We start from the raw sequence: 228,918 nt of genomic DNA, 5'->3' as shown, positions 1-228,918 counted from the left end.
GCGGACCGGTTCGCGCTGGTCGTACTCGGACCGGGACGGGTCGTAGTCCCCGCGCGGGGCGTCGTAGTCCGGGCGGGACGGTTCGTACTGCGCGCGCGGGCCGTCGTAGTCGCCGCGCTTCTGTTCGTACGGCGACCGGTCCCTGCCCTGCGGGCGGTAGTCCTGGGACGGCGAGCCGTACGCGTCGCCGCCGGAGCCGTAGCCGTCCTGGGACGACGGCGAGGCGTACGGATCACGCTCGGGGAAGCCGAGCCGGGGCTGCTGCCAGCCGTACTCGTCCTGCCCGGAGCGCGGCCAGGCGCCGGGCTCGGGGCGCTGGTACTCGGACGGGTAGGCCGGGCGGGCGGTGGGGAGCTGGTCCGGGCGGCCGGGCGGCAACTGCTCGGCGCGCGGGTCGCCGACCGGGCGGTCGCCGCGGTGGCGGCCGTAGCCCTCGTAGGACCCCGCGGGGAGTTCCGGCTCCTCGTAGCGCGGCTTCTGCGTCTGCGACGCGGGGGGCGCCGCGGGCGTCGGCGGCTCGCCGGCCGAGTCGTCCACGGTGATCGCGATCCGGATGGGGCGGCCGCACTCCCGGCTCAGCGTCTCGCTGACGATCGGTGCCAGGCGGCCTTCCAGCACACCCTTCGCGAACTCGTTCGGTACGGCCAGCAGGGCCGTGTCCGCGACCAGCGCGAGCGGCTGGCAGCGCCGGATCCAGTGCTCGTCCTTCGCCTCCACACCCTGTCCGCGGCCCTCTCCGAGGAGCTGCTCCAGTACTCGTGGCCACACTGCGGCAAGATCGGCAGGTACGTCAGCCACAGGGCACGCTCTCTCACAGGTCCCACGAACGTGTGGTTCGCGGACGGGTCGGGATGGAATCCGGGTGGTGGGCGGGGGCGATCCCGCTCGGGTGGGGACAAAGGAACGAATCGGAGTCCAGCCACGGTAGTCAGCGCGGCGGGTACGGTTCAAGTTGTTGTCCCCAGCCTGTGGACAGTGTCCCCCGGCGCCCCTCGGTTTGACCGGATGGCGCAGCCGCGCGTACCGTAACCAGGTCGAGTTGTCGATGGCTGCTGCCGCCTGCCTCCGATGGGCACAGATCACGTCAGGTGATCGGGAAGCGGTGCACTCGGGCGTGACGCGAGCTACTCGTGGGCGCACGGTGACAGCCAGGACGGCACCCCGCCACTACCGATTCTTTTCTGGAGCCCCCGAGTGAGCAAGCGCACCTTCCAGCCGAACAACCGTCGTCGCGCGAAGACCCACGGCTTCCGGCTGCGTATGCGCACCCGTGCCGGCCGCGCGATCCTCGCGTCCCGCCGTAGCAAGGGTCGCGCCCGCCTGTCCGCCTGATCCCGATCAGGTCATGACGTCGTGCTGCCCACCGAGAACCGGCTGAGGCGGCGCGAGGACTTCGCGACCGCGGTACGACGAGGTCGTCGGGCCGGACGCCCGACCCTCGTCGTCCACCTTCGAAGCGGTGCAACGGACCCGCACGCGCCTGGGGAGAGCGCTCCCCCGACGCGTGCGGGTTTCGTCGTGAGCAAGGCCGTGGGTGGTGCGGTCGTGCGCAACACAGTGAAGCGCAGACTGCGTCATCTGATGCGTGACCGAGTCGCCCTGTTCCCCCCCGGTAGCCTGGTAGTCGTACGAGCGCTGCCCGGAGCGGGCGACGCAGACCACGCACAGCTGGCCCGAGACCTGGATGCCGCCCTTCAGCGGCTGCTGGGAGGGGGCGCGCGATGAAGTACCCGCTGCTGGCTCTGATCAAGCTGTACCAGTGGACGATCAGTCCATTGCTGGGGCCGGTGTGCAAGTACTACCCGTCGTGCTCCCACTACGGCTACACGGCCATCGACCGGCACGGTGCGATCAAGGGAACGGCACTCACCGCCTGGCGCATCCTCCGGTGCAATCCGTGGTCGCTGGGCGGTGTGGACCATGTTCCGCCGCGTAAGCGCCCGCGGTGGCACGAAATGCTGCGCAATGCGTGGCGCGCACGCAGGGGCGGGTCCTCCGCCGCCGAACCGGCCACCGAAGCGAAGCTCGAGAAGCCTGCTTCCGAGCTTCCTCCGAGCCCGGCCGCAGAGACTTCGTCCCATGCCCAAGGAGCATGATTAGTGGACACGATTGCCAGCCTCTTCAGTTTCATCACCTGGCCCGTCTCCTGGGTCATCGTCCAGTTCCACAAGGTGTACGGGGCGCTCTTCGGCCCTGACACCGGATGGGCCTGGGGCCTGTCCATCGTGTCCCTGGTGATCCTGATCCGCATCTGCCTGATCCCGCTCTTCGTGAAGCAGATCAAGTCGACGCGCGCGATGCAGACGCTCCAGCCGGAGATGAAGAAGATCCAGGAGCGCTACAAGAACGACCGGCAGCGTCAGTCCGAAGAGATGATGAAGCTGTACAAGGAGACGGGCACCAACCCGCTCTCCTCGTGCCTTCCCATCCTGGCGCAGTCCCCGTTCTTCTTCGCCCTGTACCACGTGCTCAACGGCATCGCGACGGGCAAGACCATCGGTGTCATCAACGAGCCGCTGCTCGCCAGCGCCCGTCACGCGCACATCTTCGGCGCTCCGCTGGCCGCCAAGTTCTTCAGCAGCGAGAGCCAGATCAGCGCTCTCGGCGCCTCGCTGACCGACGTCCGTGTCGTCACCGCGATCATGATCGTGCTGATGTCGGCGTCGCAGTTCTACACGCAGCGCCAGCTGATGACGAAGAACGTCGACACCACGGTGAAGACGCCGTTCATGCAGCAGCAGAAGATGCTGATGTACGTCTTCCCGGTCATGTTCGCCGTCTTCGGTGTGAACTTCCCGGTCGGTGTCCTCGTCTACTGGCTGACCACCAACGTGTGGACCATGGGCCAGCAGATGTACGTCATCCACAACAACCCGACCCCGGGCTCCAAGGCCCAGGCCGCCTACCTGGAGCGCCTGTCCAAGCACATCACGCAGCACGGCAAGATCCGCCGGCGCAGCGAGAAGGTCATCATCAAGGCGATCGTCGCCAAGGGCCGTGACCGGAACGAGTTCGAGCGCAAGTTCATCAACGCGCTGAACAAGGCGGGCCTCGCCGCCCAGGCCGACGGCACCGTGACGCAGGGCACGGTCCAGGCCGCGGCGCAGACCGAGGAAGGCGCGGACACCGGCACCGCCACGGCTGCCGCCGCCCGGCGCCAGCAGCCCAAGCGTCAGACCAAGGCCCAGCGCCAGTCCGGGCCCAAGCAGGCGGGTGAGCCCACCTCGCTGGAGAAGTCCGACGAGCCGCAGGACGCCAAGCCCGCCGCTGCCAAGCAGCCCCAGAAGCCCGGCTCCGGCACCCGCAGCAAGGCCCAGTCCGGCCAGCGCAAGGGTGGCCCGCAGCGGCCCAAGTCCCCGTCCAAGAAGTAAGAAGGAGCCCATCCCGTGACGGAAGGCACCACCTCCGCCGCTGCCGAGGGTGCAGACACCCTCACCCGCCTGGAGCAGGAGGGTGAGATCGCGGCGGACTACCTGGAGGGTCTGCTGGACATCGCCGACCTCGACGGCGACATCGACATGGACGTCGAGGCCGACCGCGCCTCCGTGTCGATCATCAGCGACACCGGCAGCCGCGACCTGCAGAAGCTGGTCGGCCGGGACGGCGAGGTGCTGGAGGCGCTGCAGGAGCTGACGCGCCTGGCGGTGCACCGGGAGACCGGCGACCGCAGCCGGCTGATGCTGGACATCGCGGGGTACCGGGCCAACAAGCGGTCCGAGCTGTCCGAGCTGGGTGCCAAGGCCGCCGCCGAGGCCAAGAGCAGCGGCGAGCCGGTGAAGCTCAAGCCGATGACCCCGTTCGAGCGCAAGGTCGTGCACGACGCGGTCAAGGCCGCTGGGCTGCGCAGCGAGTCCGAGGGCGAGGAGCCGCAGCGGTTCGTCGTCGTGCTGCCCGCCTGATCGGCTCTCCCGTTCCACCGGCCCCGTCTGTTGAGCAGGCGGGGCCGAACTTTGTCAGCCTGGTAGTTCTGGTGGCCGGTGCGCGAAGCGCCGGCGCTGTACGGAAGGACGGTCCCCGTGACGGAGGCAGCGGAGCTTCCCCCCGCGCCCGAGCAGGCGCGCGAAGTGTTCGGTGATCGCTTCGCCGATGCGGTCCGCTATGCGGAACTGCTCGCCGAGGCGGGTGTGCAGCGCGGCCTGATCGGCCCGCGGGAAGTGCCCCGCCTGTGGGAGCGGCACCTCCTGAACTGCGCGGTGCTCTCCGAGGCTGTCCCCGAAGGGGTGACGGTCTGCGATGTCGGTTCCGGCGCGGGACTGCCGGGCATCCCGCTGGCCCTGGTCCGCGACGACCTGAACATCACGCTGCTCGAGCCCCTGCTGCGGCGCACCAACTTCCTCACGGAGGTCGTCGAGCTCCTCGGCCTGGACCACGTCACCGTGGTGCGGGGCCGTGCCGAGGAGGTCCTGGGCAAGCTCCCGCCCGTCCATGTGGTGACCGCCCGGGCCGTGGCCCCGCTCGACCGCCTGGCCACCTGGGGCATCCCGCTGCTGCGGCCGTACGGCGAGATGCTCGCGCTCAAGGGCGACACCGCCGAGGAGGAGCTGAAGGCATCCGCTGCCGCGCTCAGCAAGCTGGGCGCGGTGGAGACGTCCATCCTCCACGTGGGTGAGGGCATCGTGGATCCGCTGTCGACGGTGGTGCGGGTCGAGGTCGGTGAGAGCCCGGGTGGCGTCCGCTTCGCCGCCAAGCGGGCGAAGGCGGCCCGGACGGGACGCACTCGCCGACGCCGCTGATCCGTCCTGACGACGAGACGTACTCCACACAAGCTGCCAAACCCGCGCAAGCCGGAGTGTCGCAACGGTCCGGTCGCAGCCGCTGTGCATCGTGTTTCACGTGAAACGTCGCTCACTGCTGCACGGCATCATCAGTCGTGGCCGCGCCGCGGCCGAACCTCGCGACCGGAAGCCTCTCGGTTCCCTGGGAGAGGTCCCTGCCCCGGACACTCCGGCCCTTCCCCCGGCAACTCCGTCCCCTTTCAGGGGCACGGAGTTGTCCACAGAGGTGGATTTCTCCACAGAAGACCAGGCCTCACTGGTTCACGACCCCGAAGACATGGGAGGCTCTGTTCATTGCGAGCCTGAAGTCGAGGAGAGTGAATCCTTGCGGTCCGACGCCAACATCGCGGGACCGATGACCGATCCGGTCCCCGGTCCCCGTACCGAGTCGATGGGGGCGGATGTTTCACGTGAAACACCGCCTCCGATGGACGACACTCCCATCGGTCGTGCGGCCCAACTGGCGGTGGAGGCTCTCGGCCGCGCCGGCGAAGGCCTGCCCCGGCCGGAGCAGACCAGAATCATCGTGGTCGCCAACCAGAAGGGTGGCGTGGGCAAGACGACGACGACCGTCAACCTTGCCGCTTCGCTGGCTCTGCACGGAGCCCGCGTCCTGGTGATCGACCTCGACCCGCAGGGCAACGCGTCCACGGCCCTCGGGATCGACCACCACGCCGACGTTCCGTCCATCTACGACGTGTTGGTCGAAAGCAAGCCTCTCGCCGAAGTCGTCCAGCCGGTCGTAGACGTCGAAGGCCTCTTCTGCGCCCCCGCCACCATCGACCTCGCCGGTGCGGAGATCGAGCTGGTGTCCCTGGTGGCCCGGGAGAGCCGGCTCCAGCGGGCCATCCAGGCGTACGAACAGCCGTTGGACTACATCCTCATCGACTGCCCGCCCTCGCTCGGCCTGTTGACGGTCAACGCGCTGGTCGCGGGCGCCGAGGTACTCATCCCGATCCAGTGCGAGTACTACGCCCTGGAGGGCCTCGGCCAACTCCTGCGCAACGTCGACCTGGTGCGGGGGCACCTCAACCCCACCCTGCATGTGTCGACCATCCTGCTCACCATGTACGACGGCCGGACGCGCCTTGCCTCCCAGGTCGCGGAAGAGGTGCGCAACCACTTCGGTGACGAGGTGCTGCGGACGAGCATTCCCCGCTCCGTCCGTATCTCCGAGGCACCGAGTTACGGGCAGACGGTGCTGACTTACGATCCAGGATCGAGCGGCGCCCTCTCGTATCTTGAGGCGGCTCGAGAAATCGCGCTGAAGGGCATCGGCGTCAGCTACGACGCGAGCCAGGCCCACATCGGCGCCCAGAAAGACCAGAGCATGGTGGAGGGGATCCAGTGAGCGAGCGACGGAGGGGTCTGGGCCGTGGTCTCGGCGCACTGATCCCTGCTGCCCCGACGGAGAAGGCACCGGCTCCGGCGGCGATGGGGGGTGGAGGATCCAGTTCCTCCGCAGCCGCTCCGGTGCTGACGACCGACCGCGGGGTGGCCGCGGCGAAGGTGGCCGCACTGCCGCCGGTGGCACAGGAGACAGAGGCGGCTCCGGCGAGCCCGGCCGTCGAGGTGCCCGCATCCCCGATGGGCGCCCACTTCGCCGAGATCCCCCTGGACGCCATCACGCCGAACCCACGCCAGCCGCGTGAGATCTTCGACGAGGACGCCCTCCAGGAACTGATCACCTCCATCAAGGAGGTCGGCCTCCTCCAGCCCGTCGTCGTGCGGCAGCTGGGTCCCGGCCGCTACGAGCTGATCATGGGTGAGCGGCGTTGGCGCGCATGCCGCGAAGCCGGCCTGGAAGCCATCCCGGCCATTGTCCGGGCCACGGACGACGAGAAGCTCCTCCTGGACGCGCTGCTGGAGAACCTGCACCGCGCGCAGCTGAACCCGATCGAAGAAGCCGCCGCCTACGATCAGCTGCTGAAGGATTTCAACTGCACGCACGACCAGCTGGCCGACCGGATCGGCCGGTCCCGTCCGCAGGTCTCCAACACACTGCGTCTGCTGAAGCTGTCGCCGACCGTCCAGAAGCGGGTGGCGGCCGGAGTCCTCTCGGCCGGCCACGCCCGGGCCTTGCTGGCCGTCGAGGACTCCGAGGAGCAGGACCGGCTGGCGCACCGGATCGTGGCCGAGGGGCTGTCGGTGCGCTCCGTCGAAGAGATCGTGACGCTGATGGGCTCGCGCCCTCAGAAGGCCTCGCGCGCCCGGGGACCCCGGGCCGGGTCGCTGCCCTCGCCGGCGCTGAGCGAGCTGGCCACCCGGCTCTCGGACCGCTTCGAGACACGGGTGAAGGTGGAGCTGGGGCAGAAGAAGGGCAAGATCACCGTGGAGTTCGCCTCCGCGGATGATCTGGAGAGGATCCTCAGCTCACTCGCCCCGGGGGAGAAGCTGGCCCTCCAGAAGAGCCTTCAGGAGAGCGACGGCGAGGAGACGCACGACTGAGCCTCGGGCGGTGCCGCCCTGTGAGCAGTGGAGCGGACCGTGTCCGGTGTGTACCGGAACACGGTCCGCTCTTTGCTTTGAGGCGGTATCGAGTGAATCCGATCGTGGATACGATGCGATCAGATAGGGCACATCCACCAGACAGCGTCTGCATCTGTGAGTGGAAAGACGGGGGCAGCCGCTCGCGGTGCGGCGGGCGAAGGAAGCGAGGATCAGCCTTCATGGGGCGTCGGCTCGTGCCGCTCACACTGGACAACCTTCAGGACGTTCCCCACCCTTGCCGTTCGTGTGTCTTCTGGGAACTGGACCCTGTCAGCGGCGAAGCGGCGGTGAACGCGGGCACGGCCGCCATGGAGAAGGAATCCTGGATCTCCGCCGTTCTGCTGGACTGGGGGTCGTGCGGCCGGGTGGTGTACGTCGACGACGTACCGGCGGGCTTCGTCCTCTACGCCCCGCCGGCCTATGTCCCTCGCTCGACGGCCTTCCCCACGAGCCCGGTCTCGCCGGACGCCGTTCAGTTGATGACCGGCTTCGTCATGCCGGGATACCAGGGACAGGGGTTGGGCCGGGTGCTGGTGCAGGCGGTTGCCAAGGATCTGCTGCGCCGGGGCTTCAAGGCGATCGAGGCCTTCGGCGACTCCCACTGGAAGGAGCCCGCCTGTCTGCTGCCCGCCGAGCATCTGCTGGCCGTGGGCTTCAAAACGGTACGGCAGCACCCCACACATCCCCGGCTGCGGCTGGAGTTGCGATCCACGCTCTCCTGGAAGGAAGACGTGGAGATGGCGCTTGACCGGCTCCTGGGGGCGGTCCAGAAGGAGCCCGCGCTGAGGCCGCTGTAGCGGAGAGGGCTCAAACATGAAGGGGCCGACCCTTGCGGGTCGGCCCCTTCATGTTTCACGTGAAACGTCACTTGGTGATGAACTCTTCGAGGTCACGGAGAAGCGCGGCCTTGGGCTTGGCGCCGACGATGGTCTTGGCAACCTCGCCGCCCTGGTAGACGTTCAGGGTCGGGATGGACATGACGCCGTACTTGGCAGCCGTGCCCGGGTTCTCGTCGATGTTGAGCTTGACGATCTCGATCTTGTCGCCATGCTCGGCGGCGATCGCCTCCAGGGAGGGGGCGATCTGACGGCACGGGCCGCACCACGCCGCCCAGAAGTCCACGAGGACGGGCTTGTCGCTCTTGAGGACGTCCTGATCGAAGGAGTCGTCGGTCACAGTCTTCAGGTTGCCGGCCACGGTGGGCTCCTTACCTTGGTCGTGCGGTGGGGTGAGGGAGAGGGAAGGTCAGACGGCGGTCTTCTCGGGCTCCGCCTTCTCCTCGTCCGCGAGGGCGGCGAGGAAGCGCTCGGCGTCCAGGGCGGCGGAGCAGCCGGTGCCGGCCGCGGTGATCGCCTGGCGGTAGGTGTGGTCCACCACGTCACCGGCGGCGAAGACACCGGGCAGGTTGGTGCGGGTGGACGGGGAGTCGACCTTCAGGTAGCCCTCCTCGTCCAGGTCCAGCTGGCCCTTGAACAGCTCGGTGCGCGGGTCGTGGCCGATCGCGATGAACAGGCCCGTCGCGGGGAGCTCGGACAGCTCGCCGGTCTTGACGTTGCGCAGCGTCAGACCGGAGAGTTTCTGGTCACCGTGGATCTCGGCGACCTCGCTGTCCCAGACGAACTTGATCTTCGGGTCACCGAAGGCGCGCTCCTGCATCGCCTTGGAGGCGCGCAGGGTGTCCCGGCGGTGGACGATCGTCACGGACTTGGCGAACCGCGAGAGGAAGGTGGCCTCCTCCATCGCGGTGTCGCCACCACCGATCACGGCGATGTCGTGGTCCTTGAAGAAGAACCCGTCACAGGTGGCGCACCAGGAGACGCCACGGCCGGAGAGCGCGTCCTCGTTCGGCAGGCCCAGCTTGCGGTGCTGGGAGCCGGTGGTGACGATGACGGCCTTCGCCCGGTGGACCGTGCCCGCGGTGTCGGTGACGGTCTTGATCTCACCGGTGAGGTCGACGGAGACGACGTCGTCCGGGATCAGCTCGGCGCCGAACCGTTCGGCCTGGGCGCGCATGTTGTCCATGAGCTCGGGGCCCATGATGCCGTCGCGGAAGCCCGGGAAGTTCTCCACCTCGGTGGTGTTCATCAGCGCGCCACCCGAGGTGACAGCTCCTTCGAACACCAGGGGCTTCAGCGACGCACGGGCGGTGTAGAGCGCCGCCGTGTAGCCTGCGGGCCCGGAGCCGATGATGATCACGTTACGGACGTCGCTCACGGCTTGATTCCTCGTCTCTGGTCTGCGTCAGTCGACCGGTGGGAGCTCCTTTCGGAACTCTCACACCACCCAACGGATCCTACGGTCCCTGCATTCCCGGTGTGCCCCGGCACACGCGTGCCCAGGAACGACCGAAGGAGTGTTCCAGCCGGCTCAGTGACGCGCGACGGACTGCTTCAGCAGAACCGTGCCGGCGGAAGCCGTCTGCTGGTGCACACAGACAGCGTCGACCACATAGGCGGTGACCCGCATGCCGTCGTGTGCGTCGGCCACGACGACGAGGTAGGCGGGCTTCCCCGCGTATGTTCCCGTCTTGGCGGCCAAGACGTTCGTGCTCGGGTTGAGTGCTCCCCGGACACAGTCGGGGACCGGAACCGTGGTCTGGAGGAGGGTGTTGGGGCCCTGGGTCGACCCGGGTGTGTCCGACCCGCCGTCACCGCCCAGCCGGGGCTCCACGCTGTCCGACGGCAGACCCTTCTTGGCGCTGAGGAGGGCGTGCACCTGGTTCTGGACGCTGTCGCCGGAGAAGGTGTCAGCGGAGACGGTCGGTGTCCCATGGGCGGTCGTGTGGTCGGTGGTGTCCCCGAGAGACTTCACGATCAGGCCTCCGGCACCCAGCACCGCGGCGGTGAGGACGGCGCCCAGGACGAGCCGGCCACGGCGCCGCCCTCGCTGCGGTCCCTTGCGCCCGGGGCCGGTCCCCGCGCGCGAACGTCCGGCGGGACGGTCGACGGGGTGATCAAGGGCAGGAGCAGTGGAGTGGACGACGGGGCGGGCAGCGGGGTGCGCGGTGGTGGGCGATGTTTCACGTGAAACATCGCCTGCGGTGTCCTCGGCGCCCACGCTCTGTGGTGCCTCGGCCGCAAGGGCGGCGCTGATGCGCTCGACCACCTGGTCCGGCATGCGTTCCGGCGCAGGCACGGAACCCAGCAGGCGGCGGATCTCCTCCAGCGACGCGTAGACGTCCGCGCATGCCTCGCACCCGTCCAGATGGCGCCGTACATCGGTGCTGCGGTCCAGCGGAAGGAGGCCCTCGGTGAGGTCGGCGATCTCCGTGACGTCCGGATGCCCGGCCGTGTCTGTCGTGGAAGTCACGCTCGCCCACCTCCGCCCTTCACTACGGCTGTATCGCTCGGCCCCGTGTCCCCGGGATGCCCGCTCGGTGACCCCGTTGCCGGTGGGACGGATGACCCCTGCCCCCGGTTCCGTTCCGGACTGGTTTCTTTCCCGGCCCCGGCACCGGCCGATCGCGTCTTTGGGGTGCCTTCGGGCCGTAGATGCGTGAGCAGCGGCAACAGCCTGGCCCTGCCCCGGGCGCACCTGCTCTTCACCGTCCCCGTCGGGACATCGAGGATCCGTGCGGCTTCGGCCACGGGGTAGCCCTGCATGTCCACCAGGACAAGCGCGGCCCGCTGCTCCGGCGGCAGAGTGCCGAGCGCTTCGAGGAGCTGGCGGTGCACGTCCTTCCGCTCGGCCGGCGCCGAGGCGGACTCGTACGGCTCCAGCAGCTGCTCCAGCCGCTCGGTGTCGTCGACCGGGGCCGTCTTCCGCGAAGCCGCCTTACGGGCCCGGTCCAGGCAGGCGTTCACCGTGATCCGGTGCAGCCACGTCGTGACGGCCGACTGCCCCCGGAACGTGTGGGCGGCCCGGTAGGCCGACACCAGGGCGTCCTGAACCGCGTCAGCGGCCTCCTCGCGGTCCCCCAGGGTCCGCAGGGCGACCGCCCACAGCCGGTCCCGGTGACGCCGTACGATCTCGCCGAAGGCCTCGGGGTCGCCTTCCACGTGGCGGGCGAGCAGGTCGTGGTCGCCCACCCCGTCGTATCCGGCGCCGTCCGCCATCTGCCCCTCCGGTCCGGGTGAGACGTCAGCCCGTGAACTTCACTTCGCCGATGGCCTGCTTGTACCCGGCACTGGCGTACAGGGTGGAGTCGTACCCCGAGTTGGGCACGGCCGTCAGCCAGACGAGCACGTACTGCGTCTTGACCGGCTTGGTGGCCTTCACCGTGGCCGTCGTGCCCGTCGTCGTCACGCTGCCGATCTTCGTCATGGAATCCAGCGAGGCCGGGGACAGCGAATCCGCGGCGTAGAGCTCGACCGTCGTGTGGTCACCGCCGTAACGGAGGTCGATGGTGGCCGTGCTGAGCTGCTTGGCCGAGCCGAGGTCGTACACGATGCCGACGCCCGGCTTGAACGGCGCGATCGTCGGACCTTCGTTGAAACTCTTGGTCTTCCAGTACGTCGAGGCGTCGCCGTCGTACGTCTTGGAGACGTTGCCGGGACTCTGGGCATCACCCTTGGCGACGAACTCCTGGCCGTTCGTGATCTTTATGGGAGCCGGCTTCGGCTTCAGGGCGTTCTTGTCGCCGCCGTCCGTCGTCTGGCTCTTGTTGGTGTCGTCCGACTTCCCGCCGTGGTCCATCAGAGCGTCCGCCAGCTGCCAGCTGCCCAGACCCAGGGCGGCGATGAGCAGGGCCGACACCGCCCACTTCAGAGCCTTCCCGGTGCGGCTCTGCAACGGCGGCGGCGGGGGAGCCATCGGCTGCGTGACCCCCGGGTGGGGTGCCGGGCGGCCGTAGGTGCCCTGCTGATAGGTGGTGCGCTGGTACTCCGGAGGGGCCGTGAACGTCGGCTCGGGCGGGCGGATGCGCGGCATCTCACCGATCGCCTTCACCAGCTCCTCCGGCGTGGTGCACGGAGCCTCGTGACGGGATGCCGTGGCACCGTCGTTGACGAGGGCGCGCATGGCGAGTTCGGACAGGCCGCGGTGCACACCGGCCCGCACCTGGTCCGGAGGGATGAGGCCGATGTCCTTGGGGAGACCGGACAGACCGTAGGCGTCGCTCTCGTAGGGCCAGCGCTGGGTCAGCGCCGCGTACAGCAGGGCGCCGATCGCCTCGGTGTCGGTGCGCTGCGGGGTGTCGGAGCTGATGCCCCGCAAGGCGGCGTTCACGGCCAGGCCCCGGATGCGCCACTGGCCGGTGGAGGCGCGCAGCACGGCGTTCGGGTTCAGCCGCAGATGGGCCAGACCCTCCCGGTGTGCGGCGGCCATGGCGGAGGCGACCTGACTGACCATCTGGTAGGCGTCGTGCGGCTCCAGCGGGCCGCCGGCGAGCAGGGTGGACAGTTCGGTGGCGTCGGGCAGCCACTCGTGGACGACGTAGACGACGTCGTTCTCCTCGACTGCGTCGAGGACCTGGACGAAGCGCGGATCGCCGAGGAGGGCCGAGGAACGGGCGGCGGCGAGGACGGCACGGGCCCGGGCGTGGTCCGCGGGCAGGACGTGGACACCGACGGCACGACGGAGTTTCTCGTCGACCGCACGCCAACTGCTGAATCCGTCCAGACGGGTGACGCACTCCTCCAGCCGGTAACGTCTGGCGAGCTTGTGACCGCTGTGCAACTCCGGGGACGAAGCCTTCCGCCCGGGACCTTCGGTTCCGCCGCTCCCCTGTGCCTCCACGCTGTCCGTGTCCCGCTCCGGGTTCTTGGCCACCCCGTCGGCCGTGGACTGGTCCGCCTTGGCGGTCAGCGGTTGCTCACCGCTGTTGTCTGCCACGTCGACGGCAGCCGTGCTCCGTTCCGCCACCGTCGTCCCTGCCTCCCCATCCGTTGCACGCTGTCCGACGCCGAAACCAATTGTGCCCACAGTCCGCCGCTATGCACGACACACAGCGGCGGACGATGGTTGTGCGCCTACCCCCGCCTCAACGCCCCAGACGCCCGCGCACCATACCGACGAGCGAGTTGAGTTCCTCGATGCGCATCCGCCGGGCGGCGACGAAGAAGACACCGACCAGAACGACACCGCCGGCGAGCAGCGCGGCGAAGGAGCCGACGACGCCCAGTCCGAGGGTGTGTCCGATGCCGTAGCAGGCGGCGCCGCTGAGGAGGGCCGCCGGGAGGGAGGCGATACCCAGGCGCGCGTAGGTGCGCAGCACCCGCGAGCCGTCCAGGTCCCCGCCCAGCCGCTGGCGCAGCCGGCGCCAGGCGACGCCCACCCCGATGGCGTAGGCCAGGCCGTAGGCGGCGGCCATGCCGGCGACGGCCCAGCGGGCCGGCAGCAGGAAGTAGCACAGGGCCGAGGCGCCGGCGTTGACCGCGGCCACGATGACCGTGTTGTAGAAGGGGGTGCGGGTGTCCTCGTAGGCGTAGAAGGCGCGCAGGACGACGTACTGCACGGAGTAGGGGATCAGACCGAGGGCGAAAGCCATCAGCATGTACCCCATGTTGGTGGCCGCGCCGGTGCCGGCGGAGCCGAAGATGAGCGTGCACATCGGGATGCCGAGCGCGACGAACCCGAAGGCGATCGGCACGATGGCGACCGCGGTGGTGCGCAGACCCTGGGAGATGTCGTCGCGGACGGCGCCTGCGTCGCCCTCGGCGGCCGAGCGCGAGATGCGCGGCAGCAGGGCGGCCATCAGGGAGACGGTGATGATGGCCTGCGGCAGGCCCCAGATCAGCTGGGCGTTGGCGTAGGCGGCGAAGCCGGCGCCCTTGATCCCGGAGTCCTTGCCCGCGGCGGTGGACAGCTGCGTCACGACCATGGCGCCCGCCTGGTTGGCGAGGACGAACAGGACCGTCCACTTGGCGAGCATCGCGGCCTTGCCCAGGCCGTGGCCCTTCCAGTCGAAGCGCAGCCGGACCCGGAAACCGGTCTCGCGCAGGTAAGGGATCATCGCCAGGGCCTGGACGACCAGGCCGAGCAGCACGCCGGCGCCGAGCAGGCGCTGGCCCTCCGGCGGGATGGTGGTGACGTCCATGTGGGAGTTGGCGGCGGTGCCGTAGACCCAGATGAACATGCCGAGCGTCACGATGATGACGATGTTGTTCAGGACCGGGGTCCACATCATCGCGCCGAACTTGCCGCGCGCGTTGAGGATCTGACCCATCACCACATGGATGCCCATGAAGAAGATCGAGGGCAGGAAGTAACGGGTGAAGGTGACCGCGACCTCGTTCGCCGCCGGGTTGCTGGCCACCGGGTTGGCGAGCAACCGCACCAGGAGGGGCGCGGCGAACATCGCGAGTCCCGTCAGGGCGGCCAGGGCCACCATCACGAGGGTCAGCAGCCGGTTGGCGAAGGCCTCGCCGCCGTCCTCGTCCTCCTTCATCGAGCGCACCAGCTGGGGCACGAACACGGAGTTCAGGCCGCCGCCGACGGTGAGGATGTAGATCATCGTCGGCAGCTGGTAGGCGACCTGGAAGGAGTCGGCGAGGAAGCCGAGGCCCAGCGCGGCGGCGATCAGCGCGGAGCGGATGAAGCCGGTGAGGCGGGAGACCATCGTGCCCGCAGCCATGACCGCGCTGGACTTCAGCAGCCCGGTGGCCCGTCCGCCCTTCTTGGCGGGAGCGGCCGTGTCACCGGCCGTGGTGGCTTCCGGCTCGACGAGCCCGGGCGGGCCCGCGGGATCCGCGGCGGCGGCCGGAGCGGGCACCTGGGACTGCGCCGCGTATCCGGTGGCGGGACCGGCCGGGTACCCGGCGCCTGCGTACGGGTGGCCCTGCTGCGGGTGGTGACCGTGCTGCGGCGGGTACGGGCCGGCGGGGCCGTACCCGCCGCCCGGCGCCGCGGCGGGTCCCGGAACGGCCGGGGGATCCATGGGCGCCTGGGCGCCGCCCTGCTGCTGGTCCTTGAAGAGGTGCGCGAAGGCGTCCGGCTCGTGGTACTCCTCGCCGGAGTGGCTGACCAGGTCGTCCACGCCCACGAACTGGGTCGTGCGCGGATCTTCGCCGTAGGGCAGGTAGGGGGCCGTGGTCCCTGGCTCCGGCGCCGGGGTCTGCGCCCACACGTTCGGGTCGGGTGCGTAGGGCGACTGGGCGGGCGGGGCGTACAGCGGCTGCTGCTGGTCGTAGGTGCCCGGGGGCGGCGGCGGGTGCGCGGCACGGTCGTACAGCGCCTCGGCGACCGGGTCCTGGGCGGCCAGGTCGCGCGCCCGGTACGGGTCCTGCTCGTAGGCGTCCTGGAGGTACATGTCCGCAGCGTGCTGCGGCGGCACCTGGCCGGGCTCGGGCGGCGGCTCGGGGTAGCCCGAGCCGGCCGCGCCCTGACCGCGGTCACCGTCGTACGGCGCGTTCATGCTTACCCCACCTCATCGTCCCGGGCCCACCGGCCACGACATCGCTCAACGGTCCACTCTCTCACCCGTCCCGGACGGGTCGGCGTTTTCCGGTGCGGTGTCCGGCGCAGGGTCACTCGGCTGCTCCGGGTCGTCGGCCCCGGAGGTGGAGTCGGACTCCTCCGGGAGACGGTCACCGGGCCCCTCCGGGTTCCCGGGCCGGCCCGCGTCCTCCCCCGCCGTGCCGGGACCGTCGTCGTCGGCCTGCCGGGCGGCCGCGCGCTTGCGCTGGGTGTACATGCGGAATCCGGCGAGCACGAGGAGCAGGACGCCGCCGCCGATGACCAGCATCACGGTGGGCGTGACCTCGGTGACCTTCACGTCGAAGCTGACGGCGTCACCGTAGGGCCGGCCGTCCTCGGTGTACAGCTGGGCGAGGACCGTCACCCGGCCGTTGGCGTTGGCCGAGGTGGTGAACTTCACCGACTGGCTGTGCCCGCCGGAGACCTCGACGGGCTGTTCCGCGTAGGCCTTGCCGTGGATCTTCAGACGGGTCGGCATGGTCGAGGTGAGGCGCAGCACCAGGTGGCCCACGGGCTGGACCAAATTGTTCTGGACGGTCACCGGGATGGTGGCGCTGCGGCCCGAGAGCTTGGTCTCGGACTTGTCGATCAGCTTGACCTGCTTGGACAGGTCGTCCATCCAGGCCTCCACACCGTCGCGATAGCCGACGGCCTCGCCCCTGCGGCCCCGCCAGGACGTGGACATCTCCCGGTTTATGGCCCGCCCGAAGGGTGTGACGACGCGGGACTGGTCGGAGAGGATCACCCGGAAGTTGTCGAGCTTGTCCTGGGTGCGGGCGATCTGGTCGAAGGCCGCCCTCGGCAGTTCCTGCCGGCGCAGCGAGGAGGGGTAGGCGGACCTCGGGGGGATGCGTGTGGTGGCGCCCGGGTCGGGCTTGTCCTTGGCCGCCGCGGAGAGGTCCTGCGACTGCGACCAGGTGCCGCCCTGGAGCACCTTCAGCGCCGCCGCCATCGCCTGCGCCTGCCTCGCCGTAGGCATGCGCTGCGGGGCGACGACGATGCTGCGCTGTTTGTCCGTCTGGGCGTTCAGCGCCAGGCTCTGGGCCAGGAACCGCTGGACGGCGAGGGTGGCCGAACCCGCCTTCGTGAGGTCGCCCTCGAACGCCGTGGACAGCCGGGCGTCGGCGACGACCGCCGTGGTGCCCCCGCCGACCGGACGGGCGGCGGACGGCGTGTACGGCAGTCCGCCGGTCTCCTGGAGGCTGTCGCTGCGGGCGATCACCCGGTCGGCGCCGGCGGAGGTCGCGACCTTCATGATCGACGGGTCCACGGCGCCGTTCACCGGCCAGGCGAAGTCGGTGCTCGGTGTGACATGGAGCACGGTCTTCACGGTGATCGCGGCGACGTCGGTGGCGTCCTTGAGGTGGCTGAGTGAGCCGGTGACGCTGGTGCCGTTGTGGGCCAGGGAGGCCAGGTCGGGGTCGGCGAACGGCAGGGCGACGACCTCCTTGCCGGCCACCGCCTTCTGCAGGGCGGCCAGCCACTGCTGGGCGGCCGCCTGGTGTGCGCGCGGGCCGGGCGTGCTGGTGCCGTCGGCCGCCTGGAGCCGGTAGTTGCCCGCGGCCATCGCGTCGACCGAGGCGAGCAGGTCAGGGTCGATCACCCAGGTGACGTCGAGGTCCTTGCCCAGGTCCACCATCTGAGCCAGCCGGCCGCCGGGGGCCAGCTCCTTGGCGAGGTCGTCGTCGAGGAACTCCGGCGTCTGCAGTTCGCCCGCGCCCGTCTTCGCCGTCAGGTGGGCCGTGGAGATCAGCGGCCACAGGAACGACGTCTTGGTCTTGGCGTCGGCGTCCGACGGCTGCCAGGGCAGGAACGTCCGCTGGATGCCGAGCACCTGGTCCCATGCCTGGGCGGAGGTCTGGCCGGACAGGGTGACGTCGAACTCGTAGACCCCGTCGTCGCCGAGGTCGAGCTTGTCCACGGGCACGGAGATCGTGAAGTGCTCGGCGACCCCGGGGGCCAGCTTGTCGAACTTCTCCTCGTACTTGTCGCCGACCTCCGTGCCGGTGCCGCTCTGCGGCTCGTCGGAGTGCCGGGCGACGGAGTCGATCTCCGAGCGGCTGGTCAGCTGGGGGCCGACCCGCAGACCCACATGGGCTTCGGTGACGGCCCGCTTGCCGTTGTTCGTCACCGTGCCCGAGACGGTCACCGTGTCGCCGTCCGTGGGGGCACTGGGGCTGAGCGAGTCCAGGGAGACGGACACCGTGCCGGACGAGTCGGCCTGTGCGGGCCCGGCGGCGGGCAGCTGGAGCAGACCGGTCAGCAGTGGTGCCCCGGCGAGCAGTGCTCCGGCGCGCCGCAGCCACCGGCGGGCAGGTGAGGCACTGGTCCCCTGGAAGTCAGCCGCCTCGGCCACGCGCTCGCCCGTCCCTCGTCGTCGTCAGTGGTCGTCGGAATGTGCGTCCACGCATGGTAACGATGCGCGCTGAAGGGAAGTGCCGCGGTCTCCTCTACAAGATCGAAGGACAACCGTGACCCGTCCCCTATATCCAGTATCGAGGGGAGAGCGGCCGTACGCCGCAAGAGCAGCGCTTGCACGGGTATGCCGGGAGCTGTCCGCACCGCGTTATCGGGGCGCCCCCGGTCGCGCGAGGCACGTACCCTCTTCTGTTGTGCCGAACCCGAACGAAGACACTCCCTCTGCCCTGAGCCAGGCGCAGCAGCGCGCGGTCGCCGAGCTGCTGCGGGTGGCCCCCGTCGCCGACGATCTCGCCCGTCGATTCCAGGAGGCGGGCTTCTCGCTCGCCCTGGTCGGCGGATCGGTCCGCGACGCACTGCTCGGCCGGCTCGGCAACGACCTGGACTTCACCACCGACGCCCGCCCCGAGGACGTACTGAAGATCGTCCGGCCCTGGGCGGACGCCGTATGGGAGGTGGGCATCGCCTTCGGCACGGTCGGCGCGCACAAGGGCGGCTACCAGATCGAGATCACCACGTACCGGTCCGAGGCGTACGACCGCACCTCGCGCAAACCGGAGGTGTCGTACGGCGACTCCATCGAGGAGGATCTGGTCCGCCGCGACTTCACGGTCAACGCGATGGCCGTGGCGCTTCCGGCGAAGGAGTTCATCGACCCGCACGGTGGACTGGAGGATCTCGCGGCGCATGTCCTGCGGACACCGGGCACGCCCGAGGGGTCGTTCTCGGACGATCCCCTGCGCATGATGCGGGCCGCCCGGTTCGCCGCCCAGCTGGACTTCGAGGTCGCCCCCGAGGTCGTCACCGCCATGACGGAGATGGCCGCGCGGATCGAGATCGTCTCCGCCGAGCGGGTCAGGGACGAGCTGAACAAGCTCATCCTGTCCGCGCACCCGTGCAAGGGCCTGACGCTGCTCGTCGACACCGGGCTCGCCGGGCACGTGCTGCCCGAGCTGCCGGCGCTGCGACTGGAGAGGGACGAGCACCACCGGCACAAGGACGTCTACGAGCACACGCTGATCGTCCTGGAGCAGGCGATCGCGCTGGAGGAGGACGGTCCGGACCTCACCCTCCGGCTGGCCGCGCTGCTGCACGACATCGGCAAGCCGCGCACCCGACGCTTCGAGCAGGACGGCCGGGTCTCCTTCCACCACCACGAGGTGGTCGGCGCCAAGATGACCAAGAAGCGCATGACCGCCTTGAAGTACTCCAACGAGCTGGTGAAGGACGTCTCACGGCTGGTCGAACTCCACCTGCGCTTCCATGGCTACGGCACCGGTGAGTGGACCGACTCGGCGGTCCGCCGGTATGTGCGTGACGCGGGCCCGCTGCTGAACCGCCTGCACAAGCTGACCCGCTCCGACTGCACCACACGCAACAAGCGCAAGGCGGTCGCCCTGTCCCGGGCCTACGACGGCCTGGAGGAGCGCATCGCCCAGCTCCAGGAGCAGGAGGAGCTCGACGCGATCCGCCCCGACCTCGACGGCAACCAGATCATGGAGATCCTCGGGGTCGGTCCCGGCCCGGCCGTCGGCAAGGCGTACAAGCACATGCTGGAGCTGCGTCTGGAGAACGGGCCGATGGAGCACGACACCGCGGTGACGGCGCTCAAGGAGTGGTGGGCCGAGCAGGGCTGAGTCGGTCCGGGTGATGTTTCACGTGAAACAGATGCCAGGGACGGAGGCACCGAGGGGCGATGTTTCACGTGAAACATCGCCCCTCGCTTTGTCTACCGGCGCGGGAAACGGGCCAGCCCGGCGGCGATCGCGCCATAGATGACGGCGACGAGAATCACCAGCACCGTTGAGCGGCCGTCCGGCGGGAGCATCAGGGCCGCCACTCCCGCGGCACCGACGAAAGCGACGTTGAAGAGCACGTCGTACACGGAGAAGACCCGGCCGCGGAATCCGTCGTCGATGCAGGACTGGACGATCGTGTCCGTGGCGATCTTGGCGCCCTGGGTGATCAGGCCCAGGACGAAGGCCGCGATCATGAGGGGTCCGGCCGTGAAGGGCAGACCCAGGGCGGGTTCCAGCACCAGGGCCGCGCCGGAGCACACGATGATCCAGCGGAGGGGACCGAGCCGGCCCGCCGCCCACGGCGTCACCACGGCCGCCGCGAAGAATCCCGCGCCGGACAGCGCCAGCGCTGCACCGAGGAGTCGCAGCCCGTCCTCGGGAGTGTCGGACAGGGCGTAGCGGCAGAGCATGAGCAGCAGGACGAGGAGGGCGCCGTAGCAGAAGCGCATCAGGGTCATCGCGCCCAGGGCCCAGGCCGCTTCCCTGCGTCTCGGCGTGGCCAGGTGGCGCATGGCCGCCAGCAGTTCGCGCGCCGTCGTGGCGAGCGCCGCGCCGAGACGCGGCCGGGCCGGGTGCCGGTCGGGGCCGAGGAGGTCGGACGCCAGGCGGAGGGACGCGAGGCTCGCGCACAGGTACAGGAGGGCGCCGAGCAGCACCACCGCCGCGTCGGAGTCCGATGCGACGATCCGCACGCCGAAGGCCAGGGCTCCGCCGACGGTCGCGGCGAGGGTGCCGGCGGTCGGGGACAGCGAGTTGGCCAGCACCAGGCGCTCGGTGTCGACGACACGCGGCAGCGCGGCGGACAGCCCGGCGAGGACGAAACGGTTGACGGCCGTGACACACAGAGCGGACACGTAGAACAGCCAGTCGGGAGCATGGCCGAGCATCAGCGCGGCGGTGGCCGCGGCCAGCAGGGCGCGCAGCAGATTGCCGTACACGAAGACCTGCCGGCGGCGCCAGCGGTCCAGCAGCACACCGGCGAAGGGCCCGACCAGTGAGTAGGGGAGCAGCAGGACCGCCATCGCCGAGGCGATCGCGGCGGCCGAGGTCTGCTTCTCCGGGGAGAAGACGACGTACGCGGCGAGCGCGACCTGGTAGACGCCGTCGGCGCCCTGGGACAGGAGGCGGACGTACAGCAGTCGCCGGAAGTTGTTCAGGCGCAGCAGGACGCGCAGGTCACGGACGACGGGCATGGGTCACACCCTCACACATGCGGAAGGTCCCCGGGTCACGGGACCCGGGGACCTTCACAGCCCTGGCAGGAGCGTTCTCATGCGAGCGGCGCCGGACGTCTTAGCGCTCGACCTCACCGCGGATGAACTTCTCGACGTTCTCGCGGGCCTCGTCGTCGAAGTACTGGACCGGCGGGGACTTCATGAAGTACGAGGAAGCGGAGAGGATCGGGCCACCGATGCCGCGGTCCTTGGCGATCTTCGCGGCGCGCAGCGCGTCGATGATGACACCGGCGGAGTTCGGGGAGTCCCAGACCTCCAGCTTGTACTCCAGGTTCAGCGGGACGTCACCGAAGGCACGACCCTCCAGGCGGACGTAGGCCCACTTGCGGTCGTCCAGCCAGGCCACGTAGTCGGACGGGCCGATGTGGACGTTCTTCTCGCCCAGGTCCCGGTCGGGGATCTGGGAGGTGACGGCCTGCGTCTTGGAGATCTTCTTGGACTCCAGGCGCTCGCGCTCGAGCATGTTCTTGAAGTCCATGTTGCCGCCGACGTTCAGCTGCATCGTGCGGTCGAGGACGACACCGCGGTCCTCGAACAGCTTCGCCATGACGCGGTGCGTGATGGTGGCGCCGACCTGGGACTTGATGTCGTCACCGACGATCGGCACACCGGCCTCGGTGAACTTGTCCGCCCACTCCTTGGTGCCGGCGATGAAGACCGGGAGGGCGTTGACGAAGGCGACCTTGGCGTCGATGGCGCACTGGGCGTAGAACTTCGCCGCGTCCTCGGAGCCGACGGGCAGGTAGCAGACCAGGACGTCGACCTGCTTGTCCTTCAGGACCTGGACGATGTCGACCGGCTCGGCGTCCGACTCCTCGATGGTGGCGCGGTAGTACTTGCCGAGGCCGTCGAGGGTGTGGCCGCGCTGGACGGTGACACCGGTGGTGGGGACGTCGCAGATCTTGATGGTGTTGTTCTCGGAGGCGCCGATGGCGTCCGCGAGGTCGAGGCCGACCTTCTTGGCGTCGACGTCGAACGCGGCGACGAACTCGACGTCGCGGACGTGGTAGTCACCGAACTGCACGTGCATCAGGCCGGGGACCTTGGACGCCGGGTCGGCGTCCTTGTAGTACTCGACTCCCTGCACCAGCGACGCGGCGCAGTTGCCCACGCCGACGATGGCTACGCGAACCGAACCCATTCCGGTTGCTCCCTGTGTGTACGAGTGAGGCCCTGACTGGGACTCACGTGGCGGTGTCGTCGGGCGTATCCGTCCGCGGGGCGTCCCCGGAACGGGGCAGGCCGCCCGTCGATCCAGTGGTGGTGTCCTGCTGAGCGGGCCCCCCGGACGCGGAACCCTTCAGGTCCCGCCCGGCCCGCTCGCTCTCGATGAGCTCGTTCAGCCAGCGCACTTCGCGCTCCACGGACTCCATCCCGTGGCGCTGGAGCTCAAGTGTGTAGTCGTCGAGGCGCTCCCGGGTGCGCGCCAGGGAGGCGCGCATCTTCTCCAGGCGCTCCTCCAGGCGGCTGCGCCGGCCCTCCAGGACGCGCATGCGCACATCGCGTGAGGTCTGCCCGAAGAAGGCGAACCGTGCGGCGAAGTGCTCGTCCTCGTACGCATCGGGACCGGTCTGCGAGAGCAGCTCCTCGAAGTGCTCCTTGCCTTCCGCGGTCAGCCGATAAACGATCTTGGCGCGGCGTCCGGCGAGGGGAGCGGCGAGGGCGTCGTCGTGGGTGTTCCCGGGTTCCTCGATCAGCCAGCCGCTGGCGACCAGCGTCTTGAGGCAGGGGTACAGCGTTCCGTAGCTGAACGCGCGGAACACACCCAGTGACGTGTTGAGTCGTTTGCGCAGCTCGTAGCCGTGCATCGGGGACTCCCGGAGCAGGCCGAGCACGGCGAACTCAAGGATGCCGGAGCGCCGGCTCATCGTCGCCTCCTCTCGGTCCCGCAGGTCCGCCCCACAGGTCTCGCACTGCCTGGCAGCGTCTTTATCTCGTGCTGATGTATCGACTCGATACATCAGCACGATAGAACGGCCTACCGCACGCGACAAGGGGGTCGGTGGTGAACGGGATCACATCACTGTTTCGTTGGAGGCAACTTGCCTGTTTTGGGGTGAACTTCGGAGCTCGGCGCGTTTTGGTGGTGCGTAGTCTGTGCGGCATGCACACCACCGGGAACCGCGTGATGCCTGGGGAGCGTCGTCGTCCCTGGTGCAGTACGGGTGAATGCAGGACCGACCACATCCGTACTTCGGGGGGACCGGAAATCAGCCGCCGTTCCAGGCGCGCACGGGTGCGCCTGCCCGAGGAGTAATCGTTCGATGAGCGAGCACCGTCGCAAACCGCCGCAGCCGCAGGGAGGCGGACGTGCCGCGGCCCGACGCGGCCAGTCCGGTCCGTCCTCCGGCCGCCGTGCGGCACCGCGAGGCGCCACCGGGTCCCCTTCCGACTCCTATGGGTCCCGTCCCCCGGGGTCGGAGTCCGCTGACCCGGGAAGTGAGGAGCGTGCCTACGGCGGCCGTGCCGAGGCCCGCCGTGCCGCCCAGAGAGGTGGCCGACGCAGAGCGGCCGACAACGCCGGCGGCCGGCGCGGCGGCCCGGGCGGGCCGACCGGTCCCGGGCGCGGCAACGGCCGCGCGACGACCGCACCGGGCAAGAAGCGGTTCATCGACTACCCGAGGGCCGGCAAGTACGGCTGGCGACGGTGGATGCCGTCCTGGAAGCTGGTCAGCGGGCTGTTCATCGGCTTCGTCGGCAGCCTGGTGGTGATGGTCGGCGTCGGCTACGCGATGGTCTCCATCCCGAACGAGAACGACGCGGCCAAGTCGCAGAACAACGTCTACTACTGGGCCGACGGCAGTCAGATGGTGGCGACGGGCACCGGGGTGAACCGGCAGAACGTCACCATCGACAAGATCCCCGAGGCCATGCAGTGGGCCGTGATCTCGGCGGAGAACAAGAGCTTCTACGACGACTCGGGCGTCGACCCCATGGGTATCGCCCGAGCCCTGGCGAACATGGCCCGGGGCGGCCAGACGCAGGGTGGTTCGACGATCACCCAGCAGTTCGTGAAGAACACCTACCTGAGCCAGGAACAGACGGTCACCCGCAAGTTCAAGGAGATGTTCATCTCCATAAAGGTGGGCACGAAGCTCGACAAGAAGCAGATCCTGCAGGGCTACCTGAACACCTCGTACTACGGCCGGGGTGCCTACGGCATCCAGGCCGCCGCGCAGACCTACTACGGCGTGAACGCCGTCGATCTCAAGCCGAGCCAGTGCGCCTTCCTCGCGGCCCTGCTGAAGGGCCCGACGTACTACGACCCGGCCGGCAACGCCGACCTCGACCCGTCGGCGAACGCCACGGACAACCTGCGGCGTTCCCAGGAGCGCTGGGCCTGGATCCTGAGCGAGATGCACAAGGACAAGCACCTCAGCGATGCCCAGTACCAGGTGGCCAAGAGCAAGTACCCCAAGCCGCAGGGCCGCAAGGCGACCAAGAACATGACCGGCCAGATCAGCTACCTCGTCGACACGGCCAAGAAGTACGTCCTGAACCACTCCAAGATCACCGAGGCGCAGTTCGACCAGGGCGGCTACCAGATCTACACGACCTTCGACAAGAAGAGCGTCAACGCCCTGAGTGCGGCCGTGAAGAAGGTCCAGAAGGAGCGCCTCGACCCGAAGCACCGTGATCTGGACAAATACGTCCAGTTCGGTGCGGCATCGGTGGTGCCGAAGGACGGTGCGATCGTTGCGCTCTACGGCGGTGACGGCTACGAGAACGGGCACTTCACCAACAACGCCGACACGTCCGGTGTCCCCGTCGGTTCGACGTGGAAGCCGTTCGTCCTGGCCGCGGCGATGGAGTACGGCACCTACAAGTCCGACGGTGAGGGCCTCTCACCGCTGAGCAAGTACAACGGCAACGACAAGCTCAAGGTGAGGAACCAGGACGGGAGCTACGTCCTGAACAAGGACGGCTCGGTCTTCTACCAGCGCAACGAGGGTCCCAAGCCCTGGGGCTACATCACGCTGCGCAAGGCCATGGAGCAGTCCATCAACACCCCGTTCGTGCAGCTCGGCATGGACGTGGGGATGTCGAAGGTCCGAGACGTCGCGAAGGCGTCCGGCATCCTCGACTCGAGCTTCGCCACGCTCAACCCCTCCTTCGCCATCGGCACCTCGACGCCGAGCGCGATCCGTATGGCCGACGCGTACGCCACGTTCGCCGCGTCCGGCCAGCACACGGATCCGTACTCAGTGACGAGCGTCAAGAAGGAGGGTCAGGAGCTGCCGGGCTTCACCAAACCCAAGCGGACGCGCGTGATGCCGGAGAACGTGGCCAACAACGTCACGGACACGCTGGAGAACGTGGTCCAGAACGGTACGGGCCAGAACGCCAAGGCGCTGGGGCGTACCGTGGCCGGCAAGACCGGTACCACCGACAGCAACAAGTCGGCCTGGTTCGTCGGCTACACCCAGCAGCTGTCGACCTCGGTCGCGATGTTCCGAGAGAACCCCAAGGACCACGAACTGCTGTCCATGAACGGCACGGCGGGTGTGGACTCCATCCACGGTGGTGACATCCCGACGCTGGTGTGGACCGAGTACATGAAGGCCGCACTCAAGGGCAAGAACGACCCCGGCTTCCCGGACCCCACCGAGATCGGCAAGGTCCAGGACGAGCTGGGTGCTCCCTCCCCGACCCCGAGCGTCACCATCACGCCGAGCGAGACGCCGAGCGACTCGCCGACTCCGACGCCGAGCGTGACGACCACCTCACCGTCACCGACGCCGAGCGAGTCCTGCCAGCTCGGCTGGGACCCGAACTGCAACGGCAACGGAAACGGCAACGGGAACGGAAACGGCGGGGGCAACGGCAATGGCAACGGAGGCCTGGACACGGGTGGTGTCGACGGAGGCGGAGGCGAGTCGCCGACACCCACGGCCACGGACACGACCGGCACCGGTAACACCCGAGGAAACGGCAACGGGGGCTTCTTCGGGGGCCAGAACGGCTAACCCGGCGATCTGACCGGTTGGCGACCATATCGCCCACCAAGGGTGTTTCACGTGAAACATGGGCCGCCGCACCCACCAGGTGCGGCGGCCCTCGGTGTTTTCCCAGCCGGGTACGGCAGGATGTGCCCCATGCCCAGTGCAGAGATGACGCCCGCGAGCATGCACGAGCCCGAGTCCGTGCGGTCCGCCGTGGCGGAGCCGGTGCAGCCGACCAAGGAGGACGAGGTCGCCGCCGCCGGCAGTGAGCTGATCGGTGGTCCCCTGGGGCGGCACGCCCTGCTGGGAACCTCCTGGTGGACCCCCGTGCGGGTCGTGGCGCTCGTGGCGATCGGCATGTTCGCCCTCGGCCTGGTCCAGAAAGCACCCTGCTACCACAGCGGCTGGTTCTTCGGAGCGAGCAGTCAGTACACGCACGCCTGCTACTCGGACATCCCGCACCTCTACCAGGGCCGCGGGTTCGCCGACCATCTCGTGCCGTACTTCGACAGGCTCCCCGGCGACATGGACTACCTCGAATACCCGGTGCTCACCGGGCTGTTCATGGAGGTGGCCTCCTGGCTGACCCCGCACAGCGGGAGCATCCAGCACCAGGAGCAGTGGTACTGGTTCGTGAACGCCGGGATGCTGATGGTGTGCGCCGCCATCATCGCCGTGTGCGTGGCCCGTACCCACCGCCGGCGCCCCTGGGACGGTCTGCTGGTCGCCCTCGCGCCCGCCCTCGCGCTGACCGCGACCATCAACTGGGACCTGCTGGCCGTGGCGCTCACGGCCGCCGCGATGCTGATGTGGTCCCGGGGCCGCGCCCTCGCCTTCGGTGTCCTCCTGGGGCTCGCCACGGCCGCCAAGCTGTATCCCGTACTGCTGCTGGGGCCGCTGCTGGTGCTGTGCTGGCGGGCGGGCAAGTGGCGCGCGTTCTTCCAGGCCGCGTCCGGCGCGGTGGTGGCCTGGCTCGTGGTCAACCTGCCCGTGATGATCACGCATGACGCGACGGGCTTCCACATCCGCGAGGGCTGGGCGAAGTTCTACACCTTCAGCAAGGAGCGCGGCGTCGACTTCGGCTCCTTCTGGCTGATCTGGGCGCAGAACTCCAGCAGCCCGCCCACCACCGAGTTCGTCAACACCGCCGCCACGGTGCTCGTGGTGCTGTGCTTCCTCGGTATCGCCGCGCTGACGTTCACCGCCCCGCGCCGGCCGCGCTTCGCCCAGCTGGCCTTCCTGATGGTGGCCGCCTTCATCCTCACCAACAAGGTCTACTCCCCGCAGTACGTCCTGTGGCTGGTGCCGCTGGTGGTCCTCGCCCGGCCCAAGTGGCGGGACTTCCTGATCTGGCAGGCCTGCGAGGTGGCGTACTTCCTGGGTATCTGGCTGTACCTCGCCTACACGACCAGCGGGGACGCTCACAAGGGCCTGCCGACGCAGGGCTACCACTGGGCGATCGTCGTGCACCTGCTGGGCACGCTGTACCTGTGTGCCGTCGTCGTGCGGGACATCCTCATGCCGGAGCGGGACGTGGTGCGCCGGTCCGGCGACGACGATCCGTCCGGCGGAGTGCTCGACGGCGCCGAGGACGTGTTCGTGCTCGGCGCGGAAGCCCGTCCCCCGCACCACGCCGACCACTTCGAGGGGCCTCAGGTGGACTGGGGTCGGCCGAAAACGCTGACCCCCGAAGACCGCCGTTCGCTCTGAGCGAACACGTAGAAGGCCGTATCCGGGAGCACCGGATACGGCCTTCTCGTCGTTCTCGACGGGCTCAGCGGTCCACGAGACGGTCGAACTGGGTCGTGGTGTGCCGCAGATGGGCCACCAGCTCGTCGCCGACCTTCGGCTCGGGGGCGTCCGAGGGCACGAACAGGATCGACACCTGCATGTGCGGCGGCTCGGCGAACCAGCGCTGCTTGCCGCCCCAGACGAACGGGGAGAGGTTCCGGTTGACCGTGGCGAGCCCCGCCCGGGCGACGCCCTTGGCGCGCGGCATGACGCCGTGCAGGGCCTTCGGGGCCTCCAGACCCACCCCGTGCGACGTTCCGCCCGCCACGACCACCAGGAAGCCGTCAGAGGCCGCCTTCTGCTGCCGGTAGCCGAACCGGTCGCCCTTCGTCACGCGCGTGACGTCAAGGACGGCACCGCGGTACTCGGTGGCGTCGTGGTCCCCCAGCCACAGCCGCGTGCCGATGCGGGCGCGGAACCGGGTCTGCGGGAACTGCTGCTGGAGCCGGGCCAGGTCGTCCGCCTTGAGGTGGCTGACGAACATCGTGTGCAGCGGCAGCCGTGCCGCGCGCAGCCGGTCCATCCAGCCGATGACCTCCTCGACGGCGTCCGAACCGTCGGTGCGGTCCAGCGGCAGATGGATGGCGAAGCCCTCCAGCCGGACGTTCTCTATGGCCTGGTGCAGCTGGGGCAGGTCCTGCTCGCTGATGCCGTGCCGCTTCATCGAGGACATCACCTCGATGACGACACGGGCGCCCACGAGGCCGTACACGCCGTCGATCGACGACACCGAGCGGACGACCCGGTCGGGCAGCGGCACGGGCTCCTCGCCACGCCGGTACGGCGTGAGCACGAGCAGGTCGCCGCTGAAGAAGTCCTTGATGCGCGCGGCCTCGTAGGTCGTGCCGACGGCGAGCAGGTCGGCACCGAGCCGGGTGGCCTCCTCCGACAGCCGTTCGTGCCCGAAGCCGTAGCCGTTGCCCTTGCAGACCGGGACGAGTCCCGGGAACTGCTCCTGCACGTGCTTGTGGTGCGCCCGCCAGCGCGCGGTGTCGACGTAGAGCGTGAGCGCCATGGCCGGACCCGGAACCTTTCTCGTGGCTGCGGTGAATCAGAGGTGTGAGAGCTGTGAGGGCTATGGAACCAAACGCCCGCGCGGCTCAGCGCCGCGACATGTAGATGTCGAGCGCCTTGTGGAGCAGCTTGTTCAGCGGGAAGTCCCACTCGCCGAGGTACTCGGCGGCCTGGCCGCCGGTGCCGACCTTGAACTGGATGAGACCGAAGAGGTGGTCGGTCTCGTCCAGCGAGTCGGAGATGCCGCGCAGGTCGTAGACGGTGGCGCCGAGCGCATAGGCGTCGCGCAGCATCCGCCACTGCATGGCGTTGGACGGCCGGACCTCGCGGCCGATGTTGTCGGAGGCGCCGTAGGAGTACCAGACGTGCCCGCCGACGATCAGCATGGTCGCCGCCGAGAGGTTCACCCCGTTGTGGCGGGCGAAGTACAGCCGCATGCGGTTGGGGTCCTCGGTGTTGAGGGCCGTCCACATGCGCTGGAAGTACGACAGCGGGCGGGGCCGGAAGTGGTCGCGGACGGCCGTGATCTCGTACAGCCGCTGCCACTCGGGCAGGTCCTGGTAACCGCCCTGGACGACCTCGACGCCGGCCTTCTCGGCCTTCTTGATGTTGCGGCGCCACAGCTGGTTGAAGTTCTTGTGGACCTCTTCCAGGGAGCGGTTGGCCAGCGGCACCTGGTAGACGTACCGGGGCTGCACGTCGCCGAAGCCGGCACCGCCGTCCTCGCCCTGCTGCCAGCCCATGCGGCGCAGCTTGTCGGCCACCTCGAAGGCGCGCGGCTCGATGTAGTCGGCCTCCAGGTCGCGCAGGCGCTTGACGTCCGGGTCCTGGATGCCCCTCTTGATCGTGTCGGCGTTCCAGCGGCGGATGATCACCGGCGGGCCCATCTTCACGGAGAAGGCACCCTGCTGCTTCAGGTGCGCCAGCATCGGCTGGATCCAGTCGTCCAGGTTCGGCGCGTACCAGTTGATGACCGGGCCCTCGGGCAGATAGGCGAGGTAGCGCTTGATCTTGGGCAACTGGCGGTAGAGGACCAGGCCCACGCCGACCAGCTGGCCGCTCCGGTCGAACCAGCCGAGGTTCTCCGAGCGCCACTCCGCCTTCACATCTGCCCATGCCGGGACCTGCATGTGGCTCGCCGCCGGCAGGCTCTGGATGAAGGCCAGATGCTGCTCGCGACTGATGGTCCTCAGGGTCAGGCTCATTCGGGGCGCTCCTCGGGCTGGTGTGTCCCCATGGGTACAGGGGCTCCGGCTCTCGCGCCGAAGCCTACTGCGCCCGGCGAGCGCCCCGACTGGGCGTACGGGGCTTTGAGCCCGGTGAGGTCAGCTGATGACCCCGCCGAACAGGCCGCCGTGGGCCATGCCGATCAGAAAACCGACTCCGGCGGCGCCGAGACCCAGGACCAGACCGAACCGCTGCCGCGTGGTCACCGAGATCCACTGTCCGTACACGCCCGTGGCCAGTGCCACCAGGCCCGCCCACGAGGACAGCAGGTGAAGGCTGTGGAAGAAGGACGTGATGAAGGACAGCAGACCCAGGACGAACGTGACCACCATCAGGGTGTCCTGAAGCGGATGGGACTTGCCGTCCGTGGCGAAGAGGGAACCGGCGGTGTTGGGTCGCAATGCCTGTGCCATGGGCACCTCCTGCGGAAGGCGGCGCATCGTAGCGCCGTACACACCCGATGTGTACAGATTGTCGGGGACGACGGGCGGATTTCAACCGGAAGCGTGGGTGCGGGTAGTCTGTACCGTCTGCACTGGTGTCTGCCCAGACCTGTCCAGGTCACACTGCGGGCTTCCCTGAGGGAACCCCGATTGTCAGTGGCGGCCGATACCGTTGCGTACGCATCACAACCCTCCTGCCACGGAACGACCGTGGCCGCTGAGTCCAAAGGAGGTGGGTTCCACATGCGTCACTACGAGGTGATGGTCATCCTCGACCCCGATCTCGAGGAGCGCGCTGTCTCCCCGCTGATCGAGAACTTCCTGTCCGTCGTCCGTGACGGCGGCGGCAAGGTTGAGAAGGTCGACACCTGGGGCCGTCGTCGTCTCGCCTACGAGATCAAGAAGAAGCCCGAGGGCATCTACTCGGTCATCGACCTGCAGGCCGAGCCTGCGGTCGTCAAGGAGCTCGACCGCCAGATGAACCTGAACGAGTCGGTCCTCCGGACCAAGGTCCTCCGTCCCGAGACCCACTGAGCCCTCCCGCTCAGCTGATCCCGGGATTCGAGTAGCAGCAACAAGCAGCCAGAGCAGCAAACCCGCCGAGAGGTTCCCCCATGGCAGGCGAGACCGTCATCACGGTCATCGGCAATCTTGTCGACGACCCCGAGCTGCGCTTCACCCCGTCCGGTGCGGCGGTCGCGAAGTTCCGCGTCGCGTCCACTCCCCGCACCTTCGACCGCCAGACGAACGAGTGGAAGGACGGCGAGAGCCTCTTCCTGACCTGCTCGGTCTGGCGTCAGGCGGCGGAGAACGTCGCCGAGTCGCTCCAGCGAGGCATGCGCGTCATCGTGCAGGGCCGGCTGAAGCAGCGGTCCTACGAGGACCGTGAGGGCGTCAAGCGCACGGTCTACGAGCTGGACGTCGAGGAAGTCGGCCCCAGCCTGCGCAACGCCACGGCCAAGGTCACCAAGACCGCCGGTGGCGCTCGCGGTGGCCAGGGCGGTTACAGCGGCGGTGGCGGCCAGGGTGGCGGCGGCTGGGGCGGAGGCCCCGGTGGCGGCCAGCAGGGCGGCGGCGCTCCGGCCGACGACCCGTGGGCGACCGGCGCTCCCGCCGGTGGCAACCAGGGTGGCGGCGGCTGGGGCGGAGGCTCCGGCGGCGGTGGCGGCTACTCGGACGAGCCCCCCTTCTAAGCCTTCGGGCCAGGCCTTCAGGGCCGGTCCGGGTCGAGGGCGGGTCGTATCCCAACTTCTTGATCACACAGGAGAAACACCATGGCGAAGCCGCCTGTGCGCAAGCCGAAGAAGAAGGTCTGCGCTTTCTGCAAGGACAAGGTCACGTACGTGGACTACAAGGACACGAACATGCTGCGGAAGTTCATTTCCGACCGCGGCAAGATCCGTGCCCGCCGCGTGACCGGCAACTGCACGCAGCACCAGCGTGACGTCGCCACGGCCGTCAAGAACAGCCGTGAGATGGCGCTGCTGCCCTACACGTCCACCGCGCGCTAAGGGAAGGGTGACCGACTCATGAAGATCATCCTCACCCACGAGGTCTCCGGCCTCGGTGCCGCGGGCGACGTCGTCGACGTCAAGGACGGCTACGCTCGCAACTACCTGATTCCGCGGAAGTTCGCTATCCGCTGGACCAAGGGTGGCGAGAAGGACGTCGAGCAGATCCGTCGTGCTCGCAAGATCCACGAGATCCAGACCATCGAGCAGGCCAACCAGGTCAAGGCCCAGCTCGAGGGCGTGAAGGTCCGTCTGGCCGTCCGCTCCGGCGACGCCGGCCGTCTCTTCGGTTCCGTCACCCCGGCCGACATCGCGTCCGCGATCAAGGCTTCCGGTGGCCCCGAGGTCGACAAGCGCCGCATCGAGCTGTCCGCTCCGATCAAGACCCTGGGCGCCCACGAGACGTCCGTGCGTCTGCACCCCGAGGTTGCCGCCAAGGTCAACGTCGAGGTCGTCGCGGCCTGATCGCCGCGTGATCGCCGCGCTCGCTTGAGCCGGTGAGGGGCCGCACCCTTTCTGGGGTGCGGCCCCTTTCCCATGGCCTCTTTCTCATGGCCGGGCTTCCACGACGGGACGGCATGTTTCACGTGAAACGGTCAGCGGGTCGCGCCCGTCACGATCCAGCGGCCCGAGCGGCTCCGCAGCCACAGGGTCAGCATCCGGATCGACATCATCAACATCATGGCGCCCCAGAGGGCGGTGAGGCCGCCGCCGAGTGAGGGAACGAGCAGGGCCGCCGGTGCGAACACCACCAGGGTGACGACCATGGCCCAGGCCAGATAGGGGCCGTCCCCCGCTCCCATGAGGACGCCGTCAAGGACGAAGACGATCCCGCAAACGGGCTGCGACAGTGCCACGAGGAGCAGGGCCGGCAGAGCGGCGTCCTTCACCAGGGAGTCGCCGGTGAACAGCGGCAGAAAGAGTGGTCGTGCGGCCACGACGAGAAGGCCCAGGACGACACCGGTCGCGACGCCCCACTGGACCATGCGACGGCAGGCTTCACGGGCTCCCTGGGTGTCGCCCGCTCCGAGGTAGCGGCCGATGATGGCCTGTCCCGCGATCGCTATCGCGTCGAGTGCGAAGGACAAGAGGTTCCACAGGGACAGGACGATCTGGTGGGCGGCGATGTCGGCATCGCCGAGACGGGCCGCGACCGCCGTGGCGATCATGATGATGGCCCGCAGGGACAACGTGCGGACCAGCAGTGGGACGCCGGCCTGAGCCGAGGCCCGGATGCCGACGGCGTCCGGCCGGAGAGAGGCGCCGTGCCGACGGGCCCCGCGGACGACGACGGTCAGATAGACGGCCGCCATGCCGCACTGTGCGATGACCGTGCCCCAGGCCGAACCGGCGATACCGAGCCCTGCGCCGTAGATGAGCCCCGCGTTCAGTGCGGCGTTGGCGATGAATCCCGCGACGGCGACATAGAGCGGGGTCCTGGTGTCATGCAGGCCGCGCAGCACTCCGGTCGCGGCCAGGACGATGAGCATGGCCGGGATGCCCAGCGCGGAGATGCGCAGATAGGTGGTGGCGTAGGGAGCAGCGGTCGTCGAGGCGCCGAGGAGGTCCACGATGCCGGGCGCGAGGGGCAGGACGACGGCGATGACGGCGATGCCGAGCAGCAGCGCCAGCCAGATGCCGTCCATGCCCTGGCGGATGGCTGCCGTGAGATCACCGGCGCCGACGCGGCGGGCCACGCCGGCCGTGGTGGCGTAGGCGAGGAAGACGAAGACACTCACGGCGGTGGTGAGGAGCGCCGAGGCGACGGCGAGACCGGCGAGCTGCGCGGTCCCGAGATGGCCGACGATCGCACTGTCTGCCATGACGAAGAGAGGCTCGGCGACGAGGGCGCCGAAGGCCGGGACGGCCAGCGCGACGATTTCTCGGTCGTGCCGGCGCAGGGCGGCCTTGGGGATCTCTGGAGCCTGTGTCATGAGCATCAATGTAATCGTCCACAGGTAAGAGATGCAATCGGCTATTGATCCTTACTTTTGCTGGTGGGTCGTGTCCTTTCGGGTGCCGTTCGACGCGATCTTGGCCCGACTGGGGAAGTTTTTTCTCTGCACAGCCGGTGGATCGTAAAAATGCAGGTCACAGCCTTGGTCTCGGTGGGATCGAGGGCTTGTTCACAGGGCTTTCCACCGGGTCGTGCACAGGTTTCGGCGAGTTCTCCACAGCATCCGGGCCGTCGTCCACATGGCCTGTGGATAACCAGATTGGCTGACGGTGCCGACGGGCCTACGGTGGTCCGGCGCCCGCTCCCTCACCGGGCTCCGGAAACGTCCTTCTCCGGGCCGGGGAACCGTCACAAACCCGACGCGCCAGAACCGGAGTTGGGCGTCTTATTTGTCAGTGTCGTGCCGTACAACAGAGGACACGGCGAGGTCCGCCGTGCGGACGGGAGGAGGTGGCTCGGTGAGCATTTCCGAGCCCTTGGACGATCCGTGGGCCGACAGCGGGCCCAGCGATCGTCTGCCGGCCTCCCGTCGGCGGGGTGACGTCGGCCGGGGTCGTGACGAGCAGCACGACCGGGGCCGGGAGAACGGCGCCTGGGACGGCGGGGGTTCGTCCTTCGAGCGGGTCCCGCCGCAGGACCTGGACGCCGAGCAGTCCGTGCTGGGCGGCATGCTGCTGTCCAAGGACGCCATCGCCGATGTCGTCGAGATCCTCAAGGGCCACGACTTCTACAAGCCCGCGCACGAGACGATCTACCAGGCCATCCTGGACGTCTACGCCAAGGGCGAGCCGGCCGACCCGATCACCATCGCCGCCGAACTCACCAAGCGCGGCGAGATCAACAAGGTCGGCGGCGCCGCGTATCTGCACGGCCTCGTCCAGACCGTGCCGACGGCGGCCAACGCCGAGTACTACGCGGAGATCGTCCATGAGCGGGCCGTCCTGCGACGCCTGGTCGAAGCCGGTACGCGCATCACGCAGATGGGATACGCGGCCGACGGAGACGTGGACGAGATCGTCAACCGCGCCCAGGCCGAGATCTACGCCGTCACCGAGCAGCGCACCAGCGAGGACTACCTCCCGCTCGGCGACATCATGGAAGGCGCCCTCGACGAGATCGAGGCGATCGGCTCGCGCAGCGGCGAGATGACGGGTGTGCCCACCGGGTTCACGGACTTCGACTCGCTGACGAACGGCCTCCATCCCGGCCAGATGATCGTCATCGCGGCCCGTCCCGCCATGGGTAAGTCGACCCTCGCCCTGGACTTCGCGCGGGCCGCCTCCATCAAGCACAACCTCCCGAGCGTCATCTTCTCGCTCGAAATGGGCCGCAACGAGATCGCGATGCGTCTGCTGTCCGCCGAGGCCCGGGTCGCCCTGCACCACATGCGGTCCGGCACGATGACCGACGAGGACTGGACGCGGCTCGCCCGCCGCATGCCGGACGTGTCGGCCGCGCCGCTGTACATCGACGACTCCCCGAACCTGTCGATGATGGAGATCCGCGCCAAGTGCCGGCGCCTGAAGCAGCGCAACGACCTGAAGCTGGTCGTCATCGACTACCTCCAGCTGATGCAGTCCGGAGGCTCCAAGCGGGCCGAGAGCCGTCAGCAGGAGGTCTCGGACATGTCCCGTAACCTCAAGCTGCTCGCGAAGGAACTGGAGCTCCCGGTCATCGCGCTCTCGCAGCTCAACCGTGGTCCCGAGCAGCGCACCGACAAGAAGCCGATGGTCTCCGACCTGCGTGAGTCCGGTTCCATCGAGCAGGACGCCGACATGGTCATCCTGCTGCACCGCGAGGACGCGTACGAGAAGGAGTCCCCGCGTGCGGGCGAGGCGGACCTGATCGTCGCCAAGCACCGAAACGGTCCGACGGCCACCATCACGGTCGCCTTCCAGGGCCACTACTCGCGTTTCGTGGACATGGCCCAGACCTGATCCACCGGGTGCGGCCACGGTCACGGATGGGGCGCGGGCGGGCACGGCCGGGGGCGCACGGCAAATGCATTCGACGCGCGCCCCCGCACCAGGTGGACTGGGTCCATGACGACAACTCAAGAAGCGCTGCTCCCCGCCACCCGCCGGGCCTTGCTGCACCGGATCGCCGTCGCGCAGGCCGAAGGACGGGCTCCGTCACTGGTCGCCGCGGTGGTCCGGGACGGGCAGGCCGTGTGGCACGGGGCGCGGACCTCGGTGGACGGGCACGGACCGGACGAGACCGTGCAGTACCGGATCGGGTCCATCACCAAGACCTTCACCGCCGTACTGGTGATGCGGCTGCGGGACGAGGGCGTCCTCGACCTCGGTGACCCGCTGGAGAAGCATCTGCCGGGCACCGGTGCGGGGGAGTCGACGATCGTGGAGCTGCTCGCCCACACCGCGGGGCTGGCGGCCGAATCACCCGCGCCCTGGTGGGAACGGACGCCCGGCGCCCTGCGGCCCGAACTGAGCGATGTGCTCGGGGAACAGCCCCTCCTGCATCCCGTCGGCCGCCGGCACCACTACTCCAATCCGGGCTACACCGTCCTAGGCGCCCTCGTGGAAGAGCTGCGCGGCGCCCCCTGGGAGGAGGTGCTGCGCGCGGAGATCCTGGAGCCGCTGGGCCTGCACCGGACGAGCACGCAGCCGGAACCCCCGCACGCGGGCGGATGGGCGGTGCACCCGTGGGCCGACGCGATGCTCCCCGAGCCGATGGAGGACCTGGGCCGGATGGCGCCGGCCGGTCAGCTCTGGTCGACGACCGGGGATCTGGCGCGGTTCGCCGTGTTCCTGGCCCGGGGAGACGAGCGGGTCCTGAGTGCGGAGTCCGTCCGGGAGATGCGTACTCCGGCGGCGCCCGCCGAGGCCGCGGATGTGGTGGACGGGGTCACGTACGGTCTGGGCATGCAGATCCAGTGCCGTGACGGCCGGCTGCTCGTCGGTCACTCCGGTTCCCTGCCGGGGTTTCTGGCGAACCTCACGATCAGCGTGGAGGACGACGTGGCCGCGGTGGTGCTTGCCAACTGCACCAGCGGTCCGCTGCTGGGTGCCGTGGGAGCGGACCTCGTCCGGATCGTCGCGGAGGCGGAGCCGCGGATCCCCGAGCCCTGGCGGCCGCTGCGTGAGGCGGATCCGGCGGTGCTGGAGCTGGTGGGGCAGTGGTACTGGGGCACTCACGCCTTCGGCCTGCGCGCGACCGCGGACGGCCTGCTCGCGTTGGCACCCCTGACGGGTGGCGGACGGAAGGCCCGTTTCCGTCCGAACGGCGACGGCACCTGGACCGGGCTGGAGGGCTACTACGCCGGTGAGCTGCTGCGGCCCGAACGGCGCCCGGACGGATCGGTGAGTCACCTGGATCTCGGCTCATTCGTGTTCACCCGGCAGCCGTACGCCCCCGAGGCACCGGTGCCTGGTGGCGTGGACCCGGAGGGATGGCGGGGCATCGGCTAGCCCGGATGCATACAAGGGGTGTGTTTCACGTGAAACACACCCCTGTCCCGTTCTTCGGGTCGCCGTCAAAGACGGAGCTTGAAGCCCTCGTGTGAGGCGGTGAAGCCCAGCCGCTCGTAGAAACGGTGTGCGTCGGTCCGCGTCTTGTCGGACGTGAGCTGGACCATCTGGCAGCCGAGCTGTCGGGAGGTGTCGATCGCCCACTCGATCAGCCGGCTCCCCAACCCGCTGCCCCGCTCATCGGCGTGGATGCGCACGGCCTCGATCAGCGCGCGCGTGGCCCCCTTGTGGGAAAGCCCGGGGATGATCGTCAGTTGGAGGGTGCCGATCACACGGCCTTCGCGCACGGCGACGACGACGTGCTGATGGGGGTCGGCAGAGAGGCGTTCCAGCGCGTTCCGGTACGGCGTGAGATCGTCGGGCGACTCACGCTGGACCCCGAGCGGGTCGTCGGCGAGCATCGCCACGATCGCCGGGAGGTCGTCAGCGGTCGCGGCGCGAATCTCAAGATCGTCCATAGGCGCACCCTATGCGGGCACGTTCAGGGACTCCACCACGCGCACCAGCGGTGCGAGTTCCGGGCTCTGGGCGGCACTGTCCAGGGCCTCGCGCAGGGCGGCGTCATTGGTGGGCCGCGCCTCCTCCAGCAACCGCAGGCCCGCCGGGGTGACGTTGGTGTAGATGCCGCGCCGGTCGGTGGGGCACAGATAGCGCTCCAGCAGGCCGCGGTCCTCCAGCCGGGTCACGAGGCGGGTGGTGGCGCTCTGGCTGAGCACGACCGCGTCGGCGACCTGCTTCATCTGCAGATGGCCGCCCTCCCCGTCGTGCTGTCTGCTGAGGACATCCAGCAGTGAGTACTCGCGGACGCTCAGGTCGTGTTTGGCCTGCAGAGCGCGCTCGATGTGCGCCTCGATCCGTCCGTGCAGCGCAGAAAGGGCGCACCAGCCCTGTGCGAGGGCGGTGAGCGCGGGGTCCGTCGCTGTCATTGGCGTTCTTCCTCCGTCCCGGAGTTGCTGCACCCCCAGGGTAGACCACCGGCGCAATAGTCGTCGGTTGCATTTATCCCGCGCCTGCAACTATTGTGGTCGAACGCAAAGCGCTCCTGCAATCTTCTGGGAAGGTGTACCCCTTCATGCCTCTCGCGCTTCTGGCCCTCGCGATCGGGGCCTTCGGAATCGGAACGACCGAGTTCGTGATCATGGGTTTGCTGCCCGAGGTCGCGGCCGACTTCGGGGTCTCCATCCCCACGGCGGGCCTGCTCGTGACCGGCTACGCGCTCGGCGTGGTCATCGGCGCGCCGCTGATGACCGTGCTCGGCACCAAGGTCCCGCGCAAGCGGATGCTGATGCTGCTGATGGGCCTGTTCATCGCCGGAAACCTGCTCTCGGCCGTCGCCCCGGCCTTCGCGGTCATGCTGATCGGACGGGTCGTCGCCTCGCTCGCCCACGGCGCCTTCTTCGGCATCGGCTCGGTCGTCGCCGCCGAGCTGGTCGCGCCCCACAAGAAGGCCGGCGCCATCGCCATGATGTTCACCGGTCTGACCATCGCCAACGTCGTCGGCGTCCCACTGGGCACGTTCATCGGGCAGAGCGCAGGCTGGCGCGTCACCTTCGCCATCGTCGCCGCCCTCGGTGTCGTCGGCCTCGCCGGTATCGCCAAGCTCGTTCCGGAGCTGCCGCGGCCGGAGGGCGTACACCTCCGCCACGAGCTGGCCGCCTTCAAGAACGCGCAGGTCCTGCTGGCCATGGCGATGACCGTCCTCGGCTTCGGCGGTGTCTTCGCGGCCATCACCTACATCGCCCCGATGATGACCCACATCGCCGGCTTCGCCGACGGCTCCGTCACCTGGCTGCTGGTCCTGTTCGGCCTCGGTATGGTCGGCGGCAACCTCATCGGCGGCAAGTTCGCCGACCGCGCCCTGATGCCGATGCTGTACGTCTCCCTGGGCGCGCTGGCCGTCGTCCTGGCGCTCTTCACGCTCACCGCCCACAACAAGATCGCGGCCGCGGTGACCATCGCTCTGATCGGCGCCCTCGGCTTCGCCACCGTGCCCCCGCTGCAGAAGCGCGTCCTCGACCAGGCACACGGCGCTCCGACGCTCGCCTCGGCCGTCAACATCGGCGCCTTCAACCTGGGCAATGCCCTGTCCGCCTGGCTCGGCGGCATCGTGATCGCGGCCGGCTTCGGTTACACGTCCCCCAACTGGGTCGGCGCCGCCCTCGCCGCCGCCGCCCTTGTCCTTGCCTTCGTCTCGGCGGCCCTGGAGCGCCGTGACGGCGCCCGGGGGAGCGTGACGGCCTCCGGCACGGCGGTGGACCAGCGGGCGCCCGTCCACCACTGAGCGCCCGCGCCCCGGGCGCCTCACAGCAACAGACCTCCGTACCGATCCCTCGGTACGGAAAGCACCCACACAGCACCACCCGAGGAGACATCTCCATGCCCACCACCGCTGTCGCCCCGCTCAGCATCGAGGACGCCGAGCTGTTGGTCGCCACCGCCCGCCGGGCGGCCGAGGACGCCGGAGTCGCCGTCAGCGTGACCGTCCTGGACGCCGGTGGCCACCTGCTCGCCTTCCGCCGGGACGACCGTGCCGTGCTGATCTCCGGCGAGACCAGCACCCGCAAGGCCTACACGGCCCTCCAGCTGAACGCGCCCACCGCCGACCTCGTCGACGCCGTTCAGCCCGGCGGCCTCTTCCACACCCTGCCCACGGCACTCGACCGGCCCCTGCTGTTCATCGCGGGCGGTGTCCCCGTCCACCGCGACGGCCGGCTGGTCGGCGCGATCGGTGTCGGCGGCGGTGCTCCGGACCAGGACCACGGCTTCGCCACCGCGGCCGTGCGGGCCCTGGCCTGAGCCACGGCGACAGCCCGGACCTCATGACACCGGCCCCGCCGCTTCGAGCGGCGGGGCCGGTGCGCGTCCGTCCGTCGGCTCAGCCCGCGGCGACCGTCAGCGGTGCGAACCGCCGGGTCCAGTCCCCCGGCAGGTCCGTGATGCCGTAGGTCATCACCGAGTTGAAGGCCACGGAGGCCAGGCCGCGCTCCTTCACCCAGGTCAGCAGCCCTTCATGGCGCACGTCGATGTCCGTCCGCAGTGGCCGGTCGGTATGGGCCGCCAGCGAGGCGATCAATGCCTTGGCGGTCTCCGTGTCCCGGGCGATCAGCGGACCGACGACATGGGTGTCCATATTGGGCCACGCGGCGGTGTAACCGATGAGGCGGCCGTCCTCCTCGGCCACCCGGAGCTGATCGGCGAAGGCGGGCAGGCGAGTGATCAGAGCGGTGCGATCGGTACCGAACACCTCCTCGTCGAGGCGCAGGATCGCCGGGAGGTCCTCTGCGGTGGCCGCGCGTGTGGCGATCCCGGAATCCCGGCCGCCGGGGAGGAAGCGGCCCCTCAACATCTCCGCCCGGCCCGTCACCTTGAAGCCCAGCTCCTCGTACAGAGGACGGCCGTACGGGGTGGCGTGCAGGGTCAGCGGAGTCGTCCCCATGCTGGACAGCACATGCCGCATCAGCCGGCGGCCGACGCCCTGACGGGCGTGTCGCCGGGCCACCAGCACCATGCCGATGGCGCCGAGATCCGGCCGCCCCCACCCGCCGTACTCCGTGACCACACACGCGGCGACAAGGCCGCCCTCAGGGTCGTCGATGCCGACGCCCTTCCCGGCCGTGAGAAGGAACCCCCACTTGTGTTCCTCGCGTGGCCACCCCCGGTCTTCGGACAGGTCGGCGCAGGCAGTGAGATCGCGAGGCGTCAGGCGGCGAATGGGCAGAGCGGTGAGGGAAGGAGTTGGCACGCAGGTCAGGCTGTCCGACGGGCACCCTCGCCGTCCACCCGTTTCGATGCGGACGCACGTGCTTTTGGCCATCTCGTAGCCCTGTGCACAGCCCGTGGACAGGCTCTGCGTGTTTCACGTGAAACATCGGCAGGTCACTAGCCTCCGGCCATGGCGGGGCTTCACTCGACGGCACGTTGCTGCTGCTCGGAACGACCGGAGGTCCCGCGAGGATGACCGCGCCTAGCCGAGGTCGGGGGCGTGCATGGCCCGTACCCCTTCGATGTTCCCGTCCAGGTAGTGGCGCAGGGACAGTGGGACGAGATGGACGGATGCGATGCCGACGCGGGTGAACGGAACACGGACGATCTCGTACTCGCCGGCGGGTTCGTCCACTTCGGGGCCGTGACGCAGGGAAGGGTCCATAGACTCCAGCCGACAGACGAAGAAGTGCTGTACCTTCACCCCGGTCGCGCCGCCGTCGTCACCGATGTGCTCCACCGTGTCCACGAAACACGGCACCACGTCGGTGATCTTGGCGCCGAGTTCCTCCTCCACCTCACGGTGCAGGGCGTCCACGACGGTCGAGTCCCCGGGTTCGACTCCCCCGCCGGGAGTGACCCAGTAGGGATCTACACCCGGCTTGGTGCGCTTGATCAGGATCAGGTCGTCACCGTCCAGGAGAACGGCACGGGCGGTGCGCTTGACCACGGGTCGGACGGTCATGGGAGAAATGTGGCCCGGCTGGTTCCACGTGAAACATCGCAAAGTGCCACGACCTGACCGCAGCACGTGTATCCGTGCCGTGCGGCGTCAGCACCAGGCCGTGGCGGCACGCTGGAGCCACTCATGGGCCCGGGCGATATGGGGCAGGGCGAGCGTGCCGGTCCGCACCACCAGGAAGTACGTACGCAGGGGCGGGACCGCCGGATCGTGCAGGGTGACGATCGAGCCGTCCTCCAGTGCCGGGGCACACAGGTAGCGGGGCAGCACCGCCAGTCCGGCCCCGGCGGTGACGCAGGAGAGCACGGCCCGGAGATCCGGGACGATGACCGTGCCCGTGGCGGCCGGGCGGGAGTCGAAGACGGAGGCCCAGTAGCGCGAGACGAACGGCAGCGATTCGTGGACCTCCACGAGCGGCAGGTGCTCCAGGGCCGGGGCGCCCTTCAGCCGCAGGGTGTCCGAGTCGATCCGCTCAGCCCAGCGAGGGGCCGCCACCAGCACATGCTCCTCGTCGCAGAGCGGGGTGGCGGTGAGCAGGGCCCCACGCGGCCATGCCGTGCTGATGGCCAGGTCATGAAGGCCGCAGGCCAGCCCCTTCAGCACCTCTTCGGTCGTCCCGAAGGAGGCCCGTAACGCGAAGCTCCGGCCGTCGTCGCCGGTCAGCTCGCTGAGTGCCGGCAGAGCACGTTCGGCGGTGAACTCGGCGGGACCCGCCAGGTGCAGCGTCCGGGACGAGCACTCGTCGTCCAGGCCGCTCTCCACTATCTCCACCAGGGCGTCGAGATGCGGTGCGGCCCTGTGCGCCAGTTCGTCGCCGACGGTCGTCGGGGTCACTCCGCGCGCCTGGCGGAGGAACAGCGGTCTGCCGAGCTGACGCTCCAGCGTGCGGATCTGCGAGGTGACGGCGGGCTGGGAGAGGCCGAGCAGGGCTGCGGCCCGGGTGAAGGAGCCGGCTCTGTGCACGGCGACGAAGGTCCGCAGCAAGGCCAGATCCATGGCACGCCCTCCCCTGTCGCTGCCTCCTCCGGCCCCCAGGCAGGCACCAACTATAAATATGTCGATAGGCTTCTGTCGTTAGCGTGATTGGACACTGACCCAGAGTCAACTAGCCTGGTTCGCACGGTCTTTCCCCTGGGAAAGCCGCAGACGGTCCGAGCCACGAGGGGGGAGGCTCGGACCGTCCTGACGACAGCGGCGGGGGAGACGGACGCTACTCGGCGGACTCGTCCAGGGCGCGCAGCACGTCTGCCACCAGGTCCTCCGGGTCCTCCGCGCCGACGGACATGCGGATGAAGCCCTCCGGGACGGCGTCCCCGCCCCAGCGGCGGCGGCGTTCGGCCGTGGACCGCACCCCGCCGAAACTCGTCGCGTCCTCCACCAGCCTCAGGGCAGCCAGGAAACGCTCGGCACGCGCGCGCGTGGGCAGGGTGAACGAGACGACGGAGCCGTAGCGCCGCATCTGCTGCGTGGCGGTCTTGTGCGAGGGGTCGTCGGGCAGGCCCGGGTAGCGCAGGCCGGAGACCTCGGGCCGCTGCCGCAGTGCCTCGGCGACGGCCAGGGCAGTGGCGTTCTGCCGGTCGACGCGCAGCTGGAGCGTGGCGATGGACCGGTGCGCGAGCCATGCCTCCATGGGGCCGGAAATGGCGCCGACGATCTTGCGCCAGCGGCGCACGGCGGCCATCGCCTCGGTGTCGCGGCCGGTGACGTAACCCAACAGGACATCGCCGTGGCCGGTGAGCTGCTTGGTACCGCTCGCCACGGAGAAGTCGGCGCCCAGCTCCAGCGGACGCTGGCCGAGCGGGGTGGCCAGGGTGTTGTCGACGGCCACCAGGGCGCCACGCGCGTGGGCGGTCTCGGCCAGGCGCCGGATGTCGCAGACGTCGAGCCCGGGGTTGGACGGCGACTCGATCCACAGCAGCCGGGCCCCGTCGAGCACCTCCAGCTGGGCGTCCCCGCCGGTCGGCGCCGTGCGGACCTCCACGCCGTACGCCTCCAGCTGGGCGCCGACCAGCGGCAGCACCTGGTAGCCGTCGGACGGCAGGACGACCGCGTCCCCGGCGCGCAGCTGCGAGAACAGCACGGCGGAGATCGCCGCCATGCCGGAGGCGAAGACCAGCGTCTCGGCGTCCTGCCCGGGTGCCTCCAGCTCGCTGACGGCCCGCTCCAGCAGCGTCCAGGTCGGGTTGTCGTCCCGGCCGTACGCATACGGTCCCGAGACCTCACCGGGCAGGTGGAAGTGGGCCGCGAACACCGGTCCGGGCAGGGTCGGCTCGTTCTTGGCCGGCTCCGGCAGTCCCGCCCGCACCGCGCGCGTGCCGTCGCCGACGCGGCCCTCGTCCTTCGTGGCGTCGCTCATGCGGCCCGTCCTTCCAGTTCGTCCCTCACGGCGGCGAGCAGACCGGTGCTCGCCGCCTCCACCATCTCAAGACACTCCTCGAAGCCGTCCCGGCCCCCGTAGTACGGGTCCGGCACGTCGAGGTCATCACCGGCGGCGGGGTCGTAGGAGCGCAGCAGGCGTATCTTGCGCGCGTCCTCCGCGGTGGGCGCCAGACGGCGCAGGGCCTTGAGATGACCGGTGTCGAGGGCGATCACGAGGTCGAGACCGGCGAACCACGACGGCAGGAACTGGCGGGCGACGTGCTCGCTGTCGTAGCCGTGCTCCTGAAGGACCGAGACGGTACGCGGGTCGGCGGGCTCGCCCTCGTGCCAGCCGCCGGTGCCGGCGCTGTCGACCGCCACCAGGTCCTCCAGCCCGGCCTCCGCCACGCGCGCGCGGAAGACGGACTCCGCCATCGGGGAGCGGCAGATGTTGCCGGTGCACACGAAACAGACGCGGTAGGTCATGTACTCAGTCCTCGTCGGGCAGGACGACGTGCAGCGCCCAGGAGACGACGGAGATGATCAGGCCGCCGACGACGGCCGTCCAGAAACCGTCCACATGGAAACTCAGGTCCAGCTTGCCGCAGACCCAGGAGGTCAGCAGCAGCATCAGCGCGTTCACGACCAGGGTGATCAGGCCCAGGGTCAGGATGAACAGCGGGAAGGTGAGCACCTTCACGATCGGCTTGACCAACCAGTTCACCAGGCCGAAGATCAACGCGACGACGATCAGCGTGCCGGCCTTCTTGGCGGTGCTGTCACCCGTCAGGGTGATCTTGTCGAGCAGCCATACAGCGACCGCCAGGGCGCCTGCGTTGGCGATCGTCTTGACTACGAAATTCTTCATGTGTCTGATCGTGGCAGACCGGGCGGACCGTGGCCGGACGGACGGCGAGCGGTGCGACGGCGGGCAGCGGAACAGCGAGCAGTGAGGCGAGGGCGACAGCGGCGATGAAGGCATTCCGGCTGGATGATCTGGAGGCGGAACGCGCCGCCAACGAAGGCGCCTACCTGCAGTTCCTGCGCGAGCGGAACATGTCGGTGGGCCTCTACGCCCTCGACGCGGGTGAGCACGACCCGCAGAATCCGCACGGCCAGGACGAGGTGTACGTCGTGGTCAGCGGCCGGGCGTCGATCACCGTCGGCCTGGAGACGACGCAGGTGGCGCGGGGCAGCATCGTGTACGTGCCCGCCGGGGTCCCCCACAAGTTCCACCACATCAGCGAGGACCTCAGGGTGCTCGTCGTCTTCTCTCCACCCGAGGCGTGACCCCGCGGCCCCGAGTTCCCTAGGGGACGGGTCAGGGGAGGACAAGGGATGCGAGGCCCCCCTGAGGGCCCTCCGCGGCCCTAGCATCGAGTGCGGAACATCGACAACGCACATGAACGCAAAGGACGAGGGCGATGCGAGAGATCTTCGCGGGGCTGCCGTGGTGGGTGAAGTGGGTCGCGGTGCCAGTCATCGCCCTGGTCGTGTTCGGCGGCCTGATAGCGACGGTGGTCGGGTTCGTGATCGGTCTGCTGTTCAAGGCGTTGGTCTTCGTCGCCCTGGTCGGCGGACTGATCTACGTCGTCCGCAAGTTCATGGGGAACTCCTCGTCACGCAGCGACTGGTGAGACGCCCGGGAGCCGGTCACCCGTGACGGAGGGCCGGTTCCCTCGGGGGAGGGAAGTTTCTCCCGGGAGCCGTCCGCGGGCGGTGGCGGGCGGTTAAAGTCCGGAACTCCCCACGGGGGTCCTGCGCCGTGGGCGGCGCAGACCCCCCTCCGTGCTCTTGTCGCACGGGCTGCCCCTCGCGCTCCGGGAGTGACCCTTGGCCACGGTTGACACCGCACCGGCAGAACCCCACGCACCCCCCGCCCCACCGCGTTCCTGCGCACCCCCCGTCCAGCGACCGGTCCCGCTGGCCGTCCCGGGCCAGCCACAGGCGACGGACATCCCCGGACCCCCACGCGCCGCGGACGCTCCGGGACCCCCACGCGCCGAGGACGCCCCCGGACCCCCGCGAGCAGCGGACCGCTGCGGGCGACCGCTTTCCGCCGGCCGGCCGGGACCACCGGCCGCCCCCGCCCCCGTCGCCACGCTCATCGGGTCCGTCCAGCGCGCCATGCGCCTGCTGGAGACCGTCGCCGCGCACGCGTACGGCGCTCCCGCCAAACAACTCGCCCGTGAGACCGGCCTCGCGCTGCCCACGACGTACCACCTGCTGCGCACCCTGGTCCACGAGGGCTATCTGCGCCGCGAGAAGGGGCTGTTCTTCCTCGGTGACGCGGCGGAGCGACTGGGCCGCAGTGGAGCGCAGCAGAAACGTCGCAGCACGGTGGCGGACACGCTCGCGCACTGGCGCGATTCCATCGGAGTGCCGGTGTACTACGCGATGTACCGGGACGGCGAGATCGAGGTCATGTGCGTCTCCGCCTCCCGTCAGGCGCCCGCGGTGGAAGAGTGGGCGGACTTCCGGGAGACCGGCCACGCGCACGCGATCGGACAGTGCCTGCTCTCCCAGCTGGACGAGGACGCGCGGCGCGACCACCTCGCCCGGTATCCCGTGCGGCCCATCACGCCGTACACCGTGCGCGACAACGACGTGCTGCTGCGTCGGCTCGCCCGGACGCGGCGCATGGAACCGGTGGTGGAGCGCCAGGAGTACGCGGTCGGCACCGTCTGCGCGGCGGTCCCGATCACGGTCGGCACCACCGCGGCCACCATGGCCATCTCCTTGCCCGTCCACCAGGCCGACCGGCTGATGCCCGCCGCGCACCGGCTCCAGGGGGAGATCGGGCGGCACCTGGGGTCGCTCAGCCTCTCTATCAGTATCTGAAAACTCACTCCTTGTGATCTCTTGTGTACTTTCAGCAAGATTTGACCACGGTCAGAGGGATCAATCCCGGCCAGTCGATGTCATATGACGGGATAGGCAATGCGCGAGTCCGTACAGGCAGAAGTCATGATGAGCTTTCTCGTGTCGGAGGAGCTCTCCTTCCGCATCCCGGTGGAGTTGCGCTACGAGACCTGTGATCCGTATGCCGTACGCCTCACCTTCCATCTGCCCGGCGACGCCCCGGTGACCTGGGCCTTCGGGCGGGAGCTGCTGATCGACGGGGTCGGCCGCCCGTGCGGGGAGGGGGACGTGCACATCGCCCCCGTCGAGTCCGAGGTGCTCGGTGAGGTGCTGATCCGGCTTCAGGTCGGCGGCGACCAGGCCCTGTTCCGCTCGTCGGCGCCACCGCTCGTGGCCTTCCTCGACCGGACGGACAAGCTCGTTCCGCTCGGCCAGGAGGGTGCGCTCGCCGACTTCGACGCCCATCTCGACGAGGCCCTGGACCGCATCCTGGCAGAGGAGCAGAGCGCCGGCTGAAACGCTGGGCAAGGGGTGGTGGGCGGTCCGCCGTGCCACACGGCTGTGCAGGAACGCTTCTGCGGCGGACGGCTGACGGCTAGCGGCTCATCCCTCCGTGCGTCACCGCGTCCGGCTCATCTTCCCGCGTCACCGCTTCCGGCGTCGGCCCCGGCCGCCGCGTGCCGGTGCGGGCTGTGTCGCTGCGGTCGCCGGGGCAGCAGGACCGGTCCGGTCGGCCGACACGACGAGCGCGGCCAGTGCGGTGGTGACCGGGACCGAGGCGACCAGACCGATCGAGCCGACCAGCGTGCGCACGATCTCCTCGGCCACCAGCTCGCTGTTGGCCACGGTGCCGATGCTGCTCTGCGCGATCGAGAACAGCAGCAGCAACGGCAGTGCGGCACCGGCGTAGGCGAGCACCAGGGTGTTGACCACGGACGCGATGTGGTCGCGGCCGATGCGGATGCCCGCCCGGTACAGCCCGCGCCAGCCCATCGACGGATTGGCCTCGTGCAGCTCCCAGACGGCCGAGGTCTGTGTCACCGTCACGTCGTCCAGGACGCCGAGCGAACCGATGATGACGCCGGCCAGCAGCAGACCGCTCATGTCGATCGACGGATACAGGCCGTGGATCAGGCCGGTGCTGTCGTCCGTGTTACCGGTCAGTGCGGCCCAGCCGATGAACAGTGACCCGAGCATGCCGATCAGGCAGAGCGAGATCAGCGTGCCGAGCACCGCCACCGACGTGCGCGCCGACAGCCCGTGGCACATGTACAGGGCGATGAGCATGATGGCGCTCGCCCCCACCACGGCCACCAGCAGCGGGTTCGCCCCCTCCAGGATCGCCGGCAGGATGAACAGCGTCAGCACGAGGAAACTCACGGCGAGTGCGACCAGTGCCATGACTCCGCGCACCCGGCCCACGACCACGACGGCCACCGCGAAGATCCCCGCGAGCAGTGCCATGGGGAACTTCCGGTTCACATCGGTCACCGAGTACTGCAGGTCCTTGGGGGCCGAGGGCTCGTAGGCGACCACGACCTTCTCGCCCTGGTGCAGTTGCCGCGACTGGTCGGGCTGCACGATCTCGGTGAAGGTACGGCCCTCGTCCTTACCGGTGTCGATCCGGATGGTGGCCCTCTTGCAGGTCCGGTTGGCCTCCGCCTCCGCCGGCGTGCCCTCGGCGGTGGAGGTGTCGCCGGCCGGAGTGCCGCCGGAGGCGTTCACCGACTTGCAGCTGACCTCGACGACCCTGCTGACCGTGGCCTGTTGGGTCTGCCGGTCGAAGCCGACGCCGGTGCGCTTGTGGGAGGGGGCTTGCCCCGGCCAGAGCACCACGAGGCCGACCAGGACCGCTGCGGTGAAGGGGACCAGGACCGCCGCGATGACCTTGCGCAGGTGCCGGGAGACGGGGGTGGCGGGCCCGTGGCTGTGGCCGTGTGAGTGGCCGTGGCCGCGTGGACCGTGGCTGTGTCCGTCACCCTGTTCCGGGCCGTCTCGGCGGGGCGGCTCGGGCGGCTGGTAAGGGTACTGCTCGATCCTGGTCACCGCCCGATCATCGCAAGAACGGCGGAGGGCCCACTGTTCACCGCGCCACACATGGCGCTAGCGTGGAGGCACCTTTGCACACGCGGGAGCTCGGAGCACCGGGCTGAGAGGGCGCTGACCTCCGTACACGCGATGTTTCACGTGGAACAAGAGGTGTTCCGCAGGAAACGTCGCCAGACGGACACCGCTGCGTCGACCGCCGAACCTGTTACCGGGTAATGCCGGCGTAGGGAGTAGGTCTCATGGCCAACAAGGACGCACGCACGCCTGCCTCCGTCCAGGACGAGAAGTCCCCGGAGGCCGGGAAGTCCATCGGCTGGCACAAGGCGTACGTCGAGGGCTCGCGCCCCGATCTGCGCGTGCCGGTCCGTCAGGTGCACCTCACCAACGGGCAGTCGGTCACGCTGTACGACACATCGGGCCCGTACACCGATCCACTCGCCGACACGGACGTCCGCCGTGGCCTGCCGCCGCTGCGGGAGAACTGGATCACCGCCCGCGGCGATACCGAGGAGTACGCGGGACGTCCGGTCCGTGCCGAAGACGACGGCATCAAGCACACCTCGCCGCGCGGCGGGCTGCGGAACCTGGACGCGGTCTTCCCCGGACGCCCGCGTCAGCCGCGACGGGGCCGCGACGGCCAGGCGGTGACGCAGCTCGCGTACGCCCGCCGTGGCGAGATCACGCCGGAGATGGAGTTCGTGGCGCTCCGGGAGAACGTTTCCCCCGAGGTGGTGCGCGAGGAGATCGCGGCGGGCCGGGCGGTGCTGCCCGCCAACGTCAACCACCCGGAGATCGAGCCGATGATCATCGGCAAGCGGTTCCTGGTGAAGGTGAACGCCAACATCGGCAACTCCGCGGTGACGTCCTCCATCGAGGAGGAGGTCGAGAAGATGACCTGGGCGACCCGCTGGGGCGCCGACACGGTCATGGACCTGTCCACCGGCCGCAACATCCACACCACTCGCGAGTGGGTCCTGCGCAACTCCCCCGTTCCCATCGGCACGGTGCCGCTCTACCAGGCACTGGAGAAGGTCGACGGCAAGGCCGAGGAACTGACCTGGGAGATCTACAAGGACACCGTCATCGAGCAGGCCGAGCAGGGCGTGGACTACATGACGGTCCACGCGGGCGTCCGGCTGGCCTACGTGCCGCTCACTGCCCATCGCAAGACCGGCATCGTCTCGCGCGGCGGTTCGATCATGGCCGCGTGGTGCCTGGCGCACCACAAGGAATCGTTCCTGTACGAGAACTTCGAGGAGCTGTGCGAGATCCTCGCCGCCTACGACGTCACGTACTCGCTGGGTGACGGCCTTCGGCCGGGGTCGATCGCGGACGCCAACGACGAGGCGCAGTTCGCGGAGTTGAGGACGCTCGGGGAACTCAACCGGATTGCCAGGCGTTTCCACGTACAGACGATGATCGAGGGCCCGGGACACGTCCCGATGCACAAGATCAAGGAGAACATCGACCTTCAGCAGGAGATCTGCGATGAAGCCCCGTTCTATACGCTCGGCCCGCTGACCACGGACGTCGCGCCGGCGTACGACCACATCACCTCCGGCATCGGTGCCGCGATGATCGCCTGGTGGGGTACGGCGATGCTCTGCTACGTCACGCCCAAGGAGCACCTCGGCCTGCCCAACCGGGACGACGTCAAGACCGGCGTCATCACCTACAAGATCGCCGCACACGCGGCCGACCTCGCCAAGGGGCATCCCGGAGCGCAGGAGTGGGACGACGCGCTGTCCGACGCCCGCTTCGAGTTCCGCTGGGAGGACCAGTTCAACCTCGCGCTGGACCCGGACACGGCACGGGAGTTCCACGACGAGACCCTGCCGGCCGAGCCCGCCAAGACGGCGCACTTCTGCTCCATGTGCGGCCCGAAGTTCTGCAGCATGAAGATCTCGCAGGACATCCGGCGTGAGCACGGCGGCAGCCGGGCCGAGATCGAGGAGGGCATGGCCCGGAAGTCACAGGAGTTCGCGGCCGCGGGCAACCGGGTGTACCTGCCGATCGCGGACTGAGCGCAGCACGCTGAACTCGCCGCGCCGGCCGGTCCCATGACGGCCGGCTGGTGCGGCGGGGCCTGAGGGCCGACGGCCGGCCGGTGTGGTGGCAGCACACCGGTGGGCCGGCCGGATCACTCGGGCTGGTGTTCCGGGCCTCCGAAGTCCGGGCTCGTGTAGTCGGGGCTGGTGAAGCTCGGGCGGCCGGTCGCGGTGCCGTCGCCGGGGCTGCTGAAGCCGGGGCGGTCGTAACCGAGGCGGGGTATGCGGCCGGTCGGTGCGGGCGGGATCGACGAGTGCCCGGCGGTGGTGCCGGGCTCGGCGAGTGCCTCCCGGAGGAAGGGCAGGATGCCGCGCTCCAGCAGGGCGTCCCGCCACGCCTCCCTGGCCCTTGCGAGTTCCTCGCGGGCCGCGTCCCGTGCCCGGTCGTCCGCCGGGGTGCTGTTGCGCAGAGCGGTGAGCAGCAGTCCGACCGCGGCGACGAGGACGGTCGCCGCGGTGACGGCACCGAACACCCACCCGGCGGTGAGCATGGTCCGGGCGAAGGTGCGGCCGGGGTCGAGCGCCTTCAGGACGTAGCCGACGAGCAGGAAGATCACCGCGGCGGTCCCGGAGAGGACGGGAGCCAGGACGGCGACGACCGCGATGGCGCCCGCGCCGGTGCTCTCGGCGGCTTCCCCGAGGGTGGTGGCGAGGCCCGCGGCGGTCGAACCCGGGCTGTCCTCCTCGGAGTCGCCGACGGCCGGCGGGCCGGACAGCGCCGGGTGACGCAGTGCGTCGCGCAGCTTGACGTAGTGCTGGTACTCGGCCGCCGCCGCCGGCGTGATCAGGGCGGAGGCGTTGAGGGCCATGGTGCGCAGTTGTTCGGAGTTGAGCCGCTGTCCGACAGCGGCCAGTTCCGGTCGGTGCGGTGCGGAGCGCAGCGCCTCATCGAGGAGCCGCTCGAATTCCTGGCGGTCCTCGCTCTGCAGGTGCTGCGGAACGCTGTTCATGTGCATCCCCCGATGCTCCGTAGGGCTTGGGGCTCGCACGCCGGCGAGCCGTCGGGCAGAAACGGAGGGGAGCCTGCTACGGATAAGCCGATGGTAGAGCCGTGACGGCGCGCGGTGACAGGGGATTGCCGGAATTCGCGGTCCGGCCTGCGGGTACGCGGCTGGGGGATGCCTGCCGGACTAACGGTCAGCCGTCGAGGGGAAGTTGTTGGACCAGCAGTTTCCCGGCCATGGTCACTCCACCGTCCATGGCGATGGCGAGTCCGTCGGCGTAGACGTGCGGTCCCTCGACGACCGGGCGGGTGCTCTCCTCGCCGTCCTCGGAGCCGACCTGGCCGAGGAGATAGGGAATGGGGCTGTGCCCATGAACGACCCGGGTGCCGCCGTACGTATCGAGGAGCGAGCGTACGGCGTCGGCGCCGCCCTCGTCGCGGAAGGAGAAGCGTTTGGTGAACTTGCGGAACAGGTCCCAGACCTCGTCGGCGTCGTTGCGGGTCAGAGCCTCGCGGACGGTGTCGTTGACCGCCTCGATGGAGTCGCCGTAATCGAGGTAGGCGGTGGTGTCCGAGTGGAGGAGCAGATAGCCGTCGACCTCCTCGACGGCGTCGAGGCGGGCCATCCACTGCAGATGGTGGTCCTGGAGGCGGTCCATGTCGGTCTTCTGGCCGCCGTTGAGCAGCCAGGCCGCCTGGAAGGTGGCGGTGCCCGCGCCGGAGGTGACGGGCGTGTCGCCGAACCGCTTGGCACCGAGGAGCAGCAGCTCGTGGTTGCCCATGAGGGCCTTGCAGTAGCCGCCGGCCGCCGCGGCCTCGGCGGACAGCCGCATGACCAGGTCGATGACGCCGATGCCGTCCGGGCCGCGGTCGGTGAAGTCGCCGAGGAACCACAGCCGGGCGGTGCCGGCGCACCACTGGCCCGAGGCGTCGATCAGGCCCTGCTCCTGCAGGGCCGCCACCAGCTCGTCCAGGTAGCCGTGGACGTCGCCGACGACGTAGAGCGGGCCGGGCCCGGTCGCGGGCTGCGGGGCCGGGGCGGCGGGGGCGGGCTCGACGGGCAGCTGGAGGGTGTCGCCGCGGTTGATGACGGGCAGGTCGCGCTGGGTCGGGGTGTAGCCCTCGGGGTACGCCTCGTCGGCGGGCGGTACGACGTCGCCGGGGTGGACGTGCTGGACGTACGGACCGGTCTCGTGGACGTACGCGGGTACCCGGAAATCGCGCAGCGTCGCCGTCCGCTCCGCCTCGGGTCCCTGACCGGCCCCCTGAGTCATCAGACCCCTCCACCATCGCGCCGCATCTGCACCGCTTCGGACTGCCTGGTCGCAGCGGTCCGCGGTGTCGTGGGCCCATCATAGGAACGCGCGTCGCGCCGTGTGATGACCCAGGGGTGGTGAATCGGAACAAGACTCCAGTTCACCGTGGCATTCGCCCCGTTTGGGCAGATGTTCGACGGGCTGTCGGCCGGCCGGTCCCTCGGTCCGGCGGGTCCGGCCCGCCCGCGGTGCGCCGACGGGTCACCCTGTGCCGCACCGGCCGGGTCCACGCGGAGGCCGGTGCGGCGGGCGGTGCTACGTGTCGTCCGGTGTCCGCGGCGGGCTGACCGTCGTGCGCGGCGACCGCCGCTGGGACGAGGTGCGCACGATCAGTTCGGTCGGTATCACCTGCTCGACGGGCTGGTCCGACTCGACGCCCTCGATGGCGTCGATGAGGAGCTGGACGACGGCGGTGCCGATGCGGCGCGGCTTCAGGGACAGGGTGGTGATGGGTGGCTCGGTGCTGGCGTACACGGTGGACTCGCTGCAGCACACGAGCAGCAGGTCGTCGGGGACGCGCAGGCCGTAGCGGCGGGCGGCGGCGAGCAGGTCGGTGCCGTTGGGGTCGAACAGCCCGTAGACCGCGTCGGGCCGGTCGGGGCGGGCGAGCAGCCGGTCCGCGGCGACGGCGCCCGCGCACGGGTCGTGGGCCGGGTAGGCCTCGTAGACCGGGTCCTGGCCGACCCGCTCGCACCAGCGCAGGTACGCGGTGGTCGACAGGTGCGTGTACGTGTCCGTCGTGGTGCCCGTGAGCAGGCCGATGCGGCGGGCGCCGGCGGCGGCGAGGTGGTCGAGGATGCCGAGTACGGCGGCCTCGTGGTCGTTGTCGACCCAGGCGGTCACGGGGAGCGCGCCGGCCGGGCGGCCGTCCGAGACGACCGGCAGTCCCTGCCGGACCAGCTCGCTGACCACCGGGTCCTGGTCGGAGGGGTCGATGACGACCGTGCCGTCCAGGGCGACGTTGGACCAGACGTCGTGGCGGGAGGTCGCGGGCAGGATGACCAGGGCGTAGCCGCGGGCGAGCGCGGCCGAGGTCGCGGCCCGGGCCATCTCGGCGAAGTAGGCGAACTCCGTGAAGGTGAAAGGTTCATCCCCGTACGTGGTCACGGTCAGGCCGATCAGGCCCGACTTGCCGGTACGGAGGGTGCGGGCGGCCGCCGACGGCCGGTACCCGAGCCGGTCGGCGACCTCGCGGACATGGCGCCGGGTGGCATCCGGGAGCCGGCCCTTGCCGTTGAGGGCGTCGGACACGGTCGTGATGGAGACCCCGGCGGCGGCGGCGACGTCCCTGATGCCCGCCCGACCCGGCCGGCTGCCTCGACGAGAGGTTTCCGCGCGGCTCACCTGGTGCTTCCCTGCTGCTGTCATGGCGAGCCGATAGTAGGGCTCATGCGGTGGGGTAGTGCGGACGCATATGCATGCGTTGACAGGCACGTTTCTGCATGGTCAATGGGTGCCAACTTCCTTGGAAAAAAAGGTTGTTGAGCGATCCAATAGTAAGACGTGGCTTGTCGACGCGGATGGACCTACCAAGTCCCCGATGTCTCGAAGAGGTCTCAACTCACCTGCACGGGGGATGCGCGCCACGGCGCAAGCTACCGGCGCATAGATATATGTACGGCGCGCCCCCCGAAACGTACGCCTTCGTACGAGGATGCCCTTGATGTCGGCCGAGGACGTGAGCTTCGCCTCTTCCCGTGGCGGTGGCCGCATTTCTGGGCGTCACGAACCTGTTCGCAGCGGCGCCGAATCCTCTTAAGGTGTGGAGTATTGGAGTCGGCGGTGTCGACGGGCCGCCGGTGGTCGCGAGGAGGACTGCGGTGAGCGAGACGAGCCCCAAGCTGCGCGCCGAGCTGGAGGGTATCCCCACCTACAAGCCGGGCAAGCCGGCCGCGGCCGGCGGACCGGTCGCCTACAAGCTGTCCTCCAACGAGAACCCGTACCCGCCGCTGCCCGGTGTGCTGGAGAGCGTGAGCGCGGCGGCCTGCGACTTCAACCGTTACCCGGACATGGCCTGCACCGGGCTGATGAACGAGCTGTCCGACCGCTTCGGTGTGCCGCTCTCCGACCTGGCCACCGGCACCGGCTCGGTGGGTGTCGCCCAGCAGCTGATCCAGGCCACCAGCGGCCCCGGTGACGAGGTGATCTACGCCTGGCGGTCGTTCGAGGCGTACCCGATCATCACGCAGATCAGCGGCGCCCGCTCGGTGCGGGTGCCGCTGACGCCGGGCGATGTGCACGACCTGGACGCGATGGCGGACGCGATCACCGACCGGACCCGGCTGGTCTTCGTCTGCAACCCCAACAACCCGACCGGCACGGTGGTGCGACGGGCCGAGCTGGAACGATTCCTCGACCGGGTGCCCACTGATGTGCTGGTGGTGCTGGATGAGGCCTACCGGGAGTTCATCCGCGACCCCGAGGTGCCCGACGGTGTCGAGCTGTACCGGAAGCGGCCCAACGTCTGCGTCCTGCGGACCTTCTCCAAGGCGTACGGGCTGGCCGGTCTGCGCGTCGGTTTCGCGATCGCCCATGAGTCGGTGGCGGCGGCGCTGCGCAAGACGGCGGTGCCGTTCGGGGTGAGCCAGCTGGCTCAGGAGGCCGCGATCGCTTCCCTGCGGGCCGAGGACGAGCTGCTGGGCCGGGTGGGCTCGCTGGTGTGCGAGCGCACACGCGTGGTCGACGCGCTGCGCGCCCAGGGCTGGACGGTGCCGGACACGCAGGCGAACTTCGTGTGGCTGCGGCTGGGGGAGAGCACGGTCCCCTTCGCACAGGCCTGTGAGGAGCACGGCGTGGTGATCCGGCCGTTCCCGGGCGAGGGTGTGCGGGTGACCGTCGGGGAGGCCGAGGCGAACGACATCTTCCTGAAGGTGGCGGAGGTCTTCCGCAAGGGACTGTAGTGCCGGCCTAGCTCTCACACCTGGTGCGGACCCGCGAGGCGGCGCCTCTCCGCCTCGCGGGTCCGTGTCCGGCTCCACGATCTGCCGGGCCTCCGTTCCACGTGAAACGGGAAGCCCTGTGCCGAAATACGCCTCCTCCATTGTCATGCGCTTGACAGGATGGCCCGGAGGGGACCCCCCTGCGCAGTCCGAAAATCAGTGAGTCATAATGGCTTGTGAATGTGAACGCTTTCACAAGCGTGTCTCGTTTGCTCTGTATGTGTGCAACAAAAGGGGCAAACCGCCGCTGTACCACGCCGCAGTAAGGAGAGTGACGACGTGGACCTGGCTCTGGCGCCGGAGACACTGGCGCGCTGGCAGTTCGGCATCACCACCGTCTACCACTTCCTGTTCGTTCCGCTGACGATCTCCCTGGCCGCGCTCACGGCCGGGCTGCAGACGGCCTGGGTGCGCACGGAGAAGGAGAAGTACCTCAGGGCGACGAAGTTCTGGGGCAAGCTCTTCCTGATCAACATCGCGATGGGCGTGGTCACCGGCATCGTGCAGGAGTTCCAGTTCGGCATGAACTGGTCCGACTACTCGCGTTTCGTCGGTGACATCTTCGGCGCCCCGCTCGCCTTCGAGGCGCTGATCGCCTTCTTCTTCGAGTCCACCTTCATCGGCCTGTGGATCTTCGGCTGGGACAAGCTGCCCAAGAAGATCCATCTGGCCTGCATCTGGATGGTCTCGATCGGCACGGTCCTGTCGGCGTACTTCATCCTCGCGGCGAACTCCTGGATGCAGCACCCGGTCGGCTACAAGATCGACAAGGCCAGGGGGCGGGCCGAGCTGACCGACTTCTGGGCCGTGCTGACCCAGAACACCGCCCTCAGCCAGGCCTTCCACACCCTGTCCGCGGCGTTCCTGACCGGTGGCGCCTTCATGGTGGGCATCTCCGCCTACCACCTGGCCCGCAAGAAGCACATCCGCGAGATGAAGACCTCGCTGCGGCTCGGCCTGGTCACGGTGGTCATCGCCGGCCTGCTCACCGCGGTCAGCGGCGACACCCTCGGCAAGGTGATGTTCAAGCAGCAGCCGATGAAGATGGCCGCCGCCGAGGCACTGTGGGACGGTCAGAAGCCGGCGCCGTTCTCGATCTTCGCCTACGGCGATGTGGACAAGGGCCACAACTCCGTGGCCATCGAGATCCCGGGCCTGCTGTCCTTCCTCGCCGACGACAACTTCAGCTCGTACGTGCCCGGCATCAACGACGTGAACAAGGCCGAGCAGCAGAAGTTCGGGCCCGGTGACTACCGGCCCAACATCCCCGTCGCCTTCTGGGGCTTCCGGTGGATGATCGGCTTCGGCATGGCCTCCTTCGCCATCGGGCTCGCCGGGCTCTGGCTGACCCGGAAGAAGTTCATGCTGCCGCAAGCGCTCAGGGTCGGCGAGGACGAGGTGCCGCACCTGGTGCTGTTCAAGAACAAGGCGCTCAGCCCGAAGCTCACGCCCTGGTACTGGCGCATCGCGACCTGGACCCTCGCCTTCCCGCTGATCGCCAACTCGTGGGGCTGGATCTTCACCGAGATGGGCCGCCAGCCGTGGGTCGTCTACGGCGTCCTCCAGACCCGGGACGCGGTCTCCCCCGGTGTCTCCCAGGGCGAGGTGCTCACCTCGATGACCGTCTTCACCGCGCTGTACGCCATCCTCGCCGTGGTCGAGGTCAGGCTGCTCGCGAAGTACGTCAAGTCCGGCCCGCCCGAGCTGACCGAGGCCGACCTCAACCCGCCCACGAAGATCGGCGGCGACACCCGTGACGCCGACAAGCCGATGGCCTTCTCGTACTAGGCCGAGGGAACAGTCATGGAACTACACGACGTCTGGTTCGTCCTGATCGCCGTCCTGTGGACCGGCTACTTCTTCCTGGAGGGATTCGACTTCGGGGTCGGCATCCTCACCAAGCTGCTGGCCCGTAACCGGCCCGAGCGCCGGGTGCTGATCAACACCATCGGCCCGGTCTGGGACGGCAACGAGGTGTGGCTGCTCACGGCGGGCGGCGCGACCTTCGCCGCGTTCCCCGAGTGGTACGCCACCCTCTTCTCCGGCTTCTACCTGCCCCTGCTGCTCATCCTGGTCTGCCTGATCGTCCGGGGTGTCGCCTTCGAGTACCGGGCCAAGAGGCCGGAGGAGAACTGGCAGCGCAACTGGGAGACGGCGATCTTCTGGACCTCCCTGCTCCCGGCGTTCCTGTGGGGCGTTGCCTTCGGGAACATCGTGCGGGGGGTGAAGCTCGACCGGAACTTCGAGTACGTCGGCACCGTCTGGGACCTGCTCAATCCCTACGCCCTGCTCGGTGGCCTGGTGACGCTCACGCTGTTCACCTTCCACGGAGCGGTGTTCACCGCGCTCAAGACGGTCGGGGAGATCCGGGTGCGGGCCCGGAAACTGGCCCTGTGGGTCGGTCTGGTCGCGACCGTCGTGGCGCTCGCCTTCCTGCTGTGGACGCAGGCCGACAGCGGCGACGGCAAGAGCCTGGTGGCTCTCATCGTGGCCGGCGTCGCCCTGGTGGCGGCTCTCGTGGCCAACCAGGCCGGGCGGGAGGGCTGGTCGTTCGCGCTGTCCGGCCTCACCATCGTGGCGGCCGTGGCGATGCTCTTCCTGTCGCTCTTCCCGAACGTCATGCCGTCCACCCTGAACGGGGACTGGAGCCTGACGGTCACCAACGCCTCGTCGAGCCCGTACACCCTGAAGATCATGACGTGGTGCGCGGCGATCGCCACGCCGCTCGTTCTGCTCTACCAGGGCTGGACCTACTGGGTCTTCCGTCAGCGGATCGGCACACAGCACATCGCTCCTGACGCTGCGGCCGGCGCCGCGCACTGAGTCCGCCGAGGGTGCGGTTTCACGTGAAACAGCACCCTCGGTACCGAAGGGCATGTTTCACGTGAAACCAATCGATCCCCGCCTTCTGCGGTACGCCCGCGCCACCCGTCTCTTCCTCGTCGCGGTCATCGGCCTGGGGGCCGTCGGTGCAGGACTGGTCATCGCTCAGGCCATGCTCGTCGCCGAGATCGTGGTCGGGGCGTTCCAGCACGGGCAGTCGGTCGCCGAGCTGCGCACTCCCCTGCTGCTGTTGGCCGGCGTGGCCGTCGGGCGATCGTTGGTCGCGTGGCTCACCGAACTCGCGGCGCACCGTGCGAGCGCGGCCGTGAAGTCGGAGCTGCGCGGGCGGCTGCTCGACCGGGCGGCGGCGCTCGGTCCGGGCTGGCTGAGCGGTCAGCGGACCGGCTCGCTGGTCACCCTGGCCACGCGCGGTGTCGACGCCCTGGACGACTACTTCTCGCGCTACCTGCCGCAGTTGGGGCTCGCCGTGGTCGTGCCGGTGGCGGTGCTGGCCCGGATCGTCACCGAGGACTGGGTCTCGGCGGCGATCATCGTCTGCACCCTGCCGCTGATTCCGGTCTTCATGATGCTGATCGGCTGGGCGACCCAGTCCCGGATGGAGCGGCAGTGGCGGTTGCTCTCCCGGCTGTCCGGCCACTTCCTGGACGTGGTCGCGGGACTGCCCACGCTGAAGGTGTTCGGCCGGGCCAAGGCGCAGGCGGAGTCCATCCGGCGGATCACCGGCGAGTACCGGCAGGCCACCCTGCGGACGCTGCGGATCGCCTTCCTGTCCTCGTTCGCGCTGGAGCTGCTGGCCACACTGTCGGTCGCGCTGGTCGCCGTGACGATCGGGATGCGGCTCGTCCACGGAGACATGGATCTGTACATCGGTCTGGTCATCCTCGTGCTGGCGCCCGAGGCGTATCTGCCGCTGCGGCAGGTGGGTGCGCAGTACCACGCGGCGGCGGAGGGGCTTGCCGCGGCGGAGGAGATCTTCTCCGTGCTGGAGACGGCGGTGCCGGAGTCGGGTACCGGTGCGGTGCCGGCGGGTGGCGTGGCGTTCGAGGGGGTCACCGTTCGGTATCCGGGGCGGTCCTCGGATGCGGTGACCGAGGTGTCGTTCACCGTCGAGCCCGGCGAGACCGTTGCGCTGGTCGGGCCGAGCGGAGTGGGCAAGTCGACGTTGCTGAGCGTGGTGCTGGGGTTCGTACGGCCCACCGCGGGGCGGGTGCGGATCGGGGGCGCGGATCTCGCCGGGCTGGACCTGGAGGAGTGGCGGTCGCGGATCGCGTGGGTGCCGCAGCGCCCGCATCTGTACGCCGGGACGATCGCGGAGAACGTGCGGCTGGCGCGGCCTGACGCCGACGACGGTGCCGTGCGCAGGGCGCTGCGGGACGCGGGGGCGTGGGAGTTCGTGGCGGCGCTGCCGGAGGGGGCCGACACCGTGCTCGGGGAGGACGGGGCGGGTTTGTCGGCGGGACAGCGGCAGCGGTTGGCGCTGGCCCGGGCGTTCCTCGCTGACCGGCCCGTGCTGTTGCTGGATGAGCCGACGGCCGCGCTGGACGGGGGGACCGAGGGGGAGGTGGTGGCTGCGGTGCGGAGGCTCGCCGCCGGGCGGACCGTGCTGCTCGTCGTGCACCGGCCGGCGTTGTTGGAGGTGGCTGACCGGGTGGTACGGCTGGGAGGTGCCGCGGCTGTGCCGTCCCGGGGGTGCGCGGGGCCCACCGGGGGGCTCCGCTCCCTGGACCCCCGCCCCCGCCCACCCGCCACCGGACTCGGCCGGCTGGAAGGCGAGCCCACGGCGTCCCGGCCCGGTGGGCCGGACCGTGGGTCGGTGGGAGCTGGGCTCGGCCGGCTGGAGGGTGGGCCGGAGCAGCGGGTCCGGAGCGGCGTGTTGCGGCGGGTTCGGGGGATCGGCGGGGGACGGCGGGGGCGCCTGGCCGGGGCCCTGGGGCTCGGGAGTCTCGCCCTGGCCAGTGCCGTGGGGCTCATGGCCACCTCCGGCTGGCTCATCTCGCGCGCCTCTCAGCAGCCGCCGGTGCTGTACCTGATGGTGGCTGTGACCGCGACCCGGGCGTTCGGCATCGGACGGGCCGTCTTCCGGTATGCCGAGCGGCTGGTGTCGCACGACGCCGTCCTGCGGATGCTGGCCGACACCCGGGTCGCGGTGTACCGGAGGCTGGAGCGCCTGGCCCCCGCGGGGCTGCGCGGCACCCGGCGCGGTGATCTGCTCACCCGGCTGGTGGCGGACGTGGACGCGTTCCAGGACTACTGGCTGCGCTGGTTGCTGCCCGCCGGAGTGGCCCTCACCGTGTCCGCCGCCTCCGTCGGCTTCACGGCCTGGCTGCTGCCCGAGGCCGGTGCCGTCCTCGCCGCGGGCCTGCTGGCCGCCGGTGCCGGTGTCCCGCTGCTGACCGCGACGGTGGCCCGGCGGACCGAGCGGCGGCTGGCGCCCGCCCGGGGAGCCCTCGCCACCCGGGTGACCGATCTGCTCACCGGCACGGCCGAGCTGACCGTCGCCGGTGCGCTGCCGGCCCGTGCGGACGCGGCTTGGCGGGCCGACGGCACCCTCACCCGGATCGCCGCGCGCGCCGCCGCCGTCACCGGGCTCGGGGACGGGCTCACCGCGCTCGTCTCCGGGCTGACCGTCACGGCCACCGCGGCGTGCGGCGCCCAGGCGGTCGCGGCCGGCCGGCTGAGCGGCGTGGCGATGGCCGTGGTCGTCCTGACCCCCCTGGCCGCCTTCGAGGCCGTACTGGGGCTGCCGCTCGCCGCGCGGTACCGGCAGCGGGTGCGGCGCAGCGCGGAGCGGGTGTACGAGGTCCTGGACGCGCCCGAGCCCGTGCGCGAACCCGTCTCGCCCCGGCAGGCGCCCGCCTCGCCGTTCCCGGTGGTCGTCAAGGGCGTGGTCGCGCGGTACGCGGGGCAGCGGCGGGAGGCGCTCGCCGGGCTGGACCTGACGCTTCAGGAGGGGCGCCGGGTCGCGGTGGTGGGGGCCTCCGGCTCCGGCAAGACGACCCTCGCCCAGGTGCTGTCACGCTTCCTCGACCCGGAGGCGGGCTCGTACACGCTCGCCGGTGTGGACGCGTGCGCGCTGGACGGCGACGACGTACGGCGGTTCGTCGGGCTGTGCGCGCAGGACGCGCATCTCTTCGACAGCTCGGTGCGCGAGAACCTGCTCCTGGCCAGGAAGGACGCCACCGAGGCCGACCTGCGCGGAGCGCTGGCCCGGGCCCGGCTGCTGGACTGGGTGGACGCGCTGCCGGACGGCCTGGACACGCTCGTCGGCGAGCACGGGGCGCGGCTGTCGGGCGGGCAGCGGCAGCGGCTGGCGCTGGCCCGCGCGCTGCTGGCCGGTTTCCCCGTGCTGGTTCTGGACGAGCCCGCCGAGCACCTGGATCTGCCGACGGCGGACGCGCTGACCGCCGATCTGCTGGCCGCCACGGAGGGGCGTACGACGCTGCTGATCACCCACCGGCTGGCGGGACTCGACGCGGTGGACGAGGTGATCGTGCTCGAAGCGGGCCGGGTGGTGCAGCGAGGTCCGTACGAGCGGCTGATCACCGAGGACGGACCGCTGCGGGAGATGGCACGCCGGGAGGCCGAGGCGGAGTCGCTGGTGGGGGCAGGCTGAGCGCTCGCCCCGGGCACCCCGTGGGTCTGGGCGGGGCCGCTTCGAGGGGCCCCGGCCTCCAGGAGCCTGATGGCCCGCCGCACCGGTGGACCCGTCCGGAGGGGTGGAGCCGTTCGGAGCGGCCGGGCCGCTGACCCCCGTCTCGACGGGCCGGTTGTCCCGGCCGCCGGGCCCGTGCGGCGCGTCGTCGGCAGCCGCGCGGAGCGCTACCGCACCCGGTCGGCGAGCAGGTGCTCGATCACCACCGCCACGCCGTCGTCGTTGTTGGCGACCGTGCGGCCCGACGCGGCGGCGATGACGTCGGGGTGGGCGTTGCCCATCGCGTAGGACTGGCCGGCCCAGGTCAGCATCTCGACGTCGTTGGGCATGTCCCCGAACGCCACGACCTCCTCGTGCGAGATGCCGCGCTCGGCGCAGCACAGGGCGAGGGTGCTGGCCTTGGAGACGCCGGGACCGCTGAGCTCCAGCAGGGCGCTGGGGCTGGAACGCGTGACGTTGGCGTGCTCGCCGACGGCCAGCCGGGCGAGGGTGAGGAACGCGTCGGGGTCGAGGGACGGGTGGTAGGCGAGGATCTTGAGCACGGGCTGGTCGGCGCCGGGACCGTCGGGCGCGAGCAGCTTCTCGGCGGGCAGCAGATGGTCGGGTGTCTCCATGTGCAGCTTGGGGTAGTCCGGCTCCTGGTGGAAGCCGTACGTCTGCTCGACCGCGAACACCGTGCCGGGCGCCACCTCGCGCAGCAGCCGTACCGCGTTCAGGGCGTTGTCCCGGGCCAGCTCGCGGACCTTCACGAACCGGTGGGTGCCGGGGCCGCCGTGCAGGTCGACCACGGCGGCGCCGTTGCCGCAGATCGCCAGGCCGTGGCCGTGGACGTGGTCGCTGACCACGTCCATCCAGCGGGCCGGCCGGCCGGTGACGAAGAAGACCTCGATCCCGGCCTCCTCGGCGGCGGCCAGCGCGGCGACGGTCCGTGGGGAGACCGACTTGTCGTCGCGCAGCAGAGTGCCGTCCAGGTCGGTGGCGATCAGCCGCGGTGGCAGGGCGGCGGCAGGGGTCCCGGGCTGTCTGGTCGCTGAGGTCACCCGGCCATTCTCACCCAGGCCCCCGCACGGTCGTGCGGCAGTCCGCACAGATGAGACGCAGGCGACGCTCGCGGCGGCCGGCGCGGACGGCAGGTTCGGGGGTCAGTTCAGCTGGGCGAGGGCTTCCATGGCGATCCGCTCGAAGACCTTCTCGTCGGCGGCGAAGCCGGAGTCCGGGATGGGCCAGTGGATCACGATCTCGGTGAAGCCCAGCTCCTGGTGGCGGCCGGCGAAGTCCACGAAGGCGTCCAGGGACGCGAGCGGCCGGCCGCGGTCCGGGGTGAAGCCGGTGAGCAGCACCTTGTCCAGCTCGGCGGTGTCCCGCCCGGCGGCCTCGCAGGCCTCGGTCAGCTTGCCGATCTGCCCGCGCAGGGCCGTGACGGACTGCTCGGGCGTGCCGGTCTCGTACAGCTTCGGGTCGCCGGTGGTCACCCACGCCTGGCCGTACCGCGCGGCGAGCCGCAGGCCGCGCGGGCCGGTGGCCGCCACCGCGAACGGCAATCGGGGCCGCTGCACGCAGCCGGGGATGTTCCGGGCCTCGTGCGCCGAGTAGAAACGGCCCTCGGACGACACCGCGTCCTCGGTGAGGAGCCGGTCGAGCAGGGGCACGAACTCGGCGAACCGGTCGGCGCGCTCGCGCGGGCTCCAGGGCTCCTGGCCGAGGGCGGTGGCGTCGAAACCGGTGCCGCCCGCGCCGATGCCGAGGGTGACCCGGCCGCCGGAGATGTCGTCCAGCGAGATGAGTTCCTTGGCGAGGGTCACCGGGTGGCGGAAGTTCGGCGAGGTGACCAGCGTGCCGAGGCGCAGCCGGTCGGTGGCCGCCGCGGCCGCCGTCAGCGTCGGGACCGCGCCGAACCAGGGGCCGTCACGGAAGCTGCGCCAGGACAGGTGGTCGTAGGTGTACGCCGTGTGGAAGCCCAGCTGCTCGGCGCGCACCCAGGCCGCACGGCCACCTTCGTGCCAGCGGCGGTACGGCAGGATCACGGTGCTCAGACGCAGACTCATGCGTCCGAGCGTAAGCGGCCCCGGCGGTGGCGGACGAAACGGTCACCGTGTGCCATCCGGCGGCCACGGTGGGCTCAGTGCGGGCCGGGGAAGCGCAGGTAGCGCGCGGGTACGGTCTCGGTCAGCCAGACGCCGTTGGCGCTGACGTGGAACACGTGGCCGTCGCGGTGCATCGCGCCGGAGTCCACGGAGAGCACCACGGGCCTGCCCCGGCGGGCGCCGACGCGGGTGGCGGTCTCCCGGTCGGCGGAGAGGTGCACGGCGTGCCGGTTCATCGGACGCAGGCCCTCCGCGCGGATCGCGTCCAGGTGACGGGCGACCGTGCCGTGGTACAGGTACGGCGGCGGGGTCGCCGGGGGCAGGCCGAGGTCGACCTCGATGCTGTGGCCCTGGCTGGCGCGGATCCTGCCGTCCTCGACGGCGAAGCGCCGCTTGTCGTTCGCGGCGACGACGTGGTCCAGTTCCTCGCGGGTGAACGGGAAGCCGTGGGTGGCGGCCGCGTCGATCAGTGCGCCGATCTCCACCCAGCCGGCCGCGTCCGGTGTGAGCCCGATCCTCTCGGGCTGGTGCCGCAGGTGTCGGGAGAGGTACTTCGACACCTTCACGGTGCGGCGTTCGTCCATGGGCCCAGCGTGCGGGAGAGACGCGGATCACGCAGCTTGTTTTCGCTGCGATGTTTGATCCACAGCCAAGTGCGGTTATCCACAGGCGGATGGGTGAAGTTGTGGACAACTGCCGTGCCCCGCGCGGCGTTTCGGGTCACAGCCTCGGTTCCACCCGCGCGATCCTCCGCAGCAGCCCCGGCGCGAAGCGGTACAGCAGACGGGCGCCGTGGGCCTCCGGGGTCACCGGCGCCACCGCCCTGTTGCCGGCCACCGCGTCCAGGATCGCGCCGGCCACCTTCTCCGGCGGGTAGTTGCGCAGGCCGTACAGGCGGGCCGTCTTGCGCCGGCGGCGGCGCTGTTCCTCCTCGTCGACACCGGTGAAGCGGGCCGTGGAGGTGATGGCGGTGTTGACGAAGCCCGGGCAGACCGCCGTGACGCCGATGTCCTGGGCGGTCAGCTCGGCGCGCAGGCACTCGGAGAGCATCAGGACCGCCGCCTTGGAGGTGCTGTAGGCGGGCAGCGCGCGCGAGGGCTGGTAGGCGGCGGCCGACGCCACGTTGACGATGTGGCCGCCCTGGCCGCGCTCGGCCATCCGCGCGCCGAACAGCCGGCAGCCGTGGATCACGCCCCACAGGTTCACGTCCAGCACCTTGCGCCAGTCGTCGGTCGTCGTGGCGAAGAAGGAGCCCGACAGACCGATGCCCGCGTTGTTGACCAGCACGTCCAGCACGCCGTACTCGTCGTGGACCTTCTCCGCGAGCTTCTCCATCGCCTGCTCGTCGGAGACGTCGGCCGGCTCCGCCCAGGCCTCGGGCGCGCCGGCCCGCCGGGACAGCTCGGCGGTGCGGGCGGCGGCCTCGGCGTCGCGGTCGACGGCGATCACGCGCGCACCGGCCTCGGCGAAGGCGCACGCCGTGGCCCGGCCGATCCCGCTGCCCGCGCCGGTGACCAGCACCAGCTGCCCGGCGAACCGGTCGGCGTGGCGCCCGGTGGGCTGCGGGGCGGGACGGCCGCCCTCGACGGAGGTCGCGAACTGCCCGATCCAGGCGGCCACCTGGTCGGGACGCGTGCGGGGGATCCAGTGCCCGGCCGGGATGGTGCGGCGGGTCAGCCGGGGCACCCACCGGTCCAGGTCGTCGTAGAGCCGCTCGGAGAGGAACGCGTCGTCCTGGGGGACGATGAGCTGCACGGGCGCGTGTGCGTACGCGTCCGGACGCGGCCTGCGCAGCCGGGCGCGGACGTTGTCCCGGTACAGCCAGGCGCCGTGCGCGGCGTCGGTGGGCAGCGAGTCGGTCGGGTAGTCGCCGCCCGTCACCCGCTCGGTCCGCTCCAGGATCTTTGGCCAGAGCGTGCCGAGCGGCCCGCGCCAGGCAAGCTCCGGCAGGGCCGGCGTGTGCAGCGCGTACACGTACCAGGACCTGGCGCCCTGGCCGAGGAGCTGGCTGGCTCGGCGGGGCGTGGGGCGCTTCACGCGCGCGTTGGTCCAGTGCCCGAGGTGGTCGAGGGACGGCCCGGAGATCGAGGTGAAGGAGGCGATACGGCCCTCCGTCCGGCCCGTGGTGACGAACTCCCAGGACTGCACCGAGCCCCAGTCGTGCCCGACGAGGTGCACCGGCCGGTCCGGGCTGACCGCGTCCACGACGGCCAGGAAGTCGTCGGTGAGCTTGGCGAGGGTGAAGCCCCCGCGCAGCGGCCGGGGCGCGGTGGAGCGGCCGTGGCCCCGGACGTCGTAGAGGACGACGTGGAAGCGGTCGGCGAGCCGGACGGCGACCTCCGACCAGACCTCCTTGCTGTCCGGGTAGCCGTGCACCAGCACCACCGTCGGCCGGCCGGGGTCGCCCAGTTCGGCGACGCACAGCTCGACGCCGCCCGTGCGCACCCAGCGCTCGCGTGCACCCTTCAAGGTCACTCCTCCTCCGCCCAGCGCCGCGTGTGCGGCAGATCGTCGCCCAGCCGGAACGCGCTCTCCCCGGGGCCCCGGGAGCAGGTGACCACCAGGATCTCCTCGAACCCCGCGCCCGTCACCCGGAAGCCGGGGCGGGGTCGGCCGCCCGGAGGCCCCTCGGGGACGGCGCGCCGGACCCGGACGGGTGGGGCGGCCCGTGACACCGCTCCACCCGGTACTCCGTGTGGGTGATCACCCCGAAGGGGCGGGCGGGGTGCCGGCTGGCGTAGCGCCGCGCACGGGATCAGGGATCGCCGCGGCCCCACCGGGCACCGCCTGGCCGAGCCCGTCGCCATGCACCCCCGCCCCCCTCGCCGTACGCGCCCGTGACGTGACACCGGAGAATCTCGCACTTGTTAGACCGAGCGTCAACAGGGGGCCCGTACCTCTCAAGGAGGGGTTCCCTTACGGGCCCCCTACACCTGAAGGCTGACGCGAAGACTGCTCTTCGGTCTGACGACGGACGTGGTCCGCGTCACTACCGTCGACATCGTGACTGTGATCGCGACCGAAAGCCTGAGCAAGCGGTTCCCCCGGGTGACCGCGCTCGACCGGCTGTCCGTGGACATCGGACCCGGTGTGACCGGACTCGTCGGGGCCAACGGCGCCGGCAAGTCCACCCTGATCAAGATCCTGCTGGGTCTGTCCCCCGCCACGGAGGGCCGCGCCGAGGTGCTCGGCCTCGACGTCGCCGCCAAGGGCGCCGCCATCCGCGAGCGCGTCGGGTACATGCCGGAGCACGACTGCCTGCCGCCGGACGTCTCGGCCACCGAGTTCGTCGTCCACATGGCACGCATGTCCGGCCTGCCGCCCGCCGCCGCCCGCGAGCGCACCGCCGACACCCTGCGCCACGTCGGGCTGTACGAGGAGCGGTACCGCCCCATCGGCGGCTACTCGACCGGCATGAAGCAGCGGGTGAAACTCGCCCAGGCGCTGGTGCACGACCCGCAGGTGGTCTTCCTGGACGAGCCGACCAACGGCCTCGACCCGGTCGGCCGCGACGAGATGCTCGGCCTGATCCGCCGCATCCACACCGACTTCGGCATCTCGGTCCTCGTCACCTCCCACCTGCTCGGCGAGCTGGAACGCACCTGCGACCACGTCGTCGTCATCGACGGCGGCAAGCTCCTGCGCTCCAGCTCCACCACCGACTTCACCCAGACCACGACCACCCTCGCCGTCGAGGTCACCGACACCGACGAGCACCCCGACGGCACGCGTGCGGTGCGCGAGGCACTGCACGCGCGCGGGGTGAGCGTCGAGGCCGGCAGCGGCCTGCCGGGGGCCGGCCACATCCTGCTCCTGACGGCGCAGGGCGAGGAGACGTACGACCTGGTCCGTGACGTCGTCGCCGACCTGGGCCTCGGGCTGGTGCGCATGGAGCAGCGCCGGCACCACATCTCGGAGGTCTTCACCGAGGACGAGCAGCGGAAGGAGGCGGCCGTCCATGGCAGTTGAGCAGCCCCTGCCGGCATCCGCCGCGACCCCGGGCGACCAGACCCGCATCCACAACATCGGCTACCGCACCTACGACGGCCCCCACCTCGGCCGCTCCTACGCCACCCGCTCCCTGTACTCGCAGTCCCTGCGCGGCGCCTACGGCCTCGGCCGCTCCGTGAAGTCCAAGGTGCTGCCGATGCTGCTGTTCGTGGTGATGTGCGTGCCCGCGGCCATCATGGTCGCCGTCGCGGTGGCCACCAAGGCCAGGGAACTGCCCGTCGACTACACGCGCTACGCGATCATCATGCAGGCCGTCATCAGCCTGTACGTCGCCTCGCAGGCGCCCCAGTCGGTCTCGCGGGACCTGCGCTTCAAGACCGTCCCGCTGTACTTCTCGCGGCCGATCGAGACCGCCGACTACGTCCGGGCGAAGTACGCGGCGCTGGCCTCCGCGCTGTTCGTCCTGACCGCGGCCCCGCTGCTCGTCCTCTACGTGGGCGCGCTGCTGGCCAAGCTGGACTTCGCCGACCAGACCAAGGGATTCGCGCAGGGACTCGTCTCCGTGGCACTGCTCTCACTGCTGTTCGCCGGCATCGGCCTGGTCATCGCCTCGGTCACCCCGCGGCGCGGCTTCGGCATCGCGGCCGTCATCGCCGTACTGACCATCTCCTACGGCGCCGTCTCCACGCTCCAGGCCATCGCCGACGCGCAGAACAGCACCGGCGCCATCCCCTGGATCGGCCTCTTCTCGCCCGTCACCCTCATCGACGGCGTCCAGTCGGCCTTCCTCGGCGCGAGCTCGGCGTTCCCCGGCGCGGCCGGCCCCGGCAGCGGCGAGGGCGTGGTGTACGTCCTGGCCGTGCTGGGCCTGATCGCCGCCAGCTACGGCCTCCTGATGCGCCGCTACAAGAAGGTGGGACTGTGACCGCGCCCACCCGTCCGGCCACCACCACCCTGCTAAGGAACGGGCCGCGCCCATGAGCACCCTCGTCATCGACCACGTCTCCCGCTGGTTCGGCAACGTGGTCGCCGTCAACGACATCACCATGACCATCGGCCCCGGCGTCACCGGCCTGCTCGGCCCCAACGGCGCCGGCAAGTCCACCCTCATCAACATGATGGGCGGCTTCCTCGCCCCGTCCACCGGCACCGTCACCCTCGACGGGCAGCAGGTCTGGCGCAACGAGACGATCTACCGGCACATCGGCATCGTCCCCGAGCGCGAGGCGATGTACGACTTCCTCACCGGCCGTGAATTCGTCGTGGCCAACGCCGAACTGCACGGTCTGGGGGAGAAGGCCGCCCAGCGCGCCCTGGCGACGGTGGAGATGGAGTACGCGCAGGACCGCAGGATCGCGACGTACTCCAAGGGCATGCGCCAGCGCGTGAAGATGGCGTCCGCGCTGGTCCACGACCCCTCGCTGCTCCTGCTGGACGAGCCCTTCAACGGCATGGACCCGCGCCAGCGCATGCAGCTCATGGACCTGCTGCGGCGCATGGGCGACGAGGGCCGCACCGTGCTGTTCTCGTCCCACATCCTCGAAGAGGTCGAGCAGCTCGCCTGGCACATCGAGGTCGTGGTCGCCGGACGGCACGCGGCCAGCGGTGACTTCCGCAGGATCCGCCGCCTGATGACCGACCGCCCGCACCGCTACCTGGTCCGCTCCAGCGACGACCGGGCCCTCGCGGCCGCGCTGATCGCCGACCCCTCGACGGCCGGCATCGAGGTCGACCACGCCGAGGGCGCCCTGCGCGTCCAGGCCGTCGACTTCGGCCGCTTCACCGCCCTGCTGCCGAAGGTCGCCAGGGACCACGGCATCCGGCTCCTCACGGTCTCGCCGTCCGACGAGTCCCTGGAGTCCGTCTTCTCGTACCTGGTCGCGGCGTAGGAGGCCGAAGATGTACGACCCCACTGTCGCCCGGCTCACCTACCGGGCCCTGCTCGGCCGCCGCCGGGCCCTCATCCTCGGCGCGCTCCCGCTGCTCCTGATCGTGATCTCCGTGGCCGTCCGCGCCCTGACCGGGGCCGACGACCAGACGGCCTCGGACGTCCTCGGCGGCTTCGCGCTCGCCACCATGGTGCCGATCATCGGCGTCATCGCCGGCACCGGTGCGATCGGCCCGGAGATCGACGACGGCTCCGTCGTCTACCTGCTGTCCAAGCCGCTCAAGCGGCCCACGATCATCTTCACCAAGCTGATCGTCGCCGTGGCCGTGACCATGGTCTTCTCGGCGGTGCCGACCCTGGTCGCCGGACTGATCCTGAACGGCAACGGCCAGCAGATCGCGGTCGCCTACACGGTCGCCGCGCTGGTCTCCTCCATCGCCTACTCGGCGCTCTTCCTGCTGCTCGGCACGGTCTCCCGGCACGCGGTGGTCTTCGGGCTCGTCTACGCCCTGGTCTGGGAGGCGCTGTTCGGCTCCCTGGTGCCGGGCGCGCGCACGCTGAGCGTCCAGCAGTGGTCGCTCGCCGTCGCCCACAAGCTGGCCGGCGGGGACCTGGTGACCTCCGACGTGAGCCTGCCGACGGCCACCGTGCTGCTGGTGGCGGTCACCGTCCTGGCCACCTGGTACGCCGGCCAGAAGCTGCGGTCGCTGACGCTCGCGGGCGAGGAGTGACGGGCCCGGGCCTTGACGGGGGCTTCACCCCAGCCTGGGCACACTGGGCCAAGCGGACGTACGGCTAGGAGGCCGGAGATGGCTGAGGAGACGCCGCAGCACGAAGACCGGGAGCGGACCGGCGAGGACGTGTGGGACGACGCCGTCCTGGACGAGACGTTCGTCCGGGCGGCCGGGATCTCCGAGCCGTCGGCCAGGGCCCGGATGCTCGCCGCGCGCTGGCGGGCCGAGGCGCCCGAGCCCCGGCCCTGGCGCTCCGACGACCCGCCGGCCGGCTGGTTCTTCAGCAAGGCGCGGCGCCGCCGGTGGCGCCGGAGGTAGCGGGTGTCCGCCAGCTGGTCTTATTCGGTGGCGCCCGGCTCCGGTGCGGGGCACAGTGGCTGTGCCCCATACGCCGGGATCGTCCCGGCGTCACCGACTGGGGGCGTCTCCGTGAGGCCACGGGGACTGCCCGGCGCGGCCGCTTCGAGCACGCGATGTCGCTCTCGCGTGGGCCGCCCACCCAGCCGTTTGCCACGGGGGCCCGGCCGCCCGGAACACCGGGTACGACGGCGACGGCAAGGGCACCCGGTCCTGGCCCGCTACCTGCCCCGACGCGACGGCCCGCTAGCCGAGCAGCCGCTCCAGGACGACCGCGATCCCGTCCTCCTCGTTGGAGGACGTGATCTCGTCGGCCACCGCCCGCAGCTCCGCATGGGCGTTGGCCATGGCCACGCCGCGGGCCGCCCAGGCGAACATCGGGATGTCGTTGGGCATGTCGCCGAAGGCGATCGTGTCGGCGGCCTTCAGGCCCAGGCGGCGGGCGGCCAGGGACAGGCCCGTGGCCTTGGACAGGCCGAGCGGGAGCAGCTCCACGATGCCCTCGCCCGCCATGGCCACCGTGACGAAGCCGCCGGCCGTCTGCCGGGCCGCCTCCGCCAGCTCGTCGTCGCTCATCGTCGGATGCTGTATGTAGATCTTGTTCAGGGGCGCCGTCCAGAGGTCGGAGGCGTCCGTGAACGGGGTGGCGGGCAGCTTGCCGGTGACCGCGTAGCCCGGCCCCACCAGCACCTCGCCGTCCAGGCCGTCCCGGCTGGCCGCCAGGTACAGCGGACCCACCTCGGCCTCGATCTTGGCCAGGGCCACGCCCGCGAGCTGCCGGTCCAGGGTGACCGAGGTCAGCAGGCGGCGGGAGCCGGCGTCGTACACCTGGGCGCCCTGACCGCAGACGGCGAGGCCGTCGTAACCGAGGTCGTCCAGGATGGGCCGGGTCCAGGGGACCGCGCGGCCGGTGACGACGATGTGCGCGGCGCCCGCCGCGGTGGCCGCGGCGAGCGCGTCACGGGTGCGCCGCGAGACCGAGTCGTCGGAGCGCAGGAGCGTTCCGTCGAGATCGGTGGCGATCAGCCGGTAGGGGAACCCGGTCACTTGGCGACCGGCTCCAGCACCTCACGGCCGCCCAGGTAGGGGCGCAGCACCTCGGGGACCCGGACGGAGCCGTCGGCCTGCTGGTGGTTCTCCAGGATCGCCACGATGGTGCGCGGCACGGCGCACAGCGTGCCGTTGAGGGTGGCGAGCGGCTTGACCTGCTTGCCGTCGCGGACCCGGATGGACAGCCGGCGGGACTGGAACTCGGTGCAGTCCGAGGTCGAGGTCAGCTCGCGGTACTTGCCCTGGGTCGGGATCCACGCCTCGCAGTCGAACTTGCGGGCGGCCGAGGAGCCGAGGTCACCGGAGGCCACGTCGATGATGCGGAACGGAAGCTCCAGCGAGGTCAGCCACTGCTTCTCCCACTCCAGCAGGCGCTGGTGCTCGGCCTGCGAGTCCTCGGGGGCGACGTAGGAGAACATCTCGACCTTGTCGAACTGGTGCACGCGGAAGATGCCCCGGGTGTCCTTGCCGTGCGAGCCGGCCTCGCGGCGGAAGCACGGGGAGAAGCCCGCGTACCGCAGCGGCAACCGGTCCGCGTCGATGATCTCGTCCATGTGGTACGCGGCGAGCGGGACCTCGGAGGTGCCGACCAGGTACAGGTCGTCCTTGTCGAGGTGGTAGACGTCCTGGGCGGCCTGGCCGAGGAAGCCGGTGCCGGCCATGGACTGCGGGCGGACCAGCGCCGGGGTGAGCATCGGCGTGAAGCCGGCGGCGGTGGCCTGGGCGATCGCCGCGTTCACCAGGGCCAGCTCCAGCAGGGCGCCGACACCGGTGAGGAAGTAGAAGCGGGAGCCGGAGACCTTGGCGCCGCGCTCGACGTCGATCGCGCCGAGCAGCTGGCCCAGCTCCAGGTGGTCCCTGGGCTCGAAGCCCTCGGCGCCGAAGTCGCGGATCGTGCCGTGCGTCTCCAGCGTGGCGAAGTCCTCCTCGCCGCCGACGGGCACGTCGGGGTGGACGAGGTTGCCGAGCCTGAGCAGCAGCTCCTGGGTCTCGGCGTCGGCGGCGTCGCGCTCGGCGTCGGCGGCCTTCACGTCCGCCTTCAACTGCTCGGCGCGGCCCAGCAGTTCGGCCTTCTCCTCGGCGGTGGCCTTGGGGATCAGCTTGCCGAGCTGCTTCTGCTCGGCGCGCAGTTCGTCGAAGCGGACGCCGGAGGACCTGCGCCGCTCGTCGGCAGACAGGAGGGCGTCGACGAGCGCGACGTCCTCTCCACGGGCGCGCTGGGACGCGCGCACACGGTCGGGGTCCTCACGGAGCAGGCGAAGGTCAATCACGAGGGCAAGGCTACCGGTGCGGGGTCGCGGCTCACGAATCACTAATCCGGGGAGTTCGGATTCGCGGCGTACGTTCCGTTATGCGGTAATTGCCGTGTGTGTTCCGCTGTGCCGCCCGTACGCCACGCCGGGCGTCAAGGGAGAAGTGTCTCACTCCCTGGGACGGGCCACGCCCCGAGCGCGCGGTTGACCCGACTTCCTTGCGGAGAACGGGATTTGGCGGCCGGGTTGTCCACAGCGATCCGCACCCTCGGGGAAGTTATCCACAGGCTGTGTGGAAGATCTGTGGACTTCGCAATTGATCACTCCCGAAAGGGTGGGCGGACTGAAGAATTCCCGGGCCAAACCGTAACGACGCCCACTTTCGGGTGGAAAACGGTCGCCCCAAAAGATGAACCAAAGGAAACGGGTGGACGAAGGGTGAGTCGGCCGCCGGTGGCCTCGGGCGAGCTTTCCAGGGCGATTTGTCGACCCTGTGGCGTTGGTCTGTCGACTTGTCCCCAGGTCGAGAAGGGCACCTGTGGATAACTTCTGTGGATAACGTTCGTTCGCAGGTACGACCGGTCGGCGTCCGTGGGTACGACCCGCTAGAACCGGCCGTCCTGGCAGCGCGCCACCCAGTCCGCCGCCGCCATGAACTCCTCGTCCGACGTTCCCGGCAGCGTCGGCCGGGCCCCGCCCGGCGCGATGTCCGCACGCGGGTAGGAGCCGAGGAAGCGCACCTGGAGACAGATCCGCCGCAGGCCCATCAGCGCCTCCGCCATCCGCCGGTCGGCGATGTGCCCCTCGGCGTCGATGCAGAAGCAGTAGTTGCCGATGCCGGCGCCGGTCGGCCGCGACTGGAGCAGCATGAGGTTGATGCCGCGCGAGGCGAACTCCCCGAGCAGGTCGCGCAGGCCGCCGGGGTGATCGTCCCGCTGCCACAGCACCACGGAAGTCTTGTCGGTACCGCTGGGCGCGGCCGGCCGGGCCGGGCGGCCGACCAGCACGAACCGGGTCTGCGCGTTCTCCGCGTCGTGGATCCCGGTCTCCAGCGCTTCGAGACCGTACCGGGCGGCGGCGAACTCGCCGGCGAAGGCGGCGTCGTAGCGGCCCTCCTGGACCAGACGGGCGGCGTCCGCGTTGGAGGCCGCCGACTCCCAGGCGGCCTCCGGGAGGTTCGCGCGCAGCCAGTTGCGCACCTGGGGCTGGGCCGCCGGGTGCGCGGAGACCGTCTTGACGTCCGCGAGTTTCGTACCGGGGCGCACCAGCAGCGCGAAGGTGATCGACAGCAGCACCTCGCGGTAGATCATCAGGGGCTCGCCCGCGACCAGCTCGTCGAGGGTGGTGGTGATGCCGCCCTCGACGGAATTCTCGATCGGCACGAACGCGGCCTCGGCCTCGCCGGCCCGGACCGCGTCCAGCGCGGACTGCACCGAGACGTACGGGATCAGCTCCCGGGTGGCCGCCTCCGGAAGCGTGCGCAGGGCGACCTCCGTGAAGGTGCCCTCCGGGCCGAGATAGGCGTAGCTCGCTGGCATGTGCTCACCCTAATGGCCGCGGACCCGGTCGGCTGGGGCGTCCGGCGACAACCACTCGACCGGGTGGTTTGAACCCCGGTTCGCCCCGCACACCGCTGGTTCGCCCTGTGGTTCCCCGGTTCACCCCTCCAGCAGCCGCTGCCCCACGTACTCCCCCTTCGCCGCCCCGCCCGGCACCGCGAACAGGCCGCTCGCCTCGTGCCGGATGTACGCCGACAGCGCGTCACCCCGGTCGAGCTTGCGCTGCACCGGGACGAAGCCGCGCAGGGGGTCCGCCTGCCAGCAGATGAACAGGAGCCCGGCGTCGGGCGTGCCGTCCGCGTCGATGCCGTCGTGGTAGGAGAACGGGCGCCGCAGCATGGCCGCGCCGCCGTTCTTCTCGGGCCGGGTGATCCGGGCGTGGGCGTTGAGCGGGACGACGTAGTCGCCGTGGGCGTCGGTCTTCTCCAGGTCCATCGGGGTCGTCTCGTCGCCGCCGGACAGCGGTGCCCCATTGGCCTTGCGGCGCCCTATGACCTGCTCCTGCGCGGTGAGCGAGAGCTTCTCCCAGTCGTCCAGGAGCATGCGGATACGGCGTACGACCGCGTAGGAGCCGCCGGCCATCCACGCCGGCTCGCCCGGGTCCGGCACGAAGATCCGCTGGTCGAAGTCGGTGTCCGTGGGCTTGGGGTTGCGGGTGCCGTCGAGCTGGCCCATGAGGTTGCGGGCCGTCATGGGGTGGGCGGTGGCGCCCGGGCTGCGGTTGAAGCCGTTCATCTGCCAGCGCACCCGTGCGGCCGAGCCCGCGTCCTTCTGGATCGCGCGCAGGGCGTGGAAGGCGACCAGGGCGTCGTTCGCGCCGATCTGCACCCACAGATCGCCGTCGCTGCGGGACTTGTCTAGGTGGTCGGAGGAGAAGTCCGGCAGCGGGTCGAGCGCGCCGGGCCGCTGCTTCTCCAGGCCCGTCCTGCCGAAGAAGCTGTGTCCGAAGCCGAAGGTGAGGGTCAGCGAGGAGGGTCCCGCGTCCCGGGCCACGTCGGTGTCGCCGTGCGGGGCGGCCTCGCCCGCCATCAGCCGCTCGGCGGTCGTGGACCAGCGGCGCAGCAGGGCCGCCGCCTCCTTGCGGCCCGCGCCCGCCGCCAGGTCGAAGGCGACGAGGTGGCCGCGCGCCTGGAGGCCGTCGGTGATACCGGGCTGATGTTTCCCGTGAAACATCGCCCTCCCCGCACCCACCGAGGTGAGCGGAGTGGCCCCGGCGGGCGCGGAGGCGTAGCCCACGGCCCCGCCGGCCGTGCCGAGCACGAGCCCGGTGGCGCCGGCGGTGCCGAGCAGGGCGCGCCGCGAGATGCCGCTCACCCCGGACACGGGCTCCGCCGTCGGCGTCTCGGGCGTACGGGTCTGGGGGATGGACTGGTCGGGCATGGTGTGGTTCAGCCGATCTGAGCGTTCTTGGAGACGGTCACCTGGTCGATGTCGGAGGTGCGGACCGTGACGGCGATCTTCCAGTCGCCGGCCATGGGGATCTGCACCCCGCTCGCCGACCAGTGGCCGGTGGTGATGTGGTCGGGGTTCACGGGAAGCGGACCGATCTTCTTCGCCTCCTGGGTGAAGGAGACCTTCACCTCCGGGACGTCGAAGGCCCGGCCGTTGGGGCGCTGGACGTAGACGTGCATCTCGTTGCCGCCCACGCGCGCGGGGTCGAGGTCGATGCTGACGACGCCCTTGCCGTCGGTGCCGCCGGTGTCGAACGGCATGTCCAGGGTGAGCGCGCCGGACGCCGCCGAGGTGCCGGAGCCGGCCGACGTGGAGGTGGCCGCCTTGGCCTCCTGCTCGGTGCGGCCCGGCTCGGTCTGCGTCAGCGCGGTGGTGACGGCGAGCAGCACGAGGGCGACGCCGGCCTCGGCGAGCACCGAGCGGCGCAGGCCGAAGCGATTCGGGTCGCCGTCCCGCAGCCGCTTCTCCCGGGCGGCGTCGGCGGCGGCGCGCTGCCGGGCGAGCTGGGCGGCGCGCCCGGTGTCCCGGGGACCGGCGCCGGTGCCCTTGCCGCCGGGCGCCTTCGAGGCGGCGACCTGCTCCTTGCGGGCCTGGGCCTTCTCCGTCCTCCCGGTGCGGACGGCCGGGTCCGTGAGCCGCCCCGTCCACCGCCGGGACACGGCCGCGATGCCGACCAGCACCGCCACCAGGCCGATCTTGACCAGGAGCAGCTGTCCGTAGCGGGTCTCGGTGAATGCCGACCAGGAGCCGAGCTGCCGCCAGGACTGGTAGACGCCGGTGACGACGAGGGCGAGGACGCTGCCGAAGGCCACACGGGAGAAGCGCTGTACGGCGGCGGCCTCGACCGGGGTCTCGGCGGGCGCCCGGTACAGCGCGGTGAGCAGGGCGGTGAGGCCGCCGAGCCAGGCGGCGACGGCCAGCAGGTGGACGACGTCGACCGGCATGGCGATGCCCGGCTGGAGCCCGGTGGAGGCGTGCTCGGCCATGGCCCAGCTGGTGGCGAGCCCGGCCGCGACGACCACGCCGCCGACGGCGAGCCCGAAGGTCAGGTCGCGCTTCTCCTCGCCTTCGTCCCGCCGGGTGTAGGCGCCGAAGAGGACGGCGACGAACAGCGCGGCGGCGGCGAGCAGCAGCAGCCGGGACACGAGCGCGGCGCCGGTCTTCGTCTGCAGCACCTGGCCGAGCAGTTCGAGGTCGAAGACGTCGGCGAACTTCCCGGAGCCGGTGTACGCGCCGCGCAGGAGCAGCAGCCACAGGGTGGCCGCCGTCAGCGCGATCCAGCCGCCGACGACCAGTCGCTGGAGGGGCCGTACGCCCGCGCCGCGCCGCCAGCAGGCGAGCACGAAGGCCGCGCCGCCGGCGAGCACGATGAACCCGGCGTACGACACGTACCGGCCGAACGCGTAGAGCCCGCCCACGACCCCGCCGCCCGCGACCGGGCCGGTGCCGGAGACGACGGTCCGCGAGGGCGCCCCGACGGAGAAGGTGTAGGCGCCGGCGACGGGGTGGCTGTCCGCGGAGACGACCTGGTAGGTGACGGTGTACGTGCCGTCGGCCAGACCGCTCTTGAGCCGCACGGCGTACGTCGTCCCGCTCACGTTGGCCGGGCTGCCGGTCTGGACCGGCTTGCCCTTGGGGTCGAGCACGCGCAGGGAGTCGTCGTTCAGCGCCACCTTCTCGGAGAAGGTGAGCGACACCTGGGTGGGTGCCTTGGCGGCCACCACCCCCTGCGCGGGGTCGCTGCCGGTCAGCGCCGCGTGGGCGGAGGCCGGTCCGGCGCCCGCCAGCAGCGCGCCGGTGACGGCGATGAACAGCAGCACCAGGATCCGCACGCGGGGGGTGATGGTCCGGGTCACGGTGGTCCCTCCCTCAGTGGCCGGTCGACGGGTTGTACGTGGCGGACTTCACGGGCATCTCGACGGTGAGCGGCCCGGACTTGCCGAAGGTGAGCTTCACGGTGACCGTCTGGCCCTGCTTCGGCGCGCGCTTCAGCCGCTCGAACATCAGATGGTTGCCGCCGCTCCGGAACACGAGCCGTCCGTGGGCCGGTATCGCGAAGGAGGACTTCTCCGCCATGGCCCCGCCGACCGTGCTGTGCATGGTCACCTCGCCGGCGACGTCACTGCTGACCGAGGTCAGTTCGTCCTCGGTCCCGCCCTTGTTGGTGATCGTCAGGAACCCGGCGGCCATGTCGGCGGAGACGGGCTGGGGCATGTAGGAGGAGCCGACGGACAGCTCGGCCGGGTCCGGCCGCGAGCCGGACCCGGAGCAGGCGGTGAGGGCCAGGGCCCCGGCGAGCGCGCCGGTGGTCAGCACGGCGGCGCGGCGCCTCACGGGTTGGCCCCCTCGACGAGCTTGGGCAGGTCCTTGGTGTAGTCGTCGACGGTGGTGTCCTCGCCGTAGAGGACGTACCCGGCGTCGGTCTTCGGCGAGAAGGCGACGACCTGGGTGCCGTGGACGGAGACGAGCTTGCCGTTCTTGTCCTTCGTCGTCGGTTCCACGGAGATGCCGACGGACCGGGCGCCGGCCTGGATCTTGGCGAAGTCGCCGGTCAGGCCGATGAACTGCGGGTCGATGCCCTTGAGCCACCTGCCCAGCTCGGCCGGGGTGTCGCGGCCGGGGTCGGTGGTGACGAACACGACCCGGAGGTCGTTCTGCTCGGCCTTGGGCAGCGCCTTCTTGGCGACGGCGATGTTGCTCATCGTCGTCGGGCAGATGTCGGGGCAGTGCGTGTAGCCGAAGTAGAGCAGGGTCGGGTGTCCCTGGGTCGCCTTGCGGAGGTCGTACTTCTGGCCGTGGGTGTCGGTGAGGACCAGGTCGGGCTTGTCGAACGGCTGGTCCAGCACGGTGGCGGCCTTGCCCGCGGCCGACCCTCCGGAGACCACGGTGACCGGCGGCTTGCCGCCGTCGTCGCTGCCGCAGGCGGAGAGGGTCAGGGTGGCGGCGGCGAGCAGCACGGCCGCGGTGAACGTCTTCTTGCGCATAGAGAAATGTCCCAGATGTGTGTACTCCGGCGCGCACCGGGGTCGTGCGACGGTCCGGGTGGCGGGGTCGTACGGCCCCCGGTGCGCGCGGTGGAACGGCAGGGTCAGGCGGCGGTCCGGCGGCGGCCCGCGAGGACCCCGTAGGCCACGCCCGCGACGCCGATGACGATGCCGGCCACGCCGAGCACGCGCGCGGTGGTGTCACTGTCGTCGCCGGAGTCCGCGGCGGCGGCCGTCTGCCCGGTCTTGCCGGTGGTCTTCTCGGCACTCGCCGTGTCGTGGTGGTCGTCGGTGGCGGCGGACAGTTCCAGGACCGGGGCCGGGTTCTCCGGCTCGTCCTGGCCCTCCTGCGGCACCTCGATCCAGCGGACGACCTCCTTGTTGGAGTACGTCTGGACCGCCTTGAAGACCAGCTGGTCGGTGTCCTCGGGCAGCGCGCCCAGGGAGAGCGGGAACTTCTGGAAGTAGCCGGGCTCGACGCCCTTGCCGTCGGCGGTCCAGGTGACCTTGGTGACGGCCTCGTCGATCTTCTCGCCGTGCATGGTCAGCGGCTTGGCGAGCTTGGACTTGGTGACGTCGATCTTCCAGCCCGGGATCGCCTCCGGCATCACCGAGGCGATCGGGTGGTCGGCCGGGAAGTTCACCTCGAGCTTGGTCGTCGAGGCGTTGTCGCGCTCGTTCGGGACCTTGAAGTCCACGACCGCGTAACCGCCCTTGGCGGCGGTGCCCTCCGGCTGCACGGAGACGTGCGCGAAGGCGGGGGCGGACAGGGTGAGGACGGCCGTACCCGCGACAGCGGCGGCGGCGGCGATACGAGAAGCCTTCATGGAAGGAAGCACTCCACTTCGAGTGGGAACCGGTGATGAAGAGGGATACGCGCGTGGGCCGGGTGATGTGGCGGTACGGCGCGGAAATCGGCCGTTCGGCTGACCGGGAACGCGCACGCGCGCGTGCCGCGCGTCGGCGGCGCACCGGGTCCGTGTCGGGGGAGCGGCGGCCGCGTCAGGCGGCGAGGAGGAGGGCGGCGGCGGGCGGGCCGCGCCGGATCACCGTGTGCTGGAGTACGGCGGTGTGCGGGGCCGGTGCCCCGTCCCGGTCGGGACGCGGGCCGCGCGGGCCCGGCCCGGTGGCGGGCAGCAGCCCGGCGCACAGGGCGCGCGTCAGCGCGAGAGCCGCGCGCAAGGATCGTACGAGCGCCCCCTCCGCGACTCCATGCGCCGATAGCTCGATCAGCCGCAGCACCGCGAGATCCCCGCGGCGCAGCAGCCAGCCGGCGGCGACGGCCGCGAGCACGTGCCCGAGCAGCATCGGCAGCGAGGGCAGCAGTCCGGCCGAGGCGCCGGTGGCGTCGTGGACGTGCTCGAAGCCGGCCGGGGCGGACGTCGGCCGGCCGGCGCGGTCGATCAGACGCGCGTCGAGCAGCAGGCGGAAGGCGTGTCCCGGAGTGAGGGACGCGGCGGTCGAGCCGCACACGAGCCGCGCGGCCCGTTCGACCAGCGCGCTGTCGCTCAGCGCGGCGCCCGCCGACCCGCCCGCCGCTGGTCCCGTCGCGCCCATCGGCATCCCGGCGGAGGCCATCGCCACCCCGTGCTGGCCCAGCCCGAACAGCGTGTGCAGCACGGTCTGGCCGAGGGCGAGGAGCACGGCGATGCCCGGCAGCGAGCGGGCCCGCCCGGCGAGCGGTGCCACGAGCAGCAGGGCGCCGAGGAAGCCCGCGCCGAGCGTCCACAGCGGCACGCGCGCGCAGGAGGCCAGGGAGTGCCCGCCCGCGGCCAGCGCGACGCAGACCGCGGCGAACACCGCGGCCCGCAGGATCCGGAGCCCGGCTCCGGGGTGCGCCGTGCGCGGGTGGGGGGCAGTCATGGCGGGGTCATCATCGCACTGCCCTTACCGCGTGCCTACGGCAGGGCGTCTGAGGCGTCCCTCATACACCGATTCCTCCCCCGGCGCATCGGCCGGATGGGCGCAGACACGTCGACAGGGTGCTTACGGCCGCCTACGGGCGGCAATACGTAACGGTATGTCGAGCCGCGGCCGGGAGGCTGGAGCATGAGCATCTGGTGGTCACTCCATTTGCGGCGCGAGGCCGCCAGCGTGCCGCTCGCCCGGCGACTGCTGATCGGCACGATGGAGACGGCGGGGGTCGACCCGGAGATCTCCTACGACCTGTCCGTCGCCCTGAGCGAGGCCTGCGCCAACGCCGTCGAGCACGGCGGGGACACCGCCCGCGGCGCCTCGGAGGCCTACCGGGTGACCGCCTACCTCGACGGGGAGAAGTGCCGCATCGAAGTGACCGACGCGGGTCCCGGCTTCACCCGCCCGGCCGACCCCCGGCCGGCCCGCCCCGACGCCGAGCACGGCCGCGGCCTGTGTCTCATCCGCGAACTGGCCGACCACGTGCACATCGGCCCGAAACCCGGCCGGGGCGGGACGGTCGTCAGCTTCGACAAGATCCTCAAATGGCGGAAGGACCCGTCCCTGCTCACGGCCTAGCGGCCGCCCTGCCGGTGCCGCCGAGCTGTCCGAGGACCTTCGCCAGGGTCTCCAGGGCCTCCGGGTACAGCCGCTCCCTGGGGGTGCCGTAGCCGACGACCAGGCCCTGGGGGCGGCCGGGGCCGGGGGTGTGCCAGTGGTCGCCGAGCGCGCCCAGCGCCAGGCCCTCCGCCTCCGCGCGTTCCAGGACGGCCGCCTCGTCCGGCACCTCGATCAGCGCGTGCAGCCCGGCCGCGATCCCCCGCACGCTCCGGCGGGCCCCCAGCCGGTCCAGCAACTGGTCCCGGCGCCGCCGGTAGCGCAGCCGGCACGCGCGCACATGGCGGTCGTACGCGTGGCTGTCGATCAGCTCGGCGAGCGCGAGCTGGCCGATGGTCTCGGTGTGGTGGTCGCTGTGCAGCTTGGCGTCGGCGACCGCGTCGACCAGGTGCGGCGGCAGCACCATCCAGCCGAGCCGCAGCGCCGGGCCCAGGGTCTTGGACGCGGTGCCCAGGTACACCACCTGGCCCGGCGCCATCCCCTGCACCGCGCCCACGGGCTGGCGGTCGTAGCGGAACTCGCCGTCGTAGTCGTCCTCCACGATCAGCCCGCCCCGCGCGCGTGCCCAGTCGGTGAGCGCCCGGCGCCGCTCGGGGTGCAGGGTCACCCCGGTCGGGTACTGGTGGGCCGGCGTGACCACCACGGCCGCGGCCCCGCCCAGCTCCTCGGGGCGCAGCCCGCGCGCGTCGACCGGCACCGGCAGGACCGTTCCGCCGTTGTGCCGCACCACCTCCCGGTGGAAGGGCAGCCCCGGGTCCTCCATGGCGACGGCGGCACCGTCCAGCACCCGCGTGAGCAGCGCCAGGCCCTGCACGTAGCCGGAGGTGATGACGATCCGCTCCGGCGGCGCCAGCACCCCGCGCGCCCGCCCCAGGTACCCGGAGAGCGCGGTGCGCAGCTCGATCCGGCCGCGCGGGTCGCCGTAGTCGTACGCCAGCGAGGGTGCCGTCGCTATGGCGCGGCGCAGCGCCCGCAGCCAGGCGGCCGCCGGGAACGCGCCGACGTCCGGGCTGCCGGGGCGCAGGTCGAGGCGCGGCGCCCGCGCGCGCGTGTCCGTCCCCGGCTCCTCCGCCTGCACGGCCGGCAGCTCGGCGACCCGGGTGCCCGAGCCCTGCCGTGCCGTCAGATAGCCCTCGGCGACGAGCTGGTCGTAGGCGGCCTTCGCGGTGCCGCGGGAGATGCCGAGGTCGGCCGCGAGCCGCCGGGTGGCGGGCAGCCGGGTGCCGGGCGTGAGCCGCCCGTCCCGTACGGCGTCCCTGAGGGCCCTCTCGAGCCCTGTCCGGCGGCCGTCGGCCGCGTCGGGTTCCAGATGCAGGTCGACACCGACGCCCGACCAGAAGTCGTCCACGTTTCCACCCCCGTCACTGCCCGCGCCCCGAGCGGGCGCGGGGTACCGCGCGGCCCGCCACGGCGTCACCCGCAGACGAAATGGCCGGGCACCTCCCCGGTGCCCGGCCATTCAAACGCAGATCAGCCCTTCAGGGAGGCCATCCACGATTCGACCTCGTCCGACCGCCGGGGCAGCGCGGCGCTCAGGTTCCGGTTGCCGTCCTCCGTCACGAGGATGTCGTCCTCGATCCGGACGCCGATGCCCCGGTACTCCTCCGGCACGGTCAGGTCGTCGGCCTGGAAGTACAGCCCCGGCTCGACGGTGAGCACCATGCCCGGCTCCAGGGTGCCGTCCACGTACGTCTCGGTCCGCGCGGCGGCGCAGTCGTGGACGTCCATGCCGAGCATGTGCCCGGTGCCGTGCAGGGTCCAGCGGCGCTGGAGGCCCAGCTCCAGGACCCGCTCGACCGGACCCTCGACCAGGCCCCACTCGACGAGCCTCTCGGCCAGCACGCGCTGCGCGGCGTCGTGGAAGTCGCGGTACTTGGCGCCCGGCTGCACGGCCGCGATACCGGCCTCCTGCGCCTCGTAGACGGCGTCGTAGATCTTCTTCTGGATCTCGCTGTACGTGCCGTTGACCGGCAGCGTGCGCGTGACGTCGGCGGTGTAGAGGGTGTGGGTCTCCACGCCCGCGTCGAGCAGCAGCAGGTCGCCGGAGCGGACCGGGCCGTCGTTGCGGACCCAGTGCAGGGTGCAGGCGTGCGGGCCGGCCGCGCAGATGGAGCCGTAGCCGATGTCGTTGCCCTCCACGCGCGCGCGGAGGAAGAACGTGCCCTCGATGTAGCGCTCGCTCGTCGCCTCGGCCTTGTCGAGGACCTTGACGACGTCCTCGAAGCCGCGGACCGTCGAGTCGACGGCCTTCTGCAGCTCGCCGATCTCGAACTCGTCCTTGACGAGACGGGCCTCGGACAGGAAGACGCGCAGCTCCTCGTCGCGCTCGGCGGTGACCTTGTCGGTCAGGGCCGCCTCGATGCCGGCGTCGTGGCCGCGCACCACGCGGACCGGGCCGGTGGCCTCGCGGAGCTTGTCGGCCAGCTCCCGCACGTCGGCGGCCGGGATGCCGTACAGCGCCTCGGACTCGGTGAGGGAGTGCCGGCGGCCGACCCACAGCTCGCCCTGGCCGGAGAGCCAGAACTCGCCGTTCTCGCGGTCGGAGCGCGGCAGCAGGTAGAGGGTGGCCTCGTGGCCGTCGCCCCTGGGCTCCAGCACCAGGACGCCGTCCTCGGTCTGGTTGCCGGTGAGGTAGGCGTACTCGACGGAGGCGCGGAAGGGGTACTCGGTGTCGTTCGAGCGGGTCTTCAGGTTGCCCGCCGGGATCACCAGGCGCTCGCCCGGGAAGCGGGCGGAGAGCGCGGCACGGCGGCGCGCGGTCTCGGCGGCCTGCGGGATCGGCTCCAGGTCACGCAGCTCCGTGTCGGCCCAACCGGACTTCATGTTCTCGGCAAGCTCGTCGGAGACGCCCGGGTACAGGCCGTTCTTCCGCTGCTTGACGGTCTCCTCGGCCTCGGTCTCCGGGCCCTCCGCGGTAGCGGAGTCGGGGACGGCCGGGTTGAGCTCGTCGGACACGTGATCCTCCTCGATACGCCAGTGATCTCCCCCGGGGCCCGCGACGCTCCTGCTTGTGGCCGGGCGGGGACCACCATCATCGTACGGTCGTACCGGCAGCGGGCGGGGGTGGATGACCTGTTATGCCCGGTCATGCCGGCCGCGCGCGTGCGGCTCAGTCGAAGCGGGCCGCCAGCAGGACCACGTCCTCCTCGCTGTCGGCCGCGTCCAGGCCGTCCGGCAGGACCGCGCGCAGGACGTGGTCGGCGACGGCTCCCGGATCGTGCCGCAGCGCGCGCGGGACACCCGCGGCGGCGGCGTGCAGCCGGGCGAAGGCCCGGTCCGTCGGGTCGCCGGTGCGGTGCAGCAGCCCGTCGGTGTAGAGCAGGACCGTCTCCCCGGCCTCCGCCTGGATCTCCGCGCTCGGCGCCTCCCAGCAGGCGAGCATGCCGAGCGGCGCGGAGAGGGAGGTCTCGGCGAACTCGGTGCGCCGCTCGCCGATCAGCAGCGGCGGGCTGTGCCCGGCACCGGCCAGGGTGACCTTGCGCACGGCGGGCTCGCAGTAGGCGAACAGCGCGGTGGCCGAGCGGGCCGGCTCGGTCAGCCGCAGAAGCAGCTCCAGGTCGGACAGGACGGCGACCGGGTCCTCGCCCTCCATGACGGCGTACGCGCGCAGGGAGGCGCGCAGCCGCCCCATGGCGGCCACCGCGCTCGGCCCGGAGCCGGTGACCGAGCCGACCGAGAGGCCGAGGGCGGCCTCCGGCAGCGGCAGGGCGTCGTACCAGTCCCCGCCGCCGCGCGGGGACGTGCGGTGCCGGGCGGCGAGCTGGACGCCCGGCACCCGGGGCAGCCGGGCGGGCAGCAGCTCCTCGGTGAGGGCCGCCACGCACGCGCGCGTGCGCTCCACCTCCAGCAGCCGGGCGAGGTGCTCGGTGGCCTGCCGGACGTACAGGCCCGCCAGGTGGCGCCGGCGCTCGTGCGGCTCGGCCGGCTCGTCGTAGAGCCAGACGACGGCGCCGAGGCGGCCCGCGGACTCGGTGGCGAGCGGGAGGGAGTAGCTGGCGGCGTAGCCGAGGCGGACGGCCACCTCGCGGTGGCGCGGGTCCAGGCCGTCCTCGGCGAACAGGTCGGGGTGCGCGATCTCGGCGGCGCCGCGGGTGTCGTACGGCAGGGCGGAGCGCGGCACGGTCTCGAGGTGGCCGAGGTCGGCGCGGCCGAGTCCGAGGCCGAGGGTGGTGCGGGGGCCGTCGCCGTCGGCGGGCTCCAGGACGGCCAGGCCGCGGCGGGCGCCGACCAGGGCGGCGCCGCCGCGCAGCAATTCGTGCAGCGCGGGGTCGAGGGCGCTGGTGCGGGAGAGGCGCTCGGTGAGTTCGTGGAGGGTCGTGAGGTCGGAGACCCAGCCGGCCAGCCGGTCCTGGAGCAGGGCGCCGGGGGCGGGGCTGTGCGGCGCGGGGACCGCGGGTGCGGGACCCGAGACGGGGGAGGCGGGTGCGGCAGTGTGGGCGGGAGTGGGAACCGTAGAATCGATTCCAGCCACTTTCGGAGGGTGCGGGGCGTTCATGGCGTCCGGCCTTCAGACCGGTGCGTATTGCTCAAAAGCATCGCAAACCCCCATGTCACTCTGCGCCGCTAGCAGTGTCTCCACATGTACACGCACTCGTGAGGGGATGTCCAGCATTGTCCTGCGGGGATTCCTGGTGTCCATGAGGTTGGTGAGGGTTTTCCTCGAACCCCTTGCCTTACTGCCAAGTTGGCTCAAAACTGCCTTAGGTATCGGTTCATTGCGGTCGACTGGCCTTGCTCCACGGAGCGTCACAGCGGTCGTGATGGGTACGTACTCGGAGAAGGCCAGGGGTGGTTGGGGGCCACCCGGAACCTGGCGACGGACCCGGGCGTCATAGCCACCGACGGCCGAGCCCCATCCTCCCGTGGCGGAGGCGGAGAGAAATACGCGCGACGGCAAAACGCCAGACTTCGCCACCCCCACGCCGCGGCCGTGCTTTTGATGGACGCACTATGGACGCGGACGCGGCCCACGCTCGACCCCTTGGGGTTCCCCCTGCCGTGCGCGGGGGTGTGATGCGCCAACAGGTACGCCCAGTGAAGTGATCGACACATGGTGTGATGTGGTCCACGGTGTTGCCAGCGGTGCAACGGAAAGGAACGAGCGCTGATGCGCGAGATCCTCGGAAGGCGACGCAGGCTTCTGTCCAGGCGGAACGGCGGGAGGCCTGAACTGATCGGCGCGGCCCTGACCTTCGCGACGCAGTGGCAGTGGCCGGTGCTCCCCGGAGTGGCGCCGGACCCGCAGGGGCGGGCCCGCTGCGCCTGCCCCGACCCGGAGTGCACGGTGCCCGGCGCGCACCCCTTCGACCCCGGCCTGCTCGCCGCCACCACCGACGCGCGCATGGTGCGCTGGTGGTGGACCAACCGGCCGGCCGCCCCGGTCATCCTGGCCACCGGAGGCAAGGCGCCCTGCGCGGTCAGCCTGCCGGCGCTCGCCGCCTCCCGCGCCCTCGCCCTGCTCGACCGGCGCGGCATGCGGCTCGGACCGGTGATCGCCTCGCCCAGCCGCTGGGCGCTGCTCGTCAAGCCGTACTCCATGGAGCAGCTCGGCGAACTGCTCTACGCCAAGGACTTCGTCCCCGGCTCCCTGCGCTTCCACGGCGAGGGCGGCTATATCGCGCTGCCCCCGTCCGAGACCGGCCAGGGCGCCGTCCGCTGGGAGCGCGCGCCGCTGCCCGGCTCGGCCGCGCCCTGGGTGCCCGACGTGGAGGCCGTCGTGGACGCCGTGGTCGACGCCCTCACTCGTACGGGTGTGAGCGCGCCCGAGTTGTAGGGGTGTCGGGCGCGGGCGGGGCGGGCGAGCCCCGCTCGCTCGTTATCGTCCGCATATGCAGCGTCAACCCGGCGGTCACCGCGCCCCACGGCCGCACCGCGTGCCACGGCCGCACCGAGGCCGGCGGAACCACCGAAAGCCCGACCCCCGGCAGCTCCGGCTGCTCGCCCTCGCGGGCTTCGTGGCGGCCATGGCCGCGCTGCCGCTGGCCGTGGCCTCCGCGCGGCAGGCGGGCGACACCGGCCGGACCGCCGTACCGGCCGCCTCCCGCGGTGACGCGGGGACCCGTCCCCACACCGGCAGCCGCTCCCCCCATCCGCTCGGCCTCGGGCTCGCCACCGCCGCCCGCTGCGGCCCCGAACTCACCTCGCCCGAGGGCATCGAGGCGCAGACCTGTGTGCTGACACGGGGCGAGGACACCTGGGCGCGCACCTACTACCGCAACGCCACCGGCGAGTCGCTGGACTCCGTGCTGAGCCTCATGGGCCCGGACGACCGGACCGTGCAGATGCGCTGTGCCACCGGGTCCGACGACGAGCCCGCCACCTGTGAGACGCCGCGCGAGCGCAGCCGGGGCGGACCGGACGCCTACACGGCCGTCACCGAGTTCGCCGAGCGCGGCCCGGCGGGGGCGCTGCTGCTCCGCTCCGGCAGCAACTCCTGAACCAGCGGCGGCAGTTGACCACCGACCCCCGCGCGGCCCGCCGTACGCGGGCATGGAAAGACCCGGTTGCTGGCGACGGGGGATGCACCAGCAACCGGGCTACTGGAACGGTAACAAGAGATCGGCGGTTCGCAAATTCCGGGTTGGCTATTCGGACACCGATTTCCCTGTCCGCACCGGCAGTTGTGACAGGAGTCACCTGCCGCACGGCCCGGTGCCACGGCTGACCGACCGGTCAGCCGTGGCACCCGGGCGCGGGCGTCAGCTCAGCGTGACCTGCCGGTTGGTCAGACCGCCGCGCGCCCGGCGCTCGTCCGGGGTCAGCGGCTCCTGAACGGCGAGGGCGGTGGCGAGGCGCTCGGCGAACTCGGCGGCCGGCTTCTCCACGTCCTCCGCGGTGACCCCGGTCGGCAGGTCCCAGACGGGCACGATCAGGCCGTGAGCACGGAAGGAGCCCACGAGCCGGGTGCCCTCGCCGAGGCTGGACCGGCCCGCCGCGTGCAACCGCGCGAGGGCGTCCAGAAGCTGCTCCTCCGGGTGGGGCATGACCCAGCGCAGGTGGTTCTTCTCCGGGGTCTCGCACCAGTACGCGGCGTCCACGCCGGACAGCTTCACGGTCGGGATGGCGGCGGCGTTGGCCCGCTCCAGGGAGGCCGCCACCTCCGGCGTGGCGTTCTCCACGTCCGGCACCCAGAACTCGAAGCCGCTGTGCACGACCGGCTCGAACGCGCCCTGCGGGTCGAGCAGATCCTGCAGGCGCGGGCTCTCGGCGGGGGCCCGGCGGCCCTGCACCGGGGTGCCGGGCGTGGCCTCCAGCGCCCGCAGCAGCGTGTCGGCGAGGTCGCGGCTGATGTCACCGGACGCCGTGTCGTTCTGCAGGCCGAGCAGCACCGAGCCGTCGTCGCGGCGCAGCGCGGGCCAGGCCATCGGCAGCACGGTGGCCAGGGTGACCGACGGGACGCCCTCGGGCAGGCCGTCGCGCAGGGTCAGCCCGGCCGTCGCGGCCGGGACGAGTTCGCGCAGCGCGACCCAGTCGCACTCGCCGGGCAGTCCCTCGAACGGGCGCTGCACCAGCTCGGTCGCGGCGTGCGCGGCGGCCCGGCCGTGGCAGGCCTTGTAGCGCCGGCCGCTGCCGCAGGGGCAGGGTTCGCGGGCGCCGACTACCGGGATCTCCCCGTCGATCGGCTGCGGCTTGGCCTTCGTCTGGGGTCGCTTCTTGGCCATGGTGGGTGTCTCCCGGTTACGGCTCTTCTCGTACGTCCGGAGCCTAGCCGTTCGGACCATGACCGACGGGAACCTGTGGACAACGCACGCGCGCTCGACGCCGGTGGGTGAATCCGCGGGCGGTGGACGGGGGACACGCCGTCCGGCGCCCGTACGTCCCCGACCACGGGGGAACGCACCGCCCCTGACGACGCGGGACCGTGCCGGTTCAGTCCAGTTCGTCGAACGCCTCGGTGAAGTCCAGGCCGGACAGGCCGGACAAGCCCGGCAGGCCGGACAGGTTGGACAGACCGGGCAGGTCGGACGCGCCGGGCAGGCCGGGCGGCGGCGCGGATCTGGTGACGCGCGTAGTGAAACCGTCGCGGCGGCACCCGGCATCGGGATCGTGGACGTCCTCGTGGACCAGCGCCCAGACGGTCACCTCGCCCTGGACGTCGTCCCGGACGCCCCAGTCGTCGGCGAGGGCCGTGATGATGTTCAGCCCGCGGCCGCCGTGCGCGGTCACCGAGGGCGTGGCCGGCGCCGGGCGGGTCGGGCCGCCGCCGTCCGTGACCTCCACGACGAGCCGCCCGCGCGCGTCGACCCGCCATGCGGCGCGGACGTCCCCGTCCCCGGCCGGCGCGTCCCCCAGGGGCCTGCCGTGCTTGCAGGCGTTGCTCAGCAGTTCGGAAAGGATCAGTACGGCGTCGTCGATGACCGACTCGGACACGCCACCGCTGCGCAGCTGCGCCCGCATCCGGTGCCGCGCCTTCCCCACGCCCGCAGGGCCATGGGGTACGGCCATGCTCGACGACGTGGGCACCTCCTGTGCCACCACCAACGCCACCCCCGAGACCTCCTTCGCCCCACGCCATGGGGTGGATGCCCTCCCGGCCTGTGCCGGAAACCGGCCAATCCTCTTCCGGTGACGCATACGACGCGGGTGGAGACGCAGCGAACGCGCCGGAGCACACCCCGTGACGGGCCCGCGCGCGCCAGGGGGTGGCGGCGGCCGGCTCAGCGGCCCAGCCGCCGCAGCACCGCGCGCGGGCGGTTGGTGATGATGGCGTCGACGCCCAGCCCCACGCAGAGGTCGACGTCCTCGGGCTCGTTCACGGTCCAGACGTGGACCTGGTGGCCGGCCCGCTTCAGCCGCTCCACGTACGCGGGGTGACCGCGCACGATGCGGATCGAGGGCCCCGCGATGCGCACGCCCGCGGGCAGCCGCCCGTCGCGCAGCCGGGGCGAGACGAACTGCATCAGGTACACCGTCGGCAGCGTCGGCGACACGGCCCGCACGCGGTGCAGCGAACGCGCCGAGAAGCTCATGACGCGCACCGGCGACTCGTCGGCGGAGGCCGGAGCGTCCAGCCCGAACCGTTTCAGCAGGGCCAGCAGCCGGTCCTCGACCTGGCCCGCCCAGCGCGTGGGGTGCTTGGTCTCGATGGCCAGCTCCACCCGCCGCCCGGCGTCCGCGACCAGCTCCAGCAGCCGCTCCAGGGTGAGCACGGACGTCTCCTCGCGGTCCTCCGGCCGGTGCTCCCAGTCGGGCTCCTCGTCCCGCCCGTGCCAGGCCTCGCGCGTCTTCCAGGAGCCGAAGTCGAGGGCGGCCAGATCGGCCAGTTCCAGCGCGGAGACCGCGCCGCGGCCGTTGGAGGTACGGTTCACGCGCCGGTCGTGGACGCAGACCAGATGGCCGTCCGCGGTCAGCCGTACGTCGCACTCCAGGGCGTCCGCGCCGTCCTCGATGGCCTTCCGGTAGGCGGCGAGGGTGTGTTCGGGTGCGTCCTCGGAGGCGCCGCGGTGGGCGACGACCTGGAGGGAGTGCTGTCGTGCGTGGGTCACCGCGTCATGGTGCCACCGTCGCCGGGTACACGGGGCGGCGCGGGCGGGTGCGTGCGACGCACGGGGGGCCTGCGGCATGCACGTTACAAAACCTTTGCTCCGAAGATCCTATATAAACCTATATAAAGACGACTGCCGGACCCACAGCCACCCCTTATGGTGCTCTGACGGCCCGTGGGAAAAGCTGGCCCCAGACCAGTGCGACCGACGACACCAGGCGTGGATCGAGGAGAAGACCTGTGAGCACCGAGAACGAGGGCAACACGGTACCCCCGGCGCCGTCCGCACCTCCCGTGCCGATGGCCTCTCCCGCCGCTACACCGCAGGGCCCCGCCCCGGAGGGGAACGCGCCGACGGCCCCGCTGCCGCCCGTGCCCCACGAGGCCCCGGCGACCTCGGCGGCGGCGGACCACGGCCCCGCGTACCAGCCCGGCCCGGCCCCCGACGGCTCCTGGCCGCCCCCGCCGCCGGGCACCCCGGCCTACGCCGACGGCGGCTCCGGTGCCGCGGGCACCGGCTGGGGGAGCACCTACCAGCAGCCCGCCCCCAAGCCGCGCGGCGGACGCGGCGGGCTCGTGGCGGCGGTCCTGGTGGCCGCGCTGGTGGCGGGCGGCCTGGGCGGCGGCCTCGGCTACACGCTGGCCAAGGACCGCGACGACCGCGGCTCCACCACCGTCTCCGCGTCCGACAGCGGTGCCACGCAGGTCAAGCGCGCGCCGGGGACGATCGCCAACGTGGCCGCCAGGGCGCTGCCCAGCACGGTGACCATCGAGGCGGAGAGCACCAGCGGCGAGGGCGGCACGGGCACCGGGTTCGTCTTCGACACCCAGGGCCACATCGTCACCAACAACCACGTGGTGGCGGACGCGGTGGACGGCGGCAAGCTGACGGCCACCTTCCCGAGCGGCAAGAAGTACGACGCCGAGGTCGTCGGCCACGCGCAGGGCTACGACGTCGCGGTGATCAAGCTCAAGAACGCCCCCTCCGACCTCAAGCCGCTCGCCCTCGGCGACTCCGACAAGGTGGCCGTCGGCGACGAGACCATCGCCATCGGCGCCCCCTTCGGCCTGTCCAACACGGTCACCACGGGCATCATCAGCGCCAAGGACCGTCCGGTGGCCTCCAGCGACGGCGGCTCCGGCAGCAAGTCGTCGTACATGAGCGCCCTGCAGACCGACGCGTCGATCAACCCCGGCAACTCCGGCGGCCCCCTGCTGGACGCGGCCGGCGCGGTCATCGGCATCAACTCCGCGATCCAGTCCACCGGCAGCGGCGGCTTCGGCACCGGCCAGTCCGGCTCGATCGGCCTGGGCTTCGCCATCCCGATCAACCAGGCCAAGTACGTCGCCCAGCAGCTGATCAAGACCGGCAAGCCGGTGTACGCGCGCATCGGCGCGTCCGTCTCCCTCCAGGACTCCGGCGACGGCGCGCAGATCACCGACCAGGGCACGGGCGGCTCCGCCGCGGTCGAGGCGGGCGGTCCGGCGGACAAGGCCGGCCTGAAGTCCGGTGACGTCATCACCAAGCTCGACGACCACGTGATCGACAGCGGCCCGACCCTGATCGGCGAGATCTGGACCCACAAGCCGGGCGACAAGGTGACGGTCACCTACAAGCGCGGCGGCCAGGAGCACACGGTGGAACTGACGCTGGGTTCCCGGGTGGGCGACAGCTGACGCACGGGGGCCGTACCGCCGTACGTGACGGCTGCTCGTTCGGCGCCCGCCGTCGTGGCTGACTGCGCCAACCGCCCCGATACCGCGACACCGGGGTCCTGACCAGGGATTCCGCGACCGGGCCACCCCGAATGCCGTCCAGGCCGAGGGGTGGTCCGGTCTTCTGCTTGCGGGGCTGCGGCTCGGCTCGGGGCCTTACCGCCCTCGTAGATCGTGGGCCTGTCCCCGGGCGCCGGACCGAGCATGGCGTCGATCGGTTCGCCCAGCGCGCCCCGCACCTTCGCCTCCCGGCGCTTGCCCCTCGCGACGGCGTGTCCCTGCTCGGGGTGCGGTGCGTCATCGGAGTGTTCGACAGCCCGCCAGCCCGTGGCGGAACCCCCTCGTTCGCCCGGTGCCCGACCACCGCGGTGGCCGGGCAGGCGTGTCAGGGGGCACCGACGGTGTCTCGGGAGCATTCTGGCAGCACTGGTGAGCTCCGCGGGGCAGCCGACGAGAAGGGTCCGGTCATGCGGGAATCGTCGCAGGACGTTACGGTCGTGGCTCTCCTGGCGGATCCTGACGCGCCGACGCAGATCGCGCGGCGCATCGCCCGCGTACTCCCTGCCCGGCTCGCCGGCAAGTCGGGCCAGGGACGGCGGTTCGACGTCAAGGTGGTCAGTGAGCCCTTCACCGGGGGGACCGAGGATCTGTCCACGTTGACGCGCCGGATCATCGACCGCGCGCGTGGGGAACATTGGGACGTCGTCGTGGCCCTGACCGACCTGCCCCTGCACACGCACGGGCGCAAGCTCGTCGTGGATCTGAGTCATGAACACGGCCTGGCGCTGTTGTCCCTTCCGTCGCTGGGGGGCTTGCGACTTCAGCGAAGGGCCCTGCGGACGGTCGAAGAAGCCGTGCTCAGCCTGGCGACTCCGCGCGCCACCGGGGAGGAGGAACCTTTCCGGCGTCCTTCGCTGGGACGTTTCGCCCGTCATCTCGCTCCTGTTCACCCGGGTCCGATCGGTGAGGAGGAGGCCGCCGATCTGCGGTACGTCGTCAGCGGGCCGGGCGGTTACCTGAGGGTGCTCAGCGGTATGGTCCGCGCCAATCAGCCGTGGCGGCTGGTGCCGGGCCTGTCGAAAGCCCTGGCGGCCGCCCTCGCCACGGGAGCCATCGCCACCGTGAACTCCACCCTCTGGAGCCTGTCCGAGGCCCTGAGCACCACGCGTCTCGTGATCGCCATGGTCGGGTCCGTCGTGCTCATGATCGGCTGGCTGATCGTGGACGCGAAGCTGTGGCATCGATCGACGGATGCCTCGCCGGAGGAGAGGAAGAGGACGACTCTCTACAACGCGTCCACGGTCGTGACCCTGGGCATCGGCGTGGTCGTCTGTTACGCGGGTTTGCTGGTCATCAACCTGGTGTGGGCGCTCTTCATCCTCAACGACAAAGTCTTCGCCTCGATGACACGGACCCCGCTGCACCCCACGGAGTACTGGACGCTGTCCTGGTTCGTCGCGTCGATCGCCACGGTGGGCGGCGCGCTGGGATCCGGTCTGGAGAGCGACGAGGCGATCCGGGCGGCCGCCTTCTCCAAGCGCGAACAGGAACGTCGCCGCATGCGGGCGGACGACCACGATGACCAGGGGATGACCTGACCGGAGACGTGCCGGGGACCGGGGACCGGTGGCCGTCCGAGTACGGAACATCCGCTGATCGATCGGTGCGTGGTTGTTTCCGTCGTATGCCGACGGGGACCCGCACCGCGTGCCGTCGGAGTGCTGGGGTTCCACCTGGCGGGCCGGCGGCGCGATCACCGTTCCACCTGATTCGGGTGAGCGGCCCGCAGAGGCATGCCGGAGCCGCGGACTCCGTCGTCAGCACTTCTGGGTGTCGGGCTCTTCGCGTCGTCTCATCAGCGCCGTGCCGCGGTCGTGCCGCGACACCGAGGGAAGTCATCATGAAAGCAGCGGTATATGAAGGACCGCGAACGGTCGCGGTGAAGGACGTACCGGACGCGAAGATCGAGCACCCCTGCGACATCATCGTCAAGATCACCTCGACCAACATCTGCGGTTCGGACCTGCACATGTACGAGGGCCGCACCTCGTTCGAGTCCGGCCGTACCCTCGGGCACGAGAACCTGGGCCAGGTCGTGGAGGTCGGCTCGGCCGTCCGCAAGGTCCAGGTCGGCGAGTACGTGGTGCTGCCCTTCAACATCGCCTGCGGCTTCTGCAAGCAGTGTGAGCAAGGCCTGACGAACTACTGCCTGACCATGCAGCCGGTACCGGACCTCGCGGGAGCCGCCTACGGATTCGCCGAGATGGGCCCCTACCAGGGCGGCCAGGCGGAGCTGCTGCGCGTCCCCTACGGCGACTTCAACGCGCTGCGTCTGGGCGAGGACGCCGCCGAGCGGCAGACCGACTACGTGATGCTCGCCGACATCTTCCCCACCGGCTACCACGCCACCGAGATGGCCCACGTCAAGCCGGGCGACCAGACCATCGTCTTCGGGGCCGGTCCGGTCGGGCTGATGGCGACCTACTCCGCCCTGCTCAAGGGTGCCGGCCGGGTCTGGACGGTCGATCACCAGCCGACCGGCTGCGCAAGGCGGAGGAGATCGGGGCGATCCCGGTCAACACCGCGGAGCAGGACCCGGCGGAGGTCGTCAAGGAGGCCACCCTCGGTCTGGGCGCCGACAACGGCTGCGAGTGCGTCGGCTACCAGGCACACGACCCCCAGGGACACGAGGACGCCAGCCTCACGCTCAACGGGCTGATCGACTCGGTCCGGTTCACCGGCCACATCGGCGTGGTGGGTGTCTTCATGCCTCAGGACCCCGGCGGCGCGGAGGCCCAGGGTGAGCTGGAGGCCCAGGGCAAGGTCCCGATCGACTTCGGGATGATGTGGTTCAAGGGCCAGCACATGGGCACCGGGCAGGCGCCGGTGAAGAAGTACAACCGGGCGCTGCGGGACCTGATCGCCGGCGGGAAGGCGAAGCCGAGCTTCGTCGTCTCCCACGAACTCAGCCTGGACGAGGCCCCCACCGCCTACGAGCACTTCGACGCCCGTGACGAGGGCTGGACCAAGGTCGTCCTGCACCCCGACGGACACGGCAACGGCCACAAGAAGTAGGGAGCACAGGGCCGCCGCCCGCCTCCTCTCCCAGGACCGGGCCGGCCGACGAACGGTGTCCGGCCCCGGCTCCGGCCGGGGCCGGACGGACAACTGACGGACAACTGCCGCCCGCGCTCCCGTCGTACCCGGCAGCGGCGGTCAACCGTGCCCGGCTCACCACCGCGACGCCGGTGGGTGACGGAAGTCGAGGATTGGTCGCGGGCCAGGCGGAAACTCCGCCGTTGTCCACTCCGCACCTTCCACCTCGCCCAAGTGGCCCGCCTTCCGTTCACCTCACCGCACGTGGGGAGCACTCATGAAGACAGACACCCGTTCCACCACCCGCCTCCAGCACGATCCGCTCGTCCGCGGCCTCGGCTGGGCCAGCGCGCTCATGGGCGTGCCCCAGGTCGTCGCCCCGGCGGGCTTCGCCCGGGCCCTGGGCGTCGGCGACGCCTTCCGGCACCGCTCGGCGACGACCGCCGTCGGTGTGCGCGAGCTGGCGGCGGCGTCCGGGCTGCTGGGGCGACCGCATCCCGCCTGGCTCTGGGGCCGCGTCGGCGGCGACCTCATGGACCTGACGATGCTGACCCGGGCCCTGAGGAACCACAACGGTCGCGGTCTGGGCCGCACCGTCGCCGCGACCGCCGCGGTCACCGCCCTCACGGTCACGGACGTCTACGCGGCCGTGACCCGCACCCGTAGGAGCACTCCCATGGAACTGACCGCGACCACCACCGTCGGCCGGCCTCCGGACGAGGTCTACGCCCTCTGGAGGGACCTGGAGCGGCTGCCGGACTTCATGGCGCACCTGGAGGAGGTGCGCGTCACCGGCCCGCGCACCAGTCACTGGCGGGCCGGCGCGCCGTTCGGCAAGACGGTCGAATGGGACGCCGAGACCACGCAGGAAGTCGCCGGCCGGCTGATCGCCTGGCGGTCGGTGGACGGCGCCGACATCGACAACTCCGGCGAGGTCCGCTTCGAGCCCGCCCCCGGCGGCCGGGGCACGGAGATCCGGGTGACCCTGCGCTACGACCTGCCCGGCGGGGCGCTGGGCCAGGCCGCGGCGCGCTACTTCGGCGAGGAACCGCACCAGCAGCTGGACGACGACCTGCGCCGCTTCAAGCAGATCGCGGAGACCGGCGAGGTCGTCCGCTCCGAGGGCGCACCCGGCGGCAAGCGGGCCCGCCGGGAGTTCCCGCAGCACCCGGCCCGGCCGCTGACCGAGGACGAACTGAAGGAGGCCCTGGCATGAAGGCGAACTGCTGGACGGGACGCAACTCGGTCGAGGTGCAGGACGTCCCCGAACCCTCGATCCTGAACAGCCGCGACGCCATCGTGAAGGTCACCTCGACGGCGATCTGCGGTTCCGACCTGCACCTGCTCGACGGCTACGTCCCCACCATGCAAAAGGGCGACATCATGGGCCACGAGTTCATGGGGGAGGTCGTCGAGGTCGGCTCCGGCATCAGCGAGGGCACACTGCGCGTCGGGGACCGGGTCGTCGTGCCGTTCCCCATCGCCTGCGGCGCCTGCGCGTCCTGTCGCGCGGAGCTGTACTCGTGCTGCGAGAACACCAACCCCAACGCGGGCATCTCGGAGAAGTTGTTCGGCCACCCCACCGCCGGCATCTACGGCTACTCCCACCTCACCGGTGGCTTCGCCGGCGGCCAGGCCGAGTACGCCCGCGTGGTGCTCGCCGACGCCAACGCCCTCAAGATCGAGTCGGACCTCACGGACGAGCAGGTGCTGTTCCTGTCCGACATCCTGCCGACCGGGTACATGGGCGCCGACATGTGCGACATCCAGGAAGGCGACGTCGTCGCCGTCTGGGGTGCCGGACCGGTCGGCCAGTTCGCCATGGACAGCGCCCGGGTGCTGGGCGCGGAGAAGGTCATCGCGATCGACAAGGAGACCTACCGGCTCGACATGGCCGCCGCCCAGGGCTACACCACCATCAACTTCGAGGACACCGACGTACGGTCCGCCCTGCTCGAACTCACCGGCGGCCGGGGCCCCGACAAGTGCATCGACGCGGTCGGCCTGGAGGCCACCCACGGCGCCTCCCACGTCCACCTCTACGACCGCGCCAAGCAGGCGGTCCGCTCCGAGACCGACCGGCCGCACGCCCTGCGCCAGGCCATCCTGTCCTGCCGCAGCGGCGGCGTGGTGTCGGTCATCGGCGTCTACGGCGGACTGATCGACAAGTTCCCGGCGGGCGCCTGGATGAACAGGTCCCTGACCCTGCGCACCGGGCAGTGCCACGTGCACAAGTACATGAAACCGCTGCTGGGCATGATCGAGCGGGGCAGGATCGACCCCACCCGGATCATCACCCACCGACTGCCGCTGACCGAGGCACCGACCGGCTACGACCTGTTCAAGAACAAGAAGGACCACTGCGAGAAGGTCGTCCTCACGCCGTGAGGGGCACGCGCCGATGACGGGCACCATCCCGCCGACGACGTGGTGGCGGCGGACGCGGGATGCGTGGGGACGGGTGTGGCAGGCACGCCAGTAGGCTGACGCCGTACCGGCGCGAGCCGGGAACAAGCGACGCTCTCAGGATCGCGGGCGAGTGGGACTTCAGTGGACCCCATGTGGACCACAGCCCCCGCACGGCGCCCGCGCCCGGTACGCTGTACCCGCTCCGCCCCAGGTGGGCAGGGTGAAGGTGGGTTGCCCGAGCGGCCTAAGGGAACGGTCTTGAAAACCGTCGTGGCGCGAGTCACCGTGGGTTCAAATCCCACACCCACCGCACGGGAGAACTGCCCCCGACCGGCACCGCGGTCGGGGGCCGTTGTCATGCGCGACACCCCTCGGCGTCCGCTGCCTCCCGCTGGTTCCCGTCCGGTCGGGCACGGGAAGGGCACGGCCGGCCGGGCTGGGAGGTCACCCCGTGGCGACCCCGCCCGGTCGTCGGCGTCCGGCCCTCACGGCCCGTGTCCCGTCAGCCGGGCCGCCGACGCGATCGTGGCGCGGGCCTCGCGTTCGGTCAGGCCGGTGTCGCGGGCGGCGGCCACGAGGGGGTCCGTCAGGGCGGGTCCGAGACCGTTCTCGTAGGCGCGGCAGGCCGCCCAGAACAGGCGGGTGTTGCGCTGCCCCTCGTGCGCCGCGAGCACGAACTGGACCAGCCCCTGGCCGTGGCCGCCCAGGGCCGGACGGGTGGGGTGGGGCGCGCGGGGCGGGGGGAGGAGGAGCCGCAGGAGGGACGGCGGGCAGGAGGCCGGGGCGAGGTCGGCCGTGCCGGGTACGGCCGTGTAGACGCCGTGGTCGGTGCGGGAGCCGGGGCCTACGAGGTAGCCGCCGGCACCCCGGATGTCGATGCCGGGGGCGAGCCGCCCGGCCGAGTTCGGTACGACGGTGTCGGGCGGGCCGGTCAGCCACAGGTGGCGGCCGCCGCTGGGGGTACGGACGACGACCGTCTCCGGGATCGTGAACAGGTGGCGCAGGGCCAGTTCCCGCAGGGCGGCCGAGGAGTCCGTGCCGGACTTGGTGTCGAGGTCGACGCCGATCAGGTGGTACGGGGGCAGCCCGCAGGCGATGCCGTAGCCGGTGGCCCAGGGCGCGGCGGCGAAGAGTTCGCGGATGCGGCCGGGGTCGGTGGAGGCGTCGTACACACCGTGGCCGGAGCGGCCGCACTCGCCGTGACAGGGGCGCCCCGCCGGGGCCGGGTCGTCGCGGTGCGGGGAGCGCAGGGCCGGGAGCTTCGTCCGGGACAGGGGGATCACGGCCAGTCCGCGTTCGGCGGCTGACAGGGCGTGCGCGAGGGCCAGCGTCGTGGCCTGCCGGTCGATGGTGGCCATGCTTCTATGTTCGTACACGCGTTCGAAAATGGGAAGGGCGGGACGGGGTGGCGCGCCGGGTGGCGGGTGGGTTGGCCGGAAAGGTGCCGCAACGATTCATCCCCTGTGTCGCTTGAGGTTGGTATCTGGCGTGAAGCGTGGTCCGGGGGTGGATGCAGGGAAAAGTGGCGATGAGGGTTTATCGACTTGTCATCACGCTTGCGTGCGAATCGCGGCTTCCGGCACGGTTCGCCGGTGATCCGGTGGGCAACTCTGGAGGCGCGACGTCGTCCACGACAGCCGGGGCGGTCGGCCAACCGTCCCGGCGACAGCCGATGGTTCACGCGCTTGCGGCCCCCGGGCCGCAGAGTGCTTGATTCTGGAGGAACACATGGCAAGCATCCGTACCGCCCGCGTACTCGCCGCCGTCTCCGCTCTCCCGCTCGCGGCCGCCCTCTTCGCCGGCGTCGCGACGGCGGACAACGGCGCCCTCGCGGACGACGGATCGAACTCGGGCGTGGCAGCGGTTCTCGGCAGCGGGGTCGGTGACGACAACAGCGGCAACTCGTCCACCACGAACCAGAACGCGGTCGGCTCCGGTGCCTCGAACCAGAGCAACACCGCCCAGGTCAACGGCTCCGCGTTCACGGCCATCCGGCAGGGCAACGAGAACATCCACGTCAACTTCACCCGCCTCTGGTGAGCCGGGGGCGAGGGCCCTCGTGAGGAGGGCCCTCGCGGGGTGTGCTCCGGGGTCGCGACACGTCGGCGCGGCGGTGCTTCGGTGCCGCCGCGCCGGCGTTTCCCCGGCCCGGACGACCGCCGCCGGCCTTGACATCCCACGCCGTCCGACGGACGGTCGGAAGCCGTCGACGGGATCAGGGGGTGCCGGTGAGCGACGAGCGGGTGGAGGACGAGCCGGGCGCGCGGCTCAGCGAGCCCCACCCCAATGACGGCCGGTACCGGGGTGCCGGCATCCGGGCTGGTCCTGACGCCGGACGGCCGGCCTCCTCAGGGTCGTACCCGCAGACGGGCACACCCGCACTCCACCTTCAGGAGGTGGAGGCAGCCCCACCCCTACAACCTGAGGGGGACTCGCCTTCGGGACCTGCGGCCGATCCGCGCCGCGGGCCGCGCTCCTAGCGTGGAGCCATGACCACACCCGTCTGCACCAGCGCCTCGGCCGCCGCACCCGGGCGGCGGACGCCCGCCTACCCGTCGTTCGCGTCGTACGTGCGGGCCCGTCAGCTGGTCCTGCTGCGTACCGCGCGCTCGCTGACCGCGAACCCGAGCGACGCCGAGGACCTGCTGCAGACCGCGCTCGCCAAGACCTACGTCGCCTGGGAGCGGATCGAGGACCAGCGGGCGCTCGACGGCTATGTGCGCCGGGCGCTGGTGAACACCCGGACCTCGCAGTGGCGCAAGCGCAGGGTGGACGAGTTCTCCTGCGACGAGCTGCCCGAGCCGGAGCCCGTGCCCGGCGGCGACGACCCGGCCGAGCGGCAGGCGCTGCGCGACGCCATGTGGCGGGCGGTCCTGCGGCTGCCGGCCCGTCAGCGGGCGATGGTGGTCCTGCGGTACTACGAGGACCTCAGCGAGGCCCAGACCGCGGAGGTGCTCGGCGTGTCGGTGGGCACGGTGAAGTCGGCGGTGTCCCGCGCGCTGGGCAAGCTGCGCGAGGACCCCGAACTGGAGCTGGCCCGCTAGGGGGCTCGGGCGGCCCCCGGCCGGGATTTTCCTCGGCTCGGTGACCCGCCCCCTAGTGACATACCGCGCGGTATGTGCGCAGAATCAGCGCACCCCCCTACTACCGCGTAGGCAATGTCGCCCGGGAGGAACGCCGTGCTGGCCACCATGCAGGACGTACCGCTGCTGATCTCCAGGATCCTGACCCACGGGTCGACGGTCCACGGCTCGTCGCTGGTGACCACCTGGACCGGGGAACCCGAGCCCCACCGGCGCACCTTCGCCGAGATCGGGTCCCGCGCCGCCCAGCTGGCGCACGCCCTGCGGGACGAGCTGGGCGTGACCGGCGACGACCGGGTCGCCACGCTCATGTGGAACAACGCCGAGCACGTCGAGGCGTACTTCGCGATCCCGTCCATGGGGGCGGTGCTGCACACCCTCAACCTGCGGCTGCCCGCCGACCAGTTGGTGTGGATCGTCAACCACGCGGCCGACAAGGTCGTCCTCGTCAACGGCTCCCTGATCCCGCTGCTCGCGCCGCTGCTGCCCAAGCTGCCCACCGTCGAGCACATCGTCGTGTCCGGGCCCGGCGACCGCGCCCCGCTCCGGGACGCCACCGCCCGGGTGCACGAGTACGAGGACCTGCTCGCCGGCCGGCCGGCCGGCTACGACTGGCCCGAGCTGGACGAACGCCGGGCCGCCGCCATGTGCTACACCTCCGGCACGACCGGCGACCCCAAGGGCGTGGTCTACAGCCACCGTTCCATCTACCTGCACTCCATGCAGGTCAACATGACCCAGTCGATGGGCCTGACCGACCAGGACACCTCCCTCGTGGTCGTCCCGCAGTTCCACGTCAACGCCTGGGGCCTGCCGCACGCCACCTTCATGACCGGCGTCAACATGCTGATGCCGGACCGCTTCCTGCAGCCCGCCCCGCTCGCCGAGATGATCGAACGCGAACGGCCCACCCACGCGGCGGCCGTCCCGACCATCTGGCAGGGCCTCCTCGGCGAGCTGCACGCCGCACCGCGTGACGTCTCCTCCCTCACCCAGGTCACCATCGGCGGCTCGGCCTGCCCGCCCTCCCTGATGGCGGCCTTCGACGAGCTGGGCATGCGGGTCTGTCACGCCTGGGGCATGACGGAGACCTCCCCGCTCGGCACGGTCGCCCGCCCGCCGGCCCACGCGGCGGGCACCGACGAGGAGTTCGCCTACCGCCTCACCCAGGGCCGCTTCCCGGCCGGCGTCGAGGCCCGCCTCACCGGCCCCGGCGGCGAACGCCTGCCCTGGGACGGCGCGTCGGCGGGCGAGCTCGAGGTGCGCGGCCCCTGGATCGCGGGCGCCTACTACAACGGCCCCGGCGCCGAACCGATGCGCCCCGCCGACAAGTTCAGCGAGGACGGCTGGCTGAAGACGGGAGACGTCGGCACCATCTCCCCCGACGGCTTCCTCACCCTCACCGACCGCGCCAAGGACGTCATCAAGTCCGGCGGCGAATGGATCTCCTCCGTCGAGCTGGAGAACGCGCTGATGTCCCACCCGGACGTCGCCGAGGCCGCCGTGGTCGCCGTACCGGACGACAAGTGGGGCGAGCGCCCGCTGGCCACGGTCGTCCTGCGGCCGGGCGCCACCGCCGACTTCGCGTCCCTGCGCGCCTTCCTCCTGGAGGAGGCGCACATCGCCAAGTGGCAGCTGCCCGAGCGCTGGACGGTCGTGGAGTCGGTGCCGAAGACGAGCGTCGGCAAGTTCGACAAGAAGGTGCTGCGCCGCCAGTACGCGGACGGGCGGCTGGACGTCACCCGGCTCTGAAGACCCCCGCGGGCCGCCTCCCCGGAAGGAGGCGGCCCGTGACCCTCGCCGGGGACGGGGGCGCTAGTTCGTCCCGATCCGGGCCAGCAGGTCCACGATCCGCGACTGCACCTCACCGCTGGTCGACCGCTCGGCGAGGAACAGCACGGTCTCGCCGGAGGCCAGCCGGGGCAGGTCCGCCGGGTCGACGGCGGCGGTGTAGACGACCAGCGGGGTGCGGTTGAGCTGCCCGTTCGCGCGCAGCCAGTCCACGATCCCGGCCCGCCGGCGGTGCACCTGCATCAGGTCCATCACCACCAGGTTCGGCCGGAACTGCCCCGCCAGCGTCACCGCGTCGTTGTCGTCCGCGGCCCGCGCCACCTGCATCCCGCGCCGCTCCAGCGTCGCGGTCAGCGCGAGCGCGATCTCCGCGTGCTCCTCGATGAGCAGCACCCGCGGCGGATGCTGCTCGCTGTCCCGGGGAGCCAGCGCCTTCAGCAGTACGGCGGGGTCGGCGCCGTACGCCGCCTCGCGCGTCGCCTGCCCGAGCCCGGCCGTGACCAGCACCGGTACCTCGGCGGCCACGGCGGCCTGCCGCAGCGACTGCAACGCCGTCCGCGTGATCGGCCCGGTCAGCGGGTCCACGAACAGCGCGGCGGGGAAGGCCGCGATCTGGGCGTCGACCTCCTCGCGCGAGTGCACGATCACCGGCCGGTAACCGCGGTCGCTCAGCGCCTGCTGGGTCGTCACGTCGGGCGCGGGCCACACCAGCAGCCGGCGCGGGTTGTCCAGCGGCTCCGGAGGCAGCTCGTCGTCCAGCGGCTGCGGACGCGGGGTGTCCGCCACCTCCACGGCCCCGCCCGGACCGTCCAGCGGCTCCGGCCCCTCGGCGGCGTCGGGCCCCGGGGCGCCTATGGCGTACGACCGCCCGCCCCCTTCGGTGCCCTGCGCCGGCCGCGCCTGCCCGCCGAGCGAGGACTGCGGCGCGGGCGCCGGGGCGGTGGGCGACGGGTGTGCCGGGGTCGGCTGCCCGGCGAGCGGGTTCTGGCCGCCGAGTGACGGCTGCCCGGCCGGCGCGGGGTGCGCGGGCGCCGGTTCGGCGGCCGGGTGCGGCCGGGCCGCCTGGTCCTGCTGCTCCTGGCCGGCGGGGGCCGGGTCGGGGCGCGTGCCCAGCTTGCGCCGCCGGCCCGAACCACCCGGCGCGTGCGGCGGCGGGGTCGCCGTCGGCTGCTGCACCTGAGCGGCCTGCCGCGCGAACGGCACGCCCTGCCCGAGCGTACGGACGCTGATCGCCCGCCCCTGCGTCGAGTCCGGGTCGACGGGGGCTCCACCGGCGGCTTCGGCGGGCAGCGGCATCGCGACCCGCTGCGGCCGGCCACCGGCCGGAGAACCGGGGGCGGGGATGCCGCTGCCGGACGTGTCCCCGGAGCCGGGCCACTGCTGCGGGACGCCGGCGGCGGGGGTGCCCGGAGCCGGACTGGGGATCCCCGCGCCGGAGGTGTCCGCTGAGCCCGGCCACTGCTGCGGGACGCCGGGCGGTACCGGGGCGGCCTGGGCTCCCTGCGCCCCCGCGGGCGCCTGACCGGTGCCCGCCTCGGCGGGCAGCGGCAGCGCACCCGGGGACGCCACGGGCGTACCGGCGGCCGGGGCGCCCGGCTGGGCGGGAGTGAGGTGGGGCGCGGTGCCCTGGCCCTGCGGGGCCTGGCCGGGCGCGCCCTGGACCGGCATGCCGTGGGCGGGCGCGGGGTGGCCCGGCGTTCCCGGGGCCGGTGCGGCGGCACCCGGGCCCGCGGGCACGGCCCCCTGCGCCGGGGCGGCGGGACCGGCCTGGGCGGGGTTGCTGTGCGCCGGGGTCCCCTGACCGGGGGCCGGCGGTACGGCCGTACCCTGCGGGACCTGGCCGGAAGCGGCCGGTGCCGGAAGGGGCTGCGGCGGGGTCTGCCCGGGCGCGGGAGCCACCGTCTGGGCGGCCTCCGAGGGCTGGGCCACGGCCCGGCGGCGCCGGCCGGTCGGGGCGCTGGTGGGATGCGGCTGCGGCGGGGTGTGGTCCTCGGCCTGGTCGAGCGGTACGGCGTCGTGCCGGCCGTCGTCACCCGCGACGCCCTGCGCGGACACCGGCATCTGGGCGGGGACCCGCACCGGACCGGGCAACGGCCCGGCACCGGCCACCGGACCGGCGACGGGACCGGCACCGGGGGCGGCCGGGGCGACGGCGCCCGGAGCCACGGGTGCACCGGTGTCGGCGCCGGGGCCCGCGGGCGCTGCGGCACCCGGGGGGACGGGGGTCGGGCCGGCGGGGGCCACAGGGCCACCGGCGGGAACGGGAGCACCGGGAGCCACCGGGGCACCGGCGGGAACACCGGCCTGCGGGCCGGCATGCGCGACGGCACCCGGGGCGACGGGAACTCCGGTACCCGGAGCCACCTGACTCCCGGCATGCGGAGGCACCGGGGCGCCCGTGCCAGGAGCCACCCGGTTCCCGGCACCGGGAGGCACGGGAACACCGGCACCGGGGGGCACGGGAACAGCGGCACCGGGGGGCACGGGAGCACCGGTGCCGGGAGCGACCTGGCCCCCGGCCGCGGGAGCCCCAGGAGTCCCGGCAGCCACAGGGACCCCGGCAGCCGCAGGAGCCCCGGCACCCGGAGCCGTACCGGTCCCCGCACCCGTACCCGCACCCATCGCGTCGGCCGCGTGACCCTCCGGGCCCGGAACGTCCGGGGACCGGTCCGCCTCGGCCGGCGGCAGCGCGAAGACCGTGCGGGCGCCGCCCGCATCCTGCGCCGCGGCCCGCTCCGCCGCGGCGGCCAGCGCCCGTCGGCGCCGTCCCGTCGGCTGCGCACCCTCGTCCGGAACCGCCTCGCCGCCCTGCGCCGGCACCACGGAGGCGCCCTCGGCCGGCAGCGCCCGCGCACCCGGCTCGCCGCCCGGTGCCGGAAGCGCCGGAGGCAGCGCGGCCTGCGGGGCGCCGGAGTCGCGGCGGGCACGGCGGCCCGTCGGCACGGGCACGCCCTGCGGCGGCACGGTGCCACCGAGTCCCGTACCCGAGGCGGCGGCCCCCGCGCCCTGCTCGGCCGAGGTCACCACGGACCCCTCGGACACGCCCTCGGCGTCGCCCGCGCCGGTGTTGTCCGCGGGCCGCCCGCGGCGGCGTCCGGTCCCGCCGGACGCGCTCTCCGCGCCCTCGGCCGGGACCGCGGCGCCCTCCTCGAAGGGCGCGGCGGCACGCCGTCGGCGCCGTCCGGTCGGCGCGGACCCCTCCGGATCACCGGCGTCACCCGCGCCGGCCAGGTCACTGTCGAGGAAGGCGTCCGTGGAGGGCCGCCGGGCCCGCCGCCGTCCGCCGGCCGGACCCTGCCCGGCCGCACCGGCGTCGTCCGTGCCGCCCTCACCGCCGTCCGGCACCGGCACGGCGACCGCCGCCCCGGCCGTCGCCGCCCCTGCCGCGACCGCGCCCGCCCCGCCGCCGAGCGGTACTTCGAGCACGTACGCGCTGCCGCTCATGCCCGGCACCTCGTGCGTCTGGAGCACGCCGCCGTGGGCGCGCACGATCCCGCGCACGATCGGTTCGTGCACCGGGTCCCCGCCGGCGTACGGGCCGCGCACCTCGATCCGCGCGACCTCGCCGCGCTGGGCGGCGGCCACCACGACGGTGCTGTCCAGGTAACCACCCGCCGAGACGGGCGTGTTGCCGGTGGCGTCGACCCCGGCGACGTCCGCCACCAGGTGCGCCAGCGCGGTGGCGAGCCGCCGGGGGTCGACCTCGGCCTCGATGGGCGGCGCGTGGACGGCGAACTGCACGCGCCCCGGCCCGATCAGCTCGACGGCTCCGTCCACACCGGCGGCGACGACGGCGTCCAGCATCACCTTCGTACGGGTGATGTCCTCGCTGCCGGCGTCCAGCCGCTGATAGCCGAGGACGTTGTCGATGAGGGTCGTGATCCGTGAGTACCCGGCGGAGAGGTGGTGCAGCACCTGGTTGGCCTCGGGCCACAGCTGCCCGGCGTCGTCGGCGGCCAGCGCGGACAGCTCGCGGCGCAGCTCGTCCAGCGGCCCGCGCAGCGACTGCCCGAGCAGCGTGAGCAGCTGTTCGTGCCGCCCGGCTAGGGCCTCGTACCGGTCCTTCTCCCGCTCGGCGAGCGCCGCGTACCGCTCCTCGCCCGCCGCCAGCTCCTCCGTGTGCTTCTCGCGCAGCTCCTCGACCTCGGTGACGTGCTGCTGGCGCAGCGCGGTCAGGTCGGAGGCGTGTTCCTCGGAGAGCCGCTCCAGCTCCTCGGCGTGCGCCTTCTCCAGCGCGGCCTTCTCCTCCACGAGGGCGTCGTACGGCCGCCGGTCGGTGAAGGTCATCACGGCGCCGACGAGCTGGTCGCCGTCGCGCACCGGCGCGGTCGTCAGGTCGACCGGCACCTTCCGGTCGCCCTTGGACCACAGCACCTGCCCCCGCACCCGGTGCTTGCGCCCGGAGCGCAGGGTGTCGGCGAGCGGCGACTCGTCGTACGGGAAGGGCGAGCCGTCGGCGCGGGAGTGCAGCACCAGGGCGTGCAGCTCCTTGCCGCCCAGCTCACCGGCCCGGTACCCCAGTATCTGGGCGGCGGCCGGGTTGACGAGCACGATCCGTCCGTCGGTGTCGGTGCCCACGACACCTTCCGCCGCCGCCCGCAGGATCATCTCGGTCTGCCGCTGCGACCGGGCCAGCTCGGCCTCGGTGTCCACGGTCCCGGACAGGTCCCGGACCACGAGCATCAGCAGCTCGTCGCCGGTGTAGCCGTAACCGTCGTACGCCTGCTGCCCGTTCTCCAGGTTCGCGCTGGTGACCTCGACCGGGAACTCGGTCCCGTCGGTCCGCCGCGCGACCATCCGGGTCGGTTTGGTCCGTCCCGTGGGATCCATGTGATCGGGCCGCCGCATGGAGCCGGGGATGAGCCGGGAGTCGAACTCGGGCAGCAGATCGAGCAGCCCGCGCCCCACGAGAGCCGTACCGGGCGTCTCGAAGGCCTCCAGCGCGATGGTGTTGGCGTTGACGACGGTTCCGTTGGCGTTGACCAGGACCAACGCGTCCGGCAGCGCGTCGAGTATGGCTGCGAGGCGAGCAGCGCCTCGGGATGGCCTGCTGCTCACGAGACGCCTTCCTCCCTGTTACCGCACCTTGCCGACCGCTCGGGCCATCTTGCCAACCGGCCCGCGACGTGTCACGCGAGGGAGTCTAAGGGCACGGGTCCCGCCCGCGGCGCCGGATGAGAGGGAGGTCCCACGAGGAAGTGACGGCGAACGCGTGACCGTATACGCCGGCTCCCCGGCTCCTCCCCGGGACCTTTACGGAACCAATGCGTCCGTCCACCCCCCGCTACGCGGGCCCGCCCATGCGCGGGAGCAGGGGGACCATCCGGTCCCACCGCCCGATCTCGCACCCGTCGCCGCGGTCGTACGAGGCGTCCACCGGGCGTCCGGCCCAGGTCCCGGTGACACGGGCGGTGGCCGGGCCGCCGTAGAGGAGCGTGCAGGTGGTGCCGTCGGGGACCGGCGCGAAGGGGTCCCGCCCCCACCGCGTGTGCTCGTCGAGCACCCGGCAGGCCCCGGCGACGTCCGGATGCCGGCCCGCCCCGGGATGGCAGCGCAGCTCGTACGTCCCGTCCCGCCCCGCACCGGCGTGCCGGACGACGACGGTGAGGTGATCACCCTGGTCCTCCGGCCGGAGGGGCGGCGGCACGGCGCCGGCCGCGGCGGCGGTCACGGCGGCCAGGGGAACGAGGGAAGCGGCGACGGAGAGCGACGCGAGCAGAAGGCGCCGCCCGGCGCCCGGAAGCACAGAGTCCATGCCCTTTCCAACGCGCCCCCGCCCCGGACGTTGCGCCCGTCCCTCTCCCGGCCTCTCCTGCCGTCCGCCCCGCCGGAGGGGGAAGCCCTTTGCCCTGCGGCCCAGGTGCCTAGTACCGTGGGGGGCGATTGGTGACACGGCGCTCGACTGTGTCATCATCTGCACGCACCACTCGCGCGCTCGCGTGAGCGGTTGTGCTGGAGGCGTCGCCTAGTCCGGTCTATGGCGCCGCACTGCTAATGCGGTTTGGGCCTTAAAGCCCATCGAGGGTTCAAATCCCTCCGCCTCCGCCCCGATCCCGAAGCCCCGGTCCCCAGGACCGGGGCTTCGGCGTTCACCCGCCTCCGCCGCCTTCCCGCCCCCCTGTCGACGTTTTCGCAGGTCACAACGGGTGTGCGGATCGGATTTCACATGACGGCGGCAGTCATGTAATGTTCTTCCTGTCGCCGGGAGCGGGCCGAAAGGGCCGGGAGCGGGGACAAAACAAAAGAACAAGCACTCGTAGCTTAACGGATAGAGCATCTGACTACGGATCAGAAGGTTGCAGGTTCGAATCCTGCCGAGTGCACACAGGTTGAAGGCCCCGGAGAGATCCGGGGCTTTCGGCGTTGACCCATATCGTCATGGCTGTCGCCCCGCGCGCTGGATCCGGTGATCCACGTACGGCTCACCGGTCTCGAAGCCGGTCGGCTTGCGGTCCGGGAGGAACTCCGGGGTGTCCGGCACCTCTTCGAACGCCTCGTCCACCCGGTGGTCGAGGCTGCCGAGGACAGACCGAGCCGCGCGTAGGAAGATGGAGAGCGGGCCGTGCGCGCCGAGCACCGGGTCGCCACCGTCTCGGGTCCGCCGCTGGCAGGCGGCCGTGAAGCCGCGGCGCGGCCTTTCGCACACGCCCCTCTCGCGCCGGGCAGGCGGCCGGGGCACTCGTCTCTCTGCCCCGTCAGGCCACTGCCCAACGGGATCGCCACCCTGACCTCGGCTGGAGGCAGCCATGGGCGCAGTTCTCGGTGACGTGCTGGGTTTCGCGGCCGGTGTCGCGGTCAGCCCGCTTCCGGTGATCGCCGTCATCCTCATCCTGGCCACGCCCCGAGGACGTCTCAACGGAATCCTCTTCACCGTCGGCTGGATCGTCGGACTCTCGGCACTGGGCGCCGTGATGCTGGCGATCGCCTCCCCGGCGGCTGCCTCCGCGCACAAGCACCCGGCCACCTGGGTGGGAGCCCTCAAACTCGCTCTCGGCCTGCTCCTCCTGCTCTTCGGTGCCCGGCAGTGGCGGCGGCGCCCGAAGGACCCCGCGCAGGCGAGGCTGCCGAAGTGGATGGGCGCGATCGACCGCCTCACGCCGGTCAAGGTCTTCGGACTCGGGACGGGCCTGGCCGCCCTCAACGCGAAGAACGCCCCGCTGACCATCGCCGCGGGGGCCGCCATCGGCTCGGCCGGTCTTCCGGCCGGGCAGCAGATCGCGTCACTGGCGGTCTTCGTCGTGATCGCCACGCTCGGCCTGCTGGTCCCGCTCGGCGTTTTCCTCCTCGGAGGGGAACGGGCCAGGACCACGCTCGGGAACTGGAAGGACTGGGCCGCTCAGCACAATGCCGCCGTGATGGCCGTCCTGTTCTTCGTCCTCGGGCTGAAACTGCTGGGAGACGGCATCTCCGTCATCACCTCCTGACGGACCGTGTCCGCAGCCGGCGGCAACGCCGATCAGAGGGTGCCCCCGGCGGGTTCCGGGGTCAGCACTCCTCGGCCGGGTCGTCGCGGTTCAGCTTCTCCAGGTATTCGTGGGCCAGGGCCGTGGCGCGGGTGAACCAGTCGGTGATGATCGCCAGTTCCTCGGGGGAGTAGTCGGAGAAGAGGGCCGTCAGGCGCTTGTAGTGGCCCGCGTACACCGCCTCGACGCGGGTGACGGCGTCCGGTACGGCGGCCACCCGGACCCGGCGGCGGTCGGTGGGGTCGGGGCGGCGGGTGACGTAGCCGGCGCGTACGAGGCGGTTGAGGATGCCGGTCACCGCACCCGTGGTGACGTGGGCGCGGGCCGCGAGGTCGCCCGCCGTCAGCAGGTCGTCGCCGGCCTCCAGGACGAAACCGAAGCAGGTCAGGTCGGTGACGTTCAGCCCCAGCCGCCGGGCCAGCTCCTGCTGTCCGATGAGGTGGGCGGCGATGAGGTGGTCCATCGCCGACAGCGCCTGGGCCTGAGTGGCGGGCGGGCGCGGCGTGCCGTGCATCTTTCGAGTTCCCTTAGTTCGTGAGATATTTGGACTGTAAATTCCTTAGCCCGTGAGGGAACTGGGTTCGTCCCCTGGAGGCGGTTCCATGAGTCTGTACGACGAGGGTCACACGGTCGCCGGCTGGACCGGCGTCGCCATCGCGACCGCGGGAGGCGCCGTGGTGGGGCTGGGCGTGTGTACGGCCTCCCTCCCCGTGGCCGGCGCCGGGCTGGCCGTCGTGGCGCTGAGCGTCCTGGTGACCTGGGCCCTGCACCTGTCCGGCTGGGGCAAGCCGCCCGGGGTGCGGCCGCGCGAGCAATGGGGGATGCGGGTCCGGGACACGCGGGCGCGGGACGGGCACCCGGGGTGCGTCGGGTGCCGGCTGGCGGGGCGGGGGCGGAAGCGGGCGGCCCCGGTGCCGGGTGCGGTGCCGGGTGCGATTCCTGCCGAATCGATCCCTCTGTCCCCTATCGAGTGAACGGGCTTTCTTCGAACGACAGTTGCCGACCGCCGACCCTGGCTTCCGGGGTGGAGGTGATGCTCGGTGAACGAGCAGGACGACACCCCGTCGGAGCAGCCGGCGGGAGCGAAGCGGGACGCGATCGACATCAACGACTTCGTGTTCGCGGCCACGGGGGCGCGGGTGCGGAGGCTGACGCTGCCCAACGGGGAGCACTGGTTTCCGGCGGCCGACCTGGCGGGCAACCTGGGGTACGCAAACACGAGGCAGGCCCTGGGCATGCACGTCTCTGCAAACTGGCAGAGCACCCTGCGTGAGATTGCACAAGGCGTCTGTACAGCAGACACCTTGCGCAAACTAGCAGGTCACAGGCTTCAACGCTCGATGAGGATGGTGAACCTCAGGGGGCTCGTCCAGCTCGTCAACTGGAGGAGCGGAACATCCGGGCGGACGAGGAGCTGGCGGTCACGCGGATCAAGCGGGGTTGCATGCGGCAGACGGGAGTGGGGGCCGGGGGGATGCCGGTGTACGTGCTGCCGTAGCCGAGCACCGGAAGAAGAAGACCCGAAGCCGCAAAACAGAGTTGCGGCTTCGGGTCTTCGCCCACCGTACCCCCACCCGTCGCCCTCGGGCGGTTGTCAGACCCACGTCCTACCCTCACGAGTGATGGCACAGGTCTGGAAGTGCGCGGGACTGCGGTGGGCGGCAGGCGGTCCGGTGCTGGAGTGGGACGGTGGGCGGCGCAGTGCGCTGCCCCGGGGGAAGCGGGTCGCCTTCGCGGTGCCGGAGGGGGGCGTGCGCGGATGCGTGGGGGCGCGGGGGCATGCCTGTCCGGTGCGGTCCGTCGTGCCGGGGCGGAGTACGGGGGCCCGGTGCGAGGAGTGCGCGCGGCTGGACCGGGCGCACTCCGTGGCCGCCGACACGATCGCCGACGATCCACGGCCGTACCGCGTGTACCTGGCGTGGTTCGGGCCGGGGATGGTGAAGGTCGGCATCACCGCCGTCGAGCGGGGTCCGGCGCGGCTGCTGGAGCAGGGCGCGGTCTGTTTCAGCTGGCTGGGCACCGGTCCGCTGATGGCCGCCCGGCGCACCGAGGAGCTGTTGCGGTCCGCGTTGCGGGTGCCGGACCGGATTCCGTACGCCGAGAAGCGGGCGGTGCGGTCGGCGCTGCCGGGGACGGAGGCGGAGCGGGCCGCCGAGGTGCGGGAGCTGCACGCGCGGGCCGTCGCCCTCGCCGGGTGGCCGGAGTCCCTGCGGCCCGAGCCCTGCGAAGTGGTCGACCACGTCGGGGTCTTCGGGCTCGGTGCGGGGCCGGAGGCGTGCGGGGAGGTGGTCGCACTCGTGCCCGGCGCAGGTGTGAGCGGTGAGCTGGTCGCGGTCGCCGGACCCGACCTGCATCTGGCGGTCGGGGGCCGCGGGGCCGTCGTGCTGGACACGCGGCTGATGACCGGTTGGGAGCTGCTGCCGGAGGGCTCGGTGGCGGGTGGATGTGCCTTCCCCGTAAGGGAGTTCAGGAGGGAACCCGACGGGTTGTTCTGACCCCGTGGGTTCCCTGAGAGGCGCCTGTGCGTTTCTCAGGGAAATCACAGACTCGTGAAAGCGTGTTCTCAGAGGGCACCGACAAGGTGTCCAGCATGACCACGACCTCGCCCCAGGGGCGCACCGAACTGCTGAGGCCGGACGGGAGCCCCGTCCGCGTGCTGGTGGTGGACGACGAGATGTCGATCACCGAACTGCTGAGCATGGCCCTTCGCTACGAGGGCTGGCAGATCAGGAGCGCGGGGGACGGACAGGGGGCCATCCAGGCGGCCCGTGAGTTCCGGCCCGACGCCGTCGTGCTCGACATGATGCTGCCGGACATGGACGGGCTGGCCGTGCTCGGCCGGCTGCGGCGTGAGCTGCCCGATGTGCCGGTCCTCTTCCTCACCGCCAAGGACGCGGTGGAGGACCGTATCGCCGGGCTCACCGCCGGCGGGGACGACTACGTCACCAAGCCGTTCAGCCTGGAGGAGGTCGTCGCGCGGCTGCGCGGGCTGATCCGCCGGTCCGGGGCCGCCGACCGGCGCTCCGACTCCGTGCTCGTCGTGGGTGATCTGACCCTGGACGAGGACAGCCACGAGGTGTCGCGGGGCGGCGACAACATCCATTTGACCGCCACCGAGTTCGAGCTGCTGCGCTTCCTCATGCGCAACCCCCGGCGGGTGCTGAGCAAGGCGCAGATCCTGGACCGCGTGTGGTCGTACGACTTCGGCGGGCAGGCCAACGTGGTCGAGCTGTACATCTCCTACCTGCGGCGGAAGATCGACGCGGGGCGGGAGCCGATGATCCACACCCGGCGGGGGGCCGGTTACCTGATCAAGCCCGCCACGTCATGAGCGGGCGGCGACGGCCGGGTACGCAGCGGCGGCGGAAGCGACGGGCCGGACAGCCGCGCACGCTGCGGACGCGGCTCGTCGTCGCGTCCGTGACGCTGATCGCCGTGGTGTGCGCCGTGATCGGCACGGTCACCACGCTGGCGCTGCGCTCCCACCTGTACGAACAGCTGGACGGGCAGGTCGCGGAGGCCGGCAAGCGCCTGTCCGGGCCCATGAAGCCCGGCGGCATGAACGACTCCGGGCTGACGGACCGGCTCACCGGCTTCATCAAGGGGCCGACGCAGCCGAAGACCATCGCCGCCGAGGTCGGGCCCGACGGCACGGTCACCCGTGCGGTCATCGCCAGGCAGGCCACCACCGCCACCGGCCCGTTCCAGCGCAACGACGCCGTCGCCCTCAGCGACGAGCAGAAGGCCGCCCTGGACAAGGTGCCCACCACGGGCACGCACACCGTCGTCATCCCGGGCCTCGGCGAGTACCTGGCGCGGTACGTCACCGGAGCCGAGGGCACCTACTACGTCGCCCTGCCCACCGAGACGGTCGGCAACACGATCAGCACCCTGATCGTCGTCGAGGTCAGCGTCACCGCCGCCGGTCTCGTCGCCGCCGGCATCGCGGGCTACGTGCTCGTCGGCGTCGCCACCCGCCCCCTGCGCAAGGTCGCCGCCACCGCCACCCGGGTGTCCGAACTGACGCTGCACACCGGCGAGGTGAACCTCAGCGAGCGGGTCCCGGAGGCGGAGTGCGATCCGCACACCGAGGTCGGACAGGTCGGCGCCGCGCTCAACCGCATGCTGGACCACGTCCACGGCGCCCTGCACGCCCGGCAGCAGAGCGAGACGCGGGTACGGCAGTTCGTCGCCGACGCCAGCCACGAACTGCGGACGCCGCTCGCCTCCATCCGGGGGTACGCCGAGCTGACCCGGCGCGGGCGGGAGCAGGTCGGCCCCGACACCCGGCACGCGCTGGGGCGGATCGAGTCGGAGGCGGGGCGGATGACCCTGCTGGTGGAGGACCTGCTGCTGCTCGCCCGGCTGGATGCCGGGCGGCCGTTGCGGTTCGAGCAGACCGATCTCGTCCCGCTCGTCGTGGACACCGTCAGCGACGCCCGCGCGGCCGGCATGGACCACCTCTGGCGGCTCGACCTGCCCGACGAGCCGGCGCCGGTGTCGGCGGACGCGGCCCGGTTGCAGCAGGTGCTCGTCAACCTGCTGGGCAACGCCCGCAGCCACACCCCGCCCGGTACGACGGTCACCGCGCGGGTGCGGCGGCGGGGGCCGTGGATGTGCGTGGACGTCGAGGACAACGGGCCGGGTATCCCGGCGGAGCTGCTCCCGCACGTCTTCGAGCGGTTCGCCCGCGGGGACTCCGCGCGCTCGCGCGCCACCGGGTCCACGGGGCTCGGGCTCGCGATCGTGCAGGCCGTGGCCGCCGCGCACGGCGGTGCCGTGACCGTGGACAGCGTCCCCGGCCGCACGGTGTTCACCGTGCACCTGCCCGCCCTCGGCCCGGCCGTGCCCCGGCAGCGTCCCGAGGCGGGCCGGCGGCCGGACTCACAGGCACAGCACAGTGCCACCACATGGGTGCGACAGGGCAGTTGAGAAAAGTCGGTCCCATGCGAACCGACTCTTCTCCCGGCACCCTGCCGGCGCGGGAGCACCTCCCGGCCGGAGACGCCGGTACGCCTGTCCTGGACGTAGTGGTCCCCGTCTACAACGAGGAGAAGGACCTCCAGCCGTGCGTCCGCAGACTGCACGAGCACCTCACGCGCACCTTCCCGTACGCGTTCCGCATCACGATCGCGGACAACGCGTCCACGGACACCACCCCGCTGGTGGCGGCGCGGCTGGAGGCGGAGATCCCGGAGGTCGCCAGCTTCCGCCTGGAGCAGAAGGGGCGGGGGCGGGCCCTGCGGACCGTGTGGTCCGCGTCCGAGGCGCCCGTCCTCGCCTACATGGACGTCGACCTGTCCACCGACCTCAACGCCCTGCTGCCGCTGGTGGCGCCGCTGATCTCCGGTCACTCCGACCTGGCGATCGGCTCCCGGCTCGCCCGCACCTCCCGGGTCGTGCGCGGCCCCAAGCGGGAGTTCGTCAGCCGGGCCTACAACCTGATCCTGCGCGGCTCGCTCCAGGCCCGTTTCTCGGACGCCCAGTGCGGGTTCAAGGCGATCCGGCGCGATGTGGCGCAGGTGCTGCTGCCGCTGGTGGAGGACACCGGGTGGTTCTTCGACACGGAGATGCTGGTGCTCGCCGAGCGGGCCGGGCTCAGGATCCACGAGGTGCCGGTCGACTGGGTCGACGACCCCGACTCCACCGTGCACATCGTGCGGACCGCGACCGACGACCTGAAGGGCGTGTGGCGGGTCGGCAAGGCGCTGACCACCGGTTCGCTGCCGCTGGACCGGCTGACCCGGCCCTTCGGCGACGACCCGCGCGACCGCGAACTGACCGACGTGCCGGGGGGACTCGCCCGCCAGCTGGTCGGCTTCTGCGTGGTGGGCGTCCTGTCGACCCTGTTCTACCTGCTGCTGTACAGCGCCTTCCGGCAGTTCTGCGGCCCGCAGCTCGCCAACGCGCTCGCGCTGCTGGTCTCGGCCGTGGCCAACACGGCCGCCAACCGCCGGCTCACCTTCGGGGTGCGCGGCCGGGGCGGCGCGGTACGGCACCAGGCGCAGGGCCTGGTCGTGTTCGGCATCGGTCTCGCGCTGACCAGCGGTTCGCTCGCCGCCCTGAACGCGGCCACGGACAGCCCGGCGCACTCCACGGAACTGGCGGTGCTCATCGCGGCCAACCTGGCGGCCACCGTGCTGCGGTTCCTGCTCTTCCGCGCCTGGGTCTTCCCGGAGCGGAGGGAGTCCGTCACGTGCCCGCCGGCCGTCCCGCACACGCCGGCCGCCCCGGCCGACCGCACGACGGCTCCGTACGCCCCGGCCCACCGCACGACCGCCCCGTACGCACCGCTCCCGCAGCGGCCGGTGGTGCCGCGGCAGCCGTACCAGACCACCCAGGTCCGCGCCGGTGCGGCCGCGGACGGCAACGGGAGCGGCGGCACCGACGCGACCACGCGGTCGTGGCCGGTGCGCCCTCATGACACCGACCCGGGGGATGCCCGATGACCACGCACTACGACCCGCCGACGACCGGGCACGGCGCCGCGGCCGACTGGGGTCCGCCCCCGCCGGGTCCCCGGGCCGGTGAGCCGGGGCAGCCGTTCGCACGGAGACTGTGGCGCGGCCGGCCCGAGGACCCCCGCTGGGTCCGCCCGGCCCTCCTCGGCCTGCTCGCCACCACCCTTCTGCTGTACCTGTACGACCTCAGCGCCTCCGGTTACGCCAACTCCTTCTACTCGGCGGCCGTCCAGGCGGGCAGCAGGTCCTGGAAGGCGTTCTTCTTCGGCTCGCTGGACGCGGGCAACGCGATCACGGTGGACAAGCCGCCGGCCTCGCTGTGGCCGATGGAGCTGTCGGTCAGGGTCTTCGGCCTGAACTCGTGGGCGATCCTGGCGCCCGAGGTGCTGATGGGCGTGGCGACGGTCGCCGTCGTGTACGCGGCCGTGCGCCTCCGGTTCAGCGCGGTGGCCGGTCTGGTCGCGGGTGCGGTGCTGACGCTCACGCCGGTCGCGGCGCTGATGTTCCGGTTCAACAACCCGGACGCGATGCTGGCCCTGCTGATGTCGGTGGCCTGCTACCTCGTGCTGCGGGCCCTGGCGGACGGCCGGACGAAGTGGCTGGTGTGGGCCGGGGCCGCGATCGGCCTCGCGTTCCTCGCCAAGACGCTCCAGGCGTTCCTGATCCTGCCGGCGCTGGCGGTCGTGTACGCGGTGTGCGCGCCGGTGTCGCTGCGCAAGCGGTTCGGGCAGCTGGCAGCGGCGACGCTCGCGCTGGTCGTCTCGGGTGGCTGGTGGGTCGCGGTCGTCGAGCTGTGGCCGGCGTCGTCCCGCCCGTACATCGGCGGCTCGCAGAACAACAGCTTCCTGGAGCTGACCTTCGGCTACAACGGGCTCGGCCGCCTCAACGGCGAGGAGACCGGCAGCGTGGGCGGCGGCGGCGGTGGCGCGGGCGGCTCCGGTATGTGGGGCGAGACCGGCTGGGACCGGATGTTCAACTCCGAGATCGGCGGCCAGATCTCCTGGCTGCTGCCCGCCGCGCTGATCCTGCTCGTCGCCGGCCTGGTGGCCACGCGCAAGGCCCGCAGGACGTCGGTCACCCGGGCCTCGTTCCTGGTCTGGGGCGGCTCGCTGCTGATGACCACGGTGGTCTTCAGCTACATGGCGGGCATCTTCCACCAGTACTACACCGTGGCCCTCGCCCCCTACCTCGCGGCCGTCGTCGGCATGGGCGCCGGGCTGCTGTGGGAGCGGCGGCGGGAGCCCTGGGCGGCGATCGCGCTCGCCGCGTCCGTGGTCGCGTCGGCGGCCTGGGGGTACGTGCTGCTCAACCGCACCCCCGACTATCTGCCCTGGCTGAAGTGGCTGGTCCTGATCGGCGGTCTGACCGCGGCGCTCGGCCTGGTCTTCGCCGGCCGGGTCTCCCGGCAACTGGCCCTCGGCGCGGCGGCCGTGGGGCTCGTGGCCGCGCTGGCGGGACCCACGGCGTACACCCTGAGCACGCTCCAGGAGGGCCACACCGGTTCGATCGTCACGGCGGGCCCGGCGGGCGCGAGCGTGATGGGCGGCCGGGGCGGAGGTCCCGGTGGCGGTGTGCGGGGCGGCTTCGGCGGCGGGATGCCGGGCGGTCAGGGACAGCGGAACCAGCAAGGCCGGCAGGGCAATGGCTTTCCCGGTGGCGGCGGCTTCGGCGGGGGCACCCCGACGCAGCCGGGTCAGCAAGGCCGGCAAGGAGAGCAGGGGCAGCAAGGGCAGCGGAACGGCAACGGCTTCGGCTTCCCCGGCGGCGGCCGGACGGGTGAGGGCGGCATGGGCGGCGCCGGTGGCGTCGGCGGCCTGCTGAACGGCGCGAGCGTGTCGTCCGAGGCCAAGAAGCTGCTGGAGCGGGACGCCGCGCACTACACCTGGGTCGCCGCGTCCGTGGGCTCCCAGAACGCGGCCGGCTACCAGCTCGCCACCGGTGACCCGGTGATGGCGATCGGCGGCTTCAACGGCACCGACCCGTCCCCGACGCTCGCCCAGTTCAAGAAGTACGTCGAGGAGGGCAGAATCCACTACTTCATCGCCGGCGGCGGCATGGGCGGCGGCGGCAACAGCGGCACGGCCTCGCAGATCAGCTCGTGGATCCAGAGCACCTTCAAGAAGGTGACGGTGGGATCGGCGACCTTCTACGACCTCACGCAGAAGGCGAGCGGCTGAGGGCGGCCGGCCGAGGGCGGTCGGCCGAGGACGGGCCGGCCGGGGGTGGCCGGTTGGCCGGGAAACGCGTTGTACACCGTATAGCGGTCGCTATACGGTGTACGGCATGTCCGCCCCCCAAGGCCATCCCCAACGCTGGCTGATCCTCGGCGTCATCTGTCTCGCGCAGCTCACCGTGCTGCTCGACAACACGGTCCTGAACGTGGCCATCCCCTCCCTGACCCGGGAACTCCACGCGCAGACCTCCGACATCCAGTGGATGATCAACGCGTACTCCCTGGTGCAGTCCGGTCTGCTGCTCACCGCGGGAAGCGCCGCCGACCGTTACGGCCGCAAGAAGATGCTGATCGCCGGGCTCGCCCTGTTCGGCGTCGGTTCGCTCGTGGCCGGACTCGCCGGCAGCACCGGTCAGCTGATCGCCGCGCGGGCCGGCATGGGCGTCGGCGGCGCGCTGCTGGTGACCACCACGCTGGCCGTGGCGATGCAGATCTTCTCCCCCGAGGAGCAGCCGAAGGCGATCGGCATCTGGAGCGCGGTCAACGCGCTGGGCTTCGCCGGCGGCCCGCTGATCGGCGGCTTCGTGCTGGACCACTTCTGGTGGGGCGCGATCTTCCTGATCAACATCCCGGTCGCGGCGCTCGGCCTGGTCGCGGTGGTGGTGCTCGTACCGGAGTCGAAGAACCCCCGCGGTGACCGCCCGGACCTGCCGGGAGCGGTGCTGTCCACCATCGGCATGGCCTCGCTGGTGTACGCCATCATCTCCGGGCCGGCGCACGGCTGGACGTCCGCGCGCGTGGTCGGCACGGCGGCCGTGGCGGTGCTGGTGCTGAGCGCCTTCGCCTGGTGGGAGAGCAGGACCGACGAGCCGATGCTCGACCTCCACTTCTTCCGGGACCCGCGGTTCACGGGGGCGGTCGCCGGGGCCGTGCTCATCGTGTTCGGCATGGGCGGCGCGTTGTTCCTGCTGACACAGCACCTCCAGTTCGTGCTCGGGTACGGGCCGCTGGAGGCCGGCCTGCGGACCGCTCCGCTGGCGCTGACCGTGGTGGCGCTCAACTTCACCGGACTGTCGGCGAAGTGGTCGGCGCGGCTGGGCACGCCGGTGTCGATCGCGCTGGGGATGGTGTGCATGGCCGGGGGCCTGGTGTCGATCGCGGAGGTGGACTCCGGGGGTTACGCGGGGACGCTGCTCGGGCTGCTGCTGATCGGCGCGGGCTGCGCGGTGGCGAATCCGGCGATGGCGCACGCCATCATGAGGGCGATTCCTCCGGAGAAAGCGGGGGTGGGGGCCGGGATCAACGGCACGCTGGCGGAGTTCGGGAACGGGCTCGGCGTCGCTGTGCTGGGCGCCGTGCTCAGCTCCTCCGTGGCCTCGGGGGAGTCGTTGTCGGCCGCGCTGGGCGCGGGTCAGCTGGTGGGCGCCGTCGCGGTGCTCGTCGGGGGCTTCCTGGCCGCCGGATTGCTCCGGCGGGCGGAGAGGGTGTCCGCCTAGCAGCTCGGGGGATGGGGTAGTCGGGCGACTGTGGGTGCGTTGTGGCTGGTCGCGCAGTTCCCCGCGCCCCTAGGTTGGGACAGTGAGCGCAAACGAGGAAGGGCCGCCGGTGGCGAAGGCAGCAGGTCGGTCGGCGCGGGACAGTGTGTGGCTGGAGGGCAAGGCCCGGCGCGGTGGGCGCAGTGGGCAGCCGTCCGGGCTGGACCGGGAGCGGATCACCGCGGCGTCCGTGCGGCTGCTGGACGCCGAGGGCCTCACCAGGTTCTCCATGCGGCGGCTGGCGGCCGAGCTGAACGTCACGGCGATGTCCCTGTACTGGTACGTCGACACCAAGGACGACCTGCTCGAACTCGCCCTGGACGCCACCTACGCCGAGCTGCGGCTGCCCGACCCGGAGAACGCGGACGAGGACTGGCGGGAGCAGCTGCGCGCGCTGGCCACCGCGTACCGGGGGCTGCTGGTCCGCCACCCCTGGCTGTCCCCGCTGGCCGGGCGCTTCCTCAACATCGGCCCGAACTCCCTGGCGTTCTCCCGGGTGGTGCAGCGGGTCGTCCGCCGGGCCGGGCTGCCCGCGCACGGGGTGACCGGGGCGATCTCGGCCGTCTTCCAGTTCGTGTACGGCTTCGGCACGATCGAGGGTCACTTCCGCACCCGGATAGCCGACACCGGGCTGAGCGCCGACGAGTACTTCGAGCAGGCCATGTCCCTGGTGGACGAGGTCCCCGGCACCGCCGACATGATGCGGGAGTCCAAGGACCTCATGGCGGCGCGCGGCGGCGACACGGTGGCCGAGATGCTGGACCGCGACTTCGCCTTCGCCCTGGACCTGCTGGTCGCGGGAATCGAGGCGATGGTCACCCGAGGCTGACCACCCCGCCCGCGAGGAGCCATGAGGCCAAGGCCGGGATGGGCAGCACCCGGGCGCCAGCCGCGCCGCGAACCCGCTGGCCGCACGACCCCACCGGCCGCCCGGGGCCGCCCGTCCAGGCCCGGGCCGTGACGTGGGTTACTCGGACACCAGCCGTGCCGGGAAGCCGCCCGTGGCTACCGGGCCCCAGCGGTCCGGGGTGATCCGGATGACGGACTTGCCCTGCTTGACCATCGCCTCGCGGGCCCCTTTCGTCTGCGCCCCTCGCACTGCTGCGCAGGCTTCGGAGCGCGGCGCCGGACTCCGTCCGTCGGGCCCGCCGGGGCGGGGTTCGTCCGGGCAGCGGCCGTACCACGAGGCCATGCCGTGACGTGGGTTACTCGGACACCAGCCGTGCCGGGAAGCCGCCCGTGGCTACCGGGCCCCAGCGGTCCGGGGTGACGCGGATGACGGACTTGCCCTGCTTGACCATCGCCTCGCGGGCCCCTTTCGTCTGCGCCCCTCGCACTGCTGCGCAGGCTTCGGAGCGCGGCGCCGGACTCCGTCCGTCGGGCCCGCCGGGGCGGGGTTCGTCCGGGCAGCGGCCGTACCACGAGGCCAGGCCGTGACGTGGGTTACTCGGACACCAGCCGTGCCGGGAAGCCGCCCGTGGCTACCGGGCCCCAGCGGTCCGGGGTGATCCGGATGACGGACTTGCCCTGCTTGACCATCGCCTCGCGGTACTCGTCCCAGTCGGGGTGTTCGCCGGCGATGTTGCGGTAGTACTCGACCAGCGGTTCCACCGAGTCGGGCGTGTCGATGACCTCGGCCGTGCCGTCGATCTGGACCCAGGGGCCGTTCCAGTCGTCGCTGAGGACGACCAGGGCGACCCGGGGGTCCCGCTTGGCGTTGCGGGTCTTGGCCCGCTCGGGGTAGGTCGAGACGACGATCCGGCCGGAGTCGTCGACGCCGCAGGTCAGCGGGGACGCCTGGGGGGAGCCGTCGGCCCGGCGCGTGATCAGCAGGGCGCGGTGCCGGGGACGTACGAAGTCCAGCAGCTCGTCCAGCGACACACGGGTGTTGGTAGCGATGTTCGGTGCCATGGAAGGCAGCCTAGGGGCAGCGGGTGCCCCGGTGGCTGACCCTGCTGTGCCTATGTCTACGCCTGGGGCAGGGAGTCGCCCTGCACCGCCTGGATGTCCAGCTCCACCTTCAGCGTGGTGCCGATGGCGGCGATGCCCGCCTGGAGGACCTGGTTGTAGTTCATCGCGAAGTCCTCGCGGTGCAGTTCGGTGCTGGCCCGGAACGCGGCGCGGGTGCCGCCCCACGGGTCGGCGCCGGTGCCGAGGTAGGCCAGGTCCAGGTCGACGGGTCGTACGACCCCGTGCAGGGACAGCTCGCCGTGCACGGTCCAGCGGTCGGGGCCGGCCTGGGTCAGTCCCGTGGAACGGTAGGTGATCTCGGGGTGGTTCTCGACGTCGAGGAAGTCCGCGGAGCGCAGGTGCGTGTCCCGCATGCCGTTGCCGGTGTCGATGGACGCGGCCCTGATCACCGTCTCCACCCGGGACTTGGTGACGTCGTCGGGCGCGATCTCGATCGTGCCGCCGAACTCCGTGAACCGGCCGCGCACGCTGGAGATGCCCAGGTGCTGGGCGACCGCGGCGACGGAGGAGTGCGCCGGGTCGATGGTCCAGGGGCCGGGCGGCGGCAGCTCGGTGCCGCCCTGCCGGGCCAGTGTGACCGTGCCGACCTCGGCCCGGCCGCTCGCGGTGACGATCGCGCTGGACGCGGCGGGCGCGTAGCCGACGGCGGTCACGATCACCGTGTACGCCCCCGGCGCCAGCTCGGTGGTGTCCCTTACGGCCCCCTCGGCGTCCGCCTCGGCCCGCAGCACCTGCGTACCGGTCATGTCGGTCACCGTGACGACCGCGTGCGACACGGCCCACCCGTCCCGCGTACGGATCTTCGCGGTCAGTCCCATCCCGTTTCTCCCTGAAAAAGGCTCAAAAAATGGTCGTATGAGACCGGCCCGTGGCGGGCGTGCCCTCCGCTCAAGGCGCGCGCCACCACGGGCCGGGGGTCGAACTACTCGCCGGGGTGGGCGAGTTCGATGTCGTGGCCGTCGACTCCGGGGCCGGAGACGGTCAGGGCCGTGGCCACGGGCGGGTAACCCGTCGCGATGACGGTGTACTCGCCGCTGTCCAGGTCGGTGAAGGCGTACGCCCCGTCCGTGCCGGTGGTGGCGGTGCCGACCACGTTGCCGGCCTGGTCGACCAGGGTCACCCGGGCGTCGGCCAGCGGACCGTGCGGGGCCCGGACGACACCCTGGAGCCGGGCGCCGGCGTCCAGGTCGACCTCGATCCGGGTGACGCCGGTGGCGCCGACCTCGACCGGCAGGGCGCGCGGCCGGAACCCGCTCGCGTTGACCGCGACGGTCACGGTGCCGGGCACCAGCTCGGTGAGGGCGAAGTCGCCCCCCTCGCCGGTGGCGGCGGTGGCCAGCAGGTCACCGCGCACATCGGTGACGATCACCATGGCGTCCTTGACCGGCAGCGCGCTCCCGGCGGCCCGGACCACACCGGTCAGCCCGCTGGTGCCGCTGAGCAGGATGTCGTACGACAGCGGTTCCTCGCCCACCACGACGGTGGAGGCCTGCGGCTGGTAGCCGTCGGCGGAGGCGATCAGGACGTAGCTGCCGGTGCCCGGGGCGTCGAGCGCGTAGGAACCGTCGCCCTGGGCGACCGCGCGGCCCAGCTGGCGGCCGGACAGCGAGATCAGGGTGACCGCGGCCTGCGGGACCGGGGCGCTCTCGGCGCCGCGGACGAAGCCGTGCACCGGGGTGCCGCCGGAGCCGACGGGCTCGGCGACCGTGGCGACGGCCGCCATCGGCCGGGTGGCGGTGGCCGTGCCGTCGGAGGCGGCCTCGGTGGAGGCGGCGACCGCGGCCGGGACCGGTGCGGTGACCGGGGCCTGGGCCTCGGCGACGGCGGGCGCGGCGGCCGGGTCGGTCACCGGGGCCTCGCCCTCGGCGGCCTGCGCGAGCGCGCCCTTGGTCCGCAGCGGGACCTCCTTGATGAACAGCGTGATCAGGAAGGCGACGGCGGCGAGGCAGCCGGCGATCAGGAAGACGTCGGCGATGCCGTGGCCGTAGGCGCTCTCCAGCAGCGTCCGGATGGGCTTCGGGAGCGCGTTCATGTCCGGGATGCTGTCGGTCGAACCGGAGCCGCCGGCCAGGGCCTTCTGGTACTTCGGGCTCAGGTCGGCGACGCCGTCCTGGACGTAGTGGGTGATCCGGCGGGACATCACGGCACCCAGCGCGGAGACGCCGACCGCACCGCCGAGGGAGCGGAAGAAGGTGACCGTGGAGCTGGCCGAGCCGAGGTCGGCGGGGGTGACCTGGTTCTGCGTGGCGAGGACCAGGTTCTGCATCATCATGCCGATGCCGAGACCCAGCAGCGCCATGAAGATGGCCATCTTCCAGTAGGCGGTGTCGTACCGGATGCCGCCGAGCAGCAGCAGGCCGGCCGTGACCAGCACGCCACCGCTGACCAGCCACGCCTTCCAGCGGCCGGTGCGGGTGATGAACTGACCCGAGACGGTCGAGGAGACGAACAGGCCGCCGATCATCGGGATGGTCAGGACACCCGACATGGTCGGGGACTTGTCGCGGGCCAGCTGGAAGTACTGGCTGAAGAAGACGGTGCCGGAGAACATCGCGATACCGACGAACAGCGAGGCGAGCGACGCCAGCGTGATCGTGCGGTTCCTGAACAGGCGCAGCGGGATGATCGGCTCGCTCGCCTTGGACTCGACGAGCACGAACAGCGCGCCGAGGACGATCGAGCCGCCGACCATCGCGCAGGTCTGCCAGGACACCCAGTCGTACTTGTCACCGGCGAAGGTGACCCAGACCAGCAGCAGGGAGACGGCGGCGGAGATGAGGGTCGCGCCGCCCCAGTCGACCTTGACCTCCCGCTTGACCACGGGCAGGTGCAGGGTCTTCTGCAGCACGATCAGCGCGAGGACGGCGAAGGGGACGCCGACGTAGAAGCACCAGCGCCAGCCCAGCCAGGAGGTGTCGGTGATGACACCGCCGAGCAGCGGGCCGCCGACGGTGGCGACGGCGAAGGTGGCGCCCAGGTAGCCGGAGTAGCGGCCGCGCTCACGCGGGGAGATCATCGCGGCCATGACGATCTGCGCCAGGGCGGACAGGCCGCCGACGCCGATGCCCTGGAACACCCGGAAGGTGATGAGCATGCCGGGGTTCTGCGACAGGCCGGCCGCCATCGAGGCGACCACGTAGATGATCAGGGCTATCTGGACGAGAGCCTTCTTGCTGTACAGGTCGGCGAGCTTGCCCCACAGGGGAGTGGCCGCGGTCATCGACAGCAGGGCGGCGGTGACCACCCAGGTGTAGGCGGACTGGCCGCCGCCGAGGTCCCCGATGATGTGCGGCAGGGCGTTGGAGACGATCGTGGACGACAGGATCGCCACGAACATGCCGAGCAGCAGCCCGGACAGTGCCTCCATGATCTGCCGGTGGGTCATCGGGGCGTCGCCGTGGGAGCCTCCCCCGTGCTTGGCGTGAGCCCGCACACCGGCTGGTGTGGTCGTTGCCATGGGCTTCCTTTTCTTACGTGCTTGCGGGTGTACGGGTGGTCTGTTCGTCTACGGGAGCGGGGAGCCGCAGCGGGGCGGACCGGCAGTCTCCGAATGACGCGCGTAGACGCGTCATCAGCCGGATCAGCTCGTCGACGTCCTCGTCGGTCCAGTCCGCGAGCCGCTCGGCCAGCAGGTGCGTGGTCCGCCGGGACAGGTCGTCCAGCTGGTGCAGGCCCGTGGGCGTCAGGCGCAGGATGCGCGAGCGCTTGTCCGCCGGGTCGGGGTGCCGCTCGATCCAGCCGCGCGCGGCGACGTGCGCGACGTGCCGGCTGGTGACCGACATGTCCACGGCGAGCAGCTCCGCGAGCTTGCTCATGCGCATGTCCCCGTGGCGGCCGAGCAGGGTCAGCACGGCGGCCGAACCGGCCGGGCAGTCCGGCGGCAGGATCCGCCCCATGTCCCGTTTCACGGCTCCGACGGCACTGAGCTGACGCGCCAGCTCTTCGAACTGCGCCTGCTCGGCCATCACACCTCCCGTATTCGTTGCTTGGGGCAACCATAGGACTGCTTGGTTGCTGAAGGCAAACAAACGAGGGGTCGGCGGCGCAAAAACTTGGCAAAGGCAAGTATTGCGACCGTAAATATGCAGGTGACTGAGGGTGGCGTGCCCCCGTCTGTCCCGGTGGCCCCGCACTTGGGTCGGTCACCGGGATTCGCTAGGGTCTCGGGCCATGGCTAACACCCAGGGCCCCCAGGGCAATTACGACCCCGCAGGCAGCACCCAGATGTTCCGCGCGTTCGTCGACGAGGCTCCCCAGGAGCCCCAGCAGCAGGCGGCCTCCTCCGGCCCCCGGGTCGGTCTGATCATCGGCGTGATCGTGGCGCTCCTGGTGGTCGCCGGCGTCGCCTATCTGGCGGTCAAGTAGGACTCACCGAGGCCGGCGAGGGCGCCGGGGGCCGAGGGGTGCCGGGGCCGTCCGTGCCGGCCGGCGGCGGCAGTGGCGCGGCGCAGCGCGGGTCACCCGGACGGGGCCGGTTCCTCCGCGCGGGCGGTGGAGCTGGTTCCGCGGGGGCGTCTCCACCGCCGCCGGACCGTTTCTCCCCGTCGAGCGGCACGCGGACTGCCGGTCCGGTCGGCGCCACGGCCGTCGGGCCGCCCTGCCGCGCGCCGGCCGCCGTACAGCCGCCGTCCGCACCACCGCCCGCGCGTCCGCACCACCGCCCGCGCACGCGGCGAGCACCCCGCCCGGACGCACGACGGCCGCCGACGCTGCCGTAACGGCGCCTCGGCGGCCACGCGTCCATGTCGTCGTACGGACCATTCCGGCATCGAGCATCCGGACATGGTGACCGACGCCCCGTCGGGCGGGAGGCGGGCGGTCGGCGTCAGTCCGAGATCAGGCCCTCCCGCAACTGCGCCAGCGTCCGGGTCAGCAGGCGGGAGACGTGCATCTGGGAGATGCCGACCTCCTCGCCGATCTGCGACTGGGTCATGTTGGCGAAGAAGCGCAGCATGATGATCCGGCGCTCCCGGGGCGGGAGCTTGGCCAGCAGCGGCTTGAGGGACTCCCGGTACTCCACGCCCTCCAGGGCCGTGTCCTCGTAGCCGAGCCGGTCGGCGAGCGAGCCCTCGCCGCCGTCGTCCTCGGGGGCCGGGGAGTCGAGGGAGGAGGCGGTGTAGGCGTTGCCGACCGCGAGGCCGTCGACCACGTCCTCCTCGGAGACACCGAGCACGGCGGCCAGCTCGGTCACCGTGGGCGAGCGGTCCAGCTTCTGGGACAGCTCGTCGCTGGCCTTGGTGAGGGCCAGGCGCAGCTCCTGGAGCCGGCGCGGGACGCGCACCGACCAGGAGGTGTCACGGAAGAACCGCTTGATCTCGCCCACGACGGTCGGCATCGCGAACGTCGGGAACTCCACGCCCCGTTCGCAGTCGAACCGGTCGATGGCCTTGATCAGGCCGATGGTGCCGACCTGGACGATGTCCTCCATCGGCTCGTTGCGCGAGCGGAACCGCGCCGCCGCGTAGCGCACCAGCGGCAGGTTCAGCTCGATCAGGGTGTCCCGGACGTACGCCCGCTCGGGGCTGTCCTCGCCCAGCGCCGCCAGGCGCAGGAACAGCGAGCGGGACAGGGTGCGGGTGTCGATGGTGGCCGTGACCTGCGCGGCCGGGACAGCTTCGGCGGCCGGTTCGGCGGCCGGGGACGGCACGGCTTCGAGGGCCGTGACGCCCTCGAAGCCGTCGAGGACGTCGAGAGCGTAGAGCTCCTTGGGCGCTGCCTCGCTCATCGCGGGCGTCAGCACCTTCGAGCTGCCCTGGTCTGCGGACATGCCACCCCCTTTGGGTCGCGGGACGGTCGCGGCGGCGCCGTCTCTCGCGAGCAACGCAGCCTTCACCTGAATACCGGCGCCGGAGCTCCGGCAAACGCGCTTCCCGCAGAATGTCACATGTCGGCAACGCGCTGTACCGACATGTCGACATGACAGATCCGAATCGGCCCTGCAAACAAGGGGTCTGACGGTCCTTCGGGCCCGAACTGTCGGCAACAGTGCTGGTGAGCGATTCGCCCGCGCCGGTTAACGCTCGATCGGGTTTGCGATGCAGTGGCGTTCGGGGCGTGCTTCCGTGCGCCTGCCGTGCACCAGCCGCCCCGGCGTCTGCTGCGGCTACGCGTCGATCCGGTTCGCGGAACGCAGCCGCTGGAAGCTACGGGCGAGGAGGCGCGACACGTGCATCTGGGAGACGCCGAGTTCCGCGCTGATCTGTGACTGGGTGAGGTTGTTGTAGTAGCGCAGGAGGAGGATGCGCTGTTCCCTCTCGGGGAGCTGGACGAGGAGGTGGCGGACCAGGTCGCGGTGTTCCACGCCGTCCAGGGCCGGGTCCTCGTAGCCGATCCGGTCGAGCAGTCCGGGCAGCCCATCGCCCTCCTGGGCGGCCTCCAGCGAGGTGGCGTGGTACGAGCGTCCCGCCTCGATGCAGCTGAGCACCTCGTCCTCGCCGATCCGGAGCCGCTCGGCGATCTCGGCGGTGGACGGCGAGCGGCCGTAGAGCGTGGTCAGGTCCTCGGTGGCGCTGTTGACCTGCACCCACAGCTCGTGCAGCCGGCGCGGGACGTGCACCGTGCGGACGTTGTCCCGGAAGTACCGCTTGATCTCGCCGACCACGGTGGGCATCGCGAAGGTCGGGAACTGCACGCCCCGGTCGGGGTCGAAGCGGTCGATGGCGTTGATCAGTCCGATGGTGCCGACCTGGACGACGTCCTCCATGGGCTCGTTGCGGGAGCGGAAGCGGGCGGCGGCGTAGCGTACGAGCGGGAGGTTCGCCTCGATCAGCGCTCCGCGCACCCGGTTGTGCTCCGGCGTGCCGGGGGTGAGTTCCTTCAGTTCGGCGAACAGCACCTGGGTCAGGGCCCGGGTGTCCGCGCCGCGGCGCTTCTCGGGGGCCGGCGGGGTCGGAGTGGGCGCCTCTTCCTGGGGCGGCGCAGTACTGGCCGACACGGTCAACGCCACCTCTTCGTCGGTCAATCATCCGTCAAAAGCGGTCATAGCATCACAAGACATGTGCACTGTGTGCAAGCACCCGATAACCCCGTGTTGTGGTTCAAACACCGATGATGTGGGTACGCATCGCACGAAAAACCCCTCGCCGGAACGGCGAGGGGTTCGCGTCGGTGGAGGGCTCAGAACTCGTAGTCGGCGATCACCCAGGTGGCGAACTCGCGCCACAGCGCGACGCCCGCCTGGTGGGCCGGGTGCTCCAGGTAGCGCTTGAGGGCGTCGGTGTCCTCGACGGCCGAGTTGATCGCGAAGTCGTAGGCGATCGGCCGGTCGCTGATGTTCCAGGCGCACTCCCAGAAGCGCAGCTCCTCGATCTGCCCGCCCAGGGCCCGGAAGGCCTCCACGCCCGCCACGACCCGCGGATCGTCGCGCCCGACGCCCTCGTTGAGCCTGAAGAGGACCAGGTGGCGGATCATGGGGTGTACCTCAGTTCTTTCCTCCGTGGGCGACCCAGGTCATGAAGTCGCCGATGGCCTTCGCGGCGTCCGATATGCCCTCGAAGCCTATCTGGACGTAGTCGGCCGCCTTGGCCGGATCCGTGATGATCACGTACAGCGCGAAGACCACGAGCACGTACACGGCGATCTTCTTGGCGTTCACCGCCACCGCGGCCTCCCCTGTACCAGTGCCCCTCGGGCCCCTGCTGCCTGCCGGCCGCGAGTGTAACGTTCACGCCTTCGCGTACGGCCAACAGCGCGCCGCCGCAGCCGGGTTGCGTCCGGAACGCACGAAAGGCCCCGTCAGCTGACGGGGCCTTTCCACGAGCGGTAGCGGAGGGATTTGAACCCTCGGTGACTTGCGCCACACTCGCTTTCGAGGCGAGCTCCTTCGGCCGCTCGGACACGCTACCGAGGGAGACCCTACAGCACGGGGGGCCGTGGTCCGAAATCGGTATCCGGCGGCGGCTCAGCGGTCCCGGAAGAACGCGGTGAGCAGCCGGGCGCACTCCGCCGCGAGCACGCCCTCGATGACTTCCGGCCGGTGGTTGAGCCGGCGGTCGCGCACCACGTCCCACAGGGAACCGGCGGCTCCCGCCTTCTCGTCCCGGGCGCCGTAGACCACCCGGTCCACCCGGGACTGCACGAGCGCGCCCGCGCACATCGTGCACGGTTCCAGCGTGACGACGAGCGTGCAGCCGGTCAGCCGCCACTCCCCGAGCCGGGCCGCCGCCCGCCGGATCGCGAGGACCTCGGCGTGGGCCGTGGGATCACCGGTGGCCTCACGCTCGTTGTGCCCGGCACCCAGCACCGTCGTACCGTCCGGGGACAGCACGACGGCGCCGACCGGGACGTCCCCGTCCCGGACGGCCAGCCCGGCCTCCTCCAGGGCAAGCCGCATCGCGGCGCGCCAGGGGTCCCGCACCGGGTCCGGCATGCCCTGCGTGCGCTGCGACGTGGTCAGCGGACGGTCTCCAGCACCTCCGAGGCGCCCAGGGCCTCGGCGATGGTGTTCAGCGCGTCGTCGGCGTCCAGGGCGCGCAGTTCCTTCTCGCTGATGCCCAGGTCGTCCAGGATCTCGCTGTCGCCCACCGGGCTGTGCGGCACCGCGTCGGTGGCGGCACCCTCCTCCTCCTCGTCCTCGTCGTCCTCGGACTCGCCGTCCTCGGTGCCGTCGAGGTCCAGGGAGTCCAGGTCCGGGCCGTCGTCCACGCCGGGCTCCCGGCCGAGCAGTTCGTCGGTGAGCAGCAGCTCCCCGTACGCGCTGCGCTGGGCGGCGGCGGCGTCCGAGACGTAGATGCGAGGGTCGTCCTCGCCGTCCACGCGGACGACACCGAACCAGGCGTCCTCCTGCTCGATCAGGACGAGCACCGTGTCCTCGTCGGGAGAGGCTTCCCGGGCCAGGTCGGCCAGATCCGACAGGGTCTCCACATCGTCGAGCTCTGTGTCGCTCGCTTCCCACCCGTCTTCGGTGCGCGCGAGCAGTGCGGCGAAGTACACCGTGACTCTCCCACTGGTCATAGGCGTGCCGGTTGGGGGTCCCCCCGGCGGAGGTACTTGGGCGGAGAGAGCTGGGCTCCGAGCCCCACCCACTCGGAATCGTGGCAGAAAGAAGGCCTCCAGGGGACGTCTTCGGCTCCCTGTGTCTGGCTGTTTCGATCGTGGATCCGTGATCGGTTCACCAGCGCGCTCATTGCCGCCACCTGCGGATCGTACGCGGCTTTTCCCCGCGCTCACGCACGGCCGCCCCCGACACCGGCGCGAGCCTGGCCCCGCGTCCCGCGAACGGGCCCCGGAACTACCAGCGGAACGTCCGCATGCGCATCGCGTGGCGCAGTCGTGCGGCCTTGGCGCGCCGGGGCTGGACCCGGGCGCGCAGCGCGCGCGCCTCGGCGAGTTCGCGCAGGAACTGCGCTCGGCGGCGCCGGCGCTCGGTCTCGCTCTCGGGCTTGTCGGAATCGGTCCGCGCGGACCGCGCAGCGGGGCCGGCCGTGTCGCCGGTGGGCCCGAAGGCGTCCGCGGGCAGGTCAGGCAGGTCAGACACGTCACACCACCCCAGTCCGTCCCTCCCACCTTCCCCCGGTTGGCCGGTTTGACGCCAGCGCGAGGGCGGCCCGGGGCGCAGGTACCGTTAGGGGCATGCGTCTCCACGTCGTCGACCACCCCCTGGTCGCCCACAAGCTCACCACGCTGCGCGACCAGCGCACCGACTCCGCGACCTTCCGGCGGCTCGCCGACGAACTGGTCACCCTGCTCGCCTACGAGGCCACGCGGGACGTGCGCACCGAGGCCGTCGACATCCGGACGCCGGTCGCGGTGACCACCGGGGTGAAGCTGGCCCGTCCCCGCCCGCTGGTGGTGCCGATCCTGCGGGCCGGCCTCGGCATGCTGGACGGCATGGTCCGGCTGCTGCCGACGGCCGAGGTGGGCTTCCTGGGCATGATCCGCAACGAGGAGACGCTCCAGGCGTCCACGTACGCCTCGCGCATGCCGGAGGACCTCTCGGGCCGCCAGGTGTACGTCCTCGACCCGATGCTGGCCACGGGCGGCACGCTGGTCGCGGCGATACAGGAACTGATCAAGCGCGGCGCCGACGACGTCACGGCGGTGGTCCTGCTGGCCGCGCCCGAGGGCGTCGAGGTCATGGAGCGGGAGCTGGCGGGAACGCCGGTCACCGTGGTCACGGCGGCTGTCGACGACCACCTGAACGAGCTCGGGTACATCGTGCCGGGGCTGGGGGACGCGGGGGACCGGCTCTACGGGGCGGCGGAGTAGGTCCTCGCCCACCAGCGAGCGGCCCGGTCGCCGCCCGGGGGTGCGGGGGCGCGAGCGGTTCTCGCGCGGTGCTCCGCGCCCCTTTCCGGGGCGCCGCTCAGCAGCCCTTCTTCGGGGAAGCCGCCGGCTTCGGCGCGGTCAGGGCCGTCAGCGCCTGTTTCGCGGCCGCCGGCTGCGCCAGCCCCTTGAAGGCGTCGCCGATGACGAGGTCGACGTCGCCCCCCTTGCGGATGTCGGCGCGCTCCTCCGCGCCGGCGAGCTGGGTGCCGAGGACGCGCAGCGAGGTGTCCTGCGCGGCGGCGGAGCCGAGGAGTATTCCGGCGCCCTTGACCTTCTTGTCGTACTGCTTCGACGCGTTGCCCACGTCGCCGATCTTGAAGCCTCGTTTCTTCAGCTCGTCCGCGGTGCTCTTGGCGAGCCCGGAGCGCTTGGTCGCGTTGTAGACGTTCACGGTGATCCGGCCGGGCTCGGGCAGGGCGTGCGCCTGGGCCGCCGGGGCCGCTTCGGTCCTGGTCCGGCAGCCCGTCGTGGACGCGCTCGCCGTGTACTTGTCGCCGCCACCGCTGAAGACGTCGACGAGCTGGAGCGTGCCCCAGCCGATCAGGCCGAGCGCGGCGGCGGACGCCACCACGACGGCCACGAGCCTGCCGCGTCGCCGGGTCGGACGCATCCGAGGGTATTTGTCCCCCGTGATGCGGTACTGGCCGCCCATGCCGGGGGGAGTCAGCATGCTCATGGGCGCAGCGTAGTGCGCGCGAGCGGCGATGCCTATCAGATGATCAGTCGATGCCGCCCGGTGCCGCCCAGCGGAACCCGAAAGGGCCAACGGCCCTGTCGTGCCGGGTCAGTCGAGTTCGAGCACGCGGGCGTGCAGCACCTGGCGCTGCTGGAGGGCGGCGCGGACGGCGCGGTGCAGGCCGTCCTCCAGGTACAGGTCGCCCTGCCACTTCACGACGTGCGCGAACAGGTCGCCGTAGAACGTCGAGTCCTCCGCCAGCAGGGTCTCCAGATCGAGCTGCTGCTTGGTGGTGACGAGCTGATCGAGGCGGACCGGGCGCGGCGCGACGTCCGCCCACTGCCGGGTGCTCTCCCGGCCGTGGTCGGGGTACGGCCGGCCGTTTCCGATGCGCTTGAAGATCACACGGAAAGCCTACCGGCCAAGACGTTCCGGGCGCAGCCATGGCGACGGAGTGCGAGGCTTGAAAAGACAGATCAAAACGGGCATACGGGTAACTACGGGGACAGGGGTCGGAGATGAGTGACAACGAGACCGTGCCGCCCGCCGGCCCGCGGGGGGCGCCCGCACTGCCCGAGGCGGCCCGGAAGATCGCCTCCGGTTACGCCTTCACCGGCCCCGCGCTCGATCTCGGCGCCCTCCTGTGGGACGGGGCGTGTCGCGCCGACGCACCGGTCCGCATCCCGCTGGCCGTGCTCAACCGGCACGGGCTGGTGGCGGGCGCCACCGGCACCGGCAAGACCAAGACGCTCCAGCTGATCGCCGAACAGCTGTCGGCGCAGGGCGTGCCGGTGTTCCTCGCGGACGTCAAGGGCGACCTGTCCGGCATCGCCCGGCCGGGGCAGCACAACGAGCGGGTGCGCAGGCGGTCCGCCGACGTGGGCCAGGAGTGGGCCCCGGCCGGCTTCCCGGCGGAGTTCTTCGCGCTCGGCGGCCTCGGCCACGGCATCCCCGTGCGGGCCACCGTCACCAGTTTCGGCCCCGTGCTGCTGGCGAAGGTGCTCCGGCTGAACCAGACCCAGGAGCAGTCGCTCGGACTGATCTTCCACTACGCCGACACCAAGGGCCTGGAGCTGATCGACCTCAAGGACCTGCGCGCGGTCGTCGCCTTCCTCACCTCCGACGAGGGCAAGGCCGAACTCAAGGACATCGGCGGCCTGTCCGGTGCCACGGCCGGGGTGATCCTGCGCTCCCTGACGGCCTTCGAGGCGCAGGGCATGACGGACTTCTTCGGCGAGCCGGAGTTCCGCACGGCGGACTTCCTGCGCACGGCGGAGGACGGGCGGGGCATCGTCTCGGTCCTGGAACTCGCGGCGGTCCAGGACAAACCGCTGCTCTTCTCGACGTTCCTGATGTGGCTGCTCGCCGACCTCTTCCACGACCTGCCCGAGATCGGCGACGCCGACAAGCCCGAGCTGGTGTTCTTCTTCGACGAGGCGCACCTGCTGTTCGACGACGCGTCCCGGGCGTTCCTGGAGTCGATCACCCAGACCGTCCGCCTGATCCGCTCCAAGGGCGTCGGCGTCTTCTTCGTCACCCAGACGCCCAAGGACGTGCCCGGCGACGTCCTCGGCCAGCTCGGCAACCGCGTCCAGCACGCCCTGCGCGCCTTCACCCCCGACGACCACAAGGCCCTGCGGGCGACCGTGCAGACCTTCCCGAAATCGGCGTACGACCTGGAGGAACTGCTCACCGGGCTGGGCACCGGCGAGGCCGTGGTGACCGTGCTCAGCGAAACCGGCGCGCCCACCCCGGTCGCCGCGACCCGGCTGCGCGCCCCGCGGTCCCTGATGGGCCCGGTGGACCCCGGGGAACTGGACCGGGCGGTCCGCGACTCCTCGCTCCACGACCGTTATGCACAGGCTGTGGACCGCGAGTCGGCGTACGAGAGGCTGAGCGCCGCCCGGCCGGCGGAACCGCCGCCGAAGCCCGCTCCCGCGCGCGCCCGCCAGGAGGAGCCCTCGCTGGTCGACCAGGTCGTCGGCAGCGGGATGTTCAAGTCGCTGGCCCGTTCGGTCGGCACCCAGCTCGGCCGCGAGATCACCCGTTCCCTCTTCGGCACCGCCCGGCGGAGGCGGTAGCCCGCCCCCGCCGGTGCCGGTCAACGGTCCCGTTCCTCGGGCGGCCGCTGGGGTTCCGGTGTCCGCTGGTCGGGCCGGGGCGCCGTACCGCGCCGGGCCTCCGCGCGCAGCAGGGCGCGCAGGACGGCGTAGGGATCCTTGGGCATGGCTGTGCTGCTCCTTGCGTCGAGCCGAACTGACCTCGCGGGGAACACGGGTCTGTTCAGCAGCGCAGGACCACGGTGCGCAGCAGGGGCGCGGTGTACGGCGCCCGGGGCGCGGCGGGACGCGGGCGGGCCGCCGGGACAGCGGGCGCCGGGGCGGTCAGGGGTGCGAGTCGCTCGGGCGCGTCGGCCCGGTGGAGCGCGCGGACGGGTGGCCGCAGGGCCGTGTCGAGGACGTCGTGCTCGGCCGTCTCGGCGGCCGCGGCGAGATCCGGCACCGCCGGGACCGGCACATGCGCGCCGGGCACCCACAGGGCGAGGAGCAGCACGAGGACGCGTAGCCAGGTACGGCCCCGGGGCGTGCTCCTGCTCCTGCTCACACCGGCTTTCTTCCCGCGGCGCGCGGACAGCGCAGCACGCCGGGGGCGAGATCCACCCGTCCGGGTGACGGGGGAGGCGACCGGCGCCGCACGCTGCGGCCGGCCCGCGAGCAGCGCGCGGGCGCCGGTGGTCACACCGCCTGCGGTACGTGGCGCGCCCGGCTGCGGATGCCGAACGCGGTCACGATCTCCACGATCCCCACCGCGACCAGCCAGATGCCGCTGACGAAGGCCAGCACGGCGACCGAGTCGAGCGGCGAGTCGATGAGCACGATCCCGGCGATGAAGGTCAGGATCCCGAGGAAGATCTGCCAGCCCCGGGCGGGCATCCGGGAGTCGTGCACGGCGGCCAGGGTCTGGGTGATGCCGCGGAACAGCCAGCCGATGCCGATCCACAGGGCGAGCAGCAGGATCGACTGCATCGGCCCGCGGAAACAGAACAGGCCCAGCAGGATGGACAGCGCGCCGCTGATGAAGGCGAGGACGCGCAGCGAGGTCGCCCGGTGCGTGCCGAACGCGGACACCAGCTGGAGGACCCCGCTGTACAGCAGGTAGAGGCCGAACAGCACACCGGCGGCCACCAGGGAGTGGCCCGGCCAGACCAGCACCAGGACACCGAGTACCAGGGAACCGATGCCGGTGAGCAGGACGACCTGCCAGGCGGCCCGGGACAGGGCGTGCAGCGGGCCCTCGAACGGCGGCTCCGGTTCATGGTGGGTGCCGGGTACCGCGGCGGCGGGATGGCCGCCGGGTGAAGCGCCCGCGTGGACATGCCGGTCGTCGTACGCCCGGTCCCGCTCGGGACCGGTGCTCGGTACCTCGCTCATGCCCCATGCTGAGACCGTCCGCGCGGCGGGGGCCAGCGGGGTGGGCCGAACGGGTGACGGGAGGACGGGGGGACGGGGCGGGGCGGTGCCGGCCGGCGCCGGGCGGCTCGTCGAGTCGCCGTCTCCGGCGATGTGGTGCGGCACCACCGGCAGGGGTGCGTGCCGCCGCCGGCGGACAGGGTGACGCGGACCCGCAGTTCGCGGCCCCGGGCGGAGGGGACCGCGGCGGCGCGGGCGGTCTCCTCGTCCGGCCGGGGAGCGGACGGGGGCCGCGGCTTACCCCTTCGCCGCCTTGGCCGCCTTCGCCGCCGCCTTCATCTCCTGTTTTTGGGCCCGGACCTTGGCCAGGGACTCGGGGCCGGTGATGTCGGCGACGGAGCGGAAGGACTTCGGTTCGCCGTAGGCTCCGGCGGCCTCCCGCCAGCCCTCGGGCGCGACGCCGAGCCGCTTGCCGAGCAGGGCCAGGAAGATCTGTGCCTTCTGCTTGCCGAAGCCCGGCAGGTCCTCCAGCCGCCGCAGCAGCGCGGCTCCGCTGTCCACGCCCCGCCAGACCGCCTCCGCGTCCCCGTCGTAGTGCTCGACGAGGTACTGGCACAGCTGCTGGATCCGCTTCGCCATCGAGCCGGGGTAGCGGTGCACCGCGGGCTTCTCGGCGAGCAGCGCGGCGAAGGCCTCGGGGTCCGCCGCCGCGATCTCGTGCGCGTCGAGGTCGTCCGTGCCGAGCCGGTCGGCGATGGTGCGGGGTCCCTTGAACGCCCACTCCATGGGGATCTGCTGGTCCAGCAGCATCCCGGTCAGCGCGGCGAGCGCGGAGCGACCGAGCAGCGCGTCGGCCGCGGGGTCCTGGGCGAGGTGCAGGGTGACGTCCATGCGTCGATGATCCCGCGCGCGGGGCGGTGCCGCCCGCCGGGTGGCCACTGGCCCCCGGTGGCCCCCGGCCGGCCCGTCGCCGCTCACTCCGCGCGCCAGTACCCCAGGGCGTGCACCCGGTGCCTCGGCACGCCGAGGTCCTTGCGGACGCAGGCCGCGAGCGTGCGGGTGGTCGCCGTGTCGCAGGCGATCCAGAGGTACGGGTGCGGGGTGCCGGCGAGGACGGCGGGCAGCTCGGCGCGGACCCGTTCCACCAGGTGGGCGCCCGCGTCGCGGCGCGGTACCGCCCGCATCTCGTGCGAGCCGGGCCCGGTACGGCGGGGCAGTCCCGCCGGGTCCCCCTCGAACCAGACGGTGGCCGGGGCCCGGCCCAGCGCGCCGAGCAGCGAGTTGAGCGCGGGCAGCGAGGCCGGGTCGCCGATCGCGACGACGTGGGGGGGCGCCGGTTCGGGCTCCCGGAATCCGGTGCCCTGGACGGTGGCCTCGATCGTGTCGCCGGGCCGCGCGGCCCGCGCCCAGTCGGAGGCCGTGCCCTCGTGCAGGGCGAACTCCAGGCCGAAGGTGCCGGCGGCCGGGTCGGGGTCGACCAGGGTGTAGGCCCGCTGGTGGGGCCGGCCGTCGGCGGAGAACCACAGCCGTACCCACATGGTGGGGTGGACGCCGGCCGCGGCGAGCAGCCCGCCGTCGCTCAGCCGCAGCCGCCGGTACCTCGGCGGCTCGGCGCCGAGGCGCTCTCCTGGGACGTCTTCGCCCGCCGGGCCCGGCTCGACGACACCGCCCGCCGCTGCTTCGCCGCGCTGGAACGGCGGGACCCGGAGACGGCCGACTGGGTACGGGCGTACGTCGACGGGGTCAACGAGGGGCTGCCCGCCGGCGCCGGCCGCGCCCCCGAGTTCGCCCGTGCCGGTCTGACCCCCGGCCGCTGGCAGCCGTGGACGCCCCTCGCCGTCTGGCTCGGCACGCACATCCTCTTCGCGGGCTCCCGGCCAAGCTCTGGCGCGAGCGGGCGGTACGGCACCTCGGTCCCGAGGCGGCCGGCCTGTTCGCCACCGACGGGACCGGTACGGCGGGCAGTAACGGCTGGCTGGTCACCGGCGACCGCACGGAGACGGGGTACGCCCTCGTCGCCGGCGACCCGCACCGCGTCATCGAGGACCCCGGTGTCTACCAGCAGATCCACCTCTCCTGTCCCGAGTTCGACGTCGTCGGCCTCGCCGTGCCCGGCGTCCCCGGCATCGCCCACTTCGGCCACACCGGCACGGTCGCCTGGGCCGTCACCAACGCCATGGCCGACTACCAGGACCTCTACCGCGAACGGCTCCGCCGCACCGGCGCGGGCATCGAGGCCCTGGGCCCGGACGGCACCTGGCACCGCGCCGCCCGCCACACGGAGACCGTCCGCGTCGCGGGCGAGCCCCCCGTCGGGATCGAGGTCATCGAGACGCCCCGGGGCCCGGTGATAGCCGGGGGACCGGAGGGACTGGAGGCGATCGCCGCGCGGCCGGCCTCCCCGGCAGGAGACGCCTCCGTGACGGCCGGCGCATCCGGGCGCCCGACCCGCGGCCCCGCCGGGCCGGGCCCTGCGCGCGGACCGGAGGACGCCGACGGCGCGGCCGAGGCGCTCGCCCTGCGCTACCCGCCCCGGGTGACGGAGGACCTCGGCTTCAGCGCCCTGCTCCCCCTCCTCCGCTCCCGCACGGTCGCCGACGTCGACACCGCCCTGGACGCCTGGCGGGAGCCGGTCAACGTCGTACAGGCCGCCGACACCGCCGGAGGCACCCTGCACCGCGTCGCCGGCCACGTCCCCCTGCGAGCCGGGGCCAACCGCCTGAAGCCGGTCCCCGCCTGGGAACCAGGCCACGCATGGCGCGGCGCGCACGAGACGCCGTACGCCCGCCCGGCCACCGAGAACGGCATCGCGGTGATGGCCAACGCCCGCGGCCTCGCCGCCCCCCTCGGCGTCGAGTTCGCCCCGCCCCACCGCGCCACCCGCATCCGCGCCCTGCTCGAAGCGCGCCCCACCTGGACCGCCGACGGCATGCCCGCGATCCACACCGACACCCACCTCGGTTCCGCCGCGGCCCTCCTGGACCGCCTCGCCGCCCTCACCGGCCTCAGCCCGGCCGCGGCGGCCCTGCGGGACCGTCTGCTCGCCTGGGACCGCCGGATGGCGGCGGACAGCACGGACGCGGCGGCGTACGCGGCGGTGCGCGGCGCGGTCGTACGGCACCTCGCCGCGCACCCGGTCCTCGCCCCGCTCGCCGAGCCCCGGCCTACCCGGACGTCCTGCTGCCCTGGCTGGCCCTCGTCCCGCGCGTCGGCCACGCCCTCGAACACCTCCTGCGCGCCGGGGACCTGTACGGCATCGACCGCGCGGCAGCCGTCCGCACCGCCCTGGAGGAGGTCGCCGCCGCGCCCCCCGCCGGGCCCTGGTCGGCCACCCACCGCCTGGCCCCCTGGACGGCGCTCCCGCAGGCCCCCGGACCCGGCGCGGACGGCCCCGGTCTCGCCGGCGACCACGACTGCGTGCTGTGCACCTCCGCCGTCCCCGGCCTCACCGACCGCGCCGTCCGCGGCCCGGCCGCCCGCTTCGTCTGGGACCTGGCCGACCGCGCCGACAGCCGCTGGGTGGTCCCGTTCGGCGCCGACGGCGTACCCGGGACCGCCCACCACCGCGACCAGCTCCCCCTGTGGACCGCCGGCGAACTGGTCCCGGTCGTCACCGACTGGACCCGGCTCACCCCCGAACCCGCGAACGCACCCGAGGAAACCCAGGAGACCGAGGAATCCGATGACTGATCTGCATGTCCAGCACGTCGACGGCTACGGCACCGTCCGCATCCGCCCCCTCAACCCGGAGGGCGACGCGGACCTGGTCCACGCCTGGGCCGGCGACGAACGCGCCGCGTTCTGGGGGATGAACGGCCTCACCCGGGCCCAGGTCGCCGAGATCTACGCCCACATGGACACGCTCGACACCCACCACGCCCACCTGGTCACCGTGGACGGTGCACCGGCCGCGCTCCTCCAGACGTACGAACCGTCCGCCGACCGGGTCGGCGCGTGCTACGACGTCCGCCCCGGCGACCTCGGCGTCCACCTCCTCCTCGCCCCCGCCGGCCCCGCCGGCCCGCGTCCCGGCTGGACGTCCGCCCTGCTGACGGCGGTCACGGCCTACGTGCTGCTGGTCCTGGACCGCCGGCGGATCGTGATCGACCCCGACGTGCGCAACGCCAAGGCCATCGCCCGCTTCGAACGCCAGGGCTTCGAGCGCGGCCCGGCCGTCGTCCTCCCCGAGGTCGACCTGCCCGACGTGCACCTGCCGGAGAAGCACGCGCAACTCGCCTTCCTGGACCGGGCGGTAGCCTTCCCCGGGTGACGCCCGACGAGCTGATCGCTTACTACGGCCTCGAACCCATCCCCCGCGAGGGCGGCCTGTTCCGCCGTACCTGGGCCGGGCCCGCCCGTCCCGACGGCCGCCCCGAGGGCTCCGCCATCGTCGTGCTGCTCACCGCCGGCGACTTCTCCGCCCTGCACCGCCTGCCCTTCGCCGAGACCTGGCACTTCTACCTCGGCGACCCGCTCCGGCTCCTGCTCCTCGCCCCCGACGGCACCACCCGCACCCCCGTCCTCGGCCCGGACCTGCGCTCCGGCCAGCACCTCCAGCTGACCGTCCCGGCCCGCACCTGGATGGGCGCGCGGGTGGCCGCGGGCGGGGCGTGGGCGTTCTTCGGCTGCACGACGGCCCCCGGATTCACCTACCCGGACTACGAACACGGGGACGCGGCCGACCTGACGGCGCGTTACCCGGCCGAAGCCGACCTGATCACGGAACTGTGCCGTCCATGACGCCGTCCACGCCCCTGCTCGCAGGACAGACCGCACTGGTGACCGGCGCCGGCGGCGGCATCGGCCGCGCCATCGCCCTGCGCTTCGCCGAACAGGGCGCGGCGGTGGCCCTGCACTGCCGTACGGCGCTCGCCGCGGCCACCGAAGTGGCGGGCCGGGTCCGGGAGGCGGGCGGCAGGGCGGTCGTGCTCCAGGCGGACCTCACGGACGAGGCCGCCTGCCGCCGCCTGGTCGAGGAGACGACGGCCTGGTCGGCCGGCCGGCTCACCGCGCTCGTCAACAACGCGGCCGTCCAACCCGTCCGGCCCCTGCCGGAGCTGACGGCGCGGGACTGGCGCACGGTCGTGGACACCAACCTCACCAGCGTCTTCGCCTGCACCCGGGCAGCCGCCGCCCACATGCGCGTCCACGGCGGCGGCACGATCACCCACATCGCCTCCATCGAGGCCGGCCACCCGGCCCCCGGCCACGCCCACTACGGCGCGGCCAAGGCGGCGGTGGTCACGCACGCCCGCGCGGCGGCCCTGGAGTACGGCCCCGACGGCATCCGCGTCAACACCGTCTCGCCCGGCCTGATCGACCGGCCCGGCCTGGCACGGGACTGGCCGGACGGCGTACGGCGCTGGCTCGCCGCCGTCCCCGCCGGCCGCCTGGGCCGCCCCGAGGACGTGGCCGACGCCTGCGTCTTCCTCGCCTCCCCGCTCGCGAGCTGGATCACCGGGCACGACCTGGTGGTGGACGGCGGGGTGACGGCCCGTCCGGCCTGGTGAGCACGCGGCCGGTTCGCCCCGTACCTAGGGGAGGCACGGGTGCACGGGCGGGAACGGAGGCTGACGGTGCTGCGCGACGCGGACAACGAAGGAGCCCACGGCGGAGGCCGTGTGCGAGCCCGGGACGGCGACCGGCGACGGCGAGGAGGGCGCGGTCCGTCGCGGCGCCCGGCAGGGACGTTCCTGCTCGTACTCCTCCTGCCCGCTCTCCTCCCCGCCCTCCTCCTCGGCACGGCGACGCCCGCCTCCGCGCACGCCGTCCTGCGCGCCACGGACCCCGCCGACGGAACCCTCCTGCGCACCGCCCCCCGTCACGTCACCCTCACCTTCACCGAGTCGGTCGGCCTGCTGACCGACTCCTTCCGGGTGTACGACCCCGGGAACCGGCGCCTGCGCACCGGCCCCGCCGGCCACGCCGCCGGCCGCTCCGACACCGCGCGCGTCACCCTCCCCGCCCGGCTCGCCACCGGGACGTACACGGTCGCCTGGCGGGTGGTGTCGGCCGACAGCCACCCGGTGTCCGGCGCGCTCACCTTCTCGGTGGGCAAACGCACGGCGGCACCGGCTGCCCTGCCCCAAGAGCGCGCGGAGAACGGGGCCACCACGGCCCTGCACACCATCGCCCGCTACCTCGCCTACCTGTCCCTGGCACTCCTCCTGGGCACGGCCGCGTTCGTGGCCTACTGCCGCCCGCCGACGACGGCCCACCTGCGCGCCCCCGCCCTGGCCGCCGCGGTGACGCTCGTCGCCTCCACCCTCGCCGTGTACCTCCTGCGCGCCCCCTACGAGGAGGCCGCCTCCCCGACGACCGCCTTCTCCCTCTCCGCCCTCACCCACACGGCGGCGACCCGCCCCGGCCGGCTCCTGCTCCTCCGCCTCGCGCTGCTGCTCCTGGCCGCGGCCGCCGCGACCCTCCTCAGGACCCGCCGCGTCAGGCTCCCGCGCCGCGCCACCCTCGCGGCGGCCACCGCCCTCGCCGTCGCCCTGACCCTGACCTGGTCGGCGTCCGACCACGCCTCGGCGGGCATCCAGGTCCCGGCGGCGATCGTCTCCACCACCCTGCACCTGCTGGCGACGGCGGCCTGGCTGGGCGGCCTGGCCGCGCTCCTGTGGACGCTGCGGCGCGCCCCGCGAACGGCCACCGCCCTGCCGGCCTCGGTCCCGGCCCGCTTCTCCCGGCTGGCGTTCACGTCGGTGGTGGTCCTGGTCGTCACCGGCGTCTACCAGTCCTGGCGCGGCCTCGGCTCCTGGCAGGCGCTGACCGGCACGACGTACGGCCGCACGCTCCTGGCGAAGCTGGCGGCGGTCACCGCGCTGCTCCTCGCGGCGGCCTGCTCCCGCGCCTGGACGGCCCGCCTGACCCGTCCGGCGCAGGCCGCCGTCCGCGCCCGCGTCCCCGAACCGGCCACGGGCCCCGCGCTCCCCGAAGCCCCGCCCGGACCACCCCCGGCCCCGCCCCTGCACCTCCTGCGCCGCTCGGTCCTTCTGGAGGCGGTGGCGGCCTCGCTGGTCCTGGCCCTGACCACGCTCCTGACCAGCACGGTCCCGGGCCGAGCGGCGACGGAGTCCGCCCCGTCCGCGCCCTCCGCCGCGACGGGCGTCCAGACGGCCTCGGTCCTCACGATCCCCTTCGACACGGGTGCCCCCGGCGGCCACGGCAAGGTCCAGATCACCCTGGACCCCGGCCGCGTCGGCACCAACTCCCTCCAGGCCGTGATCTACGGCCCCGACGGCGGCCTCGCCACGGTCCCCGAGCTCCGCGTCACCCTCACCCTCCCGGCACGGCGCCTGGGCCCCCTGGACACCCGGCTCACCGACCGCGGCGGCTACTGGTCCACCCCCGCCTTCACCGTGCCCCTTTCCGGCACCTGGACGGTGAAGGCGACGGTCCGCGTGTCGGACCTGGACCAGGTGACGGTGTCGGCACCGGTGCGGGTGACGCGCTAGGGTCTTTCGTTCGGATCAGGCGGTGTGCAGGAAGAGCTGCGGGGACCAGCCGGTACAGCTGCCGGGCCCCGCCTCGTCGACGGCACCGGCGCACGCCCTGACCTTGAAGTTCCAGTCACCGCGCGCGGGCGCGTCGACCGTGGCGACCCGGTACTCGCCCATGCGCAGCTGCCAGCTGTACCAGCCGAGCCGTGACGGATACGTGTACCGGACCTCGTAGTAGGAGTAGCGCGGGTCGGAATAGCCGCCGTAGTACACCCGCAGCGTGTTGGCGCACCCGTCGAAGCGGGCGCCGGCGTACGGGGTGCCCGCGAACGTGAACCGGTTGGGCGCCCCGCCCAGGTTGGTGCCGCCGCCGGGCGGATACGCGTCCTGGGACGCGCACGGGCTCGCCGAGGCGGAGGCCGGCACCCGCGCCGACGCCGCGGACGCCGTACCGCCCACGAAGACGACGGGAACCACCAGGGCCACGGCAGCGGCCACCACAGGCACCAAAGGCCCCAAGGCCCTCACCTCCAGCGAAAGAACCTCAGTGACCACAATGCACTTTCGCCCCACAGGTCGCATCCGCTGACCGGATGCGGATGCGGATGCGGATGCGGATGCGGAGGGGGATACAGACCCGGGTACGCCAGAGGGCCGGACCGCTGATGCGGTCCGGCCCTCTGGGCTGGCGGAGGATACGAGATTCGAACTCGTGAGGGGTTGCCCCCAACACGCTTTCCAAGTCTGTTGGTGGCTCGCGGGGCCACGTGCAGGGGCGTTCACCTGCGTTCATAGTCGGCTGGCAGCCTCTGTAAGGACGGCTTGGGGTCTCGCCTGAACGGCCGTGAACGGGGCTGAATGAGACGGAAACTGAGACGGCCTGGCACGAGGCCAGACTGTCTCTATCTGGTGCAACCTTCTGATCTGTAGCTCTACAGAGATCTGTCGGAGACGGTCATACAGGTCGCGCACCGACCTCAGGGAGACGCTACGGGGTGGGTCCGGTTGCTGGGGTTGCTGTACTCGGCTGCTGTACAGCAAGATCCTCGTGGGGTGGCGGCATGGAGCGGGAGCTACTCGAACGGCTGTTGGTCGGCAGCGACGAGGCGACTTTGGCCGCTCTGGCTGCGCTTCGCGACGGCGGGTCCCATGTTGTCTGGGACGGAGTTACGTCCGCTGAGTCACTCGCCCATACCTACGGGCGACGGCTCCGGCACACCCGCCGACAGGGCATCGAGACCACGAACCTCGAACGCACCGTGCAGCTCCTTGGCCGGCATCAACAGCCGGTTCGTCTGGGGCAGATTAGGGCTGCCGACGGCTCCTGGGTGTTCATGCTGTTCCTCAACAAGGACTGCAGCAGCCTGATCGCGTGCACCGAGGTGCGGCAAACTCACGCCTGAACCTCAGCCGACGAAAGTCAGCCACGACGGTGGGCGGGTCAACGGCCACGCACGCGTGTGCCTCGTTGTACCCCACCCGCCTCAGCCACGTTGCTACTGCCGTCGACCAGAGCAAGCCGCGACGGCGGAAGCGCACGGGCGACACCCTTGCGTGGTGACTCCTTTGTCCCGAAGCAAGTTGGGCAGAGGCTCGACCTGCGGCGATGGTCCGCGGGCGTCCGTGCTTGTCCGCCGCTGTCTGCCAGTGTTGTCACGCAGTTAGACACGCACGCGGTGGCGACCGCTTCAGGCCTCTCCAGGCGGGATGAGGCGATCGGCGCTCTCAGCGTCGTCAACGTGTCCCTGCGCGTCGACGGTAATCGGGGTGGCACGCCCCATGGTGGTGACCAGCCATGCGAGCACCTGCTCGGTCAGCGGCCCGTTACCGGGTCCCTCGTCCTCCCAGTACGCGCGCCAGCCGCCTCCGGGTATGGCTGCCACTACCTGGTCGGCGCGCTCCAGGTGGGAGAAGTCTGAGTAGTCCGTTACCGGGAGGCGGGTGCCGTGCTTGGGGTCGACCACGAGGGCAACGCCTGTCGCCTCGTCCCAGGCGTCCACGTCCATGGTCCGAGCGATCATCGTCTCTGTGCCGGTGAAGATCGCGAGCCAACCTGTCCCGTTGAAGTAATGCATGCGGTCATCGTCCATGACGGCGGCTAGCCTGACCGGCCACAGTTTCGTTGCTGGTGGGATCTCAGCTTGGGAAGCTGCGATCACTGGGGTCGGGTCGCGGCGCTGACCTGGGTGAACAGGTCGCATGGGGCCTCGCCAGCCTCGACGGCTTTCCCCGTGGTTCCCCGCTGTTCCCCGCTCGATCTGGTGCCCTTGTGGTGCGGCCACGGAGCGCCAGCTCCGCGCGGCCTCCTGCCCGGCTCAGTACCGGAAGGTCTCGCGGCGGCTGCCGACCATCGCTTTAGGAGTTCGTTCTCCACTCGGCCGGGCTACGGCCCGCCTCGTGCACCAGTGCCGCACGCGGCTGCTAGTTGCCGCCGCTGTCCGCTGTCGTTGATGTCACTCATGGATGTCAGAACGGTGCGACTACGTGTAAGCACGACGCCGTGATCTCATGTGCGTCATGTCCCTGACCTTTGGCCCTGACCGGCAGACCCGCGAGTTTCAGTGCGACTGCTGCAACGCCCCCATCGAGCGTGCCTGGAACTTCGTCCACGCGGACGGCGCTCCGTACGCGGTGTACTTCGCCAACTGCTACCACCACCGAGACCGGGATCACGATGCCTGGATAGACGTGATCTTCGGGACGTGGGGCGTCGGGCCCGACCAGTGGGACGACCATGTCTCGTTCGCATGTCGAGTGGGCCCTGTCGTCGGCCAGCATGAGCCCGCTTCCACCCTGGTTACGGCAGGTCTCGCGCATCCCGATGGGCCTCTCTTCGGGCGCAAACTCGACCGTGAAGCCGCCCTGCAGCATCCGCGCTTGCCCGAGTTCTGGCAGGTCTCGGACTTCATCCTGGAGAACGACTCGTTGGTACGGGGTCATATCTACGGGCGCTGAACGACCGCGCGACCACGGCGGCCTGGTCCTGGCAGCAAGCGACCGGGCGTGCGGCCGGCGCTTCGTTCACCGGTTGTCTCCATCCCACTGCGCCGAGCTGGGCCGCGAGACCAGGCGATTAGAAGATGCGGGCACGCCGTGGAGGGGCGGCCGGGTCGTCCCGTGCCGCTACTGTGCCGGGCCGCCGAGCGCTGCTGCCGTCCGTCGTCGTTGCCGTCAGGGCTGCCGTCACTGCCGTCAGCCTCAGCCTCTGTCAGCACCGCACTAGAAGCTCGACTGCGGCCTGGCTTCGCCGCCACAGGGCACGGCCAGGCCGGTCGCTAGGACGCACGAGGATGGTGCTGTCCGGCCTCGTTGATGTCAGGGCAGCTGCGCACTTGGCCTCGGGTCAGTTGTGCAGCTTTTCCTTTTGGACAGTGCCGCGATGAGTCCTGCCATATCATCGTGCCGCGCCATCTGAAGCGCCGTTCATTAATATGCCGAATGGAGTTGTTGCTTTGCCTAATGAGGACAATGCGCCGGATAGGGATTCCCTCACGGCGAAGCTGCAGACCTGGTTGGCGGCACAGGGCTACCCTCTGGAAATGCGAGTCGCAAGAGAATTTGAGAAGAAGGGGATTCGCGTAACCTCATCGGATTATTATGTGGACGACGAGTCGGGAGATTACAGGGAGATTGACGTCACTGCGCGCATTCCTCTCTGCAATCTAGCGAACCTTAATGGCAAAGTGCCCTCCTTTCTGTGTCCCGTAATTGAATGCAAGAGTGCACCAGGGAAGCCTTGGGTTCTTTTCGAAGGGGGCGTGAACCTGCATCCGGTGGCGAGTGTGGCACAGCGCTTCGTGCTCAATGCGGCATTGCGTCACTGGGACCGCTATGCTATGAGAATTGATCCTTCTAAGAAACCTCTTGCGGAAATTTTGCCGCTCTTCGATATCGGGCGAGCTCCTGCCTACTCGGCAGTCCGGAGTAGCCTGGGCAAGAACAGAGAAGATGCTGCATACGGCGCCATGGTCAGCGTGACAAAGGCGGCTTACGCGGTCGCCAACATGTACCCTCACGTCGGGAATTTGGCTCTACATGTCGCTGTACCAATCATTGTAGTTGACTCGCCCATCTTCGGCTGCAAGCTGAGTGAATCGGGTGAGGTGCAACTGGAGCCGATTGAGCGCGGCACCATCGTATGGAAGAAGGGGGTGTCGAAAGCGTATACCGTTCATTCAATAATCACTATCGTCTCTGAGGCAGCCCTTCCGGCGCTCTGTGACGACATTGCGAAAACCGCATCGCACCTGCGCCGCTCTCTGCCTCCGTGGACTTCGCAGGCTTGACCCGATCAAGGTTGGTGGAGTCTCAGTGCGCGTGGCAACCGCCGGCAAGTGTGGCGGGGCGGACCAGTCCTAGCCCGCTCGCTAAAGCCGGGAGGGCGAGATGCCGGTCGTTGGCTTGAGTTGAGCCGCTGCACAGCCACAACTGATCACGGGCGGCCGTGACCTGCGGCCGCCGCATCGATCAACCCTCTGACTACTGCTGAGCTGTCGGCACCTGTCGACGTTAGTCACCATTGAGCTCCCTTCCACGGCCTCAGGACGGCCCGGAGGGCGTTCGTGTGTAGGCGTTCGATCGATCCTCGTTGGTCGGAAGTGGAGCGCAGCGAGAGCGGGCGAGCAACTGGGGTGATTCGCTGTGACCTACGACTGCTTAAGTTCCGAGTCGTGAGAGTTAGCGGACTCATCGAAAGCACGAAGGCCCCATAGAGCTAGTTGCATTGCACTAGCTCCGCACAGCCCGATTACCTTCGCGAACTCATTGAATTCGGGCTCAAATCCCAAATGGGTCGCGGCTATGAGGCTGCGCATGGTGAGGAATGCAGGTTTAGCAACTTGCTGTGGAAATCCTGTAGTAGGGCCCAGGGCCCAGTCGGTCTCTGTTGACACGACGGCCGCGACAACCCCTGCGGAATCGGAATGCACGTGCCCATGTGCAGAAATCACCAACAGTCGCAGATGGTCTTCGTTGGCCATCTTTTCCAGCCGATCAAACGTGGGGGGTACCAACTTGTCGCCCTGGCGATTGAGCGGCATAAGTGGTGCCGCCCATCCATAAGAATCCCTGAACTTCTTGGGCGCATTGGCTACCTGATGCTTCTGGATCAGCAGTTCGGCCTGCGCTCGACGCTTCTCCAGTTCTTGCCGTGGTACTGGTCCTCGCCCATGTGCTTCGTAGTACTCGTAGAGACGATGGGTCTGTACGACGAAACCGTGGTCCAGGTATCGCTGAGCGAAACTCGGATCTTGTCGAGCAATGATAATGGCAGATACGGCCAATTCATGAAGAGCGCGCCAGCGTCCCACTGCGCCACTCCAGAAGCCAGCCAAGAGTAGCGTTCGAATCTCCTGGAAGACGAGGCATGCCGCGGAGTGAATAAGGGCAAGAGCTTCACGCATGGGCGAGTGGTCATCATCGGCTTCATCTGCCCGTCGGAGCAGCATCGCGCCATTCTGCTGAGTTGCGTACACGACTCCGTCGAAGAACTCCCATCCCCTAGCCCAGCGATTACTGATCTCGCTCTCGATTTGGGAGTGAAGGGCCGAGTTCCTGACGTGCGCTTCGCGTGAGAGTTCGAGAATCTCGCGCGCATGCGGCTCCGCTTCACGCTCGATCACTTTCATGAACTTGGCCGACTCCGACTCGATCAACTTCCCCCACCACGTTTCGATGCTTCGAGACTGGACCCCCCATATGATGCCCCCGGGGCCTGGGGTCAGCATGAGATTTTAGGTCGGAGGAGCGGCTTTGGGCTGGAGCTGCTTTGGGGCGAGTGATCATGGCCCCGTAAGCTTCCGGCGCGTCGGGCAGTCTGTGGACCTGCCCGTTAAGGCACGACGTTGGGGCCATGATCTTAGAGGCTCGCCCCAAAGTGGCTGCCTAAAGCCGCGGAGCCGACCGCCCCAGCCACAGAGGGTTTTCCTTCCTCCGCCCGCATGCACGCAGCGCGCCGCCGGGCGCGGCCAGCCGGGGCGAAGACAGGAGGCAGGCCGCGCCGCAGAGGCGGCGCGCGCCCGCGCCGTGCGCGGGCCTTGAACCAGTAGAGAAAGTTTGAATCACGCTCGGCTGGTGCTCGTGTGTCCGCTCGTACCGGCGCCTACTGGCTCGTGGTGTAGAACCCTGGACATGGGGAGTGAGCGGCGGGAGCGGATGAAGGCGCTGGGTGCGCGTCTTCGTGTGCTTCGTGGAGAGTCCGGCCTGACGGGTGCCGTGCTGGCGCAGCGGGCCGGCGTGGGACAGCCGACCGTGTCCAAGATCGAGACCGGGCGCATGGTCCCGAGCCGGGATGTGCTTGACCGGCTCCTGGACGCCCTCGGCCTTAATGAGTCGGCCTCTCACGAGGTGCGGGAACTGCTGGCGGACGTGGTCGCTGCCGAGGATGTCGAGCCGACTGCCGTTGACGTCGCCGAGGGCACGAGCCTTGATGAAGAGGTGCGGTCCGCTCGGTCGGTGCGCTCGTTCCAATGTGTCGTCCTGCCAGCCATGTTGCAGAGCGCGGAGTACGCCCGGCACGTCTTCGAGAGTGCTCCTCATGCGACACCTGAGGCTGTCGGTCGGGCTGTCGCCGCCCGTGTGGATCGGCAGAGCGTGTTGTACGAGCCGGGACGGGAGTCGGTGTTCGTGATCACCGAAGCCGTGTTGCGTACTTGGCCGGGGAGTCCGGCGCTGATGCTGGCGCAGTTCGACCGGTTGCTGGCGGTGGAGAGCCTGAGCACGGTACGGCTCGGGGTGGTTCCGTGGCGCCGGCCGGTGCCGGTGCTGCCGCGGCACGGCTTCACCTTGTGCGACCGGCGGGCGGTCGTGATCGAGACCTTCGACAGCGAGCGGGTGTCCACTGATGCCGCTGAAGTGGCCGCCTACGAGCATGCCTTCGCTCGCTTCGAGCGCGCTGCCGTCTTCGGGGCCGAGGTGCGTGAGCTGCTGTTGCTGGTGATGAAGGAGTTTCGGGACTTGGGGGACACCCTCACTCCTTAGAGGAATAATTCCTCTCGATGCCTAGATTGCTGCATCGGACTGGGAATACTCTGCCGTCAAGGCTGTCTAGCCCCCTAGACGAACGGAGAGGTTCCCATGCTTGCCAAGTGGTGCCGTGTCTTCCCCGGCTTGCCGGAAGAGGTGCCCCATGCTCGTCACTTCGTTGCGTCCCTGCTCGCGGATCGGGGTCCGGTCCAGGACGCCATCCTGATCGTGAGTGAGCTGGCAACCAATGCCGTGCGGCATACGCGCAGCGGCGTGGTGGGTGGCTGGTTCCTGGTCGTCGTCGGCCTCGGTGACGATCTCGTGCGCATCCAAGTGGTCGACCAGGGCGGCGATCGCGTGCCTCACCTGTGCCACGCCACCAGCCACGAAGAGGGGGGCCGCGGGCTACGGCTGATTGATGCCTTGGCGAAGAACTGGGGCTACACGATCTTGCCCGACGGGCGCTCCGTCTGGGCGGAGCTGGTGCGGGCGAGCGCATGAGCATGCAGTGTGCGGTGCCTGCGAGGGGTCGCTTCGCCGGCGGTGGGGTGTGAGTCCAAGGGGAGTGCCCCGGAGGAGATCGCGTTTCTATGTGATCGGCGTGCGTACCGGGCGGCGCCTGTCACCCGTACCGTCTAGGGCCCTAGACTCCTGGGTACTGCTGCTGGGAGGTGAGGTCATGTCGGACGAACTGCAACGGATCATGGCGATTGACGATCCGTACCTGCTCCTGCGCGAGGTCACGACCCGGTTGGCGGACGCACAGCAGGAAGTGACCGAGTTGGCCCGCCTCCGTCGGCGGGTGGTGCAGGACCTGCACGCACAAGGGCTGTCATACGCGCAGATCGCCGCAAAGGCCGGCCTGAGCCGCGGGCGGATTCACCAGATCCGGCACACCGGCCCGGCGCCGGAAGGGGCCTTCCTCGGTCGGGGTGCCGTCACTGTCGCCACACCACTGCGGCGGGACGACGAGCGTGGTCGCACGGTCGTCGCCGTGGATGACGTCAGCTCCGGCAAGCGACTGGAGGAGCTGGCGCGCACGTACGGGCTCGACGTCACCTCGGAGCACGTGCCGGTGAGCGGTGAGATCGACCTCAACCGTGATGGCCTGATCGTCGTCTGTGGTCCGCGCATGTCCCAGGCGATGTGGGACACGTACGCCCAGGATCCCGTCTTGCAGTGGCAGCGCGCGGAGGACGGGCCCTGGACGGTGGTGGACCGGCAGACCGGTACCGTGCACCGCTCGGGCCAGGACAGTGATCCGGCCCGGCCGTACGACGTCGGATACCTCGGCAGGCTCTCACGCCCGGACGGAAACGGTTCGCTGCTCGCCATTGCCGGTATCCACACTCAGGGTTCTCTCGGTGTCGTGCAGCTGCTCGCCAACGATCTGAACACTCTGTGGGGGCAGATCAGCGATCATCAGTTCTCCACGTTGGTGGGTGTTGAGTACGACCCGGAGACAAGCGAACCGCAATCCGTCGAACTGCTCTGCCCTCTGTACCGGCACGATGAGGAAGCGGCGGCGTGAGGGTCGACCTCGCCACGCTGTCGGCCGTCCCTGGCCGCGCAAACGAGGACTTCGCCGCCGCTGCTCCTGGCGCGGCCGTACTGCTCGACGGTGCCGGTGTCGCCGGGGCCGAGACCGGGTGCACACATGGGGTCGCCTGGTTCTCCGGGACGTTGGGCGGCCTGCTGTTGCGCAGCATCACCGCGGACCCCGCACGGCCCCTCGCCGAGTGCCTGGCCGACTCGATCCGCCTCGTCCGATCCCTGCACGAGGACAGCTGTGACCTGGCTTATCGGGCCAGTCCGACCAGTACGGTCGTCGCCACGCGGGTCGGCCTTGGGGGACTGGAATACCTTGTCCTCGGTGACTCCTCCCTGCTCCTGGCGGACAAGGGCGGCGGTACGACCGTCATCACCGACCGGCGCCTGGACGAGGTCGGCAAGCGGCTGCGCGGGCCGGTCGACGCACTGCCGACCGGCTCACCCGAGCACTCCGCCGCACTCGCCGAGTACCGGGACGCCTTGACGGGGCTCCGCAACCGGCCGGACGGCTTTTGGATCGCCGGCCCCGACCCGCAGGCCGCCGAGCACGCCCTGATGGGGACGGTGCCCCTCGCTTCGCTGGCGTCGGCGACGCTGCTGAGCGATGGGGCGACGCGACTTGTCGACCGCTTCGAACTCGCGGACTGGGAAGAGGCGTTGGCCGTCCTGAGTACCTGCGGGCCGGATGAGTTGATCCGCCGTGTTCGCGAGGCCGAGGACGGTGACCCGCACGGTCGCCACTGGCCGCGCGGGAAGACACACGACGACGCGACCGTCCTCCACTGGACCCTGCCGTAGCGCCTTCGCGCGAGTAGGAGTCACCTCGTATACCCCCCTAGACAGTTGATGGGGCGTCGGTTACCTTTACTGTCAACCCCCCTAGACAGTCGGGTGGTCGCCTCCCTGTGCTGTCTAGGGGGGTATCCAGTTCGAGCGGCGCCGATCACCGAAGGCGCCGACAACTCAGTGAGGTACTGATGCGAGTCATCCCCGTAGACACCTCGGCCGCCACGCTGCTCGTCACCAAGCTGCCCGAGGTGAAGGTCAGGGACCGGCAGACCGGTGAGGTCGCCGTGGACCCCGTGACCAACCAGCGGCTCATGACCCTGGAGGTGGTGTTCATCGCGGCCGGCGGTTCGGACATGATCAAGGTCACCGTTCCGGAGCAGGGCATCGGAGACGGTCTGGTCATGGGAGCACCGGTCATCCTGTCGGGACTGGTGGCCCGGCCCTGGGAGAGCGAGTTCGGCGGGCGGGCCCGTCACGGCATCGCCTACCGGGCCGATGCCGTCATGGTCGACGCTCCGGTCGCGGCGCAGGGTTGATCACCATGGCCGACACAGTGCGAGTGCTGTTACTGGTCCTGCTGGTCCTGGTCGTGCTCCTGGTGGTGCGTCGCCGCACGCCGGTGGTGTTCTGGTGGCTGGTCGGGTATCCCGTGGTCGCGCTGCGCTTGCTCATCTCGTACCGGGCGACGATGGACGCGTGTGGCCTGACGGTTCCGGCTTCGGCCGTCCGCCGGGCCACCGCCCGGATGATGGGGCGGCAGGCGGCGCCCGTACCGCCCCGGCGGACTTTCCCGCTGCCGACCGGGTCCGGCCTCGTGATGCGGCTGCGTATGGCGACCGGACAGGCACCCGAGGATTTCACCGCCTCGGCCGACCGGCTGCGGCACGCCTGGGGAGCTCATGCCGTGTACGTGCGCCCCACGAAACCGGGGTGGCTCGAACTGCGGCTGGTCGGCTGGGACGTGCTCGCCGAAGTACGCCCCGCCCGCCGTCGGGTTTCGACCGGCCCCCTCTGCCTGCCCTTGGCCCTACGAGAGGACGGCCGTTGGCACGTACGGGACTTCCGCACCGTGCCGCACGAACTGATCCTGGGCGCCACACAGTCCGGCAAGTCCGTCTACCTGCGCAACCTCCTGTGTGGCCTGGCCCGGCAACGGGTCGTGCTCGTTGGGATCGACTGCAAGTGGGGCGTCGAACTGGCCCCTTTCGCACCCCGGCTGTCGGCGCTCGCCGACGACCCGGACCGCGCGAACAAACTCCTCGACGTGTTGGTGGAAGAGATGGAGGCACGGTTCCGGCTCATCGGTCTCAGTGGCGGGACCGGTCCGGACGCCCCCCTCACCTCGGATGTGTGGGGGCTGCCGGAAACGGTTCGGCCGGTGCCGGTCGTGGTGGTCGTGGACGAGGTTGCGGAACTCTTCCTCGCCGCGAACAAGGACGACGAGAAGCGGCGGGATGCCATGGTCACCAAGCTCATCCGCCTCGCCCAGCTCGGCCGCGCGGCCAGCATCTACCTGGAAGTCTGCGGGCAGCGCTTCGGTGCCGAACTCGGCAAGGGCGCGACCATGCTGCGCGCTCAGCTGACCGGCCGAGTCTGTCACCGCGTCAACGACGAAGCGTCGGCGAACATGGCGCTGGCCGACATCTCGCCTGAGGCCGCGCTGGCCGCCACCTCCATCCCCGCTGAACGGCCTGGTGTCGCGGTCGTCGGTGACTCCTCCGGCGGCTGGTCCCGCGTCCGCTCGCCCCGTCTCACCCTCGAAGAGGCGGCGGCCGTTTGCCGAGACACTGCCGCCCTGGTGCCGGAACTGCCCCGGCTCGACTCCTTCCGGCCCGTCGTCGCCGTCGAATCGGCCGGGCCGGCCTCGTCGACCGCTGGTGTGCCCAGCGCTCGCCCGGTGGCCGAGTAGCCGCACCCCTTCTCTCCACGGCCGGCGTGACCGCCTCGCGCCACATCCCTACCCCGCCCATGCCAATAACCGGAAGGGAACCCCATGCCACGCCCCTCCATCGCCGAGGTGAGCGCGCTCATCGCCGACCTGTCCGCGCTTCGCCAGAACCGCACCTCCGCCGAATACGCCGCGCTGATGGAGCGGAAGGCGGACCTGCTGGAGCGCATCGCGGCTCACACGCCCGGCGAGGTCGAGGCCGCCGAGGTGGCCCGCCTCGCCCGTGAGCGCGCCGATGCGCTCAAGTCCGCCGGCTGACCACATGGAAGGGAATCCGAGCTGATGCGTGCCCACCTGGTCCGCGTGGACGCCGTGATCGTCCAAGCCGTCATCGCGGGTGCCCTGTCCTTCTCCCACCTGCACGACCTCGCGGCGGCGGCTGGACAGGGCGGCTGGAAGGCGTGGGCCTACCCCGTGAGCGTCGACCTGCTGTTGGTCGCCGCATGGCGCCGGATGAGGCAGCAGCAGCGAGCAGGGCAGGCGGCCGGTAGCCCGCGGCTGTGGTTCCTGGTGGCACTGGCCGCATCTCTTGGTGCCAACGTCGCCACCGCCGGACTCCTCGACCTGGACCACGTCCCCGCCTCGCTCCGCGTCGTCGTCGCGGGCTGGCCCGCCGTCGCCTTCTTCGGTGGCACCCTCCTGGCTCACTCACCGCACGGCCCGGACATGTCGGCGGCCCCGGAACCGCCGGCCGCCGACCCGCCTGAGGAAGAGGCCACCACACCGGCCGCCGTCGACGCTCCCGCCCCGGACGCGCTACCGGCACCGGTTCCCGAGCCCGCCACCGCCGAGCCGGAATCCGTCCCGGCTCCGTCGCCCGGCCCCGCCGTCGCGCTGCCTCCCGTCCTCATCGACCGTGTCCGGGCCCTGGCCGACGAGCATCGCTCGACCACCGGCCGCCCCGCCGACCCCGACGCCGTACGTGTCCGGCTCGGCCTGCCCCCGTCCATGACTGCGTCCGTCGCCGCGCACCTCTGAGAGGAGCACCGCCATGCACCGCCGTTTCCGCAACGTCCGCCGCATCGGTCCCGTGAACGTCGCCTCCTACGTCGACCGGGGCAGGAACCGCCACCTGGCCGCCTGCACCGCGCCCCGCTGCGACTTCTCCGCCGAGTACGACTCCCGCGCCGCCGCCGAACTCGCCGCCCGTACCCACCGCTGCTCGGCCTGACAGGAGACCACCCCCATGGACGTTCCGCTCTGGCTCGCCCTGCTCGTCGTCGGCGTCCTCGGCGTCAAGCTCATCCGCCCGCCCTGGTGGCTCATCGCCGTAATCCTCCTGGGCGGCTACCTCCTCGCCGACAGCTTGCTGGCTCCCGTCATCAACTCCCTCGTCAAGTAACCCGCGAAAGGGGACCTTTCATGTTCCGGCCGAAGATCCCGACCATGCCGCAGCCGACCAGCCTGGTCACCTCTCCCACCCTCATCGAGCCGACCACGGTCACCCCGGCACCCTCGGCCCCGCCGCCGGCCTACCCGGCTCGTGCCGCATCCCGCCCGGCCGTCCAGCTCACCCCCGGAACCGTTCTCGCCCTCGTCGGCGGAGGCACGGCCGTGGTCCTGGTCGTCGGTGCCGTCCTCGTCTCCATGCTCCTGGCCGTAGCCCTGACCGCCACCTCGGTCGCCGTCTGCGCCGTCGTCACCCGCTCCCTGCTCACCCGCCGCTGATTCGGCGGCTGCTTCCGTCCGGCTTGCCTCTACTGTCTAGCCCCCTGGACAGGCAAGCCGGGCGGCCACCCCAACACGTGACGCTCAAGGAGGAACCCGCACATGCGCCCACCGGCTCTTCTGGGAGCCATCCGTCACCTGGCCGCCCTCGCCCGGCACGGCGACGTGAGTGCTTACGCCCGGCAGATCCAGCGTCTCGGCGGCTGCGAGCGGCCCGTACGAATGGAGGGCCACCGGCTGGACGTTCACGCCGCCACGGGCGAGATCGTCCGGGAAGTCGTCGGCCGCGACCTGCCTGCCGGACAGCTCCTCATCCGCTGCAACAACCGCCGCGCCTCCCGGTGCGCCACCTGCGCCGAGACGTACCGCAAGGACACCTTCCACCTGGTCACCGCTGGTTTGAGCGGCGGCAAGGGAATCGGTCCGGCCGTCGCCCAACACCCGCGCGTCTTCGCCACCTTCACCGCCCCCTCCTTCGGTCCCGTCCACAACCGTCCCGCCGGTGGCCGCTGCCGCTGCGGACGCTCTCACCTGGAGGACGACCCCGCCCTGGGCACACCGCTGAACGCGGAGCGGTACGACTACCGGGCAGCCGTCCTCTGGAACGCCCACGCCGGTGCCCTCTGGGCCCGCTTCACCACCTACCTGCGCCAGCAGCTCGCCTCCCGCGCGGGCGTCACCCGCACCGCGCTGCGCGACTGCCTCAAGGTGTCGTACGCCAAGGTCGCCGAGTACCAGCGGCGTGGCGCCGTCCACTTCCACGCCGTCATCCGTCTCGACGGCCCGGACGGCGCCGAGTCCACCCTACCGGCCTGGGCCACGACCGAACTCCTCACCGACGCGATCCGCTCGGCGGTCCGCCTCGCCGAGACACCCGGCCCCATCCTCGACGGCCGCACGTACACCTTCCGCCTCGGTGACCAGCTCGACATCCGCCCCATCCGCTCCGCCGACTTCGCGGGTAGCTCGGAGCTGTCCAGCCGGGCCGTGGCCGCCTACATCGCCAAGTACGCCACCAAGGGTGCCGAGACCGCCGGCACCCTGGACCGTCCCGTCCGCAACCCGATCACGGACCTGATCGGCTCCGGCGTCACCGACCACGCCCGCCGGATGATCCTCACCTGCTGGCACCTCGGTGGGCTCCCCCAACTCGAAGCCCTGCGCCTGCGCAAGTGGGCCCACATGCTCGGCTTCCGCGGCCACTTCTCCACCAAGTCCCGCGCCTACTCCGTGACCCTCGGCGCCCTCCGTCAAGCACGCGCCGACCACAACGAGGCCCTTGCCCGCGAACACGCGGCCGAAGTGGGCCACCCGCTGCCCGACCCGGACACCGTCCTGGTCCTCTCGCACTGGCGTTTCGCCGGAACTGGCTGGACTAGCGCGGAACACCTCGTTGCCCACGGGACTCCACTACCCGATGACACCCGGCCGCCAGCGACTTGTGACACCCCCGCCCTCGACTCGATGGGAGACCTCACCTGATGACCACGCTGACAGCGGTTCAACCGGCGGTCCCCGATGAGACCGCCACCGATACCGCCTTGGTGCTGCTGACCGTCGAAGAGGCCGCGCGCCGGCTTCGAATCGGGCGTACGACGTGCTTCCGGCTCGTGCTCTCCGGCGAGATCGAATCCGTGACCGTGGGGCGGCTGCGGCGGATCCCGGTAGACGCTCTCCCGGCCTACGTGGCGAAGCTGCGGCGTACGGCCGTCGCGGCGTAGGGGGGATGGACATGGCAGAGCAGAAGCGCACGCGGCAGCCCAACGGGGCCTCGTCCATCTACCTTGGCAAGGACGGCAAGTGGCACGGCCGGGTCACGGTCGGCGTACGTGATGACGGCAAGCCGGACCGTCGCCACATCGAACGCAAGACCAAGGCCGAGGTGACCAGAGCCGTTCGCGAGATGGAGCGGGCGCGGGACGAGAAGAAGCTCAGGAAGGTGGGGCAGGGCTGGACCGTCCAGGCCTGGCTGGAGCACTGGGTCGAGAACATCGCCAAGCCGTACGTCTCCGAGAACACGTACGACGGGTACGAGGTGGACGTGCGCGTGCACCTGGTGCCGGGCCTTGGTGCTCACAAGCTCGACCGCCTGGAGCCGGAGCACCTGGAGCGCTTCTACCGGAAGATGCAGGAGTCCGGGAGCGCGGCCGGCACCGCCCACCACGTCCACCGCACGATCCGGGTGGCCCTCGGCGAAGCGGTGCGGCGCGGGCACGTCGCCACCAACGTGGCCGAGATCGCCAAGGCTCCCCGCCTCGAAGAGGAGGACATCGAGCCGTTCACGATCGAGGAGGTGCAGAGCCTCCTCGTGGAGGCGGCCAAGATCCGTAACAGCGCGCGCTGGGTCGTCGCCCTGGCCCTCGGCCTCCGCCAAGGGGAGGCGCTCGGGCTGCACTGGGAGGACGCCGACCTGGACGCGGGGTACATCCGCATCCGCAAGAGCCGTCTTCGTCCCAAGTACGCCCACGGCTGCGGTGAGGACCCGTGTGGCCGTAAGGCTGGCTACTGCCCCAAGCGGGAGCAGATTCGCCGCGAGCACAAGAACACCAAGTCCCGCGCCGGACGGCGCACCATCGGCCTCCCGGACCCGCTGATCAAGCTTCTCCGCCAGCACAAGGAAGAGCAGGAGCGGGAACGGGTCGAAGCCGGTGCCGACTGGGAGGGCAAGGGCTACGTCTTCGCCTCGCCGACCGGTGGACCGCTCAGCCCCAACACGGACTACCACGTCTGGAAGCGGCTCCTACGGGACGCCGGCGTACGGGACGGGCGTCTCCACGATGCTCGCCACACCGCCGCGACGGTCCTCCTGATCCTCGGCGTCCCGGACGTGGTGATCGACGCGATCATGGGTTGGGAGCCCGGGGGAGCCGCACGGATGCGCGCCCGGTACATGCATGTGACGGGAGTCATGCTCCGGAAAGTCGCTCAGCAAGTCGGAGACGCGCTCTGGGCGCCGCCCGGCACCGAAGGAAAAGCCGACTGAGACGGAAACTGAGACGGACAACGTCGAAGGGCCCCACCGCGAACGGTGGGGCCCTTCGACATCGTGCCCGGTGAGGCACTGGCGGAGGATACGAGATTCGAACTCGTGAGGGGTTGCCCCCAACACGCTTTCCAAGCGTGCGCCCTAGGCCTCTAGGCGAATCCTCCGCCGGAAACATTACATGACCGAGGGGAGTGCTCGCGAACTCGTTCCCGCAGGCCGTCCCCGGGTGGGGTCGCGGGGCGGGCCGGGTTCGGACCGGTGCCCGCCATCGGGTACTGTGGGGCACAGCCCCTCACGCGGCGCTATCTGACTGAACTCCCCCAGGGCCGGAAGGCAGCAAGGGTAGGTCGGCTCTGGCGGGTGCGTGGGGGGCCCTTGCGTTCCGGGCCCGCGGCCGTGGATCCCGGGGCGGGGCCGGTTGTCAGTGGGCGCCATTAACCTCGTATGCGTGTCGTCTCTCGCGCTGTACCGCCGCTATCGCCCGGAGACCTTTGCCGAGGTCATCGGGCAGGAGCATGTCACCGACCCGCTGCAGCAGGCGCTGCGGAACAACCGGGTCAATCACGCGTACCTGTTCAGCGGTCCGCGCGGATGCGGCAAGACGACCAGCGCGCGCATCCTGGCCCGCTGCCTGAACTGTGAGCAAGGTCCCACCCCGACACCCTGCGGCGAGTGCCAGTCCTGCCGCGACCTCGCGCGCAACGGACCCGGATCGATCGACGTCATCGAGATCGACGCGGCCTCTCACGGTGGTGTGGACGACGCCCGTGAGCTGCGCGAGAAGGCCTTCTTCGGCCCCGCGAGCAGCCGGTACAAGATCTACATCATCGACGAGGCCCACATGGTCACGTCGGCCGGTTTCAACGCGCTGCTGAAGGTCGTCGAGGAGCCGCCCGAGCACCTGAAGTTCATCTTCGCGACCACCGAGCCCGAGAAGGTCATCGGGACCATCCGCTCGCGGACCCATCACTACCCGTTCCGGCTGGTGCCGCCCGGCACCCTGCGGGACTACCTCGGCGAGGTGTGCCAGAAGGAGGACATCCCGGTCGAGGACGGCGTACTGCCGCTCGTCGTGCGCGCGGGCGCCGGCTCCGTGCGTGACTCCATGTCCGTCATGGACCAGCTCCTCGCCGGCGCCGGGGCGGACGGTGTGACGTACGCCATGGCCACCTCCCTCCTCGGCTACACCGACGGCTCCCTGCTCGACTCCGTCGTCGAGGCCTTCGCCACCGGTGACGGAGCCGCCGCCTTCGAGGTGGTCGACCGGATCATCGAGGGCGGCAACGACCCGCGCCGCTTCGTCGCCGACCTGCTGGAGCGGCTGCGGGACCTGGTGATCCTCGCCGCCGTGCCCGACGCCGTGGAGAAGGGGCTGTTCGACGCCCCGGCCGACGTCCTGGAGCGGATGCAGGCCCAGGCCGGGACGTTCGGCGCCGCCGAGCTGAGCCGCGCCGCCGACCTGGTCAACGAGGGCCTGACCGAGATGCGCGGCGCCACCTCGCCCCGCCTCCAGCTGGAACTGATCTGCGCCCGCGTCCTGCTGCCCGCCGCCTACGGCGACCAGCGGTCCGTGATGGCGCGGCTCGACCGCCTGGAGCGCGGCATCGGCTTCTCCGCCGGCGCGGGTGCGCCGGCCATGGGGTACGTCCCCGGCCCCGAGGCCCATGCCGGCGCCCTCGCACCGGGTGCCGGTGGCGCGTCCGTGCCGCCCGGTGGAGGGCCCGCGGCGGCTCGCGCGGCGGTCCGGGCCCCGGGACCGGCCGGACCGGGTGAGCAGGTTCCGGTCGCCCCGGCGGCCACGGCGCCCGCGCCCCCCACTTCCACTCCCACTCCCGCCCCTGCGCCCGCGCCCGCCGCTGCTCCCGCCGCCCCGGCTCCGGCCGCGCCCGCCGCCCCCGCTCCCGGCGCCTGGCCCACCGCCGCCCCCGCCGGCGGTGGCCGGCGCCCCGGTGGCTGGCCCACGGCCACCGCTCCGGGTACCGGACAGGGGACGGGCCAGGGCGCCGGGCAGGGTCAGGGCCCCGGCCGCGCGGCCCCGGCCCAGTCCCAGCCGGCCCCGTCCGCGCCCCCGGCCGCCCCGGCCCCGGCGCCCCAGGCTTCCGCCCCGGCCGCCCCCGCCGGCGGCCTCGACCCGCGCGCGCTCTGGCCGAACATCCTGGAGGCCGTCAAGAACCGCCGCCGCTTCACCTGGATCCTGCTCAGCCAGAACGCCCAGGTGACCGGCTTCGACGGCACGACCCTCCAGCTCGGGTTCGTGAACGCGGGCGCGCGTGACAACTTCTCCGGCAGCGGCAGCGAGGACGTGCTGCGGCAGGCGCTGGCCGAGCAGTTCAACGTGCAGTGGAAGATCGAGGCGCTCGTCGACCCGTCGGGCGGCGGCTCCGCCCCACCGGTCGCGGGCGGCTACGGCGGAGGCGGCGGCTACGGCGGCCCTCCCGCCGGCGGCCCCGGCGGCTCCCCCGGCGGCGGTGGCTACGGCGCCCCGGCCGCACCCCGCCCCGGCGCCTCCCAGCCGTCCCCGCAGCCATCCGCCGCCCCGCACAGCGGCACCCCCGCCGCGCCCGCCCCGGCGCCCCGGCCCGCCACCGCGCCCGAGCCGCCGCCCGTCTCCCCCGAGGACGACATCCCGGAGGACGACGACCCGGATCTCGACGAGTCGGCGCTCTCGGGCCACGAGCTGATCGTGCGGGAGCTGGGGGCCACGGTGGTCGAGGAGTTCTCCAACGAGTGAGGGCCGCGCGCACGGGGAACGGCCGGGGACGGGCCCGCTTTGGAGGAAAGTCCAGCAAACCCGGCGCCCGGCCTTCGGCGACCTTGCCATTAGGCTGACCCCGTGAAGGTCCTCGTCATCGGCAGCGGCGCCCGCGAACACGCCCTGTGCCGCTCCCTGTCCCTCGACCCCGACGTCACCGCGCTGCACTGCGCCCCCGGCAACGCCGGCATCGCCGAGGTCGCCGAGCTGCACCAGGTCGACGCGCTCGACGGTGCCGCGGTGACCGCGCTGGCCACCGGCCTCGGTGCCGACCTGGTCGTCGTCGGCCCGGAGGCGCCGCTGGTCGCCGGTGTCGCCGACGCCGTCCGCGCCGCGGGCATCCCGGTCTTCGGCCCCTCCGGGGAGGCCGCGCGGCTGGAGGGGTCCAAGGCCTTCGCCAAGGACGTCATGGCGGCGGCCGGCGTGCCGACCGCCCGGTCCTACGTCTGCACCACCGCCGAGGAGGCCGCCGTGGCCCTCGACGCCTTCGGCGCCCCCTACGTCGTCAAGGACGACGGTCTCGCCGCCGGCAAGGGCGTCGTCGTCACCTCCGACGTCGAGGCCGCCAGGGCGCACGCGGCCGGGTGCGAGCGCGTGGTCGTCGAGGAGTTCCTCGACGGTCCCGAGGTGTCCCTGTTCGCCGTCACCGACGGCGAGACGGTCGTGCCGCTCCAGCCCGCCCAGGACTTCAAGCGCGCCCTGGACGGCGACGAGGGTCCGAACACGGGTGGCATGGGCGCGTACTCGCCGCTGCCGTGGGCCGACCCGAAGCTGGTCGACGAGGTGCTGGAGACGGTGCTCCAGCCGACCGTGGACGAGATGCGCCGCCGGGGCACGCCGTTCTCCGGGCTGCTCTACGCCGGTCTCGCGATCACCTCGCGCGGGGTCCGGGTCATCGAGTTCAACGCCCGCTTCGGCGACCCGGAGACCCAGGTCGTGCTGGCCCGGCTGCGGACCCCGCTGGCCGGTGTCCTGATGGCCGCCGCCACCGGCAACCTCGCCGACCTGGCGCCGCTGCGCTGGAGCGAGGACGCGGCCGTCACCGTCGTCGTCGCCTCGCACAACTACCCGGGCACCCCGCGCACCGGCGACCCGATCACCGGTCTGGACGCGGTGGCCGCCGAGGACGCCCCGCACGCGTACGTGCTGCACGCGGGCACGAAGCGGGACGGCGACGCGGTCGTCAGCGCGGGCGGACGCGTGCTGTCCGTCACGGCGACCGGCCGGGACCTGTCCGAGGCGCGCGAGCGGGCGTACCGGGCGGTGGGCCGGATCCGGCTCGACGGTTCGCAGCACCGCACCGACATCGCGGCGAAGGCCGCGCAGGAGGCGCGGACGCGGGCGTGACCACGCCGGTACGGCTCCCTCGTACCGCCCCTCGCACCACCCTCAGGCCCCGGAGGCGATCCGGGGCCTGATCTTTGCTTTCTGTCACCCAGCTCTGACCAAAGCCATTCCATCGAGTGAGCAATCGCCCATATGGCTGACGGGGGCCGGGGCCCGAACTAGGGTGCCGCGCAAGCGTTCCGGCACTTGGCCCACCGGCATTGCGATGTCAGTGGCGGGTGCCACAGTGGGGGAGTGAGCAAGACCAGGGCAGCACGCGATCGCCAGGGAGGGGGCGAGATCGGCACGTGACCGGAATCGGTGTGGAGGCGGGCGCGCAGGCCGCGCGCTCCCGGGCCCTCGCCGTGCTGCGGGTCCGGGGCCGGGCGCTGGCCGTGGCGCTGCTGCCCGCGGGCGTCGAGGTGATCCTGCTGACCGGCGCCTCCACCGGCCGTCTCGTCGGCCCGGGCTGGGACGCCGCCCGCTGGGCCGTCGGCGTGCTCGCGGTGCTGGTCCTGCTGGCCGCGGCCGGTGTCGCGGTGGTCGTGGCCCGGGCCCGCCCCGCCATGAGCCCCACGGTGCCGATCCCGGAGGGGTCCGCCCCCGACCTGTACCGGATGGTGCGCGACCTCGCCGACCGGCTGGACGTGCCGGTGCCCTCGGCCATAGCGCTCACCCCGGACTGCGACAGCTGGCTGGAGGACCGGGCCCATTCGGCCCACGGACCGCCCCCGCGTCCGGCGCCCGACGAGATAGCGGGCCCCGGCCGCCGCCGGACCCCGGTCGCACCGGTCCTCGTCATCGGCTCCCCGTTCCTGTGGTGGATGCGCGTGGGCGAGCTGCGCGCGGTCCTCGCCCCGGTCATCGCCGGTACGGGACCCTCGGCGCACCCGGACATAGCCGCCGCCCGCCGCTTCGTACGCGGGCTGGACGCGGCCGTGGCCGTCGCCTCGGACGGGGGCCACGGCCCGCTGACCCGCGGGGTGTGCGCCGCCCTCGGCTGGGTGGCCCGGCTGCTGCTGCGCGGCTGCCGGGAGCACGCGACCCAGATGGAGCGCGGGGTGGCGGCGGCCGCCGCCGAGCGCGCCCAGACGGTGGACTACGGCGTGCGGATCGTCGCCCAGGAGCAGGTCGGTCTCGCGTACGCCGGCTGGGACCGGCTGCTGACCAGGGTGGCGTTGCCGGCCTGGCGGATGGGGCGCTGGCCGTCCCGGCTCGACGCGGGGGTGGTGGCGGCGCTCACCGAGCTGTCCCGCCGGGACCGGCTGGCCGAGGGCTTCGCCTCCCGGCTCGGCGAGCGGCCCGCGTGCGATCTCCTGGAGGAGCCCGGCACGGTCGACGAGGCCGCCTCCCTCCTCGCCGCCCGGCTCTTCCACGGGGGTCCCGCCGAGCCGGGGCCCGAGTGGGCGCCGGTGGACTGGCAGGCGTATCCGGAGGAGGTCGTGGACCGCACCTGGCGCGCCGAAGCGGCCCGTCTGCACCGCGTCCTGGACACGCTGGGCGTCCGCCCCTCCCTGGACCCCCGGGCCCCCGACCCCGGCGGCCCCACCCTGGCCCGGGTCCTGGACCACCTCACGGCCCCCGCCGACGGCGAGGACTGGGCCCCGGCGGACGCGGACCCGGATGCGGGCGCTCTGTACACCGGGACCGGGGGCGCTTCCACGGCGCCCGATGAGGTGGCGTCCGGGGCTGCTGGTGCTGAGGGGACGGCTGCGGTGGCGTCTGGGACTCCTGTTGCCGGTGCGACCGGTGCCGGGGCAGGCGTGGGTGCCGGGCCTGCCGGGGCCGCTGGTTCCGGGACCGGTACCGCCGGCGCGCGGGCTGTGGACGCCCCGGCCACTGCGGCTGGTGCCCCCGGCGGTCCCGCCTCCGGAGCTGATGACGCTGGTGCGCAGGCGACGGGCGCTGCCGCCGCCGCGACCGCTGCTCCGGAAGCCGGCGGCGCCGCTCCCGGTGCCCCAGGGACCTCACTCCGCGGCCCTTCCGACGCCGAGGCCACCGACATCGCCGACCACACCGGCACTGCCGACGGGGCCGGCACCGCCGCAGACGCCCGCACCACCCACCCCGCCCACACCGCCGCCGGCGTCCACACCGCCCACGCCCCCCACGCACCAGCCCCCGCCGATGCCCCCGCCGAGGACAGCACCGTCCCCGTCGCCCCGGAGCCCGGGCCCCGGCTCCCCTTCGGGGAGGAAGAGGACCCCACCACCGAGCGCAGTGCCGCTCTCGCCGCCGGGCTGAGCGCCGAACTGGCCCGGGAGGAGGCCGCCGTGGTGGTCGGAAGCGCCGGGGGGCAGCGGACGCCCGAGAGCGCCCAGTGGGACGACTTCGCCTGCGGGCCGCCCCCCTTCCCGCTGCAACCCCGGCGCACCGCCCGGGAACTGCTCGCCGAGCACGTCACGGCGATGGTGTGCTGCGCGGCCGTGGACACCGCCGGTGCCGTCCCCGCCCTGGACTGGCTGGACGGCCCCTCCCTGCTGCTGGGCGGTGAGCGGGCCGCCGACCTGGCGCCCAAGGTCCTCACCCTCATCGAGGAGGGAGACCCGGGCCCGCTGCGCGACTGGCTGGCCGCGTCCGGCATACGTCCCGAGAAGCCCGTACGTCTCGTCTGACCGGACGGTGGGCCGGCTCGCCCGGGCCGCATCCCGTACCGGAAAAGCGACTTCCAGTTCAGGTCAATTCACAACGACTAGTGACCGTCCCCGTGCGTTATGTGATGTGCTGGGACCGACCACGCCTTTGGCAAAGGCACGCGACATACGACAGTACGGCTGAGCACAGCGAGCACAGTGAGCACCGCCGAGACAGGCACGGGGGCCTGATGCGGGAGGGGAGCGACCATGGCCTCGGACCACATCCGCCGCTGGGAGTCCGGAGCACTCGCGCACGCCGTCACGGACCCCTTCGGTCAGGGCCCGGTGCCCTGGCTGCGCGGGAGTGAGACGTACTTCGACGACACCGGCCACGTCGTGCCGTGGTACGTCGACCCCAGCCCGCAGCAGCTCACCGGCGGTGACCGCGCACGCGTCCCGGCGCCGCGCGCGTCCGGGTCCGGCCCCCGCTCCGCGGACGACGTGCACCGCCAGATCAAGGGCTTCACCTCGAACGGCGCGGTCGCGCCCGGCGAGGCGATCGACTTCCACGTCACGGTCGACCCGCCGCAGCAGTTCAGCGTGGACATCTACCGCATCGGCCACTACGGCGGCGACGGAGCGTCCAAGATCACCACGAGCCCCCGCCTCTCCGGCATCGTGCAGCCCCCGCCGCTGACCGCCGACCGCACGGTCTCCTGCCACCACTGGTGGCTGTCCTGGCGCCTCCAGGTGCCCTCCTACTGGAGCATCGGCGCCTATGTGGCCGTCCTGACCACCGCCGACGGCTACCGCTCCCACGTGCCGTTCACGGTCCGCGACGACCACCCCGCCGACCTCCTGCTGCTGCTGCCGGACATCACCTGGCAGGCGTACAACCTCTACCCGGAGGACGGTCACACCGGCGCCAGCCTCTACCACGCCTGGGACGAGGAGGGCGGGCTGCTGGGGGAGGCCGACGCCGCGACCACCGTCTCCTTCGACCGGCCGTACGCCGGCGCCGGCCTGCCCCTGCACGTCGGCCACGCCTACGACTTCATCCGCTGGGCCGAGCGCTACGGCTACGACCTCGCCTACGCCGAGGCCCGTGACCTGCACGCCGGCCGGATCGACCCCGCCCGCTACCGGGGCCTGGTCTTCCCGGGCCACGACGAGTACTGGTCGGTGCCGATGCGCCGGGCCGTCGAGGACGCCCGCGACCGTGGCACGTCACTGGTCTTCCTCTCCGCCAACACCATGTACTGGCAGGTGGAGCTGGGCCCGTCCCCGTCCGGTGTCCCGGACCGGCTGCTGACCTGCCGCAAACGCAAAGGCCCCGGACGTCCTGTGCTGTGGCGCGAGATCGACCGGCCGGAGCAGCAGCTGGTCGGCATCCAGTACGCGGGCCGGGTCCCCGAGCCGAACCCGCTGATCGTCCGCAACGCCGGCCACTGGCTGTGGGAGGCGACCGGCGCCCATGAGGGCGACGAGATCGCGGGTCTGGTCGCCGGTGAGGCGGACCGTTACTTCCCGCGCACCCCACTGCCCGAGCACGACGAGCGCATCCTCCTCGCCCATTCCCCCTACACCGACGGCGACGGCGTCCCGCGCCACCAGGAGACGTCGCTCTACCGCGCCCCGTCCGGCGCCTGGGTGTTCGCCTCCGGCACCTTCGCCTGGTCCCCGGCCCTGGACCGCCCCGGCCACGTGGACGCCCGGGTCCAGCGCGCCACGGCGAACCTGCTCGACCGCATCTGCAAACGCGACTGACACCGCGCTCCCCGCCCCGGCGCCCGGACCCGCACCCCCGGGCGCGCCCTATCAGCCCCATACGGGAGAATCGAGGCATTGGACAGAACCACGGGGAGGAACCGTGTCCGGATTCGTAGAAAAGCCCGAGCCGATCGAGGTTCCGGGCCTGGTGCACCTGCACACCGGAAAGGTGCGGGACCTGTACCAGAACGAGGCGGGCGACCTCGTGATGGTCGCCAGCGACCGCATGTCCGCCTACGACTGGGTGCTGCCCACGGAGATCCCCGACAAGGGCCGCGTCCTCACCCAGCTCTCCCTGTGGTGGTTCGACCAGCTCCGCGACCTCGCCAGGAACCACGTCATCAGCACCGAGGTGCCCGAGGGCGCCCCGGCCGACTGGGCGGGCCGCACGCTGGTCTGCAAGTCGCTGAAGATGGTCCCGGTGGAGTGCGTGGCCCGCGGCTACCTCACCGGCTCCGGCCTCGCCGAGTACCAGGAGTCCCGTACGGTCTGCGGCCTCGCCCTCCCCGAAGGCCTCGTCGACGGCTCGGAACTCCCCGCCCCGATCTTCACCCCGGCCACCAAGGCCGAGGTCGGTGAGCACGACGAGAACGTCTCCTACGAGGAGGTGGCCCGCCAGGTCGGCGCCGAGACCGCCGCCCAGCTGCGCCAGGCCACGCTCGCGGTGTACTCGCGCGCCCGGGACATCGCCCGGGACCGGGGGATCATCCTGGCCGACACGAAGTTCGAGTTCGGCTTCGACGGTGACACCCTCGTCCTCGCCGACGAGGTCCTCACCCCGGACTCCTCCCGCTTCTGGCCGGCCGACCGGTGGCAGCCGGGCCGGGCGCAGCCGTCGTACGACAAGCAGTTCGTGCGGGACTGGCTGACCTCGCCGGAGTCCGGCTGGGACCGCAGGAGCGAGCAGCCCCCGCCGGCCCTGCCGGAGGAGGTCGTGGCGTCGACCCGGCGGAAGTACGTGGAGGCGTACGAGCGGCTGACCGGCACCAGCTGGTCGTAGGGCGGGAAGAGCAGGGCATGAAAAAGACCCCGGTCTAGTGGACCGGGGTCTCATCCCGAGCGGACGACGAGGCTCGAACTCGCGACCTCAACCTTGGCAAGGTTGCGCTCTACCAACTGAGCTACGTCCGCGTTGCGCCGTGGCGCGAGAGCAACTATACCCAACCTCGGGCGTGGGTGAGACGCACAGCCGCAGGATGGTTCCCGGCGCCGGCCGTCGTGACCGCCAGGCAGGGCGGGCGGCCCGCCCGGCGATCTGCGCGTCCGGCGCTCCGCCGGCGGCCAACTCGGGCTCAGCGCAGCGGTTCCCCGGTGTGCGGGGTAGCCGAGCCGCCGAGCTCGGGCCGTCCTCGTGGCGACCGGACCGCCGTCAGGGAAACAACAGCCGTACCGCAGTACTCAGGAGGTGACTCCTCTCACATCATCAGAGTCCCTGCCCTGACGACGAAAAGACCCCGGTCCAGTGGACCGGGGTCTTATCCCGAGCGGACGACGAGGCTCGAACTCGCGACCTCAACCTTGGCAAGGTTGCGCTCTACCAACTGAGCTACGTCCGCACTGCTCCCGATCGGCTCCCACCGATCGGTGCGAGCACCAGCCTACCTGATCCACACATGTGGTCGTGTCGGCGGTGCAGAGCGGGTGACAGGAATCGCACACTGCGCCTTCCCCCTGGAAGGGGGATGTTCTACTACTGAACTACACCCGCGCGGTCCTCGGGATCCGGCCTGTCGGCCTCGCCCCTCGGCGTGTCCCAGACATTAGCTGATCAACGGGGGGGTAGCGCAAGTCGGGGCGCCCCGAGGCCCCGTACGCCCCAAGTGCACGGTCCCCAGGGCCGTCTGACGGACCCTGGGGACTCGCCCCTTCGCGGGCTCACTGGGCGGCGCTGAACGCCTCGTAGACCTTCTTCGGGATGCGTCCGCGGGCGGGGACGTCCATCTTGTTGGCCTGGGCCCAGGCGCGGACGGCCGCCGGGTCGGGGGCGACCTCCGTCTGCTTGTACGCCTTGCCGGACCGCGACCGCTTGCGGCCGGCCTCGACGTAGGGCGCGAGCGCCTCGCGGAGTTTCTCGGCGTTGCTTTCGTTCAGGTCGATCTCGTACGACTTGCCGTCGAGTCCGAAGGCGATCGTCTCCGCCGCTTCCGAGCCGTCGATGTCGTCAAAGAGAGTGACCACGACCTTTTGCGCCACGAATAATCGGTCCCTTCGTGCAGCACGTCGTTACAGCTCAACGCCGACGACGTGCCGAGTATCGGCTATTGCCAATTCATTTGTACAGTGCCCGGCAATGCAAAGTGAAGCCCGACTAAATCCGTCCGCGCGTCCGGGTGCAATAGGTGCCGCGGACGGACTGTGGAACTTTCCCAGAACTTTTCACGGGCGTGTGGCTTCGACACCCGATCGTGATGCGCCTCACGTACTTTCCTCCAACTCTACCCGCGTAGAAATTTCGTGCGGGTAGTCTGAAGGAACCTGCTCAGCACCACACACCGGGAGTGCCAGTGGCACGCGTCGTAGTCGACGTCATGCTCAAGCCGGAGATCCTCGACCCCCAGGGCCAGGCGGTCCAGCGTGCGCTGCCGCGCCTGGGTTTCGAGGGGATCTCGGACGTACGTCAGGGAAAGCGTTTCGAACTGGAAGTTGACGGGCCGGTCGACGAGGCCGCGCTCGCCCGCATCCGCGATCTTGCGGAATCCTTCCTCGCGAACACCGTGATCGAGGACTTCACCGTCCGGGTCGATGAAGTCGCGGAGGCGGCCAAGTGACCGCTCGTATTGGCGTCGTCACTTTCCCGGGAAGCCTGGACGACCAGGACACCCGGCGCGCGATCCGTATCGCCGGGGCGGAACCGGTCGCCCTCTGGCACAAGGACAAGGACCTCAAGCAGGTCGACGCCGTCGTGCTGTGCGGCGGTTTCTCCTACGGCGACTACCTGCGGGCCGGCGCCATCGCCCGTCTCTCGCCGGTGATGGAGCCGCTCGTCGAGCAGGCAAGGTCCGGACTGCCGGTCCTCGGCATCTGCAACGGCTTCCAGATCCTCACCGAGGCCCACCTCCTCCCGGGCGCGATGCTCGGCAACGACCACCTCCACTTCATCTGCCGCGACCAGAAGCTGCGGGTGGAGAACGCGGAGACCTCCTGGACCGCCGACTACCGCGCCGGCCAGGAGATCCACATCCCGCTGAAGAACATGGACGGCCGGTACGTCGCCGACGCGTACACGCTCGACAAGCTGGAGGCGGAGGGCCGCGTCGCCTTCCGCTACCTGGACTTCAACCCGAACGGCTCGCTCAACGACATCGCCGGCATCACCAACGAGGCCGGGAACGTCGTCGGCCTCATGCCGCACCCCGAGCACGCCGTCGAGCCGCTGATCGGTACCGGCCGTACCGACGGGCTCCCGTTCTTCACCTCGATCCTCAAGAAGCTGGTCAACGCATGAGCCGGACGCCTCTGGACACGGTCGAGCACGCGGCCGCGACCCCCGACGTCGAGCTGCCCTGGGCCGAACTGGGCCTGAAGAAGGACGAGTACGAGCGGGTGGTGGAGATCCTCGGCCGACGCCCCACCGGTGCCGAGCTCGCCATGTACTCGGTCATGTGGTCCGAGCACTGCTCGTACAAGTCCTCCAAGGTCCACCTGCGCCAGTTCGGCGAGAAGGCGCCGCAGAGCGACGCGCTGCTCGTCGGCATCGGCGAGAACGCCGGTGTGGTGGACGTCGGCCAGGGCTACGCCGTGACCTTCAAGGTCGAGTCGCACAACCACCCGTCGTACGTCGAGCCCTACCAGGGCGCGGCCACGGGTGTCGGCGGCATCGTCCGCGACATCATCGCGATGGGCGCCCGCCCGGTCGCGGTCGTCGACCCGCTCCGCTTCGGCGCGGCGGACCACCCCGACACCAAGCGCGTCCTGCCCGGCGTGGTCGCGGGCATCGGCGGCTACGGCAACTGCCTGGGCCTGCCCAACATCGGCGGCGAGGTCGTCTTCGACGCCTGCTACCAGGGCAACCCGCTGGTCAACGCCGGTGCCATCGGTGTGATGCGGCACGAGGACATCCACCTCGCGAAGGCCTCCGGCGCGGGCAACAAGGTCATCCTCTACGGCGCCCGGACCGGCGGCGACGGCATCGGCGGCGCGTCCATCCTGGCCTCCGAGACCTTCGACGACGCCAAGCCCTCGAAGCGGCCCGCCGTGCAGGTCGGCGACCCCTTCCAGGAGAAGCTGCTGATCGAGTGCACCCTGGAGGCGTTCCGGGAGAAGCTGGTCGTCGGCATCCAGGACCTCGGCGCGGCCGGCCTGTCCTGCGCCACCTCCGAGCTGGCCTCCAACGGCTCCGGCGGCATGCGCGTCACCCTGGACGACGTCCCGCTGCGCGACTCCACGCTCTCGCCCGAGGAGATCCTCATGAGCGAGTCCCAGGAGCGCATGTGCGCCGTCGTGGAGCCGGACAAGGTCGACCGCTTCCTGGAGATCTGCGAGAAGTGGGACGTCATCGCCACCGTCATCGGTGAGGTCACCGACGGCGACCGGCTGGAGATCTTCTGGCACGGCGAGAAGATCGTCGACGTCAACCCGCGCACGGTGGCGCACGAGGGCCCGGTCTACGAGCGCCCCTACGCGCGCCCCGAGTGGCAGGACGCCCTCCAGGCCGACGACGCGAACAAGCTGCCCCGCCCGGAGACGGGTGAGGAGCTGAAGGCGCAGGTCCTGAAGCTGGTCGGTTCGCCGAACCAGGCCTCCAAGAAGTGGATCACCTCCCAGTACGACCATTTCGTGCAGGGCAACACCGTCCTCGCCCAGCCGGAGGACTCCGGCATGATCCGCGTGGACGAGGAGACCGGTCTCGGCGTGGCCATCGCGACGGACGGAAACGGCCGCTACGCCAAGCTGGACCCGTACACGGGCGCCCAGCTGGCCCTGGCCGAGGCCTACCGCAACGTGGCCACCACCGGTGCCAAGCCGCTCGCGGTCTCGGACTGCCTGAACTTCGGCTCGCCCGAGGACCCGGCGGTCATGTGGCAGTTCGCGGAGGCCGTGCGCGGTCTCGCCGACGGCTGCCTGCAGCTCGGCACCCCGGTGACCGGCGGCAACGTCTCGCTGTACAACCAGACCGGCGAGGCCGCCATCCACCCGACCCCGGTGGTCGCCGTGCTCGGCGTGATCGACGACGTCGCCCGCCGCACCCCGGTCGCCTTCCAGGAGGAGGGCCAGCTGATCTACCTCCTCGGTGACACCCGGGAGGAGTTCGGCGGCTCGGCCTGGTCCCAGGTGGTCCACGACCATCTGGGCGGTCTGCCCCCGCAGGTGGACCTGGAGCGCGAGCGCCTGCTGGCCGAGATCCTGATCTCCGCGTCCCGCGACGGCATGATCGACTCCGCGCACGACCTGTCCGACGGCGGTCTGGTGCAGGCCGTGGTGGAGTCCGCGCTGCTCGGCGGCAAGGGCGCGCGTCTGGTCGTACCCGACGGCCTGGACGCGTTCACCTTCCTGTTCTCCGAGTCGGCCGGCCGCGCGATCGTCGCCGTGCCGCGCTCGGAGGAAGTCCGCTTCAACGACATGTGCGGTGCGCGCGGCCTGCCGGCCACCCGTATCGGTGTGGTCGACGGCGACGCGGTCGAGGTGCAGGGCGAGTTCACCCTTCCCCTCGCCGAACTGCGCGAGGCCCACGAGGGCACGATCCCGGCGCTGCTGGCATAGCGCGTCCAGGGGCCACGGCCCCCAGGGGCACGCCGAAGCCCCCGCCCGGAGACACGTCCCGGGCGGGGGCTTCCCGCTGCACCGGGCGCGGGTCCCGGCCCCCTGCCCGGCAAAGGCGCCGCCGGGGCCCGGCAGGCCGGCGGGTGAAGGGTTGGGGAAGCCTCGCCGGCCGCAGGCGTGACCGCGTGCGGCACGGGGAAGAAGTGGCTTGCCAACCCGCCTGTGCGCGTGGGGGAGTCGGGCAGTAGGCGGCCCCCGAAGATCTTCGCCACCGACGAACTGGTCGTCGACCTGGCCACCCGCCCCGCGGGTGGACGCGGCCAGGTCACCGCCCCGGCCTCGTCCGCCCGGTACCCGCTCCTCGACAACGTCGAGGGCATGGCCCTCGGCGCCCCCTGGACATCCGGCCACTACAAAGGCCGGCACCCGCTGTACCCGGTCTCCGACGACAACGACAGCGACGACCGGATCACCCGTCTCCACTCGCTCGCGGTGAGGCTGCGCCCGTGAATCGCGGTGGAGCCGCGTCCCTGACTAGGGTCACCGCCATGCCCACGGCCAAGAAACGCACCAGGACCTACGACCCCGCCAAGACCCGTACGGCGGTCCTCGCCCAGCTCACCCACGTGCGGGACGCCGTCCGCACCCTCGGCCCCGACCAGCTCGGCCTCCCCACCCGGCTCGACGCCTGGACCGTACGGGACCTGATCGCACACATCGGCATGGCCGGCACCGCCGTCCAGCGGGCCCTGGAGCGGCCCGCCCCGCCCCGGCAGACCGTGACCGTGGTCGAGTGGGCGTTCTCCACCGGGTCGCGCGCCGGTGCCATCGCCGACCACACCCGGGGTCTGACCGCCGCCCACCCCGACCCCGGCGCCCACCTCGCCGACGTCGACCGGAGCCTGCGCGCCCTGCTGGACGAGCATCCCGGCAGCCGGCTGCTGGACACCAGCGCGGGCGCCCTGCCGCTGGACGACTACCTCGTCACCCGCGCCGTCGAACTCGTCGTCCACACCGACGACCTGAACGATGCCGTCCCCGGACTTCAGGTGCCGTACGACCGGCAGGCCCTGGCCGCCGCCACCCGGCTGCTCGCCGACGCCCTCGCGCTGAAGGCCCCCGGCGGCTCCACCGAGGTGCGGGTGCCGCCGTTCGCGGTCGTGCAGTGCGTCGAGGGCCCCCGGCACACCCGGGGCACCCCGCCCAACGTCGTGGAGACCGACCCGCTGACCTGGATCCGGCTCGCCACCGGCCGTACGGCCTGGGCCGACGCGCTGGCCGCCGCCAAGGTGAGCGCGAGCGGGGAGCGGGCGGACATCGGGGGACTGCTGCCGGTCATGGCGTAACCGGAACCGGGGCCCGCCCGGGTACGTCGAACCAGCATGAACCGGTACAAGCAGCGCGTGACCCTGGCGGTGGCCGCCGTGCTTCTCCCGTTCACGGTGGCCTGTGGCGGCGAGAAGGCGGAGAGTGGAGCGGTGAGCGTCCAGCAGCCGGTGACCGGGATCGACTGGCGGGTCGACGGCATCACCGTCGGCGCCACCACCCGGCACGCGCCCGCCTCCGCCCGCCTGCGCATCGACGAGGACGGCAAGGCGGGCGGCAACCTGGGCTGCAACCACTTCAGCGCCCGCGCCACCGTACGCGGGGACCGCATCACCCTCGGCGACCTGCGCACGACCAGGATGGCCTGCGGCGAGGAGCGCATGGACTTCGAACGCGCCCTCGCGCGCATCCTCACCACCGGCACGCTCACCGCCAAGGCGGACGACGGCAAGGCGACGCTCACCGACGGCGACGGCGACCGCGTCCATCTCAGCCGGAGTGCCGCCGGATGATGTGCGACACCTCACTCAGGAAGACGGCGAAGACGCCCGTGACCGGCCCGTAGGGCCCGCCCGGAGCCCTCGGCCACCGGTGAAGAAGGGGTCTGACCAGGGAAAACTGGGAATCCCCCAAGGTGATCCCGACCGGCCGGACCGTTATGGGCGCGCATCCCCAATTCGGACCAGTGGTCGACCTCGCCTACACTCGGTTGCGTGCCACGTGGTGACGGTCGACTCAATCACGATCTGCTTCCCGGCGAGAAGGGCCCCCAGGACGCTTGCGGCGTCTTCGGCGTCTGGGCTCCGGGTGAAGAGGTCGCAAAGCTCACGTACTTCGGGCTCTACGCCCTCCAGCACCGGGGTCAGGAATCCGCGGGAATCGCGGTCAGCAACGGCTCCCAGATCCTCGTCTTCAAGGACATGGGCCTGGTCTCCCAGGTCTTCGACGAGACCTCGCTCGGTTCGCTCCAGGGTCACATCGCGGTCGGACACGCCCGCTACTCGACCACCGGCGCCTCCGTGTGGGAGAACGCCCAGCCGACGTTCCGTGCCACCGCGCACGGTTCGATCGCGCTCGGACACAACGGCAACCTGGTCAACACGGCGCAGCTCGCCGAGATGGTCGCCGACCTGCCCAACGACAACAACAGCCGCTCCACCCGGGTCGCGGCCACCAACGACACCGACCTGCTGACGGCCCTGCTGGCCGCCCAGGTCGACGAGGACGGCAAGCCGCTGACCATCGAGGAGGCCGCCCACGCGGTGCTCCCCAAGGTCAAGGGCGCCTTCTCGCTCGTCTTCATGGACGAGCACACCCTCTACGCCGCCCGTGACCCGCAGGGCGTCCGCCCGCTGGTCCTCGGCCGGCTGGAGCGCGGCTGGGTGGTCGCCTCCGAGACCGCCGCGCTGGACATCACCGGCGCCAGCTTCGTCCGCGAGATCGAGCCGGGCGAGTTCGTCGCCATCGACGAGAACGGCCTGCGCAGCTCCCGATTCGCGGAAGCGAAGCCCAAGGGCTGTGTCTTCGAGTACGTGTACCTGGCCCGCCCGGACACCGACATCGCCGGCCGGAACGTCTACCTCTCCCGCGTGGAGATGGGCCGCCGGCTGGCCAAGGAAGCCCCTGTAGAGGCCGACCTGGTCATAGCGACCCCGGAGTCCGGCACTCCGGCCGCCATCGGCTACGCGGAGGCCTCCGGCATCCCCTTCGGCGCGGGTCTCGTGAAGAACGCCTACGTCGGGCGCACGTTCATCCAGCCCTCGCAGACCATCCGCCAGCTGGGCATCCGGCTGAAGCTGAACCCGCTGAAGGAAGTCATCAAGGGCAAGCGCCTGGTCGTCGTCGACGACTCGATCGTGCGCGGCAACACCCAGCGGGCCCTGGTCCGCATGCTCCGCGAGGCCGGCGCCGCCGAGGTCCACATCCGGATCTCCTCCCCGCCCGTGAAGTGGCCCTGCTTCTTCGGCATCGACTTCGCCACCCGCGCGGAACTGATCGCCAACGGCATGACCATCGAGGAGATCGGCACCAGCCTCGGCGCCGACTCCCTGGCCTACATCTCCATCGACGGCATGATCGAGGCGACCACGATCGCCAAGCCGAACCTGTGCCGCGCCTGCTTCGACGGCGAGTACCCGATGGAGCTGCCGGACCCGGAGCTGCTCGGCAAGCAGCTGCTGGAGACCGAGCTGGCTGCCGGTCCGGCCGCCACCGCGGCGACCGACGCGATCCGCCGCCCGTAAGTTCTGCCGTACGACACGAAGGTTCTCACCCCATGTCTGAGACGACTGGTGCCAGCTACGCAGCCGCGGGCGTCGACATCGAAGCGGGAGACCGCGCCGTAGAGCTCATGAAGGAGTGGGTGAAGAAGACCCAGCGCCCCGAGGTGCTGGGCGGCCTCGGCGGCTTCGCCGGGCTCTTCGACGCCTCCGCCCTCAAGCGCTACGAGCGCCCGCTCCTCGCCTCCGCCACGGACGGCGTCGGCACGAAGGTCGACATCGCGCGCCGGATGGGCGTCTACGACACCATCGGCCACGACCTGGTCGCCATGGTCATGGACGACATCGTGGTGTGCGGCGCCGAGCCGCTGTTCATGACCGACTACATCTGCGTCGGCAAGGTGCACCCCGAGCGTGTCGCGGCCATCGTCAAGGGCATCGCGGAGGGCTGTGTGCTGGCCGGGTGCGCCCTGGTGGGCGGTGAGACGGCCGAACACCCGGGCCTGCTGGGCGAGGACGACTTCGACGTCGCCGGCGCCGGTACGGGCGTCGTGGAGGCCGACCGGCTGCTCGGCGCGGATCGCATCCGCACGGGTGACGCCGTGATCGCCATGGCGTCCTCCGGGCTCCACTCGAACGGGTACTCCCTGGTCCGCCACGTGCTGCTGAACACGGCGGGGCTGGCCCTGGAGTCGGAGGTGGCCGAGCTGGGCCGCACCCTCGGCGAGGAGCTGCTGGAGCCCACGAAGATCTACTCGCTGGACTGCCTGGCACTGACCCGCACGGCCGAGGTGCACGCCTTCAGCCACATCACCGGTGGCGGGCTCGCCGCGAACCTGGCCCGCGTCATCCCGGACGGGCTGCACGCCGTCGTCGACCGCTCCACCTGGGCCCCGGGCGCGATCTTCGACCTGGTCGGGACGACCGGGAACGTGGAACGCCTGGAGCTGGAGAAGACCCTCAACATGGGCGTCGGCATGATCGCGATCGTCCCGGAGGAGTCCGCGGAGGTCGCCCTCGCGACGCTGGCCGACCGGGGCGTCGACGCCTGGGTCGCCGGTGAGATCACCGAGCGGGGCGAGAAGACGACCGGCGCGGAGCTGGTGGGGGACTACGCCGTCTGACCCGGCGGACAGCACAAGAGCCGGTCGGTGGCTGTGCCACCGACCGGACTGGTGCTCAGTGCAAGGTCAAGCGCCTCGACGGTGCTGTGCGGGACCTTCGTCCTCGTCCTCGTCGTCCTCATAGAGGTCGGCGTAGCGAGAGTACAGGTCGTCGTCGTCTTGCTCATCGTCCGTGAAACGGTCGCCGTTCGGCGACTGGTTCGACGTCGATGCGCCCAGCTCCTCGGCCAGGCGTGACAGGTCCGTCCCGCCGCTGTTGTACTTCAGCTGGCGGGCGACCTTCGTCTGCTTGGCCTTGGCCCGGCCGCGCCCCATGGCTCGACCCCCTCAACGACGGGGCTCGACGGCCCCAGAGTCTGACACGCGTTCATGATCTGGAACGGACTCTCAGGGAGAGGCCGGTCCGTAGGGCTTCCACGGTACCTGAGCCCGCGCCCATACGGTACGTCGCCCGCAGCACGCGCGTCTGCCCAGGACCTTCGAGGCGCCCTGTCCTCGCTGGTCAGTGGCGATTTTAACCACTTATCGGGGAACGACCCGCCGGTGGGAGTGAGAGTTCTCTCGAAGTTCCTGCCGACGGGTACCGCTCATGTGTGCGATCGGCTCAGTGCGCGGCGCGGACCGCGCGGGCGTCGGCCATCCGCTGCTCGGCGATCCGGTCGGCCGCGGCGGCCGGCGGAATGCCGTCTTCCTTCGCACGTGCGAATATGGCCAGCGTGGTGTCGAAGATCTTCGCCGCCTTCGCCCTGCACCGGTCGAAGTCGAACCCGTGCAGCTCGTCGGCCACCTGGATCACCCCGCCGGCGTTCACCACGTAGTCCGGCGCGTAGAGGATCCCGCGGTCGGCGAGGTCCTTCTCCACGCCCGGGTGGGCCAGCTGGTTGTTGGCCGCACCGCAGACCACCCTGGCCGTGAGCACCGGGACGCTGTCGTCGTTCAGGGCGCCGCCGAGGGCGCAGGGGGCGTAGATGTCGAGCCCCTCGACCCGGATCAGGTCCTCGGTGGTGGCGACGGCCGTCACCCCGGCGGGGTACTGCTCCAGGAGACGCTGGACGGCGTCCACGCGCACGTCCGTGATCACGACCTCGGCGCCCTCGTCCCGCAGGTGCTTCACCAGGTGGTGGCCGACCTTGCCGACGCCGGCGATGCCGACCTTGCGGCCGCGCAGGGAGGGGTCCCCCCACAGGTGCTGGGCGGAGGCGCGCATGCCCTGGTAGACCCCGAAGGCGGTGAGCACCGAGGAGTCGCCGGCGCCGCCGTTCTCGGGGGAGCGGCCGGTGGTCCAGCGGCACTCGCGGGCCACCACGTCCATGTCGGCGACGTACGTGCCGACGTCGCACGCGGTGACGTAGCGGCCGCCGAGCGAGGCGACCATGCGGCCGTAGGCGAGGAGCAGCTCCTCGGTCTTGTCGCGCTCCGGATGGCCGATGATCACGGCCTTGCCGCCGCCGTGGCCGAGCCCGGCCATGGCGTTCTTGTACGACATGCCGCGCGCGAGGTTGAGGGCGTCCGCGACGGCCTCGGCCTCGGTCGCGTACGGGTAGAAGCGCGTGCCGCCGAGGGCGGGGCCCAGGGCGGTGGAGTGGATGGCGATCACGGCCTTGAGGCCGCTGGCGCGGTCCTGGCAGAGCACGACCTGCTCATGGCCGCCCTGGTCCGAGTGGAACAGGGTGTGCAGGACATCAGCAGGCGCGCCGGTTACGTCGGTCACTGTGGTGACTCCTGTGTACTAGCGGCGAGTGGGGTTCGGTCCCCGTACGGGTGGCGGGAAACCGTGGCATGAGCGTAGAGCCTCGGTTCCCTCACCGTCCGCGCAGTGTTCAGGATCACTCTCCGGGGCCCGCTGTGCACGTATGGGCGTGGCACGATTTGCAGTGGTTTCGAGCCGGGTCCGCTGGGGAGGGAGCAGGCGTGCCGAAGGTGTCCTCCGTGGTCGTCCCCTATGCCGCGTACCTGCGCGTGTACGAGCCGCTCGGCGCCTTCCCGGAGCCGGAGCGCGCTCACTGGGCGCGCTACGCCCGCCGCTCCGACCGCCCCTCCTACCAGGACGAGCTGCGCCGCTCCCTGGCCGGCCTGCTGCCGGTCCCGCCGATCGCGGTGCCGGTGCACGAGAGCGGCGACGCCTTCGTGCTGGAGGTCGACGGGGTGGTCTGCGTGTGCCCCTGGCGGACCCGGCTGCGGGGCTGGCAGGCCCTGGAGGAGCTGGCCGGGGAGCTGCCCCCGCCGGTGCTGGACGCGGTGCTGCCGCCGGTGGTGCGCCGGCAGGCCGCCCAGGACTACGAGCGCTGGCTCGCCCGCAACCCGGACGCCCGCCCGTGGATCCGCACGGCGACCTGGCAGGTGCCGCTGAACTGGTTCGTGCTGGTCTCGGACGAGGAGCGGCGGTACGACAAGGGGACCGCCGACGTGCCCCCGGTGCTGCGCTACCGCACGCCGATGGTGCAGGCCCGGCGCCGGGTGGCGCGGGCGCTGCGCACGCTGAAGGACGCCGTCGAGGAGGGCCCGCTGATCGACGGCCTGGTGGACGTCGGCCGCTGGCTGGAGGAGTTCCACCCGCGCTCGCTGGTGGAGCTGGACTACGGCGGCCTGGTGCACGTGCTGCCGGCCGGCGAGCTGGAGGGCGACCACTCGGCGGCGGACGTGGCGGCCGGGATCGAGGCGCTGCGCCGGGGTGACGGGGCGGCGGCCGGCGAGGCGTACGGGCGCCTCGTGGAGCGGTGGCGGGCGGTACGGGACCGGCGCTCCGCGAACTGAGTGACGTACGTCACGGTCAAATGGGTGACCGAGGACGTACGTTCTACTCTCCTGGACATCTGACGGGGCGTCGGCCCCGATCTGGACGTATGTCTCAAGGGTGATGGACGGCACTTAACCGGCCCTTGCGCCTCTTGGCACCCCTCGTGCCAAAATAGGACAAGGGGTCCGGGGAGGACTCCTTCCGCCCAACTGTGCTCCATGATGGGCGGATTCTCAGCATTGCACGCTTTGGGGGGTCTGGTGACCTCTGATCGTCCTGTGACTGATCGTCACAGTGGCGTGACTGTCCGCTATGGCATGGTCCATCGGCTTCCGTCGCTGATGAACACCTGGGAGGGCAATTCCATCGGTTTGGCCGACGCGGCTGGACAGATGGTGTAGTTGTAGTGCCGAGGACAAGCCGTTCGTCCTATAACCGACTCGACTCGCGTCCGCCATTTCGGGCAACGCGGGTCAAGGTGCAGAATTTAGAGGAAAGAACCGAGAAGGTTCGGTTCTCCCGAGGAGGCCGCTCATGACCGCTCGCACCCCTGATGCCGAGCCGCTGCTGACCCCGGCTGAGGTCGCCACCATGTTCCGCGTCGACCCCAAGACGGTCACGCGGTGGGCGAAGGCCGGCAAGCTCACGTCCATCCGTACGCTCGGCGGGCACCGCCGTTACCGCGAGGCCGAGGTCCGCGCGCTGCTCGCGGGCATCCCGCAGCAGCGCAGCGAGGCCTGAACAACTCCATAACCGGGCAAGACGGTCGGTTCCCCCAACTGGCCGAGGCGCCCGAACCCTGGCTCCAAGCGACGCGGGACCTGCCCCAACAGGTCCCTCGCCCAGGCCGAAGAGAACGTCATAGGCAAGCGACACAGGGTGCGTCGTCGATCGCGCTGGACTCCGCCGAGTCCAGCGCGATCTTTTTTGTGCGCAGGTCGGGGGTATGGGCGGCGCTTGTGAGCGTCCTTGTCGGAGTCTGGGGAGGGGTGTCGGAACGACTGTGTGCGACCTCTGAGGGTGGTGCAATTGCACATATTAAATTGACCCGTTGTATGACAGGGGTAAGTACCGCTGTTTCAAAAACTCATGCGGTGACTCCCGTCACACGCCCGGACGCTTGTTGCCCGCGGCCCGCATGCGTTAGAGGAGCGTCCGTGCGGGGTGCGCGCCCCAGACTCCCACGCCCGTAAGGAGGTTGGGGCCGGCGGGGGTCAGACGCGAGGGGTGGCCTCGCCGTCCTCGGTGGCCTCCTGCCCGGCCTCCCGGGCCTGCGGGGCGGCGTCCATCGCCAGCCGCAGCAGGCGGTGGCAGATCGGACAGTGGCGGGTGAGGTGCCCGTAGGACGAGGCGGCCGACAGATGCGCCCTCAGGAGCGCCCGCGTCTCGTGCCTGACCGACGCCGCCATACGCCACCTCCGGGGCCGTGCAGAGGGAACGAGCCCTGCTCCCTGAGTACCGGCGGAATGTGACGCCGTCAAGACGACGGGGGCTCCCCCGGTTCGGTTGGGTTGTGGAGCGTTGGTGCGGGGGAGGCGCCCCTGGGGGCCGCCTCAGCCCCCCAACGGCCCTGCCGGGCCTTGTCCTCGGACGCCGGACGGACTGGTTCCCCCGGCCGGCGACACGACCGAGGCCCGCTCTCCCTCGCGGGATGCGGGCCTCTGGCTCGGGTACGACCGAGGCCCGCTCTCCCTTGCGGGATGCGGGCCTCAGAGGTTGTGCGGTCCTGACGGGATTTGAACCCGCGGCCTCCACCTTGACAGGGTGGCGAGCACTCCAAACTGCTCCACAGGACCTTGCTCGCGGCGCTTTTTCCTGCGTTGCGCTGCGAGAAGAGACTGTACAGGAGGGTGAGCCCCCTGGTCGAACTCACCCTCCGTGCGGCAGCGGTTACGGGACGACGGCGTCGATCGCCTTGACGATCCGCTTGTCGGAGACGGGGTACGCCGTGCCCAGCGCGTGGGCGAAGTAACTGACCCGCAGCTCCTCCAGCATCCAGCGGATGTCCAGGACGTCGGCCGGCACCGGACGGCCCTTCGGGAGCTGCTCCAGGAGCCAGGCGTACTCGTCCTGCATCTCGTGGACCTTCTCCATGCGCGAGGTGTCCCGTTGGGCGTTCGTCGGCATCTGCTGCAGGCGCCGGTCCGCGGCCACCAGGTAGCGCATCAGGTCCGGCAGGCGCCGTATGCCCGCCCAGGTGACGAAGCCGGGCTTCACGAGGGCGTCCAGCTGCTTGCGGACGTCCGTCAGGTTCGCGAGCAGCGACGGGCTCCGCACGGCCTTCAGACGGCGCTCACACGCCTGCCAGGCGGCGAGGACCTGCTGCACCTGGGTGACCGTACGGACGGTGGTGTCCACGATCTCCGCGCGCACCTTGTCGTACAGCTTCCGGTACGACTCCTCGTCCCACGCCGGCCCCCCGAAGTCCGCGATCAGCTTGTCCGCGGCGGCCATCGCGCAGTCGTCGAACAGGGCCTGGATCGAGCCGTGGGGGTTGGCCGAGAGGGCGAGCTTCTGGGCGTTCGTCAGCTTCTCGGACGCGAACTTCGCGGGATTCACCGGGATGTTGCGCAGGATGAGCCGGCGGGTGCCCTTCCACATGGCCTCCGCCTGCTCCGCCTCCGTGTCGAAGAGGCGGACGGAGACCGTGTCGCCGTCGTCCACCAGCGCCGGGTACGCCTTGACCGGCTGGCCGGCCCGGCGTGTCTCGAAGACGCGGGTGAGGGTGCCGATGGTCCAGTCCGTCAGGCCCTTGCGCTCCAGGGACTCCCCGCCCTCGCGGGACGCGGTCGCCGCCGCGGCCTGCGACAGGGCCTGACGGGCCTTCGGCTTCAGCCGGAGCTTCAGCGCCTCCAGGTCCTTGTCCTCGGCCAGCTTCCGGCGCCGCTCGTCAACGATCCGGAACGTGATCTTCAAGTGGTCGGGGACCTTGGCCCAGTCGAAGTCCTCCGCCTCGAACGGAACGCCGACCATCCGCTTCAGCTCGCGCGCCATCGTGACGGTCAGCGGCTCCTGGAGGGGCACCGCCTTCTCCAGGAACGCCCTCGCGTAGTTCGGCGCCGGCACGTAGTTGCGGCGGATCGGCTTCGGCAGGGAGCGGATCAGCTCCGTCACCACCTCCTCGCGCAGGCCCGGGATCTGCCAGTCGAAGCCCTCGTCCGTGACCTGGTTGAGGACCTGGAGCGGGATGTGGACCGTCACACCGTCGGCGTCCGCACCCGGCTCGAACTGGTAGGTCACCCGGAACTTGAGCTGCCCCTGCCGCCAGGTGTCGGGATAGTCGGCCTTGGTGACCGCCTCCGCCGACTCCCGGATGAGCATCTCCCGCTCGAAGTCCAGGAAGTCCGGCTGCTCGTGCCGCTTCCGCTTCCACCAGGAGTCGAAGTGGGCGCCCGAGACGACGTGTTCGGGCACCCGCTGGTCGTAGAAGTCGAAGAGCGTGTCGTCGTCGACCACGATGTCGCGGCGCCGGGCGCGGTGCTCCAGCTCCTCGACCTCGCTGAGCAGCTTGCGGTTGTCGGCGAAGAACTTGTGGTGCGTGCGCCAGTCGCCCTCCACGAGCGCGTTGCGGATGAACAGCTCGCGGGAGACCTCGGGGTCGATCCGGCCGTAGTTCACCTTGCGCTGGGCGACGATCGGCACGCCGTACAGCGTGACCTTCTCGTACGCCATCACGGCCGCCTGGTCCTTCTCCCAGTGCGGTTCGCTGTACGTCCGCTTGAGCAGGTGCCCGGCCAGCGGCTCGACCCACTCCGGTTCGATCCTGGCGTTGACCCGCGCCCACAGGCGGCTCGTCTCCACCAGCTCGGCCGACATCACGAACTTCGGCTGCTTCTTGAACAGCGCCGAGCCCGGGAAGATGGCGAACTTGGCGTTGCGGGCGCCCAGGTACTCGTTCTTGTTGCCGTCCTTCACGTCCTTCATCCCGACGTGGGAGAGGAGGCCGGCGAGGAGGGAGACGTGGACGCGGTCGGCGGGGGCCTCGTCGTCGTTGAGGTGGATGCCCATCTGCTTGGCGACCGTGCGCAGCTGGGTGTAGATGTCCTGCCATTCGCGAATGCGCAGGAAGTTCAGGTACTCCTGCTTGCACATCCGGCGGAAGGACGACGAGCCGCGCTCGCGCTGCTGCTCGCGGACGTACCGCCACAGGTTGAGGTAGGCGAGGAAGTCGCTGGTCTCGTCCTTGAAGCGGGCGTGCTGCTGGTCGGCCTGGGTCTGCTTCTCGGCCGGGCGTTCGCGCGGGTCCTGGATGGACAGCGCGGCGGCGATGACCATGACCTCGCGGACGCAGCCGTTCTTGTCGGCCTCCAGGACCATCCGGGCCAGACGGGGGTCGACGGGCAGCTGGGCCAGCTTGCGGCCGGTCTCGGTGAGCCGCCTGCGGGGGTCCTTCTGCGCCGGGTCCAGCGCGCCCAGCTCCTGGAGGAGCTGCACGCCGTCGCGGATGTTGCGGTGGTCCGGCGGGTCGATGAAGGGGAACTTCTCGATGTCGCCGAGGCCGGCCGCGGTCATCTGGAGGATGACGGAGGCCAGGTTCGTCCGCAGGATCTCCGCGTCCGTGAACTCCGGGCGTCCGAGGAAGTCGTCCTCGGAGTACAGGCGGATGCAGATGCCGTCGGACGTACGGCCGCAGCGGCCCTTGCGCTGGTTGGCGCTGGCCTGGCTGACCGGTTCGATGGGCAGCCGCTGGACCTTGGTGCGGTGGCTGTAGCGGCTGATCCGGGCGAAGCCGGGGTCGATGACGTACTTGATGCCCGGCACGGTCAGGGAGGTCTCGGCGACGTTGGTCGCCAGAACGATCCTGCGTCCGGTGTGCGGCTGGAAGACCCGGTGCTGCTCGGCGTGCGAGAGCCGGGCGTACAGGGGCAGCACCTCGGTGAAGCGGTACTTCCTCTTCTCCAGCGCGTCCGCGGTGTCCCGGATCTCCCGCTCGCCGGAGAGGAAGACGAGGATGTCGCCCGGGCCTTCGGCCTGGAGTTCCTCGACGGCGTCGCAGATGGCGGTGATCTGGTCCCGGTCGGCGTCGTCCGAGTCCTCTTCCAGGAGCGGCCGGTAGCGCACCTCCACGGGATACGTCCGCCCGCTGACCTCGACGATCGGGGCGTCGCCGAAGTGCCGGGAGAAGCGCTCCGGGTCGATGGTCGCCGAGGTGATGACGACCTTCAGGTCGGGCCGCTTCGGCAGCAGCTGGGCCAGGTAGCCCAGCAGGAAGTCGATGTTGAGGGACCGCTCGTGGGCCTCGTCGATGATGATCGTGTCGTAGGCGCGCAGCTCGCGGTCGGTCTGGATCTCGGCGAGCAGGATGCCGTCCGTCATCAGCTTGATGAAGGTGGCGTCCGGGCTCACCTGGTCGGTGAACCGCACCTTCCAGCCGACGGACTCGCCGAGGGGCGTCCTCAGCTCCTCCGCGACCCGCTCGGCGACGGTCCGGGCGGCGATCCGGCGGGGCTGGGTGTGCCCGATCATGCCGCGCACGCCCCGGCCCAGCTCCAGGCAGATCTTCGGGATCTGGGTGGTCTTCCCGGAACCGGTCTCACCGGCCACGATGACGACCTGGTGATCACGGATGGCGGCCGCGATCTCGTCCTTCTTCTGGCTGACCGGCAGCTGCTCGGGGTAGGTGACGGCCGGCACGCGTGAGCGCCGCTCGGCCATCCGGGCCTCGGCCTTGCCGATCTCGCCGTCGATCTCGGCGAGGACGGCGGCCTGGGCCTCCGGCTTACGGATCTTGCGTGCGCCCTCCAGCCGCCGCCCGAGCCGGTGCGCGTCGCGCAGCGACAGCTCGGTCAGACGGGGTGCGAGGGTGCCGAGGGCGGGGGCGGGATGCGTAGACATACGCGATCCAGGATCTCACCTGGGGCGAAAAACAAGCGAACGATTTGACCGGGGCGGGATGTCGCGGCATGACCTAGCGTGGTCGATATGCCTGATTCCCCTCACGGAGACCACGGCCGTCCCCCGACCCGCGCGGAGCGCTGGGCGGCGTTCAAGGCATCCCCCTTCCTCCCCGCCACCGTCCTGCTCCTGATCATCTCCGCCGCGGCCGGCTTCTTCGCCGGGTCCTACACGTACGCCATGGCGAACCCGACCCCGCACAGCATCCCCACGGCGGTGACGGGCGCCTACGACCGGCCCGCGGCCCGCCGGTTCGTCGACGGCATGGAGAAGGCGCTCGGCGCCTCCCTGAAGCTGCGGCCGTACGGCAGCCGGGAGGACGCGGTACGGGCGGTGGACCAGCAGGAGGTCTTCGCGGTGGTCGACGCGCCCGCCGACGGCCGGACGATCACCCTCGACGTGTCGGGGGCCTCCGGCGCGACGGTGGCGCAGGTGCTGGGGGAGACGGCGTTGAAGGTCGGCAAGGCCACCGGCATCACCGTGGTGCTCCACGACCTGAAACCGTTGCAGAGGGGCGACCCGAGAGGACTGGCCATCTTCTACATCTCCCTGGCCGCCGTGATCATCGGATTCGTCGGCGCCATCCAGCTCAGCGTGCACGCGTCGGCGCTGAACCCGCTGGAGCGGATCTGCTTCACCGTCGCCTACGCCCTGCTCGGCGGGTTCACGATCGCCGCGGTGGTGGACTGGCTGCTGGAGGCGGTGCGGCTGCCGTTCGTGGAGTCCTGGGCGATCCTCACCTTCACGATGTTCACCTCGGGCATGGTCTTCACGATGTTCAACACCCTGTTCGGGCGCTGGGCCATGCTGCCGACGTGGGGGCTGATGGTGCTGCTGGGCAACCCCTCGTCCGGCGGTGCCGTCTCCTGGCCCCTGCTGCCGTCGGTGCTGGGGACCATCGGCCGCTGGCTGCCGCCCGGTGCCTCGGTGAACGCCCAGCACACGGCGGTGTACTTCCGCGGGCACCAGCACGCGTTCCCGTTCCTGGTGCTGGCGGGCTGGGCGGTCGTCTCCTGCACGGTCTTCGTGATCTGGCGGCACCGCCACCCGGGCGGCAGACCGAGACAGCCCGCGCACGCGGCCTAGGGGGTGCGCTGGGCGGGCGGGGCCGGCGGGGTGGCCTCGGTGTGCCGGCGGGCCGGGCCGTTCCCGAGGGCGATCGACCTCGCGGTGTTGGAGACGGCCTTGATGCCCAGGTAGGCGGTGGTCGTGCTGCTGACGGCGGTGAACGCGGCGGTGAGGATGCCGACGATCACCGCCTTGTCCCCGTCGAGCTGCCACACACCGAACACGGCGACCGCGGCGATCGCCAGATTGCTGACGACGACCGCGAGCAGCCCGTACCGGGCCCGGTCCTTCTCCAGCTCGGTGTCCTGCGTCGCTCTGTCCTGGTCCCGGCCCATGTCTCCCCCGCTGAACTTGGTCCCCGACTGAACTTGGCCCCGATACAGAGAGCCCCTCTCCGGTGATCCTGGAGAGGGGCTCATGCCCTGGTAAGGGCGGCTGTGGCTGGGGCCGGGGTCGAACCGGCGACCTTCCGCTTTTCAGGCGGACGCTCGTACCAACTGAGCTACCCAGCCACGGTGTTTCACGTGAAACACCAGCGGTCCTGACGGGATTTGAACCCGCGGCCTCCACCTTGACAGGGTGGCGAGCACTCCAAACTGCTCCACAGGACCAAGCTTGCGTGCAACAGTGTCGCACACGGTATTGCGTGCCCCCAACGGGATTCGAACCCGTGCTACCGCCTTGAAAGGGCGGCGTCCTAGGCCGCTAGACGATGAGGGCTATCGGCCCGCCTGGGCGCTTCTCAGCGCGTCGGGGACGTGAGAAGCATATGGGATGGCGAGGGGTATCGCCAAAACGGTTCACGGCGAGGTGCTGGGAGGGGTCGGGGAAGGGGACCGTGAGCTGCCGGTGGCGCCCGGCTGGTTGTCGTCCGCCAGATGGCGGCTGACCTCGGCCGTCGTGAGCCCCAGGCCGCCCAGCTTGATCGCGTCCCACGCCTGCAGCCTGCGGCTGTCCCGGTCGAAGTAGAGGATCGAGGCCTCGATCGGGGCCGGGTACTGCCGCTCCACCGCCCGCAGCCCGCTGCCGCCGGTCGAGCCCTCCATGCGCAGCCGGGTGCCGTACCGCAGCAGCTCCGTCCCCTCGTGGTGCAGATGCCCGCACAGCACCAGCGGCACCGTGCCGTCCGTCTCCCGGGCGGCGGACGGCTCGTGCGCGATCGCCACGTCCACGGGCGTGCCGGCCGTCCGCTGATCGCGCAGGGCGCTGGCCAGCCGGTCGCCCGCCAGCTGCTCGGACGCGGCACTGCCGGGCGCGGTCGAGCGGTCGGGGGTGAACTGCGGATCACCGATGCCCGCGAAGCGCAGGCCCGCCACCGTCTCCGCCCGCCCGTCGTCCAGGACGCGCACGTTCTTCATGCGCTCCAGGTAGCGCTGGGTCGTCCGCGAGTCATGGTTGCCGCGCACCCAGACGTACGGCACGCCCAGGTCCCGGATCGGGTCGAGGAAGCCGTTCTCCGCCGCCGTACCGTGATCCATCGTGTCGCCGGAGTCGACGATGACGTCCACCTTGTACTGCTCCACCAGCGAGCCGATGATCTTCCAGCTCGCCGGGTTCAGGTGGATGTCCGACACGTGCAGGACGCGGATCGTGGAGGGGTCCGGCCGGTAGGCGGGGAGGGTGGAGGTGACGTCGTAGAGCTTCGTCACGTTCGTCACCAGGCGTGCCAGTTCCTTCTGGTAGACGTCGAACTCCGTGACGATGCTGCGGGCGTTGCCGACCACCGACGGCGCCGAGCTGAGCAGCCCGGAGAAGCGCGGCTCCAGGACCGACTTCGGATTCCAGGTGGCGTACGCCGACGCGGCGGACGCGGCCAGCAGGGCCAGGGCCAGCCCGCCGGCGGCCACGGCCCGGCGCGGGCGGCGGTACACGGCGAGGCCGAGGGCCGTGGCCCCGGAGACCACGGCGACGCAGGAGCGCACGGCCAGGTCCAGCGTGCCGTGCTCGACGTCCCGGGTGACCTCGTCCTGGAGACCGGAGAGCCGCTCGGGGTGGTCGACCAGCGCCTGCGAGCGGAGCGGGTCCAACTGGTCGACGTTCACGTCCAGGCGGACCGGCGCCACGTGGCTGTCCAGGCTGAGCGAGCCCAGCGGGGACACGTTGATCTTCGTGCCGCCGCTGAGGGAGGGGCGCAGCGCCATCGTCGTGTCCATCGGGCCGACCGGGGCCCGGACGTTGCCGACGATCAGCAGGCCCAGCCAGGCGCCGACGAGGACGACCGTGGTGAGACCCAGGGCCCGCAGCCAGGGGCTGGGGCGGGCGGCGAGTTCCAGGACGGGCAGGGGGCGGCGGGCGGGGCGCGGGCGGTTCGGGGTCCGGTTCAGCATGGTGCTCAGGGCTGCGACGGGGACGCGGGACGTGCCATTGGTGCCGTATGCCCAGGTCTCCTGGTGGATATGCGGCGGTGTTACCGGACAATGACCCTGTGCTGGAGATGACGCGCGAGGAGTTCGAGGAACTGGTCGCCGAGGCGCTCGACCGGATTCCGCCGGAGCTGACGCGGCTCATGGACAACGTGGCCGTGTTCGTGGAGGACGAGCCGCCCGCCGACGACCCCGAGCTGCTCGGGCTCTACGAGGGCACCCCGCTCACCGAGCGGGGCGAGTGGTACGCCGGTGTCCTGCCGGACCGGATCACCGTCTACCGCGGTCCCACGCTGAGGATGTGCGACAGCCGCGAGGACGTCGTCGCGGAGACCGAGGTGACCGTGGTGCACGAGATCGCCCACCACTTCGGAATCGACGACGCCCGCCTCCACGCCCTCGGCTACGGCTGAGCACGCCGTCGCGGGCGGGTGATGAAGCACGCGTGATGCCCTGGCCGCGGGGCCAGGCGCCCGGTTCCTGTGGGCGGATGGGTGACCGCAGGGGCGGGCGGGGTCATGTGTGCCCGGTGGGGCGGGACGCGTGTCCTCCTGTGGGTGGCTGGAGTTGGGGAGGTTGACTCCTTTCCTTGCCCCCGGAGGTGGCCACCGTGCGCCCCTTGTACGTACCCGTCCGTCTCGCCGCCGCGGCACTGGCCGTCACCGCCGCCGCCGGCTGTGTGAGCGTGGGCGACGACGCGGGCCGGGCCCGGCCCTCCCACTCGGCGGGGCAGCGCGGCGGCGAGGTGCCCGACGGCGGCCCGGTGGCCGGCGCGGGCGGCTTCGCCGGGGAAGGCGGCGGGGCCGGTGACGGCAAGCACGGGCACGGCGGCAGGGCGAAGCGGGGGAAGAAGGGCGCGGCGTCGGCCACCCCGTCCGCCGCGCGCAGCGCCTCCCGGGCACCGGCCGAGCCGGGCGAGACCGTCGAGCCCGGCGAGCCGGTGCCGACGAACGCGCCGCCGACGCCCCCGGTGACCTCCGCCCCGCCCGAGCCGCCGGCCTCCACCCCGCCGCCGCCCGTCTCCGAGCCTCCGTCGGCCGAGCCCTCCTCGTCGGCGCACGAGGAGACGGGCCCCCAGCTGGTCCAGCGGGAGCCGGCGCCGGCGGCGGGCGTACCGGCGTAGACGCGTGCGTGCGGCCGGACGGCGAGTGTGAGCTGTGCCTCTGCGGCTCCATTTGCCTTCGGGGGTGGTAGGTGCGTATGGTGGTAGATCGTTTGATCCCATTTGCCCGGCGCCACCACAGAGCGCGCCGTGTGGCGCGTACTCTCCTTTGCCGTGGCGGACCGCATCGAGGCGGTCGTGAGCGATTCACGGAGTTGACGGGCGCGTGCCGAAGAGACTCCGGAAGGTTTCGCATTCGCATGTCCGTGTCCAGCACTGACCAGTTCGTCGTGTCCGAGAACGAGATCGAGATCGAGAACACCATCGAGATCGAGAACGCACTCGTCGACGAGACGACCGAGGTCACCGAGGCCCCCGAGGCCGCTGACACCCCCCAGACCACCTTCGCCGACCTCGGCCTCCCCGAGGGCATCGTGCGCAAGCTCGCACAGAACGGCGTGACGACCCCCTTCCCGATCCAGGCCGCGACCATCCCGGACGCCCTGGACGGCAAGGACATCCTCGGCCGTGGCCGCACCGGCTCCGGCAAGACCCTCTCCTTCGGCCTGCCGACCCTGGCCCGGCTGGCCGGCGGCCGTACCCAGAAGCACAAGCCGCGCGCGGTCATCCTCACCCCGACCCGTGAGCTGGCCATGCAGGTCGCCGACGCCCTCCAGCCGTACGGCGACGTCCTCGGCCTGAAGATGAAGGTCGTCTGCGGCGGCACCTCCATGGGCAACCAGATCTACGCCCTGGAGCGCGGTGTCGACGTCCTCGTCGCCACCCCGGGCCGGCTGCGCGACATCATCAACCGCGGCGCCTGCTCCCTGGAGGACGTGCGGATCGCCGTCCTGGACGAGGCCGACCAGATGTCCGACCTGGGCTTCCTGCCCGAGGTCACCGAGCTGCTCGACCAGGTCCCGGCCGACGGCCAGCGGATGCTCTTCTCCGCCACGATGGAGAACGAGATCCAGACCCTGGTCGACCGCTACCTGAACAACCCCGTCTCCCACGAGGTGGACGCGGCCCAGGGCGCGGTGACGACCATGTCGCACCACATCCTCATCGTGAAGCCCAAGGACAAGGCGCCGGTCACCGCCGCGATCGCCTCCCGCAAGGGCCGCACGATCATCTTCGTCCGCACCCAGCTGGGCGCCGACCGCGTCGCCGAGCAGCTGCGCGAGGCCGGCGTGAAGGCCGACGCGCTGCACGGCGGCATGACCCAGGGCGCCCGTACCCGCACCCTGGCCGACTTCAAGGACGGCTACGTCAACGTCCTGGTCGCCACCGACGTCGCCGCGCGCGGCATCCACGTCGACGGCATCGACCTGGTGCTCAACGTGGACCCGGCCGGCGACCACAAGGACTACCTGCACCGCGCGGGCCGTACCGCCCGTGCGGGCCGCACCGGCACGGTCGTGTCGCTGTCCCTGCCGCACCAGCGGCGCCAGATCTTCCGCCTCATGGAGGACGCCGGCGTCGACGCGGCCCGCCACATCATCCAGGGCGCCGCCGCCTTCGACCCGGAGGTCGCCGAGATCACCGGCGCCCGCTCCATGACCGAGGTCCAGGCCGAGTCCGCCGCCAACGCCGCCCAGCAGGCCGAGCGCGAGGTCGCCCAGCTCACCAAGCAGCTGGAGCGCGCCCAGCGCCGCGCGACCGAGCTGCGCGAGGAGGCCGACCGGCTGGTCGCCCGGGTGGCCCGCGAGCGCGGCGACGACCCCGAGGCAGCGGTGGCCGAGGCGCAGGCGACGGCGGCGGAGCAGCTCGCCGTGGCCGAGGAGCCCGTGCAGCGCGAGACCGAGCGCGAGGAGCGTCCGGCGGCCTCGGCGCCGTACGAGCGCCGGGAGCGGCGGAGCTTCGACCGCGACCGTGGCTCCGAGCGCCGTGACGACCGCCGGGATGACCGCCGTGACGACCGTGGTGGCCGTTCCTTCGAGCGCCGCGAGGACCGCGGCGACCGTCGCCCGTTCGACCGCGACCGTGGTTTCGACCGCCGTGACGACCGCCGTGACGACCGGGGCGGCCGTTCCTTCGAGCGCCGCGACGACCGTCGTCCGTTCGACCGCGACCGGGACCGCGACCGTGGTTTCGAGCGTCGTGACGACCGCCGTGACGACCGCGGTGGCCGTGGTTTCGAGCGCCGCGACGACCGCCGCGACGACCGGGGCGGCCGTTCCTTCGAGCGCCGCGACGACCGGGGCGAGCGCCGTCCGTTCGACCGCGACCGTGGTTTCGAGCGTCGTGACGACCGCCGTGACGACCGGGGCGGCTTCCGCCGTGACGAGCGCGGTGGCCACCGGGGCAGCGACCGTCCGTTCAACCGCGACCGCCGCGACGACCGCCCGGGCTTCCGGTCCGCCGGTCACGACCGCCCCAACGGCCGTCGTGACGACCACCGCGGCACCGGCTCCTTCGGCCGTCGCGAGGACAAGCCGCGCTGGAAGCGCAACGGCTGACACGGCAACGGCTGACACGGCGTCGGCTGACGCCGGGTGAGACAGGGCGAGGGCCCGTACGACACCGTTCGTACGGGCCCTCGCGCGTACCCGGGCCATCGATGTCCGGTCGGCGAGTGACGCATGTCACGCATCCGGTGGGGGAATTGCTGGGGGCATGACAGATGACGAGAGCGCCGGTGGCCTGTCGGACGAGGAACGGCTGGCCCAGCTCGGCTACACCCAGGTCCTCGCCCGCCGGATGTCGGCGTTCTCGAACTACGCCGTCTCCTTCACGATCATCTCGGTGCTGTCCGGCTGCCTGACCCTGTACCTCTTCGGCATGACCACCGGCGGCCCCGCGGTGATCACCTGGGGCTGGGTGGCCGTGGGCCTGATGACACTGTTCGTGGGCCTGTCGATGGCCGAGATCTGCTCGGCCTACCCGACCTCGGCGGGCCTGTACTTCTGGGCGCACCGCCTGGCGCCCCCGCGTTCGGCGGCGGCCTGGGCGTGGTTCACGGGCTGGTTCAACGTGCTGGGGCAGGTGGCGGTGACCGCCGGCATCGACTTCGGCGCGGCCTCCTTCCTCGGCGCCTGGCTGAACCTCCAGTTCGGCTTCCGGGTGACCCCCGGCCGCACGGTGCTGCTGTTCGCGGCGATCCTCCTCCTGCACGGTCTGCTGAACACCTTCGGCGTCCGGATCGTCGCGTTCCTGAACAGCGTGAGCGTGTGGTGGCACGTCCTCGGTGTCGCGGTGATCGTCGGCGCGCTGGCGTTCGTCCCCGACCACCACCAGTCGGCGTCCTTCGTGTTCACGCACTTCGTCAACGAGACGGGCTGGGGCAGTACCCCGTACGTGGTGCTCCTGGGTCTGCTGATGGCCCAGTACACGTTCACCGGCTACGACGCCTCCGCCCACATGACCGAGGAGACCCACGACGCGGCCACCGCGGGCCCGAAGGGCATCGTCCGCTCCATCTGGACGTCGTGGATCGCGGGCTTCGTCCTCCTGCTGGGCTTCACGTTCGCGATCCAGTCGTACGGCGGTGCCCTCACCTCCCCCACCGGCGCACCGCCCGCCCAGATCCTCCTGGACGCCCTCGGCGCCACGGCCGGCAAGCTCCTGCTGCTGGTGGTGATCGGGGCCCAGCTCTTCTGCGGCATGGCCTCGGTCACGGCCAACAGCCGTATGATCTACGCCTTTTCTCGGGACGGCGCGCTGCCCTTCTCGCACGTCTGGCACACGGTCAGCCCGCGCACCCGGACCCCGGTGGCGGCGGTGTGGCTGGCCGCGCTCGGCGCCCTGGCCCTGGGCCTGCCGTACCTGATCAACACGACGGCCTACGCGGCGGTGACGTCCATCGCGGTGATCGGCCTGTACATCGCGTACGTCATCCCGACCTTCCTCCGCGTCCGCAAGGGCACCGCGTTCACCCCCGGCCCCTGGCACCTGGGCCGCTGGTCCCGCCCCATCGGGGTGGTCTCGGTGACCTGGGTGCTGGCGATCACCGTCCTGTTCATGCTGCCGCAGGTCTCCCCGGTCACCTGGGAGACGTTCAACTACGCCCCGGTCGCCGTCCTGGTCGTCCTCGGCTTCGCGGCGACCTGGTGGCTGGCCTCCGCCCGCCACTGGTTCCTCACCCGGCGCCCCGCCCCGGCTCCCATCCCGGCCGAAAAGTAACCATCCCCCCGCACCGGCACCACCCGACGCGGCCGTGTCCCCGATACCCGATCGGCGACACGGCCTCGTCCGGCTATGCTCGGACAGGCAACATCGCACGGGCCGTTAGCTCAATTGGCAGAGCAGGGGACTTTTAATCCCTTGGTTGTGGGTTCGAGTCCCACACGGCCTACCGTCCGCGGGCCCGGGGATCACCCCGTGCGTCCCGCGGCACAGCGCCCGGGACGGCTTCGGCCGGCTCGGGCGCCGTCGCGTTCCCGGGGCGCCTGCGCCGCCGGTACGCCCGTGCCGGCCCCCGACCCGTCAGTACCTCTGCGCCTTGGCCAGCCGGGCGGTCAGGTGGGGCTCGGGAGGCTTGTGGCTGATGGCGTAGCGCTCCGCCTTCTGCCCCGGCTTGACGTTCTGCGCCCCCACGACGACGGTCTCCACGACCTTGCCGTGGGAGTCGCTGAAGTCCACCTGGACCGCGAAGGACGCGGGCTTGTCGGTGCGGTTGGTCATCGTGACGAGGAGGGCGCGCACGTTGTGGGTCTGCGACAGGGGGACGCCCGTCATGGAGACGTCGTTCGTCGCGTTGCCCCGCCCCTTCACCTTGGCGAGCTGCTTCTGGGCCTCCGCGCGGGCGCGTTCCGTCTCCGCGGACACGGATGCCTCGAACTCGGACGCGCGGGCGGAGGCGGACGCGGCCGCGGCGGAGGCGGAGCGGCTGGCCTCCGCCTTCTTCGACTCCGACCAGGACGACATGCCGGACGGCGCGGTGCCGGAGAAGTTCGACGTGGCGGGTGCGGTCGGGGTGCGGGTGGCGGCACCGCCGCCGTTGCCGTTGCCGGTGCCGCAGGAGGCGACGGCCAGCACACCGGTGAGCGCCGCGCCCATGCCGTACACGAGGGGTCTCGGGCGCGGGCGTCTGGCGCGGGACGGCTCGGTGTCCTGGCCGGTCACGTTGGATTCCGACACGGCGACCTCCACGGTGATGCGGGCAGTGGACAGCGGGCAGCGGACACGGTGCCCGGTCGGTCCTGGTACAGACCACAAACATGGTCATACAAGGTGAGGTCCCGCGCGATCCGGCGCAGGGGGAAGAGCCGGCACAGACGGTGCGGAACGGTGCGGAACGGTGCGGAACGGTGCGGTCCGGGCCCGGCCCGGCCGGCGCGGCTCCCGCTACTTCGCCCCGTACGCCCTGAGGAACGCGCTCACCCCGGCCCTGAGCAGACGGTCCGTCTCCGCTTCCGGCAGGGGCAGGACGCCGTAATGGGTCGTCTGGATGATGCGGTGCGAGATCAGGGCCGTGAAGTGGCCGGCGGCCACGCCCGCGTCGCCGTGCAGGTCCAGCAGGCCGGCGTCTTCGAGGTGGGCCATCGCCTCGGTGAGGGCCCGGCCGACCGGTTCCGGGCCGGCCTCGTGCCACGCCTTGAGGACCTCGGGCGGGACGTGGTCGGCCTCCGCGTGGATGTGCCGGACCAGGGCGAAGTGGTTCGCGTAGTCGCTCATGAGCCCGTGGAAGGCGCGGGCCAGCGCGACCAGGTCGCGTTCCAGGTCGCCGGGGCGGGGTGGGCGCCGCGGGTCCAGTACGGCGTGCAGGCGCGCCAGTTGGGCGTTCCGGACCTCGCTCGACGTCCAGGTCACGACCGTCTGGAAGAGCTGGGCCTTGCCGCCGGGGAAGTGGTTGTAGAGCGTGCGGGTGGAGACGTCGGCCGCGGCGGCGAGCGCGTCGACCGAGGCGCGGGCGTAGCCCTCGCGGCCGAAGACCGTGCAGGCCGCGCTCGCGATGGCCATCTGCTTCTGCCGTTTGCGGGGTGACACCTCGTCCCGTGCCCGTGTCGGCCGGGACTCGTTCGTCTCGCCCACGCCTGCCGCCCTTTCCGTCGTGACCCCGGGCCACTCTAGCCGAAGTACAACGACCGTTGTAATTTTTACAACGCTCGTTGTACTTTCATGGCGAGGCGGTCACCGGAACCGGTCACCGCCGGACCGGCATTCGTCACAAGGGGGACAACTGTGTCCGTTTCCGATGCGCTTCGCGTCACCGTCATCGTCGGCAGCGTGCGTGAGGGCCGGCTGGGGAGGGCCGTCGCCGACTGGTTCCTCACCACGGCCGCCGCCGACCCGGGCCTCGACCTCGACGTCATCGACCTCGCCGGGGTGGACCTGCCGCTGGTGCTGCCCGGCTGGGGCGGCACCCCGGGCCCCGAGGCCGTCGCCGCGCTGCGGGACGTGTCACCGCGGCTCGCCGCCGCCGACGCGTTCGTGATCGTCACCCCCGAGTACAACCACAGCTTCCCGGCGGCCCTGAAGAACCTCATCGACTGGCACCACCGCGAGTGGCAGGCCAAGCCGGTCGGCTTCGTGTCGTACGGCGGTCTCGGCGGCGGGCTGCGCGCGGTGGAGCAGCTCCGGCTGGTCTTCGCCGAACTGCACGCCGTGACCGTGCGCGACTCGGTCAGCCTGCACGGGCCCTGGTCCGGCCTGGACGAGGACGGCACCCCGCGCGACGCCGACGTGAGCGCGGGCGCGGCCAAGGGCATGCTCGGCCAGCTCACCTGGTGGGGCCGGGCCCTGCGGACCGCGCGCGCCGAGCGCCCCTACGCGGGCTGAGGGGGCTGCGATGAGCAGGCTCCGGTCCGCCGGTTCCGCCCGGCCCGTTCCCCCCGCCGGCGTGGCGGGCCCTGCCGCGGCCTCCCCGGCCGTCCTCCACCGGGTCGTCACCGTCGTCGTCCTCGGCACGACCATGTCCGTGCTGGACATGACGATCGTCAACGTCGCGCTGCGCCGCCTCTCGGAGTCCTTCGGCGCCCCGCTGGAGACCATCCAGTGGACCGCGACCGCGTACACCCTCGCGCTCGCCGCGGTCATCCCGGCCGCCGCGTGGGCGATGGGCCGCGCCGGCGCCAAGCGGACGTACATGACCGCCCTCGCCCTGTTCACGCTGGGCTCGCTGCTCGCCGCCTGCGCCTGGGACGCGGGGAGCCTGATCGCGTTCCGCGTGGTGCAGGGGCTGGGCGGCGGCCTGCTGCAGCCCGTCGGCATGGCGATGGGCATGCGGGCCGCGGACCGGGCCCGGCTCGGCCGGGCGATGGGCCTGCTGGGGCTGCCCATCCTGATCGGCCCGGTCGCCGGTCCGGTGCTCGGCGGCCGGCTGGTGGACGCCGCGTCCTGGCACTGGATCTTCCTGATCAACCTGCCCGTCGGCGCCCTGGCCCTGGTGCTGGCGGCCCGGCTGCTGCCCCGGGACGCCCCGGAGGCCCGTGGCCGCGACCTGCCCCGGCTGGACGTTCCCGGCCTGCTGATGCTCTCGCCCGGTCTGGCCCTGCTGCTGTACGGCCTGGCGCGGGGCGGTGAGGGCGGGGACTTCACGGCACCCGGCGCGCTGCTGCCGACGCTCGCCGGCGCCGTCCTCGCGGCGGCCTTCGTACGGCGGGCACTCACCGTCCGCGCGCCGCTGCTGGACCTGCGGCTGCTGCGGGAGCGCACCTTCGCCGCAGGTATCGGCACGCTCGCCCCGTTCACCTGCGGCTACTTCGGATCGATGCTGCTCGGGCCGCTGTACTGGCAGCAGGAGCGGGGCCTGAGCGCGACGGCGGCCGGGCTGCTCGGGGCGCCGACCGGGCTGGTGGTCGGGGTGACGATGCAGATCGCGGCCCGGCGGATCGACACGGCGGTGCCGCGCCGGCTGATCACGGCCGGCTGTGCGGTGGCCGCCCTCGGAATGGGCCTGATGGCCTGGCAGACCGGCACGGCGGGGGTCGCGCCCTGGCGGGTCGTCGTCGCGGGCATGGTGATGGGTGTCGGCGCCGGGATGACGCTGATGCCGGCGATGACCACCGCGACCCGTGGCCTGCCCCCGGACCGGCTGCCCGGAGCCAGCACCGCGCTGAGCATCAACGCCCAGCTCGCCGCGTCGGTCGGTACGGCCCTGCTGTCGGTGGTGCTGGCCGCGGCGGGCCCGTCACCGGCCAGCTTCCGGCTCACGTACGCCGTGACGGCCGCCCTGCTCGCCGTCGCCGTCCTCTCCGCCCTCCGGCTCCCCGGCCGCCCCGCCGCCGGCTAGCCCGCAGTCAGCTCGGTCAGCTCCGTCAGTTCCGCCAGCGGCAGGGTGTGCTGGGTCTGGAGCACCTTCGCGCGCAGGTAGCGGACGTTGTGGGCGGTGGTGAAGACACCGGTCGGCACCCGGTCCCGTACCGCGATCCCCAGCGAGCGCAGCTGTTCGGCCTTGTCGGGGTTGTTGGAGAGCAGGTCGAGCTCGGTGATGCCGAGGGCGCCGAGCATCTGGGCGGCTGCCGTGTAGTCGCGGGCGTCCTCCGGCAGGCCGAGGGCGGCGTTCGCCGCGTAGGTGTCGAGCCCCTCGTCCTGGAGGGCGTACGCGTCGAGCTTGTTGTAGAGGCCGATGCCCCGGCCTTCCTGGCGGAGGTAGAGCAGGACGCCGCCGCGGCCGGCGATGCGCTCGACCGCCTCGCGCAGCTGAGGTCCGCAGTCGCAGCGGGCCGAGCCGAAGACGTCCCCGGTCAGGCACTCGGAGTGCAGGCGCACCAGCGGGACGGGGCCGGGGTCGCCGAGGACGACGGCGAGGTGTTCCCGGCCGTCGGTGAGGCCGTGGAAGGTGACGAGTTCGGCGTCGGTGCCGTAGCCGTCGGCGAAGCGCAGCGGTACCCGGACGCGGGCGCGCGGGATGGCGGCGGGGATGTCGGGCATGCGGGTCCTCCGAGACAGTTGCTTCAGATTTGAAGCAGCGGTTCGCAGGGACCCTACCTCTGCTTAAAAGTTAAAGCAATCGCGGACCCGGCGGCCCGGCCCGCTCGGCAGGACGCCCGGGGGCCCCGCTCAGGAGGATGCCGAGGGCGATGAGCACGACGAACGGCGCCGCCAGGGGACGTCCTCGGCGCCGCACCGGTCGTCCTCGCCCTGCAGCCCGCGCGCGATCCCCGTGCAGATCTCCTCGAGCTGCCCCACCTGCTCCGGGGTCAGCCGGTCGAACAGGGTGCTGCGGACCGTCTCGACGTGCCCGGGCGCCGTACGCTCCAGGACGGCCACCCCCTCGTCCGTCAGCACGGCGAGCGAGCTGCGCTTGTCCCAGCGGCAGTTCTCCCGGCGCACCAGGCCGTCCCGCTCCAGCCGGGTCACCACGTACGTGAGCCGGCTGCGGGTGATCTTCAGCGTCTCGGCGAGATCGGTCATGCGCAGCCGCCGGTCGGGGGCGTCGGAGAGGTTGGCCAGCACCGAGTAGAACAGGTGCGGCATGCCGCCCTCCTGCTGGAGCTGCCGGTCGATGGCGTCCTCCAGGAGACGGGAGGCGGCCATGTAGGCGCGCCAGGCGCGCTGCTCGTCGGGCGTGAGCCAGCGGGTCGTCATGCCCCCAGTGTAAGTTTGTTTAAAACTTGAACCAGCTCGTCCGCCGGACGGGTGAGCTCCGCCTCCGGAAGAGAGGGCGCCGATGCCCCTGCCGTACGTGCTGCTGTCCGCCGCCGTCTCCCTCGACGGTTACCTGGACGACACCGGCCCCGACCGCCTGCTGCTGTCCAGCCCGGCCGACTTCGACCGGGTCGACGCGGTACGGGCCTCGGCCGACGCGATCCTCGTCGGCGCCGGGACGATCCGCGCCGACAACCCCCGCCTGCTGGTCAACTCCGCCGAGCGGCGCGCGGAGCGGGTGGCGCGGGGTGAGCCGGAGTACCCGCTGAAGGTCACGGTCACGGCCACCGGCGACCTCGATCCGGACGCCAGGTTCTGGCACACCGGCGGCGACAAGATCGTCTACACCACCGACCGGGGCGCCGAGCGGGCCGCCCGCCGCCTCGGGCGCAGCGCCGACGTCGTCCCGCTCGGTCCCGACCTGGACTGGCGGGCCCTGCTGGAGCACCTCCACGACGTGCGCGGCGTCGGCCGCCTGATGGTGGAGGGCGGCGGCACGGTCCACACCCAGCTGCTGCACCAGGGCCTCGCCGACGAACTCCAGCTGGTCCTCGCCCCGCTGTTCGTCGGCGATCCCGCGGCGCCCCGCCTGTTCGGGCCGGGGGCCTACCAGCCCGGACGGCTGCGCCTGCTCGACACCCGCCGGATAGGGGACGTCGTGCTCGTGCGGTACGTGCCGACGGCCCCCGGCACCGGGCCGGTCGCCACCGCCGCCGACCGCCACTGGCTGCGGACCGCCTGTGAACTGGCGGCGCTGTGTCCGCCGTCGGAGACGGCGTTCAGCGTCGGTGCGGTGGTCGTGGCCGCCGACGGCACGGAGCTGGCCCGCGGCCATTCGCGGGAGGGCGCCGATCCCGTCGTCCACGCGGAGGAGGCGGCGCTCGCGAAGATCGGCGCGGACGACCCGCGGCTGGCCGGTGCCACCGTGTACAGCAGCCTGGAGCCCTGTGCCCGGCGTGCGTCCCGGCCGGCACCCTGCGCCGAGCTGATCCTCCGGGCGGGGGTGCGCAGGGTGGTCACCGCCTGGCGTGAGCCGGACACGTTCGTGGCGGCGGCCGACGGAAGCGGGGTCCTGGCCTCCCGGGGCGCGCGGGTCGTCGTGCTGCCCGAGCTGGAGGAGCTGGCCAAGGCACCGAACGCCCATCTGCTGTGAGCGCCCGCCCGCCCGCCGGGGTGCCTGGCGGGCGGGCGCGGGTGCGTCGCGGCCGGTCGCGCGGCTCCCCGCGCCCCCGCGGGGCGCCGCAGTGGGCCGAGAACGACTCAGGGCCCGGAATCCTGGGGATTCCGGGCCCTGCGCCTTCAGTAGCGGGGACAGGATTTGAACCTGCGACCTCTGGGTTATGAGCCCAGCGAGCTACCGAGCTGCTCCACCCCGCGTCGTTGTGACTCCAGTGTACGCCATGCGCGGGACCGCTCGCACACCCCTTTCGGCCCACACCGGTCGCCGCCCGCCCCGGGGCCCGGAAACCTGGAGGTACGTCGGACAAGCGGGAGACACGCGGTGCGCCCTGGAAAGGTGGAGGACAGCCTGTACGCCAGGGCGGGCGGCCGGCTCCCCGGCGACCCCGTGCCCGACCCGGGGCTCGGTGACGAACCGGTGCCGGCGCGCGCCCGCCGCCGCCCGAGCCCCCGCGCCCTGGCCCGCGCCCTGCCCGCCCTGCTCGTCGTCTGCGGTGTCCTGTACGGCCTGCTCGCCCCGGACGACTTCACCGCCGTCCCGTTCTTCACCGCGGCCCCGCTGGTCGCCGCGCCCCTGTCCTCGCTGCGCACCACCGTCCTGACCGGTCTCCTCTCCCTCGCCGCCGCCTACGCCGTGCACACCCACGCCGGGGCCCATCCCGCCGTGGGCACCCTCACCGACGTGGTCACCGTCGCGACGGTCGCCCTGCTGGCCGTCGCCATCAACCGGGTGGTCCGGCGGGGCGACCGGCGGCTCGCCTCCGCCCGCGAGATCGCCGAGGCCGCCCAGCGGGCCGTCCTGCCGGAACCGGACGAGCGGATCGGCGGCTACGAGATCGCGGCCTGCTACGAGGCGGCACGGCAGGACGCGTTCATCGGCGGCGACCTGTACGCCGTGCAGGACAGCCCCTACGGCGTCCGGCTGGTCGTCGGGGACGTGCGCGGCAAGGGCATGGGCGCGGTCGCCGCGGTGGCCGTGGTGATCGGCGCGTTCCGGGAGGCGGCCGAGCAGGAGGCCACGCTGGAGGCGGTCGCCGGGCGGCTGGAGCGGGCGCTGGCCCGCGAGGGCACCCGGCGCGACGGGATCGACGCCTTCGAGGGGTTCACCACCGCGGTCCTCGCCGAACTCCCGCACGGCGACGGCCTCGTACGGATCGTCAACCGCGGCCATCCGCCGCCGCTGCTGCTGCACGCCGACGGCACCCTGCGCACCCTGGCGCCCGCCGAGCCCGCGCTGCCGCTCGGCATGGGCGACCTCGGCATGTGGCCGGACAGGGCCACCGAGACCGCCTTCCCGAGCGGCGCGACCCTGCTGTTCCACACCGACGGCCTGTCCGAGGCCCGGGACGCCCACGGCCGGTTCTACGACCCCGAACGGCGGCTCGCCGGGCGCGCCTTCGCCGGCCCGGCCGCGCTGGTCGGCCGGCTCGCCGAGGAGGCGCGCCGGTACTCCGGGGGCGGCATGGCCGACGACATGGCGCTGCTCGCCGTGCGGCGGCCCGGACCGTCACCGAAGGTGACCGGGCGACCGCCGTGCGCATAACATCTGAGTCACCATCAAAACCGAAAGTGACTGCTGAACGGGCCGGACGCTCGGTCAACTCGCCCGTTTTGGCGGAGTAGTGGCCGATAGCTCCGCCGGTAAAGACGTGAATGATCAAGCCGAACGGCTTGGAAAGTGACTGTCGGGTCTATTAACGTTCGATAACGCAGCGCGGTCGTCACAGCCGTCACAAGAGGCGGCTCCGTGCGCACGCGCCGAATCCCGCGAGGGAGCCGGGGAACCACCACCCTGGGGTGAATCACGCGAATGCCGTCGTGAACTCGTCGAGTCCACGACCGGTATACGCGCGTAGGAGACCTTCCTGCTCCGAACCCGTCAGCTAACCCGGTAGGCGAAAGGAAGGAAAGGAGTACGCCCGCGTGGCGTCCAACCGGCCTGCCCCAGAAGCCCCGTACATACCGGCTCAGCGCGAGCCCGAGACCTTCGGGTACGGCGCCTACCGCGCCGAGGAGGGCCCCTGGGAGGAGTGGAACCCCACCGAGGAGTCCGTCGCCCCGGTGCGCGGCCGGCATCGCGTCGCCAAGCAGCGCGGCGGCTTCGCGCGCAGCTCCACCGTCCTGGGCGTCGGCGTCATGGCCGCGGTCGGCGCGGGCGGCATGGCCAGCGCCAACACCGGCAAGCCGCCGGTCTCCCTCTCCCTGCCGGACCTGCCCTCGGTCGGCTCCCTCTTCCACGACCACTCGGCCGACTCCCACCCGGCCGAGGCCGCCACGGCCACGCTGAGCACCGTCGGTGTGACCACGGCCGCCGGCGAGGACAGCGCCGACGCGGGCGAGGCACTGCGCAACCGGATCATGGCCCAGGCCGAGCAGCAGCAGGGCCAGGCCCAGAGCAGGGCCACCGCCGCCGCGGTCGCCGCCGCCGAGAAGCAGAGCGCCGACGCCGCCGCCCAGGCCGAGAAGGAGGCCGCCGCCCAGGCCGCCGCGGCCAAGGAGAAGGCGGAGGCCGCCGCCGCGAAGAAGGCGGAGGAGGAGCGGCTGGCGAAGCTGGCCGAGCAATACACGCTGCCCACCTCCTCGTACACGATCACCTCGACCTTCGGCCAGGCCGGCGGGATGTGGTCCTCCGGCTACCACACTGGTCTCGACTTCGCCGCCCCCACCGGCACCCTGATCAAGGCCGTGCACAGCGGCACGATCACCGAGGCGGGCTGGGCCGGCTCCTACGGCTACCGCACCATCCTCACCCTGGACGACGGCACCGAGCTGTGGTTCTGCCACCAGTCCTCGATCAGCGTCTCCGTCGGCCAGAAGGTCACCACCGGCGAGGTCATCGGCCGCGTCGGCGCCACCGGCAACGTCACCGGGCCGCACGTCCACATGGAGGTCCACCCCGACGGCCAGCCCACCGGCATCGACCCGATGGCGTGGCTGCGCGGCAAGGGCCTCAACCCCTGACGGTCCCGTCCCGCGCAGGGACCTTTGCGAGATCTTGACGGGGACTCCGTGCCGGCGGCGGGATGCGATCACCCGCCGCCGGTGTTGCCTTGACGTATGACATCGCTTCGTAAACTCGGCTCTTCCGATTTCGAGGTCTTCCCGCTCTCCCTCGGTGGCAACGTCTTCGGCTGGACCGCCGACGAACAAGCCTCCTTCGCCGTCCTCGACGCCTACACCGCCGCGGGCGGCAACTTCATCGACACCGCCGACTCCTACTCCGCCTGGATCGAGGGCAACCAGGGCGGCGAGTCGGAGACGATCATCGGCAAGTGGGTCAAGGCCCGCGGCAACCGCTCCGAAGTCGTCATCGCCACCAAGGTCAGCCAGCACCCGGAGTACCAGGGCCTGTCCGCGGCCAACATCAAGGCCGCCGCCGACGCCTCCCTGCGCCGGCTGGGCACCGACCACATCGACCTCTACTACACCCACTTCGACAAGCCCGAGGTGCCGGTCGAGGAGATCATCGGCGCGCTGGACGAGCTGGTGAGGGCCGGGAAGGTCCGGCACATCGCCGCGTCCAACATCAGCCCCGAGCGGCTGCGGGCCTCCCTGGACTTCTCCGACCGCGAGGGCCTCGCCCGCTACGTCGCCGTCCAGCCGCACTACAACCTGGTCTCCCGGGACACCTACGAGGGCCCGCTGCAGGACCTCGTCGCCCGCGAGGGCCTGTCCGCCGTCCCGTACTTCTCCCTCGCCTCGGGCTTTCTCACCGGCAAGTACCGGCCCGGTACGACCGTCGACAGCGCCCGCGCCGAAGGAGCCCGGAAGCACGCGGAGTCCGAGCGCGGCCAGAAGGTCCTCGCGGCCCTGGACGAGATCGCCGCGGCCCACGGGGCCCCCGTCGCCACGGTGGCCCTGGCCTGGCTCGCCGCCCAGCCCACGGTCACGGCCCCGATCGCCTCGGCGAGGACGGTGGAACAGCTCCCGGCGCTGCTGGGGGTCGCGGAGCTGGAGCTGACGGAGGCCGAGGTGACCCGGCTGACGGAGGCGTCCGCCTAGCTGCGGTCTTTCCTCTGGATCATCCCGGCACCGCGCGGCCCGGCGGTGCCGAAGAAACCCCGTCAGCCCCCGGGACTACGTCCGGTACGGGTTGTACGCGGGGTACGGCACCGCCGGATACCCGTACGGCGCCGGCCCCCAGAACACCGGCGCGGGAACCGACGCCCTGCTCGCGTACTCCAGCGCGGGCCGGGCCACGTCCCTGCGCTTCCACAGCTCGTCCAGCAGCTCACGCTCCCGGACGACGAAGTCGGGGCCGGCCTTGCCCCCGCGCCCCCGGTGCCGCAGGAACGCCAGCGAGGTCGCGTACGCCTCGTACCGGGCCACCTCCCGCGCGGCCTGGCGCCCGTGGTGGTGCCGGGCGTAGTCCCGGGCCATCCGGCGCGCCCGCATCGACCCGAGCGCGAACGGCTCGGCCGGGCCCAGCCACCCGGCCAGCACGTACGTGGGCAGCTCCGCCCGCACGGTCCGCAGCTCCCGCTGCCGGGTCCAGACCGCCAGCCAGGTCACCACCGCGAACACGGGCACCATGAAGGCGCCGTAGACGGCGAAGAAGCCGTACTCGCCGAAGGTGGAGGAGCCGTTCCAGAAGGCGTGCATGCTCATCGCGAGCAGCAGCCCCACCACCGGCAGCAGCACCCGCCGCACGTGCTGCCGCTCGGCGGACAGCGCGGCGACGCCGAAGCCGATGCCGGTGAGGACGGTGAACAGGGGGTGCGCGAACGGGGACATCACGATGCGCACGAAGAAGGTGGCGGCGGTGACGGAGGCGATGCCGCGGTCGCCGGTGAGCTGGTCGGTCCCGAAGGCCGTACCGAGGTAGAGGATGTTCTCGGTGAACGCGAACCCGGTGGCGGTGACGCCCGCTATCACCACCCCGTCCACGATCCCGGTGAAGTCACGCCGGCGGAAGAGGAACACCAGCAGGACGGCGGCGGCCTTCGCGGACTCCTCCACGATCGGCGCTATCACGGTGGCGCCCAGCGTGTCGGCACTGGCCGGGTCCGCGGTCGAGGTGGCGATCCACTTGGTCGCGAAGCTGTTGGCCACGATGGCTATCAGCGCCGCCGCGCAGGCCCCCCAGGCGAAGGAGAAGACCAGATTCCGCCAGGGGCCCGGCTCCACCCGGTCCAGCCACCGGAAGGCGGCCATCAGCCAGGGCACGGGCAGTACGGCCAGTCCGAGGCCGACGAGGAAGCCCTCCGTGCCCGTCTGCCGCCGTACGAGCGCGAGGATGACCAGGCCGGACAGGGCCAGCAGGGAACTCAGTGCCCCGTACCGCACCCACCGGCGCTGCCACCAGTGCGGGTGGCGCAGCACACCGTCGCCGGGGCGCGGGGGGTACGTCGGAAACGGAGGACTGGTGGCCACGGCATCGACCCTAACGGTGGCGGGACGAGGGGCTGGAGCGGATTATCGGCCCAGCTCAGCGGTGCTGTGCGGGACGCGCCGGAACAGCAGGTCGTTCACCACATGACCCTTGTCCAGTCCCTGTCCCTCGAAACGGGTCAGCGGCCGGAACTCCGGGCGCGGCGCGAAACCGCCGTCCGGCTGGGTGTTCTCGAAGCCGGGGTGGGCGGTGAGCACGTCCAGCATCTGCTCGGCGTACGGCTCCCAGTCGGTCGCGGAGTGCAGGAGCGCGCCCGGCCTCATCCGGGACGCGGCGAGCGTCAGGAACTCGGGCTGGATGAGCCGCCGCTTGTGGTGCCGCTTCTTGGGCCAGGGGTCGGGGAAGTAGACCCGCAGCCCGTCCAGCGCGTCCGGGCGGAGCATCTCCCGGAGCAGGATGATCGCGTCGCCGTTGCCCACCCGGACGTTGGACAGGCCGTTGCGGTCGGCCAGACCCAGCAGGTTGCCCTGGCCGGGGGTGTGCACGTCGACGGCCAGGATGTTGGTGTCCGGGTCGCCGGCGGCCATCCGCGCGGTGGCCTCGCCCATCCCGAACCCGATCTCCAGGACCACGGGACGGTCGTTGCCGAACAGCTCGGCGAGGTCGATCACCCGCTGCCCGTCGATGTCCAGCCCCCACTTGGGCCACAGCCGCTGCAACGCGTCGGCCTGCCCGGCCGTCACCCGGCTCCGCCGCGGCTGGAAGCTGCGGATCCGCCGCTCGAAGTGGGACCCGGCCGGATCGGCCTTGGGCCCGTCGGGAAAGCGCGGCTCGCCCTTGGCCCGGGTGTGCCGGACGGGGACACCGGGGTCGTGGGGGGCCGGGGGCGGGGCGGGGGGGTTCAGGGAGTCAGACACAGTACGACCGATTTTACGGGTGCCGACCGGCCGCTACAGCGAGCCGAGCATCGCCAGCGCCCGGCGCCCGATCTCCCGCCCGATCGGCAGCGAGGCCGTGGCCGCGGGCGAGGGCGCGTTCAGTACGTGCACCGCCCGCGGCCCCTCCCGGATCAGGAAGTCGTCCACCAGTGTCCCGTCCCGCAGCACCGCCTGCGCCCGCACCCCGGCCGGGGCCCGCACCAGATCCCCCGCCTCGGCCCCGGGCAGCAGTCTTCGCACCGCCTCCAGGAACGCCCCCTTGGACACCGACCGGCGCAGCTCGCCGGCGCCGTAGCGCCAGTGCCGCCGGGCGATCGCCCAGGACCCCGGCCACGCGACCGTCCCGGCCAGCTCCCGCGGCCGTACGACTCCCCAGCCGTACCCCTCCCGGGCGAGCGCCGGCACCGCGTTGGGCCCGATGTGCACGCCGCCGTCGATGCCGCGCGTCAGATGCACCCCGAGGAACGGGAACGCCGGGTCCGGCACCGGGTACACCAGCCCCCGCACCAGTTCCGGCCGCGCCAGCTCGTAGTACTCCCCGCGGAACGGCACGATCCGCACCCCGGGGTCGTCGCCGGTCAGCCGGGCCACCTCGTCGCAGTACAGCCCGGCGCAGTTCACGAGCACGCGCGCGCGTACGACGTCCCCGGTCGCGGTGAGCACGGCCACGCCCCGCTCCGGCCGCCGGTCCACGCGCACCACCCGGGCGCCGTACCGGATCTCCGCGCCGGAGGCCCGCGCCAGCTCGTCCGCGACGCCCACGAAGTCGCACACCCCGGTCGTATCGACGTGTATGGCGGCGAGGCCGCGCACCTCGGGTTCGTACTCGGTGATCTGCGCGGGGCCCAGCTCCCGCACCGGGATGCCGTTCTCCCGGCCGCGCTGCACCAGCGCGTGCAGCCGCGGCAGCTCGTCCCGCTCGGTGGCGACGATCAGCTTGCCGGTGACGGCGTGCGCGATGCCGTACTCGGCGCAGAACTTCACCATCTCGGCGGCGCCCCGCACCGCGTACCGCGCCTTGAGCGAGTCCGGACGGTAGTAGATCCCGCTGTGGATCACCCCGCTGTTGCGCCCCGTCTGGTGCCGCGCCGGCCCCGGCTCCTTCTCCAGCACGACCACGCGCGTACCGGGCGCGGCCCGGGTGATCGCATACGCGGTCGACAGCCCGACGATCCCCCCACCGATGACGAGCACATCACAGTCGTACGCCCCGGCCCGCACCTGCACCACCTCCGCCTCCGATAGTGCATTGCGCCACTGACAACGGCTTCAAACGCCGGGTCGCACCCCGAAGGGGCGCGGCCCTACGCCGGAGCCATCAGCAGGGGGCGGGCCCGCTCCCGCAGCTCCACCACGCGCGGCTCGTCCCCGTACGGCTCCAGCCGGTGCAGGAGGTCCTTCACGTACTCCGTCGTGCGTGCCGACGAGATCCGCCCGGCCACCTCCACGGCCCGCACCCCCTGCTCGCACGCCGCGTCGAGGTTGCCGGACTCCAGCTCGGCGACCGCGGAGACGACCAGCCGCAGTCCGTGCGACCGCACGAACTCCTCCGTCGGCTTCGACAGCGCCTGCTCGGTGAACCTGCGCACCTGGCGCGGTGCCTTCAGGTCCCGGTAGCACTCGGCCGCGTCCGCGGCGAACCGGTCGTACCCGTAGAAACCGAGCCAGGACGGGTCGTTGTCACCGGGACGGGACCGTTCCAGCCACCCCTCCGCCGCCTTCAGCGCCGCGCCGGCCGCCTGCGCGTCTCCCGCGCGCGCGTGGGCCCGCGCCTCGACCAGCCGGAAGAAGCTCATCGTCCGCGCGGTCGCCAGCCCCCGGTTCCGCTCCAGCGCGGCCTGCGCCAGGTCGACCCCCTCGTCGCCGAAGCCCCGGTAGGTCGCCTGCAACGACATGGAGGCGAGGACGTAACCCCCCAGCGGGACGTCCGCCGCCGCGCGCGCGAGCCGCAGCGCCTGGATGTAGTACCGCTGCGCGGCCTCCTGCTGCCCGGTGTCGAAGGCCATCCAGCCGGCGAGCCGGGTGAGTTCGGCCGAGGCGCCGAACAGGGCGCGGCCGACCTCGTCGGAGTAGGAGCCGAGCAGCAGCGGGGCAGCCTCCACCCGCAGGCACTCCGGCACCATCGACGAACGCCAGTCCCCGCCACCGTACTTGGAGTCCCACCGCCTGGCGTCCTCGGCGGCCTCCCGGAGCTTCTGCACATCGCTGTGGCCGACTTTGATCGGTGCGCCGGACCCCTCGACGGAGCCCGCCTCCCGCGCGACCGAGCTGTCGGCGGGGGTTATCAGCCAGCGCGAGGCGGGCGTCGCGTACGCGCTGACCGCGAACGACCCGGCGAGCGACTGCCAGATGCCGCCGGAGCCGGCGCGGCGGCCGGCGAGGTCGAGGCGGTACAGCTCCGTCGCGGACCTCACCGCCTGGCCCACGTCCCTCGGGAAGGCGAGGCCCACTTCGGGCGCGGGATCGGCGTCCGCCAGGCCGATCTCGTGCAGCGGCACCGGCCGGCCGAGCTTCTGGCCGATGGCGGCGGCGATGAGGTGCGGCGCCGCACCCTGCGGCACCATGCCCTTCGACACCCAGCGCGCCACGGACGTCTTGTCGTAGCGAAGCGTCAACCCGCGCTGCGCGCCGAGGTCGTTGACGCGGCGGGCGAGTCCCGCGTTGCTGATTCCCGCGAGGGCGAGAACGGCGCCGAGTTTTTCGTTCGGCCCGCGTTGCTCCCTGGACATGCGCCACCCCTCGACACAGACGGCTGCCGCTCTGGCATAACCACGCGGCATTCGTAAACCCAGCGTAGTTCGCCGCATCCCAAGCGTTAAGGGGCATTGTTCCGGTTGGCGGGATTGTGGTCCGTACGAAGGTCCGTTCCCTGTACGCACCGTGCACGGTGCGTCGCCGCGTGCCCCCGCACGTGTGGCCGTGCGCCCGTCCGTGCGCTCTTCCCCGGCCACCCGGGGAGCGGTTCCATGGCTCTTGCGTGGGTCGGCCCGCTGTACTGGATCCAGTGGGCTGGGGGACACCGCCGCCTTCATCCCCGCGGGTGGCGGACCGGTCCGGGAGGCGATGCCCGCCTCCCGGGCCGTGCGCGCGTGTGGGCCGCCGCGCGCTCCGCAGGCCCCTACGGAGCGTGCTCATCTCCGGTGCCCCTCCATTTAATTGGCCGAAAACCGCCCCCTGCCATCTGCGCTCAATTGCCGTTCCGACCATGCAACTTGAGGGCGCGAAGGGCGGTTTGGGGGAGCGTGCAGGGGGCGCATTCGCGCCGGGCCCGTGCGGCGTCGCCCGGTCCCCCCCACTCCGCCGACGCCGGCCGGCCGCCGACTCCCGAGGCCCGCGCCGCGTGTTCCCCTTGGTTTTCCCCCGATCGAAGGCGGTGCCGCCGTCCCTCTCCCGCGCGCCCTTCATGGCAGCATGGGGTCCGGTTCGTACGGTGCACTGTTCGTCCACAGCCTGTGGAGGCGTCGATGCGGTGGTTGGTGGGTTGGAGCAGCACCGCCGCGGGCGCCGCCGGGACCGGATCCGCCGGTGCCGTCGGATACGACGGCGAGACCCTCCACCCGGTCGGCTCCCAACTCCTGTGGGGCGACCCGGATCCGCTGTGGGCCGTCGGCGACTGGCGCCCGGACGAGGTGCGCGTCGTGCACGCCGACGCACAGCACCGGATCGCCGTCCTCGGCATCTGCGGCGCCACCGACGAGGAGCTGCGGCGCGGCCTGTTCACCGCGCGCGGGGGCGCCCTCCGCCACCTGACCACCTGGCCTGGCAGCTACACGGCCGTCGTCCAGGCCGGCCGCCGCATCACCGTCTGCGGCGATCTCGCGGGCGCTCGGCCGGTGTTCTACACCCCCTGGGCCGGCGGCACCGCCTACGCCACCGCCGCGCTGCCCCTCGCCGACCTCGTCGAGGCCAACCTCGACTTCACCCACCTCGCCGCCCTGCTCGCCGCCCCGGACGTCCCGGCCGCGCTGCGCGACAGCACCCCCTACGAGGGCGTACGGCGCATTCCGCCGGGGCACGCGCTGGTGCTGCGCGCCGGGGCGCGGGAGGTCGCCGGGTACGAGCCGGTCGCCTCCCTCGCCGTGGCCGCGCCCCCGGCCGACCCCGGCCGCGCCGTGGACGCCGTCCGGGACGCGCTGGTGGAGGCCGTCCGCACCCGGCTGTCGGCACCCCGGCACGTGCCCGACCTGGACCCCGGGCCGGTCCCCGGCATGGGCCCGGCCGAGCGGCGGGCCGCGCGCGGCATGCCGGCCCCCGGCATCGGCGCCGACCTGTCCGGCGGCCCCGCCTCCGGCACGCTCGCGCTGCTGGCCGCCGGACTGCCCGGCAGACCGGGCACGCTCCTCGGCCACGGCACGGGCGCGGGCGAACGGCTCCTCGCCGTCACGTTCAACGACCTGGCCGTGCCCGGCCGCGAGGCCGAACTCGAACGCGCCGGCGCCCTGGCCGCCGACCCCCGGCTGCACCACGTCGTGGTCACCGGCGACGAGGAGACCCTGCCGTACGCCGACCTCGAAGGCCCGCTGACCGACGAACCCGGCCCCTCCCTGGTCCTGGCGGCCCGGCACCGCGCGCGGCTCGCCGCCGGCAGCGCCGACCACTTCACCGGCCACGGCGCCCGCCAGGTCCTGGACGCCCACCCCGCCCGCCTCGCCGACCTGCTCGTGGACCGCAAACGGCGCCACCTGGTCCGGCCGGTCGCCGCGCTCGCCCGCGCGGACGGCTCCGTCATGGTCCCCGCGCGCGTGTACGGCGCGGCCCGGCGCCTCGCCCGCACCCCCTACCGGGCGGGCCTGGAGGTGCTGGCCGAACGGCTGATGCGGCGCCGCTTCGACGAGCCCAAGGGGGCGGTCGGCGCGTCCCTCGCCGCGCTGTCCTGGGCGAGACCCGGCCCGGCAGCCCGGTGGCTGACGGGGGAGGCGCTGGCTGAAGTATCGGTTCTGCTCCAGGCGGAGGCGGACCGCTCCGCGACCGGCGCACAGCGCCCCGGCGACTACCGCGCGCGTGCGGCACTCGCCCGGCACGCCGCCGACCTCCGCGTCCTGGAACAGGCCGCGGAGATCCGCTCCCAGCGGCTGCACGCGCCGTTCCTCGACAACCAGGTCGTGCGCGCCTGCCGCGCCCTCCCCGAGGCCCTGCGCGTCCAGCCCGGCGCCCGCGCCGCCATCCTCCGTACCGTCCTGGAGGGCGCCGGCGTCACCGACCTCCCGTCCGGCTGGGGCGCGCCCTCCCACGCGTCCTCGGCGGCGGCCGCGCGCGCGGGGCTGCGAGCGGCCGCCGACCCCCTCCTGGACCTCTTCGCCACACCGCTGCTGGCCGACGCGGGCCTGGTGGAGGCGCGTGTCGTCCGCAAGGCGCTGCGCTCGGCCGCGGCGGGCGAGACCCTCCCCCTGGACGGGCTGGCCGACCTCGTCTCCCTCGAACTGTGGCTGCGCCGCCTCCTCTCCCGCCGAGGCACCTGCTGGACGGGCACCCCGACCCGCTCCCGCGCGGTCCCTTCGGGGATCCAGCCGAGGCGGAGTGCGCTGACGCCGGGGGCGTGAGCGGTGGGGGCGTGAGCGGTGGGGCTGGCTCAGCCGGGGGGCGCGAGTGGCGGGGATGGCTCAGCTGCCGGGCGCCCCGCCGCCCCGGGATTCGAAATCCTGTGCCCCATTCCGCACCCCCCGCCACAATGACCAGGTGCGGTACAGAATCCTGGGCGTGACCCAAGCGGCGGACGACCGGGGCACCCCCGTACCCATCGGCGGCCGGCGCCTGCGGACACTCCTCGCCGCCCTCGCCCTCCGCCCCGGCCGCACCACCGCCCCCGACACCCTCGTCGGGGAGATCTGGGCGGACGACCCGCCCCAGGACGCCCCCGCCGCCCTCCAGGCCCTCGTCGGCCGGCTGCGCCGCACCCTCGGCCGGCACACCGTCGCCTCCACCCCGGGCGGCTACCGCCTCGAAGCGACCGAGGACGACGTGGACCTCCACGTCTTCGCCCGCCTCGCCCACAGCGGCACCCGGGCCCTCGCCGCCGGCGACCCGGCCACCGCCCACCGCACCCTCACCCAGGCCCTCGCCCTCTGGTACGGCCCGGCCCTCGCCGACCTCCCCGACCGCACCGCCGCGGCCCGCCCCGAGGCCCTGCGCCTGGAGGCGACCCGCGCCCGCGCCGCCGCGGCCCTGGACCTCGGCCGCGCCCAGGAGGCCGTACCGGAGCTGCGGGAGCTGACCTCCGCCCATCCGTACGACGAGCCCCTGCACGCCCTCCTCATCCGCGCCCTGCGGGACACGGGCCGCCCGGCCGACGCCCTCGCCGCCTACGAGACCGCCCGCCGCACCCTCGCCGACTCCCTCGGCACCGACCCGGGCCCGGAACTGCGCTCCCTGCACGCCTCGTTGCTGAAACAGGAGCCCCTGGACGCCGCCGCGCACCCGGAGACCCCGGCGCGCCCGGAGGCCCCCGCGCGCCCGGAAGCCGCCGCGCATCCGGTGACCCCGGCGCACCCGGAGGCCCCCGCGCACCCGGAGACCCCCGCCCACCCGGAGACCCCCGAGTCCGCGCACACCCGCAAGCCCCCGGCGCGTTCGTCGCACCCCGCGCCCCCGCGATGCCCCGAGCGCACCGGCAATCTCCGTCCCCGCCTGACCTCCTTCGTCGGGCGGGAACCGGAGCTGAACGCCATTCGTTCCGACCTGCACAGGGCCCGCCTGGTGACGCTCACCGGACCGGGCGGCTCGGGAAAGACCCGTCTCGCCGAGGAGGCCGCCGCACCGCTCCCCTCGGCCTGGCTGGTCGAACTCGCCCCGCTCGACCACCCGGAGGCGGTGCCCGGCGCGGTGGTCAGCGCGCTCGGTCTGCGCGAGACCGTGCTGCTGACCAACGAGCTGGCGACCCCGCAGGCCGACCCCACGGCCCTGCTGATCGAGTACTGCGCCCCGCGCAGCCACCTGCTGATCCTCGACAACTGCGAGCACGTCATCGGCGCGGCGGCCGCCCTCGCCGAGACCCTCCTCACCCACTGCCCGGGGCTCACGATCCTCGCGACCAGCCGTGAACCCCTCGGCGTCCCCGGTGAGTCGGTGCGCCCGGTCGAGCCCCTCGTCCCGGAGCAGGCGCACCGCCTCTTCGCCGAGCGCGCGAAGGCCGTCCGTCCCGACGCCGACGCGGTGCTCGGCGACACCGTGGCCGTCGCGGAGATCTGCCGCCGGCTGGACGGGCTGCCGCTCGCCATCGAGCTGGCCGCGGCCCGGCTCAGACTGCTGACCCCGCGCCAGATCGCCGACCGCCTGGACGACCGCTTCCGCCTGCTCACCTCCGGAAGCCGCACGGTCCTGCCCCGCCAGCAGACCCTGCGCGCGGTCGTGGACTGGTCCTGGGAGCTGCTGGACGAGCGGGAGCGGACGGTCCTGCGCGAGGTGTCCGTCTTCGCCGGCGGCTGGGACCTCGCGGCGGCCGAGGCCGTGTGCACCGGCCCGGCGACGGACCTGATCGGCGCGCTGGTCGACAAGTCCCTGGTGGTCGCCGCCCCGCACGACCCGGACGGCACCGGCGCCGGCATGCGGTACCGCATGCTGGAGACCATCCACGAGTACGCCACCGAGCGCGCCGCCGAGGTCCCCGGGCTGCGCGCGGCGGCCGAGCGACGCCACCGCGCGTGGGTGCGGGCGCTGGTGGAGGAGGCGGAGCCGCGACTGCGTTCGGCGGACCAGCTGCCCTGGATCGCCCGCCTGGAGAGCGAGCTGGACAACATCCGCGCGGCCCTGGACCGCGCGGTCCGGGCGGGGGACGAGGCGGAGGCGGGCGCCATCGTCCTGGCCACCGGCTGGTTCTGGTGGCTGCGCAACCACCGTCAGGAGGCGGTGGCCTGGGTGCGGCTGGTGCTCCGCCTGGGCGTCGCCCTGGACACGCTGCCCCCGGGCGCGCCGGCCGACGAGGTGAGGGCGCGGACGGAGGCCGCCGACCCGGTGGGCGCCTTCCTCGCCGCCCCCGGCGGGGAGCAAGGGCACCCGCTGCGCGAACTGCGGATGGACCTGCGCATGCTGGACCTGTTCCTCACCTCCGAGACGGACACGGAGAACCTGGCGGCCGACGAGCGGGCCCGCGAGTACCTCGCGCGCGTGCGGGCGGCCTACGAGGGCGGCGGACCGCGGGCCGCCCGGCTCCCGGGCATCATCTGGCCGCTGACCTCCTACTACCTGGGCGGTCCGACGGACATCCGCCTGCTGATGACCGAGTGCGTCGACAACTGCCGCCGCTACGGCGGCGACTGGGAGCTCGGTGTCGCCCTGATGTACCGCGCCCACGTGACCGTCGACTCCCCGGGCAATCTGCGGGGCGTCGACGAGGACCTGGCCGAGCTGCGGACGCTCACCCGGCGCGTCGGCGACCGCTGGATGCGGGCGCAGGTGTGCGGCGCGTCCGGCGAGGCGGCCATGACCCGGGGCCGGTACGACGAGGCGCGCGGCGAGTACGAGGAAGCGCTGCGGCTCGCCAACGAGGTGGGCGCCCACGCCGAGTCACCGTTCCTCATGGCCCGGCTCGCCGAGATCGCCTACCGCTCCGGCGACCGGGAGGCCGCGCTGGCCGCGCTGGACGAGGCGGGAAGGGCCGCCGACCGGTTCGCGGTACCGGAGTCCCGGGCCTTCGTCCTGCTCCTGCGCGCCCACATCGCCCTGCACGACAACCAGCACGCGCAAGCCCGCGAGCTGTACGAGGCGACGCGCGCGGTGATCCGGGACGGCACCCCGCCCCCGCAGTTCGTCGCGGCCCAGCGGATGGTCGAGGCACTCCTCGCGGCCGACGAGTCGGGGCCCGCGCACGGGCTGGCGATCCTGGCGGAGGCCCTGCGGGAGGCCGTGGACCACCAGTGCGCCGAGTCGATCACGGCCGGTCTGGTGGACGTGGCCGCCGGTCTGCTGGCCCGGCTCGGCGATCTGCCGGGCGCGCTGCGGCTGTTCGCCGCCGCGGACCGCTGGCGCGACGGCCTGGAACGGCCCGAGCCGGAGCGCGGCGAGGCCGCCCGGGTGCGTGCCGGGGCCCGCGCGGCCCTCCCGGCCGGCCGCTACGCCGCCGAGTGCGCCCGGGGCGCCTCCTTCGGCGTGGCGGACGTCCTGCGCGAGCTGGGTGCCGCGGCGGCGGCCGGCGCGGCATCCCGGGGCGGCGGCCCGGCTACCGGCAGGTGAACCGGGACTGCGCCCAGTCCGCGAGCGCCGCCCGGTCGAAGGCGTTGCTGTGCGGTTCCACCACGAGCCGTACGGTCGCGCGCCCGGTGAGGTCGACGTGGACGGGGACGGCCGGGTCGCGGCCCTTGACCATGCCGGACCGCCACAGCCGTACCCCGTCGGCGTAGACGGAGAAGGAGACCTTGCCGAGGCCGCGCGTGAGGTCGTCCACGCCGGCCAGCGCGTCGTAGGCGGCGCACCGCCGGTTGAGGACGACGGTGACGGAGGAGTCGCCGCGGACGGTGACCCCGCGCGCATACCGCTCGCCGCCGACGGACAGGCCGTACCGCTGCCACACCCAGCTGCTCTCGCCGAGCGCGATCTCGGGCCGGGTGCCGTCACCGGCGACGTCGAAGCGCAGCTCGCTCAACTCGTAGACGGTGGGCGCCGGTGGCGCAGTGGGCGTCGGGGCCGGCTTGGGCGTGGGTTCCGGTTTCGGGGTCGGCGCCGGGGCGGGGACGGGGGCCGGTTTCGGTTTCGCCGGGGGCGGCGGCACGGCGGGCGTGCGGGCGGGCGTGCCGGAGGGCGTGCCGGCGGGCGTCCGCGCCGGTTCGGGAGCGAGGGCTACGGGCTTCGGCGGGGACGTGCGGGGAGGCGGTGCGGGCGCGGGCGTCCCGGGCCGTACCACCGGTGCGGACACCGACGGGGAAGGGGCCGGTGCCGGCTGGGCGACCTCCTTCGCCGGGTGGCCGTCGTTCACCAGGGCCAGCGCGACCGCGGCGGCGGCCACCGCCACCACACCGGCCGCGATGCCGGCCTTCACCGGCGCCCCGAGTCCCTCGGAGGCCGCGGCCCCGCCCCCACCGCCCGCCCCGCCGGACGAGCCACCGGCCGCGGCGGCGGCGCCGGCAGCTCCCGCCCCCGCGCCCCCGGCCACGATCCCGAGGGCCTTGGCGTACCCGGCGGCCCCGAACCAGCCGATGACCGCGACCGGGACGACCGCCGGGATACCGCTCGCCACCTCTTCGATCTCCGCCGCCGCCAGCCGGCACCTGGCGCACTCCGCCAGGTGCTTGCGCAGCCCCCGCTCGGCGCGGACGCGCAGCTTGCGGCGGGCGTAGCCGCCGAGCTGGTCGGCGTAGCGGGCGCAGTCCTCGTCGTGGGAGAGGGCGGCGCTGACGTGCGCCTGGAGGTACGCCTGCTTGAGCCCCTCGCGCGCGCGGCTGGCGAGCACCCGGGTGCCGTTGGCGTCCAGCCCGAACAGGACGGCCACCTCGCTCGGGGACTCGTCCTCCACCTCGGTGTGCCACAGCACGGCCTGCCAGCGTTCGGGCAGCGAGCGGAAGGCCCGCATGGCCATCGACTGCTCGGCCTCGCGCAGGGCGCGGACGTCGGCGGCCAGACCGAGGCCCGCTGCGGAGGTGCCGATGAACGCGGTGTCGTCGGCGGCCTCCGGGACCTGGGCGGCCTGCTGGGCGAAGAGGGCGAAGTCGTCGACGAGTTGCTCCCGCCGGGCGGACTTCGCCCAGTGGGCGGCGACCCGCCGGACGGAGGTCAGCAGATAGGCCCGTACGGCGTGTTCCGGCCCGGAGCCGCCCCGCACCGCTTGCAGCGTCCGCGCGAACACCTCGGCGGTGAGGTCGTCGGCGGTGTGCCCGTCCCGGCAGCAGGTACGGGCGTAGCGCCGTACCGCGTCGGCGTGCCGCCGGTACAGCTCCTCGTAGGCGGAGTCGTCACCGCCGCGCATCCGCTGGATCAGCTCGGCGTCGGCGGGCGGCGTCTCCCGGCGCGGGGGCGGCACGCTCCCCTCACGCTGGGCCGGCACGTTCCCGTCTCGGGCCCCGCCGGACGGCGCCGGCCGCCCGCCTTGGTGCGGCACCTGGGGTGAGGTCAGCTCCCGGGTCTCCGCGTCCCCGTCGTCACCGCGCGACCCGTCCCACCCGTCAACGCCCATCGCGGACAGCCCCCGACCCCGGCCCAGCCCAACCCGTCAGGCGTCAGCCTGCCACAGCGAGCTCCCCCGGAAGCCCCCGCGCGCACCTCATCCACTCATCCGAGCGCACTGCCCCCGCACCGCCCCGAACACCCGTCGGAGCGCAGGCACCACAGGTGCGACCGGCACCACAGGTGCGACCGGCACCACAGGTGCGACCGGCACCACAGGTGCCACCGGCACCACAGGCGCCAACGGCACCACCCGACCGCGCCTGGCGCACGGGTGGTGACGGCGGTACCGGTGGTGCCGTCGGGGGACGGAACGCCCCCCGGAGACGAAGCCGAGGTGCGGGCCGGTTACGGCCGGGACCGCAGCCCCTCCAGCAGGATGTCCAGCAACCGCGCCGACGCCGCCGCCTGCTGCGCCGCGTCCGGCAGCGACGGCGCCGCCGTGGCGATCACCAGCAGCACGTCCCCCACGGACACGTCCGTCCGCAGCTCACCCGCCGCCCGGGCCCGGTCCACCAACTGCCCGACCACATCGAGCAGCGCCCCGGCCCCGGCGTCGTCGGCCACCGCGGCCTCCTGCGCCACGAGCCGCAGCTCACCGCTCCCCGGCTGCACCCGCTGCTGAGGCACCCGGGCCTCTCCGACGAGGCCGACCGCATCACCGGCCGTACCGGACTCGTCCGGAGCGGCGGAGTCGACCCGCAGCACCTGCGGCGGCAGCAATCGCCCCGCCCCCGACGCCACGGAGGTCCGCAGGAACCGCGACAGCGCCGACCACGGTTCGTCCTCCTGCCCGAGCGCCGCCCGGGCCTGCTCGGTCAGCCGGGCCGTCTCCTCCTCGGCGATCCGCCGGACCAGCACGTCCTTGCTGGGAAAGCGCCGGTACACCGTGCCGACCCCGACCCGGGCCCGCCGCGCCACGTCTTCCATCGGCGCGCCGTACCCCAGCTCGCCGAACACCTCACGCGCCGCACGCAGCACGTGCTCCAGATTGCGCTGTGCGTCCACCCGCAGCGGGGTCGTCCGCGCGGCGTCCGCGCGTCCGCCGCCCACCGCCGCGCTCATCGCCTTGCCGCCGGGCGCGACGGCGGCCGCCGATGCCCAATGCGTGTCCTGAACATGCATGTGTTTCCCCCGGTAATGACGTCTCCCCCCGGAGACTCCCCGCCACTGAACGCGAGGTGCGCGGAAGCGGCATCGGTCCCGACCGGATCCGCCCGTCGCGGACCCGTTCGACCACATTCCCTACACCCCGTCGACACACGAACATAGTTGAGAGGCAGTCAATTCAGAAGGGGCAGGTTCCGTACAGTGCGCCCCCCGATCGGAGTACGGGGTGTATACATCCCGATTCCTGCCCTTCGCACCCTGTCGCCCGTCCCCGCTGACCTGCCCCCTTTCGTCCCGCGCGGACGCCACGGCCGGCCGTGCGCACGCCCGGCCGCCGGTCACACAAATTGTCGGGGCTGTGGACAAACACCAGCGCCGGGTGCGTCATGGGATGGTGAAGGAACGTGCGCGCATTCTGGTTGTCGGCGGCGGCTACGTCGGGATGTACACGGCCCTGCGCCTCCAGCGGAAGCTGAGGGCCGAGCTGCGGAGGGGCGAGGTCCAGATCACCGTCGTCACCCCCGATCCCTACATGACGTACCAGCCGTTCCTCCCCGAGGCCGCCGCGGGCTCGATCTCCCCGCGCCACGTCGTCGTACCGCTGCGCCGCGTCCTGGACCACTGCCACGTCGTCGTCGGCGAGGTCACCTCCGTCGACCACGCCGTACGCACCGCCGCCGTCACCACCCTCGCCACCGCCGAGGAGGGCCGGACCGCCGAACTCCTCGGCTACGACGAACTCGTCCTCGCCCCCGGCTCGGTCTCCCGCGCCCTGCCCATCCCCGGCCTCGCCGAGTACGGCATCGGCTTCAAGACCGTCGAAGAGGCCATCGGCCTGCGCAACCACGTCATCGAGCAGATGGACATCGCCTCCTCCACCCGCGACCCGGCCGTCCGCGACGCCGCCCTCACCTTCGTCTTCGTCGGCGGCGGCTACGCGGGCGTCGAGGCCCTCGGCGAACTGGAGGACATGGCCCGCTACACCGCGCGCTACTACCACAACCTCCGCCCCGAGGACATGAAGTGGATCCTCGTGGAGGCCACCGACCGCATCCTCCCGGAGGTCGGCCCCGAGATGGGCCGCTACACCGTCACCCAGCTGCGCCGCCGCAACATCCAGGTGCTGCTGGACACCCGCCTGGAGTCCTGCGCCGACCGCGTCGCCGTGCTCAGCGACGGCCAGCGCTTCCCGACCCGTACGGTCGTGTGGACGGCCGGCGTCAAACCGCACCCGCTGCTCGCCGCCACCGACCTGCCGCGCACCGACCGCGGCCGGCTGCGCTGCACCGCCCAGCTCACCGTCGACGGCGCCGAGCACGCCTGGGCCGCCGGTGACGCCGCCGCCGTCCCTGACGTCACGGCCGCCGAACCCGGCACCGAGACCGCCCCCAACGCCCAGCACGCGGTCCGCCAGGCCAAGGTGCTCGGCGACAACATCGTCCACTCCCTGCGCGGCGAGCCCCTGGAGACGTACGCGCACAAGTACGTCGGCTCGGTCGCCTCCCTCGGCCTGCACAAGGGCGTCGCACAGGTCTACGGGCGCAAACTGAAGGGCTACCCTGCGTGGTTCATGCACCGCCTGTACCACCTCAGCAGGGTGCCCACCGTCAACCGCAAGGCCCGGGTGCTCGCCGAATGGACCCTCGCCGGGCTCTTCAAACGGGAGATCGTCTCGCTCGGTTCGCTCGAACACCCCCGGGCGGAGTTCGAACTCGCGGCCGGTGGAAAGCCTCCTCACGGCCCCTCCGACGACCCGAAGGGGTCGTCCTGACCGGACTCAGGAACTCCACGGCCCGCCCCGGCGTCTGACGGTTGTCGCCCGCCGCGGCCCGCTCCCTGCCAGACTGCCCTACGACGTCGGACGGGCGCCCGCCCGCCCTAGCACCCACGAGGCTTCCCCCAAGTGAACTTCACGCGCTGGAGCGCCCGGCTCCCCGGAACGCAGCGCCGCGCCGCCGCGCGGACCGAGACGGCGGTCTCCCCGGACCGGCGGGGGGAAGGCTCCGTGCCCGCGGCCCGCGCCGAACGGCCCGCCGACGGCACGGCCCCGGTACCCGCCGTCGACGAACTGCCCGCGCGTGACGTCCTGGACCGCGTCCCGGCCCTCGTCGCCCTCGTCCACGGCCCCGACCACCGCATCGCCTACGTCAACGACGCCTACACCACGGCCTTCGGCGCCCGCGCCACCGGCGTGGCCGCCCGCGAGGCCCTGCCCGAACTCGCCGAACTGGGCCTGCTCCCGCTGCTCGACCAGGTGCTGCGCAGCGGCAAGTCCCGCACCCTGAAGTCCCGCAAGGCCGTCGACGGCCGCTCGTACACCTTCACCTGCACCCCCGTCGCCGAGGACGGCGACCGCGACGCCGGCGGCGGTGCGGTTCTCGTCTTCGCCACGGACGTCACCGACCACGCCGAGGCCGCCGAGCGCCTGCGCGCCAGCGAGCGCCGCCAGCGCGAGACCGCCGTCACCCTCCAGCGCTCCCTGCTCCCGCAGGAACTGGAACAGCCCGACGACCTGCGCATCGCCGCCACCTACCAGCCCGGCGGCACCGAGGCCGCGGTCGGCGGCGACTGGTACGACGTGATCACCCTCGGCGGCGGCCGGACCGCCCTCGTCATCGGCGACGTCATGGGCCGCGGGGTGCGGGCCGCCGCCGTCATGGGCCAGCTCCGCACGGCCGTCCGCGCCTACGCCCGCCTCGACCTGCCCCCGCACGAGGTCCTGCAACTCCTCGACGGCCTCGCCGCCGAGATCGACGCCAACCAGATCGCCACCTGCGTCTACGCCGTCCACGACCCGAACGAGGGACGCCTGGTCTACGCGTCCGCCGGTCACCTGCCGATCCTGGTCCGCGACGAGAACGGCACGGTCTCCCGCGCCGACGAACCCACCGGTCCGCCCCTCGGCACCGGCGGCTGGATCCACTCGTCCGGCTCCATCGCCCTCGGCGCCGGCTCCACGGCCGTCCTCTACACCGACGGCCTGGTCGAGCGCCGCGACGCCGACCTGGACGAGGGCATCGCCGCGCTCGAAGGCGCCCTCGCCGGCGCGACCGGAAGCCCCCAGGTCGTCTGCGACCGTCTGGTCCGCTCTGCCGGCGTCACCGCCGACCACGACGACGACGTCGCCGTCCTGGTCCTCCAGCACCCCGCGCGGACGGGCCCCGACGGCGACCTCTTCCGCAACGCGGCCCTCGAACTCCTCGGCGGTGTGGAAGCGGCCCCTCGCGCGCGTGCCTTCGCCTCGGGCGTCCTGACCAGCTGGCGCTTCCCCGCCGAACTGCACGACCTCGGCGTCCTCGCCACCAGCGAACTGGTCGCCAACAGCCTCCAGCACGGCATCCCGCCCATGCGGCTGCGCCTGCGCCGCACCGACCGCCGCCTCATCGTGGAGGTCACCGACGGCGACGACCACCTGCCGAGGCGCCGCCGCGCCGAGCCCGGCGACGAGTCGGGCCGGGGCATCGCCATCGTGGCGACGATCGCCTCCAGCTGGGGCTGCCGCCGCACCCCGGGCGGCGGAAAGGCGGTGTGGTGCGAGTTCGTCCTGCCGAAGGCGAAGCACTGACCGGCTGCCGGACCCGCCGGCGCGGCAGCGTGGTCACCCGTCCGCCCGGTGCCGGAAGCCGATCACGGCAGACGGACCCGGCGTACCGGGCGACACGCCCGAGAGCCCCGAGGTCGGCGAGCTGCTGGACGCCGTGGACCCGCGGCCCGGAGCTCCCTCGCTCTGACTGACACGCCCGGCACATGACGACGGCCGCCACCCGGAGGTGACGGCCGTGACGCACCGCGGACTCACGCGTCCGCGGGCACCGGTCCCGTGGACGCCCCGCCCCGGGCGACCACCCGGGTCCCGCGCGCCAGCCAGGGCCGGTCCTGTACGGCGGTGAGCCGCCGACCCAGCCGCAGCGCGAGAACGGTGATCCCCAGCGAGAACAGCAGGAAGGTCACGATGTACGGCCCGTGCAGCGAGGCCGCGAGCGGACCCCCCACCGCCGGACCGACGGCCAGCGCCAACTGCTTGACCAGCGCGAACGCCGAGTTGTACTGCCCGGCCATGCCCTCCGGCGCCAGATCGGCGACCAGCGGCGCGACCGTCGGCGACAGCATCGCCTCGCCCAGACCGAACAGCGCGTACGTCGACACGAACGCGGCCGTGGCCATCTCCTGGCTGCCGTGCCCCAGCCCCGCGTACCCGGCGGCCAGCCAGGCCACGGCCCAGATCAGACCCACCGCGGCGATGACCCGGGACCGCCGGCGCCGCTCCACGAACCGCAGCACGGCGAACTGGGCGACCACGATCATCAGCGTGTTCGCGGCCAGCGCTGTCCCCAGGGCGGACGTGGATATCCCGGCCGCCTCCACGCCGTACGCGCTCAGCCCCGACTCGAACTGCCCGTAGCAGGCGAAGAAGATCACGAAGCCCAGCACGGACAGCTGCACCATCGCCCGGTTCCCGAGCAGCCGCTTCCAGCTGCCCTTCGCCGAGCCCGCCGGGGCGTCCGCCAGGCGCGGCGAGCGCGGCATCCGCACGGTCGCCAGCACGCCGACCAGCAGCAGGAACATCGCCGCCTCGATCGCGAACAGCAGCGTGAACGACGACACGCGCGTGGTGTCGACGAGGTGGCCGCCGATGAGACCGCCGACGCCCAGCCCCAGGTTCTGCAGGAAGAACTGCATCGCGAACGCACGCGAGCGGGTGTCCGCCGAGGAGCAGTCCACGATCATCGTCGCCAGCGCCGGCTGCATCACGGCCTGTCCGGCCCCGAGGGCCGCGGCGGACAGCAGCACACTCACGGCGGTGCCCGCCAGACCGAGGCTCAGCGCGCCCACGGCGGCGGTCACCAGGGCGGCGAGCAGGACCGGCAGCGGGCCGCGCCGCACGATCGCCCGGCCGGCGAACGGCAGCACGATCAGCGCGGCCACGGCGAAGACGGCGAGCACGAGACCCGCCGTCATGGCTCCCAGACCCCGCACCTGCGCCACATAGACGTACAGGTAGGGGACGGTGAAGCCCAGTCCGAACGCGCTGAGTGCGTTGCCCACGTGGATCCGGCGCATCGCTGCGCCCATCGCCCTGGTCACGTTCACCTCTCTCACTAGTTAGACCTGAAGACTTCGAAGCTAAACTTCAAGGCTAAAGACTACATGGTCAAGGACTTCAAAGCAAAGGACTCCCGTGGGATACTGCGTCCATGGCCGACACCCCCGGCGGCGTCACGGAGCCGACGCTCGAAGAACAGATCGCCGCCTACCAGCGCGAGTTCCAGGACCTGGACCCCCAGGTCGAGAAGATCGTGTCGGCGCTGTCCCGGCTGAACCGCCGGATGAACGTCGCCTACGGCCGTCAGACCTCCGCCCTCGGCATCAGCAACGCCGAGTGGGAGGTCCTCAAGGCGCTGGTCCTCTCCGGCGCCCCCTACCGCATGGGCCCCAGCGAGCTGGCCAAGCGGCTCGGCCTCACCCCGGCCGCCATGACCCACCGGATCGACCGCATGGTCACCGAGGGACTGGTCACCCGGGAGCGCGACGAGTCCAACCGCGTCCGCGTCATCGTGGAGCTGACGCCCGAGGGCCGCGAGAAGTGGCTGGAGGCGATGCGCTTGGCGACGGTCTTCGAGGAGGACCTGCTCCAGGACCTCACTCCCGCGGAGCGCGGGGTGCTCGGCGAGGTCCTGACCAGGCTGCTGCGCAGGGTGGAGCACGCCCAGCCGGACGCCGGCGGCCGGCTCAGCGACCTGGACTGACGCCCTCGGAAAAGATCTTGACAGGGGGGTGTTGACACGCCCCGGCTCGATCCGTAAAGTTCTTCGGGTTGCCGCGGAGCCGTAACGGTTCTCCGGTAGCACCTCAGCCGCCCTGAGCGGCACCTCTCATACCTTCAGCACGATCCTTCCTACGGGTTAAATTCGGCGCGCCCGAATTCAATTCGAATAGGGACTCGGCGGCCCGATTGGGAATCGCCGGGCGGATCCGCTAAGGTTTGAGACGTCGGAACGGCCCAACAGCCGCGAGGACGAACCCCGCTGACCGGGGATCAGACGCCGAAAGGATCTGATAGAGTCGGAACCGCCGGAAAGGGAAACGCGAGAGCGGGAACCTGGAAAGCACCGAGGAAATCGGATCGAGAAAAGATCTGATAGAGTCGGAAACGCA

198 protein-coding genes, 14 tRNA genes, 1 other RNA gene, 9 pseudogenes and 2 riboswitches (1 of these 224 only partly in view) are annotated in these 228,918 nt (G+C 71.7%); of the genes and pseudogenes, 118 read left to right on the top strand and 104 right to left on the bottom strand.

Annotated elements, in window-relative coordinates; genetic code table 11:
• Positions 1-798: the start of a chromosomal replication initiator protein DnaA gene (gene dnaA, locus AB0947_RS26330; protein WP_366752781.1), read on the bottom strand. The gene continues 1,152 nt to the left of window position 1, outside the view; 798 of the gene's 1,950 nt are visible here — the first part of the coding sequence; it begins with the start codon at positions 796-798; the stop codon falls past the left edge of the window.
• Between the two features lie 396 nt (positions 799-1,194).
• On the opposite strand from dnaA, the gene rpmH reads away from it, so the two are divergent.
• The 9 genes from rpmH to AB0947_RS26285 all read left to right on the top strand — a co-directional run bounded on the left by rpmH (position 1,195) and on the right by AB0947_RS26285 (position 8,062).
• Complete coding sequence (gene rpmH, locus AB0947_RS26325; RefSeq protein WP_003956500.1) at positions 1,195-1,332, top strand: 50S ribosomal protein L34; 138 nt, start codon at positions 1,195-1,197, stop codon at positions 1,330-1,332.
• A gap of 21 nt (positions 1,333-1,353) precedes the next feature.
• On the top strand, positions 1,354-1,725 hold the full coding sequence (rnpA, locus tag AB0947_RS26320) for a ribonuclease P protein component (RefSeq protein ID WP_078611778.1): 372 nt from the start codon (positions 1,354-1,356) through the stop codon (positions 1,723-1,725).
• Positions 1,722-2,096 (top strand): membrane protein insertion efficiency factor YidD, encoded by a 375-nt coding sequence (yidD, locus tag AB0947_RS26315; RefSeq protein ID WP_366752780.1) that lies wholly within the window; start codon positions 1,722-1,724, stop codon positions 2,094-2,096. Before rnpA ends, yidD begins: the two co-directional genes overlap by 4 nt.
• A 3-nt stretch (positions 2,097-2,099) precedes the next feature.
• Complete coding sequence (gene yidC, locus AB0947_RS26310) at positions 2,100-3,371, top strand: membrane protein insertase YidC (protein WP_366752779.1); 1,272 nt, start codon at positions 2,100-2,102, stop codon at positions 3,369-3,371.
• A gap of 15 nt (positions 3,372-3,386) precedes the next feature.
• Positions 3,387-3,899: a R3H domain-containing nucleic acid-binding protein gene (locus AB0947_RS26305; RefSeq protein WP_366752778.1), complete on the top strand. Its 513-nt coding sequence runs from the start codon at positions 3,387-3,389 to the stop codon at positions 3,897-3,899.
• A 117-nt stretch (positions 3,900-4,016) separates the two neighbouring features.
• A complete protein-coding gene (rsmG, locus tag AB0947_RS26300; RefSeq protein WP_356335626.1) occupies positions 4,017-4,733 on the top strand; it encodes a 16S rRNA (guanine(527)-N(7))-methyltransferase RsmG in 717 nt (238 codons plus the stop codon).
• A 319-nt stretch (positions 4,734-5,052) separates the two neighbouring features.
• Positions 5,053-6,126, top strand: a complete 1,074-nt coding sequence (locus tag AB0947_RS26295) for a ParA family protein (RefSeq protein ID WP_366752828.1) — start codon at positions 5,053-5,055, stop codon at positions 6,124-6,126.
• A complete protein-coding gene (locus AB0947_RS26290) occupies positions 6,123-7,223 on the top strand; it encodes a ParB/RepB/Spo0J family partition protein (protein ID WP_366752777.1) in 1,101 nt (366 codons plus the stop codon). Before AB0947_RS26295 ends, AB0947_RS26290 begins: the two co-directional genes overlap by 4 nt.
• Before the next feature lie 221 nt (positions 7,224-7,444).
• On the top strand, positions 7,445-8,062 hold the full coding sequence (locus AB0947_RS26285) for a GNAT family N-acetyltransferase (protein ID WP_366752776.1): 618 nt from the start codon (positions 7,445-7,447) through the stop codon (positions 8,060-8,062).
• A 67-nt stretch (positions 8,063-8,129) separates the two neighbouring features.
• Here the strand turns inward: AB0947_RS26285 and trxA are convergent, their stop codons facing one another.
• The 7 genes from trxA to AB0947_RS26250 all read right to left on the bottom strand — a co-directional run bounded on the left by trxA (position 8,130) and on the right by AB0947_RS26250 (position 17,976).
• Positions 8,130-8,462, bottom strand: coding sequence for a thioredoxin (gene trxA / locus AB0947_RS26280; protein ID WP_366752775.1), 333 nt, complete (start codon positions 8,460-8,462; stop codon positions 8,130-8,132).
• A 48-nt stretch (positions 8,463-8,510) separates the two neighbouring features.
• A complete protein-coding gene (gene trxB, locus AB0947_RS26275) occupies positions 8,511-9,479 on the bottom strand; it encodes a thioredoxin-disulfide reductase (protein WP_366752774.1) in 969 nt (322 codons plus the stop codon).
• Between the two features lie 153 nt (positions 9,480-9,632).
• Positions 9,633-10,574 (bottom strand): hypothetical protein, encoded by a 942-nt coding sequence (locus tag AB0947_RS26270; RefSeq protein ID WP_366752773.1) that lies wholly within the window; start codon positions 10,572-10,574, stop codon positions 9,633-9,635.
• Positions 10,571-11,320: an RNA polymerase sigma factor SigM gene (gene sigM / locus AB0947_RS26265; protein WP_366752772.1), complete on the bottom strand. Its 750-nt coding sequence runs from the start codon at positions 11,318-11,320 to the stop codon at positions 10,571-10,573. Before sigM ends, AB0947_RS26270 begins: the two co-directional genes overlap by 4 nt.
• Positions 11,321-11,345: 25 nt before the next feature.
• Positions 11,346-13,067, bottom strand: coding sequence for a protein kinase family protein (locus tag AB0947_RS26260; RefSeq protein ID WP_366752771.1), 1,722 nt, complete (start codon positions 13,065-13,067; stop codon positions 11,346-11,348).
• 118 nt (positions 13,068-13,185) lie between these two features.
• Complete coding sequence (gene murJ, locus AB0947_RS26255; protein ID WP_366752770.1) at positions 13,186-15,558, bottom strand: murein biosynthesis integral membrane protein MurJ; 2,373 nt, start codon at positions 15,556-15,558, stop codon at positions 13,186-13,188.
• A gap of 45 nt (positions 15,559-15,603) precedes the next feature.
• Positions 15,604-17,976, bottom strand: coding sequence for a DUF6049 family protein (locus tag AB0947_RS26250; protein ID WP_366752769.1), 2,373 nt, complete (start codon positions 17,974-17,976; stop codon positions 15,604-15,606).
• Positions 17,977-18,232: 256 nt separating this feature from the next.
• On the opposite strand from AB0947_RS26250, the gene AB0947_RS26245 reads away from it, so the two are divergent.
• A complete protein-coding gene (locus tag AB0947_RS26245) occupies positions 18,233-19,675 on the top strand; it encodes a CCA tRNA nucleotidyltransferase (protein WP_366752768.1) in 1,443 nt (480 codons plus the stop codon).
• Positions 19,676-19,767: 92 nt separating this feature from the next.
• Here AB0947_RS26245 and AB0947_RS26240 read toward each other — a convergent pair whose 3' ends face one another.
• The 3 genes from AB0947_RS26240 to AB0947_RS26230 all read right to left on the bottom strand — a co-directional run bounded on the left by AB0947_RS26240 (position 19,768) and on the right by AB0947_RS26230 (position 22,940).
• A complete protein-coding gene (locus AB0947_RS26240) occupies positions 19,768-21,030 on the bottom strand; it encodes an MFS transporter (RefSeq protein ID WP_366752767.1) in 1,263 nt (420 codons plus the stop codon).
• A gap of 100 nt (positions 21,031-21,130) precedes the next feature.
• Positions 21,131-22,213, bottom strand: a complete 1,083-nt coding sequence (locus AB0947_RS26235; protein WP_366752766.1) for an inositol-3-phosphate synthase — start codon at positions 22,211-22,213, stop codon at positions 21,131-21,133.
• A 43-nt stretch (positions 22,214-22,256) separates the two neighbouring features.
• Entirely contained in the window at positions 22,257-22,940 is a 684-nt protein-coding gene (locus AB0947_RS26230; protein ID WP_366752765.1) for a helix-turn-helix transcriptional regulator, read from the bottom strand.
• Positions 22,941-23,723: 783 nt separating this feature from the next.
• On the opposite strand from AB0947_RS26230, the gene AB0947_RS26225 reads away from it, so the two are divergent.
• Entirely contained in the window at positions 23,724-26,039 is a 2,316-nt protein-coding gene (locus AB0947_RS26225) for a transglycosylase domain-containing protein (protein WP_366752764.1), read from the top strand.
• 129 nt (positions 26,040-26,168) lie between these two features.
• Positions 26,169-27,725: a glycosyltransferase 87 family protein gene (locus AB0947_RS26220; protein ID WP_366752763.1), complete on the top strand. Its 1,557-nt coding sequence runs from the start codon at positions 26,169-26,171 to the stop codon at positions 27,723-27,725.
• Positions 27,726-27,789: 64 nt separating this feature from the next.
• Here the strand turns inward: AB0947_RS26220 and AB0947_RS26215 are convergent, their stop codons facing one another.
• From AB0947_RS26215 to AB0947_RS26205, 3 genes are all read right to left on the bottom strand, one after another.
• Positions 27,790-28,821, bottom strand: a complete 1,032-nt coding sequence (locus AB0947_RS26215) for an alanine racemase (RefSeq protein ID WP_366752762.1) — start codon at positions 28,819-28,821, stop codon at positions 27,790-27,792.
• A gap of 85 nt (positions 28,822-28,906) precedes the next feature.
• Positions 28,907-30,025: a peptidoglycan bridge formation glycyltransferase FemA/FemB family protein gene (locus AB0947_RS26210; protein WP_030640113.1), complete on the bottom strand. Its 1,119-nt coding sequence runs from the start codon at positions 30,023-30,025 to the stop codon at positions 28,907-28,909.
• A 120-nt stretch (positions 30,026-30,145) separates the two neighbouring features.
• Entirely contained in the window at positions 30,146-30,460 is a 315-nt protein-coding gene (locus AB0947_RS26205; RefSeq protein WP_366752761.1) for a hypothetical protein, read from the bottom strand.
• A 273-nt stretch (positions 30,461-30,733) separates the two neighbouring features.
• On the opposite strand from AB0947_RS26205, the gene rpsF reads away from it, so the two are divergent.
• The 4 genes from rpsF (at position 30,734) to rplI (ending at position 32,466) form a co-directional block, all read left to right on the top strand.
• Positions 30,734-31,024: a 30S ribosomal protein S6 gene (rpsF, locus tag AB0947_RS26200; protein ID WP_014673750.1), complete on the top strand. Its 291-nt coding sequence runs from the start codon at positions 30,734-30,736 to the stop codon at positions 31,022-31,024.
• An 80-nt stretch (positions 31,025-31,104) separates the two neighbouring features.
• Complete coding sequence (locus AB0947_RS26195; protein WP_366752760.1) at positions 31,105-31,683, top strand: single-stranded DNA-binding protein; 579 nt, start codon at positions 31,105-31,107, stop codon at positions 31,681-31,683.
• 81 nt (positions 31,684-31,764) lie between these two features.
• Positions 31,765-32,001 (top strand): 30S ribosomal protein S18, encoded by a 237-nt coding sequence (rpsR, locus tag AB0947_RS26190; protein WP_003949403.1) that lies wholly within the window; start codon positions 31,765-31,767, stop codon positions 31,999-32,001.
• Positions 32,002-32,019: 18 nt separating this feature from the next.
• Positions 32,020-32,466, top strand: a complete 447-nt coding sequence (gene rplI, locus AB0947_RS26185) for a 50S ribosomal protein L9 (protein WP_030640106.1) — start codon at positions 32,020-32,022, stop codon at positions 32,464-32,466.
• A 131-nt stretch (positions 32,467-32,597) separates the two neighbouring features.
• Here rplI and AB0947_RS26180 read toward each other — a convergent pair whose 3' ends face one another.
• On the bottom strand, positions 32,598-33,935 hold the full coding sequence (locus AB0947_RS26180) for an MATE family efflux transporter (protein ID WP_366752759.1): 1,338 nt from the start codon (positions 33,933-33,935) through the stop codon (positions 32,598-32,600).
• 481 nt (positions 33,936-34,416) lie between these two features.
• Here AB0947_RS26180 and dnaB point away from each other — a divergent pair, with 481 nt between their 5' ends.
• Positions 34,417-35,895, top strand: a complete 1,479-nt coding sequence (gene dnaB / locus AB0947_RS26175; protein ID WP_366752758.1) for a replicative DNA helicase — start codon at positions 34,417-34,419, stop codon at positions 35,893-35,895.
• Between the two features lie 105 nt (positions 35,896-36,000).
• Positions 36,001-37,386, top strand: coding sequence for a serine hydrolase domain-containing protein (locus tag AB0947_RS26170; protein WP_366752757.1), 1,386 nt, complete (start codon positions 36,001-36,003; stop codon positions 37,384-37,386).
• Between the two features lie 65 nt (positions 37,387-37,451).
• Here the strand turns inward: AB0947_RS26170 and AB0947_RS26165 are convergent, their stop codons facing one another.
• Complete coding sequence (locus tag AB0947_RS26165) at positions 37,452-37,904, bottom strand: GNAT family N-acetyltransferase (RefSeq protein ID WP_366752756.1); 453 nt, start codon at positions 37,902-37,904, stop codon at positions 37,452-37,454.
• 9 nt (positions 37,905-37,913) lie between these two features.
• Positions 37,914-38,372, bottom strand: a complete 459-nt coding sequence (locus tag AB0947_RS26160; protein ID WP_366752755.1) for a MarR family transcriptional regulator — start codon at positions 38,370-38,372, stop codon at positions 37,914-37,916.
• Between the two features lie 146 nt (positions 38,373-38,518).
• Here AB0947_RS26160 and AB0947_RS26155 point away from each other — a divergent pair, with 146 nt between their 5' ends.
• Positions 38,519-39,727: an MFS transporter gene (locus tag AB0947_RS26155; protein WP_366752754.1), complete on the top strand. Its 1,209-nt coding sequence runs from the start codon at positions 38,519-38,521 to the stop codon at positions 39,725-39,727.
• A 95-nt stretch (positions 39,728-39,822) separates the two neighbouring features.
• Positions 39,823-40,242 (top strand): heme-binding protein, encoded by a 420-nt coding sequence (locus AB0947_RS26150; protein ID WP_366752753.1) that lies wholly within the window; start codon positions 39,823-39,825, stop codon positions 40,240-40,242.
• 79 nt (positions 40,243-40,321) lie between these two features.
• Here AB0947_RS26150 and AB0947_RS26145 read toward each other — a convergent pair whose 3' ends face one another.
• From AB0947_RS26145 to AB0947_RS26120, 6 genes are all read right to left on the bottom strand, one after another.
• Positions 40,322-41,188, bottom strand: coding sequence for a GNAT family N-acetyltransferase (locus AB0947_RS26145; RefSeq protein WP_366752752.1), 867 nt, complete (start codon positions 41,186-41,188; stop codon positions 40,322-40,324).
• A 222-nt stretch (positions 41,189-41,410) separates the two neighbouring features.
• Positions 41,411-41,893, bottom strand: a complete 483-nt coding sequence (locus AB0947_RS26140) for an NUDIX hydrolase (RefSeq protein ID WP_366752751.1) — start codon at positions 41,891-41,893, stop codon at positions 41,411-41,413.
• Between the two features lie 87 nt (positions 41,894-41,980).
• Positions 41,981-42,886 carry a LysR family transcriptional regulator gene (locus AB0947_RS26135; RefSeq protein ID WP_366752750.1) on the bottom strand — a complete coding sequence of 302 codons (906 nt, stop codon included), beginning with the start codon at positions 42,884-42,886 and terminating at the stop codon, positions 41,981-41,983.
• Positions 42,887-43,100: 214 nt separating this feature from the next.
• Positions 43,101-44,246 carry a cystathionine gamma-lyase gene (locus AB0947_RS26130; RefSeq protein ID WP_366752749.1) on the bottom strand — a complete coding sequence of 382 codons (1,146 nt, stop codon included), beginning with the start codon at positions 44,244-44,246 and terminating at the stop codon, positions 43,101-43,103.
• Positions 44,243-44,734, bottom strand: coding sequence for a low molecular weight protein-tyrosine-phosphatase (locus AB0947_RS26125; protein WP_366752748.1), 492 nt, complete (start codon positions 44,732-44,734; stop codon positions 44,243-44,245). Before AB0947_RS26125 ends, AB0947_RS26130 begins: the two co-directional genes overlap by 4 nt.
• Before the next feature lie 4 nt (positions 44,735-44,738).
• Positions 44,739-45,116 carry a phage holin family protein gene (locus AB0947_RS26120; RefSeq protein ID WP_366752747.1) on the bottom strand — a complete coding sequence of 126 codons (378 nt, stop codon included), beginning with the start codon at positions 45,114-45,116 and terminating at the stop codon, positions 44,739-44,741.
• Between the two features lie 104 nt (positions 45,117-45,220).
• Here AB0947_RS26120 and AB0947_RS26115 point away from each other — a divergent pair, with 104 nt between their 5' ends.
• The 4 genes from AB0947_RS26115 (at position 45,221) to AB0947_RS26100 (ending at position 47,626) form a co-directional block, all read left to right on the top strand.
• Complete coding sequence (locus AB0947_RS26115; protein WP_366752746.1) at positions 45,221-45,538, top strand: cupin domain-containing protein; 318 nt, start codon at positions 45,221-45,223, stop codon at positions 45,536-45,538.
• 134 nt (positions 45,539-45,672) lie between these two features.
• On the top strand, positions 45,673-45,885 hold the full coding sequence (locus AB0947_RS26110; RefSeq protein WP_356118675.1) for a DUF5326 family protein: 213 nt from the start codon (positions 45,673-45,675) through the stop codon (positions 45,883-45,885).
• Between the two features lie 469 nt (positions 45,886-46,354).
• Positions 46,355-47,089 carry an IclR family transcriptional regulator C-terminal domain-containing protein gene (locus AB0947_RS26105; RefSeq protein ID WP_366752827.1) on the top strand — a complete coding sequence of 245 codons (735 nt, stop codon included), beginning with the start codon at positions 46,355-46,357 and terminating at the stop codon, positions 47,087-47,089.
• Between the two features lie 99 nt (positions 47,090-47,188).
• Positions 47,189-47,626 carry an SsgA family sporulation/cell division regulator gene (locus tag AB0947_RS26100; RefSeq protein WP_030640078.1) on the top strand — a complete coding sequence of 146 codons (438 nt, stop codon included), beginning with the start codon at positions 47,189-47,191 and terminating at the stop codon, positions 47,624-47,626.
• 129 nt (positions 47,627-47,755) lie between these two features.
• Here AB0947_RS26100 and AB0947_RS26095 read toward each other — a convergent pair whose 3' ends face one another.
• Entirely contained in the window at positions 47,756-49,156 is a 1,401-nt protein-coding gene (locus AB0947_RS26095; RefSeq protein ID WP_366752745.1) for a YibE/F family protein, read from the bottom strand.
• A 72-nt stretch (positions 49,157-49,228) separates the two neighbouring features.
• A riboswitch (TPP riboswitch) is annotated at positions 49,229-49,406 on the top strand.
• Here AB0947_RS26095 and thiC point away from each other — a divergent pair.
• Positions 49,399-51,183 (top strand): phosphomethylpyrimidine synthase ThiC, encoded by a 1,785-nt coding sequence (gene thiC, locus AB0947_RS26090; RefSeq protein WP_366752744.1) that lies wholly within the window; start codon positions 49,399-49,401, stop codon positions 51,181-51,183. Its footprint overlaps the riboswitch before it by 8 nt.
• A gap of 116 nt (positions 51,184-51,299) precedes the next feature.
• Here thiC and AB0947_RS26085 read toward each other — a convergent pair whose 3' ends face one another.
• The 3 genes from AB0947_RS26085 to AB0947_RS26075 all read right to left on the bottom strand — a co-directional run bounded on the left by AB0947_RS26085 (position 51,300) and on the right by AB0947_RS26075 (position 54,834).
• Positions 51,300-52,163 carry a hypothetical protein gene (locus AB0947_RS26085; RefSeq protein WP_366752743.1) on the bottom strand — a complete coding sequence of 288 codons (864 nt, stop codon included), beginning with the start codon at positions 52,161-52,163 and terminating at the stop codon, positions 51,300-51,302.
• Between the two features lie 181 nt (positions 52,164-52,344).
• A complete protein-coding gene (locus AB0947_RS26080; protein WP_366752742.1) occupies positions 52,345-53,424 on the bottom strand; it encodes a metallophosphoesterase in 1,080 nt (359 codons plus the stop codon).
• 297 nt (positions 53,425-53,721) lie between these two features.
• Positions 53,722-54,834, bottom strand: coding sequence for a LacI family DNA-binding transcriptional regulator (locus AB0947_RS26075; protein WP_171154747.1), 1,113 nt, complete (start codon positions 54,832-54,834; stop codon positions 53,722-53,724).
• Between the two features lie 452 nt (positions 54,835-55,286).
• Here AB0947_RS26075 and hisC point away from each other — a divergent pair, with 452 nt between their 5' ends.
• The 4 genes from hisC to cydD all read left to right on the top strand — a co-directional run bounded on the left by hisC (position 55,287) and on the right by cydD (position 62,862).
• Positions 55,287-56,366, top strand: a complete 1,080-nt coding sequence (gene hisC / locus AB0947_RS26070; RefSeq protein ID WP_366752741.1) for a histidinol-phosphate transaminase — start codon at positions 55,287-55,289, stop codon at positions 56,364-56,366.
• A gap of 318 nt (positions 56,367-56,684) precedes the next feature.
• Complete coding sequence (locus AB0947_RS26065; RefSeq protein WP_366752740.1) at positions 56,685-58,193, top strand: cytochrome ubiquinol oxidase subunit I; 1,509 nt, start codon at positions 56,685-56,687, stop codon at positions 58,191-58,193.
• Positions 58,194-58,208: 15 nt separating this feature from the next.
• Positions 58,209-59,228: a cytochrome d ubiquinol oxidase subunit II gene (cydB, locus tag AB0947_RS26060; protein ID WP_366752739.1), complete on the top strand. Its 1,020-nt coding sequence runs from the start codon at positions 58,209-58,211 to the stop codon at positions 59,226-59,228.
• A gap of 61 nt (positions 59,229-59,289) precedes the next feature.
• A complete protein-coding gene (cydD, locus tag AB0947_RS26055; RefSeq protein ID WP_366752738.1) occupies positions 59,290-62,862 on the top strand; it encodes a thiol reductant ABC exporter subunit CydD in 3,573 nt (1,190 codons plus the stop codon).
• A gap of 206 nt (positions 62,863-63,068) precedes the next feature.
• On the opposite strand, the gene AB0947_RS26050 is transcribed toward cydD, so the two are convergent.
• The 5 genes and pseudogenes from AB0947_RS26050 to AB0947_RS26030 form a co-directional block, all read right to left on the bottom strand.
• A complete protein-coding gene (locus AB0947_RS26050) occupies positions 63,069-63,941 on the bottom strand; it encodes a Cof-type HAD-IIB family hydrolase (RefSeq protein ID WP_366752737.1) in 873 nt (290 codons plus the stop codon).
• A 102-nt stretch (positions 63,942-64,043) separates the two neighbouring features.
• A complete protein-coding gene (locus AB0947_RS26045; RefSeq protein WP_366752736.1) occupies positions 64,044-64,946 on the bottom strand; it encodes an LLM class flavin-dependent oxidoreductase in 903 nt (300 codons plus the stop codon).
• A 74-nt stretch (positions 64,947-65,020) separates the two neighbouring features.
• The gene (locus AB0947_RS26040; RefSeq protein WP_366752735.1) at positions 65,021-65,569 is read right to left on the bottom strand and encodes an RNA 2'-phosphotransferase; all 549 of its coding nucleotides are present in this window, start codon (positions 65,567-65,569) and stop codon (positions 65,021-65,023) included.
• A gap of 136 nt (positions 65,570-65,705) precedes the next feature.
• Entirely contained in the window at positions 65,706-67,454 is a 1,749-nt protein-coding gene (locus tag AB0947_RS26035; RefSeq protein ID WP_366752734.1) for an SDR family oxidoreductase, read from the bottom strand.
• A gap of 2 nt (positions 67,455-67,456) precedes the next feature.
• Positions 67,457-67,585 (bottom strand): annotated as a pseudogene (locus AB0947_RS26030) (Xaa-Pro aminopeptidase); the annotation flags it as partial.
• 409 nt (positions 67,586-67,994) lie between these two features.
• Between AB0947_RS26030 and AB0947_RS26025 the strand changes: the two are divergent.
• From AB0947_RS26025 to AB0947_RS26005, 5 genes are all read left to right on the top strand, one after another.
• Positions 67,995-68,954 (top strand): ABC transporter ATP-binding protein, encoded by a 960-nt coding sequence (locus AB0947_RS26025; RefSeq protein WP_366752826.1) that lies wholly within the window; start codon positions 67,995-67,997, stop codon positions 68,952-68,954.
• Positions 68,944-69,861, top strand: coding sequence for an ABC transporter permease (locus tag AB0947_RS26020; protein WP_366752733.1), 918 nt, complete (start codon positions 68,944-68,946; stop codon positions 69,859-69,861). Before AB0947_RS26025 ends, AB0947_RS26020 begins: the two co-directional genes overlap by 11 nt.
• A 52-nt stretch (positions 69,862-69,913) precedes the next feature.
• Positions 69,914-70,825 (top strand): ABC transporter ATP-binding protein, encoded by a 912-nt coding sequence (locus tag AB0947_RS26015; RefSeq protein ID WP_366752732.1) that lies wholly within the window; start codon positions 69,914-69,916, stop codon positions 70,823-70,825.
• 10 nt (positions 70,826-70,835) lie between these two features.
• Positions 70,836-71,555 carry an ABC transporter permease gene (locus AB0947_RS26010; RefSeq protein ID WP_366752731.1) on the top strand — a complete coding sequence of 240 codons (720 nt, stop codon included), beginning with the start codon at positions 70,836-70,838 and terminating at the stop codon, positions 71,553-71,555.
• Positions 71,556-71,633: 78 nt separating this feature from the next.
• Positions 71,634-71,876 (top strand): hypothetical protein, encoded by a 243-nt coding sequence (locus AB0947_RS26005; RefSeq protein WP_366752730.1) that lies wholly within the window; start codon positions 71,634-71,636, stop codon positions 71,874-71,876.
• A 285-nt stretch (positions 71,877-72,161) separates the two neighbouring features.
• Here AB0947_RS26005 and AB0947_RS26000 read toward each other — a convergent pair whose 3' ends face one another.
• From AB0947_RS26000 to AB0947_RS25960, 9 genes are all read right to left on the bottom strand, one after another.
• Positions 72,162-72,962 (bottom strand): HAD family hydrolase, encoded by an 801-nt coding sequence (locus AB0947_RS26000; protein WP_366752729.1) that lies wholly within the window; start codon positions 72,960-72,962, stop codon positions 72,162-72,164.
• Positions 72,959-74,236, bottom strand: coding sequence for a serine--tRNA ligase (serS, locus tag AB0947_RS25995; RefSeq protein ID WP_366752728.1), 1,278 nt, complete (start codon positions 74,234-74,236; stop codon positions 72,959-72,961). Before serS ends, AB0947_RS26000 begins: the two co-directional genes overlap by 4 nt.
• A 587-nt stretch (positions 74,237-74,823) precedes the next feature.
• Positions 74,824-75,756: a prephenate dehydratase gene (pheA, locus tag AB0947_RS25990; protein ID WP_366752727.1), complete on the bottom strand. Its 933-nt coding sequence runs from the start codon at positions 75,754-75,756 to the stop codon at positions 74,824-74,826.
• A gap of 120 nt (positions 75,757-75,876) precedes the next feature.
• On the bottom strand, positions 75,877-77,157 hold the full coding sequence (gene efeB, locus AB0947_RS25985; protein WP_366752726.1) for an iron uptake transporter deferrochelatase/peroxidase subunit: 1,281 nt from the start codon (positions 77,155-77,157) through the stop codon (positions 75,877-75,879).
• Positions 77,158-77,165: 8 nt separating this feature from the next.
• A complete protein-coding gene (locus tag AB0947_RS25980; RefSeq protein ID WP_366752725.1) occupies positions 77,166-79,085 on the bottom strand; it encodes a copper resistance protein CopC in 1,920 nt (639 codons plus the stop codon).
• A gap of 13 nt (positions 79,086-79,098) precedes the next feature.
• Positions 79,099-79,563 (bottom strand): copper chaperone PCu(A)C, encoded by a 465-nt coding sequence (locus AB0947_RS25975; RefSeq protein WP_366752724.1) that lies wholly within the window; start codon positions 79,561-79,563, stop codon positions 79,099-79,101.
• Complete coding sequence (locus tag AB0947_RS25970) at positions 79,560-80,213, bottom strand: SCO family protein (protein WP_366752723.1); 654 nt, start codon at positions 80,211-80,213, stop codon at positions 79,560-79,562. Before AB0947_RS25970 ends, AB0947_RS25975 begins: the two co-directional genes overlap by 4 nt.
• A gap of 104 nt (positions 80,214-80,317) precedes the next feature.
• Positions 80,318-81,040 (bottom strand): YcnI family protein, encoded by a 723-nt coding sequence (locus AB0947_RS25965; RefSeq protein ID WP_366752722.1) that lies wholly within the window; start codon positions 81,038-81,040, stop codon positions 80,318-80,320.
• 175 nt (positions 81,041-81,215) lie between these two features.
• The gene (locus tag AB0947_RS25960; RefSeq protein ID WP_366752721.1) at positions 81,216-82,076 is read right to left on the bottom strand and encodes a hypothetical protein; all 861 of its coding nucleotides are present in this window, start codon (positions 82,074-82,076) and stop codon (positions 81,216-81,218) included.
• Between the two features lie 186 nt (positions 82,077-82,262).
• Here AB0947_RS25960 and AB0947_RS25955 point away from each other — a divergent pair, with 186 nt between their 5' ends.
• Positions 82,263-82,706, top strand: a complete 444-nt coding sequence (locus AB0947_RS25955) for an ATP-binding protein (RefSeq protein ID WP_366752720.1) — start codon at positions 82,263-82,265, stop codon at positions 82,704-82,706.
• Here the strand turns inward: AB0947_RS25955 and AB0947_RS25950 are convergent.
• From AB0947_RS25950 to AB0947_RS25940, 3 genes are all read right to left on the bottom strand, one after another.
• Entirely contained in the window at positions 82,696-84,093 is a 1,398-nt protein-coding gene (locus tag AB0947_RS25950) for a PLP-dependent aminotransferase family protein (protein WP_366752719.1), read from the bottom strand. The two genes, AB0947_RS25955 and AB0947_RS25950, sit on opposite strands and share 11 nt — an antisense overlap.
• Positions 84,094-84,215: 122 nt before the next feature.
• Complete coding sequence (locus tag AB0947_RS25945) at positions 84,216-85,700, bottom strand: aminopeptidase P family protein (protein WP_366752718.1); 1,485 nt, start codon at positions 85,698-85,700, stop codon at positions 84,216-84,218.
• Between the two features lie 154 nt (positions 85,701-85,854).
• Positions 85,855-87,240 (bottom strand): PP2C family protein-serine/threonine phosphatase, encoded by a 1,386-nt coding sequence (locus AB0947_RS25940; RefSeq protein WP_366752717.1) that lies wholly within the window; start codon positions 87,238-87,240, stop codon positions 85,855-85,857.
• Between the two features lie 612 nt (positions 87,241-87,852).
• Here AB0947_RS25940 and AB0947_RS25935 point away from each other — a divergent pair.
• Positions 87,853-88,518 (top strand): bifunctional DNA primase/polymerase, encoded by a 666-nt coding sequence (locus tag AB0947_RS25935; protein ID WP_366752716.1) that lies wholly within the window; start codon positions 87,853-87,855, stop codon positions 88,516-88,518.
• Positions 88,519-88,708: 190 nt separating this feature from the next.
• Positions 88,709-89,182, top strand: coding sequence for a hypothetical protein (locus AB0947_RS25930; protein WP_366752825.1), 474 nt, complete (start codon positions 88,709-88,711; stop codon positions 89,180-89,182).
• Positions 89,183-89,443: 261 nt separating this feature from the next.
• Here the strand turns inward: AB0947_RS25930 and AB0947_RS25925 are convergent, their stop codons facing one another.
• The 3 genes from AB0947_RS25925 to AB0947_RS25915 form a co-directional block, all read right to left on the bottom strand.
• Positions 89,444-90,406, bottom strand: coding sequence for a DUF5926 family protein (locus AB0947_RS25925; protein WP_366752715.1), 963 nt, complete (start codon positions 90,404-90,406; stop codon positions 89,444-89,446).
• Between the two features lie 208 nt (positions 90,407-90,614).
• Complete coding sequence (locus AB0947_RS25920; RefSeq protein ID WP_366752714.1) at positions 90,615-91,319, bottom strand: ATP-binding protein; 705 nt, start codon at positions 91,317-91,319, stop codon at positions 90,615-90,617.
• Between the two features lie 83 nt (positions 91,320-91,402).
• Positions 91,403-92,230 carry a glycerophosphodiester phosphodiesterase gene (locus tag AB0947_RS25915; protein ID WP_366752713.1) on the bottom strand — a complete coding sequence of 276 codons (828 nt, stop codon included), beginning with the start codon at positions 92,228-92,230 and terminating at the stop codon, positions 91,403-91,405.
• Between the two features lie 239 nt (positions 92,231-92,469).
• Between AB0947_RS25915 and AB0947_RS25910 the strand changes: the two genes are divergently transcribed.
• Positions 92,470-93,906, top strand: a complete 1,437-nt coding sequence (locus AB0947_RS25910; protein ID WP_366752712.1) for a trypsin-like peptidase domain-containing protein — start codon at positions 92,470-92,472, stop codon at positions 93,904-93,906.
• A 185-nt stretch (positions 93,907-94,091) separates the two neighbouring features.
• Here AB0947_RS25910 and AB0947_RS25905 read toward each other — a convergent pair.
• Positions 94,092-94,280 (bottom strand): annotated as a pseudogene (locus AB0947_RS25905) (protein kinase); the annotation flags it as partial.
• Positions 94,281-94,412: 132 nt separating this feature from the next.
• Between AB0947_RS25905 and AB0947_RS25900 the strand changes: the two are divergent.
• From AB0947_RS25900 to AB0947_RS25880, 5 genes and pseudogenes are all read left to right on the top strand, one after another.
• Positions 94,413-95,543 (top strand): hypothetical protein, encoded by a 1,131-nt coding sequence (locus AB0947_RS25900; protein ID WP_366752711.1) that lies wholly within the window; start codon positions 94,413-94,415, stop codon positions 95,541-95,543.
• Between the two features lie 302 nt (positions 95,544-95,845).
• Positions 95,846-97,020: pseudogene (locus tag AB0947_RS25895) on the top strand (glutathione-independent formaldehyde dehydrogenase).
• Positions 97,021-97,318: 298 nt separating this feature from the next.
• Complete coding sequence (locus tag AB0947_RS25890) at positions 97,319-98,257, top strand: SRPBCC family protein (protein WP_366752710.1); 939 nt, start codon at positions 97,319-97,321, stop codon at positions 98,255-98,257.
• A complete protein-coding gene (locus AB0947_RS25885) occupies positions 98,254-99,429 on the top strand; it encodes a zinc-dependent alcohol dehydrogenase (RefSeq protein WP_366752709.1) in 1,176 nt (391 codons plus the stop codon). The genes AB0947_RS25890 and AB0947_RS25885 overlap by 4 nt, the downstream gene beginning before the upstream one ends.
• A 246-nt stretch (positions 99,430-99,675) precedes the next feature.
• A tRNA-Ser gene (locus AB0947_RS25880) sits at positions 99,676-99,760 on the top strand.
• Positions 99,761-99,935: 175 nt separating this feature from the next.
• On the opposite strand, the gene AB0947_RS25875 is transcribed toward AB0947_RS25880, so the two are convergent.
• Entirely contained in the window at positions 99,936-100,808 is an 873-nt protein-coding gene (locus tag AB0947_RS25875; RefSeq protein WP_366752708.1) for a bifunctional DNA primase/polymerase, read from the bottom strand.
• Positions 100,809-101,178: 370 nt separating this feature from the next.
• Between AB0947_RS25875 and AB0947_RS25870 the strand changes: the two genes are divergently transcribed.
• From AB0947_RS25870 to AB0947_RS25860, 3 genes are all read left to right on the top strand, one after another.
• On the top strand, positions 101,179-101,490 hold the full coding sequence (locus AB0947_RS25870) for a hypothetical protein (protein WP_366752707.1): 312 nt from the start codon (positions 101,179-101,181) through the stop codon (positions 101,488-101,490).
• Between the two features lie 449 nt (positions 101,491-101,939).
• Positions 101,940-102,494, top strand: a complete 555-nt coding sequence (locus AB0947_RS25865) for a SigE family RNA polymerase sigma factor (protein WP_366752706.1) — start codon at positions 101,940-101,942, stop codon at positions 102,492-102,494.
• Positions 102,495-102,629: 135 nt separating this feature from the next.
• Positions 102,630-104,285, top strand: a complete 1,656-nt coding sequence (locus tag AB0947_RS25860; protein WP_366752824.1) for a long-chain fatty acid--CoA ligase — start codon at positions 102,630-102,632, stop codon at positions 104,283-104,285.
• A gap of 63 nt (positions 104,286-104,348) precedes the next feature.
• Here AB0947_RS25860 and AB0947_RS25855 read toward each other — a convergent pair whose 3' ends face one another.
• A complete protein-coding gene (locus tag AB0947_RS25855; RefSeq protein WP_366752705.1) occupies positions 104,349-109,382 on the bottom strand; it encodes a PAS domain-containing protein in 5,034 nt (1,677 codons plus the stop codon).
• Between the two features lie 226 nt (positions 109,383-109,608).
• Positions 109,609-110,079, bottom strand: a complete 471-nt coding sequence (locus AB0947_RS25850; RefSeq protein ID WP_366752704.1) for an SSI family serine proteinase inhibitor — start codon at positions 110,077-110,079, stop codon at positions 109,609-109,611.
• A 199-nt stretch (positions 110,080-110,278) separates the two neighbouring features.
• Between AB0947_RS25850 and AB0947_RS25845 the strand changes: the two genes are divergently transcribed.
• Positions 110,279-110,369 (top strand) — tRNA-Ser (locus tag AB0947_RS25845).
• A gap of 205 nt (positions 110,370-110,574) precedes the next feature.
• Positions 110,575-110,647: transfer RNA gene (locus AB0947_RS25840), tRNA-Arg, on the top strand.
• Between the two features lie 53 nt (positions 110,648-110,700).
• Here AB0947_RS25840 and AB0947_RS25835 read toward each other — a convergent pair.
• Entirely contained in the window at positions 110,701-110,901 is a 201-nt protein-coding gene (locus AB0947_RS25835; protein WP_366752703.1) for a hypothetical protein, read from the bottom strand.
• 169 nt (positions 110,902-111,070) lie between these two features.
• Between AB0947_RS25835 and AB0947_RS25830 the strand changes: the two genes are divergently transcribed.
• On the top strand, positions 111,071-111,748 hold the full coding sequence (locus AB0947_RS25830; RefSeq protein WP_366752702.1) for a GAP family protein: 678 nt from the start codon (positions 111,071-111,073) through the stop codon (positions 111,746-111,748).
• A 61-nt stretch (positions 111,749-111,809) separates the two neighbouring features.
• Here the strand turns inward: AB0947_RS25830 and AB0947_RS25825 are convergent, their stop codons facing one another.
• A complete protein-coding gene (locus AB0947_RS25825) occupies positions 111,810-112,301 on the bottom strand; it encodes a MarR family transcriptional regulator (RefSeq protein ID WP_366752701.1) in 492 nt (163 codons plus the stop codon).
• A gap of 88 nt (positions 112,302-112,389) precedes the next feature.
• Here AB0947_RS25825 and AB0947_RS25820 point away from each other — a divergent pair, with 88 nt between their 5' ends.
• The 9 genes and pseudogenes from AB0947_RS25820 (at position 112,390) to AB0947_RS25780 (ending at position 122,785) form a co-directional block, all read left to right on the top strand.
• Positions 112,390-112,761 carry an HGxxPAAW family protein gene (locus AB0947_RS25820; RefSeq protein ID WP_366752700.1) on the top strand — a complete coding sequence of 124 codons (372 nt, stop codon included), beginning with the start codon at positions 112,390-112,392 and terminating at the stop codon, positions 112,759-112,761.
• 66 nt (positions 112,762-112,827) lie between these two features.
• A pseudogene (locus tag AB0947_RS25815) lies at positions 112,828-113,106 on the top strand (Bro-N domain-containing protein); the annotation flags it as partial.
• A 303-nt stretch (positions 113,107-113,409) separates the two neighbouring features.
• Positions 113,410-114,282 carry a DUF2797 domain-containing protein gene (locus AB0947_RS25810; RefSeq protein WP_366752823.1) on the top strand — a complete coding sequence of 291 codons (873 nt, stop codon included), beginning with the start codon at positions 113,410-113,412 and terminating at the stop codon, positions 114,280-114,282.
• A 95-nt stretch (positions 114,283-114,377) separates the two neighbouring features.
• Complete coding sequence (locus AB0947_RS25805) at positions 114,378-115,118, top strand: response regulator transcription factor (RefSeq protein WP_366752699.1); 741 nt, start codon at positions 114,378-114,380, stop codon at positions 115,116-115,118.
• On the top strand, positions 115,115-116,719 hold the full coding sequence (locus AB0947_RS25800) for a HAMP domain-containing sensor histidine kinase (protein ID WP_366752698.1): 1,605 nt from the start codon (positions 115,115-115,117) through the stop codon (positions 116,717-116,719). The genes AB0947_RS25805 and AB0947_RS25800 overlap by 4 nt, the downstream gene beginning before the upstream one ends.
• A 14-nt stretch (positions 116,720-116,733) precedes the next feature.
• On the top strand, positions 116,734-118,236 hold the full coding sequence (locus tag AB0947_RS25795) for a glycosyltransferase (RefSeq protein ID WP_366752697.1): 1,503 nt from the start codon (positions 116,734-116,736) through the stop codon (positions 118,234-118,236).
• Positions 118,233-120,425: a glycosyltransferase family 39 protein gene (locus AB0947_RS25790; protein ID WP_366752696.1), complete on the top strand. Its 2,193-nt coding sequence runs from the start codon at positions 118,233-118,235 to the stop codon at positions 120,423-120,425. The genes AB0947_RS25795 and AB0947_RS25790 overlap by 4 nt, the downstream gene beginning before the upstream one ends.
• Before the next feature lie 106 nt (positions 120,426-120,531).
• On the top strand, positions 120,532-121,917 hold the full coding sequence (locus tag AB0947_RS25785) for an MFS transporter (RefSeq protein WP_366752695.1): 1,386 nt from the start codon (positions 120,532-120,534) through the stop codon (positions 121,915-121,917).
• 109 nt (positions 121,918-122,026) lie between these two features.
• Complete coding sequence (locus AB0947_RS25780) at positions 122,027-122,785, top strand: TetR/AcrR family transcriptional regulator (RefSeq protein ID WP_366752694.1); 759 nt, start codon at positions 122,027-122,029, stop codon at positions 122,783-122,785.
• Positions 122,786-122,923: 138 nt separating this feature from the next.
• Here AB0947_RS25780 and AB0947_RS25775 read toward each other — a convergent pair.
• From AB0947_RS25775 to AB0947_RS25750, 6 genes and pseudogenes are all read right to left on the bottom strand, one after another.
• Positions 122,924-123,028: pseudogene (locus tag AB0947_RS25775) on the bottom strand (PPOX class F420-dependent oxidoreductase); the annotation flags it as partial.
• A 133-nt stretch (positions 123,029-123,161) separates the two neighbouring features.
• Positions 123,162-123,266: pseudogene (locus AB0947_RS25770) on the bottom strand (PPOX class F420-dependent oxidoreductase); the annotation flags it as partial.
• Positions 123,267-123,399: 133 nt separating this feature from the next.
• Positions 123,400-123,867 carry a PPOX class F420-dependent oxidoreductase gene (locus AB0947_RS25765; protein WP_366752693.1) on the bottom strand — a complete coding sequence of 156 codons (468 nt, stop codon included), beginning with the start codon at positions 123,865-123,867 and terminating at the stop codon, positions 123,400-123,402.
• Between the two features lie 56 nt (positions 123,868-123,923).
• Entirely contained in the window at positions 123,924-124,745 is an 822-nt protein-coding gene (locus tag AB0947_RS25760) for a YceI family protein (protein ID WP_366752692.1), read from the bottom strand.
• A 104-nt stretch (positions 124,746-124,849) separates the two neighbouring features.
• Entirely contained in the window at positions 124,850-127,384 is a 2,535-nt protein-coding gene (locus AB0947_RS25755) for an MFS transporter (RefSeq protein WP_366752691.1), read from the bottom strand.
• Positions 127,385-127,397: 13 nt separating this feature from the next.
• Positions 127,398-127,892, bottom strand: coding sequence for a MarR family transcriptional regulator (locus AB0947_RS25750; RefSeq protein WP_171154851.1), 495 nt, complete (start codon positions 127,890-127,892; stop codon positions 127,398-127,400).
• Between the two features lie 205 nt (positions 127,893-128,097).
• On the opposite strand from AB0947_RS25750, the gene AB0947_RS25745 reads away from it, so the two are divergent.
• Positions 128,098-128,292 (top strand): hypothetical protein, encoded by a 195-nt coding sequence (locus tag AB0947_RS25745; protein WP_366752690.1) that lies wholly within the window; start codon positions 128,098-128,100, stop codon positions 128,290-128,292.
• A 460-nt stretch (positions 128,293-128,752) separates the two neighbouring features.
• On the opposite strand, the gene AB0947_RS25740 is transcribed toward AB0947_RS25745, so the two are convergent.
• From AB0947_RS25740 to AB0947_RS25705, 8 genes are all read right to left on the bottom strand, one after another.
• Complete coding sequence (locus AB0947_RS25740; RefSeq protein WP_366752689.1) at positions 128,753-129,694, bottom strand: RNA polymerase sigma factor SigF; 942 nt, start codon at positions 129,692-129,694, stop codon at positions 128,753-128,755.
• A 336-nt stretch (positions 129,695-130,030) separates the two neighbouring features.
• A complete protein-coding gene (locus tag AB0947_RS25735) occupies positions 130,031-130,867 on the bottom strand; it encodes an RNA polymerase sigma factor SigF (protein ID WP_366752822.1) in 837 nt (278 codons plus the stop codon).
• Between the two features lie 176 nt (positions 130,868-131,043).
• Entirely contained in the window at positions 131,044-131,337 is a 294-nt protein-coding gene (locus AB0947_RS25730) for a Dabb family protein (RefSeq protein WP_171154859.1), read from the bottom strand.
• Positions 131,338-131,347: 10 nt separating this feature from the next.
• Entirely contained in the window at positions 131,348-131,527 is a 180-nt protein-coding gene (locus tag AB0947_RS25725; RefSeq protein WP_171154861.1) for a hypothetical protein, read from the bottom strand.
• A 159-nt stretch (positions 131,528-131,686) separates the two neighbouring features.
• Positions 131,687-131,771 (bottom strand) — tRNA-Ser (locus AB0947_RS25720).
• Positions 131,772-131,827: 56 nt separating this feature from the next.
• Positions 131,828-132,295: a tRNA adenosine(34) deaminase TadA gene (tadA, locus tag AB0947_RS25715; protein ID WP_366752688.1), complete on the bottom strand. Its 468-nt coding sequence runs from the start codon at positions 132,293-132,295 to the stop codon at positions 131,828-131,830.
• 23 nt (positions 132,296-132,318) lie between these two features.
• Complete coding sequence (locus AB0947_RS25710) at positions 132,319-132,858, bottom strand: hypothetical protein (RefSeq protein ID WP_366752821.1); 540 nt, start codon at positions 132,856-132,858, stop codon at positions 132,319-132,321.
• A gap of 298 nt (positions 132,859-133,156) precedes the next feature.
• Complete coding sequence (locus AB0947_RS25705; protein WP_366752687.1) at positions 133,157-133,402, bottom strand: hypothetical protein; 246 nt, start codon at positions 133,400-133,402, stop codon at positions 133,157-133,159.
• Positions 133,403-133,497: 95 nt separating this feature from the next.
• On the opposite strand from AB0947_RS25705, the gene upp reads away from it, so the two are divergent.
• Positions 133,498-134,133, top strand: coding sequence for a uracil phosphoribosyltransferase (gene upp / locus AB0947_RS25700; protein WP_171154866.1), 636 nt, complete (start codon positions 133,498-133,500; stop codon positions 134,131-134,133).
• 97 nt (positions 134,134-134,230) lie between these two features.
• Here the strand turns inward: upp and AB0947_RS25695 are convergent, their stop codons facing one another.
• Together AB0947_RS25695 and AB0947_RS25690 are read right to left on the bottom strand one after the other, a co-directional pair.
• A complete protein-coding gene (locus AB0947_RS25695; protein ID WP_366752686.1) occupies positions 134,231-134,869 on the bottom strand; it encodes a LytR C-terminal domain-containing protein in 639 nt (212 codons plus the stop codon).
• Positions 134,870-134,977: 108 nt separating this feature from the next.
• On the bottom strand, positions 134,978-135,274 hold the full coding sequence (locus AB0947_RS25690; protein ID WP_004943146.1) for a type II toxin-antitoxin system VapB family antitoxin: 297 nt from the start codon (positions 135,272-135,274) through the stop codon (positions 134,978-134,980).
• A gap of 113 nt (positions 135,275-135,387) precedes the next feature.
• Between AB0947_RS25690 and AB0947_RS25685 the strand changes: the two genes are divergently transcribed.
• Complete coding sequence (locus tag AB0947_RS25685; RefSeq protein WP_366752685.1) at positions 135,388-136,950, top strand: helicase HerA-like domain-containing protein; 1,563 nt, start codon at positions 135,388-135,390, stop codon at positions 136,948-136,950.
• 20 nt (positions 136,951-136,970) lie between these two features.
• Here the strand turns inward: AB0947_RS25685 and AB0947_RS25680 are convergent, their stop codons facing one another.
• The 5 genes and pseudogenes from AB0947_RS25680 to AB0947_RS25660 all read right to left on the bottom strand — a co-directional run.
• Entirely contained in the window at positions 136,971-137,096 is a 126-nt protein-coding gene (locus AB0947_RS25680; protein WP_366752684.1) for a hypothetical protein, read from the bottom strand.
• Between the two features lie 56 nt (positions 137,097-137,152).
• Complete coding sequence (locus AB0947_RS25675) at positions 137,153-137,473, bottom strand: hypothetical protein (RefSeq protein ID WP_366752683.1); 321 nt, start codon at positions 137,471-137,473, stop codon at positions 137,153-137,155.
• Positions 137,474-137,604: 131 nt separating this feature from the next.
• Positions 137,605-138,300 (bottom strand): HdeD family acid-resistance protein, encoded by a 696-nt coding sequence (locus AB0947_RS25670; RefSeq protein WP_366752682.1) that lies wholly within the window; start codon positions 138,298-138,300, stop codon positions 137,605-137,607.
• A gap of 276 nt (positions 138,301-138,576) precedes the next feature.
• Complete coding sequence (locus AB0947_RS25665) at positions 138,577-139,170, bottom strand: HhH-GPD-type base excision DNA repair protein (RefSeq protein WP_366752681.1); 594 nt, start codon at positions 139,168-139,170, stop codon at positions 138,577-138,579.
• An 83-nt stretch (positions 139,171-139,253) separates the two neighbouring features.
• A pseudogene (locus AB0947_RS25660) lies at positions 139,254-139,877 on the bottom strand (siderophore-interacting protein); the annotation flags it as partial.
• On the opposite strand from AB0947_RS25660, the pseudogene AB0947_RS25655 reads away from it, so the two are divergent.
• The 7 genes and pseudogenes from AB0947_RS25655 to AB0947_RS25625 form a co-directional block, all read left to right on the top strand.
• Positions 139,776-140,078, top strand: a pseudogene (locus AB0947_RS25655) (penicillin acylase family protein); the annotation flags it as partial. The pseudogenes AB0947_RS25660 and AB0947_RS25655 sit on opposite strands and share 102 nt — an antisense overlap.
• A gap of 23 nt (positions 140,079-140,101) precedes the next feature.
• A pseudogene (locus tag AB0947_RS25650) lies at positions 140,102-141,355 on the top strand (penicillin acylase family protein); the annotation flags it as partial.
• Positions 141,325-141,969 carry a penicillin acylase family protein gene (locus AB0947_RS25645; RefSeq protein WP_366752820.1) on the top strand — a complete coding sequence of 215 codons (645 nt, stop codon included), beginning with the start codon at positions 141,325-141,327 and terminating at the stop codon, positions 141,967-141,969. The pseudogene AB0947_RS25650 and the gene AB0947_RS25645, both read left to right, overlap by 31 nt.
• A complete protein-coding gene (locus AB0947_RS25640; protein ID WP_366752819.1) occupies positions 141,962-142,549 on the top strand; it encodes a GNAT family N-acetyltransferase in 588 nt (195 codons plus the stop codon). The genes AB0947_RS25645 and AB0947_RS25640 overlap by 8 nt, the downstream gene beginning before the upstream one ends.
• Complete coding sequence (locus AB0947_RS25635) at positions 142,546-143,019, top strand: cupin domain-containing protein (RefSeq protein ID WP_366752680.1); 474 nt, start codon at positions 142,546-142,548, stop codon at positions 143,017-143,019. The genes AB0947_RS25640 and AB0947_RS25635 overlap by 4 nt, the downstream gene beginning before the upstream one ends.
• Complete coding sequence (locus tag AB0947_RS25630; RefSeq protein ID WP_366752679.1) at positions 143,016-143,789, top strand: SDR family NAD(P)-dependent oxidoreductase; 774 nt, start codon at positions 143,016-143,018, stop codon at positions 143,787-143,789. The genes AB0947_RS25635 and AB0947_RS25630 overlap by 4 nt, the downstream gene beginning before the upstream one ends.
• Before the next feature lie 66 nt (positions 143,790-143,855).
• Positions 143,856-145,736, top strand: coding sequence for a copper resistance protein CopC (locus AB0947_RS25625; protein ID WP_366752678.1), 1,881 nt, complete (start codon positions 143,856-143,858; stop codon positions 145,734-145,736).
• A gap of 15 nt (positions 145,737-145,751) precedes the next feature.
• Here AB0947_RS25625 and AB0947_RS25620 read toward each other — a convergent pair whose 3' ends face one another.
• Positions 145,752-146,219: a hypothetical protein gene (locus AB0947_RS25620; protein ID WP_366752677.1), complete on the bottom strand. Its 468-nt coding sequence runs from the start codon at positions 146,217-146,219 to the stop codon at positions 145,752-145,754.
• Between the two features lie 563 nt (positions 146,220-146,782).
• On the opposite strand from AB0947_RS25620, the gene AB0947_RS25615 reads away from it, so the two are divergent.
• Positions 146,783-147,124: a hypothetical protein gene (locus tag AB0947_RS25615; protein WP_366752676.1), complete on the top strand. Its 342-nt coding sequence runs from the start codon at positions 146,783-146,785 to the stop codon at positions 147,122-147,124.
• Between the two features lie 285 nt (positions 147,125-147,409).
• Here AB0947_RS25615 and AB0947_RS25610 read toward each other — a convergent pair whose 3' ends face one another.
• Entirely contained in the window at positions 147,410-147,796 is a 387-nt protein-coding gene (locus AB0947_RS25610; protein WP_366752675.1) for a hypothetical protein, read from the bottom strand.
• A gap of 442 nt (positions 147,797-148,238) precedes the next feature.
• Between AB0947_RS25610 and AB0947_RS25605 the strand changes: the two genes are divergently transcribed.
• A complete protein-coding gene (locus AB0947_RS25605; RefSeq protein ID WP_366752674.1) occupies positions 148,239-148,676 on the top strand; it encodes a hypothetical protein in 438 nt (145 codons plus the stop codon).
• A 497-nt stretch (positions 148,677-149,173) separates the two neighbouring features.
• Positions 149,174-150,007, top strand: a complete 834-nt coding sequence (locus AB0947_RS25600; protein WP_366752673.1) for a hypothetical protein — start codon at positions 149,174-149,176, stop codon at positions 150,005-150,007.
• A 360-nt stretch (positions 150,008-150,367) separates the two neighbouring features.
• Here AB0947_RS25600 and AB0947_RS25595 read toward each other — a convergent pair whose 3' ends face one another.
• Positions 150,368-151,375: a DUF5677 domain-containing protein gene (locus tag AB0947_RS25595; RefSeq protein ID WP_366752672.1), complete on the bottom strand. Its 1,008-nt coding sequence runs from the start codon at positions 151,373-151,375 to the stop codon at positions 150,368-150,370.
• Between the two features lie 475 nt (positions 151,376-151,850).
• On the opposite strand from AB0947_RS25595, the gene AB0947_RS25590 reads away from it, so the two are divergent.
• The 14 genes from AB0947_RS25590 (at position 151,851) to AB0947_RS25525 (ending at position 161,623) form a co-directional block, all read left to right on the top strand.
• The gene (locus AB0947_RS25590) at positions 151,851-152,699 is read left to right on the top strand and encodes a helix-turn-helix transcriptional regulator (protein WP_366752671.1); all 849 of its coding nucleotides are present in this window, start codon (positions 151,851-151,853) and stop codon (positions 152,697-152,699) included.
• Between the two features lie 96 nt (positions 152,700-152,795).
• Positions 152,796-153,185 carry an ATP-binding protein gene (locus tag AB0947_RS25585; RefSeq protein ID WP_366752670.1) on the top strand — a complete coding sequence of 130 codons (390 nt, stop codon included), beginning with the start codon at positions 152,796-152,798 and terminating at the stop codon, positions 153,183-153,185.
• Between the two features lie 178 nt (positions 153,186-153,363).
• Positions 153,364-154,215, top strand: coding sequence for a sigma-70 family RNA polymerase sigma factor (locus AB0947_RS25580; protein WP_366752669.1), 852 nt, complete (start codon positions 153,364-153,366; stop codon positions 154,213-154,215).
• The gene (locus AB0947_RS25575) at positions 154,212-155,033 is read left to right on the top strand and encodes an integrase (protein WP_366752668.1); all 822 of its coding nucleotides are present in this window, start codon (positions 154,212-154,214) and stop codon (positions 155,031-155,033) included. Before AB0947_RS25580 ends, AB0947_RS25575 begins: the two co-directional genes overlap by 4 nt.
• Positions 155,034-155,212: 179 nt before the next feature.
• The gene (locus AB0947_RS25570; protein ID WP_356121314.1) at positions 155,213-155,560 is read left to right on the top strand and encodes a hypothetical protein; all 348 of its coding nucleotides are present in this window, start codon (positions 155,213-155,215) and stop codon (positions 155,558-155,560) included.
• Between the two features lie 5 nt (positions 155,561-155,565).
• Positions 155,566-156,933 (top strand): FtsK/SpoIIIE domain-containing protein, encoded by a 1,368-nt coding sequence (locus AB0947_RS25565; protein ID WP_366752667.1) that lies wholly within the window; start codon positions 155,566-155,568, stop codon positions 156,931-156,933.
• A gap of 84 nt (positions 156,934-157,017) precedes the next feature.
• Positions 157,018-157,230: a hypothetical protein gene (locus AB0947_RS25560; protein ID WP_366752666.1), complete on the top strand. Its 213-nt coding sequence runs from the start codon at positions 157,018-157,020 to the stop codon at positions 157,228-157,230.
• A 24-nt stretch (positions 157,231-157,254) separates the two neighbouring features.
• Positions 157,255-157,950: a DUF2637 domain-containing protein gene (locus tag AB0947_RS25555; RefSeq protein WP_366752665.1), complete on the top strand. Its 696-nt coding sequence runs from the start codon at positions 157,255-157,257 to the stop codon at positions 157,948-157,950.
• Between the two features lie 13 nt (positions 157,951-157,963).
• On the top strand, positions 157,964-158,143 hold the full coding sequence (locus AB0947_RS25550; protein ID WP_030339219.1) for a mobile element transfer protein: 180 nt from the start codon (positions 157,964-157,966) through the stop codon (positions 158,141-158,143).
• A gap of 15 nt (positions 158,144-158,158) precedes the next feature.
• A complete protein-coding gene (locus AB0947_RS25545; protein WP_132788645.1) occupies positions 158,159-158,314 on the top strand; it encodes a hypothetical protein in 156 nt (51 codons plus the stop codon).
• 20 nt (positions 158,315-158,334) lie between these two features.
• Positions 158,335-158,640 carry a SpdD-like protein gene (locus AB0947_RS25540; protein WP_366752664.1) on the top strand — a complete coding sequence of 102 codons (306 nt, stop codon included), beginning with the start codon at positions 158,335-158,337 and terminating at the stop codon, positions 158,638-158,640.
• A 102-nt stretch (positions 158,641-158,742) separates the two neighbouring features.
• Positions 158,743-160,122 (top strand): replication initiator, encoded by a 1,380-nt coding sequence (locus AB0947_RS25535; protein WP_366752663.1) that lies wholly within the window; start codon positions 158,743-158,745, stop codon positions 160,120-160,122.
• Complete coding sequence (locus tag AB0947_RS25530; protein WP_366752662.1) at positions 160,122-160,361, top strand: excisionase family DNA-binding protein; 240 nt, start codon at positions 160,122-160,124, stop codon at positions 160,359-160,361. The genes AB0947_RS25535 and AB0947_RS25530 overlap by 1 nt, the downstream gene beginning before the upstream one ends.
• Before the next feature lie 11 nt (positions 160,362-160,372).
• Positions 160,373-161,623: a tyrosine-type recombinase/integrase gene (locus AB0947_RS25525; RefSeq protein ID WP_366752661.1), complete on the top strand. Its 1,251-nt coding sequence runs from the start codon at positions 160,373-160,375 to the stop codon at positions 161,621-161,623.
• A gap of 79 nt (positions 161,624-161,702) precedes the next feature.
• On the opposite strand, the gene AB0947_RS25520 is transcribed toward AB0947_RS25525, so the two are convergent.
• Positions 161,703-161,790: transfer RNA gene (locus AB0947_RS25520), tRNA-Ser, on the bottom strand.
• A gap of 119 nt (positions 161,791-161,909) precedes the next feature.
• Between AB0947_RS25520 and ffs the strand changes: the two genes are divergently transcribed.
• The 6 genes from ffs to AB0947_RS25490 all read left to right on the top strand — a co-directional run bounded on the left by ffs (position 161,910) and on the right by AB0947_RS25490 (position 171,050).
• An RNA gene (gene ffs, locus AB0947_RS25515) (signal recognition particle sRNA small type) lies at positions 161,910-162,006 on the top strand.
• Positions 162,007-162,074: 68 nt separating this feature from the next.
• A complete protein-coding gene (locus AB0947_RS25510; RefSeq protein WP_366752660.1) occupies positions 162,075-164,357 on the top strand; it encodes a DNA polymerase III subunit gamma and tau in 2,283 nt (760 codons plus the stop codon).
• Positions 164,358-164,459: 102 nt separating this feature from the next.
• On the top strand, positions 164,460-165,725 hold the full coding sequence (purD, locus tag AB0947_RS25505; protein WP_366752659.1) for a phosphoribosylamine--glycine ligase: 1,266 nt from the start codon (positions 164,460-164,462) through the stop codon (positions 165,723-165,725).
• A 287-nt stretch (positions 165,726-166,012) separates the two neighbouring features.
• Entirely contained in the window at positions 166,013-168,319 is a 2,307-nt protein-coding gene (locus tag AB0947_RS25500) for a hypothetical protein (RefSeq protein WP_366752658.1), read from the top strand.
• 228 nt (positions 168,320-168,547) lie between these two features.
• A complete protein-coding gene (locus tag AB0947_RS25495; RefSeq protein WP_366752657.1) occupies positions 168,548-170,047 on the top strand; it encodes a N,N-dimethylformamidase beta subunit family domain-containing protein in 1,500 nt (499 codons plus the stop codon).
• Between the two features lie 103 nt (positions 170,048-170,150).
• Complete coding sequence (locus AB0947_RS25490; RefSeq protein ID WP_366752656.1) at positions 170,151-171,050, top strand: phosphoribosylaminoimidazolesuccinocarboxamide synthase; 900 nt, start codon at positions 170,151-170,153, stop codon at positions 171,048-171,050.
• 58 nt (positions 171,051-171,108) lie between these two features.
• Here the strand turns inward: AB0947_RS25490 and AB0947_RS25485 are convergent.
• The 4 genes from AB0947_RS25485 to AB0947_RS25470 all read right to left on the bottom strand — a co-directional run bounded on the left by AB0947_RS25485 (position 171,109) and on the right by AB0947_RS25470 (position 172,243).
• Positions 171,109-171,181 (bottom strand) — tRNA-Gly (locus tag AB0947_RS25485).
• Positions 171,182-171,533: 352 nt separating this feature from the next.
• Positions 171,534-171,606, bottom strand: a tRNA-Gly gene (locus AB0947_RS25480).
• An 80-nt stretch (positions 171,607-171,686) separates the two neighbouring features.
• A tRNA-Gly gene (locus tag AB0947_RS25475) sits at positions 171,687-171,758 on the bottom strand.
• Positions 171,759-171,925: 167 nt separating this feature from the next.
• On the bottom strand, positions 171,926-172,243 hold the full coding sequence (locus tag AB0947_RS25470) for an Lsr2 family protein (RefSeq protein ID WP_171154906.1): 318 nt from the start codon (positions 172,241-172,243) through the stop codon (positions 171,926-171,928).
• Positions 172,244-172,554: 311 nt separating this feature from the next.
• On the opposite strand from AB0947_RS25470, the gene purS reads away from it, so the two are divergent.
• The 8 genes from purS (at position 172,555) to purM (ending at position 180,419) form a co-directional block, all read left to right on the top strand.
• Entirely contained in the window at positions 172,555-172,818 is a 264-nt protein-coding gene (gene purS, locus AB0947_RS25465) for a phosphoribosylformylglycinamidine synthase subunit PurS (protein WP_014673609.1), read from the top strand.
• Positions 172,815-173,495 carry a phosphoribosylformylglycinamidine synthase subunit PurQ gene (gene purQ / locus AB0947_RS25460; RefSeq protein WP_366752655.1) on the top strand — a complete coding sequence of 227 codons (681 nt, stop codon included), beginning with the start codon at positions 172,815-172,817 and terminating at the stop codon, positions 173,493-173,495. Before purS ends, purQ begins: the two co-directional genes overlap by 4 nt.
• Positions 173,492-175,750 (top strand): phosphoribosylformylglycinamidine synthase subunit PurL, encoded by a 2,259-nt coding sequence (gene purL, locus AB0947_RS25455; protein WP_366752654.1) that lies wholly within the window; start codon positions 173,492-173,494, stop codon positions 175,748-175,750. The genes purQ and purL overlap by 4 nt, the downstream gene beginning before the upstream one ends.
• Before the next feature lie 228 nt (positions 175,751-175,978).
• Positions 175,979-176,260 carry a hypothetical protein gene (locus AB0947_RS25450; RefSeq protein WP_366752653.1) on the top strand — a complete coding sequence of 94 codons (282 nt, stop codon included), beginning with the start codon at positions 175,979-175,981 and terminating at the stop codon, positions 176,258-176,260.
• A 38-nt stretch (positions 176,261-176,298) separates the two neighbouring features.
• On the top strand, positions 176,299-177,096 hold the full coding sequence (locus AB0947_RS25445; RefSeq protein ID WP_366752652.1) for a sterol carrier family protein: 798 nt from the start codon (positions 176,299-176,301) through the stop codon (positions 177,094-177,096).
• A gap of 36 nt (positions 177,097-177,132) precedes the next feature.
• Positions 177,133-177,588 carry an META domain-containing protein gene (locus tag AB0947_RS25440; protein WP_366752651.1) on the top strand — a complete coding sequence of 152 codons (456 nt, stop codon included), beginning with the start codon at positions 177,133-177,135 and terminating at the stop codon, positions 177,586-177,588.
• 201 nt (positions 177,589-177,789) lie between these two features.
• Positions 177,790-179,319 carry an amidophosphoribosyltransferase gene (gene purF, locus AB0947_RS25435; RefSeq protein WP_366752650.1) on the top strand — a complete coding sequence of 510 codons (1,530 nt, stop codon included), beginning with the start codon at positions 177,790-177,792 and terminating at the stop codon, positions 179,317-179,319.
• A gap of 32 nt (positions 179,320-179,351) precedes the next feature.
• Positions 179,352-180,419: a phosphoribosylformylglycinamidine cyclo-ligase gene (gene purM, locus AB0947_RS25430; RefSeq protein ID WP_366752649.1), complete on the top strand. Its 1,068-nt coding sequence runs from the start codon at positions 179,352-179,354 to the stop codon at positions 180,417-180,419.
• A gap of 66 nt (positions 180,420-180,485) precedes the next feature.
• Here the strand turns inward: purM and AB0947_RS25425 are convergent, their stop codons facing one another.
• Together AB0947_RS25425 and AB0947_RS25420 are read right to left on the bottom strand one after the other, a co-directional pair.
• Positions 180,486-180,734 carry a DUF3073 domain-containing protein gene (locus AB0947_RS25425; protein ID WP_189890681.1) on the bottom strand — a complete coding sequence of 83 codons (249 nt, stop codon included), beginning with the start codon at positions 180,732-180,734 and terminating at the stop codon, positions 180,486-180,488.
• A gap of 289 nt (positions 180,735-181,023) precedes the next feature.
• A complete protein-coding gene (locus AB0947_RS25420; protein ID WP_366752648.1) occupies positions 181,024-182,130 on the bottom strand; it encodes a Glu/Leu/Phe/Val dehydrogenase dimerization domain-containing protein in 1,107 nt (368 codons plus the stop codon).
• A gap of 200 nt (positions 182,131-182,330) precedes the next feature.
• Between AB0947_RS25420 and AB0947_RS25415 the strand changes: the two genes are divergently transcribed.
• Both AB0947_RS25415 and bldC read left to right on the top strand, forming a co-directional pair.
• On the top strand, positions 182,331-183,173 hold the full coding sequence (locus AB0947_RS25415; RefSeq protein ID WP_366752647.1) for a hypothetical protein: 843 nt from the start codon (positions 182,331-182,333) through the stop codon (positions 183,171-183,173).
• Positions 183,174-183,690: 517 nt separating this feature from the next.
• The gene (gene bldC, locus AB0947_RS25410; RefSeq protein WP_003949541.1) at positions 183,691-183,897 is read left to right on the top strand and encodes a developmental transcriptional regulator BldC; all 207 of its coding nucleotides are present in this window, start codon (positions 183,691-183,693) and stop codon (positions 183,895-183,897) included.
• A gap of 473 nt (positions 183,898-184,370) precedes the next feature.
• On the opposite strand, the gene AB0947_RS25405 is transcribed toward bldC, so the two are convergent.
• From AB0947_RS25405 to hrpA, 3 genes are all read right to left on the bottom strand, one after another.
• Entirely contained in the window at positions 184,371-184,565 is a 195-nt protein-coding gene (locus AB0947_RS25405; RefSeq protein WP_366752646.1) for a DUF6274 family protein, read from the bottom strand.
• A 312-nt stretch (positions 184,566-184,877) separates the two neighbouring features.
• Positions 184,878-184,952: transfer RNA gene (locus AB0947_RS25400), tRNA-Asp, on the bottom strand.
• Between the two features lie 94 nt (positions 184,953-185,046).
• Positions 185,047-188,991 (bottom strand): ATP-dependent RNA helicase HrpA, encoded by a 3,945-nt coding sequence (hrpA, locus tag AB0947_RS25395; protein ID WP_366752645.1) that lies wholly within the window; start codon positions 188,989-188,991, stop codon positions 185,047-185,049.
• An 87-nt stretch (positions 188,992-189,078) separates the two neighbouring features.
• Between hrpA and AB0947_RS25390 the strand changes: the two genes are divergently transcribed.
• Positions 189,079-190,137: an ABC transporter permease gene (locus AB0947_RS25390; protein ID WP_366752644.1), complete on the top strand. Its 1,059-nt coding sequence runs from the start codon at positions 189,079-189,081 to the stop codon at positions 190,135-190,137.
• On the opposite strand, the gene AB0947_RS25385 is transcribed toward AB0947_RS25390, so the two are convergent.
• From AB0947_RS25385 to AB0947_RS25365, 5 genes are all read right to left on the bottom strand, one after another.
• Entirely contained in the window at positions 190,134-190,454 is a 321-nt protein-coding gene (locus AB0947_RS25385; RefSeq protein WP_366752643.1) for a hypothetical protein, read from the bottom strand. The genes AB0947_RS25390 and AB0947_RS25385 overlap by 4 nt on opposite strands.
• Positions 190,455-190,557: 103 nt before the next feature.
• Positions 190,558-190,631: transfer RNA gene (locus AB0947_RS25380), tRNA-Phe, on the bottom strand.
• A 24-nt stretch (positions 190,632-190,655) separates the two neighbouring features.
• Positions 190,656-190,730: transfer RNA gene (locus tag AB0947_RS25375), tRNA-Asp, on the bottom strand.
• A 36-nt stretch (positions 190,731-190,766) separates the two neighbouring features.
• A tRNA-Glu gene (locus AB0947_RS25370) sits at positions 190,767-190,839 on the bottom strand.
• An 80-nt stretch (positions 190,840-190,919) separates the two neighbouring features.
• A complete protein-coding gene (locus AB0947_RS25365; protein ID WP_366752642.1) occupies positions 190,920-192,446 on the bottom strand; it encodes a metallophosphoesterase in 1,527 nt (508 codons plus the stop codon).
• Between the two features lie 98 nt (positions 192,447-192,544).
• Between AB0947_RS25365 and AB0947_RS25360 the strand changes: the two genes are divergently transcribed.
• The 5 genes from AB0947_RS25360 to AB0947_RS25340 all read left to right on the top strand — a co-directional run bounded on the left by AB0947_RS25360 (position 192,545) and on the right by AB0947_RS25340 (position 197,878).
• Positions 192,545-192,895, top strand: a complete 351-nt coding sequence (locus AB0947_RS25360) for a metallopeptidase family protein (RefSeq protein ID WP_058081062.1) — start codon at positions 192,545-192,547, stop codon at positions 192,893-192,895.
• A gap of 197 nt (positions 192,896-193,092) precedes the next feature.
• Positions 193,093-193,605 (top strand): hypothetical protein, encoded by a 513-nt coding sequence (locus tag AB0947_RS25355; protein ID WP_366752641.1) that lies wholly within the window; start codon positions 193,093-193,095, stop codon positions 193,603-193,605.
• Positions 193,606-193,844: 239 nt separating this feature from the next.
• Positions 193,845-196,043, top strand: coding sequence for a DEAD/DEAH box helicase (locus AB0947_RS25350; RefSeq protein WP_366752640.1), 2,199 nt, complete (start codon positions 193,845-193,847; stop codon positions 196,041-196,043).
• Between the two features lie 157 nt (positions 196,044-196,200).
• Positions 196,201-197,706 (top strand): amino acid permease, encoded by a 1,506-nt coding sequence (locus AB0947_RS25345; RefSeq protein ID WP_366752639.1) that lies wholly within the window; start codon positions 196,201-196,203, stop codon positions 197,704-197,706.
• A 99-nt stretch (positions 197,707-197,805) separates the two neighbouring features.
• Positions 197,806-197,878 (top strand) — tRNA-Lys (locus tag AB0947_RS25340).
• Between the two features lie 131 nt (positions 197,879-198,009).
• Here the strand turns inward: AB0947_RS25340 and AB0947_RS25335 are convergent.
• Positions 198,010-198,663: a hypothetical protein gene (locus AB0947_RS25335; protein WP_366752638.1), complete on the bottom strand. Its 654-nt coding sequence runs from the start codon at positions 198,661-198,663 to the stop codon at positions 198,010-198,012.
• 207 nt (positions 198,664-198,870) lie between these two features.
• The gene (locus AB0947_RS25330; protein ID WP_366752637.1) at positions 198,871-199,557 is read right to left on the bottom strand and encodes a TetR/AcrR family transcriptional regulator C-terminal domain-containing protein; all 687 of its coding nucleotides are present in this window, start codon (positions 199,555-199,557) and stop codon (positions 198,871-198,873) included.
• A gap of 150 nt (positions 199,558-199,707) precedes the next feature.
• On the opposite strand from AB0947_RS25330, the gene AB0947_RS25325 reads away from it, so the two are divergent.
• Positions 199,708-200,304, top strand: a complete 597-nt coding sequence (locus AB0947_RS25325) for an NAD(P)H-dependent oxidoreductase (protein WP_366752636.1) — start codon at positions 199,708-199,710, stop codon at positions 200,302-200,304.
• Between the two features lie 10 nt (positions 200,305-200,314).
• A complete protein-coding gene (locus AB0947_RS25320) occupies positions 200,315-201,757 on the top strand; it encodes a DHA2 family efflux MFS transporter permease subunit (RefSeq protein WP_366752635.1) in 1,443 nt (480 codons plus the stop codon).
• Here the strand turns inward: AB0947_RS25320 and ribA are convergent.
• Positions 201,754-202,398 carry a GTP cyclohydrolase II gene (ribA, locus tag AB0947_RS25315; RefSeq protein ID WP_366752634.1) on the bottom strand — a complete coding sequence of 215 codons (645 nt, stop codon included), beginning with the start codon at positions 202,396-202,398 and terminating at the stop codon, positions 201,754-201,756. The two genes, AB0947_RS25320 and ribA, sit on opposite strands and share 4 nt — an antisense overlap.
• Before the next feature lie 129 nt (positions 202,399-202,527).
• Complete coding sequence (locus tag AB0947_RS25310) at positions 202,528-203,055, bottom strand: MarR family transcriptional regulator (protein WP_366752633.1); 528 nt, start codon at positions 203,053-203,055, stop codon at positions 202,528-202,530.
• Positions 203,056-203,137: 82 nt separating this feature from the next.
• Between AB0947_RS25310 and AB0947_RS25305 the strand changes: the two genes are divergently transcribed.
• Positions 203,138-204,268 (top strand): dihydrofolate reductase family protein, encoded by a 1,131-nt coding sequence (locus AB0947_RS25305; RefSeq protein ID WP_366752632.1) that lies wholly within the window; start codon positions 203,138-203,140, stop codon positions 204,266-204,268.
• Positions 204,269-204,418: 150 nt separating this feature from the next.
• Here the strand turns inward: AB0947_RS25305 and AB0947_RS25300 are convergent.
• Positions 204,419-204,492 (bottom strand) — tRNA-Met (locus AB0947_RS25300).
• Between the two features lie 124 nt (positions 204,493-204,616).
• Here AB0947_RS25300 and AB0947_RS25295 point away from each other — a divergent pair.
• The 3 genes from AB0947_RS25295 to AB0947_RS25285 all read left to right on the top strand — a co-directional run bounded on the left by AB0947_RS25295 (position 204,617) and on the right by AB0947_RS25285 (position 208,296).
• Complete coding sequence (locus AB0947_RS25295) at positions 204,617-205,837, top strand: PP2C family protein-serine/threonine phosphatase (RefSeq protein ID WP_366752631.1); 1,221 nt, start codon at positions 204,617-204,619, stop codon at positions 205,835-205,837.
• 203 nt (positions 205,838-206,040) lie between these two features.
• Positions 206,041-206,206, top strand: a riboswitch (cyclic di-AMP (ydaO/yuaA leader).
• An 11-nt stretch (positions 206,207-206,217) separates the two neighbouring features.
• Positions 206,218-207,255: a M23 family metallopeptidase gene (locus AB0947_RS25290; protein ID WP_366752630.1), complete on the top strand. Its 1,038-nt coding sequence runs from the start codon at positions 206,218-206,220 to the stop codon at positions 207,253-207,255.
• Between the two features lie 96 nt (positions 207,256-207,351).
• Positions 207,352-208,296 (top strand): aldo/keto reductase, encoded by a 945-nt coding sequence (locus tag AB0947_RS25285; protein ID WP_366752629.1) that lies wholly within the window; start codon positions 207,352-207,354, stop codon positions 208,294-208,296.
• Between the two features lie 75 nt (positions 208,297-208,371).
• Here AB0947_RS25285 and AB0947_RS25280 read toward each other — a convergent pair whose 3' ends face one another.
• The 4 genes from AB0947_RS25280 to AB0947_RS25265 all read right to left on the bottom strand — a co-directional run bounded on the left by AB0947_RS25280 (position 208,372) and on the right by AB0947_RS25265 (position 213,293).
• Positions 208,372-209,667, bottom strand: a complete 1,296-nt coding sequence (locus AB0947_RS25280; RefSeq protein WP_366752628.1) for a PrsW family intramembrane metalloprotease — start codon at positions 209,665-209,667, stop codon at positions 208,372-208,374.
• Positions 209,668-209,709: 42 nt separating this feature from the next.
• Positions 209,710-210,543: a tRNA (guanosine(46)-N7)-methyltransferase TrmB gene (gene trmB / locus AB0947_RS25275; protein ID WP_366752627.1), complete on the bottom strand. Its 834-nt coding sequence runs from the start codon at positions 210,541-210,543 to the stop codon at positions 209,710-209,712.
• Between the two features lie 33 nt (positions 210,544-210,576).
• The gene (gene lhgO / locus AB0947_RS25270; protein WP_366752626.1) at positions 210,577-211,794 is read right to left on the bottom strand and encodes an L-2-hydroxyglutarate oxidase; all 1,218 of its coding nucleotides are present in this window, start codon (positions 211,792-211,794) and stop codon (positions 210,577-210,579) included.
• A 74-nt stretch (positions 211,795-211,868) separates the two neighbouring features.
• Positions 211,869-213,293, bottom strand: a complete 1,425-nt coding sequence (locus tag AB0947_RS25265) for an MFS transporter (protein WP_366752625.1) — start codon at positions 213,291-213,293, stop codon at positions 211,869-211,871.
• A 735-nt stretch (positions 213,294-214,028) separates the two neighbouring features.
• Between AB0947_RS25265 and AB0947_RS25260 the strand changes: the two genes are divergently transcribed.
• Together AB0947_RS25260 and AB0947_RS25255 are read left to right on the top strand one after the other, a co-directional pair.
• Positions 214,029-216,104: an asparagine synthase-related protein gene (locus AB0947_RS25260; protein WP_366752624.1), complete on the top strand. Its 2,076-nt coding sequence runs from the start codon at positions 214,029-214,031 to the stop codon at positions 216,102-216,104.
• Between the two features lie 136 nt (positions 216,105-216,240).
• Positions 216,241-219,729: a BTAD domain-containing putative transcriptional regulator gene (locus AB0947_RS25255; protein ID WP_366752623.1), complete on the top strand. Its 3,489-nt coding sequence runs from the start codon at positions 216,241-216,243 to the stop codon at positions 219,727-219,729.
• Here the strand turns inward: AB0947_RS25255 and AB0947_RS25250 are convergent.
• Both AB0947_RS25250 and AB0947_RS25245 read right to left on the bottom strand, forming a co-directional pair.
• Positions 219,716-221,662, bottom strand: coding sequence for a sigma-70 family RNA polymerase sigma factor (locus AB0947_RS25250; RefSeq protein WP_366752622.1), 1,947 nt, complete (start codon positions 221,660-221,662; stop codon positions 219,716-219,718). The two genes, AB0947_RS25255 and AB0947_RS25250, sit on opposite strands and share 14 nt — an antisense overlap.
• 338 nt (positions 221,663-222,000) lie before the next feature.
• Positions 222,001-222,777 carry a helix-turn-helix domain-containing protein gene (locus AB0947_RS25245; protein ID WP_366752621.1) on the bottom strand — a complete coding sequence of 259 codons (777 nt, stop codon included), beginning with the start codon at positions 222,775-222,777 and terminating at the stop codon, positions 222,001-222,003.
• A gap of 376 nt (positions 222,778-223,153) precedes the next feature.
• Between AB0947_RS25245 and AB0947_RS25240 the strand changes: the two genes are divergently transcribed.
• Both AB0947_RS25240 and AB0947_RS25235 read left to right on the top strand, forming a co-directional pair.
• A complete protein-coding gene (locus tag AB0947_RS25240) occupies positions 223,154-224,533 on the top strand; it encodes an NAD(P)/FAD-dependent oxidoreductase (protein WP_366752620.1) in 1,380 nt (459 codons plus the stop codon).
• 132 nt (positions 224,534-224,665) lie between these two features.
• The gene (locus tag AB0947_RS25235) at positions 224,666-226,327 is read left to right on the top strand and encodes a SpoIIE family protein phosphatase (protein ID WP_366752619.1); all 1,662 of its coding nucleotides are present in this window, start codon (positions 224,666-224,668) and stop codon (positions 226,325-226,327) included.
• 230 nt (positions 226,328-226,557) lie between these two features.
• Here AB0947_RS25235 and AB0947_RS25230 read toward each other — a convergent pair whose 3' ends face one another.
• Entirely contained in the window at positions 226,558-227,823 is a 1,266-nt protein-coding gene (locus tag AB0947_RS25230; protein WP_366752818.1) for an MFS transporter, read from the bottom strand.
• A 134-nt stretch (positions 227,824-227,957) separates the two neighbouring features.
• Here AB0947_RS25230 and AB0947_RS25225 point away from each other — a divergent pair, with 134 nt between their 5' ends.
• Positions 227,958-228,509 (top strand): MarR family transcriptional regulator, encoded by a 552-nt coding sequence (locus AB0947_RS25225; protein ID WP_366752618.1) that lies wholly within the window; start codon positions 227,958-227,960, stop codon positions 228,507-228,509.
• The last annotated feature ends 409 nt before the right edge of the window (positions 228,510-228,918 follow it).

Source organism: Streptomyces sp. NPDC047841, from assembly GCF_040704085.1.
Lineage (GTDB): Bacteria > Actinomycetota > Actinomycetes > Streptomycetales > Streptomycetaceae > Streptomyces > Streptomyces argyrophylli.
This window is presented reverse-complemented; position numbering and strand designations above follow the sequence as displayed.

Coding starts and splice junctions, on each gene's coding strand:
- AB0947_RS25890 (WP_366752710.1), top strand. CDS start 97,319: ATGAAGACAGACACCCGTTCCACCACCCGCCTCCAGCACGATCCGCTC.
- AB0947_RS25765 (WP_366752693.1), bottom strand. CDS start 123,867: ATGGCACCGAACATCGCTACCAACACCCGTGTGTCGCTGGACGAGCTG.
- AB0947_RS25865 (WP_366752706.1), top strand. CDS start 101,940: ATGACCACACCCGTCTGCACCAGCGCCTCGGCCGCCGCACCCGGGCGG.
- rplI (WP_030640106.1), top strand. CDS start 32,020: ATGAAGATCATCCTCACCCACGAGGTCTCCGGCCTCGGTGCCGCGGGC.
- AB0947_RS25810 (WP_366752823.1), top strand. CDS start 113,410: ATGGCACAGGTCTGGAAGTGCGCGGGACTGCGGTGGGCGGCAGGCGGT.
- AB0947_RS26195 (WP_366752760.1), top strand. CDS start 31,105: ATGGCAGGCGAGACCGTCATCACGGTCATCGGCAATCTTGTCGACGAC.
- AB0947_RS26140 (WP_366752751.1), bottom strand. CDS start 41,893: ATGACCGTCCGACCCGTGGTCAAGCGCACCGCCCGTGCCGTTCTCCTG.
- AB0947_RS26215 (WP_366752762.1), bottom strand. CDS start 28,821: ATGGCGCTCACGCTCTACGTCGACACCGCGCGCTGGCGGGCGCACCAC.
- AB0947_RS25755 (WP_366752691.1), bottom strand. CDS start 127,384: ATGGCAACGACCACACCAGCCGGTGTGCGGGCTCACGCCAAGCACGGG.
- AB0947_RS25970 (WP_366752723.1), bottom strand. CDS start 80,213: ATGCGCAAGAAGACGTTCACCGCGGCCGTGCTGCTCGCCGCCGCCACC.
- AB0947_RS25585 (WP_366752670.1), top strand. CDS start 152,796: ATGCTTGCCAAGTGGTGCCGTGTCTTCCCCGGCTTGCCGGAAGAGGTG.
- AB0947_RS26205 (WP_366752761.1), bottom strand. CDS start 30,460: ATGGCACAGGCATTGCGACCCAACACCGCCGGTTCCCTCTTCGCCACG.
- AB0947_RS25245 (WP_366752621.1), bottom strand. CDS start 222,777: ATGCATGTTCAGGACACGCATTGGGCATCGGCGGCCGCCGTCGCGCCC.
- AB0947_RS25850 (WP_366752704.1), bottom strand. CDS start 110,079: ATGGACTCTGTGCTTCCGGGCGCCGGGCGGCGCCTTCTGCTCGCGTCG.
- thiC (WP_366752744.1), top strand. CDS start 49,399: ATGGCCAACAAGGACGCACGCACGCCTGCCTCCGTCCAGGACGAGAAG.
- AB0947_RS25615 (WP_366752676.1), top strand. CDS start 146,783: ATGGAGCGGGAGCTACTCGAACGGCTGTTGGTCGGCAGCGACGAGGCG.
- AB0947_RS25785 (WP_366752695.1), top strand. CDS start 120,532: ATGTCCGCCCCCCAAGGCCATCCCCAACGCTGGCTGATCCTCGGCGTC.
- AB0947_RS25350 (WP_366752640.1), top strand. CDS start 193,845: ATGTCCGTGTCCAGCACTGACCAGTTCGTCGTGTCCGAGAACGAGATC.
- AB0947_RS25580 (WP_366752669.1), top strand. CDS start 153,364: ATGTCGGACGAACTGCAACGGATCATGGCGATTGACGATCCGTACCTG.
- AB0947_RS26220 (WP_366752763.1), top strand. CDS start 26,169: ATGCCCAGTGCAGAGATGACGCCCGCGAGCATGCACGAGCCCGAGTCC.
- AB0947_RS25445 (WP_366752652.1), top strand. CDS start 176,299: ATGCCCACGGCCAAGAAACGCACCAGGACCTACGACCCCGCCAAGACC.
- AB0947_RS26100 (WP_030640078.1), top strand. CDS start 47,189: ATGCGCGAGTCCGTACAGGCAGAAGTCATGATGAGCTTTCTCGTGTCG.
- AB0947_RS25630 (WP_366752679.1), top strand. CDS start 143,016: ATGACGCCGTCCACGCCCCTGCTCGCAGGACAGACCGCACTGGTGACC.
- AB0947_RS25935 (WP_366752716.1), top strand. CDS start 87,853: ATGCGCGAGATCCTCGGAAGGCGACGCAGGCTTCTGTCCAGGCGGAAC.
- AB0947_RS25590 (WP_366752671.1), top strand. CDS start 151,851: ATGGGGAGTGAGCGGCGGGAGCGGATGAAGGCGCTGGGTGCGCGTCTT.
- AB0947_RS25750 (WP_171154851.1), bottom strand. CDS start 127,892: ATGGCCGAGCAGGCGCAGTTCGAAGAGCTGGCGCGTCAGCTCAGTGCC.
- AB0947_RS25230 (WP_366752818.1), bottom strand. CDS start 227,823: ATGCGCCGGATCCACGTGGGCAACGCACTCAGCGCGTTCGGACTGGGC.
- AB0947_RS25830 (WP_366752702.1), top strand. CDS start 111,071: ATGGGCGCAGTTCTCGGTGACGTGCTGGGTTTCGCGGCCGGTGTCGCG.
- AB0947_RS25760 (WP_366752692.1), bottom strand. CDS start 124,745: ATGGGACTGACCGCGAAGATCCGTACGCGGGACGGGTGGGCCGTGTCG.
- AB0947_RS26115 (WP_366752746.1), top strand. CDS start 45,221: ATGAAGGCATTCCGGCTGGATGATCTGGAGGCGGAACGCGCCGCCAAC.
- AB0947_RS25385 (WP_366752643.1), bottom strand. CDS start 190,454: ATGGGCCGGGACCAGGACAGAGCGACGCAGGACACCGAGCTGGAGAAG.
- AB0947_RS26075 (WP_171154747.1), bottom strand. CDS start 54,834: ATGACAGCAGCAGGGAAGCACCAGGTGAGCCGCGCGGAAACCTCTCGT.
- AB0947_RS26210 (WP_030640113.1), bottom strand. CDS start 30,025: ATGAGCCTGACCCTGAGGACCATCAGTCGCGAGCAGCATCTGGCCTTC.
- hrpA (WP_366752645.1), bottom strand. CDS start 188,991: ATGTCTACGCATCCCGCCCCCGCCCTCGGCACCCTCGCACCCCGTCTG.
- AB0947_RS25365 (WP_366752642.1), bottom strand. CDS start 192,446: ATGCTGAACCGGACCCCGAACCGCCCGCGCCCCGCCCGCCGCCCCCTG.
- AB0947_RS25550 (WP_030339219.1), top strand. CDS start 157,964: ATGCACCGCCGTTTCCGCAACGTCCGCCGCATCGGTCCCGTGAACGTC.
- AB0947_RS26135 (WP_366752750.1), bottom strand. CDS start 42,886: ATGGATCTGGCCTTGCTGCGGACCTTCGTCGCCGTGCACAGAGCCGGC.
- AB0947_RS26165 (WP_366752756.1), bottom strand. CDS start 37,904: ATGGACGATCTTGAGATTCGCGCCGCGACCGCTGACGACCTCCCGGCG.
- AB0947_RS25790 (WP_366752696.1), top strand. CDS start 118,233: ATGACCACGCACTACGACCCGCCGACGACCGGGCACGGCGCCGCGGCC.
- AB0947_RS25320 (WP_366752635.1), top strand. CDS start 200,315: ATGAGCAGGCTCCGGTCCGCCGGTTCCGCCCGGCCCGTTCCCCCCGCC.
- AB0947_RS26040 (WP_366752735.1), bottom strand. CDS start 65,569: ATGGACGAACGCCGCACCGTGAAGGTGTCGAAGTACCTCTCCCGACAC.
- AB0947_RS26010 (WP_366752731.1), top strand. CDS start 70,836: ATGTACGACCCCACTGTCGCCCGGCTCACCTACCGGGCCCTGCTCGGC.
- AB0947_RS25535 (WP_366752663.1), top strand. CDS start 158,743: ATGCGCCCACCGGCTCTTCTGGGAGCCATCCGTCACCTGGCCGCCCTC.
- AB0947_RS26045 (WP_366752736.1), bottom strand. CDS start 64,946: ATGAGTCTGCGTCTGAGCACCGTGATCCTGCCGTACCGCCGCTGGCAC.
- AB0947_RS25545 (WP_132788645.1), top strand. CDS start 158,159: ATGGACGTTCCGCTCTGGCTCGCCCTGCTCGTCGTCGGCGTCCTCGGC.
- AB0947_RS26085 (WP_366752743.1), bottom strand. CDS start 52,163: ATGCACATGAACAGCGTTCCGCAGCACCTGCAGAGCGAGGACCGCCAG.
- AB0947_RS25530 (WP_366752662.1), top strand. CDS start 160,122: ATGACCACGCTGACAGCGGTTCAACCGGCGGTCCCCGATGAGACCGCC.
- upp (WP_171154866.1), top strand. CDS start 133,498: ATGCGTCTCCACGTCGTCGACCACCCCCTGGTCGCCCACAAGCTCACC.
- AB0947_RS26160 (WP_366752755.1), bottom strand. CDS start 38,372: ATGACAGCGACGGACCCCGCGCTCACCGCCCTCGCACAGGGCTGGTGC.
- murJ (WP_366752770.1), bottom strand. CDS start 15,558: ATGAACGCGCCGTACGACGGTGACCGCGGTCAGGGCGCGGCCGGCTCG.
- AB0947_RS25680 (WP_366752684.1), bottom strand. CDS start 137,096: ATGCCCAAGGATCCCTACGCCGTCCTGCGCGCCCTGCTGCGCGCGGAG.
- AB0947_RS25875 (WP_366752708.1), bottom strand. CDS start 100,808: ATGGCCACCATCGACCGGCAGGCCACGACGCTGGCCCTCGCGCACGCC.
- AB0947_RS25405 (WP_366752646.1), bottom strand. CDS start 184,565: ATGGCGGCGTCGGTCAGGCACGAGACGCGGGCGCTCCTGAGGGCGCAT.
- AB0947_RS25425 (WP_189890681.1), bottom strand. CDS start 180,734: ATGGGGCGCGGCCGGGCCAAGGCCAAGCAGACGAAGGTCGCCCGCCAG.
- AB0947_RS25920 (WP_366752714.1), bottom strand. CDS start 91,319: ATGCGTCACCGGAAGAGGATTGGCCGGTTTCCGGCACAGGCCGGGAGG.
- cydB (WP_366752739.1), top strand. CDS start 58,209: ATGGAACTACACGACGTCTGGTTCGTCCTGATCGCCGTCCTGTGGACC.
- AB0947_RS25745 (WP_366752690.1), top strand. CDS start 128,098: ATGGCTAACACCCAGGGCCCCCAGGGCAATTACGACCCCGCAGGCAGC.
- AB0947_RS25565 (WP_366752667.1), top strand. CDS start 155,566: ATGGCCGACACAGTGCGAGTGCTGTTACTGGTCCTGCTGGTCCTGGTC.
- AB0947_RS26005 (WP_366752730.1), top strand. CDS start 71,634: ATGGCTGAGGAGACGCCGCAGCACGAAGACCGGGAGCGGACCGGCGAG.
- AB0947_RS25610 (WP_366752675.1), bottom strand. CDS start 147,796: ATGCATTACTTCAACGGGACAGGTTGGCTCGCGATCTTCACCGGCACA.
- AB0947_RS26155 (WP_366752754.1), top strand. CDS start 38,519: ATGCCTCTCGCGCTTCTGGCCCTCGCGATCGGGGCCTTCGGAATCGGA.
- AB0947_RS26240 (WP_366752767.1), bottom strand. CDS start 21,030: ATGCCCGTCGTCCGTGACCTGCGCGTCCTGCTGCGCCTGAACAACTTC.
- AB0947_RS25665 (WP_366752681.1), bottom strand. CDS start 139,170: ATGGACGTCACCCTGCACCTCGCCCAGGACCCCGCGGCCGACGCGCTG.
- AB0947_RS25540 (WP_366752664.1), top strand. CDS start 158,335: ATGTTCCGGCCGAAGATCCCGACCATGCCGCAGCCGACCAGCCTGGTC.
- AB0947_RS25795 (WP_366752697.1), top strand. CDS start 116,734: ATGCGAACCGACTCTTCTCCCGGCACCCTGCCGGCGCGGGAGCACCTC.
- AB0947_RS25740 (WP_366752689.1), bottom strand. CDS start 129,694: ATGTCCGCAGACCAGGGCAGCTCGAAGGTGCTGACGCCCGCGATGAGC.
- AB0947_RS26020 (WP_366752733.1), top strand. CDS start 68,944: ATGGCAGTTGAGCAGCCCCTGCCGGCATCCGCCGCGACCCCGGGCGAC.
- AB0947_RS25570 (WP_356121314.1), top strand. CDS start 155,213: ATGCGAGTCATCCCCGTAGACACCTCGGCCGCCACGCTGCTCGTCACC.
- AB0947_RS25390 (WP_366752644.1), top strand. CDS start 189,079: ATGCCTGATTCCCCTCACGGAGACCACGGCCGTCCCCCGACCCGCGCG.
- AB0947_RS25285 (WP_366752629.1), top strand. CDS start 207,352: ATGACATCGCTTCGTAAACTCGGCTCTTCCGATTTCGAGGTCTTCCCG.
- sigM (WP_366752772.1), bottom strand. CDS start 11,320: ATGGCGGACGGCGCCGGATACGACGGGGTGGGCGACCACGACCTGCTC.
- AB0947_RS26015 (WP_366752732.1), top strand. CDS start 69,914: ATGAGCACCCTCGTCATCGACCACGTCTCCCGCTGGTTCGGCAACGTG.
- AB0947_RS26295 (WP_366752828.1), top strand. CDS start 5,053: ATGGGAGGCTCTGTTCATTGCGAGCCTGAAGTCGAGGAGAGTGAATCC.
- AB0947_RS25260 (WP_366752624.1), top strand. CDS start 214,029: ATGCGGTGGTTGGTGGGTTGGAGCAGCACCGCCGCGGGCGCCGCCGGG.
- AB0947_RS25495 (WP_366752657.1), top strand. CDS start 168,548: ATGGCCTCGGACCACATCCGCCGCTGGGAGTCCGGAGCACTCGCGCAC.
- AB0947_RS25305 (WP_366752632.1), top strand. CDS start 203,138: ATGCCCCTGCCGTACGTGCTGCTGTCCGCCGCCGTCTCCCTCGACGGT.
- AB0947_RS25940 (WP_366752717.1), bottom strand. CDS start 87,240: ATGAACGCCCCGCACCCTCCGAAAGTGGCTGGAATCGATTCTACGGTT.
- AB0947_RS25960 (WP_366752721.1), bottom strand. CDS start 82,076: ATGACTGCCCCCCACCCGCGCACGGCGCACCCCGGAGCCGGGCTCCGG.
- AB0947_RS25440 (WP_366752651.1), top strand. CDS start 177,133: ATGAACCGGTACAAGCAGCGCGTGACCCTGGCGGTGGCCGCCGTGCTT.
- AB0947_RS25695 (WP_366752686.1), bottom strand. CDS start 134,869: ATGAGCATGCTGACTCCCCCCGGCATGGGCGGCCAGTACCGCATCACG.
- tadA (WP_366752688.1), bottom strand. CDS start 132,295: ATGCCGGACCCGGTGCGGGACCCCTGGCGCGCCGCGATGCGGCTTGCC.
- AB0947_RS25825 (WP_366752701.1), bottom strand. CDS start 112,301: ATGCACGGCACGCCGCGCCCGCCCGCCACTCAGGCCCAGGCGCTGTCG.
- ribA (WP_366752634.1), bottom strand. CDS start 202,398: ATGCCCGACATCCCCGCCGCCATCCCGCGCGCCCGCGTCCGGGTACCG.
- AB0947_RS25310 (WP_366752633.1), bottom strand. CDS start 203,055: ATGACGACCCGCTGGCTCACGCCCGACGAGCAGCGCGCCTGGCGCGCC.
- AB0947_RS26150 (WP_366752753.1), top strand. CDS start 39,823: ATGCCCACCACCGCTGTCGCCCCGCTCAGCATCGAGGACGCCGAGCTG.
- AB0947_RS26230 (WP_366752765.1), bottom strand. CDS start 22,940: ATGAGCCGGCGCTCCGGCATCCTTGAGTTCGCCGTGCTCGGCCTGCTC.
- AB0947_RS25685 (WP_366752685.1), top strand. CDS start 135,388: ATGAGTGACAACGAGACCGTGCCGCCCGCCGGCCCGCGGGGGGCGCCC.
- purL (WP_366752654.1), top strand. CDS start 173,492: ATGAGCCGGACGCCTCTGGACACGGTCGAGCACGCGGCCGCGACCCCC.
- AB0947_RS26170 (WP_366752757.1), top strand. CDS start 36,001: ATGACGACAACTCAAGAAGCGCTGCTCCCCGCCACCCGCCGGGCCTTG.
- pheA (WP_366752727.1), bottom strand. CDS start 75,756: ATGCCAGCGAGCTACGCCTATCTCGGCCCGGAGGGCACCTTCACGGAG.
- AB0947_RS25605 (WP_366752674.1), top strand. CDS start 148,239: ATGTCCCTGACCTTTGGCCCTGACCGGCAGACCCGCGAGTTTCAGTGC.
- AB0947_RS26080 (WP_366752742.1), bottom strand. CDS start 53,424: ATGACTCAGGGGGCCGGTCAGGGACCCGAGGCGGAGCGGACGGCGACG.
- AB0947_RS25640 (WP_366752819.1), top strand. CDS start 141,962: ATGACTGATCTGCATGTCCAGCACGTCGACGGCTACGGCACCGTCCGC.
- AB0947_RS25730 (WP_171154859.1), bottom strand. CDS start 131,337: ATGATCCGCCACCTGGTCCTCTTCAGGCTCAACGAGGGCGTCGGGCGC.
- AB0947_RS26235 (WP_366752766.1), bottom strand. CDS start 22,213: ATGGGTTCGGTTCGCGTAGCCATCGTCGGCGTGGGCAACTGCGCCGCG.
- AB0947_RS26125 (WP_366752748.1), bottom strand. CDS start 44,734: ATGACCTACCGCGTCTGTTTCGTGTGCACCGGCAACATCTGCCGCTCC.
- AB0947_RS25955 (WP_366752720.1), top strand. CDS start 82,263: ATGAGCATCTGGTGGTCACTCCATTTGCGGCGCGAGGCCGCCAGCGTG.
- AB0947_RS25670 (WP_366752682.1), bottom strand. CDS start 138,300: ATGAGCGAGGTACCGAGCACCGGTCCCGAGCGGGACCGGGCGTACGAC.
- AB0947_RS25555 (WP_366752665.1), top strand. CDS start 157,255: ATGCGTGCCCACCTGGTCCGCGTGGACGCCGTGATCGTCCAAGCCGTC.
- AB0947_RS25900 (WP_366752711.1), top strand. CDS start 94,413: ATGCGGGAATCGTCGCAGGACGTTACGGTCGTGGCTCTCCTGGCGGAT.
- efeB (WP_366752726.1), bottom strand. CDS start 77,157: ATGCCCGACCAGTCCATCCCCCAGACCCGTACGCCCGAGACGCCGACG.
- AB0947_RS25870 (WP_366752707.1), top strand. CDS start 101,179: ATGGCAAGCATCCGTACCGCCCGCGTACTCGCCGCCGTCTCCGCTCTC.
- rpsR (WP_003949403.1), top strand. CDS start 31,765: ATGGCGAAGCCGCCTGTGCGCAAGCCGAAGAAGAAGGTCTGCGCTTTC.
- yidD (WP_366752780.1), top strand. CDS start 1,722: ATGAAGTACCCGCTGCTGGCTCTGATCAAGCTGTACCAGTGGACGATC.
- AB0947_RS26180 (WP_366752759.1), bottom strand. CDS start 33,935: ATGACACAGGCTCCAGAGATCCCCAAGGCCGCCCTGCGCCGGCACGAC.
- AB0947_RS25560 (WP_366752666.1), top strand. CDS start 157,018: ATGCCACGCCCCTCCATCGCCGAGGTGAGCGCGCTCATCGCCGACCTG.
- AB0947_RS26120 (WP_366752747.1), bottom strand. CDS start 45,116: ATGAAGAATTTCGTAGTCAAGACGATCGCCAACGCAGGCGCCCTGGCG.
- bldC (WP_003949541.1), top strand. CDS start 183,691: ATGACCGCTCGCACCCCTGATGCCGAGCCGCTGCTGACCCCGGCTGAG.
- AB0947_RS25805 (WP_366752699.1), top strand. CDS start 114,378: ATGACCACGACCTCGCCCCAGGGGCGCACCGAACTGCTGAGGCCGGAC.
- AB0947_RS26225 (WP_366752764.1), top strand. CDS start 23,724: ATGCCGTCCTGGAAGCTGGTCAGCGGGCTGTTCATCGGCTTCGTCGGC.
- AB0947_RS26285 (WP_366752776.1), top strand. CDS start 7,445: ATGGGGCGTCGGCTCGTGCCGCTCACACTGGACAACCTTCAGGACGTT.
- AB0947_RS25800 (WP_366752698.1), top strand. CDS start 115,115: ATGAGCGGGCGGCGACGGCCGGGTACGCAGCGGCGGCGGAAGCGACGG.
- AB0947_RS25240 (WP_366752620.1), top strand. CDS start 223,154: ATGGTGAAGGAACGTGCGCGCATTCTGGTTGTCGGCGGCGGCTACGTC.
- AB0947_RS25820 (WP_366752700.1), top strand. CDS start 112,390: ATGAGTCTGTACGACGAGGGTCACACGGTCGCCGGCTGGACCGGCGTC.
- AB0947_RS25930 (WP_366752825.1), top strand. CDS start 88,709: ATGGCCGCGCTGCCGCTGGCCGTGGCCTCCGCGCGGCAGGCGGGCGAC.
- AB0947_RS26130 (WP_366752749.1), bottom strand. CDS start 44,246: ATGAGCGACGCCACGAAGGACGAGGGCCGCGTCGGCGACGGCACGCGC.
- AB0947_RS25250 (WP_366752622.1), bottom strand. CDS start 221,662: ATGGGCGTTGACGGGTGGGACGGGTCGCGCGGTGACGACGGGGACGCG.
- AB0947_RS25265 (WP_366752625.1), bottom strand. CDS start 213,293: ATGTCCAGGGAGCAACGCGGGCCGAACGAAAAACTCGGCGCCGTTCTC.
- AB0947_RS25225 (WP_366752618.1), top strand. CDS start 227,958: ATGGCCGACACCCCCGGCGGCGTCACGGAGCCGACGCTCGAAGAACAG.
- purM (WP_366752649.1), top strand. CDS start 179,352: ATGTCTGAGACGACTGGTGCCAGCTACGCAGCCGCGGGCGTCGACATC.
- AB0947_RS25965 (WP_366752722.1), bottom strand. CDS start 81,040: ATGAAGGCTTCTCGTATCGCCGCCGCCGCCGCTGTCGCGGGTACGGCC.
- AB0947_RS25345 (WP_366752639.1), top strand. CDS start 196,201: ATGACAGATGACGAGAGCGCCGGTGGCCTGTCGGACGAGGAACGGCTG.
- AB0947_RS25525 (WP_366752661.1), top strand. CDS start 160,373: ATGGCAGAGCAGAAGCGCACGCGGCAGCCCAACGGGGCCTCGTCCATC.
- AB0947_RS25925 (WP_366752715.1), bottom strand. CDS start 90,406: ATGGCCAAGAAGCGACCCCAGACGAAGGCCAAGCCGCAGCCGATCGAC.
- AB0947_RS26110 (WP_356118675.1), top strand. CDS start 45,673: ATGCGAGAGATCTTCGCGGGGCTGCCGTGGTGGGTGAAGTGGGTCGCG.
- rpsF (WP_014673750.1), top strand. CDS start 30,734: ATGCGTCACTACGAGGTGATGGTCATCCTCGACCCCGATCTCGAGGAG.
- AB0947_RS25885 (WP_366752709.1), top strand. CDS start 98,254: ATGAAGGCGAACTGCTGGACGGGACGCAACTCGGTCGAGGTGCAGGAC.